The sequence below is a fragment of the Sulfurimonas sp. genome (assembly GCF_050296975.1).
Lineage (GTDB): Bacteria > Campylobacterota > Campylobacteria > Campylobacterales > Sulfurimonadaceae > Sulfurimonas.
In genome coordinates, this window is the sequence record NZ_JBNKRX010000012.1 from 1 (window position 1) to 182,633 (window position 182,633).

The 182,633-nt window shown below is 33.7% G+C and carries 203 protein-coding genes and 1 pseudogene; 74 read left to right on the plus strand and 130 right to left on the minus strand.

Annotation, left to right across the window (positions count from 1 at the left end; genetic code table 11):
* Nucleotides 1-684 (minus strand): annotated as a pseudogene (locus ACQY56_RS03495) (hypothetical protein); the annotation flags it as partial.
* A 165-nt stretch (nt 685-849) separates the two neighbouring features.
* On the opposite strand from ACQY56_RS03495, the gene ACQY56_RS03500 reads away from it, so the two are divergent.
* On the plus strand, nt 850-1,530 hold the full coding sequence (locus ACQY56_RS03500; RefSeq protein ID WP_428739136.1) for a response regulator transcription factor: 681 nt from the start codon (nt 850-852) through the stop codon (nt 1,528-1,530).
* A gap of 93 nt (nt 1,531-1,623) precedes the next feature.
* Here ACQY56_RS03500 and ACQY56_RS03505 read toward each other — a convergent pair whose 3' ends face one another.
* A complete protein-coding gene (locus ACQY56_RS03505) occupies nt 1,624-2,793 on the minus strand; it encodes a hypothetical protein (protein ID WP_428739135.1) in 1,170 nt (389 codons plus the stop codon).
* 187 nt (nt 2,794-2,980) lie between these two features.
* Between ACQY56_RS03505 and pstS the strand changes: the two genes are divergently transcribed.
* From pstS to leuA, 25 genes are all read left to right on the plus strand, one after another.
* Nucleotides 2,981-3,985 (plus strand): phosphate ABC transporter substrate-binding protein PstS, encoded by a 1,005-nt coding sequence (pstS, locus tag ACQY56_RS03510; protein WP_428739134.1) that lies wholly within the window; start codon nt 2,981-2,983, stop codon nt 3,983-3,985.
* Nucleotides 3,986-4,330: 345 nt separating this feature from the next.
* On the plus strand, nt 4,331-5,266 hold the full coding sequence (gene pstC / locus ACQY56_RS03515; RefSeq protein WP_428739133.1) for a phosphate ABC transporter permease subunit PstC: 936 nt from the start codon (nt 4,331-4,333) through the stop codon (nt 5,264-5,266).
* Nucleotides 5,266-6,069 (plus strand): phosphate ABC transporter permease PstA, encoded by an 804-nt coding sequence (gene pstA / locus ACQY56_RS03520; RefSeq protein ID WP_428739132.1) that lies wholly within the window; start codon nt 5,266-5,268, stop codon nt 6,067-6,069. The genes pstC and pstA overlap by 1 nt, the downstream gene beginning before the upstream one ends.
* 11 nt (nt 6,070-6,080) lie before the next feature.
* Nucleotides 6,081-6,863, plus strand: coding sequence for a phosphate ABC transporter ATP-binding protein PstB (gene pstB, locus ACQY56_RS03525; RefSeq protein WP_428739131.1), 783 nt, complete (start codon nt 6,081-6,083; stop codon nt 6,861-6,863).
* Nucleotides 6,864-6,875: 12 nt separating this feature from the next.
* A complete protein-coding gene (locus tag ACQY56_RS03530; protein ID WP_428739130.1) occupies nt 6,876-7,544 on the plus strand; it encodes a PhoU domain-containing protein in 669 nt (222 codons plus the stop codon).
* A gap of 35 nt (nt 7,545-7,579) precedes the next feature.
* Nucleotides 7,580-8,962 (plus strand): sensor histidine kinase, encoded by a 1,383-nt coding sequence (locus ACQY56_RS03535; protein ID WP_428739129.1) that lies wholly within the window; start codon nt 7,580-7,582, stop codon nt 8,960-8,962.
* A 53-nt stretch (nt 8,963-9,015) separates the two neighbouring features.
* The gene (locus ACQY56_RS03540; protein WP_428739128.1) at nt 9,016-10,731 is read left to right on the plus strand and encodes a lysophospholipid acyltransferase family protein; all 1,716 of its coding nucleotides are present in this window, start codon (nt 9,016-9,018) and stop codon (nt 10,729-10,731) included.
* On the plus strand, nt 10,721-12,478 hold the full coding sequence (locus ACQY56_RS03545; protein ID WP_428739127.1) for an EAL domain-containing protein: 1,758 nt from the start codon (nt 10,721-10,723) through the stop codon (nt 12,476-12,478). The genes ACQY56_RS03540 and ACQY56_RS03545 overlap by 11 nt, the downstream gene beginning before the upstream one ends.
* Before the next feature lie 127 nt (nt 12,479-12,605).
* On the plus strand, nt 12,606-13,571 hold the full coding sequence (locus ACQY56_RS03550; RefSeq protein ID WP_428739126.1) for a hypothetical protein: 966 nt from the start codon (nt 12,606-12,608) through the stop codon (nt 13,569-13,571).
* Nucleotides 13,572-13,580: 9 nt separating this feature from the next.
* Nucleotides 13,581-14,099 (plus strand): hypothetical protein, encoded by a 519-nt coding sequence (locus tag ACQY56_RS03555; protein ID WP_428739125.1) that lies wholly within the window; start codon nt 13,581-13,583, stop codon nt 14,097-14,099.
* A 12-nt stretch (nt 14,100-14,111) separates the two neighbouring features.
* Complete coding sequence (locus ACQY56_RS03560; protein ID WP_428739124.1) at nt 14,112-14,618, plus strand: hypothetical protein; 507 nt, start codon at nt 14,112-14,114, stop codon at nt 14,616-14,618.
* Complete coding sequence (locus ACQY56_RS03565) at nt 14,606-15,208, plus strand: hypothetical protein (protein ID WP_428739123.1); 603 nt, start codon at nt 14,606-14,608, stop codon at nt 15,206-15,208. The genes ACQY56_RS03560 and ACQY56_RS03565 overlap by 13 nt, the downstream gene beginning before the upstream one ends.
* 12 nt (nt 15,209-15,220) lie before the next feature.
* Nucleotides 15,221-15,724: a hypothetical protein gene (locus ACQY56_RS03570; RefSeq protein ID WP_428739776.1), complete on the plus strand. Its 504-nt coding sequence runs from the start codon at nt 15,221-15,223 to the stop codon at nt 15,722-15,724.
* The gene (locus tag ACQY56_RS03575) at nt 15,712-16,335 is read left to right on the plus strand and encodes a hypothetical protein (protein WP_428739775.1); all 624 of its coding nucleotides are present in this window, start codon (nt 15,712-15,714) and stop codon (nt 16,333-16,335) included. Before ACQY56_RS03570 ends, ACQY56_RS03575 begins: the two co-directional genes overlap by 13 nt.
* A gap of 15 nt (nt 16,336-16,350) precedes the next feature.
* Nucleotides 16,351-16,842, plus strand: a complete 492-nt coding sequence (locus ACQY56_RS03580) for a hypothetical protein (protein WP_428739774.1) — start codon at nt 16,351-16,353, stop codon at nt 16,840-16,842.
* Complete coding sequence (locus tag ACQY56_RS03585; RefSeq protein ID WP_428739773.1) at nt 16,830-17,348, plus strand: hypothetical protein; 519 nt, start codon at nt 16,830-16,832, stop codon at nt 17,346-17,348. Before ACQY56_RS03580 ends, ACQY56_RS03585 begins: the two co-directional genes overlap by 13 nt.
* A gap of 11 nt (nt 17,349-17,359) precedes the next feature.
* Nucleotides 17,360-23,611, plus strand: a complete 6,252-nt coding sequence (locus ACQY56_RS03590; RefSeq protein WP_428743722.1) for a cadherin domain-containing protein — start codon at nt 17,360-17,362, stop codon at nt 23,609-23,611.
* Nucleotides 23,612-23,722: 111 nt separating this feature from the next.
* Nucleotides 23,723-25,153, plus strand: a complete 1,431-nt coding sequence (gene glnA / locus ACQY56_RS03595; RefSeq protein ID WP_428739008.1) for a type I glutamate--ammonia ligase — start codon at nt 23,723-23,725, stop codon at nt 25,151-25,153.
* 98 nt (nt 25,154-25,251) lie between these two features.
* Entirely contained in the window at nt 25,252-26,214 is a 963-nt protein-coding gene (locus tag ACQY56_RS03600; RefSeq protein WP_428739007.1) for a sensor histidine kinase, read from the plus strand.
* A gap of 50 nt (nt 26,215-26,264) precedes the next feature.
* On the plus strand, nt 26,265-27,002 hold the full coding sequence (locus ACQY56_RS03605; protein WP_428739006.1) for a UDP-2,3-diacylglucosamine diphosphatase: 738 nt from the start codon (nt 26,265-26,267) through the stop codon (nt 27,000-27,002).
* Nucleotides 26,987-27,742: a patatin-like phospholipase family protein gene (locus ACQY56_RS03610; RefSeq protein WP_428739005.1), complete on the plus strand. Its 756-nt coding sequence runs from the start codon at nt 26,987-26,989 to the stop codon at nt 27,740-27,742. The genes ACQY56_RS03605 and ACQY56_RS03610 overlap by 16 nt, the downstream gene beginning before the upstream one ends.
* Before the next feature lie 8 nt (nt 27,743-27,750).
* The gene (locus ACQY56_RS03615) at nt 27,751-27,957 is read left to right on the plus strand and encodes a hypothetical protein (RefSeq protein WP_428743723.1); all 207 of its coding nucleotides are present in this window, start codon (nt 27,751-27,753) and stop codon (nt 27,955-27,957) included.
* Nucleotides 27,926-28,519, plus strand: coding sequence for a hypothetical protein (locus tag ACQY56_RS03620; RefSeq protein WP_428739004.1), 594 nt, complete (start codon nt 27,926-27,928; stop codon nt 28,517-28,519). Before ACQY56_RS03615 ends, ACQY56_RS03620 begins: the two co-directional genes overlap by 32 nt.
* 4 nt (nt 28,520-28,523) lie before the next feature.
* Nucleotides 28,524-29,015: a J domain-containing protein gene (locus ACQY56_RS03625; protein WP_428739003.1), complete on the plus strand. Its 492-nt coding sequence runs from the start codon at nt 28,524-28,526 to the stop codon at nt 29,013-29,015.
* A 102-nt stretch (nt 29,016-29,117) separates the two neighbouring features.
* Complete coding sequence (gene leuA / locus ACQY56_RS03630) at nt 29,118-30,779, plus strand: 2-isopropylmalate synthase (protein WP_428739002.1); 1,662 nt, start codon at nt 29,118-29,120, stop codon at nt 30,777-30,779.
* A 17-nt stretch (nt 30,780-30,796) separates the two neighbouring features.
* Here leuA and ACQY56_RS03635 read toward each other — a convergent pair whose 3' ends face one another.
* From ACQY56_RS03635 to ACQY56_RS03680, 10 genes are read right to left on the minus strand one after another with little or no spacing between them, the layout of a single operon-like run.
* Nucleotides 30,797-31,276, minus strand: a complete 480-nt coding sequence (locus tag ACQY56_RS03635; RefSeq protein WP_428739771.1) for a hypothetical protein — start codon at nt 31,274-31,276, stop codon at nt 30,797-30,799.
* The gene (locus tag ACQY56_RS03640) at nt 31,276-33,270 is read right to left on the minus strand and encodes a penicillin-binding protein 1A (RefSeq protein ID WP_428739000.1); all 1,995 of its coding nucleotides are present in this window, start codon (nt 33,268-33,270) and stop codon (nt 31,276-31,278) included. Before ACQY56_RS03640 ends, ACQY56_RS03635 begins: the two co-directional genes overlap by 1 nt.
* Nucleotides 33,267-33,956 carry an ABC transporter ATP-binding protein gene (locus tag ACQY56_RS03645; protein WP_428738999.1) on the minus strand — a complete coding sequence of 230 codons (690 nt, stop codon included), beginning with the start codon at nt 33,954-33,956 and terminating at the stop codon, nt 33,267-33,269. Before ACQY56_RS03645 ends, ACQY56_RS03640 begins: the two co-directional genes overlap by 4 nt.
* Nucleotides 33,946-35,052, minus strand: coding sequence for an aminotransferase class I/II-fold pyridoxal phosphate-dependent enzyme (locus ACQY56_RS03650; RefSeq protein WP_428738998.1), 1,107 nt, complete (start codon nt 35,050-35,052; stop codon nt 33,946-33,948). Before ACQY56_RS03650 ends, ACQY56_RS03645 begins: the two co-directional genes overlap by 11 nt.
* Complete coding sequence (locus ACQY56_RS03655) at nt 35,049-36,866, minus strand: diguanylate cyclase (protein ID WP_428738997.1); 1,818 nt, start codon at nt 36,864-36,866, stop codon at nt 35,049-35,051. Before ACQY56_RS03655 ends, ACQY56_RS03650 begins: the two co-directional genes overlap by 4 nt.
* Before the next feature lie 11 nt (nt 36,867-36,877).
* Nucleotides 36,878-37,816 (minus strand): GGDEF domain-containing protein, encoded by a 939-nt coding sequence (locus tag ACQY56_RS03660; RefSeq protein ID WP_428738996.1) that lies wholly within the window; start codon nt 37,814-37,816, stop codon nt 36,878-36,880.
* Between the two features lies 1 nt (nt 37,817).
* On the minus strand, nt 37,818-38,372 hold the full coding sequence (gene maf, locus ACQY56_RS03665) for a septum formation inhibitor Maf (protein ID WP_428738995.1): 555 nt from the start codon (nt 38,370-38,372) through the stop codon (nt 37,818-37,820).
* On the minus strand, nt 38,362-38,895 hold the full coding sequence (locus ACQY56_RS03670) for a hypothetical protein (protein WP_428738994.1): 534 nt from the start codon (nt 38,893-38,895) through the stop codon (nt 38,362-38,364). Before ACQY56_RS03670 ends, maf begins: the two co-directional genes overlap by 11 nt.
* Nucleotides 38,895-41,447, minus strand: a complete 2,553-nt coding sequence (gene alaS / locus ACQY56_RS03675) for an alanine--tRNA ligase (protein WP_428738993.1) — start codon at nt 41,445-41,447, stop codon at nt 38,895-38,897. The genes ACQY56_RS03670 and alaS overlap by 1 nt, the downstream gene beginning before the upstream one ends.
* A 38-nt stretch (nt 41,448-41,485) precedes the next feature.
* Nucleotides 41,486-41,932, minus strand: a complete 447-nt coding sequence (locus ACQY56_RS03680; RefSeq protein ID WP_428738992.1) for a DUF523 domain-containing protein — start codon at nt 41,930-41,932, stop codon at nt 41,486-41,488.
* A 42-nt stretch (nt 41,933-41,974) separates the two neighbouring features.
* Here ACQY56_RS03680 and ACQY56_RS03685 point away from each other — a divergent pair, with 42 nt between their 5' ends.
* Nucleotides 41,975-43,780 carry a flagellar assembly protein A gene (locus ACQY56_RS03685; protein ID WP_428738991.1) on the plus strand — a complete coding sequence of 602 codons (1,806 nt, stop codon included), beginning with the start codon at nt 41,975-41,977 and terminating at the stop codon, nt 43,778-43,780.
* Here the strand turns inward: ACQY56_RS03685 and ACQY56_RS03690 are convergent.
* From ACQY56_RS03690 to ACQY56_RS03705, 4 genes are all read right to left on the minus strand, one after another.
* Complete coding sequence (locus tag ACQY56_RS03690; protein ID WP_428738990.1) at nt 43,777-45,192, minus strand: aldehyde dehydrogenase family protein; 1,416 nt, start codon at nt 45,190-45,192, stop codon at nt 43,777-43,779. The two genes, ACQY56_RS03685 and ACQY56_RS03690, sit on opposite strands and share 4 nt — an antisense overlap.
* Nucleotides 45,193-45,271: 79 nt before the next feature.
* Nucleotides 45,272-45,853, minus strand: coding sequence for a hypothetical protein (locus ACQY56_RS03695; protein ID WP_428738989.1), 582 nt, complete (start codon nt 45,851-45,853; stop codon nt 45,272-45,274).
* A 151-nt stretch (nt 45,854-46,004) separates the two neighbouring features.
* Entirely contained in the window at nt 46,005-46,388 is a 384-nt protein-coding gene (locus ACQY56_RS03700) for a cytochrome C (RefSeq protein ID WP_428738988.1), read from the minus strand.
* A 54-nt stretch (nt 46,389-46,442) separates the two neighbouring features.
* Nucleotides 46,443-46,772: a YraN family protein gene (locus tag ACQY56_RS03705; RefSeq protein WP_428738987.1), complete on the minus strand. Its 330-nt coding sequence runs from the start codon at nt 46,770-46,772 to the stop codon at nt 46,443-46,445.
* Between the two features lie 84 nt (nt 46,773-46,856).
* Here ACQY56_RS03705 and ACQY56_RS03710 point away from each other — a divergent pair, with 84 nt between their 5' ends.
* Nucleotides 46,857-47,105, plus strand: coding sequence for a hypothetical protein (locus ACQY56_RS03710; protein ID WP_428738986.1), 249 nt, complete (start codon nt 46,857-46,859; stop codon nt 47,103-47,105).
* A complete protein-coding gene (locus ACQY56_RS03715; protein WP_428738985.1) occupies nt 47,102-47,341 on the plus strand; it encodes a type II toxin-antitoxin system RelE family toxin in 240 nt (79 codons plus the stop codon). Before ACQY56_RS03710 ends, ACQY56_RS03715 begins: the two co-directional genes overlap by 4 nt.
* Before the next feature lie 7 nt (nt 47,342-47,348).
* Here the strand turns inward: ACQY56_RS03715 and ACQY56_RS03720 are convergent, their stop codons facing one another.
* Both ACQY56_RS03720 and ACQY56_RS03725 read right to left on the minus strand, forming a co-directional pair.
* A complete protein-coding gene (locus tag ACQY56_RS03720; RefSeq protein ID WP_428739010.1) occupies nt 47,349-49,418 on the minus strand; it encodes a molybdopterin oxidoreductase family protein in 2,070 nt (689 codons plus the stop codon).
* A gap of 167 nt (nt 49,419-49,585) precedes the next feature.
* Nucleotides 49,586-51,643: a LamG-like jellyroll fold domain-containing protein gene (locus ACQY56_RS03725; RefSeq protein ID WP_428738984.1), complete on the minus strand. Its 2,058-nt coding sequence runs from the start codon at nt 51,641-51,643 to the stop codon at nt 49,586-49,588.
* Nucleotides 51,644-51,773: 130 nt separating this feature from the next.
* Between ACQY56_RS03725 and ACQY56_RS03730 the strand changes: the two genes are divergently transcribed.
* Genes ACQY56_RS03730 through ACQY56_RS03740 form a run of 3 tightly spaced genes read left to right on the plus strand, consistent with a single transcriptional unit; the run spans nt 51,774 to nt 54,674 of the window.
* Nucleotides 51,774-52,868 (plus strand): cache domain-containing protein, encoded by a 1,095-nt coding sequence (locus tag ACQY56_RS03730; RefSeq protein ID WP_428738983.1) that lies wholly within the window; start codon nt 51,774-51,776, stop codon nt 52,866-52,868.
* Entirely contained in the window at nt 52,865-53,521 is a 657-nt protein-coding gene (locus ACQY56_RS03735; protein WP_428738982.1) for a response regulator transcription factor, read from the plus strand. The genes ACQY56_RS03730 and ACQY56_RS03735 overlap by 4 nt, the downstream gene beginning before the upstream one ends.
* A complete protein-coding gene (locus ACQY56_RS03740; RefSeq protein WP_428738981.1) occupies nt 53,508-54,674 on the plus strand; it encodes a sensor histidine kinase in 1,167 nt (388 codons plus the stop codon). Before ACQY56_RS03735 ends, ACQY56_RS03740 begins: the two co-directional genes overlap by 14 nt.
* Here ACQY56_RS03740 and ACQY56_RS03745 read toward each other — a convergent pair.
* The 6 genes from ACQY56_RS03745 to ACQY56_RS03770 are packed head-to-tail and all read right to left on the minus strand — an operon-like array spanning nt 54,671 to nt 62,483.
* Nucleotides 54,671-55,465: a tetratricopeptide repeat protein gene (locus ACQY56_RS03745; protein WP_428743724.1), complete on the minus strand. Its 795-nt coding sequence runs from the start codon at nt 55,463-55,465 to the stop codon at nt 54,671-54,673. The two genes, ACQY56_RS03740 and ACQY56_RS03745, sit on opposite strands and share 4 nt — an antisense overlap.
* 3 nt (nt 55,466-55,468) lie before the next feature.
* Nucleotides 55,469-56,203 carry a tetratricopeptide repeat protein gene (locus ACQY56_RS03750; protein ID WP_428743725.1) on the minus strand — a complete coding sequence of 245 codons (735 nt, stop codon included), beginning with the start codon at nt 56,201-56,203 and terminating at the stop codon, nt 55,469-55,471.
* A gap of 3 nt (nt 56,204-56,206) precedes the next feature.
* Nucleotides 56,207-57,001: a tetratricopeptide repeat protein gene (locus tag ACQY56_RS03755; RefSeq protein ID WP_428743726.1), complete on the minus strand. Its 795-nt coding sequence runs from the start codon at nt 56,999-57,001 to the stop codon at nt 56,207-56,209.
* A gap of 3 nt (nt 57,002-57,004) precedes the next feature.
* Nucleotides 57,005-57,793: a tetratricopeptide repeat protein gene (locus ACQY56_RS03760; RefSeq protein WP_428743727.1), complete on the minus strand. Its 789-nt coding sequence runs from the start codon at nt 57,791-57,793 to the stop codon at nt 57,005-57,007.
* Between the two features lie 3 nt (nt 57,794-57,796).
* Entirely contained in the window at nt 57,797-58,591 is a 795-nt protein-coding gene (locus ACQY56_RS03765) for a tetratricopeptide repeat protein (RefSeq protein WP_428743728.1), read from the minus strand.
* Entirely contained in the window at nt 58,584-62,483 is a 3,900-nt protein-coding gene (locus ACQY56_RS03770) for a hypothetical protein (protein ID WP_428738852.1), read from the minus strand. Before ACQY56_RS03770 ends, ACQY56_RS03765 begins: the two co-directional genes overlap by 8 nt.
* Nucleotides 62,484-62,666: 183 nt before the next feature.
* On the opposite strand from ACQY56_RS03770, the gene soxX reads away from it, so the two are divergent.
* The 12 genes from soxX to ACQY56_RS03830 all read left to right on the plus strand — a co-directional run bounded on the left by soxX (nt 62,667) and on the right by ACQY56_RS03830 (nt 70,873).
* Nucleotides 62,667-63,191: a sulfur oxidation c-type cytochrome SoxX gene (soxX, locus tag ACQY56_RS03775; RefSeq protein WP_428738851.1), complete on the plus strand. Its 525-nt coding sequence runs from the start codon at nt 62,667-62,669 to the stop codon at nt 63,189-63,191.
* Nucleotides 63,192-63,203: 12 nt separating this feature from the next.
* On the plus strand, nt 63,204-63,674 hold the full coding sequence (soxY, locus tag ACQY56_RS03780) for a thiosulfate oxidation carrier protein SoxY (protein ID WP_428738850.1): 471 nt from the start codon (nt 63,204-63,206) through the stop codon (nt 63,672-63,674).
* 41 nt (nt 63,675-63,715) lie between these two features.
* Nucleotides 63,716-64,051 (plus strand): thiosulfate oxidation carrier complex protein SoxZ, encoded by a 336-nt coding sequence (soxZ, locus tag ACQY56_RS03785; RefSeq protein WP_428738849.1) that lies wholly within the window; start codon nt 63,716-63,718, stop codon nt 64,049-64,051.
* Nucleotides 64,052-64,054: 3 nt separating this feature from the next.
* On the plus strand, nt 64,055-64,825 hold the full coding sequence (soxA, locus tag ACQY56_RS03790) for a sulfur oxidation c-type cytochrome SoxA (RefSeq protein WP_428738848.1): 771 nt from the start codon (nt 64,055-64,057) through the stop codon (nt 64,823-64,825).
* A gap of 9 nt (nt 64,826-64,834) precedes the next feature.
* Nucleotides 64,835-66,595, plus strand: a complete 1,761-nt coding sequence (gene soxB / locus ACQY56_RS03795; protein WP_428738847.1) for a thiosulfohydrolase SoxB — start codon at nt 64,835-64,837, stop codon at nt 66,593-66,595.
* A 70-nt stretch (nt 66,596-66,665) separates the two neighbouring features.
* Nucleotides 66,666-68,144: an OprD family outer membrane porin gene (locus ACQY56_RS03800; protein WP_428738846.1), complete on the plus strand. Its 1,479-nt coding sequence runs from the start codon at nt 66,666-66,668 to the stop codon at nt 68,142-68,144.
* A 153-nt stretch (nt 68,145-68,297) separates the two neighbouring features.
* A complete protein-coding gene (locus ACQY56_RS03805) occupies nt 68,298-69,059 on the plus strand; it encodes an MBL fold metallo-hydrolase (RefSeq protein WP_428738845.1) in 762 nt (253 codons plus the stop codon).
* Entirely contained in the window at nt 69,047-69,430 is a 384-nt protein-coding gene (locus ACQY56_RS03810; RefSeq protein ID WP_428738844.1) for a thioredoxin family protein, read from the plus strand. The genes ACQY56_RS03805 and ACQY56_RS03810 overlap by 13 nt, the downstream gene beginning before the upstream one ends.
* On the plus strand, nt 69,427-69,861 hold the full coding sequence (locus tag ACQY56_RS03815; protein WP_428738843.1) for a DsrE family protein: 435 nt from the start codon (nt 69,427-69,429) through the stop codon (nt 69,859-69,861). The genes ACQY56_RS03810 and ACQY56_RS03815 overlap by 4 nt, the downstream gene beginning before the upstream one ends.
* Before the next feature lie 118 nt (nt 69,862-69,979).
* Nucleotides 69,980-70,372 carry a hypothetical protein gene (locus tag ACQY56_RS03820; RefSeq protein ID WP_428738842.1) on the plus strand — a complete coding sequence of 131 codons (393 nt, stop codon included), beginning with the start codon at nt 69,980-69,982 and terminating at the stop codon, nt 70,370-70,372.
* Nucleotides 70,369-70,626, plus strand: a complete 258-nt coding sequence (locus tag ACQY56_RS03825) for a nucleotidyl transferase AbiEii/AbiGii toxin family protein (RefSeq protein WP_428738841.1) — start codon at nt 70,369-70,371, stop codon at nt 70,624-70,626. The genes ACQY56_RS03820 and ACQY56_RS03825 overlap by 4 nt, the downstream gene beginning before the upstream one ends.
* A gap of 67 nt (nt 70,627-70,693) precedes the next feature.
* A complete protein-coding gene (locus tag ACQY56_RS03830; RefSeq protein ID WP_428738840.1) occupies nt 70,694-70,873 on the plus strand; it encodes a hypothetical protein in 180 nt (59 codons plus the stop codon).
* A gap of 80 nt (nt 70,874-70,953) precedes the next feature.
* On the opposite strand, the gene ACQY56_RS03835 is transcribed toward ACQY56_RS03830, so the two are convergent.
* On the minus strand, nt 70,954-71,790 hold the full coding sequence (locus ACQY56_RS03835; RefSeq protein ID WP_428738839.1) for a DUF2971 domain-containing protein: 837 nt from the start codon (nt 71,788-71,790) through the stop codon (nt 70,954-70,956).
* Between the two features lie 315 nt (nt 71,791-72,105).
* On the opposite strand from ACQY56_RS03835, the gene ACQY56_RS03840 reads away from it, so the two are divergent.
* Nucleotides 72,106-73,023, plus strand: a complete 918-nt coding sequence (locus ACQY56_RS03840) for a DUF302 domain-containing protein (protein WP_428738838.1) — start codon at nt 72,106-72,108, stop codon at nt 73,021-73,023.
* Between the two features lie 10 nt (nt 73,024-73,033).
* Nucleotides 73,034-73,498: a DsrE family protein gene (locus ACQY56_RS03845; protein WP_428738837.1), complete on the plus strand. Its 465-nt coding sequence runs from the start codon at nt 73,034-73,036 to the stop codon at nt 73,496-73,498.
* Here the strand turns inward: ACQY56_RS03845 and ACQY56_RS03850 are convergent.
* The 19 genes from ACQY56_RS03850 to ACQY56_RS03940 all read right to left on the minus strand — a co-directional run bounded on the left by ACQY56_RS03850 (nt 73,485) and on the right by ACQY56_RS03940 (nt 88,836).
* Entirely contained in the window at nt 73,485-74,225 is a 741-nt protein-coding gene (locus tag ACQY56_RS03850) for an SDR family NAD(P)-dependent oxidoreductase (RefSeq protein WP_428738836.1), read from the minus strand. The genes ACQY56_RS03845 and ACQY56_RS03850 overlap by 14 nt on opposite strands.
* Before the next feature lie 14 nt (nt 74,226-74,239).
* Nucleotides 74,240-75,502, minus strand: coding sequence for a homoserine dehydrogenase (locus ACQY56_RS03855; protein ID WP_428738835.1), 1,263 nt, complete (start codon nt 75,500-75,502; stop codon nt 74,240-74,242).
* A gap of 1 nt (nt 75,503) precedes the next feature.
* Nucleotides 75,504-76,730, minus strand: a complete 1,227-nt coding sequence (locus tag ACQY56_RS03860) for an LL-diaminopimelate aminotransferase (protein ID WP_428738834.1) — start codon at nt 76,728-76,730, stop codon at nt 75,504-75,506.
* A 53-nt stretch (nt 76,731-76,783) separates the two neighbouring features.
* Nucleotides 76,784-77,626 (minus strand): hypothetical protein, encoded by an 843-nt coding sequence (locus ACQY56_RS03865; protein WP_428738833.1) that lies wholly within the window; start codon nt 77,624-77,626, stop codon nt 76,784-76,786.
* Nucleotides 77,620-78,417 (minus strand): hypothetical protein, encoded by a 798-nt coding sequence (locus tag ACQY56_RS03870; RefSeq protein WP_428738832.1) that lies wholly within the window; start codon nt 78,415-78,417, stop codon nt 77,620-77,622. Before ACQY56_RS03870 ends, ACQY56_RS03865 begins: the two co-directional genes overlap by 7 nt.
* Nucleotides 78,410-79,093: a 23S rRNA (guanosine(2251)-2'-O)-methyltransferase RlmB gene (rlmB, locus tag ACQY56_RS03875; protein ID WP_428738831.1), complete on the minus strand. Its 684-nt coding sequence runs from the start codon at nt 79,091-79,093 to the stop codon at nt 78,410-78,412. Before rlmB ends, ACQY56_RS03870 begins: the two co-directional genes overlap by 8 nt.
* Before the next feature lie 49 nt (nt 79,094-79,142).
* Nucleotides 79,143-79,970 (minus strand): 16S rRNA (cytidine(1402)-2'-O)-methyltransferase, encoded by an 828-nt coding sequence (gene rsmI / locus ACQY56_RS03880; protein ID WP_428738830.1) that lies wholly within the window; start codon nt 79,968-79,970, stop codon nt 79,143-79,145.
* Between the two features lie 13 nt (nt 79,971-79,983).
* Nucleotides 79,984-80,184 (minus strand): 50S ribosomal protein L31, encoded by a 201-nt coding sequence (gene rpmE, locus ACQY56_RS03885; RefSeq protein WP_428738829.1) that lies wholly within the window; start codon nt 80,182-80,184, stop codon nt 79,984-79,986.
* A gap of 104 nt (nt 80,185-80,288) precedes the next feature.
* Nucleotides 80,289-80,960, minus strand: coding sequence for a 16S rRNA (uracil(1498)-N(3))-methyltransferase (locus tag ACQY56_RS03890; RefSeq protein ID WP_428738828.1), 672 nt, complete (start codon nt 80,958-80,960; stop codon nt 80,289-80,291).
* The gene (locus ACQY56_RS03895) at nt 80,957-81,373 is read right to left on the minus strand and encodes a hypothetical protein (protein WP_428738827.1); all 417 of its coding nucleotides are present in this window, start codon (nt 81,371-81,373) and stop codon (nt 80,957-80,959) included. Before ACQY56_RS03895 ends, ACQY56_RS03890 begins: the two co-directional genes overlap by 4 nt.
* Nucleotides 81,374-81,383: 10 nt before the next feature.
* The gene (locus ACQY56_RS03900; RefSeq protein WP_428738826.1) at nt 81,384-81,965 is read right to left on the minus strand and encodes a 6-pyruvoyl trahydropterin synthase family protein; all 582 of its coding nucleotides are present in this window, start codon (nt 81,963-81,965) and stop codon (nt 81,384-81,386) included.
* A complete protein-coding gene (locus ACQY56_RS03905; RefSeq protein WP_428738825.1) occupies nt 81,965-82,723 on the minus strand; it encodes a 7-carboxy-7-deazaguanine synthase QueE in 759 nt (252 codons plus the stop codon). Before ACQY56_RS03905 ends, ACQY56_RS03900 begins: the two co-directional genes overlap by 1 nt.
* Nucleotides 82,720-83,685, minus strand: a complete 966-nt coding sequence (gene moaA, locus ACQY56_RS03910) for a GTP 3',8-cyclase MoaA (protein ID WP_428738824.1) — start codon at nt 83,683-83,685, stop codon at nt 82,720-82,722. Before moaA ends, ACQY56_RS03905 begins: the two co-directional genes overlap by 4 nt.
* Nucleotides 83,686-84,174: an RDD family protein gene (locus ACQY56_RS03915; protein ID WP_428738823.1), complete on the minus strand. Its 489-nt coding sequence runs from the start codon at nt 84,172-84,174 to the stop codon at nt 83,686-83,688.
* Nucleotides 84,175-84,353: 179 nt separating this feature from the next.
* Nucleotides 84,354-85,295, minus strand: a complete 942-nt coding sequence (locus ACQY56_RS03920; protein ID WP_428738822.1) for a c-type cytochrome — start codon at nt 85,293-85,295, stop codon at nt 84,354-84,356.
* 9 nt (nt 85,296-85,304) lie between these two features.
* Entirely contained in the window at nt 85,305-86,519 is a 1,215-nt protein-coding gene (locus tag ACQY56_RS03925; protein ID WP_428738821.1) for a cytochrome b, read from the minus strand.
* A 14-nt stretch (nt 86,520-86,533) separates the two neighbouring features.
* Entirely contained in the window at nt 86,534-87,061 is a 528-nt protein-coding gene (gene petA, locus ACQY56_RS03930; protein WP_428738855.1) for a ubiquinol-cytochrome c reductase iron-sulfur subunit, read from the minus strand.
* Nucleotides 87,062-87,119: 58 nt separating this feature from the next.
* On the minus strand, nt 87,120-87,914 hold the full coding sequence (locus ACQY56_RS03935) for a hypothetical protein (protein ID WP_428738820.1): 795 nt from the start codon (nt 87,912-87,914) through the stop codon (nt 87,120-87,122).
* Nucleotides 87,915-87,951: 37 nt separating this feature from the next.
* Entirely contained in the window at nt 87,952-88,836 is an 885-nt protein-coding gene (locus ACQY56_RS03940) for an AraC family transcriptional regulator (RefSeq protein WP_428738819.1), read from the minus strand.
* Between the two features lie 130 nt (nt 88,837-88,966).
* Here ACQY56_RS03940 and ACQY56_RS03945 point away from each other — a divergent pair, with 130 nt between their 5' ends.
* From ACQY56_RS03945 to ACQY56_RS03955, 3 genes are all read left to right on the plus strand, one after another.
* Nucleotides 88,967-90,418 carry an acetyl-CoA carboxylase biotin carboxylase subunit gene (locus ACQY56_RS03945; protein WP_428738818.1) on the plus strand — a complete coding sequence of 484 codons (1,452 nt, stop codon included), beginning with the start codon at nt 88,967-88,969 and terminating at the stop codon, nt 90,416-90,418.
* A 70-nt stretch (nt 90,419-90,488) separates the two neighbouring features.
* Nucleotides 90,489-91,652: a YjgN family protein gene (locus tag ACQY56_RS03950; protein WP_428738817.1), complete on the plus strand. Its 1,164-nt coding sequence runs from the start codon at nt 90,489-90,491 to the stop codon at nt 91,650-91,652.
* Between the two features lie 2 nt (nt 91,653-91,654).
* Nucleotides 91,655-92,764: a M48 family metallopeptidase gene (locus ACQY56_RS03955; RefSeq protein ID WP_428738816.1), complete on the plus strand. Its 1,110-nt coding sequence runs from the start codon at nt 91,655-91,657 to the stop codon at nt 92,762-92,764.
* On the opposite strand, the gene ACQY56_RS03960 is transcribed toward ACQY56_RS03955, so the two are convergent.
* The 12 genes from ACQY56_RS03960 to ACQY56_RS04015 all read right to left on the minus strand — a co-directional run bounded on the left by ACQY56_RS03960 (nt 92,698) and on the right by ACQY56_RS04015 (nt 101,748).
* Entirely contained in the window at nt 92,698-93,264 is a 567-nt protein-coding gene (locus tag ACQY56_RS03960; protein WP_428738815.1) for a YqiA/YcfP family alpha/beta fold hydrolase, read from the minus strand. The two genes, ACQY56_RS03955 and ACQY56_RS03960, sit on opposite strands and share 67 nt — an antisense overlap.
* Nucleotides 93,265-93,306: 42 nt before the next feature.
* Nucleotides 93,307-94,629, minus strand: a complete 1,323-nt coding sequence (locus tag ACQY56_RS03965) for a di-heme oxidoredictase family protein (RefSeq protein ID WP_428738814.1) — start codon at nt 94,627-94,629, stop codon at nt 93,307-93,309.
* On the minus strand, nt 94,626-96,167 hold the full coding sequence (locus tag ACQY56_RS03970; protein ID WP_428738813.1) for a hypothetical protein: 1,542 nt from the start codon (nt 96,165-96,167) through the stop codon (nt 94,626-94,628). Before ACQY56_RS03970 ends, ACQY56_RS03965 begins: the two co-directional genes overlap by 4 nt.
* Nucleotides 96,168-96,184: 17 nt before the next feature.
* The gene (locus tag ACQY56_RS03975) at nt 96,185-96,697 is read right to left on the minus strand and encodes a flavodoxin (protein WP_428738812.1); all 513 of its coding nucleotides are present in this window, start codon (nt 96,695-96,697) and stop codon (nt 96,185-96,187) included.
* Complete coding sequence (locus ACQY56_RS03980; RefSeq protein WP_428738811.1) at nt 96,685-97,482, minus strand: hypothetical protein; 798 nt, start codon at nt 97,480-97,482, stop codon at nt 96,685-96,687. Before ACQY56_RS03980 ends, ACQY56_RS03975 begins: the two co-directional genes overlap by 13 nt.
* 179 nt (nt 97,483-97,661) lie before the next feature.
* Nucleotides 97,662-98,408 carry a TIGR01458 family HAD-type hydrolase gene (locus ACQY56_RS03985; RefSeq protein ID WP_428738810.1) on the minus strand — a complete coding sequence of 249 codons (747 nt, stop codon included), beginning with the start codon at nt 98,406-98,408 and terminating at the stop codon, nt 97,662-97,664.
* A gap of 57 nt (nt 98,409-98,465) precedes the next feature.
* On the minus strand, nt 98,466-99,005 hold the full coding sequence (locus tag ACQY56_RS03990) for a YbhB/YbcL family Raf kinase inhibitor-like protein (protein WP_428738809.1): 540 nt from the start codon (nt 99,003-99,005) through the stop codon (nt 98,466-98,468).
* A 62-nt stretch (nt 99,006-99,067) separates the two neighbouring features.
* Nucleotides 99,068-99,907, minus strand: coding sequence for a helix-turn-helix transcriptional regulator (locus ACQY56_RS03995; RefSeq protein WP_428738808.1), 840 nt, complete (start codon nt 99,905-99,907; stop codon nt 99,068-99,070).
* Nucleotides 99,904-100,332, minus strand: coding sequence for a protein tyrosine phosphatase family protein (locus tag ACQY56_RS04000; RefSeq protein WP_428738807.1), 429 nt, complete (start codon nt 100,330-100,332; stop codon nt 99,904-99,906). Before ACQY56_RS04000 ends, ACQY56_RS03995 begins: the two co-directional genes overlap by 4 nt.
* Nucleotides 100,333-100,335: 3 nt before the next feature.
* Nucleotides 100,336-101,142: a class I SAM-dependent methyltransferase gene (locus ACQY56_RS04005; protein ID WP_428738806.1), complete on the minus strand. Its 807-nt coding sequence runs from the start codon at nt 101,140-101,142 to the stop codon at nt 100,336-100,338.
* Between the two features lie 13 nt (nt 101,143-101,155).
* The gene (locus tag ACQY56_RS04010; protein WP_428738805.1) at nt 101,156-101,368 is read right to left on the minus strand and encodes a DUF6500 family protein; all 213 of its coding nucleotides are present in this window, start codon (nt 101,366-101,368) and stop codon (nt 101,156-101,158) included.
* Nucleotides 101,365-101,748, minus strand: a complete 384-nt coding sequence (locus ACQY56_RS04015) for a hypothetical protein (RefSeq protein WP_428738804.1) — start codon at nt 101,746-101,748, stop codon at nt 101,365-101,367. Before ACQY56_RS04015 ends, ACQY56_RS04010 begins: the two co-directional genes overlap by 4 nt.
* A 22-nt stretch (nt 101,749-101,770) precedes the next feature.
* On the opposite strand from ACQY56_RS04015, the gene ACQY56_RS04020 reads away from it, so the two are divergent.
* From ACQY56_RS04020 to ACQY56_RS04035, 4 genes are all read left to right on the plus strand, one after another.
* On the plus strand, nt 101,771-101,905 hold the full coding sequence (locus tag ACQY56_RS04020) for a hypothetical protein (RefSeq protein ID WP_428738856.1): 135 nt from the start codon (nt 101,771-101,773) through the stop codon (nt 101,903-101,905).
* A 4-nt stretch (nt 101,906-101,909) separates the two neighbouring features.
* On the plus strand, nt 101,910-102,020 hold the full coding sequence (locus ACQY56_RS04025) for a YgaP family membrane protein (RefSeq protein WP_428743730.1): 111 nt from the start codon (nt 101,910-101,912) through the stop codon (nt 102,018-102,020).
* A 28-nt stretch (nt 102,021-102,048) separates the two neighbouring features.
* Entirely contained in the window at nt 102,049-102,594 is a 546-nt protein-coding gene (locus tag ACQY56_RS04030) for a PAS domain-containing protein (RefSeq protein WP_428738803.1), read from the plus strand.
* 108 nt (nt 102,595-102,702) lie between these two features.
* Entirely contained in the window at nt 102,703-103,917 is a 1,215-nt protein-coding gene (locus tag ACQY56_RS04035; protein ID WP_428738802.1) for a GGDEF domain-containing protein, read from the plus strand.
* A 9-nt stretch (nt 103,918-103,926) separates the two neighbouring features.
* On the opposite strand, the gene ACQY56_RS04040 is transcribed toward ACQY56_RS04035, so the two are convergent.
* Together ACQY56_RS04040 and blaOXA are read right to left on the minus strand one after the other, a co-directional pair.
* Entirely contained in the window at nt 103,927-104,994 is a 1,068-nt protein-coding gene (locus ACQY56_RS04040) for a DNA alkylation repair protein (protein ID WP_428738801.1), read from the minus strand.
* Between the two features lie 2 nt (nt 104,995-104,996).
* Nucleotides 104,997-105,803, minus strand: coding sequence for a class D beta-lactamase (blaOXA, locus tag ACQY56_RS04045; RefSeq protein WP_428738800.1), 807 nt, complete (start codon nt 105,801-105,803; stop codon nt 104,997-104,999).
* A gap of 221 nt (nt 105,804-106,024) precedes the next feature.
* Here blaOXA and ACQY56_RS04050 point away from each other — a divergent pair, with 221 nt between their 5' ends.
* Nucleotides 106,025-106,405 (plus strand): TipAS antibiotic-recognition domain-containing protein, encoded by a 381-nt coding sequence (locus ACQY56_RS04050; RefSeq protein ID WP_428738799.1) that lies wholly within the window; start codon nt 106,025-106,027, stop codon nt 106,403-106,405.
* Between the two features lie 47 nt (nt 106,406-106,452).
* Here the strand turns inward: ACQY56_RS04050 and ACQY56_RS04055 are convergent, their stop codons facing one another.
* From ACQY56_RS04055 to ACQY56_RS04080, 6 genes are read right to left on the minus strand one after another with little or no spacing between them, the layout of a single operon-like run.
* A complete protein-coding gene (locus ACQY56_RS04055) occupies nt 106,453-107,274 on the minus strand; it encodes a methylated-DNA--[protein]-cysteine S-methyltransferase (RefSeq protein WP_428738798.1) in 822 nt (273 codons plus the stop codon).
* Between the two features lie 51 nt (nt 107,275-107,325).
* The gene (locus tag ACQY56_RS04060) at nt 107,326-107,802 is read right to left on the minus strand and encodes an SRPBCC family protein (RefSeq protein ID WP_428738797.1); all 477 of its coding nucleotides are present in this window, start codon (nt 107,800-107,802) and stop codon (nt 107,326-107,328) included.
* Nucleotides 107,799-108,350: a DUF1697 domain-containing protein gene (locus tag ACQY56_RS04065; protein ID WP_428739763.1), complete on the minus strand. Its 552-nt coding sequence runs from the start codon at nt 108,348-108,350 to the stop codon at nt 107,799-107,801. The genes ACQY56_RS04060 and ACQY56_RS04065 overlap by 4 nt, the downstream gene beginning before the upstream one ends.
* Nucleotides 108,343-108,762 carry a DUF1801 domain-containing protein gene (locus ACQY56_RS04070; protein ID WP_428738795.1) on the minus strand — a complete coding sequence of 140 codons (420 nt, stop codon included), beginning with the start codon at nt 108,760-108,762 and terminating at the stop codon, nt 108,343-108,345. The genes ACQY56_RS04065 and ACQY56_RS04070 overlap by 8 nt, the downstream gene beginning before the upstream one ends.
* A 2-nt stretch (nt 108,763-108,764) precedes the next feature.
* The gene (locus tag ACQY56_RS04075) at nt 108,765-109,403 is read right to left on the minus strand and encodes an HAD family hydrolase (protein ID WP_428738794.1); all 639 of its coding nucleotides are present in this window, start codon (nt 109,401-109,403) and stop codon (nt 108,765-108,767) included.
* 37 nt (nt 109,404-109,440) lie between these two features.
* The gene (locus tag ACQY56_RS04080; protein ID WP_428738793.1) at nt 109,441-110,097 is read right to left on the minus strand and encodes a transglycosylase domain-containing protein; all 657 of its coding nucleotides are present in this window, start codon (nt 110,095-110,097) and stop codon (nt 109,441-109,443) included.
* Nucleotides 110,098-110,213: 116 nt separating this feature from the next.
* Between ACQY56_RS04080 and trhA the strand changes: the two genes are divergently transcribed.
* Complete coding sequence (gene trhA, locus ACQY56_RS04085; RefSeq protein ID WP_428738792.1) at nt 110,214-110,834, plus strand: PAQR family membrane homeostasis protein TrhA; 621 nt, start codon at nt 110,214-110,216, stop codon at nt 110,832-110,834.
* Nucleotides 110,835-110,844: 10 nt separating this feature from the next.
* On the opposite strand, the gene ACQY56_RS04090 is transcribed toward trhA, so the two are convergent.
* The 6 genes from ACQY56_RS04090 to ACQY56_RS04115 all read right to left on the minus strand — a co-directional run bounded on the left by ACQY56_RS04090 (nt 110,845) and on the right by ACQY56_RS04115 (nt 115,405).
* Entirely contained in the window at nt 110,845-111,912 is a 1,068-nt protein-coding gene (locus ACQY56_RS04090) for a hypothetical protein (RefSeq protein ID WP_428738791.1), read from the minus strand.
* Between the two features lie 60 nt (nt 111,913-111,972).
* Nucleotides 111,973-112,836, minus strand: a complete 864-nt coding sequence (locus ACQY56_RS04095; protein WP_428738790.1) for a prolyl oligopeptidase family serine peptidase — start codon at nt 112,834-112,836, stop codon at nt 111,973-111,975.
* Nucleotides 112,837-112,886: 50 nt separating this feature from the next.
* Nucleotides 112,887-113,444, minus strand: a complete 558-nt coding sequence (locus ACQY56_RS04100; RefSeq protein WP_428738789.1) for a TetR/AcrR family transcriptional regulator — start codon at nt 113,442-113,444, stop codon at nt 112,887-112,889.
* A complete protein-coding gene (locus ACQY56_RS04105) occupies nt 113,431-113,979 on the minus strand; it encodes a redoxin domain-containing protein (protein WP_428738788.1) in 549 nt (182 codons plus the stop codon). The genes ACQY56_RS04100 and ACQY56_RS04105 overlap by 14 nt, the downstream gene beginning before the upstream one ends.
* Nucleotides 113,976-114,980 carry an NAD-dependent epimerase/dehydratase family protein gene (locus ACQY56_RS04110; protein WP_428738787.1) on the minus strand — a complete coding sequence of 335 codons (1,005 nt, stop codon included), beginning with the start codon at nt 114,978-114,980 and terminating at the stop codon, nt 113,976-113,978. Before ACQY56_RS04110 ends, ACQY56_RS04105 begins: the two co-directional genes overlap by 4 nt.
* A 65-nt stretch (nt 114,981-115,045) precedes the next feature.
* Nucleotides 115,046-115,405: a winged helix-turn-helix transcriptional regulator gene (locus ACQY56_RS04115; RefSeq protein WP_428738786.1), complete on the minus strand. Its 360-nt coding sequence runs from the start codon at nt 115,403-115,405 to the stop codon at nt 115,046-115,048.
* Between the two features lie 102 nt (nt 115,406-115,507).
* On the opposite strand from ACQY56_RS04115, the gene ACQY56_RS04120 reads away from it, so the two are divergent.
* The gene (locus ACQY56_RS04120; protein ID WP_428738785.1) at nt 115,508-116,137 is read left to right on the plus strand and encodes an NAD(P)H-dependent oxidoreductase; all 630 of its coding nucleotides are present in this window, start codon (nt 115,508-115,510) and stop codon (nt 116,135-116,137) included.
* A gap of 72 nt (nt 116,138-116,209) precedes the next feature.
* Nucleotides 116,210-117,799: a hypothetical protein gene (locus ACQY56_RS04125; protein WP_428738784.1), complete on the plus strand. Its 1,590-nt coding sequence runs from the start codon at nt 116,210-116,212 to the stop codon at nt 117,797-117,799.
* Here ACQY56_RS04125 and ACQY56_RS04130 read toward each other — a convergent pair.
* From ACQY56_RS04130 to ACQY56_RS04155, 6 genes are all read right to left on the minus strand, one after another.
* Nucleotides 117,788-117,913 carry a hypothetical protein gene (locus ACQY56_RS04130; RefSeq protein WP_428743731.1) on the minus strand — a complete coding sequence of 42 codons (126 nt, stop codon included), beginning with the start codon at nt 117,911-117,913 and terminating at the stop codon, nt 117,788-117,790. The two genes, ACQY56_RS04125 and ACQY56_RS04130, sit on opposite strands and share 12 nt — an antisense overlap.
* 28 nt (nt 117,914-117,941) lie before the next feature.
* Nucleotides 117,942-118,763, minus strand: a complete 822-nt coding sequence (locus ACQY56_RS04135) for an AraC family transcriptional regulator (protein WP_428738783.1) — start codon at nt 118,761-118,763, stop codon at nt 117,942-117,944.
* A 211-nt stretch (nt 118,764-118,974) separates the two neighbouring features.
* On the minus strand, nt 118,975-119,856 hold the full coding sequence (locus tag ACQY56_RS04140; protein ID WP_428738782.1) for a DUF2167 domain-containing protein: 882 nt from the start codon (nt 119,854-119,856) through the stop codon (nt 118,975-118,977).
* A 113-nt stretch (nt 119,857-119,969) separates the two neighbouring features.
* Nucleotides 119,970-120,368, minus strand: coding sequence for an acyl-CoA thioesterase (locus tag ACQY56_RS04145; RefSeq protein ID WP_428738781.1), 399 nt, complete (start codon nt 120,366-120,368; stop codon nt 119,970-119,972).
* Nucleotides 120,369-120,388: 20 nt separating this feature from the next.
* Nucleotides 120,389-121,003, minus strand: a complete 615-nt coding sequence (locus ACQY56_RS04150; protein ID WP_428738780.1) for a hypothetical protein — start codon at nt 121,001-121,003, stop codon at nt 120,389-120,391.
* Nucleotides 121,004-121,014: 11 nt separating this feature from the next.
* Nucleotides 121,015-121,455 carry a GyrI-like domain-containing protein gene (locus tag ACQY56_RS04155; protein ID WP_428739761.1) on the minus strand — a complete coding sequence of 147 codons (441 nt, stop codon included), beginning with the start codon at nt 121,453-121,455 and terminating at the stop codon, nt 121,015-121,017.
* Between the two features lie 126 nt (nt 121,456-121,581).
* On the opposite strand from ACQY56_RS04155, the gene ACQY56_RS04160 reads away from it, so the two are divergent.
* Nucleotides 121,582-121,947, plus strand: coding sequence for a hypothetical protein (locus ACQY56_RS04160; protein ID WP_428738778.1), 366 nt, complete (start codon nt 121,582-121,584; stop codon nt 121,945-121,947).
* 105 nt (nt 121,948-122,052) lie between these two features.
* Here ACQY56_RS04160 and ACQY56_RS04165 read toward each other — a convergent pair whose 3' ends face one another.
* The 3 genes from ACQY56_RS04165 to ACQY56_RS04175 form a co-directional block, all read right to left on the minus strand.
* Complete coding sequence (locus ACQY56_RS04165) at nt 122,053-123,042, minus strand: alpha/beta fold hydrolase (protein WP_428738777.1); 990 nt, start codon at nt 123,040-123,042, stop codon at nt 122,053-122,055.
* Nucleotides 123,039-123,725 carry a TetR/AcrR family transcriptional regulator gene (locus ACQY56_RS04170; RefSeq protein ID WP_428738776.1) on the minus strand — a complete coding sequence of 229 codons (687 nt, stop codon included), beginning with the start codon at nt 123,723-123,725 and terminating at the stop codon, nt 123,039-123,041. The genes ACQY56_RS04165 and ACQY56_RS04170 overlap by 4 nt, the downstream gene beginning before the upstream one ends.
* Before the next feature lie 247 nt (nt 123,726-123,972).
* Complete coding sequence (locus tag ACQY56_RS04175) at nt 123,973-124,296, minus strand: EthD family reductase (protein ID WP_428739802.1); 324 nt, start codon at nt 124,294-124,296, stop codon at nt 123,973-123,975.
* 46 nt (nt 124,297-124,342) lie between these two features.
* Between ACQY56_RS04175 and ACQY56_RS04180 the strand changes: the two genes are divergently transcribed.
* On the plus strand, nt 124,343-125,374 hold the full coding sequence (locus ACQY56_RS04180; RefSeq protein WP_428739573.1) for a GGDEF domain-containing protein: 1,032 nt from the start codon (nt 124,343-124,345) through the stop codon (nt 125,372-125,374).
* Nucleotides 125,375-125,489: 115 nt separating this feature from the next.
* Here the strand turns inward: ACQY56_RS04180 and ACQY56_RS04185 are convergent, their stop codons facing one another.
* Nucleotides 125,490-125,741: a YciI family protein gene (locus ACQY56_RS04185; RefSeq protein WP_428739572.1), complete on the minus strand. Its 252-nt coding sequence runs from the start codon at nt 125,739-125,741 to the stop codon at nt 125,490-125,492.
* 27 nt (nt 125,742-125,768) lie between these two features.
* The gene (locus tag ACQY56_RS04190; RefSeq protein ID WP_428739760.1) at nt 125,769-126,020 is read right to left on the minus strand and encodes a helix-turn-helix domain-containing protein; all 252 of its coding nucleotides are present in this window, start codon (nt 126,018-126,020) and stop codon (nt 125,769-125,771) included.
* Between the two features lie 96 nt (nt 126,021-126,116).
* Between ACQY56_RS04190 and ACQY56_RS04195 the strand changes: the two genes are divergently transcribed.
* Nucleotides 126,117-126,836, plus strand: coding sequence for a sensor domain-containing diguanylate cyclase (locus ACQY56_RS04195; RefSeq protein ID WP_428739085.1), 720 nt, complete (start codon nt 126,117-126,119; stop codon nt 126,834-126,836).
* A 12-nt stretch (nt 126,837-126,848) separates the two neighbouring features.
* Here the strand turns inward: ACQY56_RS04195 and ACQY56_RS04200 are convergent, their stop codons facing one another.
* The 9 genes from ACQY56_RS04200 to ACQY56_RS04240 all read right to left on the minus strand — a co-directional run bounded on the left by ACQY56_RS04200 (nt 126,849) and on the right by ACQY56_RS04240 (nt 132,425).
* Complete coding sequence (locus ACQY56_RS04200) at nt 126,849-127,205, minus strand: hypothetical protein (RefSeq protein WP_428739084.1); 357 nt, start codon at nt 127,203-127,205, stop codon at nt 126,849-126,851.
* A gap of 11 nt (nt 127,206-127,216) precedes the next feature.
* Nucleotides 127,217-127,645 (minus strand): DUF3995 domain-containing protein, encoded by a 429-nt coding sequence (locus tag ACQY56_RS04205; RefSeq protein WP_428739083.1) that lies wholly within the window; start codon nt 127,643-127,645, stop codon nt 127,217-127,219.
* Between the two features lie 188 nt (nt 127,646-127,833).
* Nucleotides 127,834-128,835, minus strand: a complete 1,002-nt coding sequence (locus ACQY56_RS04210; protein ID WP_428739082.1) for a hypothetical protein — start codon at nt 128,833-128,835, stop codon at nt 127,834-127,836.
* An 87-nt stretch (nt 128,836-128,922) separates the two neighbouring features.
* The gene (locus ACQY56_RS04215) at nt 128,923-129,621 is read right to left on the minus strand and encodes an aspartate/glutamate racemase family protein (RefSeq protein ID WP_428739081.1); all 699 of its coding nucleotides are present in this window, start codon (nt 129,619-129,621) and stop codon (nt 128,923-128,925) included.
* A gap of 20 nt (nt 129,622-129,641) precedes the next feature.
* Nucleotides 129,642-130,184 carry a pyridoxamine 5'-phosphate oxidase family protein gene (locus tag ACQY56_RS04220; RefSeq protein WP_428739080.1) on the minus strand — a complete coding sequence of 181 codons (543 nt, stop codon included), beginning with the start codon at nt 130,182-130,184 and terminating at the stop codon, nt 129,642-129,644.
* A 2-nt stretch (nt 130,185-130,186) separates the two neighbouring features.
* Nucleotides 130,187-130,756 (minus strand): N-acetyltransferase family protein, encoded by a 570-nt coding sequence (locus tag ACQY56_RS04225; RefSeq protein WP_428739079.1) that lies wholly within the window; start codon nt 130,754-130,756, stop codon nt 130,187-130,189.
* 18 nt (nt 130,757-130,774) lie between these two features.
* Nucleotides 130,775-131,164 carry a rhodanese-like domain-containing protein gene (locus ACQY56_RS04230; protein WP_428739078.1) on the minus strand — a complete coding sequence of 130 codons (390 nt, stop codon included), beginning with the start codon at nt 131,162-131,164 and terminating at the stop codon, nt 130,775-130,777.
* Nucleotides 131,161-131,757 carry a pyridoxamine 5'-phosphate oxidase family protein gene (locus ACQY56_RS04235; RefSeq protein ID WP_428739077.1) on the minus strand — a complete coding sequence of 199 codons (597 nt, stop codon included), beginning with the start codon at nt 131,755-131,757 and terminating at the stop codon, nt 131,161-131,163. The genes ACQY56_RS04230 and ACQY56_RS04235 overlap by 4 nt, the downstream gene beginning before the upstream one ends.
* On the minus strand, nt 131,754-132,425 hold the full coding sequence (locus ACQY56_RS04240) for an MOSC domain-containing protein (protein WP_428739076.1): 672 nt from the start codon (nt 132,423-132,425) through the stop codon (nt 131,754-131,756). The genes ACQY56_RS04235 and ACQY56_RS04240 overlap by 4 nt, the downstream gene beginning before the upstream one ends.
* 91 nt (nt 132,426-132,516) lie before the next feature.
* On the opposite strand from ACQY56_RS04240, the gene ACQY56_RS04245 reads away from it, so the two are divergent.
* The 5 genes from ACQY56_RS04245 to ACQY56_RS04265 all read left to right on the plus strand — a co-directional run bounded on the left by ACQY56_RS04245 (nt 132,517) and on the right by ACQY56_RS04265 (nt 140,625).
* Nucleotides 132,517-134,400 carry an AAA family ATPase gene (locus ACQY56_RS04245; RefSeq protein ID WP_428739758.1) on the plus strand — a complete coding sequence of 628 codons (1,884 nt, stop codon included), beginning with the start codon at nt 132,517-132,519 and terminating at the stop codon, nt 134,398-134,400.
* On the plus strand, nt 134,393-135,328 hold the full coding sequence (locus ACQY56_RS04250; RefSeq protein WP_428739074.1) for a hypothetical protein: 936 nt from the start codon (nt 134,393-134,395) through the stop codon (nt 135,326-135,328). Before ACQY56_RS04245 ends, ACQY56_RS04250 begins: the two co-directional genes overlap by 8 nt.
* Before the next feature lie 31 nt (nt 135,329-135,359).
* Nucleotides 135,360-135,491, plus strand: a complete 132-nt coding sequence (locus ACQY56_RS04255; RefSeq protein WP_428739073.1) for a hypothetical protein — start codon at nt 135,360-135,362, stop codon at nt 135,489-135,491.
* 7 nt (nt 135,492-135,498) lie between these two features.
* Nucleotides 135,499-136,878 carry a PLP-dependent aminotransferase family protein gene (locus tag ACQY56_RS04260; protein WP_428739072.1) on the plus strand — a complete coding sequence of 460 codons (1,380 nt, stop codon included), beginning with the start codon at nt 135,499-135,501 and terminating at the stop codon, nt 136,876-136,878.
* 108 nt (nt 136,879-136,986) lie between these two features.
* Nucleotides 136,987-140,625, plus strand: coding sequence for a hypothetical protein (locus ACQY56_RS04265; RefSeq protein WP_428739071.1), 3,639 nt, complete (start codon nt 136,987-136,989; stop codon nt 140,623-140,625).
* 56 nt (nt 140,626-140,681) lie between these two features.
* Here ACQY56_RS04265 and ACQY56_RS04270 read toward each other — a convergent pair whose 3' ends face one another.
* Together ACQY56_RS04270 and ACQY56_RS04275 are read right to left on the minus strand one after the other, a co-directional pair.
* Entirely contained in the window at nt 140,682-141,083 is a 402-nt protein-coding gene (locus tag ACQY56_RS04270; protein WP_428739070.1) for a DoxX family membrane protein, read from the minus strand.
* Between the two features lie 82 nt (nt 141,084-141,165).
* Complete coding sequence (locus ACQY56_RS04275; protein WP_428739069.1) at nt 141,166-141,708, minus strand: sigma-70 family RNA polymerase sigma factor; 543 nt, start codon at nt 141,706-141,708, stop codon at nt 141,166-141,168.
* Between the two features lie 113 nt (nt 141,709-141,821).
* On the opposite strand from ACQY56_RS04275, the gene ACQY56_RS04280 reads away from it, so the two are divergent.
* Entirely contained in the window at nt 141,822-142,274 is a 453-nt protein-coding gene (locus ACQY56_RS04280) for a VOC family protein (RefSeq protein WP_428739068.1), read from the plus strand.
* A 29-nt stretch (nt 142,275-142,303) separates the two neighbouring features.
* On the opposite strand, the gene ACQY56_RS04285 is transcribed toward ACQY56_RS04280, so the two are convergent.
* Nucleotides 142,304-143,041 (minus strand): hypothetical protein, encoded by a 738-nt coding sequence (locus tag ACQY56_RS04285; protein ID WP_428739067.1) that lies wholly within the window; start codon nt 143,039-143,041, stop codon nt 142,304-142,306.
* 158 nt (nt 143,042-143,199) lie between these two features.
* On the opposite strand from ACQY56_RS04285, the gene ACQY56_RS04290 reads away from it, so the two are divergent.
* From ACQY56_RS04290 to ACQY56_RS04300, 3 genes are all read left to right on the plus strand, one after another.
* Entirely contained in the window at nt 143,200-143,496 is a 297-nt protein-coding gene (locus ACQY56_RS04290) for a DUF4242 domain-containing protein (protein ID WP_428739066.1), read from the plus strand.
* Nucleotides 143,497-143,523: 27 nt separating this feature from the next.
* Nucleotides 143,524-143,979, plus strand: coding sequence for a nickel-binding protein (locus tag ACQY56_RS04295; protein WP_428739065.1), 456 nt, complete (start codon nt 143,524-143,526; stop codon nt 143,977-143,979).
* Nucleotides 143,980-144,068: 89 nt separating this feature from the next.
* Complete coding sequence (locus tag ACQY56_RS04300) at nt 144,069-144,542, plus strand: hypothetical protein (protein WP_428739721.1); 474 nt, start codon at nt 144,069-144,071, stop codon at nt 144,540-144,542.
* A 3-nt stretch (nt 144,543-144,545) separates the two neighbouring features.
* Here the strand turns inward: ACQY56_RS04300 and ACQY56_RS04305 are convergent, their stop codons facing one another.
* Entirely contained in the window at nt 144,546-145,046 is a 501-nt protein-coding gene (locus tag ACQY56_RS04305) for a GDSL-type esterase/lipase family protein (RefSeq protein WP_428739063.1), read from the minus strand.
* Between the two features lie 20 nt (nt 145,047-145,066).
* Nucleotides 145,067-145,486 carry a GNAT family N-acetyltransferase gene (locus ACQY56_RS04310; protein ID WP_428739062.1) on the minus strand — a complete coding sequence of 140 codons (420 nt, stop codon included), beginning with the start codon at nt 145,484-145,486 and terminating at the stop codon, nt 145,067-145,069.
* A gap of 126 nt (nt 145,487-145,612) precedes the next feature.
* Between ACQY56_RS04310 and ACQY56_RS04315 the strand changes: the two genes are divergently transcribed.
* The 3 genes from ACQY56_RS04315 to ACQY56_RS04325 all read left to right on the plus strand — a co-directional run bounded on the left by ACQY56_RS04315 (nt 145,613) and on the right by ACQY56_RS04325 (nt 148,000).
* Complete coding sequence (locus ACQY56_RS04315) at nt 145,613-146,479, plus strand: N-acyl homoserine lactonase family protein (RefSeq protein WP_428739061.1); 867 nt, start codon at nt 145,613-145,615, stop codon at nt 146,477-146,479.
* A gap of 23 nt (nt 146,480-146,502) precedes the next feature.
* Nucleotides 146,503-146,961: a hypothetical protein gene (locus ACQY56_RS04320; RefSeq protein ID WP_428739060.1), complete on the plus strand. Its 459-nt coding sequence runs from the start codon at nt 146,503-146,505 to the stop codon at nt 146,959-146,961.
* A 139-nt stretch (nt 146,962-147,100) separates the two neighbouring features.
* A complete protein-coding gene (locus tag ACQY56_RS04325; protein ID WP_428739059.1) occupies nt 147,101-148,000 on the plus strand; it encodes an AEC family transporter in 900 nt (299 codons plus the stop codon).
* On the opposite strand, the gene ACQY56_RS04330 is transcribed toward ACQY56_RS04325, so the two are convergent.
* Nucleotides 147,977-149,089 (minus strand): PLP-dependent aminotransferase family protein, encoded by a 1,113-nt coding sequence (locus tag ACQY56_RS04330; RefSeq protein WP_428739058.1) that lies wholly within the window; start codon nt 149,087-149,089, stop codon nt 147,977-147,979. The two genes, ACQY56_RS04325 and ACQY56_RS04330, sit on opposite strands and share 24 nt — an antisense overlap.
* 121 nt (nt 149,090-149,210) lie before the next feature.
* Here ACQY56_RS04330 and ACQY56_RS04335 point away from each other — a divergent pair, with 121 nt between their 5' ends.
* Complete coding sequence (locus ACQY56_RS04335) at nt 149,211-150,089, plus strand: AraC family transcriptional regulator (protein ID WP_428739057.1); 879 nt, start codon at nt 149,211-149,213, stop codon at nt 150,087-150,089.
* Nucleotides 150,090-150,111: 22 nt separating this feature from the next.
* Here the strand turns inward: ACQY56_RS04335 and ACQY56_RS04340 are convergent, their stop codons facing one another.
* From ACQY56_RS04340 to ACQY56_RS04400, 13 genes are all read right to left on the minus strand, one after another.
* Nucleotides 150,112-151,332: a YbfB/YjiJ family MFS transporter gene (locus ACQY56_RS04340; RefSeq protein ID WP_428739056.1), complete on the minus strand. Its 1,221-nt coding sequence runs from the start codon at nt 151,330-151,332 to the stop codon at nt 150,112-150,114.
* A complete protein-coding gene (locus ACQY56_RS04345) occupies nt 151,329-151,961 on the minus strand; it encodes a hypothetical protein (protein WP_428739055.1) in 633 nt (210 codons plus the stop codon). Before ACQY56_RS04345 ends, ACQY56_RS04340 begins: the two co-directional genes overlap by 4 nt.
* A 72-nt stretch (nt 151,962-152,033) precedes the next feature.
* Nucleotides 152,034-152,258: a hypothetical protein gene (locus ACQY56_RS04350; protein WP_428739054.1), complete on the minus strand. Its 225-nt coding sequence runs from the start codon at nt 152,256-152,258 to the stop codon at nt 152,034-152,036.
* Nucleotides 152,259-152,278: 20 nt separating this feature from the next.
* Nucleotides 152,279-153,208, minus strand: coding sequence for an alpha-L-glutamate ligase-like protein (locus ACQY56_RS04355; protein WP_428739053.1), 930 nt, complete (start codon nt 153,206-153,208; stop codon nt 152,279-152,281).
* 12 nt (nt 153,209-153,220) lie between these two features.
* Nucleotides 153,221-154,753, minus strand: a complete 1,533-nt coding sequence (locus ACQY56_RS04360) for an inactive transglutaminase family protein (protein WP_428739052.1) — start codon at nt 154,751-154,753, stop codon at nt 153,221-153,223.
* A 3-nt stretch (nt 154,754-154,756) separates the two neighbouring features.
* Nucleotides 154,757-155,329 carry an ATP-dependent zinc protease family protein gene (locus ACQY56_RS04365; protein ID WP_428739051.1) on the minus strand — a complete coding sequence of 191 codons (573 nt, stop codon included), beginning with the start codon at nt 155,327-155,329 and terminating at the stop codon, nt 154,757-154,759.
* A 46-nt stretch (nt 155,330-155,375) separates the two neighbouring features.
* Nucleotides 155,376-156,389 (minus strand): PAS domain-containing protein, encoded by a 1,014-nt coding sequence (locus ACQY56_RS04370; RefSeq protein WP_428739050.1) that lies wholly within the window; start codon nt 156,387-156,389, stop codon nt 155,376-155,378.
* Nucleotides 156,390-156,425: 36 nt separating this feature from the next.
* Nucleotides 156,426-156,890, minus strand: coding sequence for a Cys-tRNA(Pro) deacylase (gene ybaK, locus ACQY56_RS04375; protein ID WP_428739049.1), 465 nt, complete (start codon nt 156,888-156,890; stop codon nt 156,426-156,428).
* Between the two features lie 55 nt (nt 156,891-156,945).
* Nucleotides 156,946-159,075, minus strand: coding sequence for a sensor domain-containing protein (locus tag ACQY56_RS04380; RefSeq protein WP_428739048.1), 2,130 nt, complete (start codon nt 159,073-159,075; stop codon nt 156,946-156,948).
* Between the two features lie 77 nt (nt 159,076-159,152).
* The gene (locus ACQY56_RS04385) at nt 159,153-160,538 is read right to left on the minus strand and encodes an ATP-binding protein (protein WP_428739047.1); all 1,386 of its coding nucleotides are present in this window, start codon (nt 160,536-160,538) and stop codon (nt 159,153-159,155) included.
* Between the two features lie 9 nt (nt 160,539-160,547).
* Entirely contained in the window at nt 160,548-161,249 is a 702-nt protein-coding gene (locus ACQY56_RS04390; RefSeq protein WP_428739723.1) for a response regulator transcription factor, read from the minus strand.
* An 87-nt stretch (nt 161,250-161,336) separates the two neighbouring features.
* Complete coding sequence (locus ACQY56_RS04395; protein ID WP_428739314.1) at nt 161,337-163,457, minus strand: cache domain-containing protein; 2,121 nt, start codon at nt 163,455-163,457, stop codon at nt 161,337-161,339.
* A gap of 136 nt (nt 163,458-163,593) precedes the next feature.
* Nucleotides 163,594-164,127 (minus strand): carboxymuconolactone decarboxylase family protein, encoded by a 534-nt coding sequence (locus ACQY56_RS04400; protein ID WP_428739313.1) that lies wholly within the window; start codon nt 164,125-164,127, stop codon nt 163,594-163,596.
* Nucleotides 164,128-164,220: 93 nt separating this feature from the next.
* Between ACQY56_RS04400 and ACQY56_RS04405 the strand changes: the two genes are divergently transcribed.
* A complete protein-coding gene (locus ACQY56_RS04405) occupies nt 164,221-164,793 on the plus strand; it encodes a TetR/AcrR family transcriptional regulator (protein WP_428739312.1) in 573 nt (190 codons plus the stop codon).
* An 8-nt stretch (nt 164,794-164,801) separates the two neighbouring features.
* Here ACQY56_RS04405 and ACQY56_RS04410 read toward each other — a convergent pair whose 3' ends face one another.
* The 21 genes from ACQY56_RS04410 to ACQY56_RS04510 all read right to left on the minus strand — a co-directional run bounded on the left by ACQY56_RS04410 (nt 164,802) and on the right by ACQY56_RS04510 (nt 182,469).
* Nucleotides 164,802-167,075: an efflux RND transporter permease subunit gene (locus tag ACQY56_RS04410; protein ID WP_428739311.1), complete on the minus strand. Its 2,274-nt coding sequence runs from the start codon at nt 167,073-167,075 to the stop codon at nt 164,802-164,804.
* A gap of 10 nt (nt 167,076-167,085) precedes the next feature.
* Nucleotides 167,086-168,258 carry a hypothetical protein gene (locus ACQY56_RS04415; RefSeq protein ID WP_428739310.1) on the minus strand — a complete coding sequence of 391 codons (1,173 nt, stop codon included), beginning with the start codon at nt 168,256-168,258 and terminating at the stop codon, nt 167,086-167,088.
* Nucleotides 168,258-169,010 (minus strand): outer membrane lipoprotein-sorting protein, encoded by a 753-nt coding sequence (locus tag ACQY56_RS04420; RefSeq protein ID WP_428739309.1) that lies wholly within the window; start codon nt 169,008-169,010, stop codon nt 168,258-168,260. Before ACQY56_RS04420 ends, ACQY56_RS04415 begins: the two co-directional genes overlap by 1 nt.
* Nucleotides 169,011-169,289 carry a winged helix-turn-helix domain-containing protein gene (locus tag ACQY56_RS04425; RefSeq protein ID WP_428739308.1) on the minus strand — a complete coding sequence of 93 codons (279 nt, stop codon included), beginning with the start codon at nt 169,287-169,289 and terminating at the stop codon, nt 169,011-169,013.
* Nucleotides 169,289-169,903 carry a hypothetical protein gene (locus tag ACQY56_RS04430; RefSeq protein ID WP_428739307.1) on the minus strand — a complete coding sequence of 205 codons (615 nt, stop codon included), beginning with the start codon at nt 169,901-169,903 and terminating at the stop codon, nt 169,289-169,291. Before ACQY56_RS04430 ends, ACQY56_RS04425 begins: the two co-directional genes overlap by 1 nt.
* A gap of 73 nt (nt 169,904-169,976) precedes the next feature.
* Nucleotides 169,977-170,453 carry a DUF1348 family protein gene (locus tag ACQY56_RS04435; RefSeq protein ID WP_428739306.1) on the minus strand — a complete coding sequence of 159 codons (477 nt, stop codon included), beginning with the start codon at nt 170,451-170,453 and terminating at the stop codon, nt 169,977-169,979.
* A 52-nt stretch (nt 170,454-170,505) separates the two neighbouring features.
* The gene (locus tag ACQY56_RS04440) at nt 170,506-171,063 is read right to left on the minus strand and encodes a TetR/AcrR family transcriptional regulator (protein WP_428739305.1); all 558 of its coding nucleotides are present in this window, start codon (nt 171,061-171,063) and stop codon (nt 170,506-170,508) included.
* 44 nt (nt 171,064-171,107) lie between these two features.
* On the minus strand, nt 171,108-171,521 hold the full coding sequence (locus tag ACQY56_RS04445) for a pyridoxamine 5'-phosphate oxidase family protein (RefSeq protein WP_428739304.1): 414 nt from the start codon (nt 171,519-171,521) through the stop codon (nt 171,108-171,110).
* An 80-nt stretch (nt 171,522-171,601) separates the two neighbouring features.
* Complete coding sequence (locus tag ACQY56_RS04450; RefSeq protein WP_428739303.1) at nt 171,602-172,474, minus strand: helix-turn-helix transcriptional regulator; 873 nt, start codon at nt 172,472-172,474, stop codon at nt 171,602-171,604.
* On the minus strand, nt 172,475-173,719 hold the full coding sequence (locus ACQY56_RS04455; RefSeq protein ID WP_428739302.1) for a type II toxin-antitoxin system HipA family toxin: 1,245 nt from the start codon (nt 173,717-173,719) through the stop codon (nt 172,475-172,477). It abuts the gene before it with no gap.
* Nucleotides 173,703-174,104, minus strand: coding sequence for a helix-turn-helix domain-containing protein (locus tag ACQY56_RS04460; RefSeq protein ID WP_428739301.1), 402 nt, complete (start codon nt 174,102-174,104; stop codon nt 173,703-173,705). The genes ACQY56_RS04455 and ACQY56_RS04460 overlap by 17 nt, the downstream gene beginning before the upstream one ends.
* 97 nt (nt 174,105-174,201) lie before the next feature.
* The gene (locus ACQY56_RS04465; RefSeq protein WP_428739300.1) at nt 174,202-174,771 is read right to left on the minus strand and encodes a flavin reductase family protein; all 570 of its coding nucleotides are present in this window, start codon (nt 174,769-174,771) and stop codon (nt 174,202-174,204) included.
* A gap of 9 nt (nt 174,772-174,780) precedes the next feature.
* A complete protein-coding gene (locus ACQY56_RS04470) occupies nt 174,781-175,560 on the minus strand; it encodes a PhzF family phenazine biosynthesis protein (RefSeq protein WP_428739299.1) in 780 nt (259 codons plus the stop codon).
* Between the two features lie 42 nt (nt 175,561-175,602).
* Nucleotides 175,603-176,013 carry a VOC family protein gene (locus ACQY56_RS04475; RefSeq protein ID WP_428739298.1) on the minus strand — a complete coding sequence of 137 codons (411 nt, stop codon included), beginning with the start codon at nt 176,011-176,013 and terminating at the stop codon, nt 175,603-175,605.
* 38 nt (nt 176,014-176,051) lie between these two features.
* Nucleotides 176,052-176,795 carry a DUF6597 domain-containing transcriptional factor gene (locus tag ACQY56_RS04480; protein WP_428739297.1) on the minus strand — a complete coding sequence of 248 codons (744 nt, stop codon included), beginning with the start codon at nt 176,793-176,795 and terminating at the stop codon, nt 176,052-176,054.
* A complete protein-coding gene (gene rhuM, locus ACQY56_RS04485; RefSeq protein WP_428739296.1) occupies nt 176,792-177,649 on the minus strand; it encodes a RhuM family protein in 858 nt (285 codons plus the stop codon). The genes ACQY56_RS04480 and rhuM overlap by 4 nt, the downstream gene beginning before the upstream one ends.
* A gap of 78 nt (nt 177,650-177,727) precedes the next feature.
* Nucleotides 177,728-178,078: a hypothetical protein gene (locus ACQY56_RS04490; protein ID WP_428739295.1), complete on the minus strand. Its 351-nt coding sequence runs from the start codon at nt 178,076-178,078 to the stop codon at nt 177,728-177,730.
* Between the two features lie 3 nt (nt 178,079-178,081).
* Nucleotides 178,082-180,460, minus strand: a complete 2,379-nt coding sequence (locus ACQY56_RS04495) for an HD domain-containing protein (protein ID WP_428739294.1) — start codon at nt 180,458-180,460, stop codon at nt 178,082-178,084.
* Between the two features lie 40 nt (nt 180,461-180,500).
* Nucleotides 180,501-180,929 (minus strand): GNAT family N-acetyltransferase, encoded by a 429-nt coding sequence (locus ACQY56_RS04500; protein WP_428739293.1) that lies wholly within the window; start codon nt 180,927-180,929, stop codon nt 180,501-180,503.
* Between the two features lie 59 nt (nt 180,930-180,988).
* Nucleotides 180,989-181,822, minus strand: coding sequence for an AraC family transcriptional regulator (locus ACQY56_RS04505; protein ID WP_428739292.1), 834 nt, complete (start codon nt 181,820-181,822; stop codon nt 180,989-180,991).
* Between the two features lie 332 nt (nt 181,823-182,154).
* The gene (locus ACQY56_RS04510; RefSeq protein WP_428739291.1) at nt 182,155-182,469 is read right to left on the minus strand and encodes a DUF2834 domain-containing protein; all 315 of its coding nucleotides are present in this window, start codon (nt 182,467-182,469) and stop codon (nt 182,155-182,157) included.
* Between the last annotated feature and the right edge of the window lie 164 nt (nt 182,470-182,633).

Here is a 182,633-nt window from a genome sequence, read left to right on the forward strand (position 1 = left end):
ATCAATATTTACAGTACCACCCCAAATCTCTAAACCATCATCAAGACCACCAATGATAGCTACATTTTCGATTGTAGTTCCAGAACCAACACCAGCTAAAGAAAGACCGTTAAGCTCTTTATCTTTTTCTACTTCATAACCAGAGTGTTTGATAACTACATATTGTAATGTACCCGAAGATTCAGTATCATTTGTATGATCAGCACTACCAAATTCTACATCTTCATCAGCTTCATAAGCTACAACACCACTATGTGTATACGCATTACCTGCTAATACAAGTCCACCCCATTCACCAGCAGAGTTTGCACTAGAGTTTCCTTTTACATCTGTTTGTGATGTAAATACAATTGGTTTAGCTTGTGTACCAGTAGCATTAATTTGTGAACCTGGTGTAATAACCATAAATGAACTAGCTGTACATCCAGCAATTGTAGTACCCGCTGGTATAGTTAAAACAGAATCACCTGTTACTTTAACTTTTCCATTCATACCATATACTAAAGATGCATCTAAAGTAGTATCTGTTGAAATATCAGAAGGCAATACTTCATCAATGTAGTTTGAATCACAAGATGCTGTAGTTGTAGTAGTAGAGCTTCCTCCACCTCCACCACCACATCCAGTGAAAGCGATTGCAGCGATTGCAGCGAAACTAAGTGTTGTTAATTTGAACTTATTCATATCCGAATCTCCATAAAATGATTTGCTGCAATTGTAAGATGGAAATATTTCATAGATGTAACCAAACAGAAACAAAATGGTTACAATATTTCACTCTCTTGTAATCTTTATGAAATAAATCTAGTTTAAAATCCTGCAAAACAAAAAAATGTGAGTTTTTTAATAATGAAAAAACAGATACTTATAGTAGATGACGATCAAGACATTCTTGAACTGCTTGAATATAACCTTATGAATGATGGTTATGATGTTATTGGTATGTTAAATACAAAACATGTTCGTGATATTTTAAATGAAGAAAATATCGATCTTATTATAATGGATAGAAGTTTACCAGATATAGAGGGTAGTTTTTATATCGAAATGTTACGAAGCAAAAATATCCACACTCCTGTAATCTTTTTGAGTGCAAAAAATTCTAGAGAAGAGATCAAAGAGGGATTTTTAAAAGGTGCCGATGATTATGTTGTAAAACCTTTTGATATTGAAGAGTTAAAGCTTCGTATAAATGCAGTTCTTAAACGTCAAAACCCACAAACAAAAGAAAATATTGAAAACATCGAGTATAAAGATATTCAACTTGATTTAAACATACAAAAAGCCACTATCACAGGAAAAGATGTGAGTCTTACAAAACTCGAAACTGCCCTTTTAAAACTTATGATACTTAATAGAGGTAAAGTTTTAGATAGAGATTTTTTACTTAAAAATATCTGGAATGAATCTGAATCTACAAACAAAAAAACTGTCAATGTAGCGATCAAAAGACTCAAAGAAAAAATCGATCCAAGTGGAGAGAAAAACTATATAAAAACGATTCGTGGTATTGGCTATATGATTAACTAATGTTGAGATTTTACTTAACATAAAAGCAAAGTTCAAAGACTTTGCTTTTACTAAAAAGGAGAAATGAAATTTTGAGGTTTATTAAGTAGATTCTTAGAACTCAACTTGAGCAGTTAGCATATACGCAGTACCGTTGTCACTACTGTAACCATTTCCAGTACTATCATCTTCATTATCACTTACGATAACGTTTGCTACCCATTGAACGTTTCTATTTTGATCCCATGCAAAACCAGCTATGTATGATGTTTTCTCATACTCTTTAGCACCAGATACAACTTCTGGCGTCCAGCTATCGTAACGTCCAAGGAATCTATACTGTTTGTCATCACCTATACGGTACTCACCATTTACTGAATAACCTGAACCAGATTTTGCAGATACATATGAAGCATCATTAGCTGTATTTTTTGAGCTTACATATTGAGCTGAAACTAAAAATGCTGGTTGATTATATACTGTATGTAAACCAAAGAATTCTAAGTTGTCATTTCCTTTGTATTTTGTATTTAACTGACCAAAAAATGAAGCATCAAAATAAGTTTTTTTGTTTTGTGCATCTTTACCATCTACACCTAAGATGTGTGCAGTAGCTCTCCACTCAAAACTCATATCCGTTCCAGCTTGTGTACCGTGGTACCCTTCACCATTAAATAAACCATAATCTGCATCAAAGTACTGTGTTCTTGTTTTTAACATTGCACCAAAGTCAGCTGAGTTTGATAAGTCACCATTACGTTTTGACTCGATAAGTACTTCAGAGATATCACGGAAATACCAAGAGTTATGCTCTTCATAGTCATGCCATGGACGGTGAACTAGACCAACCTCTAATCCTGTTGCTGGTAATACTTCATTTAAGAAAAGGTAAGCATATTTTGCTCTTACATTTACATCGCCACCACTTTCATGGTTTAAGTCATATGTTACACGAAAGTAAGATTTTGGATCATCTAAAAGATATGCTTTTAATTGAAAATAACCACGACGAATCTCAAATCCACCTTCATCTTGCAACGCAGCGCCTGTCGAATCTGTTGATTTTAAATCATTATATGTATAACCTAAATATGTTAAACCAGAAAATTTTAATTTGTCTGCATGAGAAAATACAGAAGTATCAGATTTTATCTCAGTACGACCTTCACCAGCTACAGTAAAAACTTGACCATTTGCATCTTGGTAAAGTTTTACATCTGATGCACTTAAAGCAACTGAACCTAATGTTAGAGCAGCTAAGCTTGATAAAACAATTTTTTTCATATTTGTTTTCCTTTTTTTCATTTGATGTTGGAAGTTTATTACAGGTTTATTACAGAATGATTACAAAATGGTTGCATACATTTTTATTATATATATAGCTCTAAAATTGAACGAGATTTTTGTAATCTTACTGTAACCTAAGTATTTTATACTTCTCAAATCTTAACAAAATACAAAGGTAACAAAGATGACAAAAATTGCTAAAATTGCTCTTGCAACAACTCTTCTCGCTGGTAGTTTAAGTGCTAGTGATATCATTAAAGGAAGCGGGGCTTCTTTTCCATATAGTGTTTATCAAAAATGGTTAAAAACATATAACAAAGATACAGGTATCAAAGTTGACTATATCAAAAAAGGTTCATCTAAAGGAATCAAAGATGCTAAAAAACGTGCTGTTGATTTTGCTGGAAGTGATGCTCCACTCTCTCCAAAAGACCTAAAAAAAGCTAAACTTTACCAATTCCCTGGTGTTGTAGGTGCTATTACAATGGGTTACAACCTTCCAGAAGCTAAAGAACTTAAACTTAGCCGTAGTGCTATTGTTGCTATTGCAAGTGGTAAAGTAGCATACTGGGATGATAAAGTAATCGCAGATGCAAACAAAGGTACAAAACTTCCACACAAAAAATTAACTTTCGTTCACCGTGCTGATGGAAGTGGTACTACATATAACTTTACATATTACCTATCAAAAGTTTCTAAAGAGTGGAGACACAATTATGGTGTTAAAAAATCTCTTAACTGGCCAGGTGACCAACACATTGGTGGGAAAACAAACTCTGGTGTAGCGGCACTTTTAAAACAAACTCCATATACTGTAGGATATATTGACTATGCTGATGCTAAAAACAATGACATCGCTATGGCAAGTGTAGAAAACAAAGCAGGAAACTACATTAAACCTGAGTTAAAATACTTCCAAATAGCAGCAGCAAAAGCTGACCTTGATCCTAAAAAAGATTTCTTTGCTATGATCGCTGATCCTTCTGGTGCTGAGTCTTATCCAATAGTAGCAGCAACATTTATCTTAGTTCCTGTAGAAAAAACAGCTATGAATAAAAAAGTAACAGCATTTTATGACTGGTCATATAAAAATGGTCAAGAGATTGCTAAAGGCTTAGGGTTTGTTCCACTTCCAGATTCTTTAGTAGAAAAAATTCATAACTACTGGGCACAAAAAGGTATTAAATAATACCTTTTGCCTGTTGTAACCGTATTGTAATCTTCGTTTCATATAATTCGACCAATTTATTATAGACTCCTTTTATAACTAAAAAAAGATATGAGAAGATATAAAAAGAGGTAAGATTGTGTAAAACAAATTTTTCAGCCTAGCCAATGCTAAGGTGAAAACATTTTTTTATGCAAGATTGCCTCTTTTTATGCTTCCCGTAGGGCAAAAAGATAAACTGCTTTACTCTTCGTTAGATAACCTTCAGCATAGCTCACTATGCTAAAGAACATCTGCCTTGATTAAATTGTTTCTCTTTTTGCTCATACTTTATATAGTTATAAAAGGAGTCTAACAAGGTTTTATATGGAAAAAATCTTTCAAAAGCTCTCTTTTGGGAGTGCCTCTTTAGTATTGATTATTCTCATTGGAATATTTATAACTCTCTTTAGTGCAGCACAACCTGCTATTAAAGAGTTTGGTGTTGGATTTATCACAAATCCTGACTGGAATAAAGAAGTTCCTATAGAAGCAACTACGCAACAAGCAACAAAACCAAATGACCAAGCTCTTGATGAAGAGGATCTTTTATTTGGTGGAGATGATGAAATTGCGACAAAAACAGTTTATGGCGGACTTATTCCAATTGTTGGAACAATTCTTTCAACTCTTATAGCACTAGTATTTGCCCTACCAATTGCAATGGGAATAGCAGTCTTTTTAGCTGAGATCGCACCAAAAAATATCTCACATATTGTCGGGATTGCCATTGAGCTCTTAGCAGCAATTCCATCAATCATTTTTGGTATGTGGGGACTATACTATTTTGCACCTATCATATCAGATACTTTTGGTGGCTACCAAGTTTCACTCCTGACCGCTGGACTTGTTTTAGGGGTTATGATTTTACCTTTTATGGCAGCAATCACTCGTGATAGTATGAATACAACACCAAATGTTTTAAAAGAATCTGCTTATGCACTTGGTGCTACAAAATTTGAGGTGATTAAGGATATTATCTTTCCATATTCAAAAGTTGGTATTATTGGCTCTATTATATTAGCACTTGGACGTGCACTTGGTGAGACAATGGCAGTTGCATTTTTAATCGGTTCTATTTTTAGTTTGCCAGATGCTATTAACGATCCAACTATCTCTATCCCTGTAGCGATGGCAAATAACTTTGGTGAATCAAGTGGTTTAGGTGAGAGTGCACTCTTTTACTTAGCACTTTTACTCTTTATCATTAGTTTTGGTGTTATCTCATTTGCTAAATTTTACTTTTTGAGAAAGGCTAAATAATGAGACTTTTCATAAATAAAATATTTTTAGCACTCTCTGTTTTATCAGCTTTTATAGGTTTGGCATTTTTAGCGTGGATTTTGATCACTCTATTTTTAAAAGGTCTTAGTTCATTTCACTTTAATCTGTTTTTAAACGACTTGGTTGAAGGGGGCTTACGAAACCTTATAGTTGGGCAGCTTATCTTAGCAGGACTTGCTTCAGTTATTGGAATCCCCATAGGAATGACTGCTGGGATTTATATCCAAGAGTATGGACGTGGAAAGTATGCCTCATTTATTCGAGATTTGAGTGATGTTATGATGTCTGCACCATCGATTGTTATCGGTGCATTTGTGTACGCTATGATTGTTGTTCCTATGGGAGGCACTAGCGGATATGCTGGTGCTATTGCATTAGCTATCATGATGATCCCTGTAGTTATCAACACAACTGATTCAATGCTAAGCCTTGTTCCTCGTGAGCTTCGCGAAGCTGGAATCGCACTCGGTGCTAGTAAATATAAAGTGATTATAGACATTGTTATAAAAGCTGCAAAAGTTGGTATCATGACGGGGATCTTACTCGCATTTGCTCGTATCGTTGGGGAAACTGCTCCGCTACTTTTTACATCGGAGACTTCAAACTATTTTACGCTCAATTTAGCTGAGAGTTTTCCATCACTTACTGTAAGTATTTACGACTTAGCAAATGAGCCAGAAGAGTCTAGCCGTGATCTTGCTTGGGCAGCTTCATTTATACTTACAGTTTTAGTTTTAATCATCAACTTAACTGGTAGATTTATCACAAGAAACAAAAAATAAGGATTTAGTAGATGTCAATCATGAAAATAAAAAAGTTCTCTTTTACATACGCTGGAGCTGATCATCCATCACTCAAAAATATCAATTTACCAATTGAGAAAAATAAAATTACAGCACTCATAGGTCCTAGTGGTTGTGGAAAATCAACCCTACTTCGTTCAATGAATAGAATCCATGATCTTTATCCTGGGAACAAGTATGACGGAAAAATTGAACTGCTTGACTTAGAGAGTGGTGAGTTTAACAATATTTTAGATATTAAAAAAGAGAATGAGTTTATCAAACTACGCCAACAAGTTGGAATGATTTTCCAAAAACCAACACCATTTCCTATGAGTATTTTTGATAATGTAGCGTATGGTCTTAAAATTGCAGGTATCAAAAACAAAACAGAACTTCGAGATCGTGTAGAAATTGCTTTGAAAGGTTCTGCTTTATTTAAAGAGGTAAGTGATAGACTAGATAAATCTGCAATGGGTCTCTCAGGTGGACAGCAACAACGTCTTTGTATCGCTCGTGCAGTTGCAGTAAAACCTGAAGTACTTCTTTTTGACGAACCAACATCTGCACTTGACCCTATCTCTACTGGTGCTATTGAAGAACTTATTGTTGAGTTAAAAAATGAAGTGAGTATCGCAATTGTTACGCACAATATGCAACAAGCAAGTCGTATAAGTGACTACACTGCATTCATGTACCTTGGAGATTTGGTAGAATATGATAAAACAGAAACTATATTCTTAAATCCTACAGAGAAACAAACTGAAGACTATATCACTGGTCGTTTCGGTTAATAAGGAGAAATAATGTTACAAACTTTTAGATCGAGTGTTAATGACGTTCAAGATAAAATTACAAATATTGGAAATGATTTAGTTCGTGCGAATGAATTGATAGTTGATGCTATAATTGCATGTGATGTAGAAAAATTTAATGATGCAAGAGGATACATAAAAAATATCTCTTCAAAAACAAGTGATATTGATAATTTAATCATTAAAATATTAGCACTCTATACACCAGAAGCAAGGGACCTTAGACAAGTAGTCGCATACTTTAAGATCACAAATGAACTTGCTCGTGCATGTGCAAATACAAGAAGTTTTATCAGAGGCTTTACAGATATCTGTACAGACTTAGAGGAACAAACGATTAATGATTATGCTATCCCTATGCAAAACTCTACAATAAGAGCTATAAAAATCGCAGTAAGTATGATAAACTGCCATGACTCAGATGAACTCAGAGAGAGATATGATGAAGTTCTCATAGAAGAGAACAAAACAGATGATCTTTACTCTATGATTGAAAAAAATCTGATTCAACAAGCAGATACAAAAAATGGCGAGTTTGAAAAATACCATAGAATGTTACGAGCACTGCGTAAAAGTGAAAAGATTGCTGGACGTGCTATAAGCATGGCAAACTTGTTACTATACGCAAACATTGGTGGTGAGTTACAAGCCTCAAATTAAAGATATATTCTAAAAATATATAACTAGGAGAAAAAGTGCTAAAGTTTCATCAAATAGTACTTAGAAAATTTTTAGCACTTTTTTTCGCCCTCTTCTTTATAGTTGGAGGGATTGTATACTTTTGGGTATACGATTTTTATATTGAAGCTTCTAAAAAATCTCTTTTAAAAGAGGTGAAAATCCTTGCCCTGCAAGTCACTCCAACAACTGATCTTGATCGCTTAGCAGCAAATGTCAAAAAAACATTAGGTATTCGTCTAACCATCATAAATGGTGATGGTGTAGTTATCGCAGAATCCCATAAAGATAAAACAAAGATGGAAAACCACCGTTACCGTGACGAAATACTTCAAGCTGATTCTAACAAATATGGATACAAAAAAAGACACTCCCACACACTCGATCTTGACCTCATTTATGTAGTTAAAAAATACACTATTGGCAATAAAATATATTATATTAGACTCGCTGTAGAGCTTGAGGGGATCAAAGCACAAATGATGCAACTAGCACTCAAAATATTCTCAGCTTTATTTCTGTTTTTCATTGCTATTTTATTTATGACTTATAAACTCAATTCACAAGTTGAACATGAAGTGTCAAATATCATTTTCTTTTTAAAATCTCTCACCAAAAAACAAAAATCTACCTATATCCAGTCGCAATACTCTCAAGAATTTGCTATTATTACGAACCTTTTAACAAAAGTTTCACAAATCATAGTTAAACAAGAGAAGAAAAAATCAAAATACACAAACAAACTCAAAGAACTTAACAAACAAAAAGATGACATCATTTCAGCGATTTCACATGAGTTTAAAAACCCTATTGCAATTGTCAATGGTTATTCACAAACACTTTTAGAAGATTCCGATATAAACCCAAATATTCGTCATAAATTTTTAACCAAAATCCATAACAATGGTATCAAACTCAGCGAACTTATAGATACACTTAGACTCTCACTCAAACTTGACTCAAAACAACAATCGCTACAACTAAGTAGTTTTAATTTGTATGAACTTGTAGAGGAGTGTGTAGAAAATATCAAAATCAACTACACTGGACGTAAAATCATTCTCGATGGTTTAAAAGATATCTCTATTGAAGCTGATAGAACAATGCTCAGTATTGTGTTTTCAAACTTGATTGAAAATGCTATCAAATACTCAGAGGATGAAGTGTATATAAATTTTGATGCACAACATATCGATATCATCGATAGTGGTATTGGTATCTCACAAAAAGATTTGCAAAACATAACCGATAAGTTTTACCGCGTTCATAAAAACTCTTGGAACAACTCTTTAGGTCTTGGGTTATTTTTAGTAGATAACATTCTCAAACTTCATAATTTCAAACTCTCTATAGAAAGCGTGGAAAATGAAGGTTCTACTTTTAGCATCTATTTTTCGTAATAAAATTGTAATCTAGCTAGTTTATTATTCTCTATATTTTTAGAGGATCTGCGATGCTAGATATAGAAAAAACTTTACTTACAAAGTACCCTAAACTTAAAAACTCAAAACTGATTAAATCTGCTGTAAATAAATTTGCAGATTCTGTTATTCATCAAGATGAGATAAATAAATTTATGCAAAAAAATACCCATCTTGGAAGTTATGAGTTTATAGATGAAGTACTCGAATACTTCAATTTTAACTTTTTTGTCAATGATAAAGAGATAGAAAATATCCCTGTCAGTGGTCGTGTAGTAATAATTGCCAACCATCCATTAGGTGCACTTGACGCACTTTCACTTATCAAACTTGTTTCAAAAGTGAGAAAAGATATAAAAGTAGTTGCAAATAATGTTTTAGAAATTTTTGAAAATGTTCGTCCACTTTTAATTAATGTAGATGCTTTTAGCGCTTCACAAAAAAAAGAATCTATCGCCAAAGTGTATGAATCACTAGAAAATGAAGAGGTAGTTATCATCTTCCCATCAGGGGAAGTAAGTCGTGCAACACCAACAGGAATAAAAGATAAAAAATGGAAAAAAGGGTTTTTAAAGTTTGCGCATAGAAGTCATTCCCCTATTTTACCTATCTATATAGGTGGTAAAAACTCTAAAACTTTTTACTCAGTTTCAGCACTCAATAAAAAACTCTCAACGGCACTGCTTCCAAATGAGATGTTTAAGCAACGTGACAACTCTATCGAGATGATTGTAGGGGAAGTAATTCCAGCTGAAAATACTACTCCAAAAGGGATTGAGCAAGATAAATTAATCGATCTGTATAAAAAACATCTCTATGGATTACGCTCTAAAAAAAAATACTTTGAAACTCAAAAAGCGATAGCCCATCCTGAAGACCCAAAAGCGATAAAAAAAGAGCTAAAAGCCTCAGAACTCCTTGGGCAAACGAAAGATGGAAAATTTATCTATCTGTATGCGAGTGAAGATAATAACTCAATCGTTATCAATGAGATTGGGCGACTTCGTGAAATTTCTTTTAGAAAAGTTGGCGAAGGTATCAATAAAAAACGTGATATTGATAAATACGACCGTTATTATAAGCATATTGTTCTTTGGGACAATGAAGACTTGGAGATCGTTGGAGCATATAGAATTGGTGTGTGTTCTGAAATACTCGAAAACAGATGTATCACTGAGTTTTATACAGCTACACTTTTTGAATATAACGAACCATTTTTACACTACTTATACGATTCTATTGAATTAGGGCGAAGTTTTGTACAACCAAAATACTGGGGAAGTCGTGCACTGGATTATCTTTGGTATGGAATCGGGGCTTACTTAAAAAACAATCCTCAAATCAAGTATATGTTTGGTCCAGTAACGCTTAGTGCTACACTTCCAAAAATCGCAAAAGATATGATACTTTACTTTTACGATCAAAATTTTCCAGACACAAATCACTTGGTTGATGCAAAAATTCCATACAACTTTAAGAGTGACCAAGAACTTGTAAACAGACTTGAAAATGAATTTGCTTCAGATGAGTATAAAGAGAATTTCAAAGCTTTAAAAAATTCACTTAGCTCTATAGGAGTAAGTGTTCCAACACTATATAAACAATATAGCGATTTATGTGAGGAGGGGGGAATAAGTTTTTGTGCATACAATATCGATCCAGATTTTTCAGACTGTATCGATAGTTTTATTGTTGTTTCTGTTGACAAGATAAAACAAAAACAAAAAGAGAGATACTTTGGACTCTAAAGACACACAATGTACTCTTTGCGATGAGTGGAAAGAAAAACTAAAAACTCTCGATATCGCTTTTCAACCCATTATACATATAAACACTGGGAAACTCTATGGTGTCGAAGCACTTCTACGAAACTTTAAAGATATTGGATGTGATTCTATCTTTGAAGTTTTTGATACTGTACATAAAAATAATCTTCTTTACTGTTTTGATTTGGCACTCAGACGTAAAGCATTTAAAAAATTTCTAAAACTTACAAATTTTGAGAATCTCAAACTTTTTTATAACCTTGACAATAGACTTTTTGAGATGCCAGACTTTACATCTGGAAATACAAGCAATATTTTAAAAGAGATGGATATTAAACAAGAAAATATCTGTTTTGAAATCTCTGAGCGACACGAAATTGCAGATAATTTTGGGATGGAAAAAATCCTACAACATTATAAAAATTCAAGTTTTTGTATCGCAATTGATGACTTTGGTGTAGGCTATGCTGGATATAAACTCCTTTTTGATGCAACACCAGATATCATCAAAATAGATAGATACTTTTTACAAAATATTGAAAAAGATACCAAGAAAAAATTGATGGTAAAAAGTATAACCCACCTTGCTATAAAACTAGGCATTAAAGTGATCGCAGAAGGGGTTGAAACAGAGGCAGAATACCTTACATGCAAAGAGATAGGATGCCATTTAGTACAAGGGTATTTTGTACAAAAACCAACGCTAGATATTGATGAACTAAAACCTAAATATGAACATATCATTCAACTCGTTAAAGAGGATAAACGTTCAAAAAAAGGTGGAAATATTTTAAAATATATTGAGCATATAGAACCTATAAAATCAAAATCATCTATGCAAAAAGTGATTGAGTATTTTAAAAAGAAAAACACTAGTTCAATGGTTCCAGTTATAGATAATAACAATGAGCCAGTAGGCATTTTTTATGAATCTCAAATCAAAGAATATATCTATTCACCCTATGGAATGTCTATCTTACTCAATGAAAATTCTCAAAAGTCAAAACTCAAAAACTATATCTCTAAATGTCCATCAGCTGATGTGCGAAGTGATATCACAACGATAATTGAGCTTTATTCAAACAATGCAGAATCAAATGGAATCATTATCACTCAAAATACACACTATTTAGGATTTTTATCTGCAAGTAATATCATTAAGATCATGCATGAAGAAAACCTTATAGCAGCTCGAGATCAAAATCCACTTACAAAAATGCCTGGAAATAGAGTCGTTGAGAAAAAAATCTCTGATCTCTCATCACATAAACAATACATTTTATGCTACTTTGATCTTGATAATTTTAAAGCCTATAACGACAAATATGGTTTTAGAAATGGAGATCGTATCATCCAACTTTTTGCAGATATCCTTCAAAAACATCTCAGTAGTGAGTTTTTTAAAGGGCATATCGGTGGGGATGATTTTTTTGTATCTTCTAAGTTTTATAAAGATGAGCTCGAAGAACTTCAAAACGTTATGACAATCTTTGTAAATCAAGCCAAAAGTTTCTACTCACAAGATGATCGTGAAAAAGGGTATATTCTCAGTACTGATCGTGAAGGAGTAAAAAAACAGTTTCCACTTCTAAGTGTAAGTGCTGCCATACTCTTTGTCAACTTCGCAAAAGTTTCTGAATATACAAACCATATAAACAACATCCTCTCTTTGCAAAAAAAAGTAGCAAAACACTCTAAAGATAAAATTTCGATCTCTTACTTACTCTAAGAGCTAATATATTTTACAAAATAATATAAATTTTTTATTATTCTAAATACCAAAAAACAACAAATTTAAATATTAAATAAGTTCCATTGTAGTAAAATCTTAAATATTTTTTAAAAAAAGGGACTAAATGAAAGTTTATACTAAACTGATATATCTCACTTTATTGTCGATTTCACTCCTATTTTCAGGATGTTTTGAAGATGAACAAACACTATCATTAAACACAGATGAAAATGTAACACTCAAATATACTACTTTTACTTTAAGTGTAGAAGCACCCGATAGTAAAACAGTTACAGCACTCAATCAAACACTTCTCACAGACCAAAACAAAACAGTTGTTATCAAAGGGGTAGACAACAACACGACTTTTTACCTTTATAACATCCCTTTAGTATCTGGAACAAATGAGATCAACATCACTGCAACAAATGAAAAGAATGAAAGTGTCTCAAAATTCTTTTCTTTTACCTCTGATGCAAATGGTTCAGCACCTATTGCTATGCATGCAGATAGTTTTAGCGGTGTAAAAAGTTTACAAACAGATGTCAAAGTAGGCACACTCTTAAATGCAAAAAAATACCTTTTTGACCAAAACGGTGATGGCATCATAGATGAGATAAAAGAAGATGCAAACTTTAGTGTAAACCTCAACCAAGAGGGACGCTACAAACCAAGAATTACCATTTTAACAGATGATGATGTTCTTTATAGCAGCAACTCTTTTGCCCTCTCACTCGATGTCAAAGCAGATGCTAATCAAACTGATCCAGTAGGTGCACAGCCAGTTGATGAAGCAAAACACTTTGTTGAAGCACTTATAAACAATGATCGTGCAAGTGTAGAGGAGTGGTTCGGACACAATGAAAAACTTATAAGTTACATCTATAGCGATCCAAAAATACAACCATTTCTAGCCGAGACTTACAAACACATCACAAGTTGGGAGCAAACATATCACGATTCAGGTTACGCCACAGTAAAAATACTCTTTGAAGCAGAGGGCAAAACCTACGAAGGTGGCTTTGAGATGGTAACTATAAACCCACAAGTGAGTACTGGACGTCAATGGATTGTCCGCTTTTTTTACTAAGTTAGCCTAATGGCAGGTTTAATACTTTTAGGGCTTTTAGCTCTTGGGGTTATAGTTGTAGTGGTTATGGTTATAACCAAACAAAGCAATAAACGGATACTTCAAGCTTTAGGTGGGTCTTTTGTAGTGATAGCCACTTTTATGCTCTACACAAACCACACCTGCGGACCAAACTCTACAGATGTGAAGATAATGACACCACAAGCAGAAGCCATAAGTAACTACATTCTTAAAAATGGGATACCTGAGTCGCTTAGTGAGATTTCTGGATTGCCTTATGAGTTAGAGGGGTGTAAATGGGCTAATGATGGCACAAAGATAGAACGATGCAATTTTACTGTAAACAGTAATATTTATTCAATCCACTTAGATTATCTATTTAATATTTTAGAAATTTACACTAAAACATCAGAAACAGGTATTTATATAAATTTTAAAAATCAAGGCAATAATATTTTTATTATCGAAAAAAGTATTACATCTTACAGTAGCAAACATGATGGTATCTGTAATCCAATGAGAATGTAAAAAGGAAAAAACATGAAAAAAATATTTGTAATATTACTGATAAGCATAAATCTTTTTGCTTGGGAAGTTAATACTCATAGAGCTATCGACAGAACCGCACTGGAAAAAGTTGACAATTTAAATGCTTTTATATCTGCTACTGGAGTTGGCAGTGAAAACTATATATATGAAGAGTTTGAAGATTATGACACAACATATTTTTTATATGTAATGCAAGGTGAAAAAAACGGACTATCTGAACTTAACCAAACATTTTCAAGTACCGACTACAAATCCCTCCTAGAAGCCGGCACAATACTAGAAGACGCCCAATGGACACATAGTGATTTGCTAAAATATACCCCTAACCCTCTTTTTGATTTTATCTACTATAAATACGATCAAGCAGACGGACGCTTTTTAAACCACTTCTACAATCCTCAAGTATTTGATGGCAATGCAGTCGAGTGGGCTTATAACGCTGGAAGAAACCTATACGACTACACAACTACAAAGGAGACACACCAATGGCAGGTTTAATACTTATAGGGCTTTTAGCTCTTGGGGTTATAGTTGTGGTGGTTATGGTTATAACCAAACAAAGTAACAAACGGATACTTCAAGCTTTAGGTGGGTCTTTTGTAGTGATAGCCGCTTTTATGCTCTACACCAACCACACCTGCGGACCAAACTCTACAGATGTGAAGATAATGACACCACAAGCTAATGCTATAGCAAAAAATATTATAACGAATGGAGTGCCTAACTTATTGTCTGATATTCAAACTTTACCTTATGTTTTAAACAATTGTAAACGAGAAAAGAAATATGAAAAAGGTTATTACGAAACAGTGAAAAATAGAAGTAATGCTGATTATTTATCAATTGATGAAACTTGTGAATTTCAAGTAGAAAAAAGAATCTATGAAATAAATTTTTCATTTTTTGAACATTATAAATCACCACAAAATACACATGGAACACTAAGGATTCGCAATACTACAACTCAAACAGGTATTCTTACTTCTTTGGAAATCAATGATAGTGGCAACATTACTGTTGATTTTCAAAAATACCCTACAGTATATAGTGTTAAAAGCACTGGTATCTGTAACCCATTAAGACAATAACAAAGGGAAAAAATGAGAAAAATTTTAATACTATTTTTAGTAAGTATAAATCTATTTGCATGGGAAATAAATACGCATAGAGCAATAGACAGAGAAGCTTTGAAAAAAGTTGATAACTTAAATGCTTTTACATCAAGTGTAGAATTGTTTAGTAGTTATGCAAATGAAGAATTTGAAGACTATGGAATGACATATTTTGAGTATATTCAGCAAGGTGAACTTAATGGTATGTCATTGCTAAATCAAGATTTTAATAATAAAAATTATTTTGACCTCCTAGAAGCCGGCACAATCCTAGAAGACGCACAATGGCCACATAGTGATTTGCTAAAATATACCCCTAACCCTCTTTTTGATTTTATCTACTATAAATACGATCAAGCAGACGGACGCTTTTTAAACCACTTCTACAACCCTCAAGTATTTGATGGCAATGCAGTCGAGTGGGCGTATGATACGGAAAAAAATCTATACGACTACACAACTACAAAGGAGACACACCAATGGCAGGTTTAATACTTGTAGGGCTTTTAGCTCTTGGGGGCATTATCTTAGTAGTTATGCTTATAACCAAACAAGGGAAAAAAAGAGTAGGTATATTTTCAGGTGGGTATTTTATAGTTATAGCTTCATTTATGCTCTACACAAACTACACCTGCGGACCTAACTCCACAGATGTAAAGATTATGACTCCACAAGCTGAAGCTATTAGTAACTACATTCTTAAAAATGGGTTACCTGCATCATCACTTAGTGAGATTCCTGATCTGCCTTATAAACTACATGAATGTAAAAAGGAAATACAGTTTACTGATCAAAATCTGCAAACAATGAAAGATAAAAATCTAGCAGATCATATTATAAAAAATGAAGAATGCTTTTTCAGTTCAAATGATTCTAATTACTTAATTCAAAGCTCTGTTATTGAAAAATTTAAAGCTAATAAATACGCATATAGCACATTGAAATTTTATTCAAATGAAAACAAAACAGGAATGGATTATATTTATATTTACAATGCAAATAAAATGCAGTGGGAATATAAAAAGTTTTTAAATGACACGAATAGAAATCCACGTATTTACGATAATAAAACGTCAGGAATTTGTAATACATTAAGAATGTAAAAAAGGAAAAAAAGAATGAAAAAACTACTAATAATAATTTTAATCAGCATCAATTTATTTGCTTGGGAGATAAATACTCATAGAGCAATTGATAAAGAAGCAATAGATAAAGCTTCAAATTTGGGTGCTTTCATAGATAATACTGGAGTTGGTAGTGAAAACTATATCAATGAAGTATTTGAAGGCTATAATAGAACATATATTGACTATGTATTAAACGGTGAAGAAAATGGGATTTCTAATGATGCCCTTAATCAAAATTTCAACCAAGCAAACGCTGACTACAAATCCCTCCTAGAAGCCGGCACAATCCTAGAAGACGCCCAATGGCCACATCTGATAAATGGCGGTAGTTGGAATATAGGTGATATGTCAGACGGACGCTTTTTAAACCACTTCTACAACCCTCAAGTATTTGATGGCAATGCAGTCGAGTGGGCTTATAACGCTGGAAGAAACCTATACGACTACACAACTACAAAGGAGACACACCAATGGCGGGTTTAATACTTTTAGGGCTTTTAGCTCTTGGGGTTATAGTTGTGGTGGTTATGGTTATAACCAAACAAAGTAACAAACGAATACTTCAAGCTTTGGGTGGGTCTTTTGTAGTGATAGCTTCATTTATGCTCTACACAAACTACACCTGCGGACCAAACTCCACAGATGTGAAGATCATGACACCTCAAGCAGAAGCCATAAGTAACTATATTCTTAAAAATGGGATACCTGAGTCGCTTAGCAAGATACCTGATTTGCCCTATCCCTTAGAAGATTGTAAAAAGGAAACTCATAATTATGAACAATGTACTTTTTATATTAATACAAAAAAATATAATGTGGACATTTATGATCTTTCCGGATTAAGTTTAAATGTATATAGCTGGGAGAGTGAAACAGGTATTCGTTATGAATTAGAGTATAGTGAACAAAACAATAAGTGGCATCTTGCAAAAAGCAATATTGCATATAGTAGTAAACATGATGGCATATGTAATCCGTTAAGAATGTAAAGAGGGAAAAAATGAGAAAAATATTTTTAATTTTATTAGTGAGCATAAATCTTTTTGCTTGGGAAATAAATACACATAGAGCAATAGACAAAAAGGCACTTGAAAATGTACAAAACTTAGAAGCTTTTACATCAAGTGTAGAGTTATTTGATAATTATGGAAGTGAAATTTTTGAGGGATATTATGGGATGACATACTTCAAATATATTAGTGATGGAGAAAGTAATGGAATATCAGCCAAAGAATTAAAGCAAATATTTGATAACGCCAACTACAAATCCCTCCTAGAAGCCGGCAGCATCCTAGAAGACGCACAATGGCCACATCTGATAAATGGCGGTAGTTGGAATATAGGTGATATGTCAGACGGACGCTTTTTAAACCACTTCTACAACCCTCAAGTATTTGATGGCAATGCAGTCGAGTGGGCTTATAACGCTGGAAGAAACCAATACAACTACACCTCTGCTATGGATTATTTTGCAAAAGGTTTTAGTGAATCTGATATAAACGAAAGACGTAAATACCAAGCAAAGATGTTTGTGAGTGTTGGAAATATGTTACATATGCTCAATGACATGAATGTCCCTGCTCATGTGAGAAGTGATTTACACCCTCTTTTTGAACCACTTGAAAAATATATGAAAGGTGGAGAAGACCATAATCAAAATGTTGGTTACTACATCAAAGGAAACTCAAAAGCTGGAAACCTAAATCCATCTGCATCAGATAAAGTAACTCCACAACCTAACTTTCAAGCTTTTATGAAAACAGAAGCGGAATTTACCTCTACTAATTTTTTTAGTGACGATACTATCTTTGAACCTTATTTAACGCCTAATGAGTCAACTACACATATAGCAGATAGAACACAGTTTGCAACTTATGCTCGTTCATACATATACAATAGTAACAATACTAAGATTGCCATTCATGTAGAAAGCTACGTCATAAATGCCCTCAATGGAATAATAGCTACAAAACAGAGCAACAAAATGGTTCTTGGGGACACTTCTATATTTAATGGAGATACTTCTGTTTTAGAAGATAGCGGAAAAGTTCTCATCTCCCACGCCATCGCCAACGCCTCTAACTTTGTAAACTACTTCTTTCGTGGACATATAACACCTAAAGTTACCTCTTGTGGGTTACAGGTTACAAATGATTCAAAAGTTGATCTTGTAGCAAATGCTACTGCTGTTACTTTTATAAAAGGCGGTACCTTTACAGTTTACGCAGATAAAGCTGATGGGGAAAGAGTTTATTTGACTGAAAAAGCACTTGATGAAGACCTGATCCTCGATCAAAGTATAGTTATCAAAGGGGTTGCGAGTGCTTACAAGGAGATTTTTGGAGAGGTGTCGCAAAATGCTAAACTTACTGTAGTTTATGAAGGAAACATCGGTGTTGATGCTGGTGTAACTGTGAGTACTGAAGTGTATAACCTACAAGAGCTTCCAAAAACACAAAACGGTGCAGTAGAAGTAACTTTAAATTGGGAAAACGATGCAAACTATGACCTTGAACTTGCTATGCCAAGCAGTGTAAAAGATGTAGAATCTCCAAGCTGTATGGAACATGCTTATGTTGCAACCGAATATGACATTTATCCAGGGACATACAAAGTAAATGTAGCAAAAGTTTCAACTAAACCTGTTGATGGAGTCTACTACGTAACTATAAAAACTCCTGGTTCTATAGAAGTAGCATCTATAGATGCAAGTACCACTGGACATATAGCCGACATCCATGTCAAATATATTGATAATGAGCCTGTCATAGAGCTTGAAACTCCATCAAGTATTAATATTGTTTATTCTAATGGTAGTGATGGCAGTGGCAGTGCTGGCTACCATCTTTCTCATCACAGCGGTGGCGGCAATGGTAGAACTTCCAGCCATCGATCATATTCATCACATAGTGGTTATAGCTGTGGTGATATACCTTGTGAATACTGGATAACTTGGTATGAAAGTTTAGCTCTTGTTGGACCACTCAGTGATGCAGATATTTCACTTTTTAGTCTAGATGCATTTAAAAACCAAACTTCAGCATTATATGAGGGAAAAACAAGTAGTGGCAATACTCTTTACACAGCTGGAAAACTAAATATACCTGAAGATGTTATCACTTCACTTGATGATGAAACTCTTTATATCATTGAAGTGTCTGGTGGTACAGATATAGATAAAGATGATGATATGATTGTAGATACTATAGGCACACCAAACTTGGGAACTCTACATACACTAGTAACAGGAACACAACTCAAACAACTTAAACCAAAGGTAAATATCCTTACAGAAGTAGCGTATCAGATAGTAAAAGATGGTATAGCAGATGGTTCATTAACAAAAGCGGAGCTTATAGAAAAACTTGATGATATTGCAAGTCGTTTATTGTTAGCAAAAATATATACAGAAAATACAGAAGATGTTAATTATACTGATCTTTTAGATTGGCTCCCTACTATAGACACAGCACTTTTATATGCAGATTATGATACAAAAGTAGTACCAATAGTGAACAAAGTTTTAGCTGGAGAAAAGATTTATCAAAATGCATATAATTTAGTTTATTTTTCAGACAATTTAGTGCCTATTATCAAAAGTAAATCTTACCATATAGCAGAGAATGCCTCTATAGGTAGTATTGTAGGAGATATAGAAGTACAGAGCGAAGGTAACTCTTCTATCACAAATTTTAAACTTTATGGAAATGGTTCTAGCAATTTTTCTATAGCTTCAAATGGAACAATAACAACAAAAGTACTACTAGACTATGAAAAAGAGCAGTTTTATTCCCTTTTTGTTCATGCACAAAACTCTGATGGCTATAGTAAATATACAGCTATTACTATCTCTGTTGATGATGTCGTAGATGCCCCTTATATTACAGGGTTTAGTTTTGAAGAAGTGTATGCTGATACATCAATAGGTACAAAAGTAGCACAGGCAGTTTTTGAAAGTGGCAGTTCAGCTATAACATCTATGCAACTTTCAGGGGAAGATAGTAGTTACTTTACTATAGATACAAATGGTACTATTACAACTACAAAAGCTCTAGAAGATTTTTTCACAAAAAAAGCGTACACATTTTCTCTAAGTGCTAGTAATAACTCTGGGGAGAGTTTGCCTATAGATGTTATCGTAAATATTGGCGACAGACGTGACATACCACTTATAAATAATTTGACACTTTATGTTGATGAAAACACACCTCCGCAGAGTATTATAGGACAAGTTCCAGTAGTTAGCGATGGTGATAGTCCTATAACCTCTTTTACTCTAGATGATAGTACTCTTTTTAACGTTGATGATAATGGAACTATAAAAGTTGCACCAAATGCAGTGTTAGACTATGAAAAACAACACTTTATAGATGTCAATATGACTGCCTCAAATGTTATTGGTGATAGTAGAGAAAAAATACTCAGAGTAGTACTCAATGACATCCCTGATGTTTTACCTACTCTCAATGATGTAAATCTTTCTATAAACAAAGAAGAGGCTGTTGGAAGTATAATTGGTAATGTTTTACAAAATGGTGGTGATAGTGCTATAACAGATGTTTCACTAACAAACAATCCATACTTTAAACTCAACACAAATGGTGATATAGAAATAACACACTCACTTTTAGAGCAAGATGATGAGCATTTTACACTTCAAGCGACTATGACAAATAGTACAGGAGAGAGTAATACTAGTGTACTAAATATTGATCTAATTACAACACCTGTTGTTCACGATATCACAATAAATGCATTTGACAATACTGGAGAATATACAGAGATAGTAACACTCCCTATCATAAAAAACGGTAACGAAATCACTTCCATTACACTCAGTGGAGAGAGTGACAACTTTACAGTAGATACAAATGGAACATTGAGAGTTGCACAAGGTGTTACACTTAAAGCAGCAACAAAATCAGACTATCTTTTATATGCAACCATCAACGATACATACAATGCTACAATTAGAGTCCATATAAAAGATAGAATTATCGGCTCTGTTGATACTTCAGGTTATGCTAGAAGTATCACTTTAAGTGCTGATAACACCAAAGCTTTTGTGGCTGATGGAGGTTCTGGTGTTCAAGTTATAGATATAACAGACCCTACAAACCCTAAAATTATTAGTTCAATATATATCAATGGGGCAAGTGACATTGCTTTAAGTTTAGATGAAAACCAAATATATGTATCATATTTTGGTAGTGATGGCTATGGAGGGATGAAAATAGTGGATATTAGTGACCCTCTAAACCTTACTATCATTAGCTCTGTATCTATTCTTGATGAAGTTTCAAACATTGCTTTAAGTGCTGATGGATTTACAACCTTTATTACTGGTTCTTCTGGTGTTCAAATTGTGGATGTAAGTGACTCAACTAATCCTACTATTATTAGTTCGGTAAATACTCCTACATTGTATATCAATCCAAATACTGATAATTCTAAAATATTTCTTAGTAAACATATTGTAGATATCACTGATCTAAATAATCCTGCAATTACAGACTTAATTAATCTTCCAAAAGATTCATACTGTATTAGTTTTGACACAAATCAGACAAAAGCTTTTACAACAAATGTATATTCAGGAGGAATTCAAATTTTAGATATAATCGACCCTACTAACCCTATAGTATTAGGCTCTATCAAAACATCCTATCGAGTTTTATATATTAAGTTGAGTGAAGATGGTAATACAGCATTTTTAACGAATCATTATAATGGAATTTTAATTGTAGATATTAGTGACCCGACTAACCCTATTATCATTGATTCTATAGATACTCCAAATATACCAAATCGTATTGCTTTAAACTCTGATAACTCCAAAGCTTTCATAGCTGATGGAACTTCAGGTATACAAATCATAGATATCTCAGGATATAAAATAGAACAAAAAACGCCTGGAATTTTAGGTTTTTCAACTACTATAGAAGCCTCTACATCTGTTGGCACAGTTGTAGGACAAGCAAAAATATACTATAGTGGTGAGAGTGGTATAACTTCATTTGAATTAACTGGAGATAGAGCAGATGATTTCAGTATAGATAGCGATGGTATAGTAAAATTAGCTAAAGAGTTGGAAGTAATACCAAACAACATCTACGCTTTAAAAGTTCGTGCTACAAATAGTGTTGGAACAAGAGAAGAAGAGATTACCATCAGTGTACACTCTCTTCCAGAAGCAAATAACTTTACTGGTACTGTAAATAGTATGGCAACAGCAGAAACAGTAGTAGGAACACTAGATATGCTCTATGATGACAATGCTACAATCTCTAGCATTGTTTTAAGTGGGGAGGGAAATGAAAACTTTACTTGTGATACTTCGGGAAATATTTATGTAGCACAAGGAGCAGAATTACATCATTTTGTAAAAGCACAATATGATTTGAGTGCAACTTTAACCAATGATTATGGAGACTATGAAAGTAATGCTACTATCAAAGTCAAAGCTATAATTACAACTGTTGATACTCCAGATACGGCTTATGGCACCGCTTTAAATAATGATAACACAAAAGCTTTTGTCGCTGACAGCTATTATGGTGTTCAAATTATAGATATAACTAACCCTACAAACCCTACTATCATTGGCTCTGTTGATACTTCGGGTTCTGCTCATAGCATCACCTTAAGCACTGATAACACAAAAGCTTTTGTCGCTGATGGAGGTTCTGGTGTTCAAATTATAGATATAACTGACCCTGCAAACCCTGCTATCATTGGCTCTGTTGATACTTCGGGTTCTGCTTTGAGCATCACCTTAAGCACTGATAACACAAAAGCTTTTGTCGCTGATGGAACTTCTGGTGTTCAAATTATAGATATAACTGACTCTACAAACCCTGCTATCATTAGCTCTATTGATATTTCAGATTTTGCTAGAAGTATCACTTTAAGCACTGATAATTCGAAAGCTTTTGTGGCTAATAGCGGTTTAGGAATACAAGTTATAGATATAACTGACCCTATAAACCCTACTATCATTGGCTCTGTTGATACCCCATCTTATGCTGTAGGTATTACTTTAAGTACTGATAATTCGAAAGCTTTTATAGCCGATAGAAATTCTGGTGTTCAAATTATAGATATAACTGACCCTACAAACCCTATTATTATTGACTCTATTGATACTCCAAATTCTGCCTTAGGCATCACTTTAAGTGCTGATAACACCAAAGCTTTTGTTGCTGATGGATATTATGGTGTTCAAATTATAGATTTAACAGGTTTGGAATAAAATGAAAAAAACAAAATTGTCAACTTGCCTAAATTTTAATCAAAAAAACCCTAGAGCTTTGGTCGAAAATCAGCTATACTATCAGGAGATAAATTTTTAGGAGAATGTTAAATGGGTAAATTTGTTAATAACATTGAAGAGTTTTTCACTTTTTGTGAAGAGAATGATGTACAATTCGTAGACTTACGTTTTACAGACATCAAAGGTGCATGGCATCACCTTACATATAGAATGAGCGCCGTAAATGAAGGAAACTTAATAAATGGTTTTCCATTTGATGGTTCGTCAATCGAAGCTTGGCAGCCAATCAACCGTTCAGATATGCTTTTAAAAGCTGATGTTCCAACTGCGTTCTTAGATCCTTTTACTGCTGATCCAACTATCATCGTTTTCTGTGATGTTTACGATATCTACAAAGGTGAACTATACGAAAAATGTCCACGTTCTATCGCTAAAAAAGCACTTGCACATGCTGATGAATTAGGTATTGCTGATGCTGCTTACTTTGGTCCAGAGAATGAGTTCTTCATCTTTGATGATGTAAAATTCATCGACAACATCAACGAAGCTGGTTATAAAGTAGATTCTGAAGAGGGTGAGTGGAACTCAAATACTGACTATGAAGATATGTACAATACTGCTCACCGCCCAGGAACTAAAGGTGGTTACTTCCCAGTACAACCAACTGACTCAATGGTTGACTTACGTGCTGAGATGATGCAAGTACTAGAGCAAGTTGGTCTTGAAGTTGTTCTTGGTCACCACGAAGTTGCTCAAGCTCAAGGTGAAATCGGTATCGTTTTCTCTGACATCATCGGTGCAGCTGATAACGTTCAAAAATATAAATATGTTGTAAAAATGGTAGCTCACCTTAACGGCAAAACTGCTACATTTATGCCAAAACCACTTTACGGTGACAATGGTAATGGTATGCATACACACCAATCATTATGGAAAGATGGTAAAAACTTATTCTACAAAGAGGGTGAGTACGGTAACCTTTCTGAGATGGCTTTACACTATGCTGGTGGTATCTTTAAACATGCTGCTGCAGTTGCTGCATTTACAAATGCTTCAACAAACTCATACAAAAGACTTTTACCAGGTTTCGAGGCTCCAAGTATCTTAACTTACTCTTCTCAAAACCGTTCAGCATCTTGTCGTATCCCTTACGGTGCTGGTGAAAAAGCTACTCGTATCGAGATGAGATTCCCAGATAGTACTGCATGTCCTTACTTAGCATTTGCTGCTATGATGATGGCTGGTCTTGATGGTATCCAAAACAAAACTGTTCCTGTTGGTCCAATGGATGAAGATCTATTTGAACTTTCTTTAGGTGAAATTCGTGAGAAAGGTATCCCTCAAATGCCACACACATTACGTGAAGCACTTGAAGGTCTAATCGCTGATAACGACTTCTTAAAACCAGTATTTTCTAAAACATTTATCGATGCGTACCAAGAGTACAAATTCGAGCGTGATGTATGGCCAGATGAAGGTCGTCCAACTGCATACGAGTTTAAAACAACTTACCAATGCTAGTTGCTTAGTATCTGCACCAAAAGGTGTAGATACTTCCTCAAAACTTTTTCTCTTTTTTTTACTTTTTTTCAAAAATAAATTAGGTTATAATCTACACTATGAACGACAATCCATTTAGCAAACAAGATGATATTGTTATAACAAGACGTAAAAACCCAAAAGGTGAATATGCTCACTTAAACACTTCTGAACTCTTGAATGCTGTTAAAGAGAGTGCTCATTCAACTCACCGTGCTGATCTAGACATACTTCTTGAAATCTTCTTAGACCGTTACAATGCAAGACAAGATGAACTTGATAAACTCAACTATGAACTTGCTCAAAGAGTAGAACTCGAAGTACAAAAAAGTGAGGCGAACCATAAACGTTTTGAACAACAAGCAAAGATGGCAGCAATGGGTGAGATGATGGATGCAGTAGCACATCAATGGAAGCAACCTCTTAATGCACTCTCTATGATGGGTGATCTTTTAGTTTCAGATTATGAATCTGGCGATTTAACATTAGAATCACTCAAAGAGATGCGCCAAGATATGCAGGTACAAATCGATCATATGGTTACAACTTTGCGTGAGTTTAGAAACTTTTTTAGACCAAAAAAGAAAGAAGAAACATTTGGCATCAAACGCTCCACCCAAAGTGTCACTCTTTTGGTAAAAGATGAATTTGTGAAAAATAACATCACACTTCGTATTGTTCCTGAACATGAGATACTGATTTATGGAAATGAGAATGAGTTTAAACACCTTGTTTTAAACATTATAAATAATGCTAAAGACGCTTTTAATGAACGTAACATTGAAAAGCGCGAAATCATCCTTGACTTTACAAAAGATAAAAAATTTACTTATCTTACAATAACAGATAACGCAGGTGGTATTCCTGAACATATTATCAACGATATTTTCAAACCTGAAATCACCACAAAACCAGAGGGAAAAGGCACAGGTATAGGACTATATATGAGCACACAAATCGCCCAAAAACTTGGTGGTATTTTAAGTGTTAAAAACACTCATAATGGGGCAATGTTCGAGCTAAAAGTTCCCCATGTTATCTAAATGTCTCCTTATGTAATAATTTCGTAATACTTTTGACTTAAACTTCCGACATGAACTACAAGTCAATTTTTGTCTCAGACATTCATCTAGGTACTCGCTTTTCACAAGCTGAACATTTTTTAGAACTTCTGCGCGATACAGAATGTGAAAACCTCTTTTTTGTCGGTGATATTATTGATGGTTGGGCTATTAAGCGAAAGTTTAAATGGGAACAATCTCACTCTGATGTGATTCAAAAAGTACTTAGAAAAGCTAGAAAAGGGACACAAGTATTTTTTATCACTGGAAATCATGATGAATTTTTACGTCCATTTGCACCTTTACTTATGGGTGAAAATCTCAAAATCATTAATGAGGTTGACTATAGTGCTATAAATGGCAAAAAGTATCTTATCACTCATGGTGATTTTTTTGACTCTATAACTATGACAAAAAAATGGCTCGCCCTTTTAGGGGATGTCGGGTATGATTTTGTACTGTATCTCAACCATATTCTCAATAAATTTCGTAAGCTTTTGCGTATCCAAAAACATTGGTCACTTTCAAAATATGTCAAAGATAATGTCAAAAGCTCTGTGAGTTTTATAACCGACTTTGAAGGGATTCTTTCAAATCATGCTTCAAAACAAGGCTATCATGGTGTTATTTGTGGACATATACACAAAGCTGAAGCAAAAATGATTAATGATATAGAGTATTTAAACTGTGGTGATTGGGTAGAGTCCTGCACATTTGTAGCAGAAAATTTTGATGGAAGTTTTGAGGTTATACATTGGCTAGAGAGATAAAAGAAGTTGCACTTTGCCTTTCAGGTGGAGGTGCACGCGGGGCGTATCATTTAGGTGTACTGCATTACTTAGATGAACAAAACATAAAAGTTAAGGCTATCGCAGCTACATCAATCGGCTCAATCATAGCTGCGAGTTATGCAGCAGGAGTTTCGCCAAAAGAGCAACTCGAAATATTAAAGTCTAAAGAGGTAAAAAAACTTTTTAAATTCAACTGGTTTAAAGAGTCTATTTTTAACATAGATATAGAGGCTGAAATATTGAAAAAACTTGTTCCAATTACAAATATGAATGAGCTTAACATCCCCCTTTACATCACTGCAGTTGATCTTGATGAGGCACAAGAAAGAGTTTTTTATACTGGAGATATTTATCAGCTTTGTCAAGCATCTTCAGCCCTTGTACCTTTTTTTAAAGCTGTGAAAATAGATGAAAAAACTTACGTTGATGGTGGCGTATTTAACCACATCCCAGTAGCCCCACTTATAAACTTAAATACACCTATTTTAGGGGTAAATCTCCACCCTTTCGTGAACAATGTAGCTACTTTCAATCTCTTTTCATATCTTAAAAGATTAATAGTATCAAGTATGCAAAAAAATGTACAAAAAGCTAAAGAGGTATGTGAGTATTTTATAGAATCTCCAGAGATCACAGACTACTCAATCCTCTCATTAAAAAACTTCGATGCACTTTTTGAGCTTGGGTATCAAGAGGCGAAACGAACAATACTTGCATAGTAAAATGCATGAGTATGCAAGTCCTATATTGCCACCGTTGTAAAACAGAGTATAAAGTACGCGAAGAAGATATTAATTTGATGCAAGAACATTTTGGTAATTTTGATCCAAAAGAGTACAGAGACGGCTGCTTTTTCAAAAATCTCGGACAACTCAAACGTTCACAAAACCAAAGGAAAATAGATGACAGTCGATGTACACGTGAGTGCGTATGATGATGCATTCATTGACAATATTGAAGATATTATGGAAGAAACTATTGTGCAGATGTTTGTTTTGCATCCTAAAAGTATAGATTCTCTCGAAGAGGTACAAGAGCTTTCAAACGAACATAACAATATCTTTTATACTGTACCAACAGAGCTTTTAGAAAATAGCTGCAACAAATGTGTAGGTGTCGTAATATCTTCTGCTAAAGAACTTGAACAGATCGAAGATCGTGTAGTGATGATCGAAGAGGCACACTTGGACGAAACATTTTATGAAGCATTAGGGGCACATAAAGGGATCATCTTAAATGCTACAAAAAGCCATGAGGACTTGGAGAACTTTTTTGTAAGTATCAGCCCTAGCAGTATTGATCTGTTTGACAAAGATGAGTTAAACAAACTCTCTATGCAAAAAATTGCCCTGCAAAGTAACTATCCAAAACATGAGTTTGATGAAGTCTATACTACGGTTGAGAAAATCTCTCATGCAATGTTTCGATCAGAACAAAGCATCACTTTAGAAGCGACTAAAAACACCTTGCAACTTTTTTCTCTTATGAAAGGCTAATACAATGGAGGAGGAGTTTATCATTTTCAATGGAAGCTTAGGTGTGCACGATATTGTCACGATAGGTGAGTTCAAAGTTGAAAATGGAAAAACAACTGCTTGGCTAGAAGAGCCTTATGAGATGGTAGGACCATTTAACTTAGATGAGCTTATATCAGATAGTACAATCAGTTTTGCAGAGTGTATGGTAATGTCGGTAGAGAAATGGAAAAAAGAGCGTAAAACACTCTTACAACAAGCCTTCATCAAACAACAAAAAATACAACAAGAACACTTTGAAAACATCCGCCGATACAATCAACAAAGACACTACAACGACAAAGAGCATAGAGAGCTTTTGTGTTTACCACTTGAAGGCATTCTTGAAGCAAATCAGATAAAAACCGCATACAGAAAACTCAGCAAAAAAGTACATCCCGATCTTGGTGGCTCACATGAAAAATTTATAGAGATCACTGTAGCGCGGGATACTTTACTTAAAAAATTCAGTTTATAACTTTCCTACAAAAAAATTCTAACCTTAATTTCGCTATAATTCCGCAATTAATAAGATGTGTAAGAGTGTCTTATTAAAAATTTCAAGTTTAAAGGAAATGTTATGAAACATATCCCTACGGGCAAATACCAGCCCTACCCTAAGATAGATTTGCCAGATAGACAATGGCCAAATAATGCAATTACAAAAGCTCCAGTGTGGTGTAGTGTAGATTTACGTGATGGAAATCAAGCGTTAATCAACCCTATGAACATGGAGAAAAAACTTGAACTTTTTACACTCTTACTCAAACTTGGATTTAAGGAGATCGAAGTTGGATTTCCATCTGCATCAAAGGTAGAATTTGACTTTTTACGTAGATTAGTAGATGACAAACTTATCCCTGATGATGTAACTGTCCAAGTGCTAGTACAAGCTAGAGAGCATCTTATAGAGAAAACTTTTGAAGCGTTACGCGGTGTAAAAAAAGCAACTGTGCATCTTTACAACTCTACTTCTGTAGCGCAAAGAAAAATAGTTTTTGATAAAAGCCAAGATGAGATCGTAGCATTAGCGTTAGAAGGTGTTGATCTAGTTAAAAAATACGAAGCACAACATGATGGCAAAATCTTTTTGGAGTATAGCCCAGAGAGTTTTACAGGAACTGAGTTAGAGTTTGCAGCACGCATCTCAAATGCAGTAACTGCGCGTTGGGGCATTTCAGCTGATCGTCCAGTGATCATCAACTTACCAGCAACGGTAGAGATGGCGACACCAAACATATATGCTGATCAGATCGAGTGGATGAGTAAACACCTTGACAACCGTGAGCATGTGTTAATCTCAACACATACACATAACGATAGAGGTACTTCAATCGCTGCAACTGAGTTGGCATTACTTGCGGGAGCAGACAGAGTTGAGGGGACACTTTTAAGTAACGGTGAGCGTACAGGAAATGTGGACATCATTACATTGGCACTTAACATGACAACGCAAGGGATCGAGAGTGGTTTAGACTTCTCAGATGTAAACAAAGTAGTTGAAGTGGTTGAGCGTGTAACTGAGTTACCAACACATCCACGCCATCCATATGTAGGCGATCTTGTATATACTGCGTTTTCAGGTTCACACCAAGATGCGATCAACAAAGGTTTGGCATACCAACAAGCTAAAGAGCAACCGTTTTGGGAAGTGCCATATTTACCGATCGATCCAGCAGATGTTGGACGTACGTATGAGTCGATCATCCGTATAAATTCACAATCTGGTAAAGGTGGTGTAGCATACATTTTAGAGCAAAATTATGGTTATCAATTGCCAAAAGCGATGCACCCTGAGATCGGTCGTGCTGTTCAAAGACTTAGTGATGTAGAGGGACGTGAACTCTCAGGCGAAGAGATTTTTGGTGTATTTAAAGCAGAATATTTTGAAGTACAGGAGCATATTAAGTTCATAGACTTTAGTTCAACTACAAAAAATAAGATTGCAAACTGTACTTTAACGTATGAATATAATGGTAAAGAAATTACATCTGATGGTACTGGTAATGGTCCAATCGATGCATGTAAAGATGCTTTAATGAAAGAGTACAAAAACGAGTTTGCGATCAAGTCTTACTCTGAGCACTCTTGCGGAGATAAAAGCTCGGCAAAAGCTATCGCATACATCGAGATCAAAACAAAAGATAAATTCTCTTGCTTTGGTGTTGGACGTAACAGCGACATCACAATAGCTACGATCAAAGCACTTTTCTGTGCACTTAACAGAACTTACGACAAGTAAGTTCTGCCCCCTCTCTTTTAAAAAGAGATACCCGCACTGAGTTCTGGATACGATCTATAACAATCCTCAGATTCTACACAACTATCAAAATACTCTATAGCATATCCAAGAGAGATATAAGAGTTATTGCTAGTTATAATGCTTAACCCCCCACGAAAACCATAAGAGCCAAAATCATCAATAACAGGACTATCTATATATGTTTTACGACCAAATGCACCAACATATGGCTTAAATCTTTTATCTACAGGCAGAAAATAGTTTGAGTATAAAGATACCTCATTTTGTGTTGGTCCTGAACCAGACCAATTTCTATACATTCCACCAAGAGATAAATTGTCAGCGACATAATACTCTCCACTTACACCAATAATCGTATATGAGTATCCAAAACTTTGTGCACCACCGACATAAAGACCTAGGTTTGCCTTGCCTTTAGAGAACACATCCCCATTTAAGACTACAACCAACAAGGAAAATAAAAAAACAATTCTCATCAAAATAACAACTCCTCCCCTGCATCTGGATGCGATTCTGCTTTTGGTGCTTTAGAGATATCACTAAAGTACTCTTTTTCTCCATTAATGGTAACTTCACGAACACCCTCTGGAACATCAAAATGTCTTTTGATTTGTGGATAATATTTCAGTACTTGTCTATAAAAATATGAAAAAGCTGGAGCTGCTATCCTACCACCTGTTTCTCTTTTGTACATTGGTGTATTGTCATCATTTCCAAACCATACAACTGTTTCAAGTGTTGGAGAATACCCAGCAAACCAACCATCAACATTGCTATTAGTCGTTCCTGTTTTCCCAGCTAATTCTATACCTCTTACTTTTGCTCCTCTACCTGTACCACGTTGTACAACATCGCGAAGAATTGTAGTCATTATAAATGCCTGTGATGCTGGACTTACCTCTTGAGGTTTTATCTCTTTTTCATAGATTGCTTGTTCATCTTTATAAATTGAGTTTATAAGATGTGTTTGTACCTGTGTACCATAATTTGAAAAAGATGTATAGTACTGTGCCAATTCAACAGGTGAGAGAGACATTGTCCCAAGTGAGATTGAAAGATCATGTGGGATATCTTTAATATTAAACTTTTTAAGCTCAGATATCAATTGCGGGAGACCAATATCGTTTACAAGATTGATCGTTGCTAAATTTCTTGAGTGCACAAGTGCCTCACGAAGAGGAATAAGCCCAGTATAATTTTTCTCATAGTTTTTAGGCTGCCATTTCATCTCTTCGCCATCTTTTTCATAGTCATATGTTTTAGCAATATCTACAAGCTCAGTTGCACCTGAGTATCCAAGGTTGATAGCTACTTGATAGATAAATGGCTTAAAAGCAGAGCCAGGTTGGCGACGACCTTGTGTAGCACGATTATACGATGAAGTTTGATAATCTACTGAACCAACCATTGCCACGATATCCCCAGTACCAGAATCTATTGAGACTATTGCACCATTGATTTTAGTAATATTAATATCTTTCGCAAGTAATGATTCTGTATCTAAGTTTGTAATCTTTGCCTCTTTTTCTTTATACTTTTCAACACGTTTTAAAAAGAGATCATAGGCGTATTTGAGTGAATCTCTCGCTGCATCTTGAAGTTTTAAATCAATAGACGTATATATCTCGTATCCACCAGTTCTAAAATCTTCTATCCCCATTGCACGCATACGACGTGCAACTTCATCAACAATAAAAGGTGCTTTGTTTTGTGTCAATGTATCATCATATACTGTTGGTGTCTGTGCCAAAGCTTTATTATATGTATCATCATCAATCCAACCAAGTACATGCATCCTAGTAATTACTCTATTTGCACGTCCCATAGATATCTCATAGTTTTTTGTTGGTGCATATGTTGATGGTGCCTTAGGAAGTCCTACTAAAATAGCAATCTCTTTAAGTGTAAGCTCACTGAGTTTTTTATGAAAATATCCATCTGCTGCTGTTTTTATCCCATAATAGCCATGCCCATAATATATCTCATTTAAATAACGCTCTAAAATTTGCTCTTTAGTTAAAACATTTTCTATTTTTATAGCATAGATAGCTTCTTTTATTTTACGAGAGATTTTTTTCTCACGTGTTAGGAGTACATTTTTCACAAGTTGTTGAGTGATGGTACTTGCTCCCTCAACTGCATGTCCAGCTTTTACTACTTTAAGTGCTGCACGAAAAATCGCATCTACATTGACTCCTGGATGTTCAAAAAAAGTAGTATCTTCGATAGCTACAAGTGCTTCAACAACACGTGGAGGAATCTCATCAAAAGGTGCATAATATCTGTGTTCTTTTTCAAAAATATTTGCGATTTTTTCACCATTTTTATCATAAATTCGAGTAGTTACAGATGGTTTATAATCAACTAATTGAGAGACATCATAATCAAACTTGATGTAGTAAAAACCAAAGAGTATAAATGGTGATAAAACTCCTAAAATAAAAAGTGTAATAATTATCTTTTTTATCATTTTCTATATTCCCTATTTGCAAAATTTGCTTCGATTAATGTTTTTGTATATTCATTTTGAGGGTTATTAACGACCTCACTCATTGTACCACATTCAATTAACTTTCCAAACTTGATAACACAAATATCATCACACAAATTTTGTGCAGATGCTATATCGTGTGTTACAAACAACATCTTAAAATCCTCTTTTTTTTGTAACTCTTTTAAAAGCTCCAAAATTGTCACTCTTGTTTGTGGGTCGAGTGCAGTTGTTGGCTCATCAAGCAACAATAGTTTTGGTTTATGTGAGAGTGCAATAGCGATTACCACACGTTGAAGCTGTCCACCTGAAAGCTCTGGAGGGAAGCGATCTAAGAGTGAAAGATCAAGCCCAAGCTCATCAAAAAGTTTTTCTATCCTCTCCTGTGAAACAAAGAACTGTTTTTTTATCTTAGTAAGCGGAGAGAGTGCAGTAAAAGGGTTTTGTACAACTAAAGCTACATCTCCACCTTTACCAATTTGAATTTCACTATCAACCTCTATCTCAAGCCCCATTCCACTAGGCAACATATCTAAAAGTGCTTTGAGAGTTAAACTTTTTCCACTTCCACTTTGTCCAACAAGTGCTAAAGAGTTGTTTATAGTAAAAGCGATATCAACTAAATTTTTTTCTTTATACTCTATTGCCAATTTTTTAATCTTCAAAATTGACCTCACTTTTAATCAGCTCACAAACTTTTTGTAAATCTTCGCAACTCTCGCCAACTCTGGCTATCACTCTTAAGATAGCACGTTCAACTGTTGGCTGACGTATAGCACCTATATTGTAACTTTGAGTAATAAATTTCTCTTTTATATCTATAACTTTTCGATTATCACCTATAACAATTGGTGCTATGAGACCAGCTATATCTAAACCAAATGCCTCTTTTATGATTCTTTGGCGTTTTTGTATCTCTTGTTTTAAAAACTCTTTGTTTTTTAAAATATATTGCAGTGCATTATGACCCAAAAGTGTATCGTATAAAGAGAGTGAAGTTGCATAAATTATCGGCTTTGCACGGTTTATAAGATACTCATTGATATGAGAAGATGAGAGTATATACGCACCAAAACTTCCGTACGCTTTTCCAAGTGTACCCATTTTTATATGATTAGGTTTAACCTCTATGTTATAAAGATCATACACTCCCATAAGGTTTTCACCTACAACTCCACTACTGTGTGCCTCATCAACAATCAATATTGCATTATATTTATCAGCTAATGTAAATACCTCTTTTGCACACAAATCCCCATCCATAGAGTATATCCCCTCAACGGCTATAATGTTTCTTTTTGCATTTGAATTTTTGAGTAACTCCCCTAGCTGTGTCATATCATTATGTTTAAAAAAAGTTACATCTACATCTTCTAAATTACTTGCAAGGACACCTGATGCATGATAGAGTTCATCCATAAATAACTTATCGCCTTTACGTACTAATGATTCAATCAGAGCTATGTTTGCATTAAAACCACTCCCTAAAACAACTCCAGCTTCAAATCCATTCACGCTACAAAGTGCATCTTCAAAATCTTTATGTATTTGATGGTATCCATTCACTAACAAAGATGCTTTTGGGCTATTGACATCTAATTTTTCTAAAGTCAAACATGTTTGTTTATGCAGCTCTTTATTGTGAGAGAGTCCCAAATAATCATTTGAAGCAAAATCTTTTATCTCATAATTGAGAACTTCGCGAGTGCGATAGCGTCCAGATTTTTTTAACGCTTTTATTTCATTTTCATAAAAACTCATTTGCTCACTACTTGATCTCTACCATTTTGTTTTGCAATGTAGAGTGCTTCATCTGCTCTAGTCAAGATATGATCGGCGTCTTCACCCAAGATATATTCTGTAACACCAAAACTAAAAGTAATTGGTAAAACAATTTTCGCTTCAGAGACTTTTTTTCTTATCTTTTCTGCAAAAAGAGTTGCATTTTTCAAATCTGTATGTGGAACGATAAGAACAAACTCCTCTCCACCAATTCTACAAAAAACATCAGCTCCACGAATCATTGACGAAATAAGTTGTGAGTACTCAACAAGTACATTATCTCCAACACCATGACCATATTTATCATTGACTTGTTTAAAATAATCTATATCCATGATTATCAAAGATAAAGGAAATTTATATCGTTTTGCAGTGGAGATATTTTCCTCTATTTTAAGATTATAAAAACGTCTATTTCCTATACCCGTTAGTGTATCTGTAATAGTCAATTTTTCTAGTTCTAATTTATACATCTCCTCTTTTGTTATATCAGAGAAAACAACACTATAATAACCTTTTTCAGGCAATATCAGTGAAACGTTGATTGTAAAATAATACAGTTTTCCATCGTAGCTAATTTTAACTTTATTGTTTTCTTCTGGATTTCGTAAAAGATGATCGATCCAAATTTCACCATCTATATATTTTGGAACATACCCCTCTTCCTCTACAAAAAGATCACCTACACACTGGTATTTTTCTTGAAATTCATCTAAATTTTTTTCTTTTGAAAAGTATGTAAAAAAAGCTCTATTAACATCCAAAATTCGTCTTTTATCGTTGATAATAACAATATTTGTTGAAGAATCTATAATATTTTTTATATAAGATTTTTGTCTTGCTAAAATATATACAAGACCTATATTGAAGATAATTGCTAAAACAAAAATAACTATAAATCCCATCGCAGTTAATTTAAAAACAAAAAAGTCTTCATCAGTACTTGAGATATTGTTCAAATACTTAAACATTATATAATACCCAAGTACTTTACCATCAAAAGAGATCAATGGAAAAGCAGTAATCAAACAACCATTTTCAATTTTATATCCAGTATTAAAATAGTTCTCTATCCCTTTTTTTTGTAGATACTCTAACTTATCTTTTGGTGCATCAAAATTGGCAATATAATATCCATCAAGAAAATTTCCCGTAAATGCAAATTGTAGTTTTTTAGAATCTTCTTTGTTTAGTATAACAACAGAGTCTATTTGCATATCTTTCATTGAAAGGGCTATAGAGTTAAAATGTGAAATAATCTCTAAAACACCAACAATTTTGTCCTCTTCTAAAATTGGGATAAGTGCTTTGATGGCAACACTATATTTACCAGAACTAATTGTGTAAGATATTTTTTGAGTTTTTATTACCTCAATCACATCTTCTCTTAGACCTTTTAGCGTATCCCCCTTTTTATCTGTCCAGCTTCTATATACAGAAGTAAGTTTATTATCGATGATATTGACCCAAATATTTTTATACTCGGTGTTTTCTCTTAGTTTTTTTGTTAAATTTTTATAAAAACTATCATTAATTTTTGCATACTTCAAACTATTTATCAAATCTCTATCTTGTACTAAAACTAAACCTATCGCAGTAGTAGCTCTTTGTTTTTCATAAATCATTTGTGCAATTCGAGCTTGCATACTTTGCGCTTGACGTTCATAGTTTAACATCTGCATACTATTTTTTTTCTCACTCACATAGTTAAAATAATAGAGTGAAAACGAGATGCCGATAAGTATAAAAACAATTAGTAAAAGATATACTTTTTTATTGTTAAATATATGCATCTATACAAACCTCATCCAAGAACAACTTTGTTTCGTCCTGTCTCTTTTGCTTTATATAATGCAAAATCTGCACGTTGGAACATTGTCTTTGGATCATCACCTTTTTCATACTGTATCAAACCTATACTCGTTGTAATTTGAGTAGTCCCTTTTGCCTCTTCTATTAAAGTTCTTAATTTTTGAGCTAAAGTATATGCTTTATCATTCGTTGTTGCAGGGAGTAAGACTGCAAACTCTTCTCCACCAATTCTTGCAAAAATATCTGCTTGACGTAAATTTTCTTTTATGAGAGTTGTGAACTCAATGAGAACTTTATCTCCAACATCATGCCCATACATATCATTGATTTTTTTGAAAAAATCTATATCAAATATCAAAAATGAGAAAGGGTATTTATATCGTTGTGTTAAGGTGATATGTTCTTCTAGTTTTTGGTCAAAATAACGACGATTTCCTATATTTGTCAATGCATCATTAAGTGTTAAAAGCTCAAGTGCTTTTTTCGTTTGTTCTTGTTCTGAGATATCTGAAAAAATGAGTCCATATACTTTACGTTTTGGGTCTATAAGTGAAGCAGAGACTAAAAAATAGTACTTGTGCCCATATATATTCATTTTTACTTTATGCTTTACACCGTTGTTGGCATAAAGATACTCTATCCATGTTTTACCCTCTAAATTAGAACCTAAATATCCCTCTTCTATTTCAAAAAAGTCACAAAGACAAGAATATTTTTCTAAGAATTCTTTTAAATTCATACACTTTGAAAAGTACTGAAAAAATGTTGCATTTACTTCAATAATTTTCTCATGATTTGTTATCATCACGATGTTTGATGAAGTATCGATGATTTTTTTATAATACATTTTGCGGTATATAAAATTTTCATAAAGGTAGTACCCTGTACCAACTACCAAAATAGCTGCCATAATTGAATACAAACTTATCATCCTAACTCCTTATAAAACTTTGAAGTACCTCTACACTCAATCCCATAGCAGTACTCTCAAAACCGCGTACTTCTTTGATGTAAGATTTACAAAATCCCTCTACCATACAAGCACCAGCTTTTCCACGCCACTCACCACTTGTCAAATACTCATCCAGATGATCTTGATCAAACTCATCAAAAATATAATCTGTTTTAGAGATATCGACAATCTTTTGCTTTTTTGAGTGATAGATCAAACAAGTGATAATGCTTGTAATACTTCCACTTTGAGTCATTAAAATATTACGAGCATCATCTATACATTTTGCTTTACGGAGGATTTTATTTTGTGAAGTTACTACAGTATCGGCAACTAAAAGGGGATAATCTTCTATACCAAAAGCTTTAAAATTTGCTTCATATTTTCCCATCGTTGCTTGGTAGACAAAGTTTTTTGGAGAAGTTGCCACAATGCTATCTTCATCAAACTCAACACTCTCTTGGATAAATTTTATCCCAGCATTGTTTAAAAGTAGTGCGCGAGTTTGTGAAGATGAGCAAAGTCTAATAGGCATTTCGAAGTGTCACTCCTAAATAGATTGCAATAATCCCTAAAACGATGTTTATTGGAACCATGTATTTTCCAATAAGCTCTAAAGATTTTCTAGCCCCAGCCATATCACCAGAGTCTAAAAGTTTTTGTGCCTTATTACGGCGAATTATCATGGCAACTAAATTGATACTCATCAATAACCAAATGCTTTCTTTAACATGTACAAGGTTGTAAATATGGTATGCATACTCATCAATTACATTCCCACTTGCATCAACTGCAGCTGCGCGAAATCCAAGTCCAACTGCCATGATTACCGCTGTAAGAATTAAAATAATTACAAAAGGGGAAACAATCATAAAAAGACGTTTTAGTGCATGTGCTACACGTGGCAATCTTTGTGCAGGTTCAAGTTCCATAAAAGAGTGATGTGCTGCAAAACGCATAGCAATCATTCCACCAACCCATACAACAGCACTTACAATATGTAAAAAAACTATAACTGTTCTATAGTCTGCAAAAAACTCTACTAAAAACTCTTTCATTATCCAAGAATCCCTTGGATATATGCAAGTGACGCCTCTTTAGCCTCAGGTAGTTTTGTTACATCTTTTCCACCAGCTTGTGCAAAGTCTGGACGACCACCACCGCCACCGCCTAAAATCGGAGCGATATTTTTGATCCAATCTCCCGCTTTAGCATCACAGTTTTTTACACCAGCAGCTATGAGAACTTTATCCCCTTTTACTTGAAAAAGCATCGCTGCAAGTTTGTCATTTTGGTTTTTAAGCTCATCAATTTTCTCTTTGATGTCACCGCTTGGAAGCTCTTCGATCACAACTGCTACACCGCCAATCTCGTTTGCTTTGATCTCAACTTTAGTAGCTTGTTGAGCTTCTTTTACTTCAAGTTTTAACTCTTCGATATTTGATTTAAGTCTGTTAATACCCGCAAGTACATCAAGGTTTTTCACTTCCATCTCAACACGTTTAAGTAGCATTCTTTGCTCACAGAAATGATCATACGCAGCTTTGCCACATACAGCTTCTATACGTCTAACCCCTGCACTTACACCACTCTCTTTTGTGATGATAAAGCTTCCAATAGTTGCAGTATTGTCAACATGCACACCACCACAAAACTCAACACTCGCTTTCTCAAAACTTACCACACGAACTTCATCGCCGTACTTCTCACCAAACTGGCTTTTTGCACCCGATTTTTTTGCTTCATCAATTGGAAGCACTTCAGTTTTTCTTTCAATTCCACGAGCGATCAAAGCATTTACACGTTGCTCGATCTCTGCTAGTTCATTGTGTTCAACTGCTTTAGGGTGTGAGAAGTCAAAACGAAGGCGATCTGCTTCTACAAGTGAACCCGCTTGTGAGATATGATCCCCTAACACATCATAAAGCACTGCATGAAGCAGGTGTGTTGCAGAGTGGTGTTTTGTGATCTCATTTCTTGAGATATCTACATGTGCATCTACTACATGGCCAACACTTAGATCTTTTGTCACTTCTACACTTGAGAGGTTAAGTCCAAAGAATTTTTTTGTATCGCTTACTTTTGCAAAACCTTCAAGCTCTCCACTATCTCCACATTGTCCACCACTCTCAGCATAAAATGGTGTAATGTCAAGATATACCCAGCCGCTCTCACCAGCTTTAAGAGTATCTACTTTGTGAAACTCTTCATTGAGTAATGCTTTTACTTCACCAGAGTGTTGTGTAAAGTCATACCCTACAAATACATTTTCTCCAAACTCTTCAATGAGAGCTTTAAAGTCACCGTGAACTGCATCATCACCGCTTCCTTTCCAGTTAGCTTTTGAGCGTTGTTGTTGCTCATGCATCAACTCTTCAAACTTAGCAGTATCAAGCCCTAAACCTTTTTCACGAAGCATATCTTCTGTGAGGTCTAGTGGGAAACCAAAGGTGTCGTAAAGTTTAAATGCAACTTCGCCTGAGAAAGTATTTTTTGTCTCTTCAAGCTCTTTTTCAAAAAGAGCAATTCCACTCTCAATAGTTTTAAAAAATCTTGCTTCTTCAAGCTCTATCTGCTCTTTTACAACTTCGGCTTTTTGTGCAATATACTCATACTGCCCTTTCATGATACCCACAAGTGTATCTACCACTTTGTACATAAACGGCTCACGAAATCCTAAAAGATACCCATGACGGACGGCACGACGAAGGATACGGCGAAGAACATAACCACGCCCCTCATTTGAGAAGTTTACACCTTGAGAAAGTAAAAATACCGCTGTTCTAATGTGATCGGCAATAACACGGTAACTAGCACCAGTAGCGTACTCATACTCCTTACTTATAAGCTCTTCAACTTTACGAATGAGTGGCATAAAAAGAGATGATCCGTAGTTGCTAAGTGCACCCTCTTTGATCGCAACTACACGCTCTAGTCCCATACCAGTATCAATCGATGGTTTTGCTAAAGGGATACGCTCTCCACCTGCAACTTTCACTTCGTATTGCATAAACACTAAGTTCCAAATCTCTAAAAATCTATCGCCATCACCACCCATGTAGTCTTCAGGACCACTAAAGTGCTCAGCACCTTGATCGTAAAAGATTTCACTACATGGTCCACATGGTCCAGTATCGCCCATTGCCCAAAAGTTATCTTTATCGCCTAGACGCATAATTCGCTCTTTTGTAACGTACTTCATCCAGATAGCTTCTGCTTCATCATCACTATCATGTACAGTTACCCAAAGCTTTTCAACTGGAAGTTCTAATACTTCTGTGATAAACTCCCAAGCATACGCTATAGCATCCTCTTTGAAGTAATCTCCAAAACTAAAATTCCCCAGCATCTCAAAAAATGTATGGTGACGCGCAGTATGTCCAACGTTTTCTAAGTCATTGTGCTTTCCACCAGCACGGATACATGTTTGGCATGACGTAGCACGAGGATTTTCTGGACGTGGAACTTCCCCTGTAAAAATAGACTTAAACGGTACCATTCCCGCATTGTTAAAAAGTAAAGTAGCATCATCTGGAACAAGTGGTGCAGATGCTATTCTTTCGTGATGTTTTGTTTCAAAAAATTTAAGAAACTCTTCTCTAATATCCATGTAAATAGTTCTCTTCTTATAAAATTGTGCGATTATATCTAAAAATCCCTAAAATTTAACTCATCTTTGATTTTTAGGGGTTTGTAGTGGGTTTCAAATAACTCTGCCGCTATCCCGTTTTCAAATTTTATCATTTGTTTATTTTGATCTAAAATAGGTGTAGTTTTGTATCCACATGAGGGTGATTTTGACTTTAAAACTATCGCATCTACCTCTTTATATTTTTGCATAAAAACTTGAATCTCATCATACAAAAGTTGTGTTACGTCTTTGTTAGTTTCATCAGTGATTATGTATTTGTGAGCCTCAATTTCAACTACGTTTATTCGCTCTCTTGGAGTCCCAAAAAGTGGTGCTTCAGGACAAAATGGAATTATCTCATAATCCCTAAAATACTCAACTATCTCCTCTTCTACTTTTGTTTTTCCATCATAGCGGCAAAACTCACCAAGTAAACAAGCAGAAATTATCACCTTTTTTTTCATTATTTCAACCCAGACATTCTTTTTTTCGCTATCATCTTAAGTATGATTTCTTTTAAACCTTTTAGTAAAAAAACTGTTTCAGTACCTAAAACATTTCAAGTATTTTCTAAAGATAAAAATATTAACATAAAAAGTATTGATTTTACACTTGTATCTTATGAAACATTCATAAGACGTAAAGGTGTTAGTGAAGATATAATTTTAAAAGATACAACTACAATTCAACCAGATATTTTACTCAGTCCAGATGCAAGAGTATACCAACGTTATGAGATCAACATTTTCCCATCAGAACTTGATATAAGTACTTACAATATATCACTCTCTTCAAATGTAAAAAAAACAAAAATGATAGCTACAATAGCAGCTGGAACTGTTTTTTCTTCCGATAAAAACTTAGAAAAAAACCTAAAAGATTTCATCTGGAAAAAAAAGCTTTTATCTGGTTTTTTAATAGGTGTTTTTGAGGAAGAATTTGAAAAACAACTCAAAAAACTTTTAGAGATTTTACCCTATGGGAAAAAACTTCCAAAAGATATAAAGTTTGTAGTCGCTCAAGGGATTGAACCTATAGAGTGTGTCCACTCAGAGATAGAAAAAGTTTATCTTTATAAGAAACAAAACGAACGAAACTACATCGATGGAGTCGAGCTAGGTGAACTTATTTTACGTTATCAAAAGCACAAAAATGGTCTTGGTGGACGCTCTTGTGAAGGGAAATATTTAGACCCAGGTAAACCAACTATTTTAAAAGTACCAAAAACCGATAAAACTATACAAATAAAAGAGGATGAACACTACATAGAGTTCTATGCAAATGAGAGTGGTTATGTGTCGTATGAAAATGACTTTTTATCTATATCTAAAACACTCAAACTAGAGAGTGCTACTTTTAAAACCACAGGTGATCTCGATGCTGGAGAGCTTAATGATGAGATAAGTGTTACAATTGAGCACTCTAAAGGGACTTATGAAGATGCAATTGGCGGTGGGTTGAAAATAGATGTGAAAGGACTTAGCTCAAATGGAAGTATCGGTTCAAATACTCAGATTTCAGCATGTGAACTTAGCCTTGAAGCACAAACACATAAAAAATCCTCCCTAGCAATCAAAAACAAAGCAAACATTAAACTCCATCGTGGCGATCTTTTAGCAAATGAAGCCCAAATTGAAGTACTTGAAACAGGTAAAGTCAAAGCACATAAAACAGTTCATGTAAAAAAAATGATTGGTGGAGAGATAATAGCTCCAAAAGTATATATAGATGAACTGGTCTCAAATGGGAAAATAACCGCTTCTGAACTTATAGAGATCAAAAGTATAAGTGGAGATCACAACACACTTATAATCAATCCAAATCAGATAGAAGGGTATCACCAAGCAAAAGAGCAACTCCAAAGAGATATCTTACAAAGAAAAAAAAACTATCAAGAGGATCAAAAAACTTTTGAATCAAAACTACAAGAACACAATGAACAGATACAAAGGATGCAGACATTTCAAAGACGTGTCAATGAAGCAAAAATATCTGGCAAAACACCTATGAAACAAGATATTTTACGCATCAAAGAGTATAAAAGAAAATCTGAAACATTCACACAGCAACAACAAAAACTCTTAGATGAAAAAAAAGAGTTAGAGATGTTAGAGTTACAACTTACTAATCTTCTTGAACAAGACCTTCATGCCAAGATAATAACAAACTCTCTATACGATGGTCATACTAAAGTAATCTTTATTAACCCTATGGATGCTACAGAGATATCTCTACTTCCACATGGACAAGCAAAAACAATCACTTTAGAACTTGATAAAAATGGTCAAAGAGTTATAAAAACAACTGCTTAGGCAATCACAACAGACTTAATCTCAGTCATCTCTTCTATAGCAAAACGCGGACCTTCACGTCCTACACCGCTAAGTTTTACACCACCATAAGGCTGAATATCAAAACGAAGTGTCGGCATATCATTTATAACTATCCCTCCAGCTTCAAGCTCATCTATAGCACGATTTGTAAGACTTAGATCATTTGTGAAAATTGAGAATTGTAAACCATAAGGAGAGTTATTCATACGAGGCAGTGCATCATCAAACCCGTTTACACGCACAAGTGAAACAATTGGAGCAAAAACCTCTTCACACACTATAGCCATATCATCATTGACTTCCGTCATCACACAAGGGTAAAATAATCTCCCTTCACGATGCGGAGGCAGTGCAGGTACAGCTCCCTCTTCTATAGCAGACTCTACCCAGTTCATAGCTCTTTCACACGCTTCATCGTTAATGAGTGGTCCCATAAAAGTATCATCATCATAAGGGCTACCAACTTTGAGTTTTTGCGTTTCCTCTGCCATCAACTGTGCGAACTCATCATATACCGCATCATCAACATAGATACGTTGCAATGAAATGCACACCTGCCCAGAGTTTACGAAAGCACCTAATGCACAACGCTGTGCCGCAAGAGCTAAATCTGCACTTTTATCTATAAATGTTGCTGCATTTCCACCAAGTTCAAGTCCAACTTTTTTGATACCTGCATTTTTTGTAATGATCTCCCCAACAGGTACACTTCCAGTAAAACTAACTACGCGTGGAATATCAGAAGTGATCAAAGCACTTCCAACCTCAGCATCGCCATAAACAACACTTAAAGCATCCTCTATAGCATACTTACTCTCTATAAATAGTTTTGCAAATTTGTACGCAGTTAGTGGTGCTTCTGGAGTTGGTTTAAGCACAACTGCATTTCCAGCCACAAGTGCAGGTCCAAGTTTATGTGCAACTAAGTTCAGAGGAAAGTTAAATGGAGTGATCGCAACTACAACACCAACTGGCTCACGACGAAAAAAGCTCAGTGTTTTTTTACCGCTTGGCATCGCGTCTGTGTTGATAGTTTCTCCATGCATTGTACGCATAGTTTCAGCACAAAGCGTTAAAGTTTCAATACAGCGATCTACCTCTACACGGGCAAATGTGATAGGTTTTCCAACCTCATCTGTGATCGTTTTTGCTATGTCTTCTTTTTGCTCTTTTAATTTTGAGACAACATCAAGTATCCAGTTACATCTTTGAGAAAGTATTGAGAGTTTTGCGTATTTTGCAGCTTCTTGCGCGATCTGTAGTACTTTTTTTACATCAGATGCATCACACACAGGAGATTTGGAAACAACTGCACCATCATAAGGCGAGTGTTGCTCATTAAAAGTATCTTTTGTTGTGGCTTTTGAGCCAAAAAAAATCTTTGCTTCCATCTAATTCTCCATGTAATATAATGAGAAAATTATACCATCTTGGGAATTAAATGAAAGTAGACTAACTCATTTCTTTCAATTAGCTTTTCTTCTTCTCTTTTTTCAAAAACTGATAATCAATAGTCATTGTAAAAGTTTTTTTCTTTTGACATACAGGAAACTGATTTTGAATAGATTTGAAAAATTTTTCTGTATACTTTTTTAAATATACATCTTCATATTCCAATACTGTTATATCTACACCCTGATTATCTGGTAATATTTCAAAATAGACATTTACTTTCCCAGAAATATTCCTTTGTATAGCAACATCAGAGTATTTTATATTTTTTTGTATAACATCGCGTACTTTCTGAGCAAATTGTATATCTAGCTCTTTTTTCTTTAAAGCAATTAAATCTTTTGAAATAATGTTCAACTGAAGTGAATTATTATTGTCATCAACAACCGTAATATTCTCATCTTCTAATAGAGCAAATTTTTCCCATTTATTACTTTTTTCGTTCAGCTTATATAGTGCTCTTTTTCCATCTTTACTAAATTTTTTTTCAATTGCATAATAACTATAAATACGCTTTGATTCATCGTTTATCAAAGATGTGTTCATACTACAACCACTAATAAATAATACCGTTAAAAGCATATATACTATTTTTTTCAAACTTAGCTCCAATCAATGAGTTTATCGATCTTGTATATTATGAAATTTTTATTACATTAGTGTTAATTAAGTTTTTATGGGGATTAAAAAAGAAAAGATTTTAAATATTCACCAAAAATTTATAATTTTCAGTGAATACAAGTAAGGAAGATTACCAACCTCTAATTACAGTGTGACAAGCCACACAATCGTTAAGTACTTCACCATATTTTTCTGTAGCAGTTGTAAACTCATTATTTTCGATAGATTTTCTAAGTATTTTTAGATCATCACCTAAATTATTTGTAATATTTTTTGTTACAGTTACTTTTTTATTTTTTGGAATAAAAGTAGTAACATCTACAGTTTTAAAAATAGCATCAGAATTTTCTAATTTTGTTATACCCTCTAAGATGTCTTCTTTAGAGTTATACAAGAAACCTCTTTGTACTTGATTTAAGCCATTATCCATAAGTTGCATAGTAGCTGTAATAGTAATATCAGTTGCAAAAGCCGCTGCAGAAGTTAAAGCCAATGCCAACATAATTTTTTTCATTCTCTATCCTTAATAGTAACTTTTCTAAATACTACTACTTTAATAATTAAAACTTTATAAAGTTATATCTTCAACAAATACTACGTCACTTGGAGTTACAATTACAGCATCAAAAGTATAGTCGTTATCACAATTTTGTTTTTTTATATATGTTTGAGCAGTTTTTATAATGCGTGAGAGTTTTGTCGGAGTGATGTTATAAATGGCACTCTCATAATCATCTCCACTTTTGACTTCAACAAAATGAAGTACCTCTTCTTTCAAAGCAATGATGTCGATCTCACCAAAACGTGAGTAAAAATTTCGCTCGACAATCCCATAGCCATTTTCCGCCAAATAGCTACAAGCCCGATCTTCAGCAAAATTTCCTTTTTCTCTGCTCATTTATAATCCTTGGTGCTTATTATAGCTGAGTTTATAAAATTTATGTTACAATACATTTATACATTATTACATAAAGGAGTATTTATGCATAGATTAAATTTAACTATAGATGAAGCCTTATATGAACAAGTTAGAGCAGTAAGTTTTATAGAAAAAAAATCTATTTCACAAATGATTAGAGAAAGTTTGAGTGAATATATTGCAAAAAACTCAAAAACTAAACAACAAGCTGATTTGATACTAGAAGCTGATGATGAAAAAGAGATTTTAAATATATTGGCAAATGATGAATTTACTTCAAATGAAGATTTTAAAAATAAATTTAATTTATGAAGATAACTTACTCTAAAACATTTGAAAAAAAGTTTGCAAAATATGAAAGAAAGCTTCAAGAGAAAATATTTAACGCTATTGAAAACCTGCCAAATGGAGATGTCAAAAGATTAACAAGCAACGACATCCCTCCAATTTATAGAATGAGGGTATCAAAATACAGAATACTTTTTCACATGAATGAAGAGGAGATACAAATATTAAAAGTTGATAGTAGAGGCGATATTTACAAATAACCCCCTCTTAACAAAGAACAACCTCAACCTTGATCGACTTAAACGCAGCTGTTAAGATCAGCTCATCTCTTGCATCTCCAAAGAGGTTGTTGATCTTTGACTTTGCATGGTGGAAAGTCACAAACATCGTTTTTGGTTTGATCTTGTCTGTGATCTTTACGCTTAGCGGTGTTGTTTCTCCAAATTCACTTTTGAGTATCACTTTCTCGGTTGTAAAATGCTCTGCATCCGCTTCACTTACAAGAAGCGTATCTTCATCGTATCTGTCATTTAACTTATCTGAACGTTTTGTTTGTGCAGCATTGTTATAGTGTGCAAGTGTTCTTCCCGTTGTGAGGTAAAAGCCTGTGAGTTTGTTATCAAGTATCTCCTGCACCATATTGCGTGGTTCGTATTGTTTGTACTTGAAGTACCCGTAACCATCTTGTGTTCTAAAGTCCAGCTGGTGTAAGATCGGAGTATCTTCTGTGTGTACAGGCCATTGCAATCCACGTTTTCTATGACGCTCTAACCGAGAGTATTCAGCACCGCTAAAACGTCTGTACGCGACGCGACGTACTTCATCCCACACATCTTTTGAACTCTCATACGAAGCACTTCCACCCATTTTATTGTCGAGTATTTGTAGCACTTCCCAGTCATCTGGCAGATCAGATTGAACTAGTGGTTGTGAGAGATGCAAACGACGCATAGCATTTACATATACACCCGTTTTTTCGTATGCTGATTTTACACCCACAACTATGTCTGCTTTTTGCGCAATATCGGTCATAAAAAGCTCTTGAACAAAGATAAGCTCCAAGTTTTCAATTGCACGATTGACTTTATTGAGATTTGGATGGATGTGTGTTAAATCTTCTCCAACATTAAGCACTGCTTTAAGACGCCCTTCGATCATCTCATCTACAAGCTCTGGGGTCATAAGTCCTATCTCTTTTGGCTCTTGATAGTCTGGATCGTAGTATGGAAGCATCCCCATATCACAAGTTCCTTGAACATTATTTTGACCGCGTAATGGCATAAGTCCAGCCCCACTTTTTCCAACATTTCCTGTCATAAGGGCTAAATGTGTGATCGCCATTACAGCGTATGAGCCATCAAGATGTTCTGTAATGCCTAGTCCCCAAAATATCATAGACTTTTTCAGAGCATATTCACGAGCAACTTTACGGATCATTTTGCCCATGTGCTCATACCCCTCGATCTTGTTAAAAAAGTCTGGATTTGCGTATGGATCATTTAAGATTTTCTCTTTAAACTCCAAGAAACCTTTTGTACGCTCTGCTATGAAACTCTCATCATATAGCTCTTCATCGATGATAACGTATGCTAACATGTTAAGCACCATCAAATTTGACTCGTGAGGAATGATCCCTTTGTATTTTGCAAAACGATGCAGTTTGATCTCCCTGACATCAAACACAGCTAGATTATCATGTTCACGTGCAACGTCCAGTATGCGGTTTGCGATGATCGGGTGTGCTTCTGTTGTGTTTGAGCCGATCACGATCATAAACTCAACATTGTAGATGTCATTGTAAGGGTTTGTTGCAGCACCTTCACCGATCGTTGCACGCATACCTTTTAATGATGGAGAGTGACACACACGTGCACAGTTGTCTACGTGTGGAGAGTTTAGAGTATGGCGAGTAAATTTTTGAAACATATATGAAGACTCACAAGATGTTCTTGCCCCACCGATCGAAGCGACAGATTTGCGACCATATTTGTCTTGAATCTCTTTTAACTTCATAGCACAAGCAGTTGTCACACTGTCTAGATCAGTTTCATACCAAACATCATCAAGTTCAGTAAGTGAACCACTTACAACCTCTTTGATCGAAGGGTTTTTCTCTAAAAAAGATTTTTTAATGCGAGGAGTACGAAGTCTATCTTCAGCTTCTACGAAGTCATACCCATACTTCCCTTTTATACAGAGCTTTCCTTGCGAAACCACACCATCAGTATGTGCAAAAATCTTTACGATCTTATTTTGCGTAGTATCAACATTTGCCGCAATATCACATCCCACACCGCAGTATGTACATACGCTATCTATTGTTTCGATGTTATCCATTACCCATCTCTCCATATTTTGCTTCTTAACAGCTAGTAAAATTTTTAGGGTTAGTGCAGAGGCTCATGATCTAAGGGAGGATTTGTCCTCGGAACTAAGCCTAAAAATTTTGCGACAAACTAACAGGCAAAGTTTACCTTCCTTTGACTTAAAACAAATAAAAAAAACTAAGCTAAATTTGCAACCTCTAGCTCACTTAACGCACCATGATAAATATCAAAATCTTTTATAATACCATTGAAATACGGATCGCTTTCATATTGGGAACGACCTAGATAGTTTTGTGCCGTTTCTCCTAAACGAAATGGAGCACTCAACACTTCTGTATTGGAACCTACAGAGACACCATTTACGTAAAGTGTTAGTGTTGTTCCTTCTAAAGTAACTGCAACATGTACCCACTCTCCAGTAGGTAAAGTAGATGAGGCATTAACAATTTGTTCTGCGATACCGCTGTTTGTTGTTATGGCAAATCGCATAGTGTTCGTATTGCTTTTTGGTGTTAAAAACATATAGCGACCAGTTCCAGACCCGAAATCAAAAATACGTTGCCAATTATCTCCTCCATTCCAATACACCTTACAAACTATAGAAAAATCACCAAGATTACTCATAACCCCTTCTGACAAAATTTCATACTCATCTGTACCATTAAATGAGAATTCAGAGCTCCCTAAACTTGTGTAAAGCTCTACAGAAGTAACCACACTTAGCTCATTTGAAGCTTCACTCTCTACCCCTGATATTACTGCTTTAACAACATAATAGTATGTTCCAGATGAAACTGACGTATCTGTATAAGTTAAAAGATCACTAATCTCACTTGCTATAAGTGTATAATTTCCGCCAGAGCTTGTTGATCGGTAAAGATTATAACTTGTTGCATAAGCACTCCCCCACCACGAAAGAGTAACATTGCCACCACTTACATACGCACTCAAACCACTTGGAGGAAGCTTTGTAGTTATAGCATCTCGTGAAGCTGTAAGGGTAGTGTAACCTAGCTGATCATAACCACCACTATTTGGTCCATAATTTCCACCACCACCCTCTGGTTGTGTTGCTAACATATAACGTTTTGTATAGGGAGCTGCTAAGCCCTTACGATTGACATAATGATGATAGATGAGTGCCCATCCAGCACGAAGTGAACCTTGTGAGCCTGTAGCAAACTCCGTATGTGTCACATTTCCATTTGTGTAGGTGCTAAAAGGCATCGTATAGTATGTACTAGTAGTATCATCTATAAGATTACCTTTTGAAACATACTCAGCTGCGGCGAGTACGCGGTTATTTGCAAATCCATAAAGATCAACTCCTTGGTTCCAAGCCATCTCACATATAGTTGTTAAAAGCATAACACTCAATGTATTGTGCCCTTGATCACGTCCTGACTCTTGTGTCTGACCTAGATAACCATCATGGATATAATTTACAACATTATAAACACACCCATTACCTAGCCCATTTTTAAAGTACTCTATACCACCCTCAAACATCTCAGAATCATCACACACAACACCAGTAGCGATAATCGCTGCTATAGCACACAAATCCCAGTTAGAGTATGAACGTAAACTTGTAGGGGCACTGAGCAAACGACCATTCATAGGGTGAAACACCTCTCTCATCATCATTTGAAAACGTTGAAAATTTGTTGTACTCCATCCACTATAACTATGCATAATCTCAGCAGCATTAGCAAACTGATACCCTTGCAGTCCTGCTGCTAAAAACCCATCATGGTATCCATCACTCCAGCTTATTTTTGTCAAAACAGCTGACCATGCATCCATAATCTCAACAGCTTTATCAGCATAATCACTATCGCCTGATATCTTCCAGCGTAAGGCACAAGCATATGCTGCTGCTACATCATTAAAAAGTTTTGCTGAGTTATCTGCACCATTATTTGGATCATTTCGGTAAACAACACTTTGAGGAGATGGTGTATAACTCAAACTTGCATGAGTGTTTGTTATAAGGATATTCCAGCTATCTACCCATGGAGATTCATTCGCTAAAACTTTTGCTGCCATACGTTCAAAATCTTCTTGGGTATGAAGTAAACTAGGATGGGAAAACGTATAGGATGTAGTGCCACCACTTGATGAGGATCCAGCAGAAGAGGAACCACCTCCCCCTCCACATGCACTTAAGGCTAAAACACCCACACCATATAAAAACATCCTTCTTGAAATATCTGAAATCTCTATTTTATCCATATATATTGCTACCTTTATCACCCTTTATGAAATGTATTAAATCCTAAAGAAAATAAAATCATTATAAAATGTTTGTATAAAAATTTTTCCTCTCTTGCTTCTTTATAAGTATTCCTGATACAATACCCTCATGCAAAAAGTTTTTACTATACTCTTTAGTTTCGCCATCTTCATCATTTTAACTACATTTTTTTATTTTCAGTATGAAACTAAAGAGACAAAACTCAATAATATCTTCGATCAAATCACCTCTGAACTCAATGCCCAACTACGAACAAACCAAATGGACTCACTAGAATTAGCTCTTGTACTTTCTCAAAATAGTGCCCTTGTCAATGCTCTTGATAACGATGATGAAGATTTAGGGTATCAAATTCTCTCTCATACTACATCAAGCATCGAAAAATTTACACATAAAAATGTTCGTGCACAGGTAATCACTGCGGATTATCTTATCTTTGCTAGAAGCTGGGATACTGTCTATGCGGGGATGCCTTTGGGAGATTATAGAAATGATCTTGATTATTTTAAAACCCATTCAACACCCAGAACTTCCATAGAAGTAGGTAGGCGACTAGGATTTAAAGCAACTGTTCCTATCTATCTTCATGGAAATCTTTTAGGTTTTATGGAAGTGATCGATTTTTTTGAACCACTCACAGAACTCTTTCGTGCACAAGGGATTGATCTATATGTGTTGATGGATGATAAATACTTCAATACTGCTATTTTTATGCAAGAAAATATGACGATAAAAAAATATATAGTTGCAAATACAAACTATAACTCAAACCATATTGATGTACTCAAGTCTATAAATTTTAAACAACTCAAAGCTAATAGAATTGGCTTTACTAAAGGGAGACACCTCTTTTATGAGCCTATGAAAAATGGTGTTGGTGAAGTTATCGGTGCTTTTGTGTTTGTACTTCCAGATAAATATCTTGATTATTTTAATGACCCAGAAGATGATATATCTTTTTTAGTCAATGTAACAAGAAGTTCCCTTTATAAAGTTGAAAAAAGTAAACGCTACCATAATGATATGTTTGATGATTATACCCCTAAAGAACTCTTATTACTCCAAGAGGGTATTTCACAAGAAGATAGTAAAAAGTTAAATCAAGAGACTTATAAAAAACTAGACAACTACTCAAAAGATGAGTTGATACAACTCTTACTCCAAAAGAAAGTTATAAAAAGGATAAATGGGAAAATAAAATGAAAATTTTACTTTTAGAAGATGAATATGCTTTACGAATCAGTATCAAAGAGTTCCTTGAAGATATAGGCTATACGGTAGAATGTTTTATGGATGGGTTTGAAGCATATAGTGCTATCCATGAAAAAACTTATGAACTTTTGCTTTTAGATGTAAATGTCCCCTCAATGAGCGGTTTTTCATTGCTTGAAAACCTGCGCAAAGATGAGATCAAAATACCTACGATTTTTTTAACTTCTATGACAGATATCTCAAATGTAAAAAAAGGGTATGAGCGTGGATGTTGTGACTATATCCGTAAACCTTTTGATCTTGAAGAGTTGGAGCTTCGTATCAACCAAGCCTATAAAAGTTTTTATACAGATGATAGTGATCTTATAGACTTAGGTTACGATACTTTTTTCAATATGACAAAAGAGCAATTACTTATCAACAATGAAGAGATAATACTACGAAAAACCGAAAAAGACCTACTCAAAGTACTTATAAAAAATAAAAATGCAGTTGTTTCTGTAGAGATGTTTCAAGATGCAGTTTGGGGTGAATATGTTGAACCTGCAACTATAAGGGTACAGTTAAAAAACCTACGTCAAAAACTTCCAGATGGCATCATCACAAATAGAAGATCGTTAGGATACATCATTGAACGAAAATAGATATGCTATAAAAAATGCTTTGTTTTATACGACACTCATTACTATTATCCTTTTAGCACCTTTATTTGTATATCTCATATATATGAAAAACATATACTCAATCCAAAATGAGCTTTTTTTGCAAGAGAAATCTTTACTTATCATCAAGTCTATGGAGGAGTTCAACCAAAACGATGTTTATTTTGAATACCCAAGATTTAAAACATTGGAATCAGGACTATATGATGCAAGTTTAAAACCAATCTTTTCACTTATTGAGACTAAAATTCCAACATTTAAAAATGGTTACTATACAGATGGTTCAAGTGCATTTTTAACTATAAAACTGCCTCAAAGAAGATATTTTGGTGCAGATTATCTTGTGTTGACAAATACAATCTCATATGCACCTTTATATATGAAAGTTGCGATGATCCTTTTATCTATCGTTATTCTTGTATTTTTTCTGAGTATGCTTTTTTTAAATAGATTTGCTAAACCTTTCAAAGCTCTCAATGAACAACTTGATAACTTTATAAAAGATTCCATCCATGAGATTAATACTCCATTAGCGATTATAAACGTCAACATTGATCTTTATAATAGAAAACATGAACAAAATAAATATTTCCAGCGTATCAAAGCAGCAACGAAAGTGCTCTCAAACATCTATGATGATATGGACTACCTTATAAAATACAATAGAGTTGATTATGAAGATGAGAAAATCAACTTTAATAAGTTTATAAAAGAGCGAATAGAGTACTTCACAGATGTAGCAAAGATGAAGAACATAACTATCAATATGGAGTTACAAGAGGGTGTAGTTATTACAATGAATCCAAAAAAACTTCGTAAAATTGTTGATAACAATATCTCCAATGCTATCAAATACTCTTTTGAAGATAAAAGTATAAATATAAAACTCTACCTCAAAAATGGTGATTGTTATCTCAGTGTCATCGATTCTGGCATCGGGATCAAAAATGTAGATAAAATCTTTACACGCTACTATAGAGAAGATAAAAGCAAAGGTGGGTTTGGCATTGGTTTAAATATTGTTAAATCAATTATAGACGAATACAATATCACGCTAGAGATTGATTCTAAACCCAAAGTTGGCACTGTTTTTACTTACAAATTTCCAACTTCCATGCTTATTGCGGACAATTAAATCCCACCTTTATACTTTAACTTTTCAGGGATGATTTTTGAGTTTAGTTGGAGTTGATACCCTTTTTTTATATCTGTTTCAGAGATTTTCCACTTGTTTTTTAAAAAGTTTATAATTCTCTCTTTTTTATAGGGGTTGCCTATCATTGCTAGGTAGTATTGGGAAGCGTTTATGTTGTCTTTTTGTTGGTGGTAGTATAGGCGTCCTAAGTTTTTTAGACCTGCTGAATCTTCTTGCTTTATAGCTTTTTTATACCATTTTATGGCTTCTTTATAATTATGAAACTTAGTTTTATATAGAGATGCTAAGTTATTTGCAGCTTCTGTATGCCCTTGTTCAACTGCTAACTTATAGTATTTGATAGCTTTCGTATAGTTATTTAATTTAGTTTCATACAATAAAGCTAAATTAAATAATCCTTTATTATTATTTAATGCTATAACTTTCTTATACCAAATTTCTGCTTTTTTATACTCTTTTAGATCATCATATAAACACCCTAAATTATTCGCTACATCCACCCTATGCTCCATCGACCAAGCTTTTTTATACCAAACTTCCGCTTTTTTATAGTCTTTTATACGGTCTTGGTAGATAAAGCCTATATTATAAGCGGCTGCACTATCATCATTTGCCATCTGGTACCAGCTTTTTGCTCTTGGGTAGTCGTTAAGTCTTTGGTCGTATGGGGGTTTGGAGTACTCTAGGGCTTTTGTTGTCTCTGCATGAGTGCTTAGTGCTAGTATGAGTAGTGTGCTTAGGAGGAGTTTTATGGTTTTATGTAAGAACACTCTTTATATTCCACCTTTATACTTTAGTTTTTCAGGGATGATTTTTGAGTTTAGTTGGAGTTCATACCCTTTTTTTATATCTGTTTCAGAGATTTTCCATCTGTTTTTTAAAAAGTTTATAATTCTCTCTTTTTTATAAGGGTTGCCTATCATTGCTAGGTAGTATTGAGAGGCGTTTATGTTGTCTTTTTGTTGGTGGTATAGGAGACCTAGGTTTTTTAAGGCGTTTGTATTCTCTTTTTTTATAGCTTTCTCATACCAATATATAGCTTTTTGATATTTTTTAAGTTTATCATAAACTAAAGCAAGGTTATTGGCTGCTTTCAAATTACCATTTTTATCAGCTAATTTATAGTATTCAATAGCTTTAGTATTATTATTTAATGCTATAGCTTTTCTATACCAAATTTCTGCTTTGTTATACTCTTTGAAATCTTCAAAAATGTTGCCTAAATTATTCATCGCATCACTATTTGCACTATCTAATTCAAGAGCTTTTTTATACCAAACTTCCGCTTTTTTATAGTCTTTTATATGATCTTGATAGATTAGACCTATGTTGTAAGCAGCTGCACTATCATCATTTGCCATCTGGTACCAGCTTTTTGCTCTTGGGTAGTCATCTAGTATTTGGTCATATGGGGGTTTGGAGTACTCTAGGGCTTTTGTTGTCTCTGCATAACTGTTTAGTGTTAGTATAAGTAGTGTGCTTAGGAGGAGTTTTATAGTTTTAAACACTTTTTAGATTCCACCTTTATACTTTAACTTCTCTGGGATGATTTTAGAGTTTAGTTGTAGCTCATACCCTTTTTTTATATCTGCATCAGAGATTTTCCACTTATTTTTTAAAAAGTTTATAATTCTCTCTTTTTTATAAGGGTTGCCTATCATTGCTAGGTAGTATTGGGAGGCGTTTATGTTGTCTTTTTGTTGGTGGTAATAGAGGCGTCCTAGGTTTTTTAGACCTGCTACATCTTCTTGTTTTATGGCTTTTTCATACCATTTTATAGCTTCTTTATAATTATGAAGTTTTGTGTCATATAAGAGAGCAATATTATTTGAAGCTTCTTTTAAACCTGCTTGATCAGCTAATATATAATATTCAATAGCCTTTGTATAGTTATTTAATTTAGCTTCGTATAACAAAGCTAAATTAAATAATCCTTCATTATTTAATTTAGAAGCTTGTTTATACCATTTTATAGCTTTTTCATACTCTTGCAATTTTTTATAAAGATTACCTAAATTAATAGATGCATCACTATTTGCACTATCAAGTTCAAGAGCTTTTTTATACCAAACTTCCGCTTTTTTATAGTCTTTTATATGGTCTTGGTAGATTAGACCTATATTGTAAGCGGCTGCACTATCATCATTTGCCATCTGGTACCAGCTTTTTGCCCTTGGGTAGTCATCTAGTCTTTGATCGTATGGGGGTTTGGAGTACTCTAGGGCTTTTGTTGTCTCTGCATAACTGTTTAGTGTTAGTATAAGTAGTGTGCTTAGGAGGAGTTTTATAGTTTTTTGTAAAAACACTTTTTAGATTCCACCTTTATACTTTAACTTTTCAGGGATGATTTTAGAGTTTAGTTTTAGCTCATACCCTTTTTTTATATCTTTTTCAGAGATTTTCCATCTGTTTTTTAAAAAGTTTATAATTCTCTCTTTTTTATAAGGATTGCCTATCATTGCTAGGTAGTATTGGGAGGCGTTTATGTTGTCTTTTTGTTGGTGGTATAGGAGACCGAGGTTTTTTAGGGCATTTGTATCCTCTTTTTTTATAGCTTTCTCATACCAATATATAGCTTTTTTAGATTTTTTAAGTTTATTTTTATAAACTAAAGCAAGATTATTTGCTGCTTTTAAATCGCCTTTTTTATCAGCTAATTCATAGTATTCAATAGCCTTTGTATAGTTATTTAATTTAGCTTCGTATAACAAAGCTAAATTAAATAACCCTAAATAGCTATTTAATTTAGCTGCTTTCTCATAACAGATAATGGCTTTATTATACTCTTTAAAATCTTCATATATATTTCCTAAATTAATAGACGCATCACTGTTTGCACTATCTAATTCAAGAGCTTTTTTATACCAAACTTCCGCTTTTTTATAGTCTTTTATATGGTCTTGGTAGATTAAGCCTATGTTGTAAGCGGCTGCACTATCATCATTTGCCATCTGGTACCAGCTTTTTGCTCTTGGGTAGTCATTAAGTCTTTGATCGTATGGGGGTTTGGAGTACTCTAGGGCTTTTGTTGTCTCTGCATAACTGTTTAGTGTTAGTATAAGTAGTGTGCTTAGGAGGAGTTTTATAGTTTTAAACACTTTTTAGATTCCACCTTTATACTTTAATTCTTCAGGAATAATATTTGAATTTAATTGAAGTTCATAGCCTTTTTTAATAGTGATATTGTCTATTTTCCACTTTGTAGACATATATTTTAAAACTTTTTCTTTTTCGTATTTGCTATTAAGTGTTATTAAACTAATAAAATATGCTACTGCTGTTATATTATCTCCACGTTTATGATAAAGAGATGCAATATTTTTAATGGCTAACGAATTTTTATTTTTTACTCCTTTTTTATACCATAAAATTGCATTTGGATAATCTCCTAATGTTTTATCATAAAGATAACCTAAATTATTAGCTGCATTAGATTGCCCCATTTTATCCGCAATTGTGTACCATTTAATGGCTTTTTCATAATCTTTTAATTGTTTTTTATACAGTAATGCTAATGAAAATGCTGCTTCTTTTTCTCCTAATTTATAACTTCGCTGATACCAAATAACTGCATTCTTATAATCTTGAAATGTATAGTTGTACAAATGTCCCATATTAAAAGCAATATCTTTATCATTTTTTATCGACCAAGCTTTTTTATACCAAATTTCCGCCTTTTTATAGTCTTTTATATGGTCTTGGTAGATTAGACCTATATTGTAAGCGGCTGCACTATCATCATTTGCCATCTGGTACCAGCTTTTTGCTCTTGGGTAGTCATTAAGTCTTTGATCGTATGGGGGTTTGGAGTACTCTAGGGCTTTTGTTGTCTCTGCATGAGTGTTGAGTGTTAGTATAAGTAGTGTGCTTAGGAGGAGTTTTATAGTTTTATACATTTTGTTCTTTCTCTTTTCTTGCTTTGGTTACTTTTTCTATAAGCTCTCGCTCATCTTTCTCTAGTAGGTCAAGGTTGATCTCTTTTATGCTGAGTTCTTGATCCATATTTGCTAAAAGTCCTGGAGAAAATTCAACTTTTTCTTTATACTCTATCTTATAGTGGAGTGCTATCTCTTTGTTTATCACAAGTAGGTGTGCACCTTTTTTCTCCACTATCTTCATAAGGTGTTCATTCATTGTTTGAGGCTCAACTGTATCAAACACCAAATCTTCTGGCATTGGTGGTGTTTGGTACTTTGGTGTAACTTTACTCTCATATATAGACCTATATGCCCCATCTATTTTAAAGTGTACACTGATGTTGTTTTGCAACATCTCTTTTGGGAGTTTTATCTTTGTTTTAAACTTTAAGTTTGATTGTGTAAATGTATCTTTTGCTCTTTTTATCTCTACAGTATCTAATATCTCAACATTATAACCATATACTACTGATTTTAGTGTTGTGAGTTCATACTCCAAGGCACTATCAAACAGCTCTGCATGAGCATCATAATGTACACCTATAAAGTTTTGTATCTCTTCAAAGGAGTCAAACCCATCTATAGTGTTTGCTGCTTTTTTATGAAACTGCTCTAAAAAGAGTTTGGCTTCATAGGGGTGGAGTTTATCGGAGCTAAAGTAGTTTATAGCTTTTTTTAAGCCGTATGTTTTTGGAGCTTCCTCTTGCATATTAAACAGAAGTGATCGCATTAGGTATGCTTCAAGAGGGGTATCTATAAAGTTTTTAGCATACAGTGCCCATGCTATCTCCAGTGCTATAATTCCAGCAGCTACAAACTCCCCAGCTATTGGCAACATCAGTAGCCCTATAGTAAGGAGTGCTTTTGCACCAGTGAGGAGTTTTCCATCTACATCATCTTTATCTAGTTTTGCGACATCATACGCAGATGAGAGGATGATCCCTATAAACCCTGCACGTGCTAAGATTTTTAAGTTAGCTATCTTTTTGAGTTTGTTTGCACTTACAAGGGACTGTACCCTTGCAGTGATCGTCTCAGAAGATTTTACAACCAACTCACTTGTTGTTTTTACAAACTCTGCACTATCTAACATCAGTGAGTATATATCTGCACCGTTTAGTTTTTTCCAGTCCACTACCCCTTTGGCAACACTTGAGAGAAGCACTAAGGTGGAGAGGTGGGTGGAGATTGTGATGTAGTTTTTTATGAATTTGGTGTCTTTAAAACCTTTTAGTTTTGAATCACTTGCTTCACCACCTTCAAACATATCATCATCAAGAACAGACTTCGAGTGCAGTTCCCCTTTTTGCTCCACTAAGGTTATAAGGTTGGAGTTTACCCCATCGACTGCTTTTACTTTCTCTAGGATGGTTTTTAGTTTATCCTCTTGTTCTTGTGTTTTTTCAAAGAAAAGCTGGTGGATGTTGCTTAGATCAAACACCACTTCACTTGTGTTTATGTACTTTTTAAACGCGTCGTTGTCTAAAAGGTCTTGTGCATTTGTTTGTCTTGTTTTAAAACCATCTTGGTTGTTTGTCCCTTGCTCTAGGAGTGCATGGGAGAGATGTGCGTGAAGCACATCTGTGTAGTGTTCAGTGATAGGGAGGTTAAAAACCTCTAGTGCGAAGTTGGTATCTTGTATATCTAAACGATTTAGGGCTATATGTTTGATGCTCTCTCGTAAAAATTCACTCTCGTTATTAAACGGCGAAGCTATATTTGCTTCACTATCTAGGCGGCTTTTGTTCTCACTTAGGGTGTAGACTATCCCCATAAGGGTGTTGAGTGTTTCACGTTGGTGTGTTTGGGAGTCAAACTCTTTTATCTCATTGTAAAATTTGAGTTGTTGTTTGAGTAGGTCGTTGCCTGTGATGAACCCTCGTACATCTGTGAGGAACTCTTTGGGGTTGATGTTTTTATTTTCATAAAATTGTGTAAAGTTTTGTGGGATGTAAAGGTTATTGAAGTAGTTTTTTGGTGATCGTGCTTTTTTCTGATCAAAAGAAAGCTGTTGGTTAGTATTGTCTATACTCTCAAACTGTTGTAAAAGTTTGTTTTTCTTTGCACATACTTTTGCATACCCTTTTTCTTGGGTGTTTATAAGGGTTTGCACATCTTTTCTATTTTCATCGCCTATAGCAGGGAGAGGATGGGAGTTTTTTAGAGTATAAAAAAACTCTTTTGCATCTTCATAGAGTCCTGTAGCTCTAGCTTGATCTTCATACTTTTTAGAGAAAAACAGTGCAAATACTAAAAGCCCTAACATCTCAGCGGCACTTGATTTATACGGTGTGTATTTTTCATCTTCTGCAATTAGGTAACCGTAGTTGAGTTCTTGTTTAGGATTTATCTCACTTGCATGTTTTTGTAACTGCTGGGTTTTATGTGCATTGAGTTGTTTTGCTTTGGCAGTTGCTATATAAGTAGAGGAGATACAACTACAATGCAAGTTCTCATAAAAGATCTTAAACTCTGGTTTTATGAGAAACTCTTCAAAGAAAGGTTTGTATATAAAACGCACCTCATTTAAGTACTCTGTAGCAGTATCGTACACTGGGTCTATGATCTCATCAAAAGTGACTACCTCTCCAAGCCCTTTAAAAAAGAGATGGCTCATCTTCCCTTTTACGATCTCATGGATAAACTTTGTATATATATCTTGGAGTTTTTTGAGATTTGTGTCGTAGTGTGTTTGTTCATCTGGGTCAACATAAAAGTAATCAATCTGTTCACTTATAGCATATGTATAAGCATTTTTCTTTTTTAGGTCTTTGAGGTGGAGATCGTTTTTGCTAAAGGATGTTTTGTATGCCCATTCGTAGATGTTTAACAAATCTTCCGCTTCACCAAATGGATCTTTGAGTGTAGCTACAACATCAAGTGGGTAGAGTTTGAAGTCTGTACTTTTTCCCTCAGCTTGGGCTTGTTTCACTTTGGATTCATAAGCTTTTAGGGGATCATACTCTTTTTGAAGTTTGAATGTTTTTGTAGTGATCTCATTTGAGTTTATGGCATTTGCATCTTTTAAAAAACAAGCATCCTCTGTAGTTTTTGCATCTGTTGGGTCAAACTCTAGGGGAGTTAGTTGTGAGAGAGCATCACTTCTAGCTGTTTGATCTTTTTTGAGTTGTACATTGGAGTAGTAAAGTTTTATAGCTTCGCCATCATTGAGCGGTATATAAGCTCTCTCAACATTACTTTCATCTTTGTATGTGATATCTTTAAAAGTATCGCCATAGAGTGAACCTTTAGAGATGATCCTATACTCATCTATGGTACCATCTGTTAGTTGTATGTAGACAAATGCTAGTGTAAAAGGGACGATCTTTCTTCGGATTAAGAAGTTTGTATCCATTGTTCCATAAAAAGTTTGTATATCTGCAAAACTTCTTGATGGACGCAGTGGTTTGTAAACCTTTTTTAAAGAGGTATTTTTAGATTCTCGTAAAAGGTAGAGTCTATACTGCTCTTTTTGTTCTTTCTTTTTAGCTTCTCTTTGTTCTTGTTCTGTAGCCTTTTCTCCTTCTACAGAGTTATTTACACCAGCTTTTTTTGCTGTTTTTGAGTTTGTATTTGCACGAGATTCTACAACTAAAGCAGAGCCTCTGTCTGTTTGACATCCAGAGACATCGAGTGCATATGTACCACTTGCGCCTACGACATTTGGCTCAGTCATAGCACTTGAAATAACATCTACTTTAGTACAAGGGGAAGTTAGAGGGCATCCACTGATAGCAGCACCAAGGATATCGACACAAAAGTTTGGTTTTAATCCCCCAATGGTTCGTATAGAATCAGTTGATGGGTGTTGTACCACTCCTCCATGTGCACATTTAATTACGCATGATTCTGTTAGTACAAATCTTCCCATTTTATTATCCTTGATATTTGTGTGATGTATTGTTAATTATTTTTAACATATAATATTAAATATTAATTAAATGAAGTATATCTTATCTAAAGTAAAAGTTTTTTAAAAAGTCTATAAATTTTACATAAATTTTACATTTGCTTGTTAAACTTGCTCCTGACATTACTTAAGAGGAAGGAAAACATGCGTAAGAGTCTAACAGCTTCATTGCTTCTTGGATGTTCATTATTTGCCGCTGATTTAAGTCAAGCAATAGAGAGTCCAAATGCAAGTAAGATAATCCAAAAAGATCTACTCGCTCCAGCAAAAGAGTACAAAATGCCAGCTGGATGTGTAACAAACGATCCGTTATCTATCGCAAGAGGAAAATATATTTTTCATAACTTAAATGGTGAAAAAGCAAAACAAACACCACCAAAAGGGTTAAGTAAAAAAAATAGCGATGGTTCACCAAAACAATATGGTAACTGTGTAGCGTGTCATAACATTGAAGGTGCTAAAGGGGCAGGAAATATTGGTCCTGATCTAAGTGAATACAAAAAAAACTTTGTTGACACTGGTGTAAGAGATAATCAGTTTGTATATCAAAAAATTGCTGATGCTCGTATTGATAATCCAGATACTCACATGACTATCAATCTAACAACAAACTTATTTACTGAAAAAGAGATATGTGACATCACTGCATATATCGTATCACCAAAATAAAAGGGAGAAACAATGCAAAGAAGAGATTTTTTCAAAACATTAACATCAGCAGTAGCTGTAACAGCAGCGTTACCAGTAATGGGTTTTGCAGCTGAAGCAAAGAAAAAAGCAGGTCCAAATGCTTTTTCATATGAACAAGCACTTGAAGCTATCACAGGTGGTAAAAAACCTCAAACTTCAAGCAAGGTACATTTAAAAGTTCCAGAGATTGCAGAAAATGGTGCAGTTGTACCTGTAACTGTTGAAGTTGATTCACCTATGACAGATGATGATTATGTAAAAGCGATCCATATTTTTGCTACTAAAAACAATAATGTTCGCTGTTTAGACACACATTTAACACCAGCAAATGGTAAAGCAATGTTAGCTACTCGTGTAAAACTTGGTGGTACACAAGATGTTGCAGCTTTAGTTGAACTAAGCAACGGTGAGTTTTTAATAGCATCTCAAAGTGTTAAAGTAACTATCGGTGGATGTGGTTGATCACCAACCTAAGACAAAAGAAAAAATAAAAAGGATTTATTATGGGAAAAATTCAATCATTAATAAAAATTAAACCAAAAAAGTTTAAAGATGGCGAAATTGTAAAAGTCAATTTCATGGTGATCCACCCGATGGAAACAGGGATGCGTAAAGATAAAAAAACTGGTCAGATTGTTCCAGCTGATTATATCAATAGCATCAAATTCAACTACAATGGAAAAGAGATTACAAATATGACTGTATGGGAATCAGTATCAGCTAACCCAGTTTTTACAACATATATGAAGATCAATGGTAAAGGGAACCTCACTGTTACATTTACAGATAACAAAGGTAACTCTTATGAAACAAGTAAAAAGATTAAACCAAAAGGATAATCTATGAAAACTCTAGTAAGTATAACATTAAGTGCCGCTCTTTTAACTTCTGCATTAGTTGCAGGTGAACAGTTTGCAATGAGTGATAAAGATCGTGCAATGTACGCAGAACTACTCGAAGCTAATCCTGCTGATATCAATGTAGCATCTGGTGAAGAGCTTCTAAGCTACATGGGTGGTGACGCTAGTTTAGCAAAATTTTTAGGTGTAAGTGAAGATGACTTGCCAAAATATATAGCAGGATTCCCTCGCTATGTTAAAAAGCTTGATATGGTTGCAGGACTTGATCAAGTGGTTCAAGCGATGATGGCAGAAAATGGACATAAACCTTTACCACTCAAAAGTGGTAATATGTTTGACATAGTTGCTTATGTAAAATCTATTGCAAATGATGAGCCAATCAACATTGATGTAAATGCAAATCCTCAAATGAAAGCAGCTTATGCTTTAGGCAAAGAGGTATTTGAAACAAAAAGAGGTAGAAGAGGATTATCATGTCTTAGTTGCCATAGCCCTGACATCATTGGCAGTGTTTTACGTACACAACCACTTCCAGAGTTAGGTGCAAGTGGCAATGCTGCTGCTGCAACATGGCCAGCGTATAGAATGACAAAATCATCTCTAAGAACACTACAACGTCGTTTTCAAGGTTGTATGAACAATGCACTTTTAGCTGTTATACCTTTAGGCTCACCTGAAATGGTAGCTTTAGAAGTATATGTAACAGATAAATCTAAAGGGGCACAAATTGCAATCCCTGGATTAAAAAGATAGGACTTTATTATGGATATTTCAAGAAGAGACTTTATGCACATTGCAGCGATTTTTGGTTTAAGTGCCGCTGTTACTGGATGTGCTAAACCAAAAGCTGCTTCACAAATATCACTCAAAGATATTTACGATTTTAAGGCTAAAGGGAATGTTACACTACTACATATGTGCGACTTACATGCCCATTTAAAACCACTGTACTGGAGAGAGCCATCAACTTTGATCTCTGCTCCAAATCTTGTGGGAACACCTGGATTTTTATGTGGTGAAGCATTTGCTAAACATTACGGTTTAGAGCCTAGTAGTCTTGATGCGTATTTTGATACATGTATCGACTTTGAAGCTCTTGCTCGTAAGTTTGGAAGAATGGGTGGTGTTGCACATATGAAAACTTACCTTGATCGTGTACGCGCTGAACGTGGAGCTGAAAATGTACTTTTTCTTGACTCTGGAGATACTTGGCAAGGTACTGGTGTAGGTCTTAAAACAAATGGTGAAGCGATTGTAAAAGCACAAAACTATCTTGGTGTTGATGTTATGGTTGGACATTGGGAATTTACTTATGGTAAAGAACAAGTAAAAAACCTGATTGAACAACTTGATGCTAAATTTGTATCACAAAATATTGTAGGTGATGATCCATTCTCAGATGAGTATGAGGAGCTTATTTTTGAACCTTATACGATTGAGGAGCGTGGTGGTGCGAAGATCGGTATCATCGGTCAATCATTTCCATTTACTTCAACTGCAAACCCTAAAGAGTTTACACAAGGTTGGAGTTTTGGTCTTCGACTCGATACACTTCAAGAGTATGTAGATGAGTTACGCAATGAACATAAAGTTGATTGTGTAGTTGTACTCTCACATGACGGTTTTAGCGTAGACCAAGAGGTTGCAAGAAAAGTTCATGGTATCGACTTTATTTTAAGCGGTCACACACATGATCCTTCGCCAAGACCAATAACTATCGATAATACTGTTATAGTTATAGCGGGAAGTCATGGAAAATATGTAGGACGTTTAGATATTGATATCAAAGATGGAAAAGTAAAAGATTATGAATACAAACTAGTTCCAATAGCTTCAAACATGATCCCAGCTGATCCTGAGGGTGTAAAACTTGTTAATGAACTGTATGCTCCTTTTGATACTGAGTTTAATGAAGTTTTAGGGCAAACAAAAAATATCCTTTATAAAAGAGATACATTTTTCTCAACTTTTGATCAGTTAATCAACGATGCTATAATAGATGAGATGAAATGTGATATCTCTTTTACTCCAGGGTATAGATGGGGGACAACTGTTTTAGCAGGAGATGATATTTTAATGGAAAATGTATATGAGATGTGTGGTATTACATACCCTAACGTATATACATTTGAGTTAAAAGGCTCAAAAATAGCTACACTTTTAGAAGATATTGCAGATAATGTTTTTAATGCAAATCCTCTCTACCAACAAGGTGGAGATATGAGCCGTTTGGGTGGTGTTACATATAGTATCGCTGTAGCCAACAAAGCTGGAAAAAGAATATCAAATCTAAAAGTTGGAGGTAAGCCAATAGATCTAAATAAAACTTATGTGGTCTCTTCATGGGGTGGTAATTTGCAAAATGCAGGATCAAACCTACGCCAAGATAAAATCAGACCAGTATATGAGATAGTTAGAGACTATATCAAACGTCAAAAAGTGGTTGATGTTAGTAATGAAGGCAATGTCACACTTGTAGATTATAGTTGTGGATGTCCGGAGAAAGGTTCTCGGGGCTGTTAGTTTTGTAAAGGGCAGTTACTGCTGCTCTTTACATTTTTGTGTTTATAGAAAACAACAAGGGGATTATAATATGAAATTAGTAAAAATGAGCATAATCGCAGCACTAGGCTGTAGTATTTTCACAGTTGCATCAGCAGATGATGCCAAACCAAAACGTCAGTTAAAAGGAAATATGATGGAGGTATATAATGTACTTCCAGGAAAAGCAGATAACCTTGTTGATGCTATAGCTGATGGTGTATTTTACGGTCGTTTAAGAGCGAACTCTTTTAAGTGGGACTGGAAAAACGAAACAGCAAAAACAAAAGATAACAAAGCTTTAGGTCTTGGTGGTTCAATGATCTATAAAACTGCTTCATTTGAAGGTTTTAGTGCTACTGCTGGTATGTACTTCTCTACAAGTCCATTTTTCAATATGGATCAAGATGAAATAGACTTTGCAAAAGCTGGTAAAGATACGGTAAGTCGTTATAATGTATCTACTCAAGACAACTACACTTTAGCAGTTCTTGGACAAGCATATTTACAATATGATTTCGACAAAACATCTATCAAAGCTGGTCGTCAAATTTTTGAATCTTTCTTAACAAAATCAAATGATACAAAAATGATTCCAAACACTTTTGATGGTATCTCTGTTGTAAACCAAAACCTTCCACAAACGACATTACGTGGTGCTTATTTTTGGCGTCAAAAACTTCGTGATCATGCAACAGCACACGATGTTATCACATTCAAAGATAAAGATGGTAACAGCTGGAATAACAATGATGACTCTGCAATACATAAAGGTTTAAATTTTACAAACTTTAAGGGTGATACTAATCACGACTTAATCGTAGTAGACATGCGAAATAAATCTATCAAAAACCTTCAAGTTGATGTAACTTATGCTTCTGTACCAAGTGTAATCTCATCTCTTACAGGTGAAGTAAACTATCAAATCAACCTTGGTGATGGTTATTCACTAACACCAGGTGTACGCTATATGCAACAAATGGATAACGGCGGTGGTGAAATCGGTGGTGCTAGTTTAAGTGGAGCTATTAATGCAACAAATGGTGTGGCAAATGGATACAAAGATGGTGGAAGTCTAGACTCTTCACTTTACATGGCTCGTTTAACACTTGCAAATGGTCCACTAAAAGCTCAAGTTGCTTACTCTGCAGTTGAGGATGCAGGTGATATCGTAGCACCATGGAGAGGTTTTCCTACTGGTGGATATACTCGTGCAATGGCTCAATATAACTGGAGAGCTAATACAAAAACTACAGCTGCTGAAGTAAAATATGACTTTGGAAAAGCGAAGTTAGTTCCAGGGTTTAGTGCAATGTTACGATATGCTATGCAAGATTTTGATGAAAATAAACAAGGTCTTGGTGGTGTACAAGCAGATAGTAATATTATCCATATGGATTTTATTGAACAGTTTACTCCTGAACTCCAAGCCAAAGTGCGTGTTGGTTTAGTAAGTGCAGACGCTAGAGTTGGAGGAATTGATCAAGATTCTTACAACGAATACCGTTTTGAGTTAAACTACCTATTCTAAGAAGAGTATATGATGCGCTTGCTTGTGGTTATAAGTATATTATTCACATCTCTCCTTGCTTTCGAATACAAACTTCAAGTCACAAAAGTAAGTGATTCAATTCACTGCTTTTTTGGCGAGCCACAGGCAATCAATACACACAACAACGGTAACATGGTAAACTCATGTTTCGTTGATATGGGGGATAGCTATTTAGTCATTGATAGCGGTCCAACATACAACTATGCAAAAGAAGCATACTCTCTTATGAAAACTATCAAAAATCAACCAATTGCGTATGTTGTAAATACTCATGCACATGATGACCATTGGCTGGGAAATAGTTACTATAAACAACTAGGAATTGATATTATTGGCTCTGTAAAGTTTAAAAATGAGGTCAAAGTTGAACAAACACGTATGCAAAAAAATGTTACAAAACAAGCATATGAGCATACTACACAAGAGTTTCCAAATATCTTTATAGAGGATAAAAAAACAATTTCTATCAATGACCAAGAGATAAATTTCTCTCGTGTACACGATAAAGCTCACTCAAGCAGTGATCTTTTAGTTTACATCCCATCCAAGTCGACTTTATTTATGGGCGACTTAGTATTTAATGATCGCATTCCATCCTTACGTGATGGCAATATAAATCGTTGGATTGAAGAGCTTGAAAAAGCAAAAAGTGGAAAATACACTTTTATCATAGGTGGTCATGGTTCTATGGTCAATCAACACTCCATAGATATTACTTTGGCTTACTTAGTAGAGTTAAGAGACGAACTTAGAAATGCTCTTGATGAGGGTTTAGATATAGAAGATGCCATCAACTCTATCACAATGGATAAGTTTAAAAATATCGCTATGTATGATGTACTTCATAGACAAAATGTTGAAACAGCTTATAGGACTTTAGAATGGGAACAATAACAAAAGCAGTGCTCTTGTCTATCTGTTTGACTCACTCTATTTATGCACTCGAATGGGTAAGTTATGAGGATGCACTTCAAATTCAAAAACAAACAAAAAAGCCCATCATGATTGACGTTGTACGAACTTTGTGCCACTATTGTAATGATATGAATGACAATGTGTTTGAAAATGAAGCGATGGCTACATGGTTGGAGGAGCGTTTTATCCCTGTAAAAATAAACCTTGATTTTAACTCTATGCCAATAGATCAAGAAGTAAGCTTTACCCCAACCTTTTTCTTTTTGGATACGCAAGGTAAAATTATAAAAAAAATCCCAGGTTCTTGGAATATTCAAGATTTTAAAGACCTCACAAGGAACATCAAATGATACGAGCTTTAATATTAGTTATTTTATTTAACCTTATGAGTTTTGCAGACACAGTCTATGCAGAACCAAAACCATCTATGTTTGAGCCTCGAAAGATTGTTTTTTCAATTAATAGTGCCGATCATGAAGTGATCAACCATGTTCTTAGTTCGGCAAACAATGTTTTAAAATACTATGGACCTGAAAAAGTAAATATGAAAATCGTTGCTTATTATCATGGTATTGAAGCTCTACTTAAAAAAAATGACGATATTGCAGTACGCATAGATGCACTACAACAATATGGTGTAGAGTTTGTAGCTTGTGAAAATACAATGCATACAAAACATATCAAAAAAGAAGAGCTTATTGATGATGTAGAGGTAGTAACTGCTGGTATCGTGGAGATAACTGAGCGTGTTAAAGAGGGCTGGATATATATCGTTCCATAATCCGTTTTAAATTACATCAATACACCTTGAAACTCTTTCATATATAGTTTGTTCCAAAACCTTGCATTTGCTAATTTTATCCGAATATCGCATAATTACAAAAAAAGGGGGAGTAGTTATGAAAACTAAAGATATATCTGAACTATTTGGTATTGCTCCATCAACTTTGTCAGACTGGAGTAAAGAAGGTAACAAAAAACATACTCTTGCAAAGTTATTAAAAAATATGAGTATGGATGATGTTAAAGAGATATTGTCAAAGGAACCAAAATCTAAATCAAAGCCAGTAATGCTTTTATCAACTGTGAACTGCTCTATTGGAAATAAGCAGAAGCACTTTACACTTACTGGATTAAAGAATCTGTTTTACAAAAAAGAACCATTAAATGTGTATGATAAATATGCACTTAAAACTATAAAAAATGAGGCACTTGAAAAAGAGTTAGAAGACTTTACGAACTACTATAGAATATCTCCAAAAAGAGTTGAAACTGTGTTGGCATCACTATGAAAAATATAGAGTTTATACAAGAACATTATTCTGAGCAGATATATGCACTTAATTGTTTTATAGAGGATGCTTACAGTTTTTTACCAAACCAAGATTACTCGACAATTCGTTTTGGTGGAGGAACAGCACTAGCTATATACTATTTTCAACATAGGCTTAGTTTTGATATTGATCTGTTTGTAACTGATGTGCAAATATTAAACTATCTTAGTCCAAAGCATTATTGTCAAAAAAATTGTTTACAGACGTCATGATAATCTTACAAGAGATATTATCGATATTGCGATAGCTATAAAACAAAAAGAGAATATTTTAATAAAGATGCTCGAAACTGGTTTAATCAATAAGCAAGATTTATCAGAACTAAAAAACTCTTTGGAACATTTGGATCAAAAAACTTTTGAAGAAGAGATAGAGATTGTAGCTCCTTTTGAGAACTATATGGATGACGCTAAAAATGCACCAGAGATTATTAAGTGTGAGTGTATCAACTTATTATAGATTCGACACTCTGCTCCAAAAAGAACTATTTTTGAAAAGTACGTCAATCTTCTGACTCAAATTTAAAATTACGTGCTTTTTCATTCTATAATAATTTTATAGTTATTGTAGTGAGACCGAGCCTTTTTAATTTGACATTGATGATTGGGAATGTTTTGTTCAAGGATTTCTTGTACTTCGTTCTGAAAACCCTCACTCGAATTCATGCCGAAGATGATCTCACGTATACTCTCTGGATTAAATTTCATTAAACCTAAAGTATCATTATTGTTGGTCTGTTCAAAGGTTGTAAACATTCTCCATTCTTCTTCATAAGCCCAATGTTGACTTTTCGTTAGAGCAACACTCATGGCCTGTTTATTCATATCTGGTTCAGACTGTTGAACATCTTTAAAATTTGTTACATGGATAGATTTAATTTCTTCTTGATATTGTACTGGAAAACAATCTGACACATTATTCTGAATAAACATATCGTCTATCTCAAAACCGATTACCATACCACGATGCTCGTCAGTATAATGACTCCACATTAATAAATTTGATGGATTCTTCGTTAATGACAAAACACCAATTTTAGTACTAATATCATTTTTTATGTTAGTAACTATTTCTTCCCAAGCTGCGAATTTCTGAAATATAGAATCATCATAGTGTGCAATCATAAGAGTTCTTAATTCACTTGTTGCCATATTGTTAACAATATCCTTTAACAAATCGGGAGAATGATTTATTATACTAGCACGAAGCATATTTTCATGTTTTTCAAGCATAAAATCAATTACCACCTCTGACGGTGCAGTTACTTTGAAATGAAACTCGAATGGATCATTGAGTTCATTCATAGGTGTAAATCGGATATGATGATTACTTAATATATTTATTCTATTAACAGGAACATATTTATAAAAAATCATTGAATCACCTAGTATCTATATATTTTGCTTTATTTTATGTCGTATTATTGCATAAATTTTAAGATCTTTTTTTTCTTCCGCTCCTTTAATCCAACATATTGGTTCACAATTAAATGATTTGGCTACACTGAGTAGGATATAGGGATGTTCTAAAACTTCTTACTTTTGGAACGTAAAGTACTCAAGTGAGCTTTTCATGTTCCATAAAGTGTTCAAAAAATTAAAAGTTTAGAAATAAAAATAAGAGTTTATAGTTTTACATAAATTTTACACTCACTTGTTACACTTGCTCTTAAAATATGACAAGGATAAACAATGAAAAAAATAATTCTCTTACTGCTGAGCATATGTATGACACTTTTAGCACAGGGCGATCTACACCTCTTTAGTGTAGCAAATAAAGATGGAACTATCACTCCTAAGCAAATTGAAGATAGTTTTGCAAAAAATGGTTTTAGCGTAACGCTTAATAATGATATGACAAAACCTTTTAAAATTCAGTTTCAAAAGAGTGACTACAAAGTTTTTAATCTTATGACTGTATACGAGCCAAAACTAGCAGATAAACTTTTAAGAGTTTCTTCAAAAGCTGGTGTGTTCATCCCTATGGGTGTAGGGATTTATCAAGGCAATGATGATGAAAATTTACATGTAAGTATTTTAACATCTGATGCCCAGGCAAAAATCATCGGTATCGAGAACAATGACTTACTCAAAGAGCTAGAAAAAAAAGCGATAAAAAGTATCAAAGAAGCACTTCCAAATGCTCAACAAACTTTAAGTGAAGATTCTTTAAAAGAGAGTCGTGATCTTGTAACGTTGTATGAGTATGAACTTGATGATGCAGATGATTATGATGATGCTAAAGAGGAGATCAAAATGAGCTTAGAGAGTAACTTCGCTCCAAAAGGTTTTGTGCTTCCTGCTACACTTGATTATGAGATGGGTGTATTAGATGAAAATGCTGAGAGTCCATTTGATTTTTATGAGTCTTACTCTATTTGCAAACTTCCTGTAATATATACAGTAGCAAAAACACGTCCAGAAGCAGCTGCATTTGCTCCTTGTACAACAGTTCTTTACAAAGAAAAAGGTTCAGATAAAATTGTTATGGGATTTCCAGCTGTATACAACTGGTTAAGCAGTGCCCATGTCACTGACGATGCAGCTCATAAAGAGCTTATGAAAGCACAGAGTGATTTTGAGCAAATCTTAAAAAACATTACAGAATAAAGGCTCTTGTATGAAAAAACTTTTTTTACTACTTACATTATTTACATCTCTTATCGCTGGAGAGAGTGTAAAAAAAGTTGTATTTGATCTAACAACTGGCGATCCAGCAGTATTTGAAAAAAAAGTTCTCTCTGGTATAGTGCGTCAAAAAGTATACTATGAAGGAAAACTTCAAGAGCTAAAAGTAGCTGTAGTAATTCATGGAAATGCTTATAAATTCTTTGTAAAAAATTTACAAAACACAGAATATAAAGTTGATAAAGTTCTACTTGAAAAACATGATGAATACATGAAACGACTTAACACTTTAGCAGATACTTATGAAGTTGCCATCTATATGTGTGATGTTGGTCGTGCGAAACATAAACTTGATTCTCAAGATCTTTATGATTTTGTTGAAATAGTTCCAAACTCTACTATAGGATTGATTGAAAAACAGAATGAGGGTTATGCTTATGTCCCTATCGATCGCTAAATCTGTTTACCACCTTTTGTACAAAAAAGTTTGGAAGTAGACTTAGTAATCGTATAAAAAGATAAAATCTGCGAGGAAAGGGGTAAAAAGCTTTCTCTTTTTCTATCGCACTTTTTATCAGCCTGACACCCTCTTTGGTCTCAAGTAAAAACGGCATCTTAAACTCATTTTTATCTGTAAGTTCACTTTTTATAAATCCTGGTAAAATATTTATCACTTTTATTCCATATGGTGTATATTTATACCGTAATCCCTCAGCATACGCATTTAAAGCTCTTTTGGATGAAGAATATACTTTTGAGCTTGGCATAGAAAACAAAGATGCTAAAGAAGAGATAAAGGCTATTTTTCCACTTTTTTGAGCAGTAAAAATAGGTAGTAAAACTTCTAAGATAGCATGATTTGCCAAAACATTCACATCATACAAATTTTTAAACTCTTCAATAGTTGGGGTTTGTGAATAAGAATGCCCTAAAGAGATTCCAGCATTTAAAATAACCATATCTAAACTCTCTATTACTCGTAATTTTTCTTGCAAGTCTTTAAACTGTGTAACATCTGCAATTATCAATTTTATATCTTTACAAAGTGATTGGAGTTCTTTTTGAAGTTGTTGAAGTTTTTCTTCTCTACGAGCTAAGAGGATAAGTTCATTCTCACTTGAGGCATACTGACGAGCCAGTTCAGCACCAAGACCTGAACTTGCCCCCGTAATTAAAATTTTCATTTTAAAAGTCTATATTAGACTATTCTTATCATTACAGGTTTGGCATTTACAAACTCTTGTGATGCCAAATCTTGTATCATAGCTTGAACATCTTTTTCAATTGCTGTATGTGTCGAGAATAATAAATTTGCAGAATCATTTTCCGCTTGACGTTGTAACATTGTTTTGATAGAGATATTATGCTCTTCAAATAGTTTCGTTACTTTTGCAAGTACCCCAGCTTTATCATTTACATTAATACGCAGATAATATCTTGATTCTATATTTTCACTTGATTTTAGTGTAAGTGCTTTGCCTTCCATCGGACGATCAAAACCAAGCATAGGTTTCGACTTTCCGCTTCTTGCAATATCTATGATATTTGCCACAACCGCAGAAGCTGTAGCATCTCCACCAGCTCCAGGTCCATAGTAAAGTGTCTCACCAACTTTGTCACCCACTACTGAAATACCATTCATAACACCATCAATTTTTGCGATCATTGCATCTGTTTTGATTAAACACGCATGGACACGAAGCTCAACTTCAGAACCAGTTTTTTTTGCAATACCAAGTAGTTTGATTGCGTATCCAAACTCTTTTGCAAAAGAGATATCATCTTGTGTAACATTCTCAATACCTTCGATCAAGATATCTTCTGGTTTTGCATCAATCCCATACGCAATAGAAGCAAGGATGAGTAGTTTATGTGCTGCGTCATATCCACCCACATCAAATGTAGGATCAGCTTCTGCATAACCTAAATCTTGCGCTTCTTTGAGGATAACATCATAATCAACACCCTCATTTGTCATCTTTGTCATCATATAGTTACAAGTACCATTCATAATACCCATAATCGATTCTATATGATTCGCAGATAAACCATCACGAAGTGCATTAATGATAGGAATTCCACCTGCTACACTTGCTTCATATTCAAATGCAAGATCACCTGCTATCTCTTGAAGTTCATACCTATGATACGCTAAAAGTGCTTTGTTTGCAGTTACAACTGCTTTACCAGATTTAAGCGCACGTTGTACAACTTCATAAGGCTCTTCAACTCCACCCATAAGCTCTACAACAATATCGATCTCATCGTCATTTAAAATATCATCCACATTGTCAGTTAAAATGATGTCTAAACCTCTATCTTTTGCAAGATTTTTTACAACACCACTTTTAACGACAATCTCATGACCTGAACGAGCAGTAATAACGTCCGCATTATCTTTTAATATATTGACAACACTAGTGCCTACTGTCCCTACTCCGATGATCCCTACTTTTATCATATTAGTTATTGTCCTTACACCCATCAAATTGCTTTAAAAAATCTTTGATGTTTCTTGCTGCTTGACGGATACGGTTATCGTTTTCAATTAGAGCAATACGTACATATCCCTCACCATACTCACCAAAGCCAATCCCCGGAGCTACTGCTACACCTGCTTCAACAAGCAGACGTTTTGAGAACTCTAACGAGCCTAGATGCGCTGCACAATCAGGGATTTTTGCCCAACTAAACATACTTGCTTCATTTTTCTCTATATGCCATCCAGCACGTTCAAATGCTTCAATCAACACCTCTTGACGATGGTTATACTTGTCGGTGATATCTTGTACACATTGTTGATCACCATTGAGTGCAATAGTAGCTGCAACTTGAATAGGTGTAAACATACCATAATCTAACCAAGACTTAATCTTTTGAAGTGCACCAATCAGTTTTTTGTTTCCAACAAAGAAACCAACACGCCATCCAGCCATATTGTACGATTTACTTAATGTAAATGATTCAACTGCTACATCTTTAGCACCTGGTACACTCATAATCGATGGTGTTTTGTATCCATCAAAAGTTATATCACCGTAAGCAATATCTGAGATAACATAAAAACGCTTCTCTTTTGCCATCGCTACAAGTCTCTCATAAAACTCTGGGGTTACTGTAGCTGTAGTTGGGTTATGTGGAAAGTTTACTAAAACAAACTTCGGTTTTGGTGAGCTCTCTTTAAATACTTTTTCCAAATTTTCAAAAAATTTATCTTCATTGAGACGATATTTTTCATCAAATTCAATCCCAAATTTGATAACATTTCCACCTGCTAAGATAAAAGAGTATTCGTGTATCGGATACGTTGGATCAGGAACTACTGCAACATCACCTGGATTCATAACTGCATACGTTAAGTGAGCGTAGCCCTCTTTGGATCCCATAGTAGCCACACATTCAGTTTGTGGATCAAGCTTACAATCATAACGTCTCTCATACCAGTCCGCTATCGCTTGTAATAATTTTGGAATACCTTTTGAAGTAGAATAGCCGTGAGTCTTAGTTTTTTGGGCCGACTCGATCAGCTTTTCACGAATATGTTCAGGAGTATCACCGTCTGGGTTTCCCATAGAAAAGTCTATTACGTCTTTTCCAGCACGGCGCTCTGCCATTTTGATCTCGTTTACCTCAGCAAACACATACTTAGGAAGTCTTTCAACTCTGTTAAAATGAAACTCGTCAAACATTTATTTTGCCCTATTAAAAATATAGACGATATTTTAGCAAAATATGTTTAGAATTATCTTGAGCCCTCAGGGTGAAATATCAACTTATCTTTAATGTTTTTGAGTGTATAAAGGTCTGAAATTTTCATATAAGCACTATTTTTTGGTATTTCTAATTCTATAACTTTGTGTATATTCTCTTTTTTAATCACTTTTAAAAGATGTAAAGAACTGTCATAATAGGAGATATATGGATACCAATGATTTCTCTTACTACTTCGGATTGTCACTCTTTTTATTTGAGATACATCTAACCAATGTTCATATAAAGATCGATTTAGAACAAACTTTTTGCCATCTTGTAATTGTGTAACATTGAGTTTAGCATTTGAAATATCTATAAGATATGACCACTCTTTTTCATCATTTCTCTGAATATCTACAATCTCACACGATTTTTTCTTTAACTCTTCTTGTAGTATAAGGGGATCAGTTGCGTACTCCGATGTTAAATTAATACTCCAAACAAATTCTGATGCATCCCTAGTCGAAGCTATAGTTACATATTTATAGTATCCAAGTGTGCTTAAGGTATCACTCATGATTTTTACAAAAAAGATAGGTGAACCATTTGTTCTAAAGTTCAAACGTATCTCTTGTGGAGATTTAAAAAATAGATCGAGTAAGCCATTTTCTTGAAGTGTTTTAATAACTTTTACAGAATCGATATGGTCATCTTTATAAAAAGCTGTTTTTGGATCAAAAATCGTATTAATAAATTCTCTGTTTTCTTCATATGTATCTGCAGACACAAAACTTTGAATTTTTAGCGTTAAAATATCTTCATTTGTGTCAAGCAGTTCCTCAGCATGTAAAGAAAAAACAACCAATAAAATAAAAAGAATTTTTTTTACCATGCATATCCTCGATTAAGTCTTTTGAACTCTAATAAAGATATCTTTTTCAACTCACCATCTTTATATAAAAACTTCAATCCCTCTTGTGTTGTATAGTTATACTCTTTTCCACTTACTTCAAAGTCAACATATCCATGTCCTAGTGTAATAAGCCAGTCTTTATTTGGATCGAGAGTAAACTCTTTAGAGAAAATCGTCTGTCTTTTTTTATTTGTTTCAAGTTCTATGTAACCTATCCACAATTTTTTCTTTGTTTTGATCACAAAAGATTTTTCAACTACCTCTTCTTGAACTAAAGGTTGTTCTTCTACAATATCAGTTGCATTTATCTCTGAAGAGTTTGTCTCTACCACCTCTGTGGAGTTTGTTTCATTAACCTCTTCAACAACTTTTTCTTTTACTTTTTGAATGATTTCATTCTCTGTTACAACTGGTTTTTCTGAGCTTTTTGACTCGCCATAAAAACTAAATAAAACGACTAAAAAAATCACTACAGAGATAATAATATAAATACCATTTCTATTTGTTTTTGGTTTCGTTTGGATAAAGATGCTCTCGTCTTCTTCCTCTTGCTCATGGTCATCAAAATAGTTGATCCCTTTAAGTTTCACAGAGTTTAAATCAAGTCCATATTCACGCTCTAAAATAGATACAAAACCAATAAATTGAACCTTATTTAAACCATCATAACTTTCATGTAAAATAGCTTGGACATGTCTTGTTGGGATATGTGTTCTTTCATAAATTTTTTGAGTCCCTATGACTCTTAATTTTTCTAAACCCTCATTCATATCTCATCCTATCCATTAAAATAGCACCTGCTACACTTACATTGAGTGAATCAAAACCGTGTGACATAGAGATGCTGACAACATTATCAAGCTTTGAAGAAACTCTATTACTAAGTCCTTCACCTTCACTCCCAAGTACCAAAACTCTTTTTTTACTTATCTTGGCATTACGAATATCAACTCCACCCATATCTGCACCATATGTTTGAAATCCTGACATTTTCAAGTCATTTAAAACGTTATGGATGTTTTGCTCAATAGCAAACGGCATATCAAAAAGTGCCCCTGTACTTGTTCGTAAAATTGGTTCAATTGGAAGCTGTTTCACTCCACACGCTACTATTGCATCAACACCAAGTGCATATGCACTTCTAATGATAGAGCCTATGTTGCCTATATCGGTTAGTCCTGCTAAAACAACTATAAAATCTTTGTCTAAAAAAGTTTTAAAATCATGCAATTGATAATCTTGAACCTCTGCCAAAAAACCTTGATGGTTAGCATTCTTACTCATCTTGACAGCAGCTTCATTTGGTATACGTTTTATCTCAAAACCAAACTTCATCAATCGCGAATACTCTTTTTTATCAAGCTCACGTGCTAAATAAAGTGTTTTTATTTTGTGCGGATGATTCTCAATAAAATAGTATATAGGTTGTTTTGCATAAATTAACATGGGGACATTTTAGCAAAAATTTTTTAATTACTGTTAATTTTTAAGCTGACTAATCAATCTCTTTTAAATCCGTTAACCTTTTATAACAAGCTTTAGTATTTTCTCCCGAAATTTTAGAAATTAGCTTTGCTTGTACCTTAGTTGGAATCTCCAACTCTAGGATATCTTTTGGGGTAATTGCAGAAGAGTTTTGTTTCTCACCTGCACGAATAACTACAACCCATTCCCCTTTAAAATTTCCAGAGAGTTTTTTCAAAATTTCACTTGCAGTTCCACGTAGATATGTCTGAAATTTTTTTGTAAGTTCTTTTGCTATGAAAATCTCTCTTGTTGGTTCACTTTTTTCTATCTCGTGTAATAGTTTTTCTATCCTGTGAGGTGATTCATAAAGGATAGTTGTATAACCATTATGAAGTGCTTCATTAAGTCCAGCTTCACGTGAACTCCCTTTGTGATCTAAAAAGCCAACAAAGAGCATTTGCGTCTCTACAAATCCACTTGCTACAAAAGCAGTTAAAACTGCATTTGCTCCTGGAAGTACATCGTACTCTATTGTGTTTTTTAAACAATAATCTATTAATACTTGTCCAGGATCACTAATGCCAGGCATTCCAGCATCACTCACATACACAACATTTTGCTCAAATATAGAAGGCTCTAATTTTTCAACAAAAGATTGTTCATTGTGGGAGTGTAGTGATATAAACTCTTGAGTTGTTTTAAACTCAGTGTTATAACGCTCTTTTAAAATGTGGATTAGTTTTTTAGTAACGCGAGTATCTTCGCAAAGAAGTGTATCGGCTTCGCTTAGAGCTTCGATAGCTCTAAGTGATATATCGCCTATATTCCCTATTGGAGTTGGGACTAATGTAAGCAAGAGAGTATCTTGATTATTTTTTACCGTAACGTGCGTTAAATTTCTCGATACGTCCAGCAGTATCTACATTACGCTCAGAACCTGTGAAAAATGGGTGGCACTCATTACAGATGTCAATTCTCATCTCATCTTTTTGAGATTTTGTAACAAAACTGTTACCACATGCACAAGTAACTGTACAATCAACTAAAACTGGGTGAAGATCTTTTTTCATTATTTTACCTTTTGCACCTCGTCGAAGTACGAAGTGCGATATATTTTTAAATCCGTATGGGGGCAGATTTTTAGAAATGGGATTATACCAAAAAACTTTATAAATTACAATAGTATTTTTGAAGCCACAGCTAAAGCTGCACTCTCAGAGCGAAGAACTAGCGGAGTATTTAGTCGAAAAACTTCCAAGCTTTCAAGATAGCTCTTTTCTTCATTAGAAAAACCACCCTCGCAGCCTATAAGAATTGTAGAAAACTCTGCTTTATCTTCTAAGATATTTTCACAAAAATCAAACACTTTAGTCTCTGGATGTTTTTGCACAAACTCTTTAATGTTTTTTGCAGTCTCAAACTCCATAAAAGTTGTTCTTCCACACTGTTGATTTGAAGCTTCTAAAATTCTCTCATATCGTTTGAAATCTGATTTAAAATTTTTTTGACTTCGATCACAATAGATAAAAGTGATCTTTGCAACACCTATCTCATTTAAACTTGGTAACACTTTTTCAACCGACTTTGGATCGATCACACACCAGCCAATATGAAGTTCCTGTTTTGCTTTTTGCTCATTTACTTCTTCTGAGACAAGTGCAACCTCTAAAACTCGAGGATCGACTGAGACTATTTTATAAGTGTAGAGCATTTTGGGGGTTTCTTTTCGTCTCATAAAAAGAGTATCTCCCTCTTTATGACGACGAACTTTTACGAGGTACTTATGTAACTCCCCTTTAATAGTAAAATGCTCTTGTGAAGCACTTTGTTCATAGATAAATATCATGCAACAAACCACATCCAAATAGAGATAGCAATAATAATAAGAAGTTCAAAGTATATGATTTTTGAAGCAAATTGTTTATAAAGCATAAAATCTAGTGGTTTATCATCATCAACATGTTTTAGGGCTTTTGATCGCCTTACCTCTTTAACAACCAGTATAACTGCTATCACAATCATTACAATATTTTCTAATGTAAAATCAAGGTGCTTTGTAGCCATCATTAAAGTACCTGTAAATATAGCAGCAGCTATTAACATAGAGTTGAGAGGAAGTATGACTATAGAGCGTAATCTTTTATACTTTTGAGAGAACTGTGTTCGTTTTAAGGCAATAAGATTCCAAATTAATGCTAAAACTAATGCAATAATACCTAGTGAGTGAATAGTAACACCCATTGCATACATCTGTTCCATAAAACCTCTCTTACACCGACTCTGGATTTATAAACATTGTACCATTTTTTAGTTTTTCAAAAAGTTTATTATCTGCAAACTTTTCTATAACTTCTTTGGAAAATACAATGTCTTGGAGTTTTATTTCACCCATTTGTATATTGTAAGCATCTTCTCTAAAGGCCTGAGCGTAGCCTGTATCTGTTTCATGAACAATAATACTATGCAGTTTTACCTCTTTTTCTCCATTGATACCTTTTGTTTGTTTTAAAAGAGTGTCAATAAGTAAAAAGATAACACGTGCAAACTGTTCAGCTGATGGAGAAACAGGCAACTCTACCCAACGAGAAGAGTGTTTTTTCATGTCAGAAATATACTCTGCACTATCTCCATTCCAAAGGGTGATTGCATGATCGAAAGATTCAATAAGGTCTTTGATATTTTGCTTCATCAAACCAAAATCATAAACCATCTGCCCGTTATCTAAAAAGTTCGATTCAAATAAAATTTCAACTTTGTATGAGTGCCCATGCACAGAAGATCGGCATTTCACACTTGAGCATCCACGAACAATATGAGCATTTTCAAATTTGAATAGTTTACGAATTATCATTATACCCCTTTGTTCTCATCCCAAATTCTAATATGCAACCTATCACTAAAATTATAACCTTTATTTTTACAGTACTCAATTAAGGGCAAGGTATTTTTCTCTACATCTGCTTTATTTCCACCCAATGGCATACAATACACCGCTGTTTTTGGTGAGTGAATTATAATCTGCTCTATCTCTTCATCAAGTGCAGCCGTGATCGAATCTTCATCGATCGAGAACTTAAAAAAAGCATCTTTTGCATTAGACGCTAGGGAATTGATAATATCCCCTTTTACTCTTTTTGAAACGCTCTCACCTGAATTTTCAAGCTTAACAGAGAGTGCAAATACACACTCTTTATATACTGGGTATTTTTCAAAATCAACATCTATCGTTGCATTTGTTTCAAAAGTTATGCGGTGATTGTTTTTTGTGAGTGTCTCTAAAAAAGTTATAAACAAAGGATCTTTTGCATAAATAAGTGGCTCACCACCAGTGAGTACTACATCTAGCTCCTCAGGAAACTCATAAAGTTCAAAAACTTTTAACAGTTGCTCCACTTGCGTTATCTCGATCCAAGAGTGGGCAAAATGCTCTTTATTTACTGCATAAACAGTGTCACATCCAATTACTTTAGCTCCATTTTGCGCTTCTTCCACACAGCCAAAACCTTCACACTTTAGATTGCATCCACCAAAACGAAAAAACAAACTAGGCGTACCTACATAACGCCCTTCGCCTTGTATAGAGTAAAAGTGTTCAACTAAGTAAATCATCCGCCAGTCTCATAAAAAGCACGTGTGGAAACTTCATCATCTTCTCCACCCCAACGATTTTTCTCAGGTTTGTTTTTCACAACTTCTTTAAGAACTAATGCTGCACCTTTAATATCGCCACGTTTTACAAACTCAGCAATACTCATTGCTTCATCAAAGTATAAACACGGGATAAGATGACCCTCTGCTGTTAAACGGATACGATTACACTGCTTACAAAAATCATCTTCATACGGCTCAATAATCCCAAACTCATATCCATTTTCTAATATATAATAGTGTGATGGTGAATGTCCATCAAAGCCTTCATCTTTAAAACTATACTTTTGAGCGATAATACTTAAAAGTTCGTCCGATTTTAACCCCTCAATCTTCTCATCTGCATGTCTGTTTTCCATATACTCAATAAAGCGGATAGTCATGCCACGTTCTTTACAGTATTCTAGTAAATCTATAATTTCATCGGAGTTGATCCCCTTCATAGGAACCATATTTACTTTTACTTTAAGACCAACTCTAAGTGCCTCTTCAACACCCTCTAAAACAGTCGCTAAGACATCTTTTTGAGCGATCTTTTGCGCTACTTCTGGTTTAAGTGAATCTATACTTACATTAAGACGTTGTAGTCCTGCATCTTTTAATTTTTGTGCACACCCTTTAAGTAAATAAGCATTTGTTGTCATTGCAAGGTCTACATCTGGCTTGTAGTCGTAAATCATCTTAATAAATTGATTTAGATCAGCACGAAGTAGTGGCTCACCACCAGTAATGCGAATCTTTTTTACCCCCTCATCCATAGCCACTTTTAAAAATTCAAACATCTCCTCAAATGAGAGTAAATTCTCTTTTGGTACCCATGAAAACGGTTTTTCTGGCATACAGTAGTTGCATCTAAAATTACATCTCTCCGTAACTGATACACGGATATAATCAACTACTCTATCATAGCTATCTACGAGCATTTATGTTCCTAACTGATTTGTATTTTCTTTTACTTGGATCTCTATCGTACCACACACTATATCATGCAGTGCTTTTTTATCTTTTCTATAAAAAGGGGTTAATAGTCCCAAAAGAATTGTAGTAGAGACTAAAAACATTATAAATCTACATAATGCTCTAAAAACCGAAATATTTTTCTGTGTTTTATCATCGACAATTTTAATAAGATACGCTTTTTTCCCTGGAGTTTGCCCAAATTTTGCAACCAATACAGCGTAAATCAAACCATAAATAGATACTGCTAAAAAAGGTGCCAACTGAGAAGATTGAAACTCATCTTTTGAGCCCATAACTACATATGCAATAAAGTATAAGATAGGTGTATAGATCATAAACATATCTACTATAAATGCTTTTACCCTATCTGGGTATGTTGCGTAGTTTATTGTTTTTGTATTTTCTGTTTTGTTTTCGATCTTTTTTTGTTTTTTTAGTTCTCTAAATCTCATGCGCGCATTATAGCAAAATGAAACTTGTAAGTTGTAAATAAGTTGTGAAATATTTAAAAGGGATAAATTGTATAAATGGTAGTTATCAAAGGAAGTGATTTCTTGCCCGAATGGGCAAAGCTTCAGTCGCTACAGCGGCGTAAGCGAAGCAAAGTGAATTACTTCACTTTGCGGACTATCTAATGAAGGTCTCTCCAAACAGCTTTTTTCCAAAGGATAGCAAATACTGCGAAGATAATGATAAAGATCATTACATTTTTACCAACTTCAGCTCTCTCAGTACGTTTAGCATCACCAGAATCTTCAAGATACTCGATCACTTTTTCCATTGCGTGTTCGTTAACACCAACACGTGGCATTGCAGTACCTTTTAGGTAGTTTTGTGGATTTTCTACAAATGTTTCAATGTAGTGAGCACCACGTGAACGAATGTAAATACTTAAATCTGGTGGAAGTTTACCCATATACGCTTTTAGGCTATCTTGGTAATCAAGTACATCAGCTTTGTATTTTAACTCGTCTTGCTCTTTTTTGAATACTGGTTTTTGACCAAGTTGTGTCCAAGAAGCATAATGGTTAGCATGACATCTACCACAAGCTAATTCAAAAGCTTGCTCAGATGTTAACTCTTCTTTTTTCACTGCAACAGATTGTAAGTAAGCAACCATATCTGCTACTTCTTGCTCTAAATCACCACCAGCACCATAAAATGCTACCATTGGGTGCATTTGACCTTTTTCAGCGTCAAATTTATGCTCAACCATTAAAGCGTGAGCAGGATTTTGGATAAGTGCTGCTAAGAATTTTGCATCATATACAGCACCAGCATTTGAAAGATCAGGTGGATTTACACCATAACTTTGTGCAGCAGTTACAGGATCCATTGGAGCTGGCATACCAGCTACTTCCATAGAGTGACAACCAAGACAAGCTCCAGCACCCATTACTAACTCTTGACCACGAGTCACATCACCTTGTTTAGTTACTTCAGGTAAATCTTTATATTCAAAACCTTCACTCTCTACATGTTTGTGCATTTGCGAGTGAGCGAATGGCTCAACTAAGTAGTAAGTTACAAGAGTAAAGAATACTACAACTACTAATATTTTAAGTTCTTTCATCATATTCTCCTATAACACTTTTTCTTTTTTAGTGATGATTGGTAGTAATATCCAAAGTACGATAAACGTAATTGCTGCTACTAAACCAATAGTACTAAAAATACCTTCAGGTGGTAATTTACCCATTGCAGTAAGTATAATCATATCTATTAGTAATACCCAGAACCAAATATTAAACGCACCTCTACGACTTGCTGGAACAGTATTTGGACTTCTATCTAAGAATGGTAATAACATGAAAATAACTTGAGCAAAACCAAATGCAACTAAACCTGGATCAGTTGGGAACGGACGTAAAATTTCATACGACCATAAGAAATACCACTCAGGATAGATGTGAGCTGGAGTCTTAAGACCATCAGCAGGGTCAAAGTTTACTGGGTCCATTGCAAAGTCATAATGGAAGAACACTAGGTAAAAGAAGAAGATTAAGTAGATGCCTACAACCATCATATCTTTTGACATAAAGTCGTTAGCAAAAGCAATAACTTTTGAACCAGCTTTGTCACCAGCTTTATATTTTGCAGCTTCAGCTTCAAAATCGATCTCTTCACCATCTTGGTTATTTACGTGAGGGATACGAAGTGCAGCAAAATGAAGACCGATAAGACCTAAAATAGCCAACGGTAATAAAAGTACATGTAACATGAAGAAACGGTTTAAGAATGCTTGTGCAGGTACATAATCCCCACGAATCCACTCAACTAAACCATCAGCGTGTAATGATCCACCAGCAAATAAGTTAGTGATAACCATACCAGCCCAGTAAGACATTTGTCCCCATGGAAGCATGTAACCCGAGAAAGCCTCTGCTGAGAAAGTTACGAACAATAACATACCAGAGATCCAGATCATCTCACGTCCCTTTTTATATGAACCGTAGTAGATACCTGTAAACATGTGAATGTAAATAATCAAGAAAACTACCGATGCAGCTACACCGTGAATATGTCTCCATAACCATCCAAACTCAACCTCAGTCATAATTGTGTAGTTAACACTATCAAATGCAGTAGCTACATTTGGTTGATAATACATAAGTAAGAAAATTCCAGATACTAAAAGTAACCCAAAAGTTACTGCAAGGATCATCCCCATTGCCCATAAAAAGTTAATATTTTTTGGGATCCAATATTCTGTAGCCATTACACGACGAACAGTATCAACAGCTAAACGTTGATTCATCCAATCGCGAAGACTAGTTGCTTTTGTAAAATGTGCCATTTATCTCCCCTAAATTATAGCGTTACGCCAGTTTCTTTCATCTTTTTATACTCAGGTCCCTCTTCACCAAGTACAAGTTTATTCCCATCTATTTTAAATGGAGGAATGTCAAGTCCACGTGGTGGTGGAGCTTTTGTAACATCACCTGTAAAATCATACATACCACCATGACATGCACAAAGGAAAGATTTTTCATCTGGATCATATCCAGGGATACAACCAAGGTGCGTACATAAACCTAAACACACCATAAAATCCTCACCATTCACTGTAACACTACGTGATTTTTGTTTATCGTCTAACTGTGCAATCATTTCTGGAGTATATTTTAAAACGAAGATTGGCTTACCACGCCATTTTTCAGTTACTAACTCATTGTCTTTATATGCAGACATATCAAGTGTTGTAAAACCAGCTGCTTTTACACTTGGAAGTGGATCCCAACTTTTTTTCATTGCATAAAGAGATGCTACAGCCCCAACGCCTGCAACAGCACCAAATGCTTTCCCCATAAAACCTCTACGGCTACTATCTTTCATTATTCGCTCACTTTTTTGTGAATTTTAAAGCCTTATTATATCCCAAATAAGTTTTAATTATTTATAAAATTAAGTTTTCTTTTAGTAAACGTGAAAAATTGTAGCAGTTTGGAGTAATTTGCTCGTATTTTATCTCATTAATGTGATTTATAAGTGTTAGTAGTGCACTTTTATCATAATTTTTAATAACTGGAATTCCTAATTTTTCAAATTGCTCTTGAAAATCATTCGTGTAATCTTCTCTTTGAAAATATATAGGTTTTCCACCAGATGCCAGTGATTCTAGCACTGCTTGAGGAGAAGCAGTAATCAAAATATTTGTCTGCATAATCATCTCATCATACTCTTCAAATTCATAACAATGTTTAAAAGTTTTTTGGAGTTGTGCTTCATAATCTAAGAAATAATAGTACCCAAGTTGTAAATTTGGGTTCAATTCTTGAATAAAACTTAAATTTTTAACTAAGTCTTTCTCATAGTCATCATCACCAAAAAAGTAAGAAATTGCAACTGATTTTTCTTGTTTTTCAAAATATTTATCTGCTATAACGATCGTATCATTTTCTACTATATAAAGTTTTGAAAAAAAGTTTTTCATATCTTCTAACATTATAGGATTTACTTCTGCACTATCTAAGATAAGTTGATCCCCTTTTTGGGCAATATTGGCAATGTTGCGAACTACATCTATTCCTACGGCTTTATCAATTCCAAAACTTCTTGCTTCTTGTGCTATTCTAAAATCACTACATAATAGTGTAATATCTGCTTCTAAACACTTTAACGCTGCCGCAGCTCTACGAAATCTATCTAAGCCTATTCTATGACCTGTATGTACATAATAGTATGTTTTCATCTCTAATCTTTCTTTTTTGTTATTGAAATACTACACTTTAATATTTGATAGATATATAAAAGTCTAGATCAAAGTTCCCATCTTCAGTAAGATACTTATTTTTTCTATAGAGTGCATATGGTGGCTTTGTTGTTGTTTCATATTCGTTTCTTGGCAACCACTCATGATATACCCACTGAATAAAACGCAATAGATCCCCACAAGCACCCTCTAATGTAAACTTTGCATACACTCCACTTGCAATAGTAAATTTTGGAAGTCTACTATTTTCTAAAGTTTGATCTTTTTTATCAACTACACATGCTACGTACTGACAATCTTCTAAAGATGTAATCGATGGGTTATCATGGTACAAACTTATCTGATCATACTCCTCTAAATTATTTGAGTATATCCACGTTTGAATCTTTTGCCATGCTTGTTTGATCGCATCATTATAGCCTTGATGACGAATATAATACGCTTGTCTCTGGGGCATTTTTACAATAGTTGGCACTAGATCATCAAAGTTATCTATGGTAATAGTTGAGTTTCTAATTTTGAGTGAGTGATCCACAATTTTATTTGAGTACTCTAAGTAACCACCCTTTCTCCAAACTTTCGGTGTCATAGAAAAACGCTCTTTAAATGCCCGTATAAATGAGGTTTGTGAAGAGTATCCACAAGCATTGGCAACTTCAGAGATCGTTGAGTATCTGTTTGTCAATAAAAGATTCGATGCTTTTTGTAGACGTATTGACTTTACAGTTTCGTATATGTTTCGATCAAACACCTCTTTAAAAATTTTATGCATATAAAATTTAGAGATTCCATAGTGTTGTGCTAACTCATCCATATTTATATCGGTATCAATATTTGTGTAGATGTAAAACATTATATCGTTGGTAATTTTTATCTTATGATCTAGTGTATCTCGTTTCATGAGAATTATTTTAACACTAATAAGTAATTTTTAGAACAAAAATAGATAATTTTTGAGACAAAATAAGTGAAGAATTGTAACTTTTGAAAAATTATAATGATGCTGTTATTTTTCTATTGGAGAAAAAAGAATGAAAACAATTTCCAAAGTTTTGATTGCAAATAGAGGTGAGATTGCCCTACGCATCATCCGTGCATGTAAAGAGCTTGAGATCACAAGTGTAGTTGTGTTCTCAGAGGTTGATGTTGATGGTGTATGGGTAAAAAAAGCAGATGAGTGTTATCCAATCATGGGTAATCCTGTTGAAGCGTACCTAAACTATGAGAGAATTATCTCTATGGCAAAAAAAGCTGATTGTGATGCTATCCATCCAGGGTATGGATTTTTAAGTGAAAGCGCAGAGTTCGCTGAAGCTTGTGAAAACAATGGCATCATTTTTATAGGTCCCAAGGCTGAACATATAAAACTTTTTGGGGATAAAATGGCTTCTAAGGTTGCTATGAAAGAGATCGGCGTTCCAGTGCTAGAGGGAACCGATACGCCTATTACTGATAAAACTGACGGGGAGAAAATTGCTAAAGAGATCGGCTTTCCCGTGATCATTAAAGCTGCTTTTGGTGGTGGTGGTCGTGGCATGAGAATTGTAAAAACTGCCAAAGAATTCTCAAACGCATTTGAATCAGCTACGAACGAAGCGCTAAAATACTTTGGTAAAGGGGACGTATTTATTGAAAAATATGTGCAAAATCCTCGTCATATTGAAGTACAAATAATTGCAGATAAATTTGGGAATGTACTTCACTTGGGCGAGCGTGACTGTTCAATTCAACGCCGCCACCAAAAGGTGATCGAAATAGCACCATCTCCTCGTCTCAATGAGAGTGTAAGAAAAGAACTTTACCGCGTATCGACAAAAGCGATGTTCCGTTTAGGATATGAAAGCGTTGGTACTGTAGAGTTTTTAGTAGATGAATCTGACAATATATACTTTATAGAGATGAATACAAGGGTACAAGTTGAGCACCCTGTCACCGAAGTGATCTCAGGTGTGGACATCATTCAAAGAATGATCGAAATAGCTGAGGGTGACAAACTACAATTTTTGCAAGAGGAGATCAAATTCCGCGGATATGCGATCGAGTTTCGTATAAACGCAGAAAATCCTCAAATGAACTTTATGCCATCAACTGGAACAATAACAAACTACTTAACTCCAGGTGGTCCAGGTGTAAGACTTGACACAAGTGCTTATGATGGTTATGAAGTGCCTTCCAACTATGACTCTATGATCGGAAAACTGATCGTTTGGGCTCTTGACTGGGAAGGTGTTGTAAAAAAAGCTAGACGTGCACTAGATGAGTACAATATTGATGGTTTTGCTACTAATATATCTCTTCACAGAGAGATCGTACGTGATAACGATTTCAAAGCGGGAACTTTTAACACAAGTTACCTCGATAAAAAAATGGAGAGTTTTAATCTTAGTGCGAAATCAACTATAAAAGATGAACAAGAAAGAACTTCTATGCTTGCAAATCTGATCAAAAAGATTAAAGAGCATAAACTAGTTACACGAAGCTAGAATCAATATAAACAAAATTAAATATTTAATATGATACACTCCAATAAAATTCATTTTTATTGGGGGAATGATGAAATCTTTAGAGTTTAAAGGGAGTGGTACAGAGTACTTTAAGATATGGATTGTCAATGCTTTATTAATCATCTTAACACTAGGGTTATACTACCCATGGGCAAAAGTTAGACGCAACAGATATTTTTATGGGAACTCTGTTTTAGGGGAGAGAAACTTTGAGTATCATGCTGTTGGTAAGCAAATATTTTTAAGTTATCTTGTCGCGTTAATTCTATTTATAGCTTATGTTGCAATCAGCCAAGTGTTTCCACCTGCTGGAAGTGTCTTTATGCTCATACTTTTTATTTTTATCCCTTGGATTGTTGTTAAAAGTATGATGTTTAACTTTAAAATGACAAGTTTTTCAAATGTTCGTTTCAGTTTTAACAAAAATTTTTCCGAAGCATATATAAACCTCTTACTCTTACCTATGGCATTTTATGGCATATTTATCATATCAGCAATGATAGCTGGAGGGTTATTTGCACTTCATTATATCCTTGGAATTATAGGAGTTATAGGGGTATTTGCTTTTGTTATTTTCACTTTCGCTTTTTTCAAAAAAAGAAATTCAGAGTTTTTTATAAACAATACTAACTATGGACAAGGAAAGTTTATAGCTAATCTCAATATCAAAGAGTTAAGTAAAATCTCCGCAAAAGTTATGGGTATTGGTTTAGCTTTAATGCTTGTTTTATTCATTATTGCAGGTATTATTGTCTCTGCTACAGTTGGTTTAGAAGCACTTCAAGCGGCAAGTGAAAGTTTAAAAAACCCTGAACAAGGAAGAGAAGGGGCAAGTGTAGTGTTTGCTATGATTGGTGCGCTTTATATCGGAATGATATTTATCATCCTTCTTGTCAATGCTTACTCTTTTGCACTCTACCGTAAATATATCTACGATAATACTCTTTTTGATGAGAAAATTAAATTTGCATCAACACTCAAAGGTTCTACATATATGTGGGTCGTTTTTTCAAACTTCTTTTTAGTACTTTTTACACTAGGCTTTGGTGCACCTTGGGCAAAAGTAAGAGCGGCAAAAGTTGTTTTAACAAATACACATATTGATACTTCGCATGGTTTTGATGAGTATATCTCACAAGCCCAGGCACAAACATCTGCCATTGGAGATCAAATAGGAGATGCTTTTGATGTTGATGTAGGTATAGGTTTTTAAAGTTGCAACTTCAGGGGCATTGGTATGCAAGAGATAGTGCTAAACAACATAGTGCTATCTTACATTTTGACGAGAATGATTATACGCTTATTGTAGAAGATGAAATACGCCATAAAGCACCACTTAGTTCTTTAAAACTGGATGATCGACTTGGCAACATTACGCGCAAAATCATTCTTGAAGATGGCTCTCTTTTTACCTCTGATGCACATGATGAAATAGATAGATTTTTTCATCAACATAAAAAAGCAAATCGATTTTTACATATCTTGGAATCTAAACTCCGCTATGTTCTTCTCTCTTTTGTTTTACTCATTATAAGCGTTTATGTATTTATAGATTTTGGTATCCCTTATTTTAGTAAAAAGATTGCGTTCGCTCTGCCAAATGAGACAAATACAATCTTAACTGAACAATCAATGAAAATTTTAGATAAGCTTCTTTTTAAACCATCAAAAATACCTCTTGATAAACAAGTACATATCGCTCAACATTTTCGTAAAACACTTTTGCCGCTTTTACCAGATAAAGATCAATACCATTACCATTTAAATTTTAGACTTTTAAAAGATGGTAACCTTAGTCTACCAAATGCAATGGCTCTTCCATCTGGTGAGATTGTTTTAACAGATAAATTTGTTGAGCTTTGTGAAAACGATACTGAAATAGATGCAATTCTTTTACATGAGGTTGGGCATGTTATCCATAGAGATTCTCTTCAAATGCTTGTAGAGGGTACTTTTATATCTGTTAGTGTAATGATAGCTCTTGGCGATACAAGCGGCATGGCAGATATGGGAGCTGGTCTAGGCTCTATGCTTGTAAATCTTCAATACTCAAGAGAACATGAAACTAGTGCAGACAACTTTGCATTTCAAACGATGTTAGAGAACAATATTGACCCTATAGCATTTGCTACTATTATGGATAAAATGCAAGTATATATGAAAGAAAACATGGAGCAAAATAGCACTTCAGAGAGTGCTGTGGAGGAGTATATGTCAACCCATCCACTCACACAACAAAGAATAGAGACTGCAAAAAACTATAGCGAATGTTTTAGAAACTCATCTATGGTATCTAAATGTTTTGACACCTCTAAAAATCCATGATCTGATCCATCATGAATAATCATCTGTGAACCTTTCAACTTGGCTACTGCTTCACGATAATCAAGTACTTCATCCCCCGTGGAAACTAAAAGAAAGTAATTGTTTTTATCTTTTATCTTTACACTAAACTTTTTTAAGCTCTCAACTTGTGCCTCACTCCAATGAAATGAGAAATGGTTGTTAAAAAAACTTTGATTTTCTCCAACCATTTTTTTAAGTGTCTCATATGGCTTAATAGAAGGATTTATAAGTACTGTTTTAAGATTATATTTTTGGCTTAAATAGATCGCATAATATCCACCAAGTGATGAACCCATCAACACTATCTCTTCATCTTTACACATCTCTATAATCTCTTCGAGTGTAGAGATTGCCAGTTCAGGGATAAAAGAGAGTGAAGGTGCTAAGAACTTTTCACCTCTATCTTTAAAATGCTCCCTGAAAAGTTTTGCTTTTGCACCTTGCCCACTACTTCCAAAACCGTGAATGTATAAAACCATTGCTTTTCTTTTGAGATAATATTTATTAGTATTATACTAAAGTTATATCCCCTGTACAAACTCTAATAAATTTTGCATTTCAGAGCTACTTAATTGCTCAAACTTCTCTTTTGCATTCTGTGCCTCACCCCCGTGGTATAAAATCGCTTCTTTAATCGTTTGTGCCCTACCATCATGTAAAAACCGTGCACCATCTTTTTGTGCTACAAAACCAATTCCCCAAAGTGGAGAAGTTCTAAACTCTCTACCTGTAGCATTTTTTTCTATTACTTCATCAGCTAAATCATCTCCCATATCGTGCAAAAGCAAGTCTGTATATGGATATATCAGCTGATTGGATAACCTCGCAAATTTATCACTTGTTCCAGTTCGCATAGTTTCTCGATGACACTTTGCACAACCTATAGAGCTAAACAAGGTAGCACCTTTATCAAAATTTTCTTGATTATCTACTCTTCTATCAGGTACCCCAAGAGCTGTCATAAAGTTTACGATTGCTCCAAGAGAAGCTTCGCTTACCTCTGGTGAACCACCGTTCTCCTCCTCTTCACATACATCTTGATTCTCTGTACAATTCTCTTGCATATTTACAGAGGAAGTGAGCCCCATATCTTGAAACATAGCACCAGCATTTTGAGTACGTAGAGTTGAGTTAATCGCTTTCCAGCCAAATCTTCCAACTTTCGTTTGGTTCTCTTCAATTACCCAGTGAGCTCGTCCAGATATTCCATCATTATCGCTATCATCTGGGTCTTCATATTCTAAAATAGTTTCCTCCTCTACAAGATCAAGTAGCCCCATCCCTAAAAGTTGTGGAGCAATCCTTCCACTTATATCAAATCCCTCTTGAGAGAGATCAGGGGAAGATGAAAACTCTATTGTGCCATTTTCATCTTCCCAACTGATCTGTGCCTCCTCTTCAAACTCAACTGTAGAGTGAGTTTGCAATTGTCCACCATAGATAGGGTGTGCATTACCACTTGCATCACTTGTACGAAACAAGAAAGAGTTATCAACTGTCCCATCTTCCTTATAAGGTGCTACCCGTCCATCACTAATATGGCAATCGAAACAAGAATCAGCATTATAAAGTGGACCAAGACCATCCAAAGTCTCTCTAGAGTTTGGGGCAACTTCCCACTTTGCTAAAAACAACTCTCTACCTTGAGAAACTGTGCCAATTTCATCCGCACTGATATTGTCAAGAATCTCTAAAAATGGAGTTGAAGTATCGCTTGATATCGTTGCATTTCCAGCAGGTGGATACCAAGTAATCGATTCTACTTTTTCTTCATCACTACTACCACACCCACTCATAGCAACAACTATAAAGATTGCTGCTGATATACTTTGTACACGTTTCATTGTTCTGAAAAAATAGGCTTTACAGGATAGTTATAAAACCATTTATCAAGTGTTGTTTCACCACCACCTAAAGAACCTTCAAAACTCCATTTAAAAGTAAATACAGTCTCATCCTCTTGAATAGCAACAATATGTAATGCACCTGCTGCAACATCTTTAATATTCTCTACCTGGGTGTACTTGTCCTCTGGATAATCAAGGTTCGTATAACTCTGTTTTGTTTCATTATCCTCTTCAACAGTCTCGCCAAATTGACCCCATGGATAAATTTTTTGATCTGCTCGAACAATATAACTTGAATTTCCATTTGCATATACTTCAATGACAGGATTGGATTCATTATTTTCCAAAACTAATCTTGGGGTATATTCATATCTGTTCCAAGAGTTGTTTTCATCCTCTTTATACTGGTATCCATAATACCCAATCTGACTCGATGCGTTTAGTCCCCATCCATACACTTCATTCTCAGTTGTAAGTGCAAGGACATGTCCTTTGCCTGTTGCGACTGATTTTATTTTTACATCAGCTGGAAACGATATCTGTACAGGTGTGAGTTGATCATCAGTATGGTTCTCATCAAGCCCCATCTGACCGTAATTGTTTTTTCCCCATCCCCATAAACCACCTTGATCATCAAGAACCATAGAAAAATCTGATCCTGCACTGATTTGTACTATATTGATACTCTCATTGATATCAACTTGAACTGGTGTGTTTTGAGTAGTATTAGCATCTGTATTTCCAAGTTCTCCATCACTATTTGTACCCCACGCCCATAAAGTTCCATCAGATTTTAATGCAAGTACGTGAGAATAACCAGCTGTAACCATCCTTACATCTGTAATATCTACCAATGCTGGTGACTTTGAACATGGGCTACTCCCTGTCAAAGAGCAGTTATCATCAACATCACCTCGTCCTAGCTCACCATACTTGTTGTACCCCCAACTCCATAAATTTCCCTCTGTATCTAATGCTAAAGAGTAGTTTTGGTTAAAGGACAAAGAAGCAAGTGGTGTTGTTTGAGGCATTGTCAACTTCATAGGTGCTAAGGGATGCTCTCCTAAACTTTCCTCATCTGATTCAGAGTTATACCCAAGTCCTGTTTGAGCATAGTTATTTCTCCCCCATGTGTATAGTGAACCATCAACTATAGCTCCTGAATGAGACCCACCTGCTGCAACAGTGTAACCTTGATAAATCGACCCCTCTACTTGGGTAGTATTATTTTGAGTATCAGTAGCTATGACCTTATACGTATTGCTCCCTGGATTTAACTTTTTTGTTACAGAAAAAGCACCGCTACTGTTGATATCTACATCTTCTTCTACTCCATTAAAAATCAACTGTGCACTTGCTACAGCTTCATTATCAGATATTGTACCACTAAATGTATATTGAGAAGTGTGTACAAGCTCTGCTACACTTGTTTGCAAGACTGGATTAGTGCTATCTGTATTATCTTTATTGCTATCTCCACAAGCACTAAAAAGCAATAATGCGGATATAACTATAAAAGGTATCGTTTTTTTCATATGATTTACTCCTTTCATTATGCAACCTTAAAGTAAGGAGCGATCTGTTGTGCCCACATACTTATACGCTCATTTGTCATGTCATCCTGATTATCAGCATCAAGAGCTAAACCTACAAATTCTCCATCTACAACTGCTTTTGACTCTTCATAACCATATCCATCCGTAGGCCAAGAACCAACAACTTTTGCACCTTGCTTTACTACAGCTTCATATAAAATTCCCATAGCATCAAGATAATAATCGCAATACTGTTCTTGATCACCAAATCCAAACAAAGCTACTGTTTTTGTCGAGAAGTCAATCGCTTCCAATTTTGGGAAAAACTCTTCTAAATCATCTTGTAAATCGCCTTCACCCCAAGTAGAAGTACCTATTATGAGATAGTCGTATTGATTCATATCCTCTTGTGAACAACTTGCAATATCGTACATTGTTATCTCAGCATCACCAAGTTGTTCTTTTATCATCTTGGCCGCGCCTTTTGTATTTCCTGTTGAACTTGCGTAAAATAAACCTATTTTTTGCATCTTTTTCTCTCCCTTGTGCAAAATGTAAATGAGTATGGAATCATTTTGATCTCTTTCTCTTTTGACTGATTCATCACTGTTATATGTTTTTGAAAATTATCTGTTTTTGGATACACCAAGTAACACTGGTCTACCTCCTTGTTTTGTAATTGTTCAAACCCTTCTTCTATGTCATCTTTACGTAGATTCATAGAGCTTTTGTCCACTTTTTTCCATCTAGGGTATATACTTGTTCTCACACCTTTTTGATCAATGTGTATATACGGGGCATCAAGAGTTACTTTCTTATCTTTTTCTCTTTTGATCCTTTGATATACAGTTTGTGTAAAAAGTGCGTCAAGATCAAGCATCATAGATATCTCTTTTCCATTAAAAATCAACTGTATCAATTCAGCTGCAGGATGTTCATACCCGACAAGAAGTTGAAACTCTGAATCAAACAATGAACCTCGACTTAAGTATCTCATTTTATGTACTTTGCTTTGCTTGAAATATTGTTGAAAAAGCAAAGATTCTTTATGATATATCTTGAGTACTTTTTGGGGACTCTCAGGTCTCCATCGATGAAACTGAAACAGCCCTACTATCCTCTGTTCAAATATCTCTAATAAAGAATAGTTAAATTGATCAGTTTTATTTAAATCAAATTGAGAATGTTTTGAGAGATACTGATTAATCAGTGTACAAAACATTTTTCTTCGTTTTTCAATTTGATTCACCTTATACGTTTTTGGCAAAATCTCTTTGGTTGTATCATTACATTTTATAAAACCAATTTTTCTCATCTTATATCATTTATGATAATAATTATCATAATACTACAGGAACTATTCTTAAATCATACTGATACTCATTATCATTTTATACTATCTTGTTTTTTACTTTCTCTAAAATCAATTATCTATTGGAATATAAGTAGGTAAGTAACTACTCTATAGTTTACTACGAAGAACTATCTTAACAACTATAAATGTGCGATAGATTCAAGAATCAAATCAGGTGCTATACCTTTTTGCAAGTCTGCATCAACAAACTTTCCCGTTTTTACAAGTACACCAACAATCCCTGCTTCTTGTGCACCTAAAACATCTCCCTCGATATCATCTCCAATCATCACACACTCACTCGGTGTCACACCCAAAGATGCAGCTGCTAAATGATAAAACTCTTTTGAGGGTTTTCCAATAAGCTCTGCTTTTTGTCCACTTGCATACTCTAAGGCACTGACAAAACACCCAGCATCCATACTAAGTTCGTTATCATTATCTTTAAAGTAACGATTGTTTGCCACTGCTACAAGCTGAGAACCTTTAAGTAAAGCTCTAAAAGCAGAATTGAGATTTTCATAACTAAAGTTATGCTGTGCATCACCCACAACTACATAATGTGTAGGAAATTCTTTGAGTGAATCAAAAAAATCCATAACATTATCAGTAAGTAAAAACTCGGCGTTACTTTGGTGGTTTTGTAAAAACAGTTTTGTCATATCTAAAGCAGTAATTACTTCGTCTTCAGTTATATCAAACCCTAACTCTTGAAGTTTTTCAACTACTTGTGAACCTGTTTTTTGGGTAGTGTTTGTAATAAAGCGGATAGGATAATGCTCTTTTATTTTGGTGATTGCTTCAATTGCACCATCTATCGGGGTGTTGCCAACATATAACACCCCACCAATATCACATAATACTGCTTTTGTAGTATCTAAAAACATGTTTTCTCCTTTGTAGAGAAATATGTCTTATTTTAGCATAAGATTAAGAAAAATGATTTATCTTCCATAATATGCAATAACGGAAGCTTTACTTAATGTATGTGCATTTAACATAAAACCTACAAGTGCAGCTTTTGCATTTGCATCAAGTCCTAATGTATCAACATCCAAAGCATAAATTGTGATAACATACTGATGTGCACCATGCCCTACAGGCGGACAAGCACCTCCATAACCACTTTTTCCAAAATCAGTTACACTTTGAATAGCACCTTTTGGCATAAGGTTTTCCAAAACATCTCCACTATTTTTTGGTAAACTTGTTACATTTGTAGGGATATCAAACACTACCCAATGCCACCAACCACTACCAGTTGGTGCATCTTTATCATACATAGTTATAGCAAAACTTTTTGTACCTTTTGGAGCATTTTTCCAAGACAGGGCAGGAGAGATATTTTTCCCGCTACATCCAAAACCATTAAACACTTGATCGTTAGTCAGTTGCCCACTAAGATCATCACTGACAAGTGTAAATCCATCAGCAAATAAAACTGAAACACTAAGTGTCAATCCAAACAAAATTTTTTTAAACATTGTTTTCTCCTTGATTTTTAATAATTATATAAAAAATCAAAACTGTTTTCTATAAGTTTTTATCATATTTTTATCAGTTTTTGTTGTTTTGGAGTGCAACCAAACTCTTTTTTAAAACTTTGTATAAACCATGAGATATTTTCAAATCCAACTTCACGACATACTTCACTGGCATTTAGATCAGTATGTTCTAAAAGTGTTTTTGCTTTTGCAAGTTTTTGTGAAAGTATCCATTTTTTTGGAGTAGTTCCAAACACCTTTTTAAATTTTGTTCTGAAGTTTAACTCACTCATTTTAAAATGCTTTGCCAACTCTTGTATAGAATCAAACTTCTCGTAATTTTGCTCCACATTTGTTTTAAATCCACTCTCACTATCTTGCAGGTATTGAAGAAAATTTTTAAACTCTTTATCGCTGTTTAAAAGGTTTAAAAACATCTCTTCAAGTTTTAGCACAATAATTTTTTCATCTTTTAAGTTTTGCTCAAAGTAAGGCATCACCGATAATAATCTACTTTGAAGATAACTATTTGAAGAGACAATAAATATCTCTTCACTTGACTTTTTAATTTGTTCAAATGCAAGGTCATATTTTTTAATAAACTCATTTAAAAGTGTATCGCTATAAAAAAACATCAACGCTTCATAAGACTCATCTAACACTTCACTCATGATGTAATGACCACTTTTTAAAAATAAAATATCCCCTGCTTGTATAGTTTTTTCATAATTTGGAAAGTGTAAAATCTTACTCCCTTTTGTAACATAGATGAGTACATTGCTATTTATTTGGATACTTGTTTTAGTGAGTGGTGTATAGTTGACATATTTGGCAAATGAAAGGGTATCTACACTTTTTAAAAGATTGTTTTGCTGTAAAAAATCTGGGATTATTATTTTCATATTTTTGCTTTCATAACCTTTTGCCAAACCTCATTTGGCTTGTACCCTTTTGGAGCAATCAATTGAGTATCTTTTTCTTTAAGAATATGTTTTTTATATTTGTAGACAAATACTGAAGCTCTGTAATTTTTAATACAATGGATAAACACTTTTTTATTTTGTTTTTGCAACATTTTGAGTGTAGCTAAAAAAAGCTCTAATCTCTCAATCTCAGGTTTTTCCCAAGTGATAGGGATATGATAATAGACCATATTGTTTTTAGAGACTATTTTATCTTCCTCTTTAAGCGCACCTCTGTTGTGCATCGCAAGATTGATTACCACATCAAATCCCTCTTTTGCTATAGCTTTAAACTGCTCTTTTGTTGGTTGACCTGAGGTTGAGATAGTGTCATTTACTTTGATGTAGTTGAGTATATTTTTCACTTTCTATACCTTGACAACAGAGATCAAACTATCTGCATTAAAATCTATAGCATTATCTTGATGAAGTGTTTTTAAATGCTTAAAATACTCTTTTTCAAACTGCTCAAAATTTTTATCCAATTGCGTTAACAATCCGCTAAACCCCGTAGTTTGTATTAAACTCCACCACTCATCTATATCCATTGCAAAGCGTATATTAACATCGTGTACAACTAAACCTTTATGTGATACTTGCGATGAAAACTGCTTTATCTCTTCATGTGAATTTAATTGTCGTTTTTCAATTCTATCAGGTGGGGCAATGTTATACCCCTCTTGTAACATATCTAAAAATATTTTGACATAGGGTTGAAACGCATTGTCAGTAAATGTAGAAAATATAAATAATCCATCATCTTTAACTCTTTTACAAATATCGCAAAACACATCATCCATATTTGGGTAAAAAAACAGTCCATATCCACATGTTACTAAATCAAACTCTATACCTTCAAACTCCAAATTCTCAACATCTTGCAGATAAAAAGTGATGTTTTTCAAGCCTAACTCTTTTGCTTTTACTCGTGCAATATTTAACATCTCATCAGATATATCTACAGCATGAATCTGTGCATTTGGAAATTTTTTTGCGAGTTCTATTGCGATATGTCCAGTACCAGTTGAGAGATCAAGAATATTTTTTGGTTCATTAACCTCTGCCAACTCAACCAACTTTTTTGCAGATATATGAAAATGTCTATTTGTATCGTAGCTTTTTGCAACATCATCAAATGTGTTTTTTATACTCTCTTTTATCTTTGTATCTTCCATTTTTAGCCTTCTATCATTCTTCAACTATTTTTTTAATTTTTACAGCTTTTTCAAAATGATCAAATTTATTTTCCATGATCCACCATGAAGCGACTTCCATTAAAAGTTCTGGGTTATCATTTTTATTTGCAAAAAAAGCATAAAATGACACACCAACACCCTCCCCTTTTTTCTTGATTTTTTCATTACATACTTCAATAATTTTCTTTTTTATATTTTCTCTCATTTTATCTTCTTTAGTTTCATCAACTCATTATGCTCAAACAAAAACATTAAAGTTTCATTGACATAGTATTTTATAGCCTCTCGTGTTTGCTTATCTAATTTGTAGACTTTTTGACCTCGTAGAGTTTTCCCTTTTCCAAAAAGTAATCCAAATTTATCATCTATATGACGACCTCGAAACCAACCTAAATGGACATAATCATCTTTGACGCGTATGTAACAAAACCCTCCCTCTTTTGAGTAAAACGTCGTGATATTTTCGCTGTATTTCTCTTTGGAATCATTGCCTATGCAGATTTTTATAAAGTCTCGCACATTTAAAAAGAGTTCAGCATGTTCTGAAGTAGAGTCTTTCTCAAAGGAGGTTCGTTTTGTTTTCATATTTTAAGTGTATCATATTTAAATGTCATACAATAAAATAACTCTAAAAGATCAAGAGTTTGTCAAGAACGATTCAACATGGATCGAAGTTCCAAAAAATACCATTCTTTTTTACCAAGGGGATATCTACAACATTCAGAATTGGAATAGTTTATGAATATATACTAACCAATGTAGCTTTTATTATACCCTTAGGCACAGCTTTACTTGGATGGTGTCCATTATATTGGTCACTCCAAATCTCTACGTGCAGGAATAAATGGGATAATTAACTAATACTATTTTTTTAAAGGCTTACAAATGTCAGATCCAATAAAACTAAGTGATATCAAACCTTTAGTGAGCAGAACAGATCTAAAAGGAAATATTAAATACGCTAACAGATATTTTCTAGAAATTTGTGGTTATACTGAAGAGGAACTAATCGGAGTTCCTCACAACATTATTCGTCATCCAGATATGCCCAAGGTTGTTTTTAAGATCATGTGGGAAAGATTAAAACAAAACAAAGATATACTAGCAGTCGTTAAAAATAAAGCAAAAGATGGCAGACACTACTGGGTAACTACTTTATTTGAAACTAGATATCATCCTATACATAAAACACCTGAAGGATATCTTGCTATAAGACGTGCAGTACCACAACAAGCTATCGATACAATAGTGCCACTTTACCAAAAACTTGTAGAGATTGAACAAAAAGAGGGAATTAAAGCATCTGAAGAGTATTTACTCAACTATCTACGTAATCAAGATATTGATTATGATACGTTTATACATGAGGTAGTAAACTACAAAGGTTTAGTAGCAATGTTCTTTAATAAAATAAGAAAACTATTTCAATAAATAAACATAGTCATAATATCTTTTAGTTACTAGCATTTTAAAATGTTATACTATCATTTGAAAGATATATAACACTAAAAGAAGGAATAAAGTTTTTAACTTAATTTTATGAAAAATGAAACTCTAAAGATGGTCGGGGCAGTAGGATTTACCCTTACTATTTTAACTCTCTACTCAATCTGGAACTATTTTTACGAAAAAAATCGTTTAATTGCTCAAATAGACAAACAACTTTACTCTGCAGCTGTTGCAGTTCCTTTTGTACTAGAAGATGATTTTCATGATAGGGCACTCTTGGCTACTTCAATTAGTACGCAAGAAGATATGCAAAATATTAGAAACCTTACAAAACTCAATAACCAATTAGGTACAAAATTTCTCTATACTGTCATACGTGATCAAAACGGCACATTTCAACTAACAAGCTCTAGTGCTTTAGCTTCTGAGATAAAAGAGCATACAGAAGTTCATTATTTTACAGCTTATCCTGATGCAAGTGCTACTTTAAAAAATAGTTTTGAGCATTTAAGTACTGACTACATAACACCAAATAAAATATATAAACCTTTTTATGTACCAATATATAGTGATAGATGGGGGACATATCGATCCATTGTTCTACCTATACAAACAGCAAAAGGACACCTTTATGTTATAGGTGTTGATATGGACATCTCTTATGTTAATGCTGTTTTAAAACAAAACACTATGCAAACTCTTTTCTCATTTTTACTATTTTTTATCTCAATCATCCCTATCGTAATAGCATATAAAAATATGTTACAACGAAAACAAGAGGAGTATCAAAAAGTACATGAACTTTACATTGACTCTTCTAAGAGGTCTATTACTGATCCTCTTACAGGTCTTTATAACCGTTATAAACTAGATCAAGAACTGTATATTCAATATGAAAACTTCAAAAGAGGTGGCAATACTTTTGTGTTATTGATGCTAGATTTGGATCATTTTAAAAGTATCAACGATCAACATGGGCATCAAGTAGGAGATGAAGTTCTACAACTTTTTTCTACAATCTTAAAAAACTCCTCAAGAGTCACAGACACGATAGGTCGCTGGGGAGGTGAAGAGTTTCTTATTATCTATCCAAATGCTGATCTCACGCAAGGATTTACATTTGCTGAAAAACTGCGTTTAGCTGTTCAAGAGGATAAAAAACTTCAAAAATACAACTTAACTATAAGTATAGGTATTGGTATCTCAAAAGAAGATGTCTCTTTAGAAGCGTTTATAGTAGATATAGACAAAGCTCTCTACAAAGCTAAAGAAGCAGGACGTAACCAAACTGTGCAAGTGGATTAAAATTCGATTTTAAGTTATTAATTCAAACTTGCTAGTTGTAAACTCTTTTCCATTTATCACGATGGTTAAAGTATGTATACCATCATAATATTTTCTTGTAGTCACCTCTTTAAAAGCATGAGATTTTTTTATACTCAACTCTCGATCTGTGACTTCTCGTTCACTGATTTTAAATACTTTATAGTTGATCTTATTGTTTTGTCTAAGAAGTCCTAGCTTGTACTCAATGCGTAATTTTCCTAGAGGTTTTTTGCTAGATATATCAAATGAAAAGTTTAGATATTCACCCATCTGTACACTCTGATCAGCTTGTAAATTTGCAACCTCGATCCCATCACTTTTATATCCAAAAAGCTCTAGTACATCCTGTTCACCTGCTTTTAAAAGAGTTCTTGATCCATGTTTTACGATCCAGTTTGTGTGTTTTGAATCTCCATACCACTTTTTAAAAACTGCTTTTGCTATGGCAGGGTTGTCTTTTGAGATGTCATTAAGATTGTTTGCTACACTTTTTCTAACATATTCACTCTCATCTTCTTTTAAAAGCTCCAACACCTCTAACACTTTTGTGGGATCTTTTTTATACTCCCCAAGTGCAATCCCCCAAGGAAGTCTTGGACGGCATCCCTCAGATGCTAGTCGTCTAATGTGTTCGTTTTCATCCTCTGCCCACCTTTTAAAAACTTCTATAAACTCTGGGTACTTCACTAAAAAAGGGCGTACTGCAAACTCACTTGTGCATTGTGGTGTAAAGAGTTTCAAAGCTTTGATCGAAGCTTCATATTGCTCTAACCCAAACACCTCCACAAAATCTGGAAAAACTAGATGAAAAAGTCCACTAAAGTTGGTATGTACCTGCTTTAAAATCTCTAAAGCTTTTAGATAATCTTGATCTAAAAACTCCCCTAAAGACAACGAGATAGCTCGTAAACGCTCTTTTAATTCTTTAGCTTCCCAAGCCTCATTTATAAGTGAATTTACAAAAGCATCTTTTTGAAATTCTGGATAAACATTTTTTATCTCATTTGCCAGTTTCACGATCTCTTTTTCGTTATATATATTTTTAAAGGGTTCCATAGTTATTGTATTAATCCTACAAATTTTAAACTCTCTTTAGTAAGTTCCACACGTTTTTTAGCATCTAAGGGTTCATTTATATCCATATTTAAAGCAAATACATAAAATTTGTTCTCTTTTTCTAACCAGCCAACAAACCAGCCTATTCCACTATTTGGAGCATTTTGCCAACCTGTTTTTCCGTAGAGTTTCCAGTTTTCACCCTGCTCCAACATTAAAATATCCCGAACACTTTCTTGTATTTTCTTCTGTAATGGTAAGCTATTTTGAATAAGCTTGGTTAAAAATTTTATTTGTTCTAATGCACTTATTTTTAGTGGTCCATCAAGCCAAAATCTATCAATTTTTTCTCCAATCTCTTGATTACCATATTCTAAATTCATAACACCCTTTTTCATCTGCTTTAAACCTATACGACGTGCTAATTCTTGGTAAATTGGGACATTTGAAATTTTAATAGCCTGTCGCAGACCCATATCGTGTTTCCACGCAGATACTAATGGTTTTTCATCCCCTTTGTATGGCAAAACATCATCAACGCTACTAACACTGTTAGTTGCAAGACCTATCAAAGAGTTAGCTATTTTAAAGGTAGATGCAGGACTATATCTTGTTTTTGCACGAGCATAGTTATAACCTGTAAACTTCTTTTTTTCTACGTCATAGACAACAAATGTACCACTAGTTTGTGAACTTTTAAACAAGTTAGCGATTTTAGTGTTCTCTTCCAATGCAAATGCGGATGTAGATAAAGATAAAATACTTAGTAGTATATAAATAGCATATATTTTGATTGTCTTTAGTTGCAAAATCATTTTCCTTTTAGCTTTCTACTTTTACGTATTTTACCATATCAAAGCACTATTAAATTGTAAGTATTTTTAAGATACTATGGTGACAATTTTTATATTTGGAGGTGGATGATGATTGTAGAGAACGATAAGGTGTTAGCACCTTAGGTTGGTTTTGTGTTGCAGATGTTTTTAAAACATTCTTGCTAAACAACATGCACAATAATAAGGTATAAACAGTGATTAACAATACAGATGACGCATATTTAAACTCTTGTCGAGATGCACTTCAGGCAGAACAAACAAAAAGTCTTTCCCAAACAAATAATTGGGAACATGTAGATAGAGAAAAGGTACATAACGAATGGGATCTTTTGTATAAAGATATCGCACAACTCATTGACACGAATAAACCAGAAGATGAGGAAGTTCAAAAGCTTATGGGAAAACACTATGCTATAGCTTGTAAGTTTTATAGACCATCAAAAAAAGCATATATTGGGATGGGATTATTTTACAACGATAATGAAGATATGAAAAATTATCATAACGCGTACCACCCAAAGATGGTTGAGTTCTTAATAGATGCTATCCATTACTACAGTGAAACCTATTTGTAATAAATAATATGATAAGAGAAATAGTGAAATTACTATTTCTCTTGTTTTTAACGTGCCATCTCCCATGCATGTATAAGATGTTTTTTACTCACTCCCCAACGATACCCGCCGATTTTTCCACTTTGTTGTATAACCCTGTGACAAGGGATCAAAAATGCTATGGGATTTTGTCCGATCGCACTTCCAACTGCTCTTGAAGCTTTTGGTTTTCCTATTTTGACTGCAATTTCGCCATAAGAGCTTAAACTCCCAAATGGCAACTTTAAAAGAGCCTTCCAAACACTCACTTGAAAGTTTGTTCCATAAACTAAGATCGAGAGTGGTGCATCTGCTCTTTTTTTCAGATCAAATACTCTCTCGATCATCTCTTTTGTTTTAGTTTGTGAATGTTTTAAAGTAGCATTTTTCCATATCTTCTCTAACTCTTTCAGCTCTTTTTCATACCCATCTTCAACAAATGAGAGTTTGCAAATCCCATGTTTGGTAACCGCTATAAAAGCATCTCCAAAAGGTGTAGAGTGTACACCGTAGTCTATCTCTAAACCAATCCCTTTTGTTTTATATTCTCCAGGGGTTACCGCTTCGATATTTATAAAATGTTCATGGAGCCTCGAAGTACTACTGAGCCCCAAAGTTAAAGAGACATCCAAAGCAGAGTTTTGCTCTTGCAAAAGTTGTTTTGCGTGTTCAACGGTAATAGTTTGTAAGTAACGCTTTGGACTTACCCCAGCCCACGCAGAAAAAACCCTTTGAAAATGTGTTTCACTTAAACCGACCGAATTTGCAACCTCTTTTAAATTAGGTTGCTCATCAATATGATCGTGCAGATACTCTATGGCAGATTTGATTTTTTCGTAGTTTGTATTCATACTAAAAGCATAGTACTTTTTTAATTTTTTAGCAATCCGTATTATGCTTTTTTAAACTAATGCTTTGGCCATTTTATCAAGACACTGATTCATCCCCATTTCAGATAACTTTCTCATCTGCGTCATAGGCCAATCTTTTTCTATAACCGTTACCTCAGTTTGGTTCTCACTGAGTTTTTTAAAACTTACTATATGATGCACACCTTTAGGGAAATCTCTCGGCATACCAATTTGTGCTGGCTCTATTGTATCTCCGTTTTCATCAGATAAATTAGAAACAAATTCAATAGATTCAAGTGGAATTATTTTAATATACCTCCACGAGTTAAATTGCTCAGCAAATCCCAGTTCTGGAGAAGCCATACTAACTAGTGACATACCACCTTCACGAAAGTCCATTTTGACAAAAGTGCAAATAAATTTATCAGGTCCCCACCATTGTTTCACTAAGAGAGGATTCTTCCATGCATCCCATACTTCTTCAACTGAATTATTAAAAATTCTTGTGATTTTAATGTCTTGTTTCATTTCTTTCCTAATGCCAAATATCTAGCGGTATTTACATTTCTTAGAGTCATCAACTGATACATTTTATGCGTTATTATTTTATTCAAATGACTTTTATTATAATTTTTTCTATCAAGATTCCAATAGATCGCGCCCTGAATATAACGAACATCTATGAACTCTTTTTTAAAAGGAAGTTCATCAAGTATTTTTTCAGAATCGATTTCTGGAAATAGATATGCTACATCAGATCTTTGGGAAGAATCATTTTGCCACTCCTTTGGTATAGCTTTTTCAATCTGTTTCATCTCTTGTTCAGTTTTAATGAGAGTAGGAATTTCAAAATCAAACTCTTTTTTCAAAGCCATTTCAACTTTTTTTATAATATCAGCTTGATTATCTTTTGATTCAAAAATAACATTTCCTGAGTTTATATAGGTTGACACATTAATACACCCAAGAGATTCAAAAAGCATTTTAAGTTTTTTCATATCAACACGGCGTTCTTTCCCTACGTTTATTCCTCTGAACAGTGCTATATATTTCATATTAATATCAGTGTTATTCATCAAGCATATCCAAATGCTTTCGGTCATGGTAAGTGAGCGAAAGCAATATACAATACTTCAATGCCACTTCATCCAAAACCTCATCCTCTTGAAAAACTATCTCTCTATTCCCCTCAAAATGGAACCTATCACTAAAAAGCTCTCTAAAAGTAGGCACAAGTTTCGTTTGACAGTTAAAGTACATTGAGTACTGATGTGGAGTTTTCTTTTTCCAGTTAATTCTTAGTGTGCTTCCATTTTTAGTTATGTAACTCGGCTCATCCCATTTGAGTGTTTCTTCAATAGCAGTGATACTTTTTTCCTCTTTTGCCACTTCATATATAAGCTCTCGCAGATGTAAAAGTTTTTGTTTTATGGGTTCTGGGTAAGTATTAAACTTCTCTTTTACTGCAATATTTTTAAATAGTTTCATTTTTATACTCCTATATAACTCATTGCTTGTTCTGGTCTTCTAAAATCAAGAATTTTTTGATTATGAGTTGTTTTATCTCCAACAAGTACAAAATTAAAGCCTAACGCTTCACATGCCATTTTATCCCATATACCGTCTCCAAAATATGTACACGGCATTTCAAAATTACCTATAGCTTTTTCTTTGGCTATTTTCATTATCTCAATTCTTGAGAAATGATCATTTGAAGATGCTATAGGGATATTTGAGACATCTATGTTAGCAGATTGTAGCTTCATTATGGCAGTTTCTTTCCATCCACCAGTGGCAATTGAGAGATGTATACCCTTTGTTTTTTGAAGCAGTTCAATAAATTTTCCTGCACCAGATATTTGTTTTACGGGATATTTATTTATATATTTAGCTATATTTTGCATGTATTGCTCTTTTACTGCCGCATGTATAGAGCCTTTGTCATTTTTAAATCCGTGTTTAATAATAACTTCATTCAAAATACCTGTAGCACTAACATGAGTATACTTTGACCAATCTGTGTCAATAGTATTCCCAAAAACTTTGTAGATAGCATCGTTATAACAATCACCTTCAAAGTCATCCGTATATACAAGTGTTCCATCAATATCAAGCATTACATGATTCACAAAATTTTCCTTATCTCAATCTTATTGTTTTTTCAAATTAAGAACACTGCTCCAAATCTATCTGAGATACATTGTTATAAATACACTCCCCACTTAACACCTTTTGGATCCGTTGCACCCGCTCTTGCATATAGGGTGTATTTGGTTGTACTTTATTTGGTGCTATGAGCATCGCAAGTAATGAGATGTATTCATCATCACTTAATTCAGACAAAGGTTTATGAAACCAGGCAAGAGCACCTTCATTAAAACCATATATCTCTTTACCATCTTTGCTACCAAAATACGCAGTCGAGATAAACGCGATGAGTTGCGTATCTTTATCTATATTTGGAGTAACGACAAACCTAGCTATCAAGGTCTGTTCAATCTTTTTAAACCCTTTAGTAAACTTTTTAAAAAAAAGCTTTTTCACCAAACTTTGAGTGATTGTTGTACTTGTTAACGGGCTAGGCCACTCAATTCCAGAGTGTGTATAAAATGTAGGGTCTTGTACTTTTACCAGTATCGCTTGACGCTCCTTATTTAAACCCAAATCTTCTAAGGACATAGAATTATATTGACTAAATTTTGTAGGAAGATTTTTATAAGCGACACCTACCGCGTATACTTCATAGATAATGAACACAACAAATGAAGCTATTATCACATAAAGAATTTTTTGTTTTATACTACTATTATTCAATAGTTTCATTATAGTCCTTGGTTATACAAATTTACAAAAGTATAACCTACTAAAACAAACCTTCAAATAATTCCAAGTTTGCGTTATAATGCATATTAGTCATTGTATTTTTAAAGGATGCAAACATGGTGATAGCAAAAGGTGAACGTTTTAACACTTATACCCATTTAGTTGGTGCCATTGGTGCGCTTATTGGGATGATTACACTCATCATTGTTGCTTCGCTCGATGGAAATGTATACAAGATTGTGAGTGTTAGCATCTATGGAGCTACGCTATTTATCCTTTATAGTGCATCTACACTTTATCATGGCATTAGCGGCGATCTAAAAACATTTTTTCAAAGGCTGGATTTTTTAGCCATCTATCTTTTGATCGCAGGTAGTTACACACCTTTTACACTTGTAACACTCCATGGTACTTGGGGTTGGAGTATCTTTAGCATCATTTGGATTTTAGCTATTATAGGGATAGTTCAAGAGTTCTTTTTACAAGAAAATAGAACTACTTCAGTTGTGTTATATATACTTATGGGCTGGATGGTTTTAGTCGCACTCAACCCACTCCTTGATTCTCTTCAACCAGCAGGTTTTTGGTGGCTTTTAGCTGGTGGGATTCTCTATACAGTTGGGGTTATCTTTTATGTATTTGATACAAAAGTACCTCATTTTCATGGTATCTGGCATATCTTTGTACTCGCTGGAAGTACTGCACACTACATCACAATCGCTTTTTTTGTACTGTAACAAAGAGTTTTTATAAACAAAACTCTTTATCTATTTTTACATCAAATAAAAAAGTTTTTTGCTCATCTTTCACTAAATTATATACAAAAAGTAGCTCTCCACCTTTTTTATAAAATAGATTAAATGCTGGAGAATCACACATCTCACGTTTTAACTTTTTACTCATCCTCACCTTGTCATCTTGGGCGTGTTCAACATCTACAACCATATCACTTATAGGATTTGATTTTAGCTCTCGGTAAAAATATATGCGGTTATTTTCTGCCTTAGTACCTGCGTGCATTGTGATAAAATCAATACTAGTTGGTTCAGCATTCACCTCTGCTAAATGTGCAGCCATCTCTTGTGTAGTCATTTTTTCATACATTGCCATCTTTTCATCATACTCTTGTTTTGAATCAGCATAAACATAGTAAACAAATCCTAAAACAACAGCTAAAACTGAAAAAACTATAGAAGAGTTTTTCAAATTCCACTCCATCGCTTTTTCTGAAGTTTCTTGTGGAACTGCTTGTACGGGTGGTACATCAGGTATAGGTACTGGAGCATCTTTTGAAAATATGATCATTTTATAGTATGCAAAAGAACCAAAAATGCCTAAAACAAGTAAGACAGTTCCAATCCAGAGAGGAAAATCATCTAAAAAAAATGAGAAGATAGCTAAAACAACAAGCAATGACATCAAGATAAAGCCACCCCATAAGACATACTTTGGCAACCTATGTGATGTTTTTTTCCAGCTATCGTACATGCTTAGTTTTGTTTGAGAATACTCTAAACCTTTTGTAATTTTGGATATTTGATACAAATACCATAGTGTTAAAACTACACCTATACCTAAAAATATAACGGTATTCAAAACAATATCTATATGGTATATAAATATTGAAAAATTCATTATAAATATAAATGCAAAAACTATAGTGTAATATATAGTTGTCAACGAGATGATTTGATCTTTTTTTTCTTGTGTGTCTACAACAACACCTCGTCCCATTATCCCCCATTTATAAAAGATAGTATTGCCATTCTCATCCTCTTTAAAAAGTGCTTCACTAAGTGCATCAAAATATCCCATCACTAACCTTTGAAAATCATTTTATAAAGAGTATCTTTAAATAAATTAAAACAAAATATATTATTTATTCCACCATCTAGATGCTAATTGCAACATTTCACCTCTGAAACTTTTTCCGCTAGAATCTTCAAGCATATGATTGCAATCTGGGTAAACTTTTACTGTGAGGTTCGCTTTAGCTAATTTTACAAATTCATCTTGCATAAAATAAACAGACTCAACAGGTGCCATCTCATCTTTTTCTCCAGTTGCAACAAATATTGGAATTTCAAGTATTTTTAAACTCTTCATAGGATCAACATCTAACACAGAATTCCAATACTTATATGTCTCTCCATACGCTTGTTTCTGAATATTTTGCGGATCTTTTTTAACCTGTTCGTAAACTTTATCAAAATCTATGTCATGCTGTTTTCCCCAGATTTTAAATGCATCAAGCCCAACCATACCTCCACTGCCAACCATTATAAGATGTGTTATTTGTGGTGTTTTTGATGCTAGTTTGGCAGCGATATCTCCACCCTCTGAAAACCCAAAAACAACCAGTTTTTTTGTAGAGAGTTTTTTACTTTTTATAAGAAAATTTACAAATTCTTGTTGATCTTTTAGAAGTTGTTGATAGTAATTTTGTTGAAGAAACTCTTTGGATGGTTTATCTTCTCCTGTTTCTAAATGCCCAACATATCTTTTTTGTAAAGCATAGATAGTGACATTTTCCAAAGTTTCAAAATACCACTCAAGATAGTAGTTCAAACTTGTATGACCTGATCCACCTACAAAGATTATAGTAGTATCAGATTTACCCTTTTGTACCTTGTAATAAGTAGCTTCATATCCATCGCTAAGTGTTACATGGTTTTGCTTTAATGGACTAATATTAGCTGAGATAAAAAAGTCTAATTTTGAACAACCACTGAAGATCAAAATAAAAAAAAAGATAAAACTACACTGCTTTTATGGAAAATTTTTTTCATTTAAAGCTCTTTTTTTATACTATCTATCTCTCTAACTAAAAACTCTTTATCTTTAAATACATGCGTAATTAAAGCCACACCTTGAACTTTTGAGAGTAGTGACATCGCTTTTTCATCTGCTTCTTCTTTACCCGATCCAAGACTTACATACTCTTTTGCAATCCATTCTCTAAAAGTTTGAAACAAAGGTAATGTTATAGCATAGAGTTGTGGTTCATGCTTTGAAAATTCACTTGTCAAAGTTCCTAGTGGGCAGCCATATTTTTCAAGATTTTCTTGTTCATCTACGATCATTTCACAAAACATTTTGAGTCTCTCTTTTGAATCATCACTTGTTTTTTTCCACTCCTGTATCGAGCTTTGTATCCCCTCTAAACGGTTTTGTACTATCCCTTTAAGTATCTCTTCTTTGTTTTTAAAATGGTAAGTTATATTGCCTTTACTTAGACCCGTTTTTTCAACTATATCTCCAAATGATGTGGAACTATACCCTTTGTGATAGAACAACTCACTGCTAACATCGAGTATAAGTTTTTTTGTTTTTTCACCTTGCTTCATTACTATATATCACCTTTATTATCTCATCTAAAGGGAGATGATCCCCTATATCTTTACCATAAAATGCTTTTACTATTTTACCATTAGTGTCAATAATAAAATCAGCAGGTACTCTATGTATCTCCCCCTCAACACTCCCTGGAAGATACCCATGTTTAAAAAGAGCCGAAAATACATTTTTGATCTTTAATGTCCATGCTCTTAAAAATGCTATCCAAGAATACTCAACTTTATACAATTTGTAAAGTTCTCTTGCAGGATCGGGGATCACTTTATAAGGGATAACTTGTTTACCAACATACTGCTCAATTTTTTCTTTAGGCGATTGAAATACCATTACAATCTCCAGTTTATCTTTGAACTTTTCCTGATTGACTATAAGTTCATGTACACGAAGATTACAAAGTGGGCATGAAGCGTAACGAAAAAAACAAAGCATCAAAAGTTTTTCTCTTTTTTCTTGCATATCACAACGAAGACCAAACATATCTTTTACTTGAAATATAGGTGCTACCTCCCCATCACGTAGTCTCATTTGTTCATCCTCATATTTGTTGTTTGTTTTCTTTGCATCTCCTCTATTTGCATATCTATACTATCACGCCAATCAACAACTGGCTCATACCCTAAAATCTCTCTTGCTTGATCATTATTTGCATTTGTTTCTTCAAGTAAAAGCACTATTGCAGGTACAAGTAGTGGATCAAAAGGTGTACATTTATAAATAGCCCTCATAAATCGTGCAACAATATATGCAAAACCAAAAGAGACTGAATACCAAGGCAATGGATAATTGTATTTTATATACAAGTACTCCAGTACTTCTTCAACATTTGGTATATGTTTTCCAACAACATTTATAGTATAAAAATTCTCGCTTAAAGGTTTTGTAGCTGCTAAATAAAAAGCTTGTGCAATGTCTACTCCATTGATTAATGGTAGAGATGTGGTCCCGTTATTTATCCATGGAACTAAATGTGTTTTAAGTCTAGGCAAAAGAATAGGCAACACACCAAGAGAGTAATTTTTCCCAGTGAAAAATCCAACTCGTAAAATGACTACCTGCATCCTTTTTGAAGCTACATCTTTGAGATACTTTTCGATCTGCATAATAGTGTCATAATGTGGCCATATTTCTGAGAGTGGCAGTTTAGTATGGAGTTTGTTTTGCTCTATTGGGTTAGAGTTGATCGCAGATAAGAAGATAAAACGCTCTACACCATTTTCTATAGCTTTATCTATAAGTGCAATAGTTGGTTTAAGATAATTGTTTTGCGAATCTTCTATAGTGCCATTCATCTCTACCCATGAAGCCACATGACATATAACATCTGCATCTTTAGTGATCTGTGTTAGTGTATCTTGATCTTTGAGATTTCCTTGTATTGTAACCTCTTGGTAAAGATTTGGTAGTTTTGTCTTATCTCTGCAAGAAGGGATAAGCTCAAAACCTTCCGCTTTATTATACATAAAATACTCCACAATGTGGCTTCCTACAAAACCTGTTGCACCAGTTACTACTATTTTTTTTGACATAAACAATCCTTTTTAGTACTTTTGTACAATTATAGTATAATCGTACTATTTATGTCAACTATTGTCTATTTCTTACTACTACACTCAAAAACTTCGCCAATCTGTGCACCTACTTCTTCGCCCCACTCTTGAAGAGATTTAAAAATTGGAAGTAGTTTTTTTCCACTTTCTGTAATAGTGTACTCAACCTTTGGAGGTACTACTGGGTAAACTTTTCTATCAATGAGTCCATCTTTTTCTAGCTCTCTTAGTGTTTGTGTCAACATCTTTTGAGTTATTTTCCCAAGATGGCGTCTAAGTTCTCCATAACGCAGCGTTCCATCTTTTAAGTACCAAAGTATGATCCCTTTCCATTTTCCGTTTATAAGATCAATCGCAAAACTAAAGGCACACTCATACTCTTTTTCTTCATATTTTACTTTCAATAGTATCCTTTTAGTATGTATATTACTTTTAGGTAAGTTCTTGACATAATAACATACATAAGATAAAGTTACAAAATACACATTTAATTAAAGGATACAAAAATGGAAAACAAATTTATGGAAGCGATGCAATTTAGACATGCTTGTAAACTATTTGATGAAAATAAAAAAATTTCGGATGAAAATATTCATACCATCATGGAGTCTGCCAGATTATCCCCTTCCTCTTTTGGACTTGAACTATGGAAGTTTTTAGTGATTACAAACGATGAACTTCGAGCAAAACTACGACCTTTTTGTTGGGATCAACCCCAGATCACTACCTCTTCACATTTAGTTGTAGTATTGGCTGCTATTGATGATGCAAAAGTACAGAGTGGCACTATTGAGAAAAGATTTGCCAGATGGGGACTAGAACCTGAACAGCTCCAGTTTTACCTCAATCTTTACGCTAACCATCTAGGAGACACACTTAAAACTGATGAAAATATCTACTCATGGACTGCGAGACAATCTTTTATAGCAGCAGCAAACATGATGACTTCCGCTGCATACTTAGGGATAGACTCTTGCCCGATCGAGGGGTATGATAAAGAAAAAGTTCAGGAGTTACTGGGCATTGACACTTCAAAATATCGCCTCACTATGCTTCTGCCTTTTGGTTACAGAGTAAATCCAGCAAAACCAAAAACAAGACTTGCATTTGATGAAGTGATCGAGTTTATCAATTAAAAATACTTTTCTATAAGTTCTTTATATAGCATTTTTTGTTAACATATTTGTATAGCAAAAAAAGGGATTAGTATGCAAAAGATTATAATTGCCTTTATATTAAGTTTATCTTTTATAGGATGTAATTCACAAAGCACCAGTAGTTCAGTTGATACAAATCACCATAGTGCGATTCCAGCTACTACTAAGGCATGGAAACTAAGTGATGAACAGTTTATTCCTGCTGCCATGTCAATGACAGTTATACATCCTCGCCCAGATAGTGAAACAAACTCTTGGGCTAGAAACCGAAATGCGTATCCAGGTTTACGTTATGAGCTTCCTATTGGTGTTCAAGGTGGAGCATGGCCATTTTTTTATCAAATTATAGATGGACCTAATGGAGCAAGTATTGGTGAAATGTATGGAGAAGAAAATTACGGTGTCATTACATGGACTGCTCCTAGTGTAGAGGGTGAACATAACTTTACTGTGCGTGTTACAGATCAAGAGTATCATTATGTTGACATTAACTGGAGTGTTAATGTCAATAAAGCTACTTTTGTTTTTCTTGATAAAGATAATGGTAATGATACAAATGATGGTACACTTGAAGCACCTTTAAAAACATTTGCAGGTATGTACCATGTAGATACAGATGACACAACATATGCACAAAAAATTTTAGTAGTTCGAGAATCAAACGAATCATATCAGTTAATTGGTCACACTGCCAATAATGGAAATGTACGTCTTAATAGTACAAAAAAACCTATTGTTTGGATAGCCTACCCTGATGAATCTCCTGTTTTTGATGCTTCCCAAGCCAAGATTTTGACAGAAAAACCATATGATGACTTTTATATGGGAGGGATCCGTTTTGAACATGGTCGTCAAGATGTCAATAATGCTCACTTTTTTTGGGTGGCCGCAGTTGGAGATCGCATAACTTTTTTTCAAAACTATTTTTATGATCTTGGTCCTGGAGTCAAAGGAAACGACAATACTGGTCCTGTATTTATCTCAAGAACTAAATCAGAAAGTAACATAAGTGTAAATGCGCCTAAACATTACATTTTGGCAAAACAAAACACTTATGATGAGATTCGCAATAAAGGTTATAATGGGCAATACTTTGAATTTTACACTACAAAATATGTACTCATAGAAGAAGAGGTCGCGAAAAATTCTGATTCATCAGCTGGGTGGTATGCAAAAGGTGCAATTTCCCATACGACAATGCGTGCAAATACCGCAGTAGATAATGTATATGGTCAACAAATGGGTGGTAGTTATGGAGAAGAGTCTGGAGAAGTACCACACGATTTTGAATTTTGCTATAACAATATTCATACACAAGATAGTACGGTCGCTTACCCTGCATTTATGATGGCAAGAAGTAACTACTACTTAGGGGAGGGTTACGCAACTTCTATCTATCGCAATACAGTTACAAATGGTATCGCTAAAGTACGATTTTATGGTGCAGACTTATACCATCTCAACGGTAATGTATTTAACAATGGACAAGCTAATGCTGAGATTTTTGATAGTGAGTATGAAGAAAATCTAATCGCTACAGGAGATGAAACTTTTGTGGATGAAAATCATTCCCTTACAGGTGAATATATCCAATACAAAGGTATCCGAGGGCATGAGATTGTTATGCCCCTAAGCTCTTGAGGGATCTTTATACTCCACTGCAATATCTACAAACCACTTCAAATAACGAAGATTATTTACATGGCCATTTTCATCTATATCTTCTGGTTTTACTACGATTTTTTTTGCATCTATTGTCTTTTAGATGGCAATTATACATCATTTATTGTATAGGAACATATATCTCTGTTCTTAAATCTTTTTCCTCGATTCCTGTTGGATCGAGATTGAGATACTTTTGCACCTGCGGTTCGTCTCGTAAAGTGATTCCATTGGAAACTATCCAGTCTCCTACATTTTTAAAGGTCTCACCCAAAAGCTCATATGCGCCTTCATGCATAAACACAGCATATTTACCTCCAGCTATCACTTTTTTTTGTACTTCACCTTTACTTTGAGGTAAATCATCGTGAAACTCTACACAGGCATCATAACGCAGATTTTCTGCTTCGATCACATAAGGGTTGTCATGGGAGATACCATACCTCACTGCGACTTTCCCTCGTAAATCATTTTGCATAATGTACTCAACCATAGATTTCCAAGCAGCATCTGCTGAGAGCATATAATCACCTGTTTTTCTTACAAACAATAGCTCTATTGGTTCTATTTCTACGATTTTAGGTTCTAACATTTTGTCTCCTTTTCCAATTTTTTGTTTTTTTGAAAACTCTTTTGGAGTCATCTCAAAACGTTTTTTAAATGCTTTTGAAAAAGAGGCATTTGTTTCATAACCACTTTCCATTGCAATCTGCGTGATCTTTTTATCTGTTTTAAATTTTGAGATTGTACTTTGAAGACGAACTTTACGTATATAGTCTCCAACATTCTCATTCATCACAGATTTAAAGATTCTATGAAAGTGGTATTTTGAAAATCCAGCAACTGCGCAGAGTTCATCAAGTGTAAGATTATCAGCGTAGTTATCTTCTATATAAAACACTACCTCATATACACTGCGTATATAACTCTCTTTGGTTGTCATGTCATTTCCTCTTTTTAAAAGCTGGAAGAATTATAGGAGATATAAAAGATGAAAACTACTCCCAGATTGCTAAGTTTTGTAAAATTCAATCAATCCATATCATAAGTGTTCAAAGTATAACAAGTTCTATAAACTAAAATCCACTTCCTGTTAAAGTTTCATGCACACTGTAACTCATGGATAAGAGAAAGACAAGTAATACTTTCAAAAACTACTTACTTTTTTTTGAAAAAAACTTTTTAAATGCTGCCCAACCACCACCAGCTAGTGCAATAGCGATCACTTTGCCAAATTTTGCTAAAAATGCAGCAATCACAGCAAAAAGTCCTAATTTTTTTGCAGCAACTCCAGTTACTAAAGCTGCTAAACCATACGAAGCGATTTTATCTGTTGACATATCAACATCTACATAACGCTTACCTTGTGTAAAGTGTAAGTTATCTATCAACTCTTTACTTGTTGGTTTTAGCTCTTCAACTTGATCTAAACGTGTCACCAAATTAAGCGATACATACCCTTCTCTTCCAAGAACCAAAGTATTGTAGTTAACCCCTGCACCATTTGTTTGCATCTGTTTTTTTTCTTTAGACGAAACTGACCAGATCATCTGGTGTGTATGTGAAAAGTATGTAGGTTGCTCTACCCAACCAACAACCTCTATCTCAGGCCAACCACGTTTGATGAACTCTTTGTTCATCTCCTCTGTGCCCTCTTTCATCTGTTCAAGCATCTCAACAGAATCCCAATCTTTTGCATCATCATCTCTTATATAGCCAGACGCTGTATAATCAACTGTGACATACCACCATCCTGCACTTTCAGAAATAGGAACTATCATACCTTCAAATTCGTTATTTACACGATTTCCAAGTGCCTTCATCAATCTGGTTGCTTGTGGATTTGGTATAAACCCTACACCTTGGGGCAAGTCTAAGGTTGCTTGACTTCGTATAGCAAGTTTTGAAGGTCCTTGTTGTAAAACTTGTAAACCTGCATTGTATGCATCTTCAATCTCTTTTTGATATATATCTTCACCCCATAAAGGGATACAAAATAGTGTTATAACAATTAACTTTATCATAAATCTGTACATTTTTACTTCCTTACTTTAGTGTAAAGATGATATCAAAATTTATTTTAAATTGATATTATTTGTTAATAAAAAACATTACTGAAGTTTGATTTTTAGTTTTGATTTGTTTGAAACTACATATATTTTTCTATAAGCTCTTTTGGAATTTTTTGTGGACGAAATGTCGTAAACTCAACAAATACCCAGTTTGTCCATCCTTCACATATCGTTTTACCAGTAGTAATATTTTTGAGCTCATACTTACGAACTGATTGTACAGTTTTGACACTCTCTATCCACGTACAAAGCTCCAACTCATCCCCTTCAAAAGCACTGAGATGATAAGTAATGTGATGCTCTTTTGCCATCCAAGTTCTGTTGATAGCTTGAAGTGTTACATGCCCAACATTTAATGAATCAGAATGCTCCACCGCAATATCTACAAACCATTCCATATAACGAAGATTGTTTACATGCCCATTTTCATCTATATCGCTTGGTTTTACTACTATTTTTTTGCAATATTTTTTCATCTATTTTCCTTGAATGGATATTATTCCATAACTATCATCAAAAAGCCTGTAAACGCGGCGTTATCATTTGTATTTATCTTTACTTCTTTTTTCATCTTTTGCAACACTTTTTTATACTCTTTGTAAAACTCATAACTCGGTTTTGGTTTATACACAAGGTCTGGAACCTCAAAATAGTTGATAATGTTTTTTGTCGTGGTTGGTTTGATGAAGAACTCTTTTTCTCTATAAAAATAATAAGGTATAAGTGAAACTAGCGACCACTTTGCGAGTTTGTTGAGTGCTAGTATCTCAACTAAACCTTCAAAACCCTCTTTTTGATCTCCAAAAAGTAACTCATACAAAGCGATGCTGAGCATATCTTTTTGCTCCATGCTCATTACTTTAACCATATCTCTTACTTTTGGTTTTTCAAAGAGTGAAACAAGAGAAGATTTTGAAACTATTTTTGCATAGTTCTCACAGATCAGATCAGGATCGCTAAAATTCTCTTTCGCAAACATCTCATGCACCTGTTCACTTATTTTCGGAGTGTTGTGTCTTTTTTTAACAGCTAACAATGCCTCATCTTCAAACCCATCTGGATAAAGCCCATAAAAATGTGCCTCTGCTTCTTTTAGTTTTTGGATATTCATATGATCTCCTTTTATTTGATTCCTATATAAACCTCTACTTCATCCATTGCCACATACTTTTCAAAGTCGGTTTTATAAGCTCTTTGCTCTACGCCCTCTTTACTAAAATAGTTCCAAACTTCCACCCATGTATCGATCACAACTTTTGGCATCTCACCTTTAGCACGAAATACTAAATATTCTCCAGATTCAATAGTAATATTTTCATACATTGCATCTTTATCATGCTTTAGTCCTGCAAGTACATCAAACTCTCCATTCATATCTGACTCATATGAAAAGTACACTCCATAAACTTCTCCGGATTCCATATTTCCTTGAGCAATATCTACACTGCAAAAATCACCCCAAAGTTTTGCTATCTTACCAGTTTCAGGGTTCATCTCAGCACTGTTACTTGTACGAACTTTTAAACCTGCAACATTAAAACTTTCTACTTTTACTTTTTTCACTTATACTCCTTTTATCTACTGTTTATAAGTTTAGCAAATTCATTCAAGATATTTAAAAACATTACAAAATGCAATATATTTTTATTAAAATATATGTAACGTTTTAAAGTTCTAAGGATAAAAACTATGAAATACCTAATAAAAGCAAAAATAAAACAAAAAACCAAACTTATGGAAGCGATCCAAAACGAGACCATAGGACAAGGCTCAGTTGCCTTTGGCGAATACCTCAAAAACATGAAAGAAGCCAGAGAGCTAGATGATGGTACCATCTGCTGGATAGAGGTGTGCTTTTGTGATACACCGCTCAATGAAGAACTACCATACTGGGAAGAGTATTTTGAAGATATCGTGATAGAGAACGCACATGATCCGAAAAATTGCCAAGATTTTAATGACAAAGAAAAACGTGCCTGTTTTAACTGTAAATGTACTAAAAAACTTGAAATTGAGATGCTTAGTTGGGGTACTCCTTTTTTAACAAAAGTATAAGTGTAGCCAAGAAAATGTGCTTGAAGATTTTGAGACAAACCAATACTCCCTTTTATTTAGAATATTAGTTTAGATTAAAAAAAATTTCCTTTACATAGATTAATTTTAAGTATCAGTTTTTAAATATTTTCTTACTATAGAGACAGTTTGTTCGGGCTGTTCTGCAAACATCATATGACCACTGTTTTTTATAATTTTTAGTTCTGCACTTTTAAAGTACTTCATCTGTTTTTTTTGAAACTTTACACCAATCTTTTTATTACATTGAGATGCTAAAAAAAGAACCTTCTCTGGGAAGTTTTCTACACCCTTTATCAGATCAATATCAATCTCACCCTTTGAATCAACTATTAGATTATTCACATTGGATGCTGAACTCGCACTAGCTCTAAAGACTTCCAAGCCTACATCAGGAATAATACCATTACAATAATACTCAGGATTCGCATATGGTGCAACATTTGCTATAAAATAATCACTTCTTGAATCTTTATCTTTAGAATCTATATGCAAAGACTCAAACCATACTTTTGAAGCATGTAATAAAAAGCCGATATCCCACTTAGGACCAAAATATATATCTGCCTCTTTTATCATCTTTGTGGTTAAAAACCCAGGTTCTGCTAAAACTGCATGTTTAACTTTCTGGGGATATTTGCCTATATAACCAGATACCAACATCGCTCCCCAAGAGTGACCTATCAAATCAACTTTTTTACTTTTTGAATAATAATCTATAATAGCATCCAAATCTTGAAAATAGCTCTGTAATGTCAGCTCTTTTGGATCAACTCTTGGAGATAGCCCCGTACCTTTTTGATCATAAAAAACTACAAAAAACTCATCAGATAGTTTTTGTATTGGCAATAAACTTTTATAATCCCAGCCTGGACCTCCATGAACTACAATAACTACTTGATTTTTTGGATTACCAAATGTTTGGGCATGAAATAGTGTATCTTTTAACTTAATATGGGATATAGTTTTATCACTTGAAAGGGTAGAAGGTACGCTGTATCTTCCACTTGTTAAAATATAAAACAGTGAAAACACGCCGACAATACTTAAAAAAATACCGAGAAAAACCTTTTTCATAATAAACTCTTTTGATCACTAAATATATCAAAGACATTAATTATCTCTTTTTCAAACATCTTAACAAGCATATTTGGATCTTTTTTTAAAAGTATCAATGAAGTTCCAAAAAAAAGTGAAGAGAGTGTTAAAAATAACAACTCCGTATCAGTACCTTTGGGGAGTTCTCTTGCATTGATAGCCTTTTGTATCAACGGTGGGATAATACTCTCTAAACCAAACGTATCAAGCTCTTCAACATATTCAATATCTTGAAAAAAATACCACTTTTCCCCATTTGTTATTTGATGAACTTTTGATATTTTCGATTGTGCTTGAAATGAGATAATCTCAAGCATCAGTTGAGGATTTTTTAGCATATTTTTTGCAGTATAGAGAAAAATATCTTTTATCGTATCAAGAGATGAAATAGAAACATTTTCATACTTTTTTGATATAACATTCATCTCTATAGACCATATTTGAATAAAATATACTAACAAATCTTGTTTTGAATCAAAATAGTTAAAAAAAGTAGGTTCTGAAACTTCAGCCTTTGAAGCTATATCTTTTATCATAATAGCTGATAAGGAGTTTGTTTCAAGCTCTTTTAAAAAAACATTTAAAAGAGTTACTTTAGTTTTTATATACTTTTTTTCCCTTTGGGTAAGTTTGTTAAATTTATCTATATTTTTAGTTTTCATAAAAATATTATAGCTAACTATATTTTTATAGTCAAGTATATAAATAGATAATAATTTTAACTATTACCTAATTCTACTTAACTGCGTAGAAGTTATACCTAAGTGATCAGCTATATGATCATCTGCAAGTAGATGCAACGCCCACCACAATAAATTCTCACTGCTGTGTTATCTAGTTTTAAAGTTTTGTGTTCTTTCATATTATTTCTCTTAAAACTCAAAATATATATATTTAAAAACACTTCTTTTATGCTGTAATTTTAACCTCATTGATCTGTATAGTTGGTTCTATATCGGTATAGTTTTTTATATCTCCTTGCAACTCTTCTGCATGGGGCATAAAAGCATTTAAAAAATCTTCAATAGTTTCAAAATAGTAGTGACACATCGCTACATAATTTGAGGCAATATTGTACTCTTGCAACTCTACACCCTTTTCTACAGACACTTTTACAAAACCTTTTGCATTTGAGAGTAACTCGATCGATCGTGGCATATGCACATTTAAATAATATTCAAAATCAAACCGACTATCTTCTTTTTCTCTGTGTAATAAGGTATAATTAAGAATTCAATATATACTATATTGTTATTATTACAGGACAAGGAAACATTTTATGAACTCCTTATATAAAACTTTTACCTCTAACAATGACCCGCTACGTACTAGACAATTTATACTTATTAATGGATTCTTCTTTATAGGGATAATCGCATTTATTGTCTTTGGCTTTATCAATTTTTTTGTCACACAAAATTATCTTGTATCACTTTTAGATGCCATTGCACTTATGGTGTTTCTACTCTCTTTTTCAGATCTTAAAAAAACACAACATATCAATAAAGCTGCGACAATAGGCATTGCCCTTATCTCAATATTTATGTTTACATTCGCTATTATAAACCATAATCAAAGTTTTGGGCTGATTTGGAGCATTTTTTTCCCTATTTTTGCTATGGTGATGATGGGACATAAAAAAGGACTTATTGCCTCTCTTATTTATTATATTATACTCTATTCGATACTTTTTTATGGACTCTTTTATTGGGAAAACAGCAGCTGGGATATGCTATCCCTTGTAAGGCTTGTCATTACGTCTTTCGTATTGATGTTTGCAATTTTTATTATGGAATACTCTGTATATAAGATGGAAATAAATCTACAAAACATCTCCATTACAGACCAATTAACTGGTCTTTATAACCGTAGAGAAATAGATGAAACTATGCAGAAGAAATATGAATGTTTTCAAAGATATGAAATGTGTCTCTCCATTTGTATTATAGATATCGATAATTTTAAGCAAGTCAACGATACCTACGGACATGCGACAGGAGACAATGTATTGGTGCAGTTATCAGAAATATTAAAAGAAAATACGAGAAAAACGGATACTGTAGGAAGATGGGGAGGAGAAGAGTTTATTGTCATTATGCCCCATACCGATATAAACAACGCTTTTGAACATATAAAACAAATAAAACAAAAAATTAATAGTTTTCAGTTTGAAGAAATTGGACATCTTACTTGTAGTTTTGGTATGTCCGAAGCGGAACATAGAGAAGAAAACGTAGAACAACTTTTTTTAAAAGCTGATAAAAAACTCTACGAAGCAAAAAATTCTGGAAAAGATAAGATTGTTTTTTAATATTCAAACAAAACTGTTTTTAAAATAGTTTTAAAACTTGACATAAAAATAATTATTCCAATACCCCAGCTTTTTTTACCTTCAAAAGTTTCTATTGGTTGCATTTATAGAGCTTTTAAACATCCCATTCATACACGGTCACAATCGATGACTTAGAAGTATGAACTGGGTCACTAAATGCTATAGATTTTGCTTCTTCTAGGTTTTTAGCTTTTATCAGATAAGCTCCACCAGATTTATCTGTAAATGGACCAGCAAGTTCAAGTAAACCTCGTTGTTTTATATCATCTAAAAATGCATAATGTGCATCGATAACCGATGGATCAAACTGTGGTGTACGAACAGTCATAATAAGATATTTTAACATGTAGTTTCCTTGTTTTAACTTCATAATTTATTCATTAAAAAATTCACAGACATCTACTTCTAAAACATAAGCAATCTTTACTAAATGTTCTATATTGAAATGTTGTTTATTATGATAAATTTCTGCTAATGAGATTATTGATACAGATTTATGACCTATAGCTTCAGCCAGTTTTAACTGACTTAATCCTTTTTCAGTACGAATTTTTTTAACCTTATTTCCGATGTTTATATACATCTTATCAATATAATTATCTGGTAGTGTTTCAATATCTTTCATAATAGACCAACTTGTTATAAGAAGTTGTGAAGTTTATTAAGTTATAATTTTTTATTCAACTTGTTATAACAAGTTAATTTATATGAAGAGATGCAAATGATAAAAAATTTATATTTAAAAGAATCAATTGTAATTTTAGAAAAATATGTAGCAATTTCTATAACAAACTTACAAGGAGAAATGACTTATGTAAGTCCTGCATTTTGTAATTTAACTGGGTATACAAAAGATAAAATTATTTATTGGATTGATATTTATGTTGAGCCGATTTTTTACAATAGATCAATAATTGGTTATCAAGCAATTGAGCAAAATATAACAAAAGAAACTTTTTATGAAACTTTAGTCAAAAATGACACATTAACTGGTTTGTACAGTCGATTGGCAATTCATGACTTTTTAAAATCAACTTTATATATTGCTAAAGAAAAAGATGAAACTCTTTGCATAATTATGGTAGATTTAGATAATTTCAAAAAGATAAATGATTTATATGGGCATCTAGTTGGTGATGATGTTTTAAAAAGAGTAGCCAAGATTCTTGAAGGTTTAGTTCGTACAAATGATCATGTGGGGCGATGGGGTGGTGAAGAGTTTTTAATAGTTTTACCAAAAACATCTTATCAAAATGCGAAAGAATTAGCTGAACGCTTACGAAAAGGGGTTGCATCATATAAATTTGAAACTATTGGGTTTAAAACTGCTAGTTTTGGTGTTGCCCAAATGCATCAAGAAGATAGCTTTGAGAGTTTACTAAAAAAAGCAGATGATGCACTATATAAATCCAAAAAGAATGGTAAGAATAGTGTTAATTGATTTTGCATTATTTCATTGTAATAATTCGCTATCATCCAACTCTTCACCAAGCCAAAGTTTTACATCTTTTGCCCCTACACTAAAAGCTAGTTCACGCAAAATCTTCTCTTCCACTTCTGAGAGTTTCTCATCGACCATCTCCAATGGATGCATTACAACTTTAGGGCCCACTAAACTTTTTCCAAAAGTAGAAAAAGCTTTTTTTAGTAACCCTTCTGCAACTGTAAACTCCCCTATTAGAAGACGATCAGTTGAAAAAGGTGTTGAAGCATCAAAAACTATAGTTTTACCACTATTAACGGATCGAACAATGAAAGAGTTTTTCTTAATTTGTACATAATAAACTGGCTTTTTGAATATTGCTATCAATCTACTTTTCCTTATAAACTTGCTTTGAAAGTGAGTATGGTAAAAACAATTCCAAAAAATACACAGATAGGGGAAAAATATTTTGTATCATAAACAGCAAACTCTGTATCTCTAACTTTTTTAAAAAAACCAATAACATGAAATTCACCGATTGCTCTCAGTAAAAAAATTATAGCTATAGCTACTCCACTATATATATAGAATTCTTTTTTTTCAACTGCGTTAAAATCATAAAATGCTAAAGCATAAGCTATATATGAAAAAAAGAACATTACGCCAGTTACAATCAAAGTAAGTACTTTATCTGGCTGAAATAACAACTTTCCGTTTTTTAATGGTAAAGCTTTACTTAAACCTCTTTTTCCACCGAAAACCCAATAAAGATGGAGTATCCCTATCAAAGTTAGCAAAGTAATTGTAATAAAAACTATAAAATTCATCTTCTCCATCCAAATTTATTTAGTTAGAATTATGTATAGACTTACTCAATGCTATAGACTGTGCTATATAAAAAGTAGTAATTAGATATTTTAACATTTAGTTTCCTTTTACTTTTTTATACTCAATTAGCTTTTTTTCAACACTAACTTTAGTTTGAATTAGTACAAACTCGATATCTTATACTATTTTATATATTTACAAATCTCTCAGGCTTCACACGAGATACTATGTCAAAGCCTTTTGTCTTTTTAAAAGACATATTATGTACAAAGTTTGTCATAGAATCAGAAGGATCAATTGCTTCTAGATTTAACGATTGTAATGTACTTCTAGATATACAAGCAGATAAAATCGGTGATTCTTCAAGATGTCCAGTTTGTGTATTTAATAATTCATCAACGGCTGTAATAATGACTAAATCATCTGGTAGTATTGAAAATAACTCATTTGCTACTCGTAAAATAGAGCTACAAACATAATCTTGATATAGCTCGTTAAACTTTCCTTGTGGCATTTTTTTCACAGATAATTTACCACTTTGCAATAATCCTTTAATTTCATTTGGAATAATTTCTTTTCCATGAACATTAATTGTTGCTTCGACAATTCCAGTATCCCCGATGGAAATTTCTAAACTTGATCCAAGATTTGAGATTTCAGAAAAAGGATCTAGATCTTCAATTACTTCAAGTTTTGCTTGACTATGACCATTTAATAAAGATTTCGCTAAACTAGTAGTTTTTTCCCATTCTTCAAAATCTTTCTTCCATTTAGAAAAATTTTCATTATATTTTAAAGTGTCTTGATTGATTGCAACTTCAATATTGGTTTTGAGTTTTTGTCTTACCTTTTCTTCTCTTTGAAAAAGTCGATCTATAAAACCTGGTTTATAGTTATCAGCTTTATGACGAGCATTATGCTCATAAGTATCTGTCTTTTCTGGTTGAATAGGTTCTTTTTGGATTGAAAGCTCTTTCCATTGTATAGGAACACTACATTCTTTATGAAGAGATTGAATTATTTCTATATGATTTTCATATACTTCAACTTCATAAGCGGCTTGTTCTAACTCTTGCATACGTTCATATTGTTTTTGACGCTTTTCAAGTTCTCGTTGACGCCTTTTTGCATCTCTTTCAGCTGCTCTAACAGCAGCTCCAATTGAACGAACTGTACCTTTCCAACCCATATACTATCTCCTCTAATTGTAAACAGTTACTAAGTACTTATCAAATTTCAATATATTCTACCAAAAAATATTACAAAATATAATATTTTATCCCAAAGCCATCTCCACCGCTTTATTGGCATGAATCGCAGCAGTATCATAAAGCTTCACATCCACATCTTCTTGTTGTACAAGTAGTCCTATCTCTGTGCATCCTAGTATGATCCCCTCACACCCTTCTTGTGCAAGGAAATTGATGATTTTTATGTACTCTTTTTTAGAGCTCTCTTTTGTTATACCCAAACAAAGTTCATCATAGATCACTTTATGTACGATCTCTCTATCTTCTTTTTGCGGTACTACTACTTCCAAGCCATGACTTTGTAGTCGCTCTTTGTAAAACTCTTGCTCCATTGTAAAAGCAGTACCCAATAGTCCCACTTTTTTTAGCCCATCTTTGAGTATAGCTTCAGCAGCTGCATCGGCGATGTGCAAGATGGGGATGTTGATATTTTGCTCTATTTGTGGCAATACTTTGTGCATCGTATTTGTACATATAAGTAAAAAGTCAGCGTTTGCCGCTTCGATCTGCTTGGCTGCTTTTGAGAGTATTTTTGCTGTTTCATCTTCCCAAATACCACTGCTTTGCAACACCTCGATCGGCTCAAAATCTACACTTACCATAGCTATCTTTGCACTATGGTGTTTTCCTAGTTTTTTATTTATTCCTTGGTTGATGTTTTTATAGTACTCCAGCGTACTCTCCCAGCTCATACCACCAAGTAATCCTATAGTTTTTTGCTCCACACTTTTTCCTTATATTTTATCTATAAATTTTTTTGACGAAACTCACTTAGATCAGGAGGTGTGCCATTTTTCTCTTGATACGCTTCTATTTTTCCATTTCTCTCGCCATCTATACACCACTCTCGTAAAGTATCTCGCTCACCTTTGTACTCAAAAAACGGTACGCTCATCCCACAACTGCTTTCAACACAATAGATACGAAGTTTTATAAACTGTCGCATCCCTTCAAAATTTACACCTTCAAAGTGTGCACGAGCTTGTAGATCATCTTTACTGATAACTTCCCCTTTACAAAAGAGGCGTAAAATCTTAGGGCTTCCCTCATAAGCACAAAACACAACTGTAACTTCTCCATCAGCGTTAATATCGCGTGCTGTTCTATTTCCACTTCCAACATAATCTAAAAAGATAACTTCATTATCCTCAAGTATGCGAAACACGTCATAACCTCTTGGGCTGAGATTTACTTCACTACCATTACTGGCACTTGCTATAAAAAACATCTTCTGATCTTGTATAAATGTTTTGTCTTGTTCACTTAAGCTATCGTATCTTTTTCCCATTGCTACTCCTTTACTCCTAACTTACAAGAGGTATCATACACTAACTCATAATACTCATTGTTATTAAACTCAAATTCCCGTATCACTTCAAGTCCGAGTTTTTTTGTATGGGCGTTGTATGATCGTGGGTTTATCTTGTTTATAAATGTCACGAGTATCGGGTAGCGTTTTGCCATCTGCTCTCTTGCAAAGTCAAATATTTGCTCCAATACTCCGCTCCCTCGAACACTTTTGTCTATACAGATCGGACCATATTGGTAGGAGTTCTCAACACTTAGTTTTTGCCCAAGATACTCAAGCTCTCCAAGATGCTCGATCATATATGCAAACATTGGCCACCGTGACCAAAACTGCCAAGATGCAGCCATAACATACGCCACTACCTCGCCATCTTTCTTAGCTATAAAAAGCCCTTGCTCTTGCTCGATCAGAGCTTGAAGTTGATCATGTGTAAAAGGTGTCGTTACAAAACCATCTTTTTTATCTTCTTCGTTGATGCTATCTACTTGGTAGCGGTAGTGCAGTTTTAAAGTGTCATCTATGTCGTCGATCTCTGCTATTTTATATTTCATCACTATCCTTTTATTTTATTAACAACCGCATACAGTATTTTTACTATCAATACCTTTTATGCCATCTGTAGAATAACCGTCTCTTTTCCACCAGTCTAGCCCTCCAAGAAGTTCTTTTACATTAAAACCAAGTTTTGTAAGATTGAGCGCTCCTTTAGTTGAAGCATTACATCCTATCCCATCACAATAAGTAATATAAAGAGTATTTTTATTTAGCTGTTTTATATTTTCTTCATTCATTGTTCTATGAGGTATATTTATAGCTGATGGAATATGTTCAAGGTTGTAAGCTTCATTGGAGCGTGTGTCTATAACTACAATGTTTTCATTTTTTTTCAATCCTTCATTAAGATCCCAAGAATCTATCTCATACATCAATTTTGCTTCATAAAACTCTAGTTTATTCATCTGTTTTCCTTCATCTGTTGTATAGTTACTTGATCGAGTGCGCTTCCACGTTTTTGCAGATGCTCTAACACCATCTCATAACGCTCTTTTGGTAGGTGTTGCCCTAGTTTTACTTTGCCACTCATCTCTTTGATCTCAAATCTAAATACCTCCGTGGCATTTATCATCTTATCGTACACATCTTCACTTAAGTGTTTAAAGCTTCCCTCACTTTGGAGTTTTTCCATCAAGAGTTGCAACGCTTTTACTTTTGTATCGTAATCTTCTACGATCTCAACAACTCCATCACAAATGATCGAGCGAAAAAAATGTGTAGCAGGACAAGCAAGTCCATCGTTTGAGCTAAAATAAGACTGTATCATCGAAAATGGTTCAACCACGCTAAAAGATGCTAAAGAGTTGTGTAGCATATACTCTTTTTTACGCCCTTTTTTTGCACCGTGAAAATAGATCACACCATCCTCATACACAAAATTTACTGGGATGCTATAGGGTTTATTTTCCTTTGCAAGTGCAAGAGTACCGTAAGAGATCGAGTGCAATATCTCTTCGATCTGTTTTTTATCTTTGATCGCAAACTCACTTCTTCTCATGAAAACTCCTTGATATATTTTTTCTCTAAAGATTCTTGAAATGGTTTTCCTAGTAGCGTTGAATCTACCGCTTTTTTTGCTAATCGTTTATCATATGAGATATCAAACATCAGTTTGTTAAGTATCTCTATTGAGAGTTCATTTTCTACTCTTTCTTTAAGGAAAAGATCATCGTTTTGTGAGATTGTCCCCTCTTGCAATACTTTGGCATACCAGCCAGTATATCCACTCTCTAAGATAAACTTTGTCATCTCTTTTACACCTGTGTTGGCACTGAGTTTCCAACAAGGTTGGCGAGGTTGTGTTACTTGCACTAATACCTCCCCTATTTGATAAATATCTCCTAAAAATACATCTTTTTCACTAATGTTTGAGAGAATCAGATTTTCTCCAAAGTGTGCTACTTCATCCACTTTAAAATCTGTTTTACACTCTTGATTTATCTTTTCATATGTATCTTGAGAAAATAAAAACAAAGCCTTATTTTCTCCACCGTGATGTTTAAGATCAGCTTGGGCATCCTCTTTAAAACCTGTTGTTGTTAAAAAAGCTTTTTTTACAGGAAGTTTTTTTATCCCTGATATCATCTCTTTTTTATTGCTATTTTCTAAAGGAGTATTTGCTATTTTTCCAACTTTTACGTATAAAACCTGAGATATCTTTTTCATAAAACATCCTTTTCAATATTTTATGATATAGTATCACTTATCTGTATTTACTACAAGAGCCAAATTTTGAAGGAATTATGAGGACAGTTTTATGGAACTAGTTTATTTGTGGGTTGAAGGTTATAAAAATATACATCAACAGGGGTTTAATTTTTCTTCTAGGTTTAAGTGTGAGTATAAAGATGGCACTTTAACAATTTGTGATAAAAAGAAAAAAGAGTGTGAAGATAATAACTATATTGAAAACTTGTTTGGCAATAATATAAATATTACCGCTATTGTTGGGGAGAATGGGAGTGGGAAGAGTAGTATTTTAGAAGTTATTAAATATGAAGTACATAGTTTTTTTTCTTCAAATAATAGTGATATATACTTTGGATTGCTATACAATCAAGTTGACAATAGTTTTTCATTAAAAGGAAATTTTAAGAACTATAAACTGATAAATAATCAAAGTCAAAAAACTCATGAACTAGATAAAAGGTCGATAGAGAATCAAATTGTTCAACAAAATTTTAAGATAAATTCAATATCAACAAAAAATATACACAATATATATTTCACAAAAAGCCCTATTTATTATCCTGATATGACTACCGAAACTCAAATAAGTGAACATCTTGCAAATATAACTGATGAATATTTATATGACAAGTTTGCAGAAGACATACAATCCCAATATAAACATATATTAAGAGACTTTAGTCAAATCAAACAACTTTACAATGACAATATTTTTCAAAATGGGTTAGAAGCATTTTATAGTGATAATATTAAATTTCCAAAGGACTGGAAAAAACCAAATAAAATATCTATATCTTTTAATCACAGCTATGTTTTTACTTCATTTGATAGCTTATTACAAAAATTTAAAGAAGAAAAAAATCAAACTAAATATGACAAATTTATAAAATTTAAAGCTCTATACAATTTACATGATTCAAGTGGTGAACCTCACTATAAAAGAAATGAATGGCAATATTTTTTTAAGTATTTATCTATTTTAAATTTTATAACTAGTTCATATCAAGGTATTGGGGAAGAAGTTAATGGAAAATTTATTGAAGAATCAATAGATAAAATTGATACCAATAATAACAATAAATCTATAGATGAATTAATAAATTTTTATAGTCAAGATTTTACAATTGATGATGCTTTGTATGAAGTCCCGAAAAAATATTTTGTTAAAGTTAAAGAAGCAATTTCAACTTTAACAAAATTTGATACTTTTTATAACAATGGAATGTTTTCCATAACTATTGAGAATAATATACATGATATAGTTGAACTTATTCAGTTACACAAGCATTTAACAGTTACTGTTTCAGGCTTTTTAAATTTTAGATTATTCCCTTATTTTTCAGATGGACATCAGGAGTTTTTTAATCTATTTGCAAAAATTTATATGGCTATAAATACACCATTTGACAATATAAAGCCCAAAGAAAATGACACCATACTTTTACTATTGGATGAAGTTGATAATTATCTTCATCCAAATTGGCAAAAACAATTTTTAAATATATTTACTAATTTTTTATCAAAAAATTATAAACAATATAATTTTCAAATAATAATAACTTCTCACTCTCCGTTTATTCTTTCAGATTTACCAAAAGAAAATGTAATATTTTTAAAAAATGGAGAACAAGTACATCCCGATATAGACACCTTTGGAGCAAATATACATACTCTTTTATCTCATGGTTTTTTTATGCAAGATGGGCTTATGGGAGAGTTTGCAAAAGAAAAGATAAACAAAGCTATAAAATACCTCAATCAAAAAACACTTTCTCAAGAAGAGATAGCGTATTGTGAAGATATTATTTCTATAGTTGGAGAGCCAATTTTAAAACGACAACTTCAAAAGATGCTTGATAGTAAACGTTTATCAGAAGTCGATCAAATTAAAAAGCAGATCAAAGAACTTCAAGAAGAGTTAGCAAAAAAAGAAGATAAAAAATATGACTAAAATAAATCTTTCTACAATAACTATAGAAAATTTCACAAAGCAAATATTTTCTAACTTTTTTGATAAAGATGAGAAACAAAAAACTTACAAAAAAATAGAAAATAAAAAAGAAAAATGGGCTATCACTATTCAAGATATTGACAACATAATAAAGAAGAAGTTCAAAAACTATTCTCAAGAGATTGATTTAAAAAAACTTGTTACTATGAACTATACAGAACTTTGTGAACTAAAAAGCTATATAGACAATCATAAAGCTATTACATCGTTAAGTAGCACAGAAAAAGATTACTTTTATACACTTTATACACGACTTAAAAAAGCTGAATACATCAAAGACCTAGATATTACTGTTTGTCCTTACTGCAATAGAAACTACATACAAAATTTTAGAAAACACAACTCTTTGGAAGCCACAGCTCAATTAGACCATTTTTTTGATAAAAAGACATACCCTTATTTTGCAGTTTCTATTTATAATCTAATACCAAGTTGTCAAACTTGTAATCAAAGAAAATCAACAAAACAAAATGAGATTTACCATCCTTTTGTAGATTCCTTTAACGATGATATAAAGTTTCAGCTATATATAAAAGATTGCGAATTTACATACAATCAAGATTCTATTAAGATAGAAAAAAAAGTCATAGATAATCACGAAAAAGTAAAATCTCATATAGAAACGTTTAATATAGATAATATTTACCAAAATCACAAAGATATTATCCTAGAACTCATCCAAAAAGCAGAAATCTACAACGACAGCTACATAGATGAGCTAATGAAAAACTATGAGGGAACACTCTTTAAAAACCGTGAAGATTTGATGCGTCTCATTACCTGTGGCTACATCACAGATGAAGATATAAACAAACGCCCACTCTCAAAACTCATAAAAGATATGAGCGAAGAGCTAGAGTTACTTTGAAAACAACAAAACAAGATAAGGATATTTTAAAATGACAGAAAACTCAAATATTTTGATCCACCAAAATGAAAGTAAATTAAAGAGAGACTCAGTTATCTGGAATTACCAGATAACTGCAAGTAATGGTAAAAACTATGATGTGACACACTGCAACTTGGATTGACTTTAATATGTACACGATCGATCAAAACTCAAAAACACCCTTACATATCCAACTTTATGAAGCATTAAAAAACGACATAGTTCAAAACCTAAAAGTAGGAGAAAAACTTCCCTCGATCAGAAAACTCTCATCCACTTACAACCTTAGTAAAAACACGGTCGAGTCTGCATTTCGACAGCTTTATGTTGAGGGGTTTATAGAGAGTTATCCAAAAAGTGGGTACTTTGTGAGCGATACAAACTTTAAAGATTTTCGCACAAGTCATGCAAACAAAGAAGCCATAGAAACAACACAAAAAAGCTACAAGTATGACTTTTTCCCTGCGCGACTTCCAAAAGACTCTTTTCCGCTCAAGTTGTGGAAACGAATCTATACAAAAGTGATCGATGAAACGCTTGATCTTGGAGGATATCCTGATGGTCAAGGGGAGTATATATTGCGAGAGCAGATCGCAGAGTATCTGAATAATTCACGTGGAGCAAATTGTATCGCTGATCAGATCATCGTTACAAGCGGTTTTGGGGAATCTATGGGGCTTCTTGCCAAGATGCTCAAAAGTACACACGATACTTTTGCTATGGAAGACCCAGGCTATCACATCGTCAACCAAGTTTTTAGTGCTTATGGTTATGAGATAGAGAAGATAGGTGTTGATGAAAACGGTTTGATGATCGATGCACTGCAAAAAAGCAAAGCAAAACTAGTCTACATCACACCATCGCATCAGTACCCAAAAGGTGTAAGTATGCCCATAGCAAACCGCCTAAAACTTTTAGAGTGGGCAAAAGATACGGACGCGCTTATACTCGAAGATGATTATGATGGGGAACTTACCTACTACAACCGCCCTATCCCCTCACTACAAGGTTTAGACAAGAACGATAAAGTGGTCTATTTTGGTACATTTTCAAAGTATCTCTCTCCAGCTTTACGAGTAAGTTACATGGTAGTGCCACAGCATCTTCTTGGCTTATATAAAACACATTTTGATAGCCATTTTTGTAAAGTCTCACTCGATACACAAATCACTTTAGCACACTTTATGAAAGAGGGGCATTTTGACAAGCATATTCGCAAAATTCGTACACTTCATAAGAAGAAACATGAACTTTTAAAAAAACTCTTAGAAGAACATCTAGGTGAGACGATGAAGATTGAAGCCCAAGGTGCAGGTTTAGCAATTATCATTACCCCAGCTGTAGCTTTTGACTGGGAAAAGTTTAAAATACTAGCAGAGCAAGAGGGTATAAAACTCTACTTTGCTAAAGGTGTTTCAGGCGGTAGCTGGGAAGCACTTCGCCTTGGGTTTGGTGGATTTAGTGAAAAAGAGCTTTATGAAGCTGTAGAAATTTTAAGCAAACTATGGAGGAAAGCACTACTTAACTAATCTTCTTTTTATTTATTCTCTTACCTCGAAATGTCATTCATCTAAATTGCAATGTTTTTGCAATGTTTCTGTTTTATAGTATTTTTTATCATTTGATAGGAGAGCAAAATGTTCACAAAAGGGATAATAACTATATTGCTAACAACTATGTTTATATTTAGTGGTTGTAGTAGCAGTAGTGAGGATACAACAGCACAAACAAGTAGCAGCGTACTTGCTGGAAATGCACAAAAAGGTCCTTTTTTAAAAGGTTCAAGTGTTACCATCTATAAGATTGGTGAGGATTTTGAGAGAACCTCTATCAAAGTTGAGGGAGATATAGTTGATGATTTTGGAACATATGATTTAAATGTTTCATGGAGTGGACTGAGCGAAGTGGTTGTAAGTGGCTATTATTATGATGAAACACTTGAAGGTACAAGTACATCATCAATAACACTCAGTTCATATACTTTAGCAGTTGCTAATCAACGCGTAGAAACAAATGTAAATGTTTTAACTGATCTTGCATCACAAAGAATCAAAACACTTTTGAAAAATGGAAATACTTTTGCACAAGCACAAGAACAAATCATGGCTGACTTTGAAGATGCTTTTGGAATTGATTTTGCAGAAGCACTCTATGCGAGTGGTTTAGATATAACAGACTTAAACGGTGCAAACGCCTCGGTAAATGCAGAACTTTTACGTCTTTCAACAGCATTATTACATTCAGATGATCCTATAGGTGACTTAGGGGAACTGATAGAAGCTTATAATGTGGGTGGACGTAGTGGTTTAAAAGGATCAGAGTTTTTCAAAAAATTGCAAATGCACCGAAGAGATGTAAATATTACAGAAGTGATTCACAATTTAGAGGACCATAACTTTACACAGCATGTTAATGTCATTCCAGTACTAGTCACAATCCCTGATCAAAATACTTCAGATGATACAACTACTAACAAAATACAATTAACTGACATTAACATCAGCCTTACTTCTAAAACAAGCATACAATTCACAACTGAACTTTTTGATGACAATATAACATTTAGTATAGCACCGCAACATGGAAGTATAGATGTATATTTCATTGGAAATGAATTTATCGACTTTAAATATACAAGTAATGATTGTTTTACAGGTACAGATAGTTTCCAATATGAAAGTGGCAACTACTATGGGAATGTAAATATTACTATTGTAGCCCCACAAACTACACAGGCAGTCAATGGTAGCAATACACTTTATAATACACAGACTATAGAGTCTCAGTACCTCATGGAGGATAGTTCAAACTACACATATAGCATAACTACACAGCCAGAACATGGAAGTGCGACACTCTTTAGCATTGGTAATGAAATGATTCACTACTCATACGATCCAGACGATACTCATGTGGGAGATGATCTCTTTACGTACACACTTACACAAACAATCAATGAATGTACATATTCAAGTTTAGGAACTATTCACCTCACGATCAATGAGTATATACAACCGACACAACTTGTTAGAATGTGTAAAGATCCTTACAGCATAGGTGTAGAACTCTATAAAACAGATGGAAGTGAAACGGGTACGACACTTGTAAAACAGCTTTATAACGGTATAACAAGTAGTGGACTTGCTGCAAATACATTAATATATATCCCATACAATACAAAAATTGGCAATACACAATACTTTACAGCTGTAGATTCCCATTACAAAGAGCTATGGGCAAGTGATGGAACATTAGAGGGTACTGAAATTCATGAGATAAATCCAAATCCATATTCCTCTACTACCTTGTATGGAAGTTCTAACCCTGGTTATTTTAACACTGCTGGTAATTATCTTTTCTTTAGTGCATCTGATTCTAACTATAGTAGATATGGTCTTTATAGAGCTGATGAAGCAAGAGATATCGTAAGAATTTCAGATACAGTTGGTGTGCGATATGCAGTGCTTAACGATTCGCTTTATCTTTTAAGAGATGACTATAATGGCTCAATATATACATTTCATATTGAAAAAACAAACAGTGACTACTCAGCACTAGAGAGTGTAGAGAGTATTGAGGGGTATAAAGCAGCAAGTGTAACTCCTGTCATGATTGCAAATACCCTTTTCTTTGCTGCACAAAATAACTCATTAGGACAATCAAATAACTTGGAAGTTTGGGCAAAAGTTGGTACGCAACCTGCGTATAAATTAGGGAATACATACGTCCTTGATGATTATGCAAAAACTCTTGTAGTTGTTAATGATGCACTCTTTTTCGTTGGTAATGAAATTGGTATAGGCGATGGGAAAAGACTTCTAAAAGCAGATGAAAATGGAACTACCCTCGTACATACTTTTGATTCTCGCATTAACAACCTCATAACACTTAGTGGTAAACTTTTCTTTAGATATGTAAACAATTCACACTTTTACCTTATGAGTTATGATCCACAAACGCAAACACTTGAAACTGTCAAAGATGTTATAACACAGAGTGCTGAAAGTACTTTAACATCAATGCAAAACTTGGAAGTTTTTGCAGATAAAATTCTTTTTGAAACGATCGATGTAGGTACGAATCTAAATAGTTATAAGTACTGGGTAAGTGATGGGACAGAGGCAGGTACATACCCTATTTTTAGTACAGATTATTATGGTGGTACTCAAATTTTACAAAAATTTACACTTGAGAATTATACATATCTTCAAGATACACAAAACAACATCTACAAAACAGATTTCAGCAGCCCTGCTGAGTTAGTGGTAGAGAGTACTTGTGATGTAAATCCAGATAGTTTTGAACTTCCGAGTATCACAGATGCAAATTTAAGTACAATGTATGAGCATAACATAACAGTGAGTGGTATCAATTACCCACAAACAAAAATAAGTATAAGTGGTGATGGTGAATACTCTTTAGACAATAAAACAACATGGACAACACTTGCTGGGACACTAGATAACAATCAAACAGTTTATGTACGTTTAAGAAGTTCTAGTTCTTACAGCACAGAGGTAAGTACAGAACTCACTATTGGAACACGTGATGAAACTTTTTATGTAACAACACAATCAGAAACACTTGATACACCAAACCAATTTACATTTACTGATCTTAACAATACAGCACTTAGTACTGTTGTTGAAGATAGTGTAACGATAAGCGGTATCAATATTGCTGTTGATTTAACTATTTCTAATGGAGAATATTCACTTGATAATGGAGTAACATGGAGCAATGTTGCTACAACAGTTGAAAATAATCAGCAAGTATATGTACGTCATACAACATCAGACTCATATGAAACTACAGTAGATACAACACTTTATGTTGGTGGAGTACAAGACACTTTTAGTTCAACAACACGTTCAGCACCGGTAGATAACTCTGGTATGGTTACCGTTGACACACTTATGTGGGAAGATACTGACCACACAAGACTTGTAACACTTACATGGAGTGAAGCAGATACTTACTGTAGTGATCTTACGCTTGGTGGTTACGATGATTGGCGTCTTCCACACTCAGACATAAATAGTGGTGGCACAAGTGAAGTGACACAAATTCGTGTTGCTGGTGAAAATGATACTGATGTAACAATCATTGAAGGGTTTACGCCTGTATATCATGAAGATTGGATTACAGCTTGGAGTGATGAGCTCGTTGGAACAACATATCATGTAGCAAATATTTTTCAATATGGTGGCGGTAATGCAGATGCTTTTGCCGATAGCGAGACACTCAATGTTCGATGTGTTCGTGACATAGAGTAAGAATAAAACATTTTTTTAAGAACAAGCAGTATCTTTTTTTTGATACTGCTCTGTATTTATGTTTTGGATTTATTTTGCTGATAAATCATCAACCCTACCATAAAAAATATCAAATTTTTCCCTATGTATTGCCCTACTATCGTAAACTCAAAAGGTGGATTTGTAAAACATAGTTCAGGAAGTAAAATGAGTGGTGTAAAGGTAAGAGTTATATGAACAAGATAAAGAATCGATACATACTTTAAATATCTTCCTACTAAAAACCCTATGCCGATAATGAGTTCCCAGATTGCCAAGAGAATTATTGAAACTGTTGGTGGAATAAGTGAGAAAAACAGTTTATCTATAGTTGCTATTGCCAAACCTTCAGCTGGGCTCACTCCACTAAAAAATTTCAACGTCCCATACCAGATAAATATAATGCCTAAAAATATACGTGTTATTGTAAGTAGATTCATATAAGATCCTTTTCCAATGAATATAAAAAGATTCTAAAATGAAACACTCTATTTTTCTGTAACCTAGATCACATAAAGATTTTTATTTTTGTTGAAAATCTACTATATTGTAGTATTGATCTCTTTCAAATTCACAACATTGTTCAAAAAGCTCTTTTAGTGATTTTTTGCCTCTAAAAACATATGATTTTACTGTAGATAAATTCAGTGAGTTTTTTTCTGCATACTCTTGTTGCGTCATCTCATCAAAATAAACTGCTTGTAATGCTTGTGCACTTGGTGGTGACAATCTATTTAAAAAATCTTTTAAACAGCAGTCAAAGTCTTTATATATAGAATCTAACTCTTTTTCATCAAGCATTTTTTCATCTTCTAGCTCTAAAAAAGTAGGAGTTTTTTTTCTATAAAAATCTATAATGCTATTTGATGCAATGGTATAAAGCCAACTTTTCAAACTTTTTTTCTCTTCCAGGCTTTCAATAGAATTATAGGCTTTAAAAAAAACATCATTTAAAATCTCTTCTGCAATATGTGGATCGGTTACTTTGTATCTAATGAATCGAAGTAACGGTTTTTTTAATTGCTCATATATAGTTGCAAAATCTGAAGCATCTGTATTTTTCATTTATATTCCTTACATTTCTTTTTGAATAAGACGACACTTCATTCAAAATAGTTGCAACCTTTTTTCATTTTCCATCGTCTTAGTATATTGAATTTTAATAAAAAGGATCCACAATGGATAAAAATAGAAGACTGCATATACATATTTCTGTAGAAGATCTAAAAAAAAGTATGGCATTTTACAGCATACAGCTTGGTGCTAAACCAACCAAAATAAAAGAAGACTATGTACAGTGGTTAGTAGATGATCTTTCTCTAAATTTTGCTATATCAACTAGAGGATATGACAAAGGGCTCAATCACCTTGGCATTCAGTATGAAAGCGATGCCGCTTTACTTGAAGCACAACATATGTTTGAAATAGCAGGTATTAGAGGTAAAATAGAAGATGGTGCTACTTGCTGTTACAAAGAGTCAAACAAATACTGGGTTAGCGATCCTACAAATATAATCTGGGAAAACTATCATTCGATGAATGATATAGAAGTATTTGGATTAGATGCAAAAAACACTCAAGATGGATGCTGCATCTCTAAAACAAATGATGCTTGTTGTTCATCTACATAAAAATTAGGCTGTTATTGTTTTAGCAGCCTTTATTCTAATGCTTGTTCTAAAAAACTTTTCTTTTTATCTGTCGGTTTTGAATCTTGTACAACTTTGATCATAGCTTCTGATTTTGTATTTGCCTTACTTGCGTCTTGTTTTATTTTTTCTTCCATCTCCTCTATAAGTTGTTTTTTAAATTTTTCAACAAGTCCATCAATTTGTGCCATCATTTTTGGATCATCTTTATACTTCTCTTCAAGTTCTTTACGATACTTTTCAACTTGCTGTTCTATCTTCTCTTTATCGAGTTCTGCAAGGAATTTTAATGCACCTTTTTCTCTTAGGTCATTTAAAAGTTTTTCAATATCTGTTTCACTTTTTTGAGTAATATTACTTTGCTCATAAATGTTGGTTTCATTTATCTTCTCATTTATAAACAACTCACTTAAAGCACTTATCTCTTCCCCTTGAACACTATAAAAATACTGAAGAACTTTTTCATCACTGTCAGTTGATTGACCTATACTCTTATTATATGCAATAACTTTCTCAGTTTGTTTTATAAGGTCAACTTTCATATTCATAGCATACTCTTCCCCGTAATCTTGTACTATCTCAAGTGGAATAATTACAAGTGTATTCGCACTTAGATCCAATATACCATCACGTATCAGTTCATTTACTTCATTTTGAGATATATTGTGCAAATCTATTTTTGTTGAGCTTGTTTGTTTAGTGTCACTATATCTATTCGTATATGAACTATTTACTCCTGTTACATCCATTTGATCTCCTTTTTACACTATTGTAAAGGAAAAAACAGATCATTTATGTGATTTAAATCACACTATAAATTTGTGTGACTCATATCACATAAATAACTTTAGATTCATAATAGAATTTTTTCTGATGTTCATCAAAATAAACAACAAAAGGAAACGAGATGGAAAATATGAAGTTTTTTATCGATACACATGACAAGGAAAATAAAACTTTTCCAGCAGAAATCACACCAAAACAATTGGAAGGTTTTTACAAAAAGTACGAAGAGGCATGTATTGAAGAGGGTGTAATTTCACTTAGAATACATGTAGGCTTTGAAGACGGAAAAGCGTTTTGTTTCAATATGGCTCCTAGCGTAGAAGCAGTAAAAAGAGTACATGATAAAGTAGGATTACCTTATGACAGTATCACGGAAGTTTCAACTATTACACCAGGTGATTTAGCATTACTTAGCTAACTCACCCATAAAATATAGGAGACAAAAATGAAAGATAAATCATTAGATAGTCATAAAAATGAAAGTCAATTTAGTCGGAGAGAGTTTATACAAGTAGCTGGTATGGCAGCAACAGCAATTGTATTATCTCCCGCTTTAACTGCTTGTTCTACTAAAGCAGGTGGGACTCCATTAAGCTCTATTTCTGGAAAGAAACTAAAGTTGTATATGGATACCCATGATAAAGTAAATGGTACTTTTCCTGATGGAATAACACCTAAACAACTAGAAGGCTTTTATGAAAAATATCAAGCTGCCTGTAAAGAAGAGGGAGTTATTTCTATCCGAACTCATGTTGGATTTGGAGATGGAAGAGCATATTGCTTTAATTTAGCACCGAGTGCAGATGCTGTAAAAAGAGCACACGAGAAAGTTGGACTTCCATTTGATAGTATTACAGAAGTTCATACAATCACACCAGCTGATTTAGCGCTATTAAGTTAAGTTGGTAAAACTGCTGTAACAAGCTATTTGTTAATACAGCAGTTTTATTTTGATCATAAAAAGCCAAAATCTAATTTATGGAGAAAATTATGGAGATTAAAAACAGCACATTTTCGGCAACTAGCTTTTATCACTCAGAAACAAATACACAAAACAAAAATACAGATAACACTACAGAAAAATCTATAAATATAGAGGTTGACTCTACAGAAATTGAATACACCAAGGGTTACGATCTTGAAAACATTACACCCCATGAAACATATGTTTTAGCAAATGAGCTTTATAAAAAAGGAGAAATAAGTGTTTGGCAATTGGCTTCAATGATGATTATTGGATTTAAACATGAATATAGTGTTACAAATAAACCTCTTGATTTGTCATTGCAAAATAATAGACCTTTTAACCTTTTACAAGAGCTCAAAGACACAATCGCTGGAAAAGCAAACCCAAATTTTCATCCAAAAATATTAGAAGAGATGCCAGAACTTATAGATATTCTGCTTTCTCTACCAGAGGAATCTTTAAAAATTAAACAGTCTTCTATTGATATATCTGTTTAATTTTTAAACCACCATCCATACTTTGTCATCTATTAACTTTTGATAGATCGAAAGATAGGATACATTAAGCTCTTTGCATAAAAGTTGATAATGCGCATCTAACTCTTTAATAGTTCTGTTTTGCACTTCATCATCAATGGGAGGCATACCGATCATTAAAACATCATATTTTTTCAATGTACCTAATAATATACTCTTAGCATTACTTATGCTCTGCTCTAATGAAACCCTTCTTTGCCCATTTTCAACAACAGTATCATTTACTCCAAACGAAAAAACAACTTTATTTTCTGAAACTTCCGGTAATCTTACTTGACACTCTGCTTCCCATCTTTTTAAGATATCAGTAGATGTATCTCTTCTGATCCCAAGGTTATAATGTGTAATATCTATAGTATTATTTTGAGAGCTTGCACTGAGTCTTCCAGTCCAACCGAGTTTGTCCTGATCTCCTGTACCATTTACAAATGAATCTCCAACATAACAAATACGAACATCTCTCATTTTGTCTTTCCTCATACAAATTAATACTTCTTTTGAAAATGAAGTCCAATAACTTCATAACCCTCTTTTTCCCAAAACTTTTGTGCTCTTTTATTGTTGATATAACAATTTAATTCACTTGCTATACAGCCATTTTCTTTTGCATATTCAGTGATCCAAGCCATCAATTTTGTGCCAATATTTTGATTCTGATACTCAGGAGAAATAAACACATTATCTGGCTCTATGTGCTTTCCTACATAGTACTTTGTAAGTATCCAGATCCCACATATACCTACAAGTTTATCATCATCAAATATACCGATACATTTATACCCTTGTGTGAGCATCTCATCAAGCCTTTGTTTTAAAACATCCTCAGAGATAGTATCGTTTAACATTTTTAGTAAAGGGATGATCGAATAAATATCTTGTTCATTTATAAACTTAAAATAAATCAATTTTATCTCCTATTTTGCATTGATTATACTAGCATATTTATATAAATTTGTATGTGACTGCTATCACGCTAGTATTTTTTAGTTTTGCATAATATTTTGACTTATTTTAATATATAGGAGTCAATTATGTATAAACAAATTAGTCTATTGTTTTTACTATTAGTAGTTTTAAGTGGCTGTGTGCAAAAGCCTTCTTTAGCACAATTGGGTGCACAAAAATCTCAAGTACCGATAAAGTTATATGTTTATGATTGCGGACATATTCAAGCTAAAAACATGTCTTTGTTCGATCCAACTCTTAAACAGGGTACAGTAGCTGAACTCGCCAATACATGCTATCTTATAGAGCATCCAAAAGGTACAATATTTTGGGATGCTGGTCTTCCTGATGAGCTGTATGGGGTAAAAGGTGGTGAAAACTGGTTTAACGGTAATTTCAATATGCAGGTTCAAAAAACGCTTACTTCACAGTTTAAAGCGAGTAATGTAGACCCAAAAAAGATAGATTATTTGGTATTTTCTCATCTACATAATGATCATACAGGTAATGCTAAACTTTTTAAAAATTCTACTTGGGTTATGCAACAAAAAGAGTATGATATAGCTTTTGGACCTATGGCAAAAAAGTATGGTTATAACCCAGACTTTTATAAGTTTGATTCAACTCAAAAGATAAAACTATTAGATGGTGATTTTGATTTTTTTGATGATGGCAGTGTTATTCTTGTTTCCACGCCAGGTCATAGCCCCGGACACCAATCACTGATCGTAAAACTTCCAAAAACAGGTACTGTATTTATTTCAGGAGATTGTTTTGTGACATATAAACATAGAGAAAATTATGGCATACCTATATGGGGAGATAAAAAAGGTTCCATTCACTCTTTTGTAAAGATAGATAACCTTTTAAAGAAAACAAAAGCAACGCTTTGGATTCCTCACGACAAAAAGTTATTTGATTCACAAAAACATACACCTGAGTATTATGAGTAATTCAATATAAAAAGGAATATGTGATGGAAAAACAAATAAATCTAACGAAAAAAATCCTCTTGGTTGCGGGAATCATTGAGATTGTTGTGGGTTTACTGCATTTTGCAATGCCATCATTTGCTTATCAATCAAAGGGATTTTCACTGCTACAACCAGATGAAATAAGTTTTGTAACATTGGTTATTTTTGCCGTAGGAATCTTATTAGTGGCATTTGGTAGCCTTACGATGCTACTCTCTCAGAAGGTAAAGTCAACTATAGAAGTACTATACTATTACGTTTTGATTCAAACTGTTCTATGGATAGGAAGGGTTGTCCTCGAACTTTTGTACCCCGTGAATTTAAGAATGTTCTATATTGAACCATTTACCTTGGTTGTACTGCCAGGATTAATCATTGAACTATCATTATTTATTGTCTTAGTAAAAAAAATAATGCTTACAAAAAGCTCTACCTTCGTTAAAACTTGCATATATTTTTAGCTCTTAAAGCTATAACAAAGTTTATAAAAAATTAGTTTATGATCTATATCACATAAGTTTTTCTTAATTTATTTTAAACTTCCTCTATCAAATTTCCATTGTAATAGCATTTAATTAAAAAGAGAAAGTATAATTATAAATGTCAAATTTTATTTTAATCTTTATCTATATTGGTCTAGGGTATTTTTTTAAATCTACCTCTTTTTACAGTCAAAAGATTCCCAATATTTTAAATAAACTTGTCATATATATTTCTCTACCTGCAATGATACTCCTGCAAATTCCCAAACTGCAACTCTTAGGGGAAAATATCTTCCCCATTATTATTGCGTGGAGTGTTATGGCAGTATCTGCTTTAATGGTACTTATAATCTCAAAATATTTTCACTTTTCAAAAGAGATTGAGGGCATACTCTTACTTGTAACCCCTTTAGGAAACACATCATTTTTGGGTATTCCTATCATACAATCTTATTATGGAGATGAAGCACTCCCCTATGTGCTTATTTATGATCAATTTGGTACTTTTTTAGCCCTTGCAACTTACGGTACTTTTGTGCTCTCTATATATTCAAATAAGACGAAAGTAAGTGCAACCATTATTTTAAAAAAGCTTTTTACTTTCCCGCCATTTATCTTTTTATTGGTCGCTTTTACTCTTAGTGGAATCAAATATATTCCTGTAGTTCAATCTATTTTAAATATCTTATCATCTACTATTGTTCCTTTTGCTCTTATCGCTGTAGGTTTACAATTGCATCTTAAACTTCCTGCAAAAGACTTACGTCCTCTAAGCAGTGCCTTGATCATCAAACTAATCTTTGCACCTATATTTGCTATGATATTATGCAATCTTTTTAACTTTCAAGGGGAGATAGCGAAAATTTCCATTATGGAAGCGGGAATGGCTCCAATGATTACTGCTGGGGCTATGGCAACACTTGCAGGATTCAATCCTCGACTTGTCAGTGCTATTATAGGTTATGGGATTTTGCTCTCTTTTTTGAGTACCTATCTACTCCACACTATCATCATCTGAATTTATAAGCATGATTCCTTCTTGCATCTGCTCTTGTGTTGTTCGCGTAAAGTTAAAACGTATTTCATTTTTTCCTCTTCCATCTTGATAAAACTCAGCCCCAGGTACAAACACGACCCCTTTTTCTAAACATCTATATACTAACTCTGTCGTATCTACTCCATCAAGTGAACCATAAATAAACATCCCGCCTTGTGGTTTTATGTAATGAAACTGTGGCAAATACTGATCGAGTGCTTGTGTAAACTGCTTCATTTTTTGTGCATATGTCTGACGCAAAACCTTGAGATGTGCTTCAAAATCTGTGTCTTCAAGATACACGTCAATTATACGTTGTGCTACACTATTTGTATGCAAATCCATAGCCTCTTTATAAGGAATCAGTGGTTTGAGTAACGCTTCACTTGCACGAATCCAACCTATGCGTAAAGCTGGTGCTAAAACTTTTGAAAACGAACCCAAATGAAAACTTCGTTCAGGAATCATCGAACTTATAGAGGGGTACTTTTGCTCAAAATACACTTCACTATAAGGGGCATCTTCTATTAAAATTCCTTGTGATTGCTCTACAATTTTTGCCACTTTTTGACGTTTTTCAAACATATATACAACACCTGTTGGGTTTTGAAAATCTGGGATTAAGTAGGCAAATTTAGTCTTACGAAAACTTTTTTCAAATGCCTCTAAATTAATCCCGTCATTTTCCAGCTTTATACTTGATTGTTGCATAGAATTAAGTTGAAATATATTCATAGCTCCTAAATACGAAGGTGCTTCAACAGTAATCTCACGCTTAAAGTAGTAACGGCTGATAATATCTAAAGCTTGTTGTGAACCTGATGTTATTAAAATCTCTTGTGCGGTTGTCTCAAACCCTTGATCGCAGTAAAACTTCGCTATTTTTTCTCGTAAAGGAAGATACCCTTGTGAGATTGTATATTGTAAAGTTTCTGGTGAACTGAGTGCCTTTTGAGCTGACTCTCTTAAAGCCTCTACTGGAAACAGTGACTCATCTGGCAAACCACCTGCAAAAGAGATCGTACTTGGTGTTGTGTGTTCAAGAATCTCGCGAATAAATGATCGTTTCATCTTCACTCCTTAAATTTTTGACACATTATATTTGTATAAAAAAATAATTTCTTCACTAAAATTGCTTATATTTATCACTATATTTGCTTTTAAAATTATCTAATCTTGCTATAATTGTTCTATGAAAAAAGATACTATGCAGATACATTCACAGATTGCAAACAGTGTTATGTACTATATTTACCAACATATAGCTACTAATATCAATGTTGATGAATTAGCAAAAATGCATAGTTTAAGCAAATTTCATTTCCATAGAATTTTTAAAGAACAGATAGGGATGAATATTTATGAGACAATCAAATCGATCCGTTTGCAAAAAGCGGCAAATCTATTGTTGACAAATACCCATTCTACGATCACAGAGATAGCAAACCAATGTGGATACTCTTCCCAAACTTCATTCATTAGAGCTTTTAAAGAGCGTTTCGAAGTCTCTCCAAAAGTTTGGCGAAAAGGTGGATTTAAAAACTACTCCAATCAAATTCTTCAAAGCTCACCTACTGCTTCACTCTCACTAGCAGATTACTCCTTACTTGAACCAAAAATCATAAAAACAGAAGATCAAGTAGCCTACTATGTCCGCCATAAAGGCTACAACTATGAGATAAAAAAGAGTTGGCAAAAACTTCAAGCATGGGTATATGGCAATAATATCACTGAATATAAAGAGATAGGAATCTACCACGATAATCCAATCGTAACCCCCTTAAAAGAGTGTTATTACATCGCTGCGACTGTACCACTTAGTAAGACAAAATTACAAAAAAGTGTGCTCTCATCATTTACAATCCCAGCAGGATTATATGCAACTTTTGAGGTAAAAGGAAAATATGGAGATATTTTAAAATTGATCCAGTGGGCATACCATGAGTGGCTGCCAAAAAGTGGTTTTGAAACCACTACACAGCCATCTTACACAGAGTTTTATACAAACCATTTTTTATCAGATAAAGGAGAGTTTCACGTTAAGTATTTTTTACCGATTCAACTTATTTAAATAGCTGAAATTTACTCATCTGCTATCTCACTTGCAATATATCTTTTAAATCAAATGCACTTTTATCGATCACGGTTTTAGTCTTTTTTTCTGCATACAATAATAATAACACACCGATAAATACTATAAAAGCAGTCAAATACAAAGTACTATTGTAATTACCAAAGTGATGGATTAAAGCAACACTATACAGTGGTGCTGCCACTTGTCCGATCCCATACGCTGCCGTCATCGCACCCATCAATACTACTGGATTTTTTCCAGCTAAGTGACCCCCTAGATTTAAAAACAGTGCAACAAGTCCTATAAATGTACTTCCATAAAGTGCACCGCTAAGTAAATTTAGTCCTACACTGTTACTTAATGTCGGGATTAAAATCCCAACTATCTGCAAAAGCATTGCAACAATAATCACATTGACACTTCCATAATTATGTGCCCATCGCATCCAGAGTATAGAAGAAGGAATTCCTGCAATTCCAACGATCAGCCAACCAAGGTTTCCATATCCATCTAACCCCTTTAGAGAGTTGATAATGTCGGGTAAAAAAGTCCCTTGTACCACAAACCCTACACCTTCGGTAAAATATGCCGCAATCAATAAGATCACATACGGAGAAAATATAGACTTGGAGAGATGGTGTTTTGGTGAGTCTTTTTTTATCTGCTTATCAAACGATAAAATATACAACGAGTAAATTGTTACGATACTTCCAAACAGAGCTAAAATAAGCCATGCTTGCGACCATGTATAGTTTTGTAATACATATTGCGAAATTAGTTCCGACACCACAATTGAAAAACCTATACCGCTAAAGTGTATCCCCATCGCTTTTGTTTTATTTTCAAAATTGAGCTTTACCATTACAATAGCACCACCGACAATTAAAACCATAGCTGAACCAAATCCTGCAACTATTCTTGAAATTAGCCATATACTTTCGCTAGAACTTAGTGCTAAAACTAATGTTGAAACAATACTCAAGATCATACCTATTCGAAAATACTTTACTTTTGTATTGATATCTTTTATAAATATAGAAAAAACAGCTCCGCCCAAATAACCAGTAAAATTTAACGATGCTAAAATACCTGCCTGAGATAGTGTCAAAAAATCTTCTAGCATATATGGAAGTAGTGAAGTAAAAGCAAATCGTGCCACACCTATACCTACTATAATGGCAAGTATCCCTGCAAGGAGTATGGCGATGTTGTTGTTTCGATCAAGAAGTGCATTTTTCATGCGCGAATTTTACTATATTGTTCTAAACGAAGCTCATTTTTTTTCGGATCTTTTCTAATTGCCTCATTCAAACCTCTTGCCCAAGATGGTGATGGGGAGTATAAGATAGTCACTTCTAAAAGTTTTGAACCTAATGCAACTGTTTGCATCTCACGTGAACATAGATCAAACTTTACATTAGTAGCTTTTTGAAAAAGCTCTGCAACAAATCTACTTGAAAAAAATACTCTTAGTTTTTGATGTATATTCTCTTTTAAAATTGCTGATACATCTACAAGTACTATGTTAAAAAGTTCACCGTCAGATGCACCACATCCCTCTTTTCGACTGCACTCTTCGATCGTATCAAAAATCCCTATATGATTATCTAAAAAAAATTGCTGTTGAACTTCTTTAGAATTGAGTGGTTTTTGAGAGTTACAACCCTCTTGCAATAGTTTCCAAAAAGCATTATGCTTACTTCCATAGTACCAGTCTATATCACCCTCTTGCAATTTTTTCGTTACAAAACGGCTTGGCGGAGTATTGCCAATGATCAATGTCTTAGCATCTTGAATATTAAAAGGCTCATAAGGATGTTTTGCTTTACAAAACGTATGAACAGTACTTTTTCTATAAATTTTTTTCACGAAACTCATTTAGATCGGGTGGTGTAGCATTTTTCTCTTGGTATGCTTCAATTTTTCCACTTCTCTCACCATCTATACACCATTTTCTAAGGGTGTCTCGCTCCCCTTTATACTCAAAAAATTGCCAACATAGTCTAAAAAGATAACTTCATTATCTCCAAGTACACGAAATACATCGTACCCTCTTGGGCTCAGATTCACTTCACCACCATTACTTGCACTTGCTATAAAAAAAAGTTTTTGTTGTGTTATAAACTCTTTATCGTTTTGTGTTAAACCATCGTATCTTTTGCCCATCTTTTCCCCTTTGAGAACTTTTAAAGTGTTTTTGAAAACTCTATTTTACTCTCTATGGTTTTATGTTTTGTAGCTACTTCATCTATAAGTTTAAACCTATGCAATGCCCCACAATCATTTGCTATTTGAATAGCAAGTCCAGGTCTGGCATTTAGCTCTAAAACTAATGGACCTCTATACTTATCTATCACTATATCTGCACCAAGATACCCCATATCTGTCATCTCATAACATTTAGCACTGAGTCTTAAGATATCATCCCAAAAAGGGACAACAAGCTCATTTAGTTTTTTTTGTGTATCGGGATGGTGTGTAAGTGGTCTGTTAAACTGCACAGCACTTATCGCTTTTCCAGTTGCCATATCTAGACCAACTCCAACTGCACCTTGATGTAGATTTGCTTTTCCATCGCTCATAGAGGTTGAAAGGCGCATCATAGCCATGGCAGGATAACCCCTATATACAATCATACGAATATCTGGAACTCCTTCAAAACTAAAGCCATCAAAAACCTCATCAAAAGTTACCATTTTTTCAAATACAGCGATATCGTTTCTTCCACCAAGAGAATATAACCCACTTAAGATGTTTGAGATATGTCGTCGTATATAAGAACTACTTACTCTTTCTCCAGAGGTTTTAACGTAAGCATCTCCATCTTTTTTAATTACAAGTATACCTTTACCACCACTTCCTTGTGCTGGTTTTATCACAAAAGCATTTTCATTTTCTATCAGTTTTTGGAAGTGTTTTCTATCAGCTTGGAACTCTATGAACCCTAAAAGTTCTGGTACTGCTATGTTATGTTGCAGTGCTATTTGTTTTGTTTTGAGTTTATTATCAACAAGTGGAAAATTTTTTCGTTGATTGTATTGGCTGATGAAGTTGATATTACGTTCATTCATCCCTAAAATACCAAGCTTTTTAAGTTTAAAAGGGTTTGCAAACATTACAAATCTCGTCTAATCTCTTATCATGGAGTTAAATCTATATAACTCACTGAGTCTGTACCCGTTGTATCTTCCCATTAAAATGATTACACCTAAAACAGCTAAAAGGATTTCTGGAAAGTTAAAAGTAATAAAACTCAAAGTGCCATTTGTCATAACAAAGTACGCTAAAATAGCCACAACTAAAGACCCTCCACCTTGTTTAAAAACCTCTCTTGCACCATCTTCCTCCCATGTAATTGACATTCTCTCAATCGTCCAAGCCAAGATGATGATAGGAAAAAATGTGATACTTGCTGCATATCCCAAACCTATCTTTTGTGAAAAGATCGCTACAAGTGCCATGATCCCTACAACAACAATCAAAACTGAAGATATCCGCGCAACAAGTAAGAGGTTTAAATGTGAAAGGGATGAGCGAACCATTAGCCCTATAGTAACAACTAACAAAAACATCAAAATCCCTGGAAGTAACTGCGTTTCAATGAAAGCCATTGCTAAAAGTACAGGCATAAATGTTCCTGATGTTTTTATACCTATAAATACCCTCATAAATACCACTACAAATGCACCAAGCGGTACGAGTAACAATAGTTTAAAAGTATTTTGGGTTTCATTTGGCAGTACAAACAATGAAAAGTCCAGCAAAGCACTTTGATGTTTTATATCTTTTGAAAGTGCTATCGTTCTAGCAGGGACAATCACTTTTGTTACTGAAAATCTTACATTGGAATTGTTTGCACCCTCAGCTTCGAGTAAAAACTGTGAACCTCTTTGCCAAATAAAAATATTTGACTTATCATGAACTTGCCCTAGATTAACATCATAAAGATACCATCTGTGTTTATAGTATACCTCTAACATTGGTGTTAAGGCTACATTTTTTGCTTTATCTTCTAAATGAAGTGCTCCAATAGTACGTACTTTAAAGCCCTTTTGTTGAATGAGTTGAAATAAGATATCTCTTTTTGCTTTATCGGTATTCATAAAATGATTTTTGATCATCTTTGCAGCTTGAGATGGTTTTTCAACTGAAAACTCTTTAATCAATAATGAAGAAAAAGTTAAAGCATCGGCACTTTTTTCATATACACTTTCTATGATTGAATTAGCAGCTTGAAGTACTGGTTTTGAGAACTCCTGCATCTGCATAGTTTGCTCAAAATCTGCCACATCATCTTGAAAATATTGATCTTGTACAACATCTATAGAGTAGTACAGTGTTTGCTGTCCAACACTCTCACGTTTAGACCAAACACCAATATTGATATTATTTACTTTTTGAGTTGTATAGCCATAGTTTGGTGAACTTGCTTCCTCATTCACAATAAGTAGACCATTTTGTTTTGGGGGTAATGCCATAGAGATAAGTACTGGCTCTTTTTTGAGTGCTTTAAAAGAGATTTTTGCTTCTATATTCCATAAGTTAGTAGTTTCTTGTTCAAAAAGTGGGAAATTAAGATAGTTAACTTTAAAAGCCATCAAACCAAAAGAGATGGAGATCAAAATTATCGAAAATAAAATAATCCCATTTTTTGATTTCATGACTTATTTCTTTTGAGGGGTGGTCAAATATTTCTTAGAAACATCAACCATTGCAAACCCTGTTAAATAGTTTCGCCCTATCAAAACAGGATAAAGAAGTTTGCTTCTATCATTTAAAGTTACTTCAACCAATTGACTCAGTGTTCCTAAATTTATTCTCATTTTTACAACATATCTTCTTTGATTATCAAGTTCGGCTTCTTGTTTAATACGAACAGTCCGAACTACTGGTAAAGCTTTTTCTACAAAACTGTTTTTTCCACTGATGAGTTTAAATTTTACCCATCTTTTTCCATCCCGCTCAAACTCTTTAACATCCACAGCATACACTGATGAAGTTTTAGCACCTGTATCTATTCTCGCTTTGAGTGTAACATTTGAAGATGGGATATAAACATATTCCAAGCCACCTACAATAAGTTTATTATCTTGTTTTGTAGGTATTTTTTGAACTTTTTTTGGTGCCTTTTTTACGACAGCTTTTTTGGGTTGAATCTCTTGGGGAGCTTCTGTTTCCATTGCACTACAGCCAACAAAAAACAATAAACTTGTAAATAAAACAAATCTTTTATACATAAATTAAAAACCTTTTCGACCTGTATTGTACTCCAACAAATTAAACCTACAGTTTCTGCACTACAAATATATAAAGCTTCGTATTCCTTTTGGAGTTGTGCAACATACGAATATCTACTCTATAATTTTTCCCATCTTCTTTAAAATTGAAATGCATCTCTTTGATGAGTTCTATATATTCACTCATCTGTTTGAAATCTATATTTTTATGGAAAAATGGTATCTCTTTGAAGTTCAAGTGCTTCTTTGTTTGAGGAATTTTCAGCATTTTTATGAACTTTGGATTCATAGTGATAAAATCCCCTTTAGAATCCATATAACCTATAGCCATTGGGAAATACTCAAAACCTGCTTTTATACTTGTAATCTCACGTTTAAGCTCACAGTTCTCCTCCATAAATTTGCTCACATCACTCCCTATAGCAACTATATAAACATTTTCCCCTTTTTTCATTGTTGAAACTTGCCATTGGATACGATATAACTTTCCTTCTTTGTCTTTTAAAGGTGTTATAAAGTGTTGATGATGTGAATCACTTGAATGGATAGCTTCTAAGTGCTTGTTAAGTTTTGCTAAATCACCGGGGATAAATGTTTTAAAAAAACTCTTTTGAAGAATATCTTCTCTTTTTAGTTGTACTGTTTCTAAAAAAGACTCATTTGCATCAACTAATAGCCCTTGTGTATTTAAGACAACAACTAAAGGATTATATCCACTATCTTCATCAATAAAAGTCATATTTTTAAAAAGTTCTTGAATTTGTAACTCTACAAATATCAGTGAAAGATTATTTCCAGTTTTAGTCGCATAGATTGTATAAACAGCATCAAATATTGCATAATTATGAAGTGAGATTTGTTCGCTTCCAGATTCTAATGGTAAGTGTTTTATGAGTTTTTCTAAATCTTTTGGCAAAGATTGTGCTTCTTCAATAGAGATTAATTTTTTTAAAGCACTATTTTCATATATAAAGTTGTATTTTTCTCCTGTATTTTCCACAATGAGTAGTGGATATCCCATACCGTCTATGGTTTCAAATACTTTTTCATTCACTTCCATATCGATGCTCCAACTTTTAGTACGTTTATTGTAGCATCAATTTGCTATCTCTTCAAACTTTGCACTTAAAATTTTTTCAAAAACTGTGGGACTTAGTTCAACTTCTAAACCTCTCTTCCCAGCACTTACAAAAATAGTATCATAATTTAAAGCACTGCTATCTAGTACAACTTTGAGACGCTTTTTCTGTCCAAATGGACTCACTCCACCTAAAATATAGCCTGTCGCATTTTCCACATCTTTGGCATCAGCCATAGCTACTTTTTTGACACCAAGTGCTTTTGCCATAACTTTTAAACTTAACATCTTTGAAACGGGGACAACACCAACGGCTAAAGATTTTTCACTTTGAACAACTAAAGTTTTAAAAACTCTCTCTTGTGCAATACCCAACTTTTGTGCAGCTTCTTCACCATATGATTTTGATGCTGCATCATGTTCATATTGATGTGTGTTAAAAGATATATTTTGCTTTTTTAGCAATCTAATCGCTGGAGTCATAATCTTTATCCTTTACACAAAAAAAACTCCATATTATACCTTAATGAAAGATGTTTTAAGTATATGAAAACGTTTGAAAATACCTCTGCATATCTTCTGAACTCATAGGTTTAGCAAAATAATATCCTTGTATCTCATCACAACCAAGCTTCGTTAACAATGCTAAAGTTTTTTTATCTTCAACACCTTCAGCTACTGTTCTGAGTTTAAAGTTTTTTGCCATCTGTATAATGGTATCAACAATTAATTTATCCTCTTGGTCGTGTAACATCCCAAATATAAAAGATTGATCAATTTTCAATTTATCTACAGAAAAACGTTTCAAATAAGAGAGGCTTGAATACCCAGTTCCAAAATCATCTATAGATAGTTTAATACCAAAATTTTTAAGCTTGTTGATGGTTTCCAATGTATTATCAATATCATTTATCAGCACTGATTCAGTCAACTCAAGTTCAAGACAACTTGGTGGAATTTTAGCTTTCAAAACTGCTTGTTTGATTATCTCTTCAAAATTTTTTCTTTTAAGTTGTATCGCAGAAATATTGATCGCTATAGTTACTTCAATCCCCATTTTGCACCAAATAGAAGCTTGTTTACATGCTTCATTAATGATCCACTCTCCAAGAGGTACAATTAAACCACTGTTTTCAGCTATTGGGATAAAGGTTCCTGGAGAGATCATCCCCTTTTGCGGATGATTCCATCTTATCAATGCTTCTGCACCTACAATTTTCTTTTCTATAATATCAATCTGTGGCTGATAATGCAAATAAAATTGCTTGTTTTGTAAAGCTACTTTAATCTCATTTTGTAATATAAACTGTGCTAAAGTTTCATTTTTCATCTTTTCAGTATAAAAATGATAAGCACTTTTCCCATCACGTTTAGCTTGATACATTGCCATATCTGCATTAGCAATCAAAGATTCAAAGTTCTCACCATGTTTTGGATAAAGAGCTATCCCTATAGAAGCTCTTATGACAAGTGTATTGTTTTCAATGAGTACATCTTCATCTGATAAACTAAGTATTTTTTCTACCTCTTTTTCAACAACTTCAATATCAGAAATATTAGGCATAAATAGTAAAAATTCATCTCCACCTTGTCTACAAAGGATATCTTCAGATCGAATATTCTCTTGTATCCTTTTTGCAAAACTTTTAATCACGCTATCACCAATCGTATGACCTAAAGTATCATTGATAACTTTAAAATCATCCATATCGATATATAAACATGCTACCATTTTTTTATTTTGATGAGCACTTGCACAAAGAGTTCTTGCAATCTCTCTTGCAGAGAGTCTATTTGGTAAACCTATCAAAGGGTCATGATGTGCTAAATACTCCATCCTTTTTTCAATCTCTTTTTTTTCGCTAATGTCGCGTACTATAGCGAGATTAAACTCTTTATCCCCATATTTAAAGTATTGCGCCCTCACTTCTACAGGATAAGCACGACCACTTTTAGAATAATGTTTTGTTTCTAAAGTTACAAATTTTCTCTCTCTAATCTCTTTAAAATGTTGTTCTATTTTTTCCTTCGTCATGACTACGTCTATATCTAAAATTCCCATGCCATTTAACAACTCTTCTTTTGTAAAACCTAGTTTATTTGCAGCAGTATTATTTACATATGTAAAATGTTGTGTTTCAATATCAATTAAAAATATAGATTCATAAGAGGTATTAATCGCTTGTGATAATATATAAATTTTTTCATCCAGCTCTTTTTTTTCAGTGATATCTCGTGCAACACCTATAATCTTGTATACTTTACCTGTATTATCAACTAGTGGAGAGAGTTTTGAATGAAAAGTTTTTGTACCTGCAGGTAACTTTAAAGTTATATGATAATCAATAGGTTTTGCAGCATCCACACATGCAGAATATTTTTCAATGAGCACATCTCTATTTTCATTATTTATCTCATCTAAATAAAGTCCAACTACCCTTTCTTCAGATAATCCACTTACATTTAGATATTCAGAATTTACCATTTTATGAATAAATCGACCCTCAGAAGTTACATCTACAATATACATGGGGTCTCTACTATAATTGAGTATCTGCTTACAATGATTATTGATCTCTGTATATTTTTTCTTTTTACAATTGTCTTTGCTAAAAAAACAAAAAGTTTGAAAAAAATGTTTAAAAACTTTTAAAGTACTAGTAAACATAAGACTTCCATTTAGTTTGATATAGTAGCTGATACTAACGTATATTCAGTCTCGAAATAGTCTCACATATCCATATGTCAACAAGGTACTACAATGGTAAAACATGCACCTAAAGAATTATTTTTCACATTGAGCTTTCCATTGAAATGTTTAACAATAATTTCATTTGCCATATGTAGCCCTAATCCTGAACCTCCACTTTTGGTAGATATATATCGTTCAAATACAAGTTCTAAAGGTGTAACCTTAATTCCACCAGCATTGTCTATAATTGTGATAATACAGTTTTTATTCTCAATCTTAAGATTTATATTTATGAAAGGATTTTTAACATTATTAGTTTCTAACGCTTCTTTAGCATTCACAAGAATATTTAAAACAGCATGAATAAACTCATTAGAATCTCCTTTTAAAATAGGATTTGCATTAATTGAAAAATGTAATTTCACACTGCTAGAACCTAAAGTATAATCAATAAGTTTTTTGATTGTTTCAAACTCTTTTGCAATGAAAAACTGCTCTTTAGAAGAACTATACTGAGCTAGAAACTTATAAAATGTATCTATAGTATCACTTAGATGATGAATCACCTCAAAACTATGATCTACAGAGTGTAAAATCTCTTTATTGGATATTTGCCCTTGAAAAAGTATTGTAGCTTTCAATTTATTTAAAATATTTGCTATGACATTGAGTGGTTGTTTCCATTGATGGGTGATATCAGCTATAACTTCTCCAATCATAGCATTTCTAGATTGCATAGAAAGTTTTATGTTGTCTAATTCTTTTTGCTTTATAATAGCATCTCTTTCTTCTTGAAGTTCTTTAATTTTTTTTGAGATAACAAATGATAAAAAAGCTATATTCCAGCTATCTGCAACTAAAACTACTAATGAAGCATGTTGATAATCTTGAATATTATTAATAGCCAATATATAAATCAAGATAGCAATTAAAAGTGGAAAAATCGCTAAAAAATACTCATAAGAATTTGGTACATTATGTTGTATAGAGTAGATTGTAATACCCAATGTTAAACTAAATGCAATTAAAGCAGATAACGAAGCAAGTTCATAACCTGCTCTTCCTTCCAATAAAAACAACAATCCAAAAGTAACAACTAGAGAAATCCCTATAGAAAAACGGTAAAGTTTAGGAAAATATTTTTTTGTTTCATTGAGACATAAAGTTAAAAAGATTAAAGCAAGATGATAACACTGTAAAAAAACTGTCTCTGTAGAAAAGGAAAGTAGATCATATGGCATATCTGAAACTAACTCTTCTCCTCCATCTGTTATAGCTATGATTCCACCAAAAACAGCTACTACATATATAGCAAAAATCAGATATGATCTCTCTTTTGTATATAGATACAAAAGAATATGATGAGAGAAAACCCCCAAACAATACCCCAAAAAGGCAATTAAAAAAAATAAATGAAAATTTAATAAATCTATAGACATAGATAGTGATTAAAACATACTATTAACATTAGAGATATCAATCCTATAACCAATACCTCTAACTGATATGATAATTTCACCATTTAATTTTTTTCTTAATCGTAAAACTAAATTTTTCAATGCTGAGTCACTCATAGGATCTAATGGCCAAAGAATTTCAGAAATTTCACTTTTTGTTACTGTACGATTTAGATTATCTATGAGCAATTTCAAAAAATCATGTTCTCTAACTCCCAAAACTATGAGATTTCCATCATGATAAAGCTCTTTTGTCGCAGTATTATAATAAAAACTTTTTCCTAAAGAAATAATACTTTCTCGTATGGGTAAACGCTGAAATGCACTTTTTAATGCAGAAACTAATTGATTTAACTCAACTGGTTTGATAAGATACGCATCTATTGAAAGATTTACAACATCCAATAAAAACTTTTTTTCCGTATAGCTTGTCATCAATACTATTGGGAATTGATAGTCTTCTTTCCTTATCCGCCGTATTAAAGACACTCCATCTCTTTTTGGCATTTTTATATCAGTTATTAATATATCAGGTGTCTCTTCTTCATAAAGGCGTAGCGCTTCTTCTCCATCTTCAGCTACTAAAACTTCTTTAAAGATCATAGTTAATACTTTAACCATTTCTGTACGCATTGCGATATCATCTTCAGCAAATAGTACCGTTTTAGATTTCAAAAATAAAGAATCACGCATCAATGTATGTACCTATTTTCATACCCTTTAATTTTTCTTAAAATTATAACACAATTTCATATTAACATATTTAAATAAAAATATATATTATTTGACTAATGCATTAAGAGAAACAAAAAGTTCTTTTGATGCATCTTCAGTTTTTTGGAAAAGCATCAATATCTCTTCATGTTCAACATTCTCTTGTTGCATCAATTCTATAGCTTTTTGGATACTTTTATGTACTAATTTATGTGGCGCTTCAATAGTACTATAGGCACTTTTATGGCTAAATGTTTCTGCTCCTTCATCGTAATACCATTTACTAAAACTACAACTTTTGTAATCATTAAAATTTTGTTTACTACTTCCATCAAAAACAGATGCATACGATGTAGTTTTATAGTTCATATGATCTAATTTTGCGACATTAACAAACATCTCTTCACCAATAGTTTGATTGTATGATTTTATTACTTCAATATTATGTATCATCTCATTGAGCGTATTTTTAAATTCATCTAACATAAGCTGTGATGATGATGCAGATTTATCAATTTTTTCACTATTTTCCGTCATTGTAGTAGAGTTTTGTTTTAAGATACTAATGTTTGCTTCAACCTCTTGTGTAGCTTTTTGGGTACGCTCGGCTAATTTTCTTACCTCATCAGCAACAACAGCAAAACCACGTCCATGTTCACCTGCACGTGCAGCTTCAATAGCAGCATTTAAAGCAAGTAAATTAGTTTGATCGGAAATATCTTTAATGAGTGTTATCACACTAAATATCTCTTCAACATTTGAATTTAAATGTTCTGCTGATGCTCTTGAATCACTAATCATCTCAATAATATTTGTAATTAAACTAATCAATTCATCTGTAGAGAGGGTTACTTTATTGATCACTTCAGCTGTTTGATTATTTAAATTATTTACCTCTTTTACCTTTTGTATATTTCCTTGCATACTACGATTTAAATCAGCTATATTATTTTCAGTTCCATCTATCATTTTATGTGAAAGGTCTAAATAAAATTGACTTTTTTCAAGCGCTTCTCTTACATCTTTAGCAGAATTTTCTGCTTTTATTGTTTCCTCTTTGGCTTGGTTTGATAACCCCTCAACTTTATCTAAAAATATATTAAAACTTTTACTTGCATGTCCCAATTCATCCTGTGAAACAATTGGTAATCTTTGCGATAAATCTGCATCGCCTTGAGCTAATTCTGCTGCCACTTTGTCAAGGTTTATTATAGGAGTTGTAACTCCTTTTTTTATTACAAGTAGTAAAAAAACTAAGATAAAAATATCGATAAAAATCATGATGTATATTTGTCGAAGGAGTGAAGTTTCAGCACTATCTATAGTATGCTCAATCTCTGAGCGTTTTTTTGCGATAAGTGCATACCCAATAATTTGATTAGAAAAATCTTTGATTGGCTCAGTAGCAATAAAATAATTTTTCTCTTTTTCTAATTTTGTAATATTTTGAAGATTTGTACTTGCTAACTCATTAAGATACTCTCCATCCACTGCACTTTGTTTTACAGCAAGTGTATAATTACCTAGTTTTGGAGCATCTTTAAGTGCAGTAGCAACATTCAAGTACTCATTTTTTATAACAATAGCTATATCAATTCCATAGTTTTTACGAGCATTTTTCACTATAGAGTTCAACCCTTGCATAAACTCAACAGAACCTAAATATTTATCATCTTCATCTATTACAGGTGAAAGTCCCCTTAAAACCAGACCTGCTCGTCCAAGCTCTATAGCAACAAATGGCTTTTTCTCTTTTTTTACTTGTACAATAGTTTTTCTAAAACTACTTAAATCATCCCCAAATTTTTTAGGCTGCCAAACTCTTAAAAAACTTTTGATATCAGCATCATGGATATGGATTTTAATGTTTTTTAGATGTGTATTTTCTTTATACTTTTTTGAAAAACGCTCTAAACCTGAAATGGCAATAGCTCTATTGTTATCTTGCAAGGCTTTAATAACAAAATAGTTTTCCGCTATATCTATAGCATTTGTTAAACCTATATCTTCTTTACTTTGTAATAAATCATTATACACTGCACGGAGATTTGTTTTTTCTTGCTTATATACATCTTCTTCAATACTTTGAAGTGAATAATAATAATTTATTCCTATAATTACAAAACCTAAAAGTATAGATACAACTAATGGAATATGCAACTTTTGACTAATACTAAGATTCTTCATGACGACCCCTTTTTACATATTTTTATAAAAAGGAGATAATACATAAAATATAGTCTTATCTTGGTCTCAACCTTTTACCTTTTGTATCCACTCTTGTGTACTCATCACACACGAGGAGCTTCCCTGTAAAATACTCTCACTCATAACTATCCACTTTAAAAGTGTTAAACAACAAATCAACCGCTACCATTCTTGTAGCATGGGAAGTTGCATCGAGTATATCTTGATCGCTCCAGCCAAAAGAGCGTAATATGTTCATATCGTTTTCATCTACGCTTAGAGAATTTTTTACAGCTTTCATAACAAACATAAGCATGGTTTTTTCATTTTCTGCTAAATTAGCTTGGCTAACATCTTCACGCATTGCATTCACTTGATCTAAACTCCAACCAGCTTTATTTACCAACATCGCAGTATTGAAATCTATACAAAAATCACACTTTTGGTTTGTAGACACTAGCACACGTATCGCTGCTAAAAGTGGCAAAGAGAGTGTTTTATGATTTGCATAATACTTTATAAACTCTAGTTGTTGACGCAGTAGCTCTGGACTTGAGCTAAAAATCTTATGAGAGTTCATAACATCGCCTCTAATCTCTACAATCTCTTTATAAATCTCTGCTAGTTCACCTTGTGCTTCATCTCTTTGGTATGTTTTTATAATAGCCATAATTTATCCTTTTTAATTTAGTTGACTAAACAGTCAACAAAAGTATAACACCATTTGACCACTTAGTCAAGTAGTTTGTGTTATAATTCAAAAATGAAAGAACATACAAGACAAAAACTGATCGATGCAACTTATGAAGAGATCTACTCAAACGGCTACCAAGGGGCAGCTCTAAGTGAGATACTAAAAAAAGCAGGTGTACACAAAGGCTCAATGTATCACTACTTTGAAAATAAAAAAGATATGTCTTTAGTTGCCATAAACGAAAAAATGGATGCAAGATTTTTTGAGAGATACGGCAAAATTTTGGAGTTGCAAAACGGTTTTGTAGATGCACTTATTGCTGGTTATAAAGACACTACCAAAAGAGATTTTAAACGTGGTTGTCCAATTGCGAATATAGTGCAAGAGATGTCTAACATAGATGAAGATTTTAATCTCACTATGAAAACAGTGTATGAAAAATTTAGGGCTAATATAAAAAATATACTCGATAAAGCTGTAGAGGTCAAAGAGTTTAAACCTTGTAACACACAAAAACTTGCCCTCTATATCTCCGCTGTGTTAGAGGGTGCTATCTTAGCAGCCAAAGCGAGTGGAGATGAGCAAGATTTTCTCGATACCATTGAGATTTTAGAGGAGTATCTCAAAGAGTTTATCCTCTAAATTAAGAACTACTTTTCATCCCTGTCTGCAAATGTCAGCAATGCAGGTAACAGTAGCAAGTCTATTACCAGTGCAAGTAAAAGTGCCGAAGCTGTAACAATACCAAAGTTTTGGTTTGGCGAAAAGCTACTAAAGGCAAAAAGCGAAAACGAGATGCTTAAAATCAATGTCGTAAACAAGATAGCACGTCCCGCGAAATGAAGCACATCATCAAACGCCTCACTCAAACTATGCCCCGCTTTTCGAGCATCAAAGTACTTAACCAAAAAGTGAATCGTATCATCGACTGCCACACCGATGATGATAGCACCAGAGATCGCTACACCAATGTCAATGTTGATTCCAAGCCAACCCATAAGCCCAACAACCAGCATTACAGGCAGGATGTTTGGTAAGATAAATATCCATAGTAGCTTTACACGTCTAAAGATAAGAAGCATGACTAACGATACTAAAACAACAGCCATTGAAAGTGAATACACAAGCGTATCTGTAACATCTCTTTGCATATACGCATACATAACAGCTTGACCATCTAGTTCTACCTTGTAAGGTGTTTTTGCCCACCAACCATAAGCATAATCTATCATTTTGAGATCAAGTGAAGTATCTACAATATTTACCTGTGCACTGATTCGTAGTTTTTGCTCGTTTATATCCATTTTGTCACTTATCTCCATCCCTTGAGGTAATGAAAGAGAGTATAACAATAGATATTGTGCTATAAGGTTTTGGTTATTTGGTATAGACTCTTTTGAGTTGAGTACTAAGTTAAACCGCTTAACAACATCCATAAGTGAACTCATGTGTCTTACATTTACAAACTTGCTTTGGTAATCTTGGTAAAACTTCTCTACTGTTTTCATAAACTCTGGGTCTTTGATGCCATCTTTTTTACCACTATCAACTACAATCTCATACACCATAGGACCCGTCAGGTTTTGCATCAAAAATTCTGAAGCTTTTCTAATGTCTACATTTTTATCAAAGTAGCGAATTGTGTTGCTATCAACTTTAACTTTAAACAGACCGACAGCTAAAATCCCAAAAATAATCGTAGTAATAACTATAATCTTTTTGTTATTTTTGAGTATAAAATCTCCATAACCTATATATTTATGTTCACTCGCTTTTTCGATCACTTCTGCTTTCATATTCTTTTTAAGTAGTAGTAAAACCGCAGGTACCCAAACAACCGAGATAAGAAATGCAAGTATAGCCCCGCTTGATGTTGCAATACCAAGAGTAAGTACAGGAATCACTTTTGAGATTACAAGTGTCGCAAAACCAATAGCAGTAGTGAGTGAAGTTAAAAACACGGCAAGGAAGTTTTTTTTCAAACTCTGTAAAACCGCCTCTTTGTTGTCTACACCCTCTTTTTTAAACATTAGCCAAGTCATGTACATATGCACTGCGTCTGCTATACCGATGGCGACTACAAAAACAGGCAGATTTGCCGTAAAGTTATTTAGTTTGTACCCAAGTAAAACCTGAACCGAGAGTACTATCATAAATGTAAATACGACAACGCCTATAGGAACAAATGTGCCGCTGACTCGTCTAAAAAGAGCTAAAAGTAAAATCATGGAAGCGATGATGACAAGCGGAGTAAAAGTAGCGGCATCTTGCGTTCCGATGTCTATAAACGACTGATTAAGTTCCGGACCGCCGAGTAACTTATAGTCATACCCAGTGCGTTTTATTTCAGGCGCCAAGATCGCATTGACCAGTTTCATAATCTCAACGCTTTTATCGCTCTCATCATTTACTTTTGGCACAAGCCTTGCAGAGATCATCGTAGTTTTTGCATCACGCGAGATAAATCCATCAACTATAAGTGAGTCATTTACCGCTATCTCGCGTCTGTTTTTAAGATAGTTCTCATCGGCGTCCTGAATGTCTTGGATAAAATCCTCGACTATGACATCATCGGGGTTCTCTTTAGATGCGTGAACGTACTGATAGTTTGTGATAGAGTCAACTCTGGCGATATACTTCATCTTCCAAAGCGCTTTTGTGATGTTGTCTATACTTTGCAGCGCTTTTTTGTTAAAGATGCCGTTCTCGTCTTTAAAGGCGATTACCACCGCATCATCGTTACCGAAAATTTTTCTAAAGTTGTCATAGTCTATAAGAGTTTTTGACTCCTCCCCAAACCAGATGCGATAACTGCCGTCTATCTCTAGGTACTTCAAGTTCGATGCCAAAGCCAGTACCAATAACGGCACACCTAAAGCTATAAACCATCTAAACTTATGTAAAAAATCAACGTATTTTTTCAAACTTTATCCTTTAAAAGTAGTATCCAAACTCGAATTTAAATCTATCTAACTTTTCAAATGCAGAATCATCGCTAGGTGAGAGATGCAGATATGAGAGCTGCAGTTTATACTTATCATACACTCTTGTATCGTATTTGAGCGTATATATCTTCTCTTGGTTGTCAAAATCTATATCCATTCCAGCCAAAAGTTCTGAACTGTATATATCATTCATTGAGAGTCTAAAGCCAAATGAAAGATCATTTTGAAAAAAGTAGCTAAAATCTTTTGCACCTAACTTTGTATCATCTCTTGCTTCGTAGCGGTAATACTCTGCTAAAAGTCCTAAATCTCTATCTCCCCAGAAACCATACAATGTATGCTCCAACCCCACTCCAAGCTCACCATAATCTGATACAGTTTTATCATCACTTAGAGCATAAGCAGCCTCTGTTTTATAGATAGTATCACCTAAAACTAAAGTAGCGTACCCCAATAACTTATTGACTATATAAGCGTTTTGTTGCAGACTTCCTTGGTTAAACGTTATATAGCGTTGCGAGTCATAACCGTTTTCATAGACGATGCCGTAATCTATCTGAATCTCATCGCCAGTACCACCATATTTAAGATATATAGATGGTCTTGACTTGCTTTTTTGCGTTTTGAGTGTATCGTTATATGGGACTGGAAAAAAGTTATTTACCGATTTGGCATCTTGCATCTTCTGTTTCTCTTCATACAATTTTACAATTAACGAGAGTTCTGAGTTTCCAAAGTACTTTGTATAAGCCACGTTCCATGCACCAAGCTTACTATCATAATCGTACGGGTCGTCTGCTATGTTTTTGGCATTAAAAACATCGGTGATGTTATAAAACTCCAGTGCCCCCCAAAACCTTGTATTTCGCCCTATTAAAATATCACTGTCTTGAAAATTGTATTTATAATAGAGATCATTAAACTCAATAAATCTACGATTTTCATCATCTTTATCAAGCAAACCTATCACTTTAAGTGCTACTTCACTATCTTCAAACTTCGTTTTCAACTCCGCTTCAAGACGTAAAGCCAAAGCATTATCTCTTTTATTTTGCATATTATGGTTGAAATACTGTGCTTCTACGCCTATATTTCCTTTGTACTCAAAATCATAAGCACTCAAAACAATAGGAATGAGGGATACTAAGAGAAACTTTTTCATTAATCTTTAAGACTTCTTTTTCCAAAGTCTCGCTCACTAAGACCCGCTTTTATTTTATCTTCAAGCCAAATTAAAATAGTCCCTTTATCATTTTGATAGTTTTTCATCTCTATCTTTCCAACACGCCATACACCATCTATCTTTTTATAGCCAGAAAAAATAGCTGTCTTTAAAAGTTCACTTTTGCGATCGTAATAGTCTACTCTTTGGATTAAAAAATCTTTTGTATCTACCCAGCTTACCTGTTTTGTATACCCTGAGTTCTCATCTTTTGGTATCCTCTCACCTTTGTAACACTCTATGCCATTAAGTACTTCTATCTGTGGCTCACCACTGTAACTGTACTTTTTATAGTTTTGATTTCCAATATCCTCATACGAGAACTCACTGCCCATAAAAGAACCTGACTTATTACTGCTTGCAATTCTTTTTACCCTCTTTAACGCTGGAAGATAAAGCCACTGATCGTCATCGCTATCGACATGCTCATACGTTAAAACCTTCGTTCCCTTTACATCTGCAGGAGATAAAAACACCGATAAAGTTTTATCGGCATCTTTACCTTCAAGTGATTTCATATTTAACTCTCGTACACTCTTTTGTCCACTTGCATTTATAAGTGTCATCTGTGTATGTGCTATGGAGCTTACAAATCCGTTAGTAGTTTCATCAGCCTTTTTGGCTATCTCAAGATTGCTTAGTGCCATCAAACTTGAAGCTATAAGCAGTGATAGTGGTAGTAGTTTTTTCATTTAATTCTCCTCAATAAATTTTTTCAGCTCTTCAATGTAGTTTTTAAAAGCTGCTTTTCCTATGTCAGTTATATGCACAACAGTTTTTGGGCGTTTGCCCTCAAAACTTTTCTCTATTTTTACATACTCAGCCTCTTCAAGTTTTGCCAAATGTGACGCTAGATTACCATCAGTCACATCTAACATCTCTTTTAGCGCACGAAAAGGCAGCTCATCATTTGAGATAAGCAATGAGATAAGTTTTGATCTTACTGTTTGATGCAATAGCTGGTCAAACACTACTCTTCCCTTTTTAGTTTCATTGCGATTACTATAGGTGCAATACCAAGTAGCAAGAAACTTGCAAACTCAGAGATATAAAATAGTGGTGAAGTAAGATCAGATAAATCAGAGCTAAAAATCATTGCTATCACTAACAATATTGATGTCCCCATAGCGATGTTAGAAACTATTGAAAATATGCGTATATTTAAGATATATCCTACCGCATAATCGCCAAATCCACATAAAAACAGCCATAGAGCAAACAATGGGATTATCAAGTCATACTTTGCAAACAAAGCAGAGAGTGTAACTGCAAACAATGTCAAAAAAAAGTACATTTTGGAGATAAATTTCTGTTTTTTAGTACAACTCTCTATGTCATAGTCGGCATTGACTTTTTTTATCAATACCCTCTCTGTCATAAAACCGATACCCATCATAACAACTGAGAAAATCGTTCCATAAAGAATGGAACTTTTTATTAAACCCGGCATTACAAATGTCATAATGGAGCCTATAATCCCCCACACTATAAGCGCATTATAGTTATAAGGGAAAAAAGAGTCTTTATCTAGTAAAGCTGACTTTATATCCTTTAAATACTGTAATGCTTCGTTTTTTTCACTCATTAATTTTCCTTTGCAAAGTACTTTGTTTTACAAAGTATATTATAAATCGAAGTCTATTGTCAAGAGTTATATTTTATAATCCCATAGTACTTAATGAAGGATAATCATCTGGTCGAATGTTATCTTCTTCCCATAAAAAGAGTCTTTCACTGCCTTTAATAGCAACATCATTAATACTTGCATAACGTTTTTGCATGAGTCCGTTTGAATCAAACTCCCAATTTTCATTCCCATAACTTCTAAACCACTCTCCTTTGTCATTGTGCCACTCATACGCAAAACGCACAGCGATTTTATTTTCGCTAAATGCCCACAACTCTTTACAGAGTTTATACTCTAACTCTTTGGCAAACTTCTCCTCCAAAAAGCTTATAATCTCTGCTCTGCCATTTATAAAGAGATTTCTATTTCTCCAAGCACTCTCTTGTGTATACGCCATCGCTATTTTTTTAGCATCTTTTGAGTTCCAAGCATTTTCTGCCATTTTTACCTTTTGTGTCGCACTTTCAAGATCAAATGGCGGTAGCGGTTTTTTTTGTTCTATTTGCATCTTTTCTCCTTATTCAACCAAACGATTGTTTGATTAATTCAAATAAAAAAAATTACTCTATTAAAGAGATAATTTTTTCACCAACTTTTAGATAATTTTCCGAAGACCCATAAAGATTCATCATCATTATCGCACCTTGTGTAAGTGCTACATACTCTTGTGCAAGTTCATGTGCTTCTTTGTCTGTGTACTTTGCGCCAAATATCTTTGCCAAAGCATCTTCCCAAGCACTAAAGTAAGCTTTTATTTCCTCTTTAAAAGCCAAGTTCTCGTGAGAAACTTCTAGGGCTAAATTTCCAAGTAAACAACCACCCTCACTATGTAAAAAATAATCGTCCGTTTTTTGTACAAAAAGTTTGATTTTTTGCACATTGCTAAGATCTGATCGAACAGCAAGAGAAAAAATATGCTCACAAAAATAGTCATGGATATACTTCAAAGACTCTAACCCAATCTCATCTTTACTCTTAAAATGGTGGTAAATACTCCCTTTTATAAGCCCACACGCATCTGCAATATTTGCCATAGAGGTGTTGTAATAGCCACGAATTTTAAAGAGTTTTATCGCTTCTTGCAATATCTCTTGACGCGATGTTTTTTTAATAGCCATATTTTTCCCAAACGGTTGTTTGGCAAATTGTATCTTTTTTAAACTTAAAAATATACTACCTCAAGATCATCTTCATGCAAGTTATCTGCTAACGTCCAAAAAGTAGCCTTTGAATCACTCAAACCTAAAAGCAAAAACTCCTCATCATCTACACTAAAATCTTTGAGATACTCACGTGTATCGATGAGATGTTGTTTTATCTTTTTATCATCTAAAATTTTAATAGTTGTGCTGATGCGTAACATTTTTGAAAAATCGTGGGCTAGATAACATAACTGCACTGCTTGATTTTTTAAAAGCTGTTTGCCAACATTTTTATTTGCCGAGGTTGTGAAATAAATCTTATCCTCTATGATATTGGTTAAAAACCCTCGAACCTGTGCCCTTTGTCCATCGCAAGATGCAAGTGTACATACTGGTTGCATCCCTATAAACTCCAAAATATCTTTATATTCCATAACGTCTCCTTATTTTGCGTTATGATATAAAAACTCATGCGTTAAAAACTATAAATATCCTCTTGAAAAATATAAAAATCTTACTTTTTTACCCGTTTCATAAACGCTTTTGGTGTCTCACCATAAGTTGTTTTAAATATCTTTGTAAAGTAGGCAGGGGAGTTAAACCCACATTGGCGTGATACTTGCGTTACACTTAGTTGTGCACTTAAAAGCATCTTTTTACTATTTTGCAACCGTATATGTTGTAAATAAGCCGTAGGAGTAATTTTCATAGTCTGCGTAAAAAGTTTTGTAAAATGGCTTTTTGACAACCCTGCACTCTTTGCAATCTCCTCCAAAGAGAGTGCTTTTTCATAGTGTGCATTTATAAATTTTACTGCTTCATTGATGCGTTGGTTTTGAGGCATGTGAAAATCATCATTTTGCTCTTTGCACACTACTCTTACAATCTCATAGGTTATAAGTTTTGAAAGATATTCTAAAATATTGTGCTTAGATTTATGGGTGTTTTGTGATTCTAAAATAAACTCTTTAACCAACATATCAAGTTTTGTATTTTTAATCTCATAAACCTCTGCTTCAAAAACCTCCACTACGTCACTATACTCAAGCAAAACAGTTTCAAACGCATTTTTTTCTATACATATGGCACAATATTTTGGAGGTAGATAGTTTTGTACTTCATGATGCAAAATATTAGGCGAAATTGCCATGATCGTATCTGGCTTAGTTTGGAGTTTTTTATCTCCTATATACACCTCACTTTCACTATCATATGGCAATACAAACATATAAGCAGGATGGGAATGTTCAGGGGTTATGGCATAACCACAATTACCCCCAATAGGCAAAAACATAGCAAACCACTCATGTACGTAACAATCAACAAATGCAAGTTGCTCTTTGGTGATGCTTTGCCCTACCAAGGATTTTATTGTCTCTAATTGCATCTAAAACCTACTGTTTTGAAGTACTTTATCTATCTTGTTTTGCGAGATATCAAGCTTTTTTGCTTCCTCTGCAAAACTCGTTATAAAATACTGCTTCATCTGTTTCACTAGCTCTTCTACCTCTGCATCAGTTGCTATGGAAAACATACGCGATACACTTTTTATATCTTCTAGGGTAAAGTTGTCTCGTTTGCCATTTATACTTAGTTGGTGGTGTGCCGTGTAGTCATTTCCTTTGTTGTAAGTGATGTCATACAAAGGTGCACATCTCCATATCCCCATCTCATCCATCAAAAAACTAAAGTTCTTTGTATGATCATCTTGGTTGCACGTGATGACATTGTAAAGCATATGAACAAAAGCGTTTTGCAGTTGTGTTTTATCTTTTGTTAAGTACTCCACAACCCGTAAATACTCCTCATAAGAGTAACTTCCAGGGATGTTAAAGTTTGAGTGTGTCAAACCACACAATGAGTGCATATGAATTTTTTTATCCCCTTTACGATCAAAATGTTTAATGAGAAGATGACTAAAATCTCTCTCGTGAAATATAGAAACATCCGCAACATTAAGCCCTAACTCTTTGGCTATTTTCATGTAGATATACTCCACTTTGCCATACTCTGCTGGAACATACTCTTTGCCTACCCCATCGAACTTGATGATGTACTCTTCAAACCCCTCTTTGTGTGCTAATCTTCCAGAAATTACACTATTTGTCTTTTTGTTCCACTGTATAACCGCTTTAGCTCTAGCCCCTCCAGCACTTCCACCAGAAGATATAAGCTCAGGAATAGCCACTGAGATATCCCCTTGAATGATCGCTCTTGCATCATCTACTAAAGATTTTATCTCCAAAGACTCTTTTAAAAATGGAGTTGGCTCACTTGGGATGTACTCCAAAGCACCCATCCCGCTTTGACCGATGTAGGCTAGTTTTTGGATAGGATTTAGTTGATACTCGTTAATCCCCTTTTGTGCATAGTAACGTTTGATAACTTCATTTCCAAATCTATCTGGCAGGGAGTCAAAGAACACCCCAGCTAAACCTTCAAAAAATCTATCGTCATTATTTGTATAGATTGAAGTTGTAGCAAGAGGCAGTTTTATGGGCGATATCTCTAAAGCTGTTTTTTTAAATGTCTCTTCGTATTCAAAGTAAACATTATGCTTCTGATCTAACGAAAGATAGCCAACTGTTTTGTCATAGAGTTTGACTATGAGCGAATCAGTGCTTACTTTCATTTTTCGCCTTTATTTGCTCTATCAACGAACTAAGTGTTTGGACTTCATGCTCTGTATTTTCAGTAGTTTCTATCTTATGCATTTGGGAAGAAGCTCTTTGTCGCTTTGTTTTTTTCTCAGTATCTCCAAGTGCCTTTTCTTTTGGAGAAAAATCGCTCTGTACAAAAAGATTGTTTAACTCTGAAATTTTCCCAAAAGCTTTTAGTATATTTATAAAATGTTCAAAACTCCCTTTGCCACTTTTTTCAAAGATTTTATACGTCGATAAAGAGACTCCAACTTTTGCAGCCATCTCCTCTTGGGTAATATTACGTTTTAATCTTTCGTTTTTGATCTTTGTTGCAAACTCTAAAAGTATCTCATTTGTTGTGCTAAACTCATTCATTCATACACCTCAATAGTTTAAATATAAACTTTTATATCTATATTTACTATATTACAGTTTATTTTTAAACCATTATAGCATAAATTATAAAATAAAACTATTTCACTCGTATACTATCAACCAAATACTCAATCCCAACTCGTCCAATATTTTCTAAATGGATATGCCCTTTTTCATCTACATTTTGATTGTCGATATACATCCGTTTGACTTCTAAAATAACAGGCTCAAATCTACTTCCAACATCTACTGTCTTTACAAACTCACAAAAAAGTGCACATTTGGCATCTGCAACCATTGGTGGGAAACCCTCTAACACTTTTTTAGTCTCTATATCAAAATGCTCACACTCACTCACCTCCTTTGGCAAAGCCTCAGCCGAATTTTTAAGATCATCTAAAAGTTCCTTGTGTGCAAAGTTTATCGTGCATACTTTGTTTTTTAGTATGTTTGCTAATGTATCTTTAGGTTCGCCATTTTCTTTGTGACCTATGGAAACAATTACCAAAGGTGGTTTTGAGCTAAGCGGTGTAAAGTAACTAAAAGGAGCTAAATTCACAATATCTTCATCTTCCGTTGTTATCCAAGCGATTGGACGAGGAAAGATTGTATTGCTCATTGTTTTGTATCTTTGTGTTTCATCCATTGTTGCAAAATCTAAAATCATTGTGTCTCCTTATATCTCTATAACAGCTTCAAAAAACTTCACACCAGACCCAGCAATAGTTACCCGATCACCTTTGAGTGTGCAAAAAACCTCTCCGCCACGTTTGGAAATTTGTTTGGCTTCAAAACTGTTTTTGCCCAGTGTTTCATTCCAATAAGGAACTAACTGTGTAAATGCCGAACCAGTTACAGGGTCTTCGTCTATGCCATACTTTGGAGCAAAAAACCTACACACAAAGTCGTATGTTTCACTTTTCGCAGTGATGATTACACCACGTGCATCAATGTTTTTCAACTTTTCTAAAATAGGTTTTGCATTTGCAATTTCGTTTTCATTTTCAAAAACAACAAGATAATCCATCGCTTGATAACACTCTTTGATCGGAGTACTAAACGCTTCTTGTAACTCTTTTGGTATTTCACATTCTTCTAACTTTTGAGCTGGAAAATCCATAACATATTTGTCATGCTCTTTTTGTACTCGTAATAATCCACTTTTAGAATCAAATACTACGGTATCTCCACTAAAACCTAATAACTCAAAAAGCACATAAGCACTAGCTAATGTTGCATGTCCGCACATATCTACCTCAGCCAAAGGTGTAAACCAACGTATATGATAATGTCCACCCTCTTTAACAAAAAACACTGTTTCTGAAAGATTATTTTCCATTGCAATTTTCTGCATCAGTTCATCATCTAACCAACTCTCTAAAGAAACAACTGCTGCGGAGTTTCCTTCAAAAACATTTTTTGCAAAAGCATCGATCTGGTACATTTTTAATTGCATTGCATACCCCTATATAGTTTAAAAATTTATCATATCATTTTTTTAAACTCTTGAAGCAAACCCCAAAATATACCCATTAATATCTTTAACATAAAACTCTCTTTGTCCATACCAAGTTGTGTGTATCTCTTTATATATCTCCACTTTATTTTGTAGCTGTTTGTACAAACTATCTGCATCTTCTACGTCCACATAAAAGGTTAGTGATGCTCCTATGTTGTCAAAAAATACTCCTACATCTTCTTGTAAACTCTCAACACTTTGTAGCATCAAAGAAACTCCATCATTAATAATCATCGCCCAGATATACTCTTTGCCCTCTTGTAACTCTGTATCAAAGCCATCTTTTTGTGCATCTACTGCCATTTGTAACTCAAACCCAAAATGCTCTTTATAGTATCTCACTGTTTCGTTTATGCTTTTTACTGCCATATTTGGTACCAATGTTTTCATCATTCATCCTTTAATTTTTGAGCAAGTATAAAATAAATCTAATTTTTTGTATTGTAAAAAACCGACATTATCTCATGAGTTGGTGTAAAGTTGGAAAATTTTTTAAACTCTTTATTGAGATGGGCTTGGTCACAATATCCATAATCATATGCTTTAAGTGAAAGCTCTTTTTTATCTTGTATAAGCTCTTTAAAAAGAGTAAAAAACCTTACAATATTACAAAACTTTTTAGCCGAATATCCTACATAGTTTTGAAACAGTCTCTCAATCTGTCTACTGCTAAGGTGGAGCTGTTCTTGAAGCTTACTTACTTGAATATTTCCTTGAAAGTCAACTATAAACTCTATCGCTTTGGTGATGCTTTGATTTAGCTCTATGTTTTCAAACTCTTTTTCAAATATGTCATTTAGTTTTAAAACTTTTTTTTGTTCATCTAACTCTTGAAAATCAAGCCAACTAAAAAGCTCCAAAGATAGCTCTTGCAAAAACACTTTTTTATCTGTAAATTCACTTGCGTTTATCTTTAAAAGCTGCGGTAAAACTGATGGTTTAAAGCGTATACCAAAAGTATACTCCCTTGGTTTTGCACTCACTATGAACGCTTCACTCATAGCCCCAATGCAAAGTATTTTTCCATCTTGATAGATGATATCCATACATCCATCAGGCACGATAGGTATCTGCACATCTTTTGTATAGATATTTTTTACACTCCAATAAGCATCTATGCAGTTTTGAAGTTTTAGTGATGGTGTATATTTTTTTATATCAAGCTGTTTCATTTCAACCTTTCTAAAACTTCCAAAGCCTCCATCTCAAACTTTGAAAATGCAAACCACTTTTTGCCCAAATCTTTCAAACTCGCTCCGATGTGATAGACCTCTTTTTGATCAAGTATCAAAAATCTATCGTGAGCTTTTTTGAACTCTTGAAGTTCAATATTTTTATATTGTAGCTTGTATTTTTGAAAATCTAACTGTAACTGTTTTGAGATAGTCTGAGTATAAATTTTTATCTTTACCTCAGGATACTTACTAAAGAGTGTAAAAACTGTGTCGTCTATATAGTTATCTATCAATACCACTTCACTTTTTGCGCCTTTGAGTAGATCATTGACAAAAGCATACGCATCATAAATCTGCCCGTCGTAAAATATTCCATTTTTAGATTGCAAAGTAGTATTTTCTAAGCCTTTTGAGATATTCTCTACTTGTGATTTTAAAAGTGACACATCATTTTCAAGCTCTTTAAATCTTTGATGTGTAATCTTTTCAGAGTTTATCACATAGCCATTTTGGATGTAATTTTTAAGTATATTGGTAGCCCATTGTCTAAACCTAATCGCTTTTGGTGAGTTTGTTCTATATCCTACTGCTAAGACAATATCTAAGCTATAAAAACTTACAGGTTTATCAGAATTTGCAATATGCATTTTTTGCATATTGCTTTTTTCATCTACCTCATTATCTTTAAAAATATTATTTATATGCCTACTGATAACACTTTGATCTTTTTCAAAAATATCACTCAACTGTGCTTGTGTTAGCCAAATAGTTTCATTTTTTACTGAAATATTTAACTCCAACTCTCCATCGTTATATATAACTGTACCCAATTTGTTGTGTTCATTTGCCATTGTCAGTTCCTAGCATTTATCTGAACTATACTAGCAAAAGAAGTTATTTACATTGAAAAATATGGCATTTTGTAATATTTATTTGTAGCGAATTTCCACTTCAAAATGCTCTCTCAAACCAACTGCCTGAGCGTCGATCTCTGCTTGTAGTGGACTGTCTTGCTCCATGATAAACACTATCTTTTTACAGTTGGTTTGCAACACCCTTGGCAAAAGCTCCCCTATAAGCCACTGTGTATCTTCTGCTTCATTTTCAAAGCCGTTTGTGGTGTCGGTGATCCATGTTGTTGCATTTGTCTCTTGTAACAATTTTAGTCCAAACTCCAAAGGTTCTCTATAGTAATTACCTTTGCAAAACTGTAACCACTTACATAAAACGGCGTTTTGATTTTCTATATAATTTACTTTACAGAATTTTGTTTTGTACATTATTTACCTATTTAATAAAATACTATCTTCACTATAATACGTGTCTATAAATTCTTTTAGTAAAATTTTTTCATCTGATGTTAAATCAAAGTTTTTTAAAGCATACTCATGAATTATTTTATTATCTTTTATATTTAAACATAGATTAGATATATAAATAAAGTCAACTTTTTGTTGTTTTGTGAAATGTGTGTTAGTTTTTATATTCTTTATATATATTTCTTTATTAGAAATATAATTGTCATTACTAAAAAATAAAATAGAATTTATATCTTTATGCAATAAGTTTACATTTTCAATAATATATACAGGAGTATAATATTTTTGATAAACATTTGCTTTACTTCTTATGTCATTTATATAAAGGCTTAAATCATTATTATTACCAAAAACTTCTAAAGCGTAATCAGTAGATGATACACCCTGATAAACTTCTTCATAGATAAAATCATTTTTTAAAAATATATATACATATCCTTTAATATCATCTTTTAAACTATTAAAAGCTTCATGCTCATCTAAATAAAATGTCTGTGAAAGAGTATTGTATTTTTCATTAGCTGAAAAATTTAGGATAGGAACTTTACAATATTGAATTTGATTATTTATGCTAATATCATCTAAATCAAGTTCTTTAATGTCCTTTAATTTAATTAAATTATCTCCATTAAAATATAATATCGAATTGATATTATCGTATTTAGTGTCAAAAGATTTAAAGTATTCATGTTTATTTAAGTGTATAGTACCAAATAGATTTTTAGCATATTTATTAACATCTATAATATATTCACTTTTTTTTATTTCGTTATCTGATTCAATACTGATACTATTTATTTTAATATCAAAATCTTCTAATAAAATATTCTCTGTTATAAATGCTGATAATAACTCTTCTAAATCATCTTCTATGAAATCCATAGCATTTAGTACTGTTTGATAGTTGAGAATGATTTCTGTTCCTGAATCATTCTCATAATTCTCATCTTCTATAAAAGAGATATATTCACTGTTTTGTTCTAAGTCAATAGTGTATTTATATTTGTCATTTAAGTATTTTGTAACAACTTGTACATTTTCTGATAGCATGAAGCAAGATAAAAAGCCTATACCAAAATTACCAATAGGTTTATATGAGTGTTCATAGTTTAAAAAATCTGGTGATTTATAGTAAGATTTTCCTATATTTAGAAAATATTTTTTGATAATATTTTCATTCATACCCATACCATTATCTTTTACAATAAATTGGTTTTTGTCTTTTAATATATTTATATCAATTGTAGGTTTATACTCATTACTTAACTTTTCTTTTTTTACCATACAAGCATCTATAGAATTTTGAAGTAGTTCTCTTAAGCCTAATGATTTTTTACCATATACTGATTCACCCATAAGTAAACTTGTTATCGCTTGATAATCCATATTTAACTTTAAATCAGGAACTGTATATCCAATAGGTTTAATATTATTTTGAACTTTAGTATTTAAATCTAAAAGATATTTCTTTTTCATATCAGATGTTTTTTCAACGGCAATAGTTAGTTCATTTTCAATCCATTGAACATAGTTTAAAAGTTTTCGATGTACTTTTATATCTTTTACACTGCCATCAAGTCTTACAAACTTTTTATTATTACGTTTAAAAATTTTCTTTGTATTTTCTACAGATAAATTTTTTAACCACTCTTCATTACTATATTCATTCAAATTTAGACTTTTATACAATTCAAAAGGTGTTCTAGTAGCATCAATATCTAATATATCTGCTACACGTAGTAAAATAGCTATAAATTGAGGGTTATAGGGATAATCTCCCTTTAAACTATCAATGTGTAATTGGCTTAAATATGTTTCTGATTCTGTATGACTTTGACAAATCAGTCCTAAATCTTTTGCAAAAGATATTGAAGTGTTTGGTAATTGAAAATATTCGTTATACACATTATTAATCAAATCATTTGCAATTTTTCCATGTTGCAATCGAATAACTTCTTGTAAGGCAAATTCTTCAGAAGCACTATTTTTCTTTATAAGATCAAAACTTTGTCCATATAAATATTTAGATGTGTTATTTTTGATTTTTGAAATTTCTTCATCAGCAAGAGACATTCCGATATCATGAAATAATGCTGCATAAATCATCAATGCTAATTCTAACTGATTAAAATCATCAATATTTTGTTGTATCAATTCATACATAGTATCCATAATATTAATTGAATGTTTTATGTCATGGTTCGTATAATTAGGAAAATTAATTGTAGTTTTTTTGTTGATTAACTCTTCAATAATGTTTGATATTTCTAAAACTTTAGAAGCAAATTCTTTATCTTTCTTTTTTAACTTTTTAAATAATTTAACATCTTGAATAGTATTCATTTTTGTTCCATAATATTTTTAAATAAATTATATCTAAAAACTATTTTATCTCACTAACAAACCCCCACTCCAAAACTTTCTCACGGTTTTTAAAAATCGCCATTGCCGTGTTCATTTTATCGAACCCTAGTTTTGCATAAAATGGCTCTTTGCCTATACTCGCGTAAAGGATGATCTTTTTATGATCTTGGGAGAACTCTACCAGTTTTTTTACGATCGCTTTGCCGATTCCTTGTCCTTGGTACTCAGGGTGGATCGCTACGTCGGCTAGGTAGGAGACATCAACACCATCAGCTAGTGCTCGACCAACACCTATGAGTTTGTCATCATCATACACAAAACATTTGTATCTGCTATTTGTGAAAACTGTTTTTAAATCTTGTGGGTCTTTATTTCCAAGTGGGGCTATTTTGTAAAGCTCTGAAAGTGCATCCCAGTCAACATTTTCACATTCATATATCCATTTCATTGTAAACCTGATTTTTTTATTTGATTATAACTCGATTTACAATGAAAATCTATATGAAATCATTTTATGGGTATATAAATCTCTGTCTTTAAGTTTTGCGGTTTTGTGCGTCTTGGGTCACGGTTGAGATACTTCTCAAAGGCTGGTACATCACGCAGTTGTATGTCATTGGTTTTTACCCAACCATTGAAGATTGCATCATAGGTATCTTTTAGTTTTGTATACTCCCCTTTATGTAAAAACACTGCGTATTTTCCACCCTCTATTTGTTGGCGTTTTATCCCCTCTGGTAACTCCAATTCATCTGTAGCACTTACACAAATATCACTTCTTAGTTTATCTTTATCGGTGACATTTGGATCATCATACGAAACCATATAAGTAAAAGCCTCTTTGCCCATCACGTTTTTTTTGAACTTAATTTTTTGAGTATATAAAAATCCCATGATTTTTTCATAAGCATCACCCACTTTCATATAATCTCCGACATGTCTTACACTGTACACCTCTATAGGACTCATTGTCTCTACTCTGATTGGCTCTATCATAACAAACTCCTTTAATGGCAATGGTATTTTTTTATATTTGCTAGGAGTTGTGCCAAACATCTCTTTAAATGCCTTGTTAAAAGCTGATGGGGTATGATACCCAGCTTCTATAGCAACATTTGTAATGTTTTGGTGAAAGTAGTTTAACCTGTATGCAGCTTTTTCTAAACGGATACGTTTGATGTATGTTTTGAGATTTTCCCCCACATATGCACAAAAAAGACGATGAAAATGAAAGTAAGAAAATCCAGAGTACTCTATAACCTCATCTACAGTGATAAAATCTAGCTCATTCTCAATCTTCTCAAGCACTTTGTCTATGATTTGTTGATTAAAATTTTTCATAACTACCTCGCAAATATTATACCAACTGCAACTAACTAGACATACGAAAAACGTTCATCGTGTGTTGTAGAGCAAGGCAAAATAACACAGGAGCTACTGGTAGCTTCAAGTTGTTTTAACGCAGCACTACAATACACGAGGAACGCCCAAAGGGTAAAAAATAGCTCATCATCTAGCTTCGTTAGATTATTTTGAAGCTACTAGTAGCTCCTGTAATAATCTGCCTCGTAGCTAATAAGCTCTTTTTTATTTTGCGTATGTCTAGTTAGTTGCAGTTGGTATTAGAAAATTCTAGCCCTTTTAGTGAAGCAAAACTACGCCAAAACTGCTTTTTATATTTTTGAAGTATGAATCTCTTTCATATATAAAAAAAGTGGTAAACCAAATGAAACACCAACGCTCAATGTTGCAACTATAGGTAACCACAACTTTTGCATACTAAGACGTTTGCCATCATAAATGATGAATGCTATAAGTACAAGTGCGGAGATAAAAACATCAGCCCAAGCAAACAAGGAGAGTTTTGAGCTAAAAATCTCATCAAAAAAAAGTGCTATATCAAAACCATGTTCTGACAACCAAGATAAAAAGAGTGCATAGGGTAATACAAACCCAAGTATAGAAGCTAAAAGATAGATATTTTTCACAAAAAACTCCTTGATTTTTTACACAATTATACTCGTATAGACATAATAGAATACTTACAAGCAAATCACTTGTCACTAGTTGAACACTATGATTAACATTTGCTAACATAAAATGGCGTTGCCATATAGAGCTTGTAATTATACTGAACACTTGAATGTGTTGT

Excerpts from the sequence above, each read along its gene's own strand:
- ACQY56_RS04500 (WP_428739293.1), bottom strand. The coding sequence starts at position 180,929 with ATGAAATGGATATATGAATGTGAAAATGTTGACTGGGATGCACTTTCA.
- ACQY56_RS04440 (WP_428739305.1), bottom strand. The coding sequence starts at position 171,063 with ATGGCTATTAAAAAAACATCGCGTCAAGAGATATTGCAAGAAGCGATA.
- pstA (WP_428739132.1), top strand. The coding sequence starts at position 5,266 with ATGAGACTTTTCATAAATAAAATATTTTTAGCACTCTCTGTTTTATCA.
- ACQY56_RS04010 (WP_428738805.1), bottom strand. The coding sequence starts at position 101,368 with ATGAGAGAAAATATAAAAAAGAAAATTATTGAAGTATGTAATGAAAAA.
- ACQY56_RS03850 (WP_428738836.1), bottom strand. The coding sequence starts at position 74,225 with ATGAAAATTTTAATTACGGGGGCAAGTTCAGGTCTTGGTGCTGAACTG.
- ACQY56_RS04005 (WP_428738806.1), bottom strand. The coding sequence starts at position 101,142 with ATGGAAGATACAAAGATAAAAGAGAGTATAAAAAACACATTTGATGAT.
- ACQY56_RS04415 (WP_428739310.1), bottom strand. The coding sequence starts at position 168,258 with ATGAAAAAGTTTCTCTTAGTATCCCTCATTCCTATTGTTTTGAGTGCT.
- ACQY56_RS04235 (WP_428739077.1), bottom strand. The coding sequence starts at position 131,757 with ATGAGAAGAAGTGAGTTTGCGATCAAAGATAAAAAACAGATCGAAGAG.
- ACQY56_RS03720 (WP_428739010.1), bottom strand. The coding sequence starts at position 49,418 with ATGGATAACATCGAAACAATAGATAGCGTATGTACATACTGCGGTGTG.
- maf (WP_428738995.1), bottom strand. The coding sequence starts at position 38,372 with ATGCCTATTAGACTTTGCTCATCTTCACAAACTCGCGCACTACTTTTA.
- pstC (WP_428739133.1), top strand. The coding sequence starts at position 4,331 with ATGGAAAAAATCTTTCAAAAGCTCTCTTTTGGGAGTGCCTCTTTAGTA.
- ACQY56_RS03715 (WP_428738985.1), top strand. The coding sequence starts at position 47,102 with ATGAAGATAACTTACTCTAAAACATTTGAAAAAAAGTTTGCAAAATAT.
- ACQY56_RS04080 (WP_428738793.1), bottom strand. The coding sequence starts at position 110,097 with ATGAAACTATTGAATAATAGTAGTATAAAACAAAAAATTCTTTATGTG.
- ACQY56_RS04245 (WP_428739758.1), top strand. The coding sequence starts at position 132,517 with ATGGAACTAGTTTATTTGTGGGTTGAAGGTTATAAAAATATACATCAA.
- ACQY56_RS03635 (WP_428739771.1), bottom strand. The coding sequence starts at position 31,276 with ATGAGAATTGTTTTTTTATTTTCCTTGTTGGTTGTAGTCTTAAATGGG.
- ACQY56_RS04165 (WP_428738777.1), bottom strand. The coding sequence starts at position 123,042 with ATGAAAAAGGTTTTTCTCGGTATTTTTTTAAGTATTGTCGGCGTGTTT.
- ACQY56_RS03895 (WP_428738827.1), bottom strand. The coding sequence starts at position 81,373 with ATGGAACAGATGTATGCAATGGGTGTTACTATTCACTCACTAGGTATT.
- ACQY56_RS04480 (WP_428739297.1), bottom strand. The coding sequence starts at position 176,795 with ATGAAACAGCTTGATATAAAAAAATATACACCATCACTAAAACTTCAA.
- ACQY56_RS03530 (WP_428739130.1), top strand. The coding sequence starts at position 6,876 with ATGTTACAAACTTTTAGATCGAGTGTTAATGACGTTCAAGATAAAATT.
- ACQY56_RS03700 (WP_428738988.1), bottom strand. The coding sequence starts at position 46,388 with ATGAAAAAAATTATGTTGGCATTGGCTTTAACTTCTGCAGCGGCTTTT.
- soxX (WP_428738851.1), top strand. The coding sequence starts at position 62,667 with ATGCGTAAGAGTCTAACAGCTTCATTGCTTCTTGGATGTTCATTATTT.
- ACQY56_RS03985 (WP_428738810.1), bottom strand. The coding sequence starts at position 98,408 with ATGTTTTTAGATACTACAAAAGCAGTATTATGTGATATTGGTGGGGTG.
- ACQY56_RS04180 (WP_428739573.1), top strand. The coding sequence starts at position 124,343 with ATGAACTCCTTATATAAAACTTTTACCTCTAACAATGACCCGCTACGT.
- ACQY56_RS03915 (WP_428738823.1), bottom strand. The coding sequence starts at position 84,174 with ATGAGATTTAGAGAACTAAAAAAACAAAAAAAGATCGAAAACAAAACA.
- ACQY56_RS04190 (WP_428739760.1), bottom strand. The coding sequence starts at position 126,020 with ATGAAAGATATTGAAACACTACCAGATAATTATATTGATAAGATGTAT.
- ACQY56_RS04305 (WP_428739063.1), bottom strand. The coding sequence starts at position 145,046 with ATGAGAGATGTTCGTATTTGTTATGTTGGAGATTCATTTGTAAATGGT.
- ACQY56_RS04260 (WP_428739072.1), top strand. The coding sequence starts at position 135,499 with ATGTACACGATCGATCAAAACTCAAAAACACCCTTACATATCCAACTT.
- ACQY56_RS04110 (WP_428738787.1), bottom strand. The coding sequence starts at position 114,980 with ATGTCAAAAAAAATAGTAGTAACTGGTGCAACAGGTTTTGTAGGAAGC.
- ACQY56_RS04280 (WP_428739068.1), top strand. The coding sequence starts at position 141,822 with ATGGATAAAAATAGAAGACTGCATATACATATTTCTGTAGAAGATCTA.
- ACQY56_RS03725 (WP_428738984.1), bottom strand. The coding sequence starts at position 51,643 with ATGGATAAAATAGAGATTTCAGATATTTCAAGAAGGATGTTTTTATAT.
- ACQY56_RS03690 (WP_428738990.1), bottom strand. The coding sequence starts at position 45,192 with ATGGAAGCAAAGATTTTTTTTGGCTCAAAAGCCACAACAAAAGATACT.
- ACQY56_RS04360 (WP_428739052.1), bottom strand. The coding sequence starts at position 154,753 with ATGAAATCAAAAAATGGGATTATTTTATTTTCGATAATTTTGATCTCC.
- ACQY56_RS03710 (WP_428738986.1), top strand. The coding sequence starts at position 46,857 with ATGCATAGATTAAATTTAACTATAGATGAAGCCTTATATGAACAAGTT.
- ACQY56_RS04290 (WP_428739066.1), top strand. The coding sequence starts at position 143,200 with ATGGAAAATATGAAGTTTTTTATCGATACACATGACAAGGAAAATAAA.
- ACQY56_RS04020 (WP_428738856.1), top strand. The coding sequence starts at position 101,771 with ATGTCATACAATAAAATAACTCTAAAAGATCAAGAGTTTGTCAAGAAC.
- ACQY56_RS04220 (WP_428739080.1), bottom strand. The coding sequence starts at position 130,184 with ATGGGAAAAAGATACGATAGCTTAAGTGAACAAGACAAAACATTTATA.
- ACQY56_RS04240 (WP_428739076.1), bottom strand. The coding sequence starts at position 132,425 with ATGAAAAAGATATCTCAGGTTTTATACGTAAAAGTTGGAAAAATAGCA.
- ACQY56_RS04170 (WP_428738776.1), bottom strand. The coding sequence starts at position 123,725 with ATGAAAACTAAAAATATAGATAAATTTAACAAACTTACCCAAAGGGAA.
- ACQY56_RS03815 (WP_428738843.1), top strand. The coding sequence starts at position 69,427 with ATGATACGAGCTTTAATATTAGTTATTTTATTTAACCTTATGAGTTTT.
- ACQY56_RS04350 (WP_428739054.1), bottom strand. The coding sequence starts at position 152,258 with ATGGGCAAAAGATACGATGGTTTAACACAAAACGATAAAGAGTTTATA.
- soxY (WP_428738850.1), top strand. The coding sequence starts at position 63,204 with ATGCAAAGAAGAGATTTTTTCAAAACATTAACATCAGCAGTAGCTGTA.
- ACQY56_RS04335 (WP_428739057.1), top strand. The coding sequence starts at position 149,211 with ATGAAAAAAGATACTATGCAGATACATTCACAGATTGCAAACAGTGTT.
- ACQY56_RS04365 (WP_428739051.1), bottom strand. The coding sequence starts at position 155,329 with ATGTATAAAAGATTTGTTTTATTTACAAGTTTATTGTTTTTTGTTGGC.
- ACQY56_RS03550 (WP_428739126.1), top strand. The coding sequence starts at position 12,606 with ATGAAAGTTTATACTAAACTGATATATCTCACTTTATTGTCGATTTCA.
- ACQY56_RS04205 (WP_428739083.1), bottom strand. The coding sequence starts at position 127,645 with ATGAATTTTATAGTTTTTATTACAATTACTTTGCTAACTTTGATAGGG.
- ACQY56_RS04015 (WP_428738804.1), bottom strand. The coding sequence starts at position 101,748 with ATGAAAACAAAACGAACCTCCTTTGAGAAAGACTCTACTTCAGAACAT.
- ACQY56_RS03900 (WP_428738826.1), bottom strand. The coding sequence starts at position 81,965 with ATGATAATTCGTAAACTATTCAAATTTGAAAATGCTCATATTGTTCGT.
- ACQY56_RS03840 (WP_428738838.1), top strand. The coding sequence starts at position 72,106 with ATGAAAAAAATAATTCTCTTACTGCTGAGCATATGTATGACACTTTTA.
- ACQY56_RS04295 (WP_428739065.1), top strand. The coding sequence starts at position 143,524 with ATGAAAGATAAATCATTAGATAGTCATAAAAATGAAAGTCAATTTAGT.
- ACQY56_RS04285 (WP_428739067.1), bottom strand. The coding sequence starts at position 143,041 with ATGGATGTAACAGGAGTAAATAGTTCATATACGAATAGATATAGTGAC.
- ACQY56_RS04150 (WP_428738780.1), bottom strand. The coding sequence starts at position 121,003 with ATGAATATCCAAAAACTAAAAGAAGCAGAGGCACATTTTTATGGGCTT.
- ACQY56_RS04420 (WP_428739309.1), bottom strand. The coding sequence starts at position 169,010 with ATGAAAAAACTACTACCACTATCACTGCTTATAGCTTCAAGTTTGATG.
- ACQY56_RS03670 (WP_428738994.1), bottom strand. The coding sequence starts at position 38,895 with ATGAAAGAGTTTTTAGTAGAGTTTTTTGCAGACTATAGAACAGTTATA.
- ACQY56_RS03615 (WP_428743723.1), top strand. The coding sequence starts at position 27,751 with ATGAGTATGCAAGTCCTATATTGCCACCGTTGTAAAACAGAGTATAAA.
- ACQY56_RS04465 (WP_428739300.1), bottom strand. The coding sequence starts at position 174,771 with ATGATTTTAGATTTTGCAACAATGGATGAAACACAAAGATACAAAACA.
- ACQY56_RS03920 (WP_428738822.1), bottom strand. The coding sequence starts at position 85,295 with ATGAAAGAACTTAAAATATTAGTAGTTGTAGTATTCTTTACTCTTGTA.
- ACQY56_RS04395 (WP_428739314.1), bottom strand. The coding sequence starts at position 163,457 with ATGAAGAATCTTAGTATTAGTCAAAAGTTGCATATTCCATTAGTTGTA.
- ACQY56_RS04495 (WP_428739294.1), bottom strand. The coding sequence starts at position 180,460 with ATGAATACTATTCAAGATGTTAAATTATTTAAAAAGTTAAAAAAGAAA.
- ACQY56_RS03925 (WP_428738821.1), bottom strand. The coding sequence starts at position 86,519 with ATGGCACATTTTACAAAAGCAACTAGTCTTCGCGATTGGATGAATCAA.
- ACQY56_RS04140 (WP_428738782.1), bottom strand. The coding sequence starts at position 119,856 with ATGTACAGATTTATGATAAAGTTAATTGTTATAACACTATTTTGTATC.
- leuA (WP_428739002.1), top strand. The coding sequence starts at position 29,118 with ATGAAACATATCCCTACGGGCAAATACCAGCCCTACCCTAAGATAGAT.
- ACQY56_RS03565 (WP_428739123.1), top strand. The coding sequence starts at position 14,606 with ATGGCAGGTTTAATACTTATAGGGCTTTTAGCTCTTGGGGTTATAGTT.
- ACQY56_RS04390 (WP_428739723.1), bottom strand. The coding sequence starts at position 161,249 with ATGCGTGATTCTTTATTTTTGAAATCTAAAACGGTACTATTTGCTGAA.
- ACQY56_RS03590 (WP_428743722.1), top strand. The coding sequence starts at position 17,360 with ATGAGAAAAATATTTTTAATTTTATTAGTGAGCATAAATCTTTTTGCT.
- ACQY56_RS04320 (WP_428739060.1), top strand. The coding sequence starts at position 146,503 with ATGGAAAAACAAATAAATCTAACGAAAAAAATCCTCTTGGTTGCGGGA.
- ACQY56_RS03995 (WP_428738808.1), bottom strand. The coding sequence starts at position 99,907 with ATGAAAATAATAATCCCAGATTTTTTACAGCAAAACAATCTTTTAAAA.
- ACQY56_RS03990 (WP_428738809.1), bottom strand. The coding sequence starts at position 99,005 with ATGTTTAAAAAAATTTTGTTTGGATTGACACTTAGTGTTTCAGTTTTA.
- ACQY56_RS04265 (WP_428739071.1), top strand. The coding sequence starts at position 136,987 with ATGTTCACAAAAGGGATAATAACTATATTGCTAACAACTATGTTTATA.
- ACQY56_RS03620 (WP_428739004.1), top strand. The coding sequence starts at position 27,926 with ATGACAGTCGATGTACACGTGAGTGCGTATGATGATGCATTCATTGAC.
- ACQY56_RS04385 (WP_428739047.1), bottom strand. The coding sequence starts at position 160,538 with ATGTCTATAGATTTATTAAATTTTCATTTATTTTTTTTAATTGCCTTT.
- ACQY56_RS03855 (WP_428738835.1), bottom strand. The coding sequence starts at position 75,502 with ATGATAAAAGTAGGGATCATCGGAGTAGGGACAGTAGGCACTAGTGTT.
- ACQY56_RS03835 (WP_428738839.1), bottom strand. The coding sequence starts at position 71,790 with ATGATTTTTTATAAATATGTTCCTGTTAATAGAATAAATATATTAAGT.
- ACQY56_RS03660 (WP_428738996.1), bottom strand. The coding sequence starts at position 37,816 with ATGATAAGTTTGTATTCAATTATGGCAGCTATTTTGGTAGTTGGTACA.
- ACQY56_RS03965 (WP_428738814.1), bottom strand. The coding sequence starts at position 94,629 with ATGAAACGTGTACAAAGTATATCAGCAGCAATCTTTATAGTTGTTGCT.
- ACQY56_RS03730 (WP_428738983.1), top strand. The coding sequence starts at position 51,774 with ATGCAAAAAGTTTTTACTATACTCTTTAGTTTCGCCATCTTCATCATT.
- ACQY56_RS04455 (WP_428739302.1), bottom strand. The coding sequence starts at position 173,719 with ATGAAAGTAAGCACTGATTCGCTCATAGTCAAACTCTATGACAAAACA.
- ACQY56_RS04035 (WP_428738802.1), top strand. The coding sequence starts at position 102,703 with ATGAAAAATGAAACTCTAAAGATGGTCGGGGCAGTAGGATTTACCCTT.
- ACQY56_RS03600 (WP_428739007.1), top strand. The coding sequence starts at position 25,252 with ATGAACGACAATCCATTTAGCAAACAAGATGATATTGTTATAACAAGA.
- ACQY56_RS03805 (WP_428738845.1), top strand. The coding sequence starts at position 68,298 with ATGGTAAACTCATGTTTCGTTGATATGGGGGATAGCTATTTAGTCATT.
- ACQY56_RS04490 (WP_428739295.1), bottom strand. The coding sequence starts at position 178,078 with ATGTACAAAACAAAATTCTGTAAAGTAAATTATATAGAAAATCAAAAC.
- ACQY56_RS04275 (WP_428739069.1), bottom strand. The coding sequence starts at position 141,708 with ATGAAAAATACAGATGCTTCAGATTTTGCAACTATATATGAGCAATTA.
- ACQY56_RS03800 (WP_428738846.1), top strand. The coding sequence starts at position 66,666 with ATGAAATTAGTAAAAATGAGCATAATCGCAGCACTAGGCTGTAGTATT.
- ACQY56_RS03945 (WP_428738818.1), top strand. The coding sequence starts at position 88,967 with ATGAAAACAATTTCCAAAGTTTTGATTGCAAATAGAGGTGAGATTGCC.
- ACQY56_RS03975 (WP_428738812.1), bottom strand. The coding sequence starts at position 96,697 with ATGCAAAAAATAGGTTTATTTTACGCAAGTTCAACAGGAAATACAAAA.
- ybaK (WP_428739049.1), bottom strand. The coding sequence starts at position 156,890 with ATGACTCCAGCGATTAGATTGCTAAAAAAGCAAAATATATCTTTTAAC.
- ACQY56_RS03560 (WP_428739124.1), top strand. The coding sequence starts at position 14,112 with ATGAAAAAAATATTTGTAATATTACTGATAAGCATAAATCTTTTTGCT.
- ACQY56_RS03935 (WP_428738820.1), bottom strand. The coding sequence starts at position 87,914 with ATGAAAACATACTATTATGTACATACAGGTCATAGAATAGGCTTAGAT.
- ACQY56_RS04145 (WP_428738781.1), bottom strand. The coding sequence starts at position 120,368 with ATGAAAAAATATTGCAAAAAAATAGTAGTAAAACCAAGCGATATAGAT.
- ACQY56_RS03625 (WP_428739003.1), top strand. The coding sequence starts at position 28,524 with ATGGAGGAGGAGTTTATCATTTTCAATGGAAGCTTAGGTGTGCACGAT.
- ACQY56_RS03575 (WP_428739775.1), top strand. The coding sequence starts at position 15,712 with ATGGCAGGTTTAATACTTGTAGGGCTTTTAGCTCTTGGGGGCATTATC.
- ACQY56_RS03705 (WP_428738987.1), bottom strand. The coding sequence starts at position 46,772 with ATGAGCAGAGAAAAAGGAAATTTTGCTGAAGATCGGGCTTGTAGCTAT.
- ACQY56_RS03960 (WP_428738815.1), bottom strand. The coding sequence starts at position 93,264 with ATGGTTTTATACATTCACGGTTTTGGAAGTAGTGGGCAAGGTGCAAAA.
- pstS (WP_428739134.1), top strand. The coding sequence starts at position 2,981 with ATGACAAAAATTGCTAAAATTGCTCTTGCAACAACTCTTCTCGCTGGT.
- ACQY56_RS03845 (WP_428738837.1), top strand. The coding sequence starts at position 73,034 with ATGAAAAAACTTTTTTTACTACTTACATTATTTACATCTCTTATCGCT.
- ACQY56_RS03570 (WP_428739776.1), top strand. The coding sequence starts at position 15,221 with ATGAGAAAAATTTTAATACTATTTTTAGTAAGTATAAATCTATTTGCA.
- ACQY56_RS03655 (WP_428738997.1), bottom strand. The coding sequence starts at position 36,866 with ATGCATATATTTAACAATAAAAAAGTATATCTTTTACTAATTGTTTTT.
- ACQY56_RS04435 (WP_428739306.1), bottom strand. The coding sequence starts at position 170,453 with ATGCAAATAGAACAAAAAAAACCGCTACCGCCATTTGATCTTGAAAGT.
- ACQY56_RS03605 (WP_428739006.1), top strand. The coding sequence starts at position 26,265 with ATGAACTACAAGTCAATTTTTGTCTCAGACATTCATCTAGGTACTCGC.
- ACQY56_RS04105 (WP_428738788.1), bottom strand. The coding sequence starts at position 113,979 with ATGAGACTACGTGATGGGGAGGTAGCACCTATATTTCAAGTAAAAGAT.
- ACQY56_RS03500 (WP_428739136.1), top strand. The coding sequence starts at position 850 with ATGAAAAAACAGATACTTATAGTAGATGACGATCAAGACATTCTTGAA.
- moaA (WP_428738824.1), bottom strand. The coding sequence starts at position 83,685 with ATGCTCGTAGATAGCTATGATAGAGTAGTTGATTATATCCGTGTATCA.
- ACQY56_RS03585 (WP_428739773.1), top strand. The coding sequence starts at position 16,830 with ATGGCGGGTTTAATACTTTTAGGGCTTTTAGCTCTTGGGGTTATAGTT.
- ACQY56_RS04355 (WP_428739053.1), bottom strand. The coding sequence starts at position 153,208 with ATGTTTGCAAACCCTTTTAAACTTAAAAAGCTTGGTATTTTAGGGATG.
- rpmE (WP_428738829.1), bottom strand. The coding sequence starts at position 80,184 with ATGAAAAAAGATCTTCACCCAGTTTTAGTTGATTGTACAGTTACTTGT.
- ACQY56_RS04405 (WP_428739312.1), top strand. The coding sequence starts at position 164,221 with ATGAAAGAACATACAAGACAAAAACTGATCGATGCAACTTATGAAGAG.
- ACQY56_RS04270 (WP_428739070.1), bottom strand. The coding sequence starts at position 141,083 with ATGAATCTACTTACAATAACACGTATATTTTTAGGCATTATATTTATC.
- ACQY56_RS04250 (WP_428739074.1), top strand. The coding sequence starts at position 134,393 with ATGACTAAAATAAATCTTTCTACAATAACTATAGAAAATTTCACAAAG.
- ACQY56_RS03890 (WP_428738828.1), bottom strand. The coding sequence starts at position 80,960 with ATGATATTTATCTATGAACAAAGTGCTTCACAAGAGCATTTTACTATT.
- pstB (WP_428739131.1), top strand. The coding sequence starts at position 6,081 with ATGTCAATCATGAAAATAAAAAAGTTCTCTTTTACATACGCTGGAGCT.
- ACQY56_RS04505 (WP_428739292.1), bottom strand. The coding sequence starts at position 181,822 with ATGAAAAATTTTAATCAACAAATCATAGACAAAGTGCTTGAGAAGATT.
- ACQY56_RS04230 (WP_428739078.1), bottom strand. The coding sequence starts at position 131,164 with ATGAATAAACTAGAGTTTTATGAAGCAAAATTGATGTATGAGATAGAT.
- ACQY56_RS04445 (WP_428739304.1), bottom strand. The coding sequence starts at position 171,521 with ATGGAATATAAAGATATTTTGGAGTTTATAGGGATGCAACCAGTATGT.
- ACQY56_RS04100 (WP_428738789.1), bottom strand. The coding sequence starts at position 113,444 with ATGAAGCAAGGTGAAAAAACAAAAAAACTTATACTCGATGTTAGCAGT.
- alaS (WP_428738993.1), bottom strand. The coding sequence starts at position 41,447 with ATGGATATTAGAGAAGAGTTTCTTAAATTTTTTGAAACAAAACATCAC.
- ACQY56_RS03770 (WP_428738852.1), bottom strand. The coding sequence starts at position 62,483 with ATGGGAAGATTTGTACTAACAGAATCATGCGTAATTAAATGTGCACAT.
- ACQY56_RS04370 (WP_428739050.1), bottom strand. The coding sequence starts at position 156,389 with ATGGAAGTGAATGAAAAAGTATTTGAAACCATAGACGGTATGGGATAT.
- ACQY56_RS04330 (WP_428739058.1), bottom strand. The coding sequence starts at position 149,089 with ATGAAACGATCATTTATTCGCGAGATTCTTGAACACACAACACCAAGT.
- ACQY56_RS03860 (WP_428738834.1), bottom strand. The coding sequence starts at position 76,730 with ATGTTTGACGAGTTTCATTTTAACAGAGTTGAAAGACTTCCTAAGTAT.
- ACQY56_RS04255 (WP_428739073.1), top strand. The coding sequence starts at position 135,360 with ATGACAGAAAACTCAAATATTTTGATCCACCAAAATGAAAGTAAATTA.
- rlmB (WP_428738831.1), bottom strand. The coding sequence starts at position 79,093 with ATGTTAATTTATGCAAAACAACCTATATACTATTTTATTGAGAATCAT.
- ACQY56_RS03555 (WP_428739125.1), top strand. The coding sequence starts at position 13,581 with ATGGCAGGTTTAATACTTTTAGGGCTTTTAGCTCTTGGGGTTATAGTT.
- ACQY56_RS03870 (WP_428738832.1), bottom strand. The coding sequence starts at position 78,417 with ATGAATGAGGGTTTAGAAAAATTAAGAGTCATAGGGACTCAAAAAATT.
- ACQY56_RS04065 (WP_428739763.1), bottom strand. The coding sequence starts at position 108,350 with ATGAATAACACTGATATTAATATGAAATATATAGCACTGTTCAGAGGA.
- ACQY56_RS03820 (WP_428738842.1), top strand. The coding sequence starts at position 69,980 with ATGAAAACTAAAGATATATCTGAACTATTTGGTATTGCTCCATCAACT.
- soxZ (WP_428738849.1), top strand. The coding sequence starts at position 63,716 with ATGGGAAAAATTCAATCATTAATAAAAATTAAACCAAAAAAGTTTAAA.
- ACQY56_RS04060 (WP_428738797.1), bottom strand. The coding sequence starts at position 107,802 with ATGAAACAAGACATTAAAATCACAAGAATTTTTAATAATTCAGTTGAA.
- ACQY56_RS04090 (WP_428738791.1), bottom strand. The coding sequence starts at position 111,912 with ATGGGATATTTTGATGCACTTAGTGAAGCACTTTTTAAAGAGGATGAG.
- ACQY56_RS03830 (WP_428738840.1), top strand. The coding sequence starts at position 70,694 with ATGCTCGAAACTGGTTTAATCAATAAGCAAGATTTATCAGAACTAAAA.
- ACQY56_RS04135 (WP_428738783.1), bottom strand. The coding sequence starts at position 118,763 with ATGACAACCAAAGAGAGTTATATACGCAGTGTATATGAGGTAGTGTTT.
- ACQY56_RS03650 (WP_428738998.1), bottom strand. The coding sequence starts at position 35,052 with ATGAGTTTTTATGAAAATGAAATAAAAGCGTTAAAAAAATCTGGACGC.
- ACQY56_RS04325 (WP_428739059.1), top strand. The coding sequence starts at position 147,101 with ATGTCAAATTTTATTTTAATCTTTATCTATATTGGTCTAGGGTATTTT.
- ACQY56_RS04125 (WP_428738784.1), top strand. The coding sequence starts at position 116,210 with ATGCAAAAGATTATAATTGCCTTTATATTAAGTTTATCTTTTATAGGA.
- ACQY56_RS04470 (WP_428739299.1), bottom strand. The coding sequence starts at position 175,560 with ATGCAATTAAAAATGTACCAGATCGATGCTTTTGCAAAAAATGTTTTT.
- ACQY56_RS03505 (WP_428739135.1), bottom strand. The coding sequence starts at position 2,793 with ATGAAAAAAATTGTTTTATCAAGCTTAGCTGCTCTAACATTAGGTTCA.
- ACQY56_RS04315 (WP_428739061.1), top strand. The coding sequence starts at position 145,613 with ATGTATAAACAAATTAGTCTATTGTTTTTACTATTAGTAGTTTTAAGT.
- ACQY56_RS03825 (WP_428738841.1), top strand. The coding sequence starts at position 70,369 with ATGAAAAATATAGAGTTTATACAAGAACATTATTCTGAGCAGATATAT.
- ACQY56_RS04210 (WP_428739082.1), bottom strand. The coding sequence starts at position 128,835 with ATGGGTTGGAAAGGTACAGTTCGTTCAATTGGAGCTGCTGTTAGAGCA.
- ACQY56_RS04400 (WP_428739313.1), bottom strand. The coding sequence starts at position 164,127 with ATGGCTATTATAAAAACATACCAAAGAGATGAAGCACAAGGTGAACTA.
- ACQY56_RS04340 (WP_428739056.1), bottom strand. The coding sequence starts at position 151,332 with ATGAAAAATGCACTTCTTGATCGAAACAACAACATCGCCATACTCCTT.
- ACQY56_RS04185 (WP_428739572.1), bottom strand. The coding sequence starts at position 125,741 with ATGTTAAAATATCTTATTATGACTGTTCGTACACCACAGTTTGATCCA.
- ACQY56_RS04040 (WP_428738801.1), bottom strand. The coding sequence starts at position 104,994 with ATGGAACCCTTTAAAAATATATATAACGAAAAAGAGATCGTGAAACTG.
- ACQY56_RS04380 (WP_428739048.1), bottom strand. The coding sequence starts at position 159,075 with ATGTTTACTAGTACTTTAAAAGTTTTTAAACATTTTTTTCAAACTTTT.
- ACQY56_RS03680 (WP_428738992.1), bottom strand. The coding sequence starts at position 41,932 with ATGAAAAAAAAGGTGATAATTTCTGCTTGTTTACTTGGTGAGTTTTGC.
- ACQY56_RS03640 (WP_428739000.1), bottom strand. The coding sequence starts at position 33,270 with ATGATAAAAAAGATAATTATTACACTTTTTATTTTAGGAGTTTTATCA.
- ACQY56_RS04475 (WP_428739298.1), bottom strand. The coding sequence starts at position 176,013 with ATGAAAACATTGGTACCAAATATGGCAGTAAAAAGCATAAACGAAACA.
- trhA (WP_428738792.1), top strand. The coding sequence starts at position 110,214 with ATGGTGATAGCAAAAGGTGAACGTTTTAACACTTATACCCATTTAGTT.
- ACQY56_RS03940 (WP_428738819.1), bottom strand. The coding sequence starts at position 88,836 with ATGAAACGAGATACACTAGATCATAAGATAAAAATTACCAACGATATA.
- ACQY56_RS04030 (WP_428738803.1), top strand. The coding sequence starts at position 102,049 with ATGTCAGATCCAATAAAACTAAGTGATATCAAACCTTTAGTGAGCAGA.
- soxA (WP_428738848.1), top strand. The coding sequence starts at position 64,055 with ATGAAAACTCTAGTAAGTATAACATTAAGTGCCGCTCTTTTAACTTCT.
- ACQY56_RS04120 (WP_428738785.1), top strand. The coding sequence starts at position 115,508 with ATGGAAAACAAATTTATGGAAGCGATGCAATTTAGACATGCTTGTAAA.
- ACQY56_RS04055 (WP_428738798.1), bottom strand. The coding sequence starts at position 107,274 with ATGAATACAAACTACGAAAAAATCAAATCTGCCATAGAGTATCTGCAC.
- ACQY56_RS03540 (WP_428739128.1), top strand. The coding sequence starts at position 9,016 with ATGCTAGATATAGAAAAAACTTTACTTACAAAGTACCCTAAACTTAAA.
- ACQY56_RS03980 (WP_428738811.1), bottom strand. The coding sequence starts at position 97,482 with ATGAGAAAAATTGGTTTTATAAAATGTAATGATACAACCAAAGAGATT.
- ACQY56_RS03765 (WP_428743728.1), bottom strand. The coding sequence starts at position 58,591 with ATGTATAAAACTATAAAACTCCTCCTAAGCACACTACTTATACTAACA.
- ACQY56_RS04195 (WP_428739085.1), top strand. The coding sequence starts at position 126,117 with ATGATAAAAAATTTATATTTAAAAGAATCAATTGTAATTTTAGAAAAA.
- ACQY56_RS04460 (WP_428739301.1), bottom strand. The coding sequence starts at position 174,104 with ATGAATGAGTTTAGCACAACAAATGAGATACTTTTAGAGTTTGCAACA.
- ACQY56_RS04225 (WP_428739079.1), bottom strand. The coding sequence starts at position 130,756 with ATGAAATATAAAATAGCAGAGATCGACGACATAGATGACACTTTAAAA.
- ACQY56_RS03685 (WP_428738991.1), top strand. The coding sequence starts at position 41,975 with ATGATTTCTTTTAAACCTTTTAGTAAAAAAACTGTTTCAGTACCTAAA.
- ACQY56_RS03810 (WP_428738844.1), top strand. The coding sequence starts at position 69,047 with ATGGGAACAATAACAAAAGCAGTGCTCTTGTCTATCTGTTTGACTCAC.
- ACQY56_RS04450 (WP_428739303.1), bottom strand. The coding sequence starts at position 172,474 with ATGCAATTAGAGACAATAAAATCCTTGGTAGGGCAAAGCATCACCAAA.
- ACQY56_RS04300 (WP_428739721.1), top strand. The coding sequence starts at position 144,069 with ATGGAGATTAAAAACAGCACATTTTCGGCAACTAGCTTTTATCACTCA.
- ACQY56_RS03950 (WP_428738817.1), top strand. The coding sequence starts at position 90,489 with ATGAAATCTTTAGAGTTTAAAGGGAGTGGTACAGAGTACTTTAAGATA.
- ACQY56_RS03580 (WP_428739774.1), top strand. The coding sequence starts at position 16,351 with ATGAAAAAACTACTAATAATAATTTTAATCAGCATCAATTTATTTGCT.
- ACQY56_RS04160 (WP_428738778.1), top strand. The coding sequence starts at position 121,582 with ATGAAATACCTAATAAAAGCAAAAATAAAACAAAAAACCAAACTTATG.
- soxB (WP_428738847.1), top strand. The coding sequence starts at position 64,835 with ATGGATATTTCAAGAAGAGACTTTATGCACATTGCAGCGATTTTTGGT.
- ACQY56_RS03735 (WP_428738982.1), top strand. The coding sequence starts at position 52,865 with ATGAAAATTTTACTTTTAGAAGATGAATATGCTTTACGAATCAGTATC.
- ACQY56_RS04070 (WP_428738795.1), bottom strand. The coding sequence starts at position 108,762 with ATGAAACTATTTAAAAATATTGCAGTAAAAGAGAAGTTTAATACTTAC.
- ACQY56_RS03970 (WP_428738813.1), bottom strand. The coding sequence starts at position 96,167 with ATGAAAAAAACGATACCTTTTATAGTTATATCCGCATTATTGCTTTTT.
- rhuM (WP_428739296.1), bottom strand. The coding sequence starts at position 177,649 with ATGGCAAATGAACACAACAAATTGGGTACAGTTATATATAACGATGGA.
- glnA (WP_428739008.1), top strand. The coding sequence starts at position 23,723 with ATGGGTAAATTTGTTAATAACATTGAAGAGTTTTTCACTTTTTGTGAA.
- ACQY56_RS03905 (WP_428738825.1), bottom strand. The coding sequence starts at position 82,723 with ATGATTTACTTAGTTGAACACTTTTACTCTATACAAGGCGAAGGGCGT.
- ACQY56_RS04430 (WP_428739307.1), bottom strand. The coding sequence starts at position 169,903 with ATGAGTGAAAAAAACGAAGCATTACAGTATTTAAAGGATATAAAGTCA.
- ACQY56_RS03865 (WP_428738833.1), bottom strand. The coding sequence starts at position 77,626 with ATGGTAAAAAAAATTCTTTTTATTTTATTGGTTGTTTTTTCTTTACAT.